Below are 225,510 nucleotides of genomic sequence, written 5' to 3'. Positions count from 1 at the left end.
GGCGAGCCGTCCTTGCGGAGCGTCGCGAGGACATGGTGCGTGAAGGCCGCGAAGCGTTCCTCGGCGACCTTCGCCAGCTCCGGTTCGGCCGCGGCGAAGGCCGCCCAGTTCGCCGTCTTGGGGATCTCGGTCATACGGCGAGTGTGACCCCGATACCCGACATCCTGTGTCGGTGTTTCGCGCGGTTCCGGGTGCCGGTCGGAGATGCTCAAGACGTGCACCGAAGGTGACGGAAATCGTCATCTTTGTATAACGGCTCTGCCCTTTTGCGCTGACCGACGGTAACTTCCGCGTCGTAAAGCAACCCAGTGCTGGAGGACCGATGCACGGGCCCACGCCGCCTGCCCCCCTGCCCACCGACCGGCTGCGGTTCGCGATGCCGCCCATGCACGACTCGGTGGAGGACGAGCGCCTGCACCGCAAGGAACGGCTGGCGGGCGCGGTGCGCCTCTTCGGACGGCTCGGCTTCGAGGACGGCGTCTCCGGGCACATCACCGCCCGCGACCCCGAGTTCGACGACTGCTTCTGGGTCAACCCCTTCGGGATGCCCTTCCAGCACGTCACGGTCAGTGATCTGGTGCTGACCAACCAGGACGGGCAGGTCGTCGAGGGCGGCTACCACGTCAACCAGGCCGCCTTCACCGTGCACGCCCAGGTGCACGCGGCCCGGCCCGACGTCGTGGCCGTCGCGCACTGTCACTCCGTGCACGGCCGCGCCCTCGCGGCCCTCGGTGAACTGCTCGACCCCATCACCCAGGAGAGCTGCGCGTTCTACGAGGACCACGCCCTCTACGACGCCTACTCCGGGGTCGCCGTCGACGCGGAGGAGGGCCGGCGCATCGCGGCCGCGCTCGGCTCCCGCAAGGCGCTGGTGCTGCGCAACCACGGACTGCTGACGGTCGGCGACTCCGTCGACGCCGCCGCCTGGTGGTTCCTGTCGATGGAACGCTCCAGCCAGGTCCAGTTGACCGCGAAGGCGGCCGGCCGGCCCGTCCTGATCGACCACCGGGCGGCGGTGGCGACCCGGGAACAGCTCGGCGGCGACCTGGTGGCGTGGATCAACTACCAGCCGCTGTGGCAGGAGATCAGCCGCAGCCAGCCCGACCTGCTGAGCTGACCCGGAGCCCGCCCGGTGCTCAGAAGCCCTGCAGCACCACGGCCTTCGTCCGCGCGAACTCCTCGTCGGTCAGCACACCGTCCCGGTGCAGCGCGCCCAACTCGCGCAGCCGGCGCAGCAGTACGTCGTGATGGTCGGCCGGCGCCGGGACAGACGCGGTGGGCCGCCTTCCGCGGTCCGTGCCCCCCGGCCCGTGCGCGCGTCCGGGCCCGGCCCCGTCGTGGTCGTCGGGCTCCGGGTGCGCGCGTGCGGAGGGGTGCGGCAGCCGCGCGGTGACCGCCGTCGCGACCAGCGCCGTCAGCAGGTCGCGGCTCACGTTGCCCCACAGGGCGAGGGCGTACGGGTCCTTCTCGGCCGGCAGCTTCGCGTGCACCGTCTCGCGGGTCACGAAGCGCAGGAAACCGTCCTCGAAACCGGAGTTGGGCAGCCACTCGACCCGCACCACGTCTACGACGTCGAGCACCCGGGGCCCGGTCGCCCGTTTCACCCGGTCCGAGGTCTCCGCCCAGTCGACGCGCACCTGGACGCCGTCGAAGGACACGACGCCGTCGGAGGACCGCACGGAGACCGGGACCGGCGGGCCCGGCAGGAGGTAGGCCGCGGTCGGCTCGCCCGGCACCTGGTCCAGCAGCAGCGCGTGCCGGATCTCCTCGGCGAGGTACTCGGCGACCCCGCAACGGTCCACGTCCACGGTGAGCCGGTAGGGGTCGGCCGCGTCGGGCAGCCGTCCGCCGGTCGCCTGCAGCAGCGGATCCGCTCCCTCGCGCAGCCGCATCCGCAGCCGCCCGCGTCTGCGTTCGGGCTCGTAGACGATCCCGGCGACCGCCTCCAGAGGCACGGCGATCTCCCCGTACGTCTGCCGGAACAGCGGCACGGAGCGGTGCAGCCCCGGCGTGATCCGGACCGTCGCGCCGTCGAAGGCCCAGGTCCCGTCACGCTGGATGATCTCGGCCATACGGAAATTCTCGCAGCCGGGTCAACACTGCCCTTCGCGCTTCACCCCCGCTGACCAGACCTGGCGGACACAGAGGGTGTGCCGTAGGGCACAATTCGACGGCATCACAGGGGAGTTGTTCACAGGGTGGCGGCCCGGCCCGCTGAGGGTCCCTCGGGGACCGCCATCCGATCGGGTCGCGGAGAAGGCGGGCGTCGGACGTGGCGGTGCAGGAGGCGAGACAGGGCGCGAGCCCCGGAGCGGGAGCGGGCGCGCACGACGGCGGCTGCACCTGCGGGGACTGCCCGCACGGGGCGCGCGAGGGACACCGGCGCGCGGTCGCCGCGTTCCTGCTGAAACGCGACGGGTTCGCGGCAGGACAGGGCCTGCCGGCCGCCGTCGCCCACTCCGTCTCCGCCTCCCGCCAGTGGGTCTCCGAGGAGCTGACGCAGTCCGCGGAGTTCGTCGCCGAACGCGGGCGCGCCGAGGGCGAGGCCTGGCTGGGCCGTCTGTGGCTGCGCACCACGGTCACCGTGTGGACGGCGGTCGTCGCGCTGCTGCTGATCCAGGCCCTGACCGCCGTCGGTACGGGCTGGACCGCCGCCCGCACCGCCGGACTCCTCGCAGCGATCGCCGCCGCCTGCGCGCTCACCGCGGCCTCCTGGTTCCACCGGGCGCGCGGCGGTGCGCTCGCCCCGGTGATCGGCGAGGACAACCGCCTCTCCACTTCCCGCGCGGTCGCCGCCGCCTGGGTGCTGCTCGTGACCTACGCCGTGCTGGTGCTGGCCGGCCGGCTCGCCGCCGCCTCCAGCCCCGACGAACGCGACGCGCTGATCGCCGGACTCGACCTCGCCCACGGCGCCGGCACGGCGACCGTCCTCGCCGTGGTCTGCGGGATCGCCGTGCTGGTGCGCCGCGTGGTCGGCCTGCGCGTCCTCGGCCAGCGGCTGCAGAAGGTCCGGGCCCACCGCCCGCGCGCCGCCGACCTGCTCACCGACGACTTCGGTCGCGGCGCCTTCGCCGACATCCAGTACGCGCTCATCGGCGGCGTCGCCCTCGTCTTCGCCGGCGTACGCCTGGCCCGGCGCCCCGACCAGTTGCCGGACCTGCCCTGGGGACTCGCGGTCGTGGTGTTGATCTCGGCGGCGACGTACCTCGCCGGCAAGTACGCAGAGGGCGGCCGCCCCGTCATCCTCTCCGTCGTCCGCTCCCGCGAGGCCGGCGACCTCGACGCGCCGATCCGCACCGGCGACGACATCGAGATCCGCGGCGCAGGCTTCGTGCCGCCCGGGGCCCAGACCGCCGACCGGCTCGCCCGCATGGTCGTCCGCATCGGACCCGTCCACGTCCACGTCCCGCTCGTGCCGGTCACGGGCGGGTTCAGCAACCCGACCGACGCCGTCCTCACCGTCCCCGTCCCGGCGGACGTCGAACCGGGGCGGGCCGAGGTCCAGGTCGTCACGGCGGCGGGGGTGGAGACGAACCGGTACACGATCGACGTCACCGAGTGAACGTCCCCGCCGAAGTGAACCGCCGGACCCTCCTACCCGTGTACGCGGTTGAGCGCACCCCCCCAGCTCGTACGTATGGTCTGTCGAGGGGTCCACCACTGCGGGCGAGAGGCGGCTACGGGCGATGACTCACAGCATGCGGACGGACGCTTACCCTCCTCACCCCGACAGCGGAGGCCGTGGCCTGCGGGACACCGCCAGCCGGTACGCCCTCCTTCCCCTGCGCGTCTTCCTCGGTGTCACCTTCATCTACGCCGGTCTCGACAAGCTGACCGACAGCGCCTTCTTGAAGGACAGCGGCGCCGGCTCGATCGGCGAGACCATGCGCGCCGTCCGTGACTCCTCCGCCATCCCGGCTCTGGTCGACATGGCCCTGAAGAGCCCGGTGGGCTTCGGCTACGCGATGGCCTTCGGTGAACTCGCCGTCGGCATCGGCGCCCTGCTGGGCGTCCTCACCCGGCTCGCCGCGCTGGGCGGCGCCCTGATCTCGCTCAGCCTGTGGCTGACGGTGAGCTGGGCGGCGGAGCCCTACTACTACGGCAACGACCTCCCGTACCTCATGGCCTGGCTTCCCCTGGTCCTGGCAGGCGCACCCGTCCTGTCCCTCGACGCCGCCTGGCGTTCCAGGCGGCGTCGGCGGACGGGCGGCCTGGGCTAGGCCGCCTCGCCCGACCGGTCCGGTCCGCCGTGCCGTGTGTCACCGCGCCGCCGACCTGGTCCGGGTCCGTGTCCGGTCCGGGGAGGCCGGGGTGCGGACGGAGTCGCGTGCACGGGGGCCGGACGTCCGGCCAGGGGCCGGCGGTCAGAGCGTCGTGGTGTTCGGGCCGGACGAGGCAGGTCCGGGGGCGGTCGGGTCGGTCCGGCGCGACGAGCCGCGTCGTCTGCGGATGCTCCCGGCCGCCGCGCCCGTCGCGCCCGCCAGGCAGAGGCCACCCGTGACGAGCGGGATCAGCACGAACCACGGGGTCTGCCACAGGCCGCCCGCGTCTCCCGCGAAGAGCACGCCCGCGAGGACGAAGGCGGCGCCCGCCACCAGCCTGCCGGGCCTGAAGTCATGACGCAGCACGGGCCACCTCCGCCTGTCCCACTCCGACCCTGAGGTCGAGATCCATGGTCCCCTTCGCCGCGGTGCCCGCGACCGGCGGCAGGGTGATCTCCTGGTGCTTGCCCGGCTCCACGTCCACGTCCTTCTCGTCGTCGCCGGGCAGCTGGATGTCTCCCAGCCCCACGTCGATCCGCACCTTCACCGTCACGTCCGGTGGGACGATCACCCGCAGCCGGCCCGCGCCCACGTCGGCCTCGGTGCTCACCGTCTCCCCCTTGGCCGGCGTCAGCCCGGAAAGGTCGAGAGTGCCCTCTCCGGTGCCCAGGTCGTAGGCCGCCCGTACGTCCGCCGCCGTCAAGGGGTGCCATGTGGTGTCCGTCCAGTGCGTGCCGATGTCCTTCGGCAGGGCGGCCGCGCCGGCCAGGAGCCCCGCCGTGACGATGGCGAGGAAGACCGACCCGGCCCCCGTCCGTCCCAGGAACGAGCTGACCGTGATCCCGCAGCCGAGCACGATCAGCGCTGCCGCGAGACCTGCCTGCAGGCTGGTGCCGAGCGGGTGGTGGTCCCAGGTGAGCCGGGTGGCGAGGCCGCCCGCGAGCAGGGCGAGCAGGAAGAGCCAGCCGCCGATCCAACGCGGCCCACGCGGTTCGGCGTGGGGTGCGCGTGGGGTGCGTACGGCCTTTGGGCCGGGTCCGTGTCCGACGAGGTCGACGCCGATCGCCGACGTGATGTCCCGGCCGCGGGCGTCCCAGGGGCCCCACAGATACCCCGTGCCGCCGTCGTGCGTGCCGTCCTTGACGATGGGGTCACGCCACCACGAGGGGTAGGCGGTGGGCGCCGGCGGCGCCTTGGCCTCCGGCGGGGCGTCGGCCACGGCCTGGGCGGCCAGCGGGTCGGGGTCGAAGGAGTCCCGGTGCCGCGACCAGTACCCGGCGCCCGCGAGCAGCACGGAGACGACGACGGCGAAGGCCAGCACGCTGCCGTTCTTCAGCATCGACAGCAGCACTCCGCAGCCGACGAGCGCGAACAGCACGGCCGCGAGGGCCTGACCGTCCACCCGGCCGGTCAGGAGCTTGCGCACCTCGTTCTGCTCGTCGTCGGAGTAGGGGACGAAGAGCCAGGCGAACCCGTAGAAGATGAGACCGACGCCGCCGGTCGCGGAGAGCACGGCGAGTGTGATGCGGAAGATCACCGGGTCCATGTCGCACTGACGCCCGAGGCCCGCGCACACACCCGCGAGGACCTTGTGCTCACGGTCCCGCCGGAACCGGGGAGGAAGGGCACCGACACCCATACCCCCGCCGGCTCCCCCCGCCCGCCCGCCGCCCGCTTCGGCCCGGGACTCCGCCGCGGCCGCGGTCGCGGCCTCGACGGCCGCCTCCGCCGCCGTCATCGCGTCCGCCTCGGCGGCCGGGCCCGGTGAGCTACGGGTGTCTCCCGCCGTGTCCTGCTGTGCCTGGTCCGTCGGCTGCTCGCGAGGGTTCTCCCGCTCTCCGTGCGCGCGAGGGCTCTCACCGGCGGCGCCGGGGGCGCCGGGGGACGAGGCGGCCGCGTCGGACGCGGCGCCCCCGTCGGGCACGGCGTCCGCGGCGTGCTGGTGATCTGTCATGACTCCATGGTGGCGGTCGGGCGGCCCCCGCGGCAGTCGGAACGACCCTGGTCGGACCCTGATATCGGCCCCGACCCGGGGCGAGGGAGGTGTTCGACACACGGCGTCGTCGAAGATCAGGGGCCTCTCGGGGGCGAACCCTGATGCTCTGCCACGCGGCCCGTGTGACCATCGTTGGCATGCCGGAAGCCGCAGCAGCGCCACTCGTCGAACCGCGGCCGCCGCGCAAGCTCTACCGCAGCAGCGACGGACGCTGGCTCGGTGGCGTGGCGCGGGGGCTCGCCGGGCATCTCGGGCTGCCCGTCGTGTGGGTGCGACTGGTCTTCGCCGGGCTGTTCATGGCCGACGGCCTCGGCGCCCTGCTCTACGCCGCCTTCTGGTTCTTCGTCCCGCTCGGGATCGGCGGCGTCGGCGACCAGAAGCCGCCGTCCCTCGTCACCACCGAGACCGCGCCCGACGGCCGCCGCAGACTCGTCGCCCGCAAGCCGGACAGGGGGCAGATCGTCGCCCTGCTCCTCATGGTCGTCGTCGCCACGGTCTTCGTGGGCAACGTGAACCTGGGCAGCGGCGCCAAGGCGTATCTGCTGCCCGCCGTCCTCGTCGGCGCCGGCGTCGCCCTCGTCTGGCGCCAGGCGGACAACGCACGCCGGGCCCGCTGGGTCGAGGTCGGCCGAAGACGCCGCACGCTCACGCTGCTGCGCACCGGCGCCGGCGTCCTGCTGGTCACCGCCGGAGTCTCCGGCACGTTCGTGTTGCAGGGCTCCACGGCCCACCTCGGCTCCGTCCTGCAGGCGGCGCTCGCCGTCATCGTCGGCATCACCCTGCTCGCCGGCCCCTACCTGGTCCGCATGACCCAGGACCTGTCCGAGGAGCGGCTCATGCGCATCCGCGCCCAGGAGCGTGCGGAGGTCGCCGCCCACGTCCACGACTCGGTGCTGCACACCCTGACGTTGATCCAGCGCAACGCGGAGAACGCCGGTGAGGTGCGCCGCCTCGCCCGTGCGCAGGAGCGCGACCTGCGCACCTGGCTCTACAGACCCGAGGGCACCGGCAAGGAGGAGGCCGACGAGCCCACCACCGTCGCCGACGCGGTCCGGCGCAACGCGGCCGAGGTCGAGGACAAGCACGGCGTCCCCATCGAGGTCGTGGTCGTCGGCGACTGCCCGCTGGACGACGGCGTCGGCGCACAGATGCAGGCCGCGCGTGAGGCGATGGTGAACGCGGCCAAGTACGGTGGCGAGGGCGGCGCCGTGCAGGTCTACGCCGAAGTCGAGGGCAGGACGGTCTTCGTGTCCGTCCGCGACCGCGGGCCCGGCTTCGACCTCGACTCGATACCCGCCGACCGCATGGGCGTCAGAGAATCGATCATCGGCCGCATGGAGCGCCACGGGGGCACGGCGCGGCTGCGGGCCGTCCCCGACGGCGGCACGGAGGTCGAACTGGAGATGGAGAGGGCGGAGAAGACGTCATGAGCGACCCGACCGAGACGAACGGCACGACGGGAGCGGGGGCGGCCGAGCCGGCCCGTGCCCCCGGCGACAGCACGGGCGGGCGCCATGTGCGCGTGGTCCTCGTCGACGACCACCGCATGTTCCGTACGGGCGTGCAGGCCGAGATCGGCCAGACCGAGCAGACCGGCGTCGAGGTCGTCGGCGAGGCGGCGGACGTCGACCAGGCGGTCACCGTCATCACGGCGACCCGGCCCGAGGTGGTCCTTCTCGACGTGCACCTGCCGGGTGGCGGTGGCGTCGAAGTGCTGCGCCGCTGCGCCCCCTTGATGAGCGACGCCGAGCGGCCCGTGCGGTTCCTCGCCCTGTCCGTGTCGGACGCGGCGGAGGATGTGATCGGGGTGATCCGCGGGGGCGCCCGCGGCTATGTCACCAAGACGATCACCGGGACCGACCTGGTGAACTCGATCTTCCGGGTGCAGGAGGGCGACGCCGTCTTCTCGCCGCGTCTCGCCGGGTTCGTCCTCGACGCCTTCGCCTCGACCGACGCGCCGCCGGTCGACGAGGACCTGGACCGGCTCACCCAGCGCGAGCGCGAGGTACTGCGGCTCATCGCCCGCGGCTACGCCTACAAGGAGATCGCCAAGCAGCTCTTCATCTCCGTCAAGACGGTCGAGTCGCATGTCTCGGCGGTGCTGCGCAAACTCCAGCTGTCCAACCGGCACGAGCTGACCCGTTGGGCCACGGCGCGGCGACTGGTCTGACGGGCCAGGCGCCCGCGCACGGCCCTCGGACGTGTCCTGCCCGGTGCCGTGGCGGCCACGCCGGTGGACCGCGGTGACGCGCCGTGCCGGGCGTCGCGAGCCGGTGAATCCGTTGCCGGTCACGGCACTAGACCACTCGTGCGGCGCCCGCGAACGGCATCTCGTCGATCGGGGCCACACGCACCGGGGCCGACGGGTTCGGGGCGTGGATCATCTGGCCGTCGCCGATGTAGAGGCCGACGTGGGAGATGCCGGAGTAGAAGAACACCAGGTCGCCCGGGAGGAGTTCGGAGCGCGACACGCGCTGCCCGGCGCCGATCTGGGCGTAGGTGGTGCGGGGGAGGGAGACTCCCGCGGAGCGGTAGGCGGCCAGCACGAGCCCCGAGCAGTCGAAGGCGTTCGGCCCGGTGGCCCCCCACACATAGGGGCTGCCGAGCTTGGAGTAGGCGTAGGAGACGGCCGCCGCGGCACGGGAGTTGGGGGCGTCGGCGCTGCCTGAACCGGGCTTTGCGAGGTCCGTGCGCGCACCGGACGCACCGCGTGAGGCGCGGGTGCCCGTGCCGTCGCCCGCACTCTCGCCGATCCGCGCCCGCTCCGCCGCCGTCAGCCTCGACAGCAGGCCGCGTGCCGCGTCCAGCTTGCCGGTGATCGTCTCCTTCTGCTTCTGCAGCTCGGCCCGACGAGTCCGGAGCGCGGTCAGTTCGACACGCGCCGCGCCGCGCAGTTGCTCGATCTCGCGCAGCTGTCCGTGCACCCGGGCGACGGCGGCGGACTGGCGGGCGCCGGCCCGTTCGGCGAAGGCGGCGCCGTCGAGATAGCGGTCGGGGTCGTCGGAGAGCGCCAACTTCACGGCAGGGTCGAGGCCGCCGTCGCGGTACTGCGCCGCGGCCATCGATCCCAGCGCGTCCCGCGTGGAGTTGAGCTTCTCCTCCTTGCGCGCGGCCTCGTCGCGCAGGTTCTTCAGCCGCTGCTCGGCGGCCGTCGCCCTCTCCTTCACACCGTTGTACTTCTCGGTGGCTTCCTCAGCCTCCTGGTACAGCTTGGCCACCTTCGCCTTGACCTCGGCCGGCGTCAGCTCCGGTTCGGCCTGCCCGGTCCCGTCGAAGGCGGTCGCCGTCGCCACGCCCGCGAGGGCGAGCGTGAAGGCCGTACGGGCCGTCCTGCCGCCGAGCGAGCGTTGCCGGGGCTTGCGATGCGCTGCCACGTGGGACTGCACGTCCTTTCGTCGACCGCCCGGCCCGACCGGCCGCCGCCGGGAGTGACCCGAGGCTGCCGGCCGACCCGTGTCAGGCGGTTCCCGGGCCGTCGGGGGAGCGGACGGACGGCCCGGGCCGCGGCTGACGCGTCCGGCGACGTTCCGCACGGGGAGCGGGCACGCCGCCGGACTTCCTCGGCGGTGGTGGCCGACTGCCGCCCCTGGCCGGGCGGCGGTGGGGAGCCGGTCACCTGGGAAAGGACGGTAGGCCGGTGATGACGTTTGGGTAACGCGATGTGCGGAAGTGACACGAGCGGACTGCCCGGTGACCGTATGTGTCCCACTGCCCCGGCCGGATACGGCTGGTTCGCGCGGCGCGCTGACCGAAGGCGCGATTCCGGGATCGACGGGGGCGGCAGGGTGCTATGGCGCATATATGCACGCTCGAGCGGCCGTGCGGGGGAGACCTGTGGGTGAGCGGCGAGGGCACAGGCGAGGGCCGAGCGGCGAGGGTCCGGGGGAGGGGCGGCGGCGAGGGTCTGGGGGAGGGGCGAGGGCCGTGGTCGAGGGGCGGGAGGGGTGAGCGGGAAGCGCCGGGGGCGGTGTCGGGCGGTGTGTGCCGGGCTCACTAGCATCCGGCTTCATGGACGTACTCATCCACTTCTTCGTCGGTCTGCACATCATCGGCATCGCCGCGCTGCTCGGCGGCTTCCTCACGCAGATGAAGGCGATGGGCCGGGGCACGGCCCGCTTCGTCCCCGCCATGCTCCACGGGGCGGCGACGATGCTGGTCACGGGCGTGATCCTGGTCGGCCTCAACCAGGCGGACGACCAGAGTGTCAACAACGTCAAGATCGGTGTGAAGCTGGCCCTGCTGATGGTGATTCTCGGCCTCGTCTATGTGAAGCGTGACGACGAGAAGGTGGAGAAGCCCCTGTTCGCCCTGGTGGGCCTGCTCACCGTGGCGAACGTCTTCATCGCGGTGCTCTGGACCTGACGCCGGCCCGGACCGAGCCCACCGCTGCCGCGGCGACGACCAGCCAGGCCGCCACGGCGACCCACAGCAGCACCTCGCCCGGCCCGTGCAGCGCCGGGAGGTCGACGGCGGCGGCGACGGACAGGGTCGCCGCCGCCGTCATGCCCATGGGGAACACGGTCGACCACCGGCGTTCGTCGTAGCGCGGTCGCGGCCACCGCACCTCGGCGACCAGCAGGACCGCGTACCAGACGTAGTCGAGCACCAGCAGCGCGACGGTCAGCCCGCGCAGCACGCCGGTGTCGTCGGCGTTCCACAGATACAGGGCGCCGTCGTCGGCCATGAGGAGTTTCGCGCCCGCGAGCGCGCAGACGGCGAGCGCGCCGCCCGCCACCCACTGGTCGCCCGCGCCCTCGGCCGGCTGCCGGAAGTCGAAGAGGCCCAGGGCGACGGCGTACAGCACCAGACCGAGCCAGAACAGCACGAGCGCGGTGTGCGCGAGCCAGGCCGCGGCCTCCGCCTTCGCCAGCACCGCGCCGAGCACGGCCAGGCTCTGGGTCGCGACGCAGCACAGGAACACCGCACCGGGCATGCGCCGCTTCCACCGCCGCACGACCGTCACGAACAGCACCGGCCACAGCGCCGCGGCCAGTGCCAGCAGTGCCTCGGCCAGGGGCTGCCGGCCCCGCGCGGAGATCTGCGTGCCGAGCACGGCCGTCGCCGCGACGGCGGTCAGCGCCCCCGGCGTACCCGCCTCGGCCCGCCACCGTTCGGGCTCCCGCACCAGCCGGACGACGAAGTCCGCGGCGAGCGCGACCCAGGCGATGCCCGCCATCGCCAGCCAGACCCGGGACAGCGCCTCGTGCCCGGCCAGATGCAGCCCGACCGACACGATGCCGGTCGCCATGACGGCGGTCCCGGACGCCGGCCGGCGGCGCGCCCACCAGTGGCGGAGCCGGGAGCGGGGGGAGGGCGACGAGGCGGGCGAGGGCGAGGCGGGCGGGGGGAAGCCGGGCATGCGGCCGATGCTAGAGAGCGCGGCGGGGCGGCACCGGGCGGCGCGCCCCACACGACAGCTCCCGGACCACACACGGTGTCCGCCGCAAGGTGTGCGCCACGCGCGCGTGCCTCGGCCGGCCACCGCCGTCGAGGACGGCCGGGACCCGCCCTCGACGACGGCACACTGGCCGACCGCCGACCGTCGACCTACCTGCTGCCGCCGACCGCCTGCCTACCGAGCGCGGCCCGCCGGACGGCCCGGCGTCACTTCAGGTGCCGGTCCAGGAACCGGCATCCGTCCTCCAGCTCGAACGACGGGGTGCCGGTGTGCCCGCCCAGATTGGCGTGCAGCGTCTTCTCCTTGCTACCGAAGGCGTCGAACAGGTCCAGAGCCCGTTGCCGGGGGTTCCCCTCGTCGTCCCACTGCAGCAGGAACAGCAGCGGAACGGTGACCTGCCGGGCCTCCTCGCGCTGGGCGCGGGGCACATACCCCCCGGCGAAGAAGCCGGCCGCCGCGATGCGCGGCTCGACCACCGCCAGCCGGATGCCGAGGGCGGTCCACCCTCCCGAATACCCGACCGGGCCGCCGATCCCGGGCAGTTCGAGAAGGGCGTCCAACGTGGTCCGCCATTCCGGGACGGCCCTTTCGACCAGCGGGCCGATGAGGGACTCGAAGATCTCGTCCACCGGCTCACCCGCCTGCATCGCCCGCCGGAGGTCGGCGCGGGCCTGCTCGTCGGCGGCGGAACGGGGCCGGTCACCGCACCCGGCGGCGTCGATGGTGGCCACCGCGTAGCCGCGCATCGCGGTGTACCGGGCCCGGGCCACCAGCCGGGGATCCGCCTTGGGCAGGCCGTTGTTGTGGGCCATCAGAATCAGCGGGGCCGGTACGGCGGACTCGGGCGTCCACAGGGTGCCGGGGATCTCGCCGAGAGTGAACTCGCGCTCGAGGACGCCGTCGTCGAGGCGCTGCTCGGAAGTGAATCGCATGGTCGTGCCTTTCGGGAATGCGCTGGAACGGCGCTCCCGGACGACCTATCGCCCGACCGTGACCCCGGAGGGGAGCACCCATGTCGATACAGCGTTCACGGGTACCACCTCCTCGTTCTCTCGCACGGCCTCCGGGAAGGTAGCAGCGATGGCCGTCGTCCGCCAACGCGATTTTTCGCGTTGGTTCCCCGGCCGGTGCCGGGTGCAGCCGCACCTCCTCGTCCGGCCGGTGCCCTCAGGCCGGGCGCACCACGCGGTGGACGCCGGACTCGCCGTCGTAGGGGATCGACTCCTCGCGCACGTAGGCGCCGGGCTTGGGTGAGTGGATCATCATGCCGTTGCCGATACAGACGCCGACGTGGCTGAGGTCTCCGTAGAAGAAGAGCAGGTCGCCGGGCCGGGCGTCGGCGAGGGGGACCGTGACGCCGGCGTTCGCCTGGCCGTGGGTGCTGCGGGGCAGGGTGACCGCGGCGGCCTTCCAGGCGGCCTGGGTGAGACCGGAGGAGTCGTAGGACCCGGGTCCGGTCGCGCCCCACACGTACGGCTTCCCGATCTGCGCGCGGGCGAAGGCGAGGGCCTTCTCGGCCTTGACGGCGTACGACGCGTCCGCGGCGGAGCCGGAGGAGGACACCATGCCGGTCGACGACGCCGTGGCCGGAACCGACGTGGCCGGGGCTACCGGGCCCGTCGACGCCACGGAAGGGGGCATCGTGCCCGAAGCCGAAGCCGAAGCCGAAGCCGAAGCCGAAGCCGAAGCCTGAGCCGCCGAGTCCGGAGAGTCCATGGCCTCCCACGACGCGGCCGGGGACGGCGGGCCCGAAGATTCCGTGTCAGGCAACCCGCCACCGCTCTCCTGCCGGGCGGCCTGCTGCGCGGTTTGCTGCGCGGCCTGCCAGGCCGCCGCCTGCTGACGGGCGAAATCCGCCGCCGCGCGCGCGGCCTCCTCCTGTTTCTGCTTCTCGATCGCCGCGTGGCGCGCCTGCTCCTGGGCCGTCAGCCGGGACAACAGCTCGCGCGAGTCGCCGAGCTTCTTCTGGACGGCGGCCTTGGCGATCCGCAGGCCGTGCTGCGGATCGGTGAGCGACGCATGGCTCCCCGTGGTCTCCCGGTGGTTCCTCGTCGTGGCCGGCCGCTCGGCGGCGTAGTCGTCGACGGCGCCTTGGCGGCGGTCGGCCGCCACGTCCGCCGGCCGGTTCCGGCCGATGTGGTCCTGCGCGGTGTCCGCGAGGGGGACGGCCGCGGTGTCGGGCGCGAAGGCACCGGTGCGGTACCGGGCCGCGGCCCGTGAACCCGGTTCCTCACGCGCCTCGTCGGGCTTCCGGGTGCGCTGGGGGGCGACGCCGTCGAGGAGGCCGTCCGCCCGGGTGCGCTGCTTGGTCGTCTTCTCCTTGGCGGAGGTGTTCTTCTCGGTCGCCGACTCCGCCTGGCGGTAGAGGTCGTCGACCTTCTTCTCCACCTCCTCCAGGCTCGGCCTGCCGTCGGCCGCCTCAGCGGCGTTCGCCGACTGGGAGAGCAGGGCCACGGACGTGAGGGCCGCGGTGGCGAGGGCAGGGGGACGTATGCCCGCCACACGCGAACCCGCGGAGCGTGCCCTGCGGTGCTGCGACGCCAAGGGAGGCGACTCCTTCCAAAAGCTGCGCCTGCCGGTCGGCGGTCGGGTCCCGAAGGCCGGCCCGGGCACCGGGGGAGAGCTCGGGCGGGCGAGCGGGGGTCGTCGCCCCACGGCCTTCTCCCTGACGGTGTCGGGCCGGTTCACCCAGGTCTCGGGGGTCCCCGGATCCACACGGCGCGAGCGGGCGCCCCGGGACTCGGCGGAGGGCCGCTCGGTCCGGCGGGGTCACCGGTGAGGTCGTACGGCCTGTCCGCACGGTAGCCAACGCGTGTGGCCCCTGTGAAGGTTGATGGGCGATATGCCCGATACATTTTCGTGACCTGAGGGCGTGGTCCGGTGTTACCGACGGATCGGTCGCCGTTCGTGATCGTGGATGGCCGGAGGGTGAGTGCGGGGCGAGTTTCCGGGACGGCGGCCGGTTGTCGGTGGCGCCCCCTAAACTCGGAGAGCGATGAGCAGCCTCTTTGACGACAGCTTCCTGGCGGACCTCAAGGGCCCCCGTGCCCACGAGGAGGAGCCCCCGCCGCCCGAGGACGACCACGGACCGGAGCCGGTCCCGGACGATCTGTTCGGCGGGAAGTTCGACGCGCCCCCGGACCGGGACGCCTACTACCGCGACGGCGCACCGCGCCCGGCTCTCGACGCGGCGGCGCTCCTGGAAGGGCTGAACGACAACCAGCGTGCGGCCGTCGTGCACGCAGGCGCCCCGCTGCTCATCGTGGCGGGCGCCGGCTCGGGCAAGACGCGCGTGCTCACCCACCGCATCGCCCACCTCCTCGCCGAGCGCGACGTGCACCCGGGGCAGATCCTCGCGATCACCTTCACCAACAAGGCCGCGGGCGAGATGAAGGAGCGCGTCGAGCAGCTCGTCGGCCCGCGCGCGAACGCGATGTGGGTCATGACGTTCCACAGCGCGTGCGTGCGCATCCTGCGCCGGGAGAGCAAGAAGCTCGGCTTCACGTCGTCGTTCTCGATCTACGACGCCGCCGACTCCAAGCGCCTCATGGCCCTGGTCTGCCGCGACCTGGACCTCGATCCCAAGCGCTACCCGCCCAAGTCCTTCAGCGCCAAGATCAGCAACCTGAAGAACGAGCTGATCGACGAGGAGGACTTCGCCGCGCAGGCCGCTGGGGGCGCCTCCCGGACGGAGTCTGGGGGAGGGTTCGAGAAGACGCTCGCCCAGGCCTACGCCATGTACCAGTCGCGGCTGCGCGAGGCGAACGCCCTCGACTTCGACGACCTGATCATGACGACGGTCAACCTGCTGCGCGCCTTCCCCGACGTCGCCGAGCACTACCGCCGCCGGTTCCGGCACGTCCTGGTCGACGAGTACCAGGACACCAACCACGCCCAGTACGCCCTCGTGCGCGAGCTGGTCGGCACCTCCGAGCACCCCGTCGACGTACCGCCGGGCGAGTACGACGTACCGCCGGCCGAGCTCTGCGTCGTCGGTGACGCCGACCAGTCCATCTACGCCTTCCGCGGCGCCACCATCCGCAACATCCTCCAGTTCGAGGAGGACTACCCGCGCGCGACGACGATCCTGCTCGAGCAGAACTACCGCTCGACGCAGACGATCCTGTCCGCCGCCAACGCGGTCATCGAGCGCAACGAGTCACGGCGCCCCAAGAACCTGTGGACCAACGCGGGCGCGGGCGCGCGCATCACCGGCTACGTCGCCGACACCGAGCACGACGAGGCGCAGTTCGTCGCCGACGAGATAGACCGCCTGACGGACGCGGGCGACGCGAAGGCGGGCGATGTGGCGGTCTTCTACCGCACCAACGCCCAGTCCCGTGTCTTCGAGGAGATCTTCATTCGGGTCGGCCTTCCCTACAAGGTCGTCGGCGGGGTCCGCTTCTACGAGCGCAAGGAGGTCAGGGACGTCCTGGCCTATCTGCGCGTGCTGGCCAACCCGGAGGACTCGGTGCCGCTGCGCCGGATCCTCAACGTGCCCAAGCGTGGCATCGGCGACCGTGCCGAGGCGATGATCGACGCCCTCTCCCAGCGGGAGAAGATCAGCTTCTCGCAGGCCCTGAAGCGGGTCGACGAGGCTTACGGCATGGCGTCGCGGTCGACGAACGCCGTGAAGCGGTTCAACGCGCTCATGGAGGAGCTGCGCACGATCGTCGAGTCGGGCGCCGGTCCGGCGACCGTCCTGGAGGCGGTGCTCGAACGCACCGGCTACCTCGCCGAGTTGCAGGCCTCCACCGACCCGCAGGACGAGACCCGGATCGAGAACCTCCAGGAACTCGCCGCCGTGGCCATGGAGTTCGAGCAGGAGACCGGTGAGGGAGAGGGCGCCGCACCGGCCGGGCTCTCCGACTTCCTGGAGCGGGTCGCGCTGGTCGCCGACTCCGACCAGATCCCCGACGAGGAGGCGGACGGCTCGGGCGTCATCACCCTGATGACCCTGCACACCGCCAAGGGCCTCGAGTTCCCGGTCGTCTTCCTGACGGGCATGGAGGACGGCGTCTTCCCGCACATGCGCGCCCTCGGCCAGACCAAGGAACTGGAGGAGGAGCGTCGGCTCGCGTACGTGGGCATCACACGCGCCCGTGAGCGGCTGTACCTCACCCGCTCGTCGCTGCGCAGCGCCTGGGGGCAGCCGTCGTACAACCCGCCCTCCCGGTTCCTGGAGGAGATCCCGCCGACGCATGTGGACTGGAAGCGGACGGGGGCGACCTCGCCCGTGTCGTCCGGCCCGCTGTCGGGGGCGGCGTCGTCAACCTCGATGTCCTCGTCCCGATCGCGTTCCTCGGCGGCGGGCGCGTCCGGATTCGCGACGCGCCGCACGGCCGGGGAGAAGCCCGTGGTCGCGCTGGCCGTCGGCGACCGGGTCACGCACGACCAGTTCGGGCTCGGCACGGTCGTCGGAGTGAAGGGCACCGGCGCCAACGCGGAGGCCACCGTCGACTTCGGCGACACCAAGCCGAAGCGGCTGCTGCTGCGGTACGCACCGGTGGAGAAGCTGTAGGTCCCCTTCCGGGCGGCAACGGCCCGGCGCGCCGGGGTGAGCCCCCGCTTCGGCGGCGGGGGCTCAGGCGGTCGACGACGGGGACGCGGTCTCCCGCGGACGGGTCTTCGCCCTGCGGGCGAGCCGGGCGCGAAGAGGGCTTACGTCGGAGAGCGCTAACGTCGGAGAGCGCTTACGTCGGGTTGAGTCCGTGGCTGCGCAGCCAGGGCAGCGGGTCGATCGCCGAACCGCCGGCCGGCCGGACCTCGAAGTGCAGGTGCGGGCCGGTCGAGTTGCCGGAGTTGCCCGAGTAGGCGATCGGGTCGCCGGCCTTCACCGTCGTGCCGGAGGGGACGCGGTAGGTGGAGAGATGGCAGTACCAGGTCTCCGTGCCGTCCTTCGCCGTCAGGATCAGCATGTTGCCGTAGGCGCTGTTCCACTGGGTGCGTACGGTGCCGTCGGTCGCGGCCATCACCGTCGTGCCGTACGAGACCGGGAAGTCGATGCCCGTGTGCTGTGACATCCAGTTGATGCCGGCCTGGCCGAAGTAGGCGCTGAGGCCGTGCTGTGCGACCGGGAGGGCGTACTTGGGGCGCAGCCGCTCCTTGCGGGCGGCCTCCGCCGCCGCCTTCTTCTTCTCGGCCTCCTGCTGCGCCTTGAGGTCGATGCGCTCCTGCGTGCGGCTGACCCGGTCGCCGAAGTCGTCGGCCCCGGCGCTGAGCGTTGCGAGCTGGCTGTCCAGCTTGGTGTTGGCGGCGGACGGCTTCACCGGCTGAGCGTCCGCCGCGGAGGCCGAGGTCTCCTTGCCGTCGCCGCCGGTCAGCGTGCCGACCGAGGCGGCGGCGATCCCGGCGACCCCCATCACACAGGCCGAGGGCACGGCCACCGTCAGCAGCGCGGAGCGCTTGGCGGGCATCCGGCGCCGGGAACGGTTCGCGTTACGGGTGGCCGCCCGGCCCAGCGGCGCGGGGACGGGCTCTTCCCGGTCGTCGAGGAGCGCGAGCGGGTCGCCGTCCGTCGACTCGCCTTCGGGGCCGCCCGCTTCGGGGACGCTCGCTTCGGGACCGCTCCCGTCGTACGCGACCTGCTCGAAAGTGGCGGTGGCCTGCTGGTCGAACGGGACCTCGGGTGACTGCTCGAACCCTCCCCCAGACTCCGTCTGGGAGGTGCCCCCAGCGGCCGGCGCGGAGCCGTCGGAGGCGTCGCCGTCGGAATTCCACTGCGTGGCGTCGTACGCGCCGGTGTCGAAGGTCTGCGTGCCCCATTCCCAGTGCTGGGTAGCGTCGGCGGGGCAGCCGGGCTGGTCGGGCTGGAGCCAGGCGCTCGCGTCCCAGTGGCCGGTGGTGTCGTGCGCCGTCGCCTGCTGCGGGACCGCGGACAGGTGCTGGTGCTGTCCCGTCTGCCAGGCGGTCGCGTCGTACGCGCCGGAGTCGTGGACGGCGTGGTGCTGGGCCGCGTACGCGTCGTAGTTCAGGGTCTGGTGGCTGCCCGTGTCCGCGGAACCGTGGACGCCGGTGTGCCACCGGGTGCTGCCGTACGTGCCGGTGGTGGGGCCGGAGCCGTCGCCCGGAAACGCGCCGAACAGGGGGTCGGCGGTTGTGAAGTGCCCGGTGTCGTGCGCGCCGGTGTCGTGACCGCCGGCCTCGTGGCCGTCGTAGGTCGTGAAGCCGTCGTACGAAGCCTCCTGGGTGCCGTACGACGCGTAGTGCGCCGAAGCGGCGTCGGAAGCCGGGGCCGGGGAGGTCATGATTCCCGACGGGTGACGGTCATTCACCAACTTCTCTTTCGCCGACGACAGGGGCTGCCAGAGCAGTGCGGCGACTGTACCCGGCAGTACGCGGGCACGACAATGTTCTGCAGGTTTCGTGCCCGAAGGAAAGGGGCAATCGGCTCTGTTTCGGGGGACGACGGACGAGGGCTTGGCCCTACGTTCGAATAGTGTTCGATGGTGAGGGAGTGGCAGAGGGGTGTGACGGGTCTGCCGGGCGGTGAGGGGCACGGCTCCGGGACGGCGTTGCGATCGTCGTCGTACTGCCCTCGGGCTTCGTCAGTCGCGCAGTCGCGCAGTCGCGCAGTCGCGCAGTCGCGCAGTCGCGGTGTCTCGGGGCGTCGTCAGGCAACCGTGAGGCCGGTACGGCGGGCGCCGGAACGAGAGGCGGCCGGCTCTTCCTGGGAGGGCGCGGTGTCGAGGGCCTGCCGTATGCCGGTCGCGACGGCGGGATGCACGGGCAGGGCGAGATGGCCGATCCCGGTCACCCGGACGTTCTGCACCGCCAGGTCGGGATGGTCCACGCAGGCGGACTCCAGCGGGTCCATGAGGTGGTCCAGGTCGCTCCAGAAGCTGACGAACCGGGTGCGGCAGCCCGGCGCGGGGCGGGAGAGCTCCTCGATCACCGCTGAGCCCGGACGCATCTGGCGCACGATCGGGTGCGCGTTCGCCAGCGGCGCCACCCGGGTGCCGGAGTGCGGGGTGCCCAGCGTGACCAGCGTGCGGACGCGGACGTCGCCGCCCAGTCGTTGCACGTAGTAGCGCGCGATCAGGCCGCCCAGGCTGTGTCCGACGACGTCGACCTGCACGCTGCCCGTGCGCTCGCAGATCTCCTCTATGTGCCGGCCGAGCAGTTCGGCGGCGGTGCGTATGTCACACGTGAGCGGCGAGTAGTTGAGCGACTCCACGCGATGCCTGCCGTGCTGTGCGAGGCTGCGGCGCAGCAGGACGAACACGGAGCGGTTGTCGATGAACCCGTGCAGCAGCACCACCGGCGGCGGCGCCTGGGTGGGCAGCCGGGCCGGGTCCTCGGCGCCGGATTCCGCGGACAGCGCGGGGCGGACCGGTCCGCGGCGCTCCTGCGCGATGCCCGAGGGGTACAGGAGCAGATGCCCCGCGAGGATCGCGAGGTCCAGGGCGGTCGCCTTCAGAAGGGTCAGGGACAGCCCGGCGAGTCGGCCCGGCAGGCTCGGGAGGTCCGGCATCCCCGGGAAGCCGGGCAGGCTCGGAAGATCCGGGAGCAGACGCTGGCACAACGGTAGAAAGGGCTGCAGTGCCCGGGTGACCTTCATGGCCGACCTCCTGTCGGCACGCTGAGGACTTCTCTGGCCCCCGTGTGCCCTCGTGGAAGTCGCTGTCGAGGGGCTCGATCGGGCACGGCGGGGCGTGGAGCGGATGCGGCCCGTGGCTCGGGGTGCGTACGCCTGGTGCGACGTCGCGCCGTCGACGGACGGGAATCCCTGCCGGTGTGGCGACAGGCTCCCCGCTGTCGTGCCTTACCTGCTCTACCTGACCATCGTGCCTGTCGATGCGCCGTACCGCCACGCAGCGCGGGCTGCGGCGCGACGAACGGCGACCTCGTTGCGGCTCCCTCTGCGCCTCGAACCCCCCTGGGACGGGGTGCGAACGATGCGCGGTGAACGTGTCCCTCCGTGTGATTTCCCCCTCGGTCAGCACCGCGAAACTGCCGGTTGCGGGATGCGGGCGATAACGTTCGTTCACTTCCCCCGGGCGGTGTGGCGCGGGGTGTCCGTGGCCTCGAGGATGGACGCAGTCCCTCGAGGACGGACGGAGTCGCTTGAGGACGGACGGAGTCGCTTCATGGAGGCAGTGATGGGTGTGGCAGCCGGTCCGATCCGCGTGGTGGTCGCCAAGCCGGGGCTCGACGGCCACGATCGCGGGGCCAAGGTGATCGCGCGGGCGCTGCGCGACGCCGGCATGGAGGTCATCTACACGGGACTCCACCAGACGCCCGAGCAGATCGTCGACATCGCGATCCAGGAGGACGCCGACGCGATCGGTCTGTCCATCCTCTCCGGGGCGCACAACACGCTCTTCGCCGCGGTGATCGAGCTGCTGAAGGAGCGGGACGCGGCGGACATCCTGGTCTTCGGCGGCGGGATCATCCCCGAGGCGGACATCGCTCTGCTGAAGGAGAAGGGCGTCGCGGGGATCTTCACGCCCGGCGCGACCACCGCGTCCATCGTGGAGTGGGTCCGGGCCAACGTCCGGCAGTCAGCACAGGCGTGAGCCCCTCGGAGGCGCCCCGAGCGGGATGCGCCCGCTCGGCACGGACCCGCACAGACACGGGCCCCGCGTAGGAAAAGCGTGCGTGGGCACGAGCCCCGTACGGCCACGAGCCGTGCGTGGGCACGAATTCCGGACGGGCACGAACTCCGCACGGGCACGCGCCGTGCAGGTGGGAGCCCCCGCGGTGTTCGGGCCGGGGTGGGTTCAGGAACCGGTCAGGCATCCTGTCCCCGCGGCGCAGGGGGGCCGAGCTCCTCCGCCATCAGCGCCCGCAGCCGCAGTGTCCTGCCCAGCCGCTGGAACGCCTCGGCCCAGTAGCCGCCCGCGCCCGGCGACGCGTCCTCCGGTTCGTCCGGCACCGCGAGGAGGGCGTCGAGCCGGGACGCCTCCGCGGGGTCGAGACAGCGCTCGGCGAGACCCATCACGCCGCTGAAGCTCCACGGGTAACTGCCAGCGTCCCGCGCGATGTTGAGCGCGTCGACCACGGCGCGGCCGAGCGGCGCGGCCCACGGCACGGAGCAGACGCCGAGCAGCTGGAACGCCTCCGACAGACCGTGCGCCGCGATGAACCCGGCCACCCAGGCGGCCCGCTCGGACGGCGACAGCGTGCCCAGCAGCTTCGCCCGCTCGGCGAGGGACACCGCGCCGGGCCCGCCCGCGCCGGGCGAGGACGGCGCGCCGAGCAGCGCCCGTGACCAGTCGGCGTCCCGCTGGCGGACGGCGGCCCGGCACCATGCCGCGTGGAGTTCGCTCAGCCAGTCGTCGGCCACCGGAAGCGCCACGATCTGCTGCGGTGTGCGGCCGCCCAGCCGGGCCGGCCAGGTGGCGAGCGGTGCCGCCTCCAGCAACTGGCCGAACCACCAAGACCGTTCACCCCGGCCGGGCGGGGCGTGCGGTGACACGCCGTCGCGTTCCATGGCCGCGTCGCACTCGTGCGGCGCCTCCACCAGGAGGGTCGGTGTGTCCCGGGTGTGGTCGACGGCCACGCACGCGCCGGCCCGGACCGCCATCCGCGCGGCGAGCGCCGAGCCCGGCAGCGCCGACAGCAGCTCCGCGGCCGTGGCCCGCACGTTGCGGCTGCGGTCCGCCAGCGCCTGTTCCAGGAACGGCTCGTCGCGCGGGGCGAGGCCGGTGCGCAGCGAGTCGAGGAACATCAGCCGGTCCTCGGCGCGCTCCGTCGACCAGGTGGCCGCGAGCAGTTCCCGTGCCGCGTCGGGGTCACGGGAGCGGATGGACGCGAGCACGGCCACCCGCTCGGCGAACAGGCCCTCCTGCCAGAGGCGCTCGGCGCGTTCGGCCTCCGCCGGGCCCGGCAGGGCGGTGCCGCCGCCCGGCGTGGCACGCAGGGCGAACCGCCAGTCCGGGTTGAGCCGGGCCAGCCACAGGGCGCGCGGGCCCGCGAACTCCAGCGCCGCGGGTCGCAGGTCGGTACGCGCGCGTGCCGCGTCGAGCAGTGCGGGGAGGGAATCGGCGGGTGCGGCGAAGCCGCGCGCGTTCACCGCCGTCAGCCACTGGGGCAGCAGTTCCATGAGGTCCGGCGCGGCCCCTCTGCGGCCGCCCGCGCCGACGCCGGGTCGGTCGGCCAGGAGCAGGGCGAGTCTGCGGGCCGCCGCGGTGGGCAGCGGCGGGCGGGGGTCCTCGGCGGCCGGTTCCGGTCGGGGCGCCGCGCGACCGGGGCGCAGGCCGGCGCGCCGGCGTACGGTCTCGGCGGCCGCCGCGTCCAGCAGGGCCGTCGGCGCGTCCCGGCCAGGAGCCGCTGCCGGGGGTGTGCGGCGGTCCGTGCCGAGGAGGGCCGCGGTGATCAGCTCGTCCCAGGCGGAGGCCGAGGGCAGGGGCGAGGAGGCGTTCATGAGACTCCCTTCTGTCGACTCTTCCGACGAGACCCGGTCAGCACAGGCGCACCGCCTCTCCCGGGCCCGTCGGCCAGGCTGTCAGTGGGGTGAAACCACGGTGGCCGCACTCGCCGAAGACCCGGACGGGGGCGCCGCCGGAGAGGGCCGCCAGACGCCACAGGCCGGGTCGGGCGAGCGCGGTGGAGGTGAGCGGCAGAGCCGTGTCGCCCCGCGCGTCCGCGAGCTGCCAGGAAGTGCCGTCCGGCGTCGGGACGACGTCGGCCAGGGTCACCGGGACCGACTCCTGCCAGGGGTCGCGGCGCAGCGCCTCGCCGTACCGGGCGGCCGCCTCGCGGGTCGACACGCCCGGCGGTCTGGCGGCGGTCGGGGCCGGTGGCGTGAACTGCTCGCCGAGAGACGCCCGTTGCTGCCCCGCGCCGGGATACCCGGACAGTTCGGCGTCCAGCGCCAGGCCCACGGGCAGGGTGAGGTCGGGGGCCCGGCCGGCGGCGCCGTAGGAGAGCAGGAGCGCCGTGCGGCCCGTGGTGGCCCCGTACAGCCAGATGCGGCGGGTCGTCAGTCTCGGGTCGGGCGTGTCGTACTGGGCGAGGACCAGCCAGTGGTCGCGAATCGGCGGGCCGTCCGCGGACGAGGGCAGACCCACGCGGGTGCGGACCGTCGTGGCCAGGTCCGCAGGCAGCCGCTCGCGGTGCAACCAGCCCCGGTCGAGGAGGTGCAGCAGCGCGCACTCCTCCAGCAGTCGCACCGGCCAGCCCGGGCCGGACGCGGCAATGGCACCCAACTCGCGCACCCGCGCGGCGAGTCCGGGCGCCTGCGCGTCGACCATGCGGGCCGCCGTCTCCTCCCACAGCCCGTAGCCGGCCTGCTCGGCGCCGGCCAGGCCGGAGCGCAGGAGATCGGCGAGCCGCTCCTCCAACTCCGTCACCCCGCCGGTGATCCGTTCGGCACGGCGCTCCGCCCGCCGCCGCGCCCCCTCCGCGTCGAGAGGGCCTGAAGCGGAACCTTCCGTCTCCGCCCCCCGTTTCTCCTGCGTGCGCCGACGCCCCGCGGCCCACTGCTCGGCCCACTCCGGCGCATGGCCCGCCGGCACCGCTTCCTCTCCGCCAGACCAGAGCAGCAGCAGCCCCAGCGCGTGCTTGCACGGGAACTTACGGCTCGGACAACTGCAGGTGTAGGCCGGACCGGAGCCGCCGACCGCGTGCGCGACATCGACGGCCGTCCGGTACGGCGTGCCGTCGCCGCCTCGGCACAGGCCCCACACCATCCCCTCCCGCGAGCTGCCCGTCCCCGACCACGGGCCGGGCGCGGCGAGTTTGCTTCCCGCTTTGCGCGACGCGGAGTCAGGCGCCAGTGCCAGCACCCGGTCCGCGGTCCAGCGCACCCCCTGCTCAGTCATGTCACCGACGGTAGTTCCCCCCACTGACAATCGGTCCGACCGGTCCGGCACGAACTCGGCCGGTACGACGTTCTTGCAGGTCGGAACGCATTGTCAGTGGCGTGGTGCACGGTGGACACCAGATCCGAACCGGCCGAGATGGAGGGGGCCTCAGCCATGTCTGTGTCCGTAGATCCGACGTCCGTCGACCCGAGTGCGAACAGGCCGGCCGACGCATTGCGTCCGCATGCCGAGGAGGCCTTCGCGGGCGAGCTCGCCGCGCTGGCCGCGCAGGACGACCGGCCGCGTCCGGCCCGCTGGAAGCTGTCGCCGTGGGCCGTGGCCACCTATCTCCTCGGCGGCGTCCTGCCCGACGGCACGGTGATCTCGCCCAAGTACGTGGGACCGCGCCGCCTCGTAGAGGTCGCCGTCACCACCCTCGCCACCGACCGCGCCCTGTTGCTGCTCGGCGTCCCGGGAACCGCGAAGACCTGGGTCTCCGAGCACCTCGCCGCCGCGGTCAGCGGCGACTCGACGCTGCTGGTGCAGGGCACCGCGGGCACCCCGGAGGAGGCGATGCGCTACGGCTGGAACTACGCGCAGCTGCTCGCGCACGGGCCGAGCCGTGACGCGCTGGTGCCCAGCCCCGTCATGCGGGCCATGGCGGAGGGGGCGACGGTACGGGTGGAGGAGCTGACGCGCATCCCGGCCGACGTGCAGGACACGCTGATCACCGTCCTCTCCGAGAAGACGCTGCCGATACCGGAGTTGGGACAGGAGGTGCAGGCCGTCCGGGGCTTCAACCTCATCGCCACGGCCAACGACCGCGACCGCGGCGTCAACGAACTGTCCAGCGCGCTGCGTCGGCGCTTCAACACGGTGGTGCTGCCGCTGCCGGAGAGCGTCGAGGCCGAGGTGGACATCGTCGCGCGGCGCGTCGACCAGATCGGCCGGTCCCTGGACCTGCCGGCCGCACCGGAGGGCATCGACGAGATCCGCCGGGTGGTGACGGTCTTCCGTGAACTGCGCGACGGCATCACCGCCGACGGCCGGACGAAGGTGAAGTCGCCGAGCGGCACGCTGTCCACCGCGGAGGCCATCTCCGTCGTCACGAGCGGTCTGGCGCTGGCCGCGCACTTCGGCGACGGCGTGCTGCGGCCGGGAGACGTGGCCGCGGGCATCCTCGGCGCCGTCGTCCGCGATCCGGCCGCCGACCGGGTCGTCTGGCAGGAGTACCTGGAGGCGGTCGTGCGCGAGCGGACCGGCTGGACCGACTTCTACCGCGCCTGCCGGGAGGTGAGCGCGTGAACGGGAACCGCGTGAACGGGGACACGGGGAGCGGGAGGAACGACGGGAGCGAGCGGGGCAACCGGAGCGACCGGAACCACGTCAACGAGATGACCTGGTCGTTCGTGCACACAACGGGGAGGGTGACAGTGAACGACGACACGAAGTGGCCCCGCGGGTGAAGGGTGACCACGGCACGGCCGACGCCGACGCGAGTGGCGGCCGGGACACGGGACGTCCGTTGCTGCTTGGGGTGCGTCACCACGGGCCCGGGTCGGCGCGGGCGGTACGGGCGGCTCTGGAGGCCGCCCGGCCCCTGACCGTCCTGATCGAGGGGCCGTCCGAGGCCGACGCGCTGATCCCGCTCGCCGCCGACGACGGCATGCGGCCACCGGTCGCCCTGCTCGCGCACGCGGTCGACGAACCCGGCCGGTCGTCGTTCTGGCCGATGGCCGAGTTCTCGCCGGAGTGGGTCGCGCTCCGCTGGGCGCTGGACCACGGGGTTCCCGCCCGCTTCATCGACCTCCCGGCCGCCCACTCGCTGGCCTGGGAGAACACGGCGGGGACGAAGGAAGGGGAAAGGGGAGAGGCGAGGGAAGGGGACGAGGAGGAACGGGCCGGGGGAACGGGGGGCGAGCGGGGAGAGGGCGGAGAGGGGAGACAGGGGAGCGGGGCGCAACTGCGGGGTGATCCTCTCGCCGTGCTGGCCGAGGTCGCGGGGTACGACGACGCGGAGCGCTGGTGGGAGGACGTCGTCGAGCACCGGACCGCGGGGACGCGGGACCCGTTCGCGCCTTTCGCGGCGATCGAGGAGGCCATGGGGGCGCTGCGGGAGGCCGACGACACCGCACCGGGCGGGAGCGGAACCGACCGGGACCTCGTGCGCGAGGCCTGCATGCGCGGCCACATACGAGCGGCGCAGCGGGAGTTCGGGCCGGAGAGGGTGGCCGTGGTGTGCGGGGCGTGGCATGTGCCGGCGCTGCGCCGCAAGGCCGCCGTCGCCGCCGACCGGGCGCTGCTCAGGGGACTGCCCAGGGTCAGGGCCGACCTGACCTGGGTGCCGTGGACGCACCGCAGACTGGCGCGGGCCGGCGGGTACGGCGCGGGGATCGACGCGCCGGGCTGGTACGCCCATCTCTTCTGCGCGCCGGACCGGCCCGTCGAACGCTGGCTGACGAAGGCGGCGGTCCTGCTGCGCGAGGAGGACCACGTCGTGTCCCCGGCGCATGTCATCGAGGCGGTGCGGCTGGCCGAGGCGCTCGCCGCGTTGCGCGGCAGGCCGCTGCCGGGCCTGGGCGAGACCACCGACGCCGTGCGGGCCGTGCTGTGCGAGGGCTCGGACGTCCCGCTGGCGCTGGTGCGCGACCGGCTGGTGATCGGGGACGTGCTCGGCGAGGTGCCGCCGGATGCGCCCGCGGTGCCGCTGCAGCGCGACCTCGACCGGATCCAGCGTCGACTGCGGCTGAGACCGGAGGCGGCCGAGCGGGAGCTGGCGCTCGACCTGCGCAAGGAGAACGACGCCGAGCGCAGCAGACTGCTGCACCGGCTGCGTCTGCTGCACGTCGAGTGGGGTGAGCCGGCCGCCTCACGCGGCAGCACGGGGACGTTCCGGGAGACCTGGCGGCTGCGGTGGGAGCCGGAGCTGTCGGTGCGGGTCGCCGAGGCCGGTGTGTGGGGGACGACCGTGACGGCCGCCGCCACCGCGAAGGCGTCGGCGGACGCCGTCGCCGCGGGCGGCCTCGCCGAGGTGACGGCGCTCGCCGAGCGCTGCCTCCTGGCCGGTCTGTCGGACGCGTTGCCGACCGTCATGCGGGTTCTCGCCGACCGGGCGGCCCTCGACACGGACGTCGGGCATCTCGCGGAGGCACTGCCCGCCCTGGTCCGCGCCCTGCGCTACGGGGATGTGCGCGGCACCGACACCGGCGCGCTCACGGAGGTCGCCGCGGGCCTCGCCGAGCGGATCTTCGTGGGCCTGCCGCCCGCCTGTGTCTCGCTGGACGCGGACGCGGCGGACGCGATGCGACGTCATGTCGACGCGGTCCACGGCGCGGTGGCGATGCTCGACGACGTCCGCGCGGACGACGAGGACGAGGACGCCGTCGGCCGCGACACCCCCGCCCCAGCTCCCGACGCCGGAACCGACGCCGGTCGGCGCGTCCGCTGGCGTGCCGTGCTGCGGGCGCTGTCCGGGCGGGACAGTGTGCCCGGCGTCATCCGCGGGCGTGCCGCACGACTGCTGCTGGACGAGGGGGAGCTGGACCCGGAGGCGGCGGCGCGGCTCATGGGGCTCGCCCTGTCGCCGGGGACGCCGCCGGGTGACGCGGCCGCCTGGATCGAGGGCTTCGTCGGCGGTGGCTCCGGGGGCGGGCTGCTCCTCGTGCACGACGAGCGGCTGCTCGCCCTGGTCGACGGGTGGCTGACGACGGTGCCGGCGGAGGCGTTCACGGACGTACTGCCGCTGCTGCGGCGGACGTTCTCGGCGTACGAGCCGGGGGTGCGCAGAACCCTCGGCGAGCTGGTGCGGCGCGGTCCCGGGGAGCGGGCGGGCGGGCCGGGCGCCGAGGCGGCGAGGCCCGGGTTCGCGGCCGCCCTCGACGCCGGGCGTGCGGACGCCGTCCTGCCGGTGGTGCGTCTGCTGCTCGGGCAGGACCCGGGCGGGACGGAGAGGACGAGTGGGACGGAGGAGACGAGCGGGGAGACGGACGCGACAGACGCGACAGACGTGACAGACGAGGCGGAGGAGGCGGGCGGAGCCGGTGGGGGCGCCGCGGCACGGAGGCCAGGGGACGCCGAGTACTCGGGGGTGGGCGCATGACGACGAATGGTCCGAGGACGGGTGAGACGGTGGTGAGTGCCACTGCGGTGAGTGCCACAGCGGCGAGGGGCACGGAGTCGGATGCCCCGGAGGCGAGGGGCACGGCGACGGCCGCGGACGCCGGGCAGGAGCGGCTGAGGCGCTGGCGGCTGGTGCTCGGGGGCGACCCGGCCGACGGCACCGGCCACGGCCTGTCCGACCGGGACGCCGCGATGGACGGGGCGCTCGCCGCGCTCTACGGGGCACCGGAGCGACCGCGCCCGGGGCGGGAGCGTTCGGGAGGACTGGGAGCCTCGGCGCCGTCCGTCGCGCGCTGGCTCGGGGACATCAGGACGTACTTCCCCTCCTCCGTGGTGCAGGTCATGCAACGCGACGCCATCGACCGGCTCGGCCTGTCCACGCTCCTTCTGGAGCCGGAGATGCTGGAGGCGGCCGAGGCCGACGTGCATCTCGTCGGCACCCTGCTCTCCCTCCACCGGGCCATGCCGGAGACGACGAAGGAGACGGCGCGGGCCGTCGTCCGCAAGGTCGTCGAGGACCTCGAGAGGCGGTTCGCGGGTCACACCCGGTCCGCCCTCACCGGCGCTCTCGACCGGGGCGCGCGGCTCAACCGCCCGCGCCACCGCGACATCGACTGGAACCGCACGATCGCCGTCAACCTCAAGCACTACCAGCCCCAGTACGGGACGGTCGTGCCGGAACGCCTCGTCGGGTACGGGCGGTCCTCGCGGTCGCTGCGCAAGGAGGTGATCCTCTGCATCGACCAGTCGGGTTCGATGGCGTCGTCGGTGGTGTACGCATCGGTGTTCGGGGCGGTGCTGGCGTCGATGCGGTCGATCGACACCCGGCTCGTCGTCTTCGACACGGCGGTCGCCGACCTCACCGACCGGCTGGACGACCCCGTGGACGTCCTGTTCGGCACCCGGCTCGGCGGCGGCACCGACATCAACCGGGCGCTGGCCTACTGCCAGTCGCAGATCACCCGGCCCACCGAGACGGTGGTGGTGCTCGTCAGCGACCTGTACGAGGGAGGCATACGCCACGAGATGCTCAAACGGGTCGCGGCGATGAAGGCGTCGGGCGTGCGGTTCGTCGCGCTGCTCGCCCTGTCCGACGAGGGGACGCCGGCCTACGACAGGGAACACGCCGCCGCGCTCGCGGCACTGGGGACGCCGGCGTTCGCCTGCACGCCCGACCGGTTCCCGGAGGTCATGGCGGCAGCCCTGGAGAAACGGGCGCTGCCGACACCCGACCCGGGGTGAGCGGAGGGACTTCACCGACACGATTACCCATCGGTAACAGGGGTTGCGCGACGGCGGGACCCGCGTGCAAGGATCGGGACACGTTGCCGCCGCACACGGGAGGAACGTCCCCCCTTGGCCAGCTTCACCGCCTCGCCCGCCGCCGCTCCGCGCGTCTCGCACACGGGGCCGGGGCGGCGCGGGCTGCACCTCGCGCTGCTGCTGGGCGGGCTGGTCGCGCTCGGGTTCCTCGGCGGGGAGCAGGCACAGGCGGCGGACGACGCGGCGGCGCCGACACGGACCACCGCGGCCGCTCGGCTCATCAGCCCGCGCGCGTCGGCCGCGACCGTGCGGTCCGTCCTCGACGGGGTCGGAGGGGTCGGCGTGGCCCGCGAGGCCTTCGGGGTGGAGAGCGCGAGGTCGGGCAGGCCCCGGGCGCAGGCGTCGGGGGTCCTCGTTCCGCCGCCCGGTTCACCCGTCGCACCGGATCCCGCCCGCCCCCGCACCCACGGCCTCTCCGCACATCCCGACGTCCGCGACCTCCCCGCGTTCCGCACCCTCCGGGCCGTGTCGGCCTTTCCCGCGCCTCCGCTCCTCGCCGCGCCTCCGCGCCTCCGGTCGCCCCGGGTCCACTCCAGCCCCCACCCGCATGTCGCGCGTGCCGCGCATGCCGTGCTCCCGGTCCTCGAGAACCTGCCGGTACTCGGTGACCTTCCGGGTCTTGCCGGCCCCGGGGCGGCCCTTCCGTCGGACGGGCCGGGCCGCCCCGGGGAGCGGATGCCCGCCCACGGCCCGGTGGTGCCGGGGACGATGACGGCGGGGGCGGTGCTGACGGCGACGACGACCGCGAAGGCGGGAGCCGGGGCGGCGTCAGCGGAGGCACACCGGCGTGGTTCCGACGCCGGCGGCGGGCACGCCCTGGTTCCCCGCTCTCCTGCCGCCTCCGGCCTCGCTGCCGCCTCCGGCCCGGCTGCCGAACCCGGCTCCGTCGCCTCCGGCCCGGCTGCCGAACCCGGCTCCGTCGCCTCCGGCCCGGCTGCCGAACCCGGCCCCGCCGCCGCGCCGGCACGGTACGGCCCTACCGTCGGAGCCCCGGGTGCTCCCCGTGGCGTGCTCGGCGGCACGACGGTGTTCGACGGCGGTGCGCCGCGGGACGCCGACGTGCAGGCCGTTCTGCCGCCGCAGCACCGGATGCCGCTGTGGCAGGCCTGCGGCCCCGCCCCGCGATGCGACGCCCCCGGGACGCGGGACAGTCGCCCGGACGTGCCGGTCTTCCCCGGCTGAGCGGCGGCGGCGCACCAGTGCACCGGTGGCATCTCACGGTCGTGCGTCGCCCCGACCCCGCCGCACGGCCCCGCGCGGGTGGCGGACGTCGGCGCGTCGGGCGGACTGCCTCCCGTGGCTCCGCCCCCGGGACTCGTCCGCTGCCGGGGGCCGTCCCCCCGAGCTCTCCGCAGCTCGCCACCCATGACTTCGTGAGGCGACGGATCACGGACGGCCGAAAGCCATCGGTCGGTTCGTCCGGGACCTCACGGATGGGGGCGGGCGGTTCCCATTGGGGTGGGGACCGCCCGCCCCGAGCCCCTGAGGGGCTGTTCAGGAGGCCTCACCGGGTCGACCCCAATCCGGTGAGGCCTCTCCCCCCGGACCTCACATCCGGCACGGGGTGCCAGTGATCCCGGCATCATGTGACAGGTATCACCGCTTGGGTGTGACCCTCGATTTAGGGGCCTCCTGCAAGCAGCGATAACCTGCGAGACGGACATGCCGCGCGCTCGGACACCGTGTGCGCCTCCCTTGTGACAGACACCGGTCGGACGTCACGTTGCCCTCGCGGCACGCCCACGCAGACAACGAACCGCGAGATCACTGATAGGGACGGAAGCGCGTGGACCTGTTCGAGTACCAGGCGAGGGACCTCTTCGCCAAGCACGATGTACCGGTGCTGGCCGGTGAAGTCATCGACACGCCTGAGGCGGCCCGCGCAGCCACCGAGCGTCTCGGTGGCAAGTCCGTCGTCAAGGCCCAGGTGAAGGTCGGCGGCCGCGGCAAGGCCGGCGGCGTCAAGCTCGCCGCCTCCGCCGACGAGGCCGTGGAGCACGCGACCAACATCCTCGGCATGGACATCAAGGGCCACACGGTCCACAAGGTGATGATCGCCGAGACGGCCCCGGAGATCCTGGAGGAGTACTACGTCTCCTTCCTCCTGGACCGTGCGAACCGCACCTTCCTCTCCATCGCGTCCGTCGAGGGCGGCATGGAGATCGAGGAGGTGGCGGAGACCCGCCCCGAGGCCGTCGCCAAGACGCCGATCGACGCCAACGAGGGTGTGACCCCCGAGAAGGCCCGCGAGATCGTCGAGGCCGCGAACTTCCCGGCCGAGGTCGCCGACAAGGTCGCGAACGTCCTCGTCACCCTGTGGAAGACGTTCGTCGAGGAGGACGCCCTTCTCGTCGAGGTCAACCCGCTGGCCAAGGTCGCCTCGGGTGACGTCATCGCCCTCGACGGCAAGGTCTCGCTGGACGAGAACGCCGAGTTCCGCCAGCCGGGGCACGAGGCCCTCCAGGACAAGGACTCGGCGAACCCGCTCGAGGCCGCGGCCAAGGAGAAGAACCTCAACTACGTCAAGCTCGACGGCGAGGTCGGCATCATCGGCAACGGCGCGGGTCTCGTCATGAGCACCCTGGACGTCGTCGCGTACGCCGGTGAGGCGCACGGCGGCGTCAAGCCCGCCAACTTCCTCGACATCGGCGGCGGCGCCTCCGCGGCCGTCATGGCGAACGGCCTGGAGATCATCCTGGGCGACCCGGACGTCAAGTCCGTGTTCGTCAACGTCTTCGGCGGCATCACCGCCTGCGACGAGGTCGCCAACGGCATCGTCCAGGCGCTGAAGCTCCTCGAGGACCGCGGCGAGGAAGTCACCAAGCCGCTCGTCGTCCGTCTGGACGGCAACAACGCCGAGCTGGGTCGTCAGATCCTCTCCGACGCCAACCACCCGCTGGTCCAGCGCGTGGACACCATGGACGGCGCGGCCGACAAGGCCGCCGAGCTCGCGGCTGCGAAGTAAGGGAAGAGGGACAGAACAGCCATGGCTATCTTCCTGAACAAGGACAGCAAGGTCATCGTCCAGGGCATGACCGGTGCCACGGGCATGAAGCACACCAAGCTCATGCTGGCGGACGGCACCAACATCGTCGGTGGCGTGAACCCCCGCAAGGCGGGCACCTCCGTCGACTTCGACGGCACCGAGATCCCGGTCTTCGGCACGGTCGCCGAGGCGATGGAGAAGACGGGCGCGAACGTGTCCGTCCTCTTCGTGCCGCCGGCCTTCGCGAAGGCCGCCGTGGTCGAGGCGATCGACGCCGAGATCCCGCTCGCGGTCGTCATCACCGAGGGCATCGCCGTCCACGACTCGGCCGCGTTCTACGCGTACGCCGTGTCCCAGGGCAACAAGACCCGGATCATCGGCCCGAACTGCCCCGGTCTCATCACCCCGGGCCAGTCGAACGCCGGCATCATCCCGGGCGACATCACGAAGCCGGGCCGCATCGGCCTGGTCTCGAAGTCCGGCACGCTGACGTACCAGATGATGTACGAGCTGCGCGACATCGGCTTCTCGTCGGCCGTCGGCATCGGTGGCGACCCGATCATCGGCACCACGCACATCGACGCGCTCGCCGCGTTCGAGGCCGACCCCGACACCGACCTGATCGTCATGATCGGTGAGATCGGCGGCGACGCCGAGGAGCGGGCCGCGGCCTTCATCAAGGACAACGTGAAGAAGCCGGTCGTCGGCTACGTCGCGGGCTTCACCGCGCCCGAGGGCAAGACCATGGGCCACGCCGGCGCCATCGTCTCCGGCTCCTCCGGCACGGCCGCCGCGAAGCAGGAGGCCCTCGAGGCGGCCGGCGTCAAGGTCGGCAAGACGCCGACCGAGACGGCGAAGCTCGCGCGAGAGATCCTCTCGGCCGGCTGAGCCGTCCGACCGCGTCACCCGGCTGACGCGCCCGGCTGAACCTTCGGCCGGGACGCTGCGGCTGTACGCCGGCGGGCCCGTTCCCCCAGGGGAGCGGGCCCGCCGGCTTTCTGCCGTCCTGCCGCTCGGCGGAGTCTCCGACGTCCTGTCGCTGTGCTGCTCCACCGTCCTGCCGTCCTGCCGCCCTGCCGTCCTGCCGTCCTGCCGCCTTCGCGTCCCGCGGCTCTGTCGGTCCCGGCTCCGCTCCCGCTTCCACCCCCGTGGGTCACTCGGCGCGGGGGAGCAGTCTGTCGGGGCCGTTCTGCGTCTCGGATCTCAGCTTCGCGCGCAGCTTGAGCTGTACGTCCGACAACGCGCCCGGGGCGGCCCGCGGCGGGACGCCCCGCACGGTCTCACCGGGGGGCACCGGGGGCTCGTAGCGGGTGGGCGCGGTGCGCGCGGTCAGTGCCGTCGCGCCGATGATCGCGACGGTGAACGCGATCGCCGCCCTGGTCCAGAAGCGGGCACGCCGCTCACCGCCCAGCCGCACGGTGGGCGGTTTGGGCGCGCGCAGCCGGGCGGTGGACGCGACCTCCGCCAGCCGCCGGTGCAGTGCGCCGGGGCTCGCCAGTTCCGGCAGCCGCGCGGTGACCGCCTCGCGCGCGTGCAGCAGCCGGTGCGCCGCAGCCGGGGTGCTCGCCTCGGTCTCGGCGGCCGTCTCCGGCAGATCGAGTCCGACGCCGTCGTAGAGCAGGAGCGTGCGGCGGTACGGCGCCGGGAGCGTCAGCAGGACGTCCAGCAGCGCGCGGTCGGGCGCCTCGGCCGGGGGCGGCTCCGGGTGCCGGTAACGCGGGCGGAACCGGTGCCACGGGGAGAGCGCGTACTCGTACGCCGCCGCGCGCACCCAGCCTGCCGGGTCGGGGTCCACGGCCACTTCGGGCCAGCGCTGCCACGCCAGCTGAAACGCCTGTTCGACCGACTCGCGGGCGAGCTCGCGACGCCCGGACAGCAGATAGGTCTGCCGGACGAGGGCGGGGGCGCAGAACGCGTACAGCGCGTCGAAGGCCTGAGCGGGCGTCAGGGGGGTGGTCGACGGGTCCGGTTCGGAAGCGGATTCCGCGCCGGCGGGTTCCGGGCTGTTCGCCGGGCATGCCGCCGTCGGGAGTGCCTTCGTGGGGCGTGCCTTCGTCGGGCGCACCGTCACCTGCCGTCGAGGCGTCGTCTCCTGGGTGTTCGTCACCTTTTCCGCACCTTTTCCGCCTTGGCCGGCGATGCCGGCATCTCGCGTACGCCTCCCGTGTGCGGCCGCGGGGCGCCGTGTCACGGGGTACCCCTTCGCCCGGAAAAGTACATAAACGTATATTGAGCGACACATCCGAAGTTCGCCCGTTACAACGGAAAAGTGCGTGTCGTTGGGAGCATGGCCGTCGTGATCCCGATGACCGCTCGCCGGCTTACGTTGTCGTCCCTGCTGCCCCGGATGCGCGACCGATCGCCCGGACTGGCCGCCGGCCTCGTGGGAGGTGCGCTCGCGGCCGGGCTGGGGCTCGGGTCCTTCGCCGCACTCGTGATGATGCTGTGGATCAGCTCCCCGTACCCCGACAGCGGGCCCAGCGGCGCGATGCACGTCGCCGCCTCGCTGTGGCTGCTGGCCCACGGCGCTGAAGTGGTGCGCGTCGACACGCTGTCCGGAGTGCCGGCGCCGGTCGGCGTCACTCCGCTGCTGCTCCTCGCGCTTCCGGTGTGGCTGGTGCGGCGGGCCGCCCGGGACGCGGTGGACGCGGGCTGCGCCGACGCCGGCGCGGAGGGCTGGGAGCCGGTGAGCGTCCGCATCGCGTGGGCGGGCGTCGTGGTCGGGTATCTCGCCGTCGGCTCGGGCGCCGCCCTCTACGCCGCCGCGGGCGGAGCGCTGCGGACCTCGTGGGCGTCGACGGCGATGTGCGTCCCGGCGGTCACCGTGCTGGCTGCCGGGGCAGGGGTGTGGTCGGCCTGCAGCCGCCCGCGCGGACCCGTGGACGGCGTGCTGCTCATGCTGCCGCGCGGGCTGCGGCGGCCGCTCCTCGGGGCGGCGGAGCGCGCACGTCTGGCGGCGGCGGCGCGGGCGGCGGCCGCGGGTGCGGTGGTGCTCGTCGGAGGCGGGGCCCTGCTGGTCGCGTCGTCGTCGGTGTGGCACGCAGGGGCGGCCCGAGAGGCGTTTCTGCAACTGACGGAGGGCTGGTCGGGCCGGTTCGCGGTGCTGCTGCTGTGTGTGGCGCTGGTGCCGAACGCGGCGGTGTGGGGGGCCGCGTACGCCCTCGGGCCGGGGTACCTCCTCGGTGCGGGGCACTTGGTGGCGCCGCTGTCCTCCGACCCGGCGCCGCTGCTGCCGCCGTTTCCGCTGCTGGCGGCGGTGCCCGACGCCGGAGCCGGGACGCCGTGGAACTGGGCGGCGAGCGTGGTGCCGCTGGTGGCGGGCGTCACCGTGGGCGTGTTCGCGGCCCGTGCGGCGACGGGGCGTGCGGCGTCCTCCCGGACCGCCGGGACCCCCGGGATCTCCGGCCCTGGTGGATCAGGTGGGCCCGGAAGGACTCATGGGCCGGGTCGGGCCCGCGGGAAAGCCGCGCCGGCCTGGGAGGCCGGGGATGCCGGGGGGGCCGACGAAGGCTGGTCGTGGGGGAGGGCCGTCGGAGTCGTCGTGCTGGCGGGCGTGGGGTGCGGGGTGCTGATGGGAGCGCTGGCGGGGTTGGCGGGCGGGCCGCTGGGGGCCTCCATGCTGGCTCGGTTCGGGCCGGTGTGGTGGCAGGTCGGGGGTGCGGTGCTGCTGTGGATGGTGGGGGTGGGGACGCCGGTGTGCGTGGTGATGCGGGGGTGGCGCTGCCGGAAGCGAGGCGTGGCCGGATGGGCCCGCGGGCTCTGGAAGGAGAAGGCCGGGAAGGCCGCGAAGGCCGGGACGCGGAGCGGCGTGGCGGCGTCGGCGAGAGCCGCGGAGGAGGAGCTGTACGACTTCCTCGTCCCCCGAGGGGACGCGCCCGGCGTGCCGTCGCACGTGTTCGACGAGGCCGCCGACCCCTTCGCGCCGATCGAGCCGGGGTCCTACGTCGGGCCCCCGGACCCCTTCGCGCCGATCGAGCCGGCGTCGTACCTCGCGCCCCCGGATCCGTTCGCCCCCGTCGAGCCCGTGTCGTTCCCCGAGCCGGGCGGAGCCTCCACGCCACCCCGGCCTCTCACGCCTCCCCAGCCCGCCTCGCCACCCCGACCCCCCGCGCCTCCCCAGCCCGCCATGCCGTCCGGGCCCCTCGCGCCGCGCGAGCCCCGCACGCCCCGTGAGCCGCTCGCCGACGTCGGGCGGGCGGAGGCCGTCGGTCCGGCGTGGCACGGCGACTCGGCGGGGGAGGCCCGGCGGGCGGCGTGGCACGAGGCGGGCGAGGAGGGGGACGAAGGGGCGGGTCCGCCCCGGTGACCGTGCTGCGGACGCCCCCGCGGTCCCCACGAGCGTGTTGCCCTCACGAGCGCGTCCTCAGGAGCGTGTTGCCCCACGAGTGCGTCCGCAGGAGTGAAGTCCCAGGAGTGCGTCCTCAGGGCTTCTGCCTCAGGAGCCCCGCCTCAGGAGCCCCGCCTCAGGAGTCGGTCCCCAGGATCTTCCGCAGTTCCTTCGGCAGAAGGTCGTTGCAGGACTGCTTCGCCTCGTTGGTGAGGGCGTCGTTGGTGCAGGTGTAGTAGTCCTGGTAGACGAGTTGCGCGGTGAAGCTCGCGGCGACCAGGGCCAGCGCCAGGGAGGCGGTGACCACGCCGCTCACCGCGGCGGTCTTCTGCGGGCGGGGGCCGCTCTCCGGGCTGTCGGGGGACGGGCTGCGGGGCTTGGCGCGCAGGGCGCTGATGCCCCAGTTCAGGGCGAGCGCGCCCAGCAGCAGGGCCACGTACGGCCAGCCGAAGAGGACGAAGAAGAAGGCCCACATGCCGCTGAGCAGGGCGTACCGAGCGCGGCGCTGGGCTGGATCGGTGGGGTCCCAGCGCTTGCCGCCGTTCTCGGGTTTCGGCCCGCCGTTCCCGTTCCCGTTGTCGGGACCGTGGCCCGGGCGTTCGCCGAAGCCGCCGGGCGAGCGGCCCGGCTGCTGGTCGCTCCACTGACTGCCCCACGGGGACCGGCCGCCCTCGGGGGCGCCGCCCGCCGGACGCCGGGGCTGCCACGGGCGGTCGGGGGCGTTCTCCGGCGGTGGCGCGAACGGGTTGTCGTCCTCGGGAGGCGTGCCGTCGCCCGAGGGGGCGTCCGGAGGGGAGGCTGGGCGCTCCCGCAGCAGCACGGCGCCGCGCTCCCCTCCCTGCGGTGACTGCGGGGGGAGCGTGAGGAGTCGCAGACTGCGGTCCGGCATCAAATGAGCGTCTTCCCCTAGGAGATACGGCTGACTGGTGTGAGCTGTCGTAAGGGGAACGCACCGCACGACGACCGCGTTCCCGCTCCCCGCTCCCCGCAGACGCTACCTTCCGGCCACGCCCCCGTCCCTCGGGGGCCGCCCGGTGTGCCGGTATCGTTGCTGACGGTCGGCTCCTTCGTAGGCTTCCCCGTATCCGGGGGCGCGATGCATTCGTACGAAAGCACAAGCCCGCGCAGGTCGCCACCCCCGTTTACGTGCTTCCCCGAGAAAGGGCCCCGCCGTGGCCGCCAAGCCCGTGGCCAAGCGCCTCGTCGTGCTGGTCTCCGGATCCGGTACGAATCTGCAGGCTCTCCTCGACGCCATCGCCGCCGCCGGCGTCGACGCGTACGGCGCCGAGGTGGTGGCCGTCGGGGCGGACCGGGGGGCCGTCGAGGGCCTCGCCCGTGCCGAGCGGGCCGGTATCCCCACCTTCGTCTGCCGCGTCAAGGACTTCGCGGACCGGGCGGAGTGGGACGCCGCGCTCGCCGAGGCGGTGGCCGCCCACGAGCCCGACCTCGTGGTCTCCGCCGGGTTCATGAAGATCGTGGGCAAGGAGTTCCTGGCGCGGTTCGGGGGGCGGTTCGTCAACACCCATCCCGCCCTGCTGCCCAGTTTCCCCGGGGCCCACGGAGTGCGGGACGCGCTCGCGTACGGCGCCCGGGTCACCGGCTGCACCGTCCACTTCGTCGACGACGGCGTCGACACCGGCCCGATCATCGCCCAGGGCGTGGTCGAGGTCCGGGACGAGGACGACGAGAGCGCTCTGCACGAGCGCATCAAGGAAGTCGAGCGAAGGCTGCTCGTCGAGGTCGTGGGGCGGCTCGCCCGCAACGGCTATCGCATTGAGGGACGAAAGGTAGTTATCCAGTGACCGCCGACAGCACTGTCACGGCAGAGAGCAGCAAGCGGGGCATCCGTCGCGCGCTCGTCAGCGTCTACGACAAGACCGGTCTCGAAGAGCTCGCGCGCGGGCTGCACGAAAGCGGTGTCGAGCTCGTCTCCACCGGTTCCACCGCCTCCCGTATCGCCGCCGCCGGCGTCCCCGTCACCAAGGTCGAGGAACTGACCGGCTTCCCCGAGTGCCTGGACGGCCGGGTGAAGACCCTGCATCCCAAGGTGCACGCCGGCATCCTCGCCGACCTGCGTCTCGAGGACCACCGGCGGCAGCTGGACGAGCTGGGCGTCGCACCGTTCGACCTGGTCGTCGTCAACCTCTACCCGTTCCGCGAGACCGTCGCCTCGGGCGCCTCCGAGGACGAGTGCGTCGAGCAGATCGACATCGGCGGGCCGTCCATGGTGCGCGCCGCCGCCAAGAACCATCCGTCGGTTGCCGTCGTCACCAGCCCCGACCGGTACGCCGACGTCCTCGCGGCCGTGCGGGGCGGTGGCTTCGACCTCGTCGCCCGCAAGCGGCTCGCCGCGGAGGCCTTCCAGCACACCGCCGCCTACGACGTGGCGGTCGCGAGCTGGTTCGCGTCCTCCTACGCGCCGGTCGACGAGTCCCGGTTCCCCGACTTCCTCGGCGCGACCTGGGAGCGCAGGAGCACCCTGCGCTACGGCGAGAACCCGCACCAGCCGGCCGCCCTGTACGTGGACGGCAGCGGCGCCGGTCTCGCCGAGGCCGAGCAGCTGCACGGCAAGGAGATGTCGTACAACAACTACACGGACACGGACGCCGCGCACCGGGCCGCGTACGACCACGCCGAGCCGGCCGTCGCGATCATCAAGCACGCCAACCCGTGCGGGATCGCCGTCGGCGCGGACGTCGCCGAGGCGCACCGCAGGGCGCACGCCTGCGACCCGCTGTCGGCGTTCGGCGGTGTCATCGCCGTGAACCGGCCGGTGAGCCGGGAGATGGCGGAGCAGGTCGCGGAGATCTTCACCGAGGTCATCGTGGCGCCGGACTACGAGGAGGGGGCGCTCGAGGCCCTCACCAAGAAGAAGAACATCCGGGTGCTGAGGGCGCCGCAGGGCCCCGTGGCTCCCGTCGAGCTCAAGCCCGTGGGCGGCGGCGCGCTGCTCCAGGTCACCGACCGGCTCCAGGCCGAGGGCGACGACCCGGAGAACTGGACGCTCGCGACCGGCGAGGCGCTGTCCGGGCCGGAGCTCGCCGAGCTCGCGTTCGCCTGGCGGGCGTGCCGGGCGGTGAAGTCCAACGCGATCCTGCTCGCCAAGGACGGCGCGTCGGTCGGTGTCGGCATGGGGCAGGTCAACCGGGTCGACTCGGCGAAGCTGGCCGTGGAGCGGGCCGGGGAGGAGCGGGCACGCGGCTCCTACGCCGCCTCCGACGCGTTCTTCCCCTTCCCCGACGGGCTCGAGGTCCTGGTCGAGGCGGGCGTGAAGGCCGTGGTGCAGCCCGGCGGTTCGGTCCGTGACGAGCTGGTCGTCGAGGCCGCGAAGAAGGCGGGCGTGACGATGTACTTCACCGGGACGCGGCACTTCTTCCACTGAGCCGCACACGGCGCCGGGGCCCGCCGTCACGGCGGGCCCCGGCGCCGGTCAGTGGGCGAACCTGCCCCTGAAACCCGCGGTACGTACGGCGAGTTGCCGGGCGGGACCCGTTCAGGCGGCCCGGTACGCCTGCACCCAGGAGAGGGTCTCGAACTTGAGCCGGTACCGGGTGCCGTCCCGCACGTCGGAGGCGACAACCGTCCAATCGCTGTCCACCGTCGTGTAGTTGCTCTGGCAGTACGACGGCGCCGAGCTCGGGTAGAAGCACACCTTGACCTTGCGGTACGGAGTGATGAGCAGGTTGGTGATCTTGACGTTGATGTCGTTGCAGCGGGAGGTCGTGGTGTAGGTGCCGGAGCTGGGGTGGTAGTAGCTCTCGCCGGAGAAGTAGGTCGCGCCGTCGTAGCAGGTCGCGGCGCTCGCGGGGGTGCCGCCGGCCAACACCCCCACGCTCGCGAGTGTGAACGCCGCCGTGAGAGTGGCGGCCGCCTTGCGCATGGTGTGTCCGGACATCGCGTTTCCCCCTGCTTGTCGGAAGTCTCGTGCTCTGTGCGTTGGTCGCGCTCAGAGTAGGCGGCCCGGGGTCGCACGGGTCCCTGTAACTATCCAGGGCACTCGGCCCGTTCACCGCCCCGCCGCGGACCCCGGGCGGGATTCGTCAACGGCCTGGAGGCGTGGCGCTGCGTCCGCCGTCCCTGTCCCCGCAGTGCGGGACGAGCTGGTGGGACAGGGGGGCGTACGTGCCGGCCAGGTTGCCCTGGGCGTGCTGGGACGTGCAGCCGGTGCGCAAGTGGCTGTTGGGGCGGGTGATGTCCGTGCCGACGGGGGTGTAGTCGCGCCCCCGGTAGTAGGCGACGCCGCTCAGGGCGGTGGACTCGTCGGCGTTGTAGTAGACCGACCTGACCGGGTGGTCGGCGGTCCACATGCAGGTTTCCCGGCCGGACAGCCAGTCGGGGTCGCTGCCCTCCCACGCGCACATCTCGCCGTTGCCGTTCTGCTCGCTGAAGAAGCAGACGGACGGGTACGGGCAGCGGTGATAGCCGTACGACGGTCCGTCGTCCCGCAGGGTCGCGTAGGTGAGACTCCCGGCAGCGGCCAGAAGCGCCGCGGCGACCGCGGTGACTGCGGCGACCAGGACGGGCCGGCGCCGTCTGCGCGGGCGCAGCCGGGGCAGGCGGCCGGAGCGGGTGACGCCCGCCGCCGCCTCCACGCGGCGCAGGAGGGTGGCGGTGTCATGGGCGACCCGGTCCCGGTGCGTACGGGAGAGACAGTCGGTGACGATCTGCCGCCAGTCGGCCGGGAGCCGGGGCGAGAGGCGCAGTTCCTCCGCGCCCCGGGCATAGCGCACGCCCGCGTCGCTGCGGGCCTCCGCCGACGCACCCGGCAGCGGGTACGCACCGGTGAGGACCACGTGCGCGAGGACCCCGTAGGCCCAGACGTCGGCGGTAGGACGGATGCACGTGCCGCGTTCGCCGACCTCGGACCACAGAAGTTCGGGCGGGGTGTAGTCCTGGGTGGCGAAGGCGAGCGAGTGAGCGTGGGTGCCTTCGAGTTCGGCGGACGTGTTGAAGTCGGCCAGGCGTACCGAACCGTCCTTCATCAGCAGGACGTTGCCCGGTTTGAGGTCGCCGTGGACCCATCCGGCGTGGTGCAGCTGAACCAGGCCCGCGCATACCTGGGCGAGAAGCGCGGGTCCGGACACCGGGACCGGATCCTGGTCGAGCAAGGAGTCCAACGAGCCCTCGGCGCGCTCCAGGACGAGCACGGTGGCGCCGTCGAGTTCGGGGTGGTCCGGGTCCTCGACGGTGAGCGTCTCATGCATGCCGATGAGCCGGGGTGCGCGGAGCCGTCGAAGCAACTCGACCTCGCGTGCGGCCAGTTCCCGCAGGTGGTGCAGTTGGCGTGGGGTGCTCGTGCCGGTCGGCAGGAACTTCAGCGCCGCGTGTGGCGGCATTGCGGCATCGCCGGCACCGGGCCGCGTGTTCCTTGCCGCGTACACGGTCGCGAAGGCACCGGACGCGAGGGGTTCGCACACCTCCCAGCGGCCGACCCGGTAGCCCTTGGGGACGGGCACGGTGTGCGGTCCGGGCGACCTGTTCGTTCGGCCGGTCACCGGACGACACCGCTCAGGGCCGGGCTGAGCACGCAGAGGTCGTCCTCGCGGACGAGGTCGAACCGGAGCGCCAGGGAGACCAGCGACTCCTTCTTGCCGTTGAGGCGCCGGCCCGGCTCCGTCACGTCCGGGTCGGACCGCAGTCGCAGTTTGACCGCGAGGTAGTCGACGTTCCAGTACACGGCAGAGCGGCTGACCGCGGGCCAGACGGGCCGTAACCGGTCCACCAGCTGCTCCACGGCGGGCAGCGGGGCGTGCGGCTCGCCACGCAGGCGCGGTTCGCACAGGGCGGCCAGGACCGCGAAGTACCGTTTGGTGCGGTCGAGGCAGAACGCCGGAGCGGTGCGGTCCCCGGCCAGTCCGTGGCGGGCGACGCTGCGGAAGACGTGGCGTGGCGCCCATACCTCGAAGGCGAGCAGGTCGCCCGCGGCGGGCAGGACGACGCGCGAGAACTCGAAGGGCACGGGCGCCTCCTGCCGGCCCGGCGCCACCTTCACGTGCTCTCCCGCGCCCTCCGGGTTCTCGACCACGTAGGTCTGGTCCTCGCTGTGGTTGCTGAGCAGCCAGAACGTGCGGTGCGCCGTGATCTCCCCGGCGGCCCGGGGTACTCCTTCATGTGCGATGAGGAGGCCCCCGCCCGCGGCCCTGCCGAACGTCAGCCGTTCCCCCGTGGCGACTCTGATCTGGCCGTCGGTGCCCTCACACGGCGGTGGCACGACGATGAGGCTGTACATGAAGTCGTCCCCTCCTCAGACGCCCGGCGGGCGGGCCCCCGGCCCGAGGGGGGCAGAGTAACGGAGGCTCCGCACGGACCACGAGGCCTCGACCCTGCGCGGACGGTTCACGACGTGCGCGACAGGGCCGTGCCACGTCGTGGCACGGCCCTGTCGGGGTAAGGCGGGAAGACGCTGTTGCGGCGCTCACCGACCGGTTCATCGAGCTCCGGTCACCGGGCGGCCGGCAGCGTGTCGCGGTCAGTACCGGGGACGGTTGAACCAGGCCGAACCGGTAGGGGCGATCATGGCCGCAGCCATGATGCCGCCGAAGCCGATCCACAGGAGTGCCCACACCAGTGCGGCGGAGGACCCCGCGTCGGCGGATCCGATCAGGATGAGCACGCCGAAGAGCGCGCCGAGAATGCCGTAGACCATCGTGGTGATGCGGATGCCCTGACCGCCCCGGGTGAACTTGACGCCCAGTGTGATGGACAGGCCGGCGAGGCCGAGGAACACCACCGCCATGACGAAGATGATGCCGGCCGAGGCGTGGCCGAGGTCGGAGAGCCCGTTGCTGCCGAAGGTGTCCTCGCCGGAGTTGGACGCGTCGTTGATGGTGGCGGCGCCGAAGACGGCGAAGACGCCGATGAGGATCTGCACGGCCGCCACGATGTACAGCAGAACCCGCGCGGTGACCATGAGACCGGGCATCGACTGGGGCATGGCGTTGACCCCCGGGTAACCGGGGTACCCCGGTTGCTGCGGGTAGCCGTAGCCCGGCGGCGGGCCGGTCGGCGCCGGGGGCTGCTGGGGGTACCCGTAGACGGGAGAAGTCGGCGGCTGCTGGGGCGGCGGGCCGTAGGGGTTGTTCGGGTCGCCGAAACTCATGGCGGTCCTTCCTCCGTTGCACTCGAGTGCGGGGACGCGCGGCCTGGCTCGGAGGAAGGTTCTACAGATGCGGTTCGTCCCCCCGGTACTGCCCGCGGCACTGTGCCGTCAATCGTTCTGCAATGGCCGGTTTGTTGTCCAGCCGCATTCCGCGGCAAAGAGGATGTGTTGTGCAAGTGCAACATCAACGATCACGTCCGCACACGTGACAAGCCCCACCCGTCGCCCCGTACGGGTTCCCCCGGATTGGAACCGGGAGGCCGTCATCCGCGAGGATGGAACCATGACCGCCCAGATTCTCGATGGCAAGGCCACCGCAGCCGAGATCAAGTCCGATCTGACCGCCCGCGTGGCGGCGCTGAAGGAGAAGGGCGTGACGCCCGGACTCGGCACGATCCTCGTCGGCGCCGACCCCGGCAGCCAGAAGTACGTGGCCGGCAAACACCGTGACTGCGCCGAGGTCGGCATCGCCTCCATCCAGCGCGAACTGCCGGACACGGCCACCCAGGAGGAGATCGAGGCGGTCGTCCGCGAACTGAACGACGACCCCACCTGCACCGGTTACATCGTGCAGCTGCCGCTGCCCAGGGGCATCGACGAGAACCGGATCCTGGAGCTGATGGACCCGGCGAAGGACGCCGACGGCCTGCACCCGACGAACCTCGGCCGGCTGGTCCTGAACGAGCCCGCCCCGCTGCCCTGCACCCCCAACGGCGTGCTCACGCTGCTGCGCCGGTACGGCGTCGAGATCAAGGGCGCGGAGGTCGTGGTCGTCGGCCGCGGCGTCACCATCGGCCGTCCGATGCCGCTGCTGCTGACCCGGCGCAGCGAGAACGCGACGGTGACCCAGTGCCACACCGGCACCCGCGACCTCTCGGCGCACCTGAGGCGGGCCGACGTCATCGTCGCCGCCGCCGGTTCCGCCCACCTGGTGCGGGCCGAGGACGTCAAGCCGGGCGCGGCCGTGCTCGACGTCGGCGTCTCCCGCAACGCGGAGGGGAAGATCGTCGGCGACGTCCACCCCGATGTCCGTGAGGTGGCCGGCTGGATCTCCCCGAACCCCGGCGGGGTGGGCCCGATGACCCGCGCCCAGCTGCTCGTCAACGTGGTCGAGGCGGCGGAGCGCAGTGTCGGCTGACGGCGTCTTCGGGAAGGCCGACGACATGGACGGGTCGGACGGCCGTATCGCCGGCGGGGGCGGCCACGGGGTCGAGGGCGGCGACGACATCGAGGTGCGGGATCCGATCAGCGCGCCCGACGCCGACGGCGTACCGCGCCGCACCACCCGCCGCTTCCCCAAGTTCACCCGGGACACCGCGCGTCCCGAGGGTGCCGGGAGGGCGGCGCCGGGCGACGCGCTGGCCGCCCGGCAGTGGCCGATCATCGCCGTGCTGGGCATCGTCGCACTCGGTCTGCTGGTGACGGCGCTCGACGTGTTCCGGATCGGCACCATCCTGATCGGCGTCGGACTGCTGACCGGCGCGGTCCTGCGCTGGCTGCTGCCCGGCGTCGGCATGCTCGCGGTGCGCTCCCGCTTCACCGACATCGTGACCTACGGGGTGCTCGGCACGGTCATCGTCCTGCTGGCGCTGATGGCGCAGCCGGAACCGTTGCTGCAGATCCCGTTCCTCAAGGACACCCTGCACTTCACGGTCAGCAGCAACTGACCGCACGCGACCGGCGGCCCGTCCTCATCCCCCGAGAAGGACGGGCCGCCGACGTGTGCCACGCTCTCGCATCGCGAACGGCCTGTTCAACAGCTGTCCGGACGCTGTGGCACGGAAGTGACCGTTCCGCTACCCTGCGCGCGCCCGGGCACGGTCGCCGCCGTCAGCGGAACCGACCTGCCGTCCCGCGTCGTCCCCTCAACGAACCGAAGGGAAGGTGGGCGGGATGGGCGCCTGGCAGCCGCTGCCGGACGGGCTGCCGTCGGAGGTGCGGCACTTCGTGGAGCAGTTGCGGCAGCTCAAGGACGGTACGGGCCTCAGTCTTGCCGCACTCGGCGCGCGCACCGCGTACAGCAAGTCCTCCTGGCAGCGTTACCTCAACGCCGTCCAGCCGCCGCCCCGGCAGGCCGTCGCCGCGCTGTGCCGGGTCGCGGGACTGGCCGGTGCGGAGGCCGAACGGCACGTCGTCCGCTGGGAGCTGGCGGTCGAGGCCTGGCCGCGCCCGGCACCGGCCGACCCGACCGAGGCATACCAGGAGGATCCGACGGTTCCCTGGTGGGACCGTCCGGAGGAGCCCGCACCCGGATCGGCCGGACGCCTCCTGCTCTACGCGGCCCTGCTCCTGCTGGCGCTGCTGCTCGCCGTTGTCGGCGGCGCGCTCGTCCTCGGCTGAGCCGGATCCCCCGACGGAGGCGGGCCTACGGGCCGACAGCGGGCCGGGCCGGGCGGGGGAGCGACGCCGGGCCGGACGGGCTGCACGCCCTGGGACGGACGCGCGGAACCGGCGGAGAAAAAAGCCGCCCGCACAGGAATAGCCGCCTCCACTCCGGGAAGGCGAACCGGTACCCCCACGGGAGTCCGGCGCGACCCGGCACCCCCACACGGCGGCCGCCGATCCCCCTCTCCCGGACCGGCGGCCGCCGCTTCGTGCGGGTCTCCCGTACGCCGAGAGGCACTCTGTGAAGCGGGCCACACAGCCCCGGACGTCCGGCATCCCGGATGCGCGATAGCCTGACCGCTGATCGGATCTCTTGATGCCAAGAGATCGATCATTTGTACGTCCCACCCGGGGCAGGGACGCCCCACCGACAGCTGTCATACGGAGAACGCCATGACCCGCACTCCCGTGAACGTCACCGTGACCGGCGCGGCCGGCCAGATCGGTTACGCCCTGCTCTTCCGCATCGCCTCCGGCCAGCTGCTCGGCGCGGACGTGCCGGTCAGGCTGCGCCTGCTGGAGATCACCCCGGCGCTCAAGGCCGCCGAGGGCACCGCCATGGAGCTGGACGACTGCGCGTTCCCGCTGCTCCAGGGCATCGACATCACCGACGATGCCAACGTCGCCTTCGACGGCGCCAACGTGGCCCTCCTCGTCGGCGCCCGCCCGCGTACCAAGGGCATGGAGCGCGGCGACCTCCTCGAGGCCAACGGCGGCATCTTCAAGCCGCAGGGCAAGGCCATCAACGACCACGCCGCGGACGACATCAAGGTCCTCGTCGTCGGCAACCCGGCCAACACCAACGCCCTGATCGCCCAGGCCGCCGCGCCGGACGTACCGGCCGAGCGCTTCACCGCGATGACCCGCCTCGACCACAACCGCGCGCTGACCCAGCTCGCGAAGAAGACGGGCTCGACGGTCGCCGACATCAAGCGTCTGACCATCTGGGGCAACCACTCGGCCACCCAGTACCCGGACATCTTCCACGCCACGATCGCCGGCAAGAACGCCGCCGAGGTCGTGGGCGACGAGAAGTGGCTGGCGGAGGACTTCATCCCGACCGTCGCCAAGCGCGGCGCGGCCATCATCGAGGCGCGTGGCGCGTCCTCCGCGGCGTCGGCCGCCAACGCCGCCATCGACCACGTCCACACGTGGGTCAACGGCACCGCCGAGGGCGACTGGGCCTCCATGGGCATCCCGTCGGACGGCTCCTACGGCGTCCCGGAGGGCCTGATCTCCTCCTTCCCGGTCACCGTGAAGGACGGCGTCTACGAGATCGTCCAGGGCCTGGACGTCAACGAGTTCTCCCGCACCCGCATCGACGCGTCGGTGCAGGAGCTGGCGGAGGAGCGCGAGGCGGTTCGCGCACTCGGCCTGATCTGAGCCTGAACACCAGCGATCCCCGGACGGTCCGACCGTCCGGGGATCGCTTGCGTCCGGCTTGCGTTCAGCTCTGCTTGAGGGCGCTGACGAAGCTCGCCCAGGCATCGGCGCCGAAGAGGACCGCTCCGCGCTCGGGGGTCTTGCTGTCCCGGACGGGGACGACGGCCGGCACGTGGTCGGCGACTTCGAGGCACTGGCCGCCGTCGGGATTGCTGTAGCTGGACTTGCGCCAGGTGACGTGGCTCAGGTCGATGGCTCGCACGGCACTTCCTCCAACATTCGCATGATGAACTTTCGTGACTCGACCAGAGAAAACGCCAGGTCGCGCATCGCATCGTAACGCCGCTGAAGCCGCTCAACTGCCTGGGTTTCAGCGATGAGTTCGCCCCGGTGAGCGTTTTCGGCGTACGCCACGGTGGTCCCGTCCGGCAGACGCAGGAACATCATGTCCGTGCTGACGAGTCCATACAGACCGGCCCTCATCGGCAGTACCTGCAGCGCGATGCCCGGACGCTCCGACGCCTCCAACAGGGACTCCAACTGGCCCCGCCAGGCCTTGGCGTCCTTCAAGGGCGTTCGCAGCACCGCCTCGGAGAGAAGGGCGCGAAACGGTGGTGCGTCGTCGCCTTCCAGCAACTTCCTTCGGCCCGTGCGGGCTTCGACCTGTTGCTCCAGTTCCGGCCCCTTGAGGCCGCCCAGCGTGAGCACTTCGCGCGCGTACTCCGCCGTCTGAAGCACGCCCGGCAGGATGCTTACGCCGTAGTGCCACAGGCTCAGTGCCTCGGCCTCCAGGTCCATGTATCTCCGGTACTGCTCCTTGAACTGGCTGTTGTCGCCCATCGCGACTTCCCACAGGGCCAGCAGCAGTCCCGGTGTTCCGTAGTGGGTGTCCAGCGCTTCGACGACCTCCGGGCTGCCCAGGTTCGTGCCGCTCTCCATCTTGCCCAGCGTCGACGCGTCCCAGCCCAGGTGCTCGGCCAGCTCCCGCAGGCTCTCCCCGCGGCCGTTGCGCAACAGCCGCAGTTCCTCCGCGAAACGTTTGCGGGGCTGCTGGCTGCGGCCGGTGACCACTCGTCTCGCAGGCATGGGGCGACTCCTTCGCGGCTCTGCGTGTCAGCAGGGACACGAAGAGTAGTTCAACTCTCTGTTGACTTCCGTCCAGTCGACCATCCCGGTACTATTTGTCCATTTATGCGCCCAAGTTCCGTGGCGCGGGGCACTTTCGGCCGCGAATTGCGCATGCAATCCGAGGTCGGGGGCAGGTGGACGCGGTCCCCCGTGTGACCCGGGGTGACACAGGGGGACGAAACAGGAACGGAAGGCAACGCCGATCATGGCCGACAGGACCGAACCGCTGCACACGCCGGAGCTGCGGGAGCACCGGACGATTCACTCGGGCGGAGAATGGCGGGAAGCCGTCTCCGGCGCCACCCGCGAGATCATCGACCCCGCGGACGGCCGTCCCTTCGCCGTGGTCGCCGAAGGCGACGAGAAGGACACCGACCTGGCGGTCGCGGCCGCCCGTGCCGCCTTCGACGAGGGCGCGTGGCCGCGCACCCCCGCCGCCGAGCGCGCGGCCCTGCTGTACCGGGTCGCCGACCTCCTCGTCCGCGACCGCGAACGGCTCGGCCTGCTGGAGAGCCGGGACGCGGGCAAGACGCTCGAAGAGGGCCGTGTCGACATCGACTGCGTCGCCGACGCCTTCCGTTACTTCGCCGGTCTGGTGGCCGCCGAGTCGTCGGGCCGGGTGGTGGACGCGGGATCGGCCGACGTCCACAGCGTCGTCGTCCATGAGCCGGTCGGCGTGTGCGCGCTGATCACGCCCTGGAACTATCCGCTGCTGCAGGCGAGTTGGAAGATCGCTCCGGCGCTGGCCGCCGGCAACTCCTTCGTCGTCAAGCCGAGCGAGATCACGCCGCTGACCACCGTGGCGCTGATCGACCTGCTCGCCGAGGCGGGGCTGCCCGCCGGCGTCGCGAACCTCGTCACCGGTCCCGGGCACACGGTCGGCTCCCGGCTCGCCGAACACCCCGACGTCGACCTGGTGTCGTTCACCGGCGGCCTGGTCAGCGGCACGAAGGTCGCGCAGGCGGCCGCCCCGACCGTCAAGAAGGTCGCCCTCGAACTCGGCGGCAAGAACCCCAACGTGGTCTTCGCCGACGCCTGTGCCACCGCCGAGGGCTTCGACACCGCCGTCGACCAGGCCCTCAACGCGGCCTTCATCCACAGCGGCCAGGTCTGCTCGGCGGGCTCGCGGCTCATCGTCGAGGAGTCCGTCCGGGATCGTTTCGTCGCCGAACTCGCCCGCCGCGCCGGGAAGATCCGGCTCGGACGCGGCACCGAGGACGGAGTCGAGTGCGGCCCGCTCGTCTCCGAGCAGCAGCGCGCCAAGACCGAGGAGTACGTGGCCTCCGCCCTCGCCGAGGGCGCCGTGCTGCGTTCCGGCGGCCGCCGGCCCGAACCCTCCCCGCAGCGGCCCGAGTCGGGCTACTTCTACGAGCCCACCGTCCTCGACCGCTGCCACCGCGAGATGCGCGTCGTGCGGGAGGAGGTCTTCGGACCGGTCCTCACCGTCGAGACCTTCCGCACCGAGGACGAGGCCGTCGCTCTCGCCAACGACACCGAGTACGGCCTCGCCGGCGGCGTCTGGACCGCCGACGCGGGCCGTGCGCGGCGGGTCGCCGGCCGACTGCGCCACGGCACCGTCTGGATCAACGACTTCCACCCCTATCTGCCGCAGGCGGAGTGGGGCGGCTTCGGCAAGAGCGGCGTGGGACGCGAACTCGGCCCGGCCGGACTCGCCGAGTACCGCGAGGCCAAGCACGTGTACCAGAACCTCGCGCCCAAGCCCGTCCGCTGGTTCGCGGGCTGACCCGCCCGCAGGCCCCGCCTCCCGCCCCGAACGCGCTTCGCACAGACTTCGCACGCCCCTGGAGTACCCCTCATGCCACAGACCTCACCCGTCTATGACTACGTGATAGTCGGAGGCGGAACCGCCGGTTCCGTCATCGCCTCACGGCTCACCGAGAACCCCGACACCACCGTCGCCGTCATCGAGGGCGGCCCCAGCGACGTCGGCCGCGACGACGTCCTCACCCTGCGCCGCTGGACGGGCCTGCTCGGCGGCGAGCTCGACTACGACTACCCCACCACCGAGCAGCCGCGCGGCAACTCCCACATCCGGCACAGCCGGGCGCGCGTCCTCGGCGGCTGCTCCTCCCACAACACCCTCATCGCGTTCAAGCCGCTGCCGTCCGACTTCGACGAGTGGGAGGCGGCCGGCGCCGAGGGCTGGGGAGCGGTCCCGATGGAGGCGTACTACGCGCGCCTGCTGAACAACATCGTCCCGGTCGACGAGAAGGACCGCAACGCCGTCGCCCGCGACTTCGTCGACGCCGCGCAGCAGGCGACCGGAGTCCCGCGCGTCGAGGGATTCAACAGCAAGCCCTTCGACGACGGCGTCGGCTTCTTCGACCTCGCCTACCACCCCGAGACCAACAAGCGGTCGTCCGCCTCCGTCGCCTACCTCCACCCGGTGATGGACGAACGTCCCAACCTCACGATCCTCCTGGAGACCTGGGCGTACCGGCTCGAGCTGGACGGCACCCACGCGCGGGGCGTGCACGTACGCACCCAGGACGGCGAGGAGATCCTCGTCCGCGCGCGGCGCGAGGTCGTGCTCTGCGCCGGCGCGATCGACTCGCCCCGGCTGCTGCTGCACTCCGGCATCGGTCCCAAGGCCGACCTGGACGCGCTCGGCATACCCGTCGTCCACAACCTGCCGGGCGTCGGCGAGAACCTGCTCGACCACCCCGAGTCGGTCATCGTCTGGGAGACCCACGGGCCGCTCCCGGAGAACTCCGCGATGGACTCCGACGCGGGTCTGTTCGTGCGCCGCGACCCCGAGCACGCGGGCCCGGACCTGATGTTCCACTTCTACCAGGTCCCCTTCACCGACAACCCGGAGCGGCTCGGCTACGAACGCCCGGCGCACGGCGTGTCGATGACCCCCAACATCCCCAAGCCGAAGTCCCGCGGACGGCTCTCCCTGCAGAGCGCCGACCCGGCGGTCAAGCCCGCCCTGGACTTCCGCTACTTCACCGACGAGGACGACCACGACGGCCGCACCCTCGTCGACGGCATCCGCATCGCCCGCGAGATCGCGAAGACCGAGCCGCTGGCCCGCTGGCTCAAGCGCGAGGTCGCCCCCGGCCCGCACATCACGGGCGACGAGGAGCTGAGCGAGTACGCGCGCAAGGTCGCGCACACCGTCTACCACCCTGCCGGCACCTGCAAGATGGGCGCCGCCCACGACGAACTCGCCGTCGTGGACCCCCAGTTGCGTATCCGTGGACTGGACGGCATCCGCATCGCGGACGCCTCCGTGTTCCCGACCATGACAGCCGTGAACCCGATGATCGGCGTGCTGATGGTCGGCGAACGGGCCGTGGACCTGATCGGAGGCGATGCCCGATGAGCACCGACACCAACACCGGCACCGACACCAGTACCAGTACCGACACGACCGCCCGCACGAGCATCGAGGAGCGTCCGCCGGTCTTCTCGGTGGACGGCCTGTGGAAGGTGTTCGGCCCCAAGGCCGACACCGTCCCCGCCGACCCCGAGCTGGCCTCCCTGCCCCCCGCCGAGCTCCGCTCCCGCACCGGCTGCACCGCCGCCGTCCGGGACGTCTCCTTCGACGTGCGCAAGGGCGAGGTCTTCGTCGTCATGGGCCTGTCCGGCTCCGGCAAGTCCACCCTCGTGCGCTGCCTGACCCGGCTGATCGAGCCGACCGCCGGCAGCATCGCCATCGAGGGCGAGGACGTGCGCGCCATGGACAGGAACCGGCTGCGCGAACTGCGCCGGCACCGGGCCGCGATGGTCTTCCAGCACTTCGGCCTGCTCCCGCACCGCACCGTCGTCGACAACGTGGCCTACGGCCTGGAGATCCAGGGCGTCGGCAGGTCCGAGCGCCGCGCCCGGGCCCGGCAGGTCGTCGAGAAGGTCGGCCTGGAAGGCATGGAGCACCGCAGGCCCAGCGAGCTGTCCGGCGGGCAGCGCCAGCGCGTCGGACTGGCCCGCGCGCTCGCCGTGGACCCCGAGGTCCTGCTCTTCGACGAGCCGTTCAGCGCCCTCGACCCGCTGATCCGGCGCGACATGCAGGAGGAGGTCGTCCGGCTGCACCGGGAGGAGGGCCGCACGATGGTCTTCATCACCCACGACCTCAGCGAGGCACTCAAGCTCGGCGACCGCATCGCCCTCATGCGCGACGGCCGGGTGGTGCAGCTCGGCACCCCGGAGGAGATCGTCGGCTCGCCCGCCGACGACTACGTCCGCGAGTTCGTCCGCGACGTCCCGCGCGAGCAGGTCATGACGGTCCGCAGGGCCATGCGGGCCGGCGAGTGCGGCGGCCCCGGCCACCCGGGCGCGATCGCCGCCGACGCGGTCGTGGCCGAGGCGATCCAGGTCGTGTCGCGCAGCCACAAGCCCGCGTGCGTCGTGGAGGACGGCCGGTGTCTGGGGGTCGTCGATCACGAACGGCTCCTGGACGTCGTGGCCGGAACGGAGCTCCGCAAGGAGGCGGTCTGACATGGCTACGGTCACCGCACCCGCCCCCCGTGTCTCCCTGCCGGGGGTCCTCAAACACCGCTCGGTCGCCAAGCTCGCGCTGCTCGCGCTCGCCGCGGCGGTCCTCGTGCCGCTCGCCAACGCCCAGTGGGCCAGCGGCAGCTGGCCCGCCGCCCTCACCGTCGACCTCACCGAGCCGCTCGGCAGGGCCAGCGACTGGATCATCGACAACCGTGACAGCCACCCGCTGTTCCTCTACGGCTTCGGCTACGTCAGCAACGCGGTCGTGCTCTGCGTGCGGGCCGTCTACCTGGTGCTGCTCGCGGCCGGCTGGGCGGGCGTCACCACGGCCGCCGCGCTGATCGCCTGGCGGGTCGCCGGACTGCGGCTGGCCGTCGGCACCGGCGTCGCGTTCCTGGCCTGCGGACTGCTCGGCATGTGGATCCCGACCATGCAGACGCTCGCGCTGATGGTCGTCGCGGTCCTCGTGTCGGTCGCCGTCGGCGCCGTGCTCGGCCTCGCCGCCGGGCTCTCGGACCGGATGGACCGCGTCCTGCGCCCCGTCCTGGACACGATGCAGGTGCTGCCCGCGTTCGCGTACCTGCTCCCGGTCGTCCTGATCTTCGGCATCGGCGTCCCCGCGGCCGTCCTCGCCACCGTGGTCTACGCCGCGCCGCCGATGGCCCGGCTCACCTCGCTCGGTCTGCGCGGCGCCGACAAGGAGGTGCTGGAGGCCGTCGAGTCCTTGGGCGCCACCGCCCGCCAGCGCCTGCTCACCGCGCGCATCCCGCTGGCCCGCAAGGAGCTCCTGCTCGGCCTCAACCAGACGATCATGATGGCGCTGTCCATGGCGGTCATCGCCTCGGTGATCGGCGCGGGCGGCCTCGGCGACCGCGTCTACCAGGCGCTCGCCTCGGTCGACGTCGGCGCGGCCCTCGCCGCCGGCATCCCGATCGTCCTCCTCGCCGTCGTCCTGGACCGGGTCACCGGCGCGGCCGGCGACGGCGACGGCGAGCCCGGCGCCGGAACCCGGCGCGGCGGCCTCTCGCGCCGCGCGGGCTGGGCGGCCGCGCTCGCCGCGACCGTCGTGGTCGCGGTCGCCGTTCGGCTCGCGGGCCGCCTCGACTGGCCCGACGCCTGGACGCTGAACATCGCCGAGCCGGTCAACCGGGCCGTCGACTGGATGACCGCCCACCTCTACTCCGGGGTGCCCGTGGTCGGCGGCACCGCCGACTGGGCCGGCCACTTCACCACCTGGGTCCTCGACCCGCTGCGTGACGGCCTCCAGGGCCTGCCCTGGTGGTCGGTGCTGCTGATCGTCGCCGCGCTCGCCTGGGTGATCGGCACCTGGCGCACCGCGCTCACCGCCGTCCTCGCGATGGCCGCGATCGGTGTCCTCGGCGTGTGGAAGCCGTCGCTCGACACGCTGTCGCAGGTCCTCGCCGCGGTCGCCGTCACCCTCGTGCTGGGCTTCGCGACCGGTATCGCGGCCGCCCGCAGCGACCGCTTCGAACGGCTCCTGCGGCCCGTCCTCGACGTCTTCCAGACGATGCCGCAGTTCGTGTACCTGATCCCGGTCGTCGCGCTGTTCGGCGTCGGCCGCGCGCCCGCAGTGGCCGCCGCGGTCGTGTACGCGCTGCCCGCCGTCGTCCGCATCACCGCCCAGGGCCTGCGCCAGGTCGACCCGGCCGCCCTGGAGTCGGCCCGCTCGCTCGGCGCGAGCAGCGGCCAGCAGATCCGCCAGGTGCAACTCCCGCTGGCCCGCCCGGCCCTGCTGCTCGCCCTCAACCAGGGCGTGGTGCTGGTCCTCGCCGTCGTCATCATCGGCGGTCTGGTCGGCGGCGGCGCACTCGGCTACGACGTCGTCTTCGGCCTCGCCCAGGGCGACCTCGCCACCGGTCTCGTGGCCGGCGCGGCCATCGTCTGCCTCGGCCTGATGCTCGACCGGGTGACCCAGCCGACCGAACGCCGTACGAAGAAGGGGGCGTGACATGCGCATCCGTACCACCGCGACCGTGGCCGGCGCGTCCGCGCTGCTCCTGCTGACCGGCTGCGGCGCCGCCGACATGACCAAGCAGGCCTCGCCGTTCGCGAACGCGCAGGGCGCCAAGAGCCTCACCCTGTCCGTCCAGTCCTGGGTGGGCGCCCAGGCCAACGTGGCCGTCGCCCAGTACCTCCTCGAGCACGAGCTCGGCTACCGCGTCGACACCGTGCAGGTCGACGAGGTGCCCGCCTGGGACGCGCTCAGCCAGGGCCGGGTCGACGCGATCCTGGAGGACTGGGGCCACCCCGAGCAGGAACAGCGCTACGTCGAGGACAAGAAGACGATCACACCGGGCGGCGACCTCGGCGTGACCGGGCACATCGGCTGGTTCGTGCCGACGTACTTCGCGAAGCAGCACCCGGACGTCACGAACTGGAAGAACCTGAACAGGTACGCGGCGCAGTTCGCCACGCCGGAGAGCGGCGGCAAGGGCCAGCTCATGGACGGCTCGCCCTCCTACGTCACCAACGACAAGGCGCTGGTGAACAACCTGGACCTGGACTTCCAGGTCGTGTTCGCCGGCTCGGAGGCCGCCCAGATCACCCAGATGCGGCAGTTCGCCAAGCAGAAGAAGCCCTTCCTCACCTACTGGTACGCGCCGCAGTGGCTCTTCAAGAAGGTCCCGATGACCGAGGTGAAGCTGCCCGCCTACAAGGAGGGCTGCGACGCCGACCCGGAGAAGGTCGCCTGCGGCTACCCGCACACACCGCTGCAGAAGTACCTCAACGCCGGCTTCGCGAAGGACGGCGGGAAGGCGGCCGCCTTCCTCAAGAAGTTCAAGTGGACGACCGAGGACCAGAACGAGGTGTCCCTGGCCATCGCCGACCAGAAGATGACGCCGGAGGAGGCGGCGAAGCAGTGGGTGGACGGCCACGCCTCGAAGTGGAAGGCGTGGCTGTCCTGAGCGCCGTAAGGGCCGTGAGCGTCCGTGAGCGCGTAAGCGTCGTCAGGCCCTGAGGGCCTGGGCGCCGCTACGCCAGTGCGGCGCTGATCTCCCGCAGGGCGGCCGCCGCCCGCCGCTGGAGACCCGGCCCGAACGTGACGCGCGTGGCCCCGAGTTTCGGGCGTGCCGCTGCACCACGACCGCCGGGCGGCCGTCGTGGACTGGGCGCGGCGCACCGGCGGTCCGGTCCTGGAGGACGACTACGACGGCGAGTTCCGCTACGACCGCCAGTCCGTCGGCGCCCTCCAGGGCCTCGACCCCGAGCACGTGGTGTATCCGGGCACGGCGAGCAAGTCGCTGGCCCCCGGCCTGCGGCTGGGCTGGATGGTGCTGCCGCCGGGAGTGGCCGAGGAGGTGACGGAGGCCAAGGGCGGGGTGGACACCTGCGGGGTCCTCGACCAGCTGACACTCGCGGAGTTCATCGTCTCGGGCGCGTACGACCGTCATGTGCGGGCCATGCGCACGCGCTACCGCCGGCGCCGCGACGCGCTGGTCGGCGCCCTCGCCGAGAGCGGGCCCCGGCGATCCGGGTCACCGGCATCGCGGCGGGCCCGCACGCCGTCCTGCGCCTGCCGCCGGGTACGGAGGCGGCCGCGGTGCGGGCGGCGGCCCGGCAGGGTCTGGCGGTCGACGGTCTCGTCCCGCGTCATCGGCACGCCGGCGCGGTCGCCGCCCCGCTCGACGCCCCGGTCGTGGGGCACGCCACCCCGCCGGACCACGCGTGGTCCGGCGCGCTGGCCACCCTGTGTGCCGCTCTCCCTCTCGGTGACAACGGCTCCGGAATTCTTTTTCCCGGATAGATTTCCTGGAATTTCCCGGATACAGTCCCATCATGACGAACAGTAATTCCGTGTCCCGTGTGGCGCTCAAGAAGACAACCCCCGACGTCTCCGCGGCGATGGGTTCCCTGCACGGCGCCGCGGTTTCCGCCGCCCGGGACGCCAAGGTCGAACCCGAGATCCTGGAACTGGTCCGGATCCGTGCCTCGCAGCTCAACGGCTGCGCGTTCTGCCTCGACATGCACACCAAGGACGCCCGTGCCGAGGGCGAGACCGAGCAGCGCATCTACGCGCTGAGCGCCTGGCGGGAGACCCCGTTCTTCTCCGCGCGCGAGCGCGCCGCACTGGCGTTGACCGAGGCCGTGACCCTCGTGCACGACGGCCATGTGCCGGACGCGGTGTACGCCGAGGCGGCGGAGGTCTTCGACGAGGCGCAGCTCGCCGCGCTGATCTGGGCGGCCACCGTCATCAACGCCTACAACCGCATCGCCGTCGCGACGCGCATGGTGCCGGGCGCCTACCAGCCGGCGAAGAAATAACGAGAGAACCGCCAGAACCCGGAATGTCAGGGAAATAGCGGGGGAATTCGCGGAAACGCGGAATGCGGGCGCCGGTCATATCGTCCGGCGCCCGTATCCATGTTCCGTCGGCGGCCCTTCCCCGCTTTCCTCCGGGCTCTGCCCGTTCCCCTTTTCCTACATCCGTGGCAGCGGCTCGCTCTGCGATTCCAGCCACCGTCGCCACTCCACCGCCCGCACCGCCGGGCCGGGGGCGAGCGGACCTCCTACCCAGGCCGTGACCGGGCGGATGCCGTGCAGCGCGTTCACCAGCCACACCTCCCGGCCGTCCAGCTCGGCGGGCGTCCGCTCGCGGTGCACGACCCGGACGCCGAGCCGGTGGGCCCGTTCCAGGATCAGCTGCCCGGTCACCCCGGCCAGGACCGGCAGCCTGGGCGGCGGCAGACACAGCGTGTCGTCCTCCCACCACAGGACACTCGCGGTGGCCGCCTCCAGGACCGCGCCGGAGGACGCGACCAGCACCGCCTCCGTCGCGCCCGCGCCGGACGCCCGGCGGCGCACCCGGGCCAGCGCGTCGAGGTCGGGCCCCTTGCGGCGCGGCACGGTCCGCGGATCGGGCTGGCCCGCGGCCCAGACCCGGACGTCCGGCTCGAGCTGCGGGGCGTGCCGCAGCAGCAGCCGCAACTCCAGCGAACCGGCGGCGAGTTCCACCCGGGGGAACCACTCGCCGGACCGCGGCAGGGCGGCCGTCACGTCCCGCCAGAACTCCACCAGCCGGCGCAACGGCGGACCGCTGCACTCGCCGCAGGCTCGCAGGAACCGCTCCCGGTGCCGTTCCAGGCCGCGCACCCGGCCGTCGCGCACCAGCCACGAGTCCGCGACGAGCAGCCGCCCCCCGGCCTCGGCGGCGGGAGCCAGCCCCCCGGCCGACGTCCACCCCGACAGCCCCTCCACCGTCATCGCCCGCGTCATCGCCTGGGTCATCGCCTGTTCCTCTCCGGACCTTCCGCACGTTCCGCTCAGTACTTGCCGGCCGCCGCCGGTGCCCCGCCCCGGGGCCCGTACGGCGCGTGCTCCAGCCATGACCCGCACGAGGGCAGCACCGGCGCGAGGGCCGCCGCCGCCCGCTGCCGCAGCCGTACGGTCCGGCGCCGGGGGCGCAGATGCTCCAGCGCGAGCCCCGCGGCGGCGCTGTTGAACAGCCCCGCCGCCCGACGCGCCCCGGCGAACTCCTCGACGGCCCGGTCCGTGCCCGCGGCGACGGCGTCGGCCGCCGCCACCGCGTCGGCGATCCCGCTGTTCATGCCGCGCGCCCCGAACGGCGGGAACAGGTGCGCCGCCTCGCCGACCAGCAGCACCCGCCGGTGCGGATCGGTGAACGACGCGGCGACCTTGCGCAGGAAGCGGTACGTCGACACCCACAGGATCCGGCCGTCGTACCCGTCGCCGACCACCGCAGGCAGCCACCGCCGTACGGCCGCCTCGGTGCCGAAGGCCTCCTCCGGGTCGTCGTCGCGGCACTGCAGGTCGACCTGGAAGCCCCCGGTGAACGGCACCCGCATCACACTGCGGCCGCCCACCCCCGGATGCTCGTAGTGGAAGACCCGCTCCAGCGGCAGTTCGGCGCCGGGCACGTCGGCCACGTCCACCACGACGTGGAAGCCCTCGCCGCGCACGCCCTCCATGGCGATGCCCAGCCCGCGCCGGACCGCCGAGCGCGCCCCGTCGGCGGCGACGACGTGCCCGGCGTGCCACTCCCGCCCGTCCTCGCCGCTCAGCACCGCCCCGTCCGGCGTGGTGCGCACCTCCGTGACGCGTGCACCCCACGCGAACTCCACCCCCGCGCGGGCGCAGGCGGCGCGCAGGAACCGCTCGGTGTCCACCTGGCGCAGGCTGGTGAAGGGCGGCAGGGCCGTCGATGGGCCGGACCGGGGCGGGAACGTGCGGGCGTACACCTCACGGCCCCGGTACAGGGTCCGCCGGGTGTGCCAGGTGCTCCCGTAGGCGGTGATCTCGGCGGCCAGCCCCGGAGCCACCCCGTCGAGCAGCGCGAGGGTCTCGCGGTGCACGAACAGGGCGCGGCTGCCCGGCCGTTCGCGGTCCTCGGGGTCCGCCTCCAGCACCAGCGCCGGCAGCCCGTGCGCGCGCAGCGCGAGCGCCGCCGACAGACCGACGGGGCCCGCGCCCACGACGACGGCCGGGTTCACGCGTGCACGCTCCGCGGCGTCCCGGCCAGCAGGCGGGTGATCTCCACCCGCTTCACCTTCCAGGTCGCGGTCATCGGCAGTTCCTCGAACCGCCACTGCCGCGGCTCGGCCATCGCGGGCAGATCGGCCGTGGCCGCCCGCCAGCGCTCCGGATCGAGCGGCCGCTCGCCCCGCACGCACACCACCGGCACCGGCTCCCGGTCCGCGCCGGGCACGATGACCACCTCGCGCAGCTCCTCCAGACGCTCCATCAGCGCGTCCTCCACCTCCAGGCTGCTGTGCACGGCGTCGATCCGGTCGATCTCACGGTCGATCAGACGCAGCGCGCCCAGCCGGTTCAGGACGCCCATGTCGCCCATCTGCCACCACCCGTCGTCGAGCTGGCGCTCGTACTGCGCCCGCGCGCCGAGGTAGGTGAGGATGCGTCCCCGGGTGCGCGCCTCGATACGGCCGGGAGTGCCGGGCGCGACCGGCCGGCCGTCGGGGCCGGTGATCCGCAGCCGGGTGAAGCCGGGGATGCCCGTTCCGACCCGGCGGCCGTCCGCCCGCTGGGCGCTGCGCCGGGTGAACCACTGGACCGCGACCGGCCCCGTCTCGCTCTGCCCGTACAGCTGGACCAGCCAGGGCACACGGCGTGTCGACGCGCCCAGCAGCCGGCGCACGGTGCGCGGGTGGATCGCGTCGAACGTGGAGCCGTACGACTTCACCCGGGACAGCGGGGCGCCGGGCGCGTCGGCCAGCTCCTCCCACAGCACGAACGTGTTGGGGTGGGTCTCGACGATGCCGGGCCGGTGGCGGACCAGCAGCGGCCGTACGGCGGCCGGGTCCGGGTCGGTGATCAGCACCAGCGGGCTGCCGAAGCGCAGCAGGACGCCGAGCAGGTGGTAGAAGCGCGAGTGCACGAACGACATGTGCAGCGCGGCCGTCTCGCCGCGGGTGGGCCAGCCCATCGCCTGCTGCGGGACCAGCCGGTTCCACATGGTGTTCGGGCAGTGCACGGCCAGCTTGGGGACACCGGTGGTGCCGGAGCTGTGGGTGATCAGCGCGGGCTCTCGGGGGTGCAGTCGCACGGGCGCGGGAGGCCCGTCGGCGGTGAACCCGCCCAGCGGCTCGGCGCCGGGCGCGTCGTCGACGGACAGGGTCCTGCGCACGCGCACCCCGACGCCCTTGAGCGGGCCCTCCAGTTTGGCTCTGTCGGTGATCAGCCAGGGCTCCCGCAGCCGTTCCAGCAGCTGTCCGACGACCGGGCCCGCGAGTCCGGGGGAGAGCAGTACGGGCACCGCGCCGATGCGGGAGATCGCGCAGGTCAGCAGCACGATGTCGACGTTGTCCGTCTTGTGCAGGGCCACCTGCTCGGAGGGCCGCACACCGGCCGCCCACAGCCGGCCCGACAGCTCCTCGACCACGTCGGCGAGGACCGTGTAGTCGAGGTCGACGCCGAGGCCGGGGTGGGTGTCCAGCGGCCGGTCCAGGGTGACGAACACGGCGCCGTGCCGGTCGGCCGCCCGCCGGAACAGGGGGCCCAGATAGAACCCGCGGTCGGCGAGCAGGCGTTGCTGCGACATGTGACTGTTCCTTTCGGCCGTGCGGCGGGGACCCGTGGGGGTCACCACGCCCCCTGGCGGACCAGGTGGCGGCGGAGCTTTCCGGTGGCGGTGCGCGGCAGGGACGTCACGAAGCTGACGCTCCTGGGCACCTTGAAGGCGGCGAGGTGCTCGCGGGCCAGGGCGAGGAGGTCGTCCTCGAGGCCGGCGGCGACCGGGCCGGCGGGGACCACGAAGGCGCGCAGCCGGCTGGAGCCGAGCCCGTCCGTGACGGCGGCGACCGCGACCTCGCGCACCGCCGGACGGGTGCGCAGCACGGCCTCCACCTCCAGCGGGGAGACGGTGATCCCGCCGACCATCTCCATGTCGTCGGTGCGGCCCAGATGCCGGTAGGAGCCGTCCGGTTCGCGGCGGGCCCGGTCGTGGGTGGCCAGCCAGCCGCCGACCAGGGTGCGCGCGGTCTCCTCCGGCCGGTTCAGGTAGCCGGACGTCAGCGTCGGCCCGCGCACCCACATCTCCCCTTCCGCGCCGTCCGGCACCGGCCGCCCGGCCCGGTCGCGCAGCTCCACCTCGAACCCCGGCACGGGACGCCCGACGGTGCCGGGACGGTCGTGGCCGAGGCTGTTGGCGCAGAAGGCGTGACCGGCCTCGGTGGAGCCGATCTGCTCCAGCACGGGCGCGCCGAGCAGTTCGCCGACCCGGACGCCGAGCCCGTCCGGCAGGCCCTCGCCGGCCGACACCGCGGCGCGCACCGAGGCGAAGCAGTCCCCGTGCCCGCTGCCCCGGTCGGCGACCAGCGCCGCGTAGGCCGAGGGCACCGAGTAGAGGAGGGTGACCCGGTGCCGGGCGACGAGCTCGTCGACGGCGGCGGGCGTCGGACGGCGGTCCACCAGGACGGCTGACGACCCGGAGAACAGCGGGAAGACGAAGGCGTTGCCGAAGCCGTACGCGAAGTACAGCTTCGACACCGACAGGGTGACGTCCTCCTCGGTGATCCCGAGCAGCCGCCGGCCGATCAGGTCGTGGTACGCCTTCGGGTCGCCGTGCGCGTGCACGACGCCCTTCGGGCGGCCCGTGGTGCCGGAGGTGTACTGCACGTACAGCGGCGCGTGCGCGTCGACCGGGTGGACGGCGGCCGGCTCGGCGGCGGGGGCCAGTGCGAGGAGTTCGTCGGCGCCGAGCCGTGCCCGGCCGGCGAAGCGGTCCTCCAGGCCGGGCCCCGTCAGACAGAGCACGGCTTCGGTGTCCTCGGCCATGAACGCGTGCTCGGCGGCGGGCAGTTCGGGGTTGACCAGGACGGCGACGGCCCCGAGCCGGGCGACGCCGAGGAAGGCCGCCACCCACGCCACGCCGTCGGGCAGCGCGAGCAGCACCCGGTCGCCGGCCCGCACCCCGTGGTGCGCGAGCACCCCGGCCGCCCGGGCTCCGAGATCGTGCACCTCGCCGTGGGTCCAGTGCCGGTGTCCCTGGTGGAACGCGGCCCGCCCGGCCCAGCCCCGCCGCTCGGCGAGGTCGGCCAACTGCGCGGCCAGGTTGCCGGGCGTGTCGCCGTTGCGCCTCGGCCGGGGCACGGCCGGGGCGTGCGCGGCCGCCTCGGCGGGGGACACCGTCGTGACCCGGGGAGCTGTCGTGACCCGGAGAGCCGGAGTGGCCCGGGGAGCCGTGGTGGGGCGTCGCGTCGTCATCGGGCGGCCTCCTCGGCGGTGGCGGGGCCCGGCTGCGAGGCCGCGGCCCCGCCACCGGCGTCCTCCCGCAGGGCCCGCATCTGCGCGGCCGTCTTCAGCAGCATCTCGTCGTACTCGGCGACCGGATCGGAGCCGAGGACGATCGCTCCCCCGGCCCCCAGCTGCATCGAGCCGTCGGCGAGGACCGCGGTGCGGATGACGATGTTCAGGTCCGCGCCGCCGCTGCAGCCCAGATAGCCGAGCGCGCCCGCGTACACGCCGCGAGCCTGGGTCTCCAGTTCGTCGATGATCTCCATCGTGCGCAGCTTCGGCGCGCCGGTCATCGAGCCGCCGGGGAAGCAGGCGCGCACGCAGTCCACCGCGTCGGTGCCTTCGCGCAGCCGTCCCTCCACGGTGGAGACGAGCTGGTGCACGGTCGCGTACGTCTCGGCGGCCATGAGCCGGGAGACCCGCACGGTGCCGGTCCGGCAGACCCGTCCCAGGTCGTTGCGGAGCAGGTCGACGATCATCAGGTTCTCGGCGCGCGTCTTGGCGTCGGCCGCCAGCGCGTCCCGCAGCCGGGCGTCCTCCAGCGGATCGGCGCCGCGCGGCGCGGTGCCCTTGATGGGCTTGGCCTCGGCGACCCCGTCCCGGGTGATCCGCAGGAACCGCTCCGGTGAGGAGCCGGCCACGTCGAGGTCGCCGAATCGCAGGAAGGCCGCGTACGGGGCGGGGTTGACGCGGCGCAGCGTCCGGTAGAAGGCGAGGGCGTCGGCCGGTGCGGGCAGACGGGCGGCGTCGGTCAGGCAGATCTCGTAGCTGACGCCCGCCGCGAGCTCCCGCCGGCAGGCCGCGATGTCCGCGAGGTAGGTCTCCCGGTCCCGCACCAGCCACGGTTCGACGGCCCCGAGGTCCGCCTGCGTCGACGGCCCCGCAGCCGCGGGCCGCGCCCGGTCGGACTCCGCGGGCAGCGAGGTGAGCCGGGCCAGCGTGCCCTCGAGCCAGTCGGCGGCCTCCAGGGCGGCCTGCGGGGTGTCCTCGGCCAGGCAGACGGCGTAGGTGAAGCCCTCCTGGTGGTCCACCGCGACCAGCCGGTCGGCGAACAGCCAGCAGGCGTCCGGGACGGTGGAACGGTGCCGGTTCGGGGAGCCGCAGTCGGCCTTCGTCTCGTAGCCGAAGTAGCCGACGTAACCGCCGGTGAAGTCGAAGGGCAGGCCGGTGGCGTCGACCCGGCGGTTGGCGAGCTGCCGCTTGAGATAGTCGAAGACGCTCGCCCGGACCTTGCGCGTCGGCCGTCCGGCCCGCTCGATCTCGCAGCGCCCGGCCTCGACGTCGTACCGTACGAACTCGGCGAGCGGACCGCTGTCGTCGCCGAAGAACGAGAAGCGGGACAGACCGCGCTCGACCCGGGAGCTGTCCAGCCAGAACGCCCGGGGCGCGTCCGCGTGCAGCCGGGTGAAGGCGGCCTCCGCGTCGATCGCCACGGCGATGCGGCGGGTGTGCAGCCGGTAGGAGGGCCCGCTCGCCCGGCGCGGGCCGGGGACGGTCACCCGCTGCTGCGGCATCGCGGCTGCCGCGGGCGTGACCGCGGTGTTCTTCGTCCGCGTCTTGCGGGCCCGCTCGGCCGTGAGGTTGCGGAAGTTCACCAGCATCCGGTGGCCGTACTCGGTGAGCACCGACTCCGGGTGGAACTGCACGCCCCACAGCGGCCGTTCGCGGTGGCGCAGACCCATCAGGACGCCGTCCTCCGCCCAGGCCGTGGCCTCCAGGGAGTCGGGCAGCGGCTCGCGCACGGCCAGCGAGTGGTAGCGGACGGCGGTGAAGTTCTGGGGCAGCCCCTGGAACAGGTCCCGCTCGTCGTGCCGGACGGCCGACAGATGACCGTGCCGGGGCTGCGGTGCGGCCGACACCTGGCCGCCCTCCCCGAGCGCGATGCCCTGGTGGCCGAGGCAGACGCCGAGCACCGGCAGCGGGGACTCGGCCAGCACGCGGGCGCTGATGCCGAAGTCACGGGCCTTCGCCGGATGCCCGGGGCCCGGCGACACCACCACGTTGTCGAACGCCGTGAGGTCGGGGACGGCGTCCACCGGGGCGTCGTTGAGGATCACCACCGGCTCCTCGCCGTTGACCTCGGCGATCAGCTGGAACAGGTTGTACGTGTACGAGTCGTAATTGTCGATGAGCAGGGTTTTCACCCGCCCACCTCCCTAGGGTCGTTCTCTGGACTACGCGGTGCGTTTGTGCCGACCGCGGAGTGCCTGGAGCGGTGGATACAGCCATTTCTTGAAGAAACGCTGGAGGCGGGGCATGAGAATCCAGGTGACGAGGGCCGTCACGCACAGACACAGCAGCAGCGTGCGCACGAAAGGATTGAGTCCGCCGAGATAAGGAAGCACGATGAGATTGAAGAGGAGCACCGGCGGGAAAACGGCGCTCATATTCACGAACCACAACTTCCATTTCGACGGCGGGCCCGGCGGGGCGGGCGGCTTCGGCGCGGGAGCCTGGGCGTCGAACCACGCCTTCGAACCCCGCACGCTGCGGCGGTCCGTCTGCCGGGCGATGCCCTGCGTCCGGGCGTCCCACCGCAACCGGGCGGCCGAGTCCTCCCAGGCGCGCGCCGCGCCTTCGCTGACGAAGCGATAGACCACATGCCATTCCGCCCCTTCGTCGACGAGTACACCACCTCCCAGGAATCCGGGCTGCTGTGCGCTCGCGCCCAACATGCCCCATCCCCAGGAATGAAAGTCGGCCTCTCGGCCCGGCACCACGTGATAAGCGGCGGTGACGGTGACGGGATTACTGGTCACGCCGTCGAGTACGCGTCAGAGAGCGCTTGCGTTCACAGGTCCTCCAAACTTTTGCCGCCGTCGCCCCGCTGTCCGAAAAGAGGCTTTCGGCGGGTCTCGTCACCTCTGCGGACGGAATCGAAAAGAAAAGAACCGGCTGCGCGTCCGGTTGATCACCGGACGGTCGGCCGAGGTCGCCGGACGACCTTCATTCCGAAGGCGGCGCCGTTTCCGGCGCCTCCCCGAACCGGGCGAGCGCCAACGCGCCCGCGACGGCGACCGCGAAGCCCAGCACCGCCAGCCACGCCAGCCCCTCCCGGGTGCGGTCGCCCAGCCACACCACACCCACCAGCGCCGGCCCGATCGTCTCCCCGATCACCATTCCCGCCGTGGCCGTCGTCACCGACCCCCGCTGCAGGGCCGTGGTCAGCAGCAGGAACGCGGCCCCGCCGCCCAGCAGCAGCGCGTAGAGGGCCGGGTCCGTCAGCAGTTCCACCGGGGACACCGAGTCGATCAACCGCACCGCCACCTCCACCACCCCGAACCCGCACCCCGCGCCCAGGCCCAGCACCAGCGCCCGCCCCCGTTCCGGCAGCCGCCCGCCGACCAGTCCCAGCCCCAGCATCGCCACCGCCGCGCCGAGCATCGCCCACGGCAGGGCGGCCGGCCCGCTCTCCTCGCCCTCCGCTCCGGAGGCCAGCCCCAGCATCGCCAGCCCCGCGCACACCACCGCCACGGCCGCCCACTCGATCCGGCTCAGCCGCACGTGCAGCAGCCGCGCGGCGACCACCGCCGTCACCGCGAGGCTCGACGCGAGGGCCGCCCCCACGGCGTAGATCGGCACCGACCGCAGCGCGACGATCTGGAACACGAACCCCAGCCCGTCCAGCCCCAGCCCCGCCAGGTACCGCCACTGCCGCACGGCCCGCAACAGCAGCGCCGCGTCCCCGCCGCGACCGCCCCCCGCGCCCGACTCGGCGGCAGCCGCCCGCGCCGCCATCGCCTGCAACACCGTCGCCGCGCCGAAGCAGACCGCCGCACCGAGCGCACACACCATTCCCAAGAGCACGAAACGGACTGTAGGCGAGCGGGCCGCCGCCGGGCCGCCTTCGATCGCCCTCACCCCGATGTCTAGGCTGTCGACCGGAAATCGCCGTACGGGCGACGCGACCAGGGGGAGACACGGACATGGCGGAAACGCGTCGACGACTTCGTTCGGGCACGGTCGTGCTGGGGGGAGTGGGGCTGCTCGCCACCGCCCTCACCGCCTGCTCCTCCGACCCGGACAAGCGCTGCGTCGACCGTGACAGCTACACCCTCGCCAAGGGGTACGAGGTCGTCGCCGACAAGAACTGCAAGTCCTCCAAGAGCACGTCGCACGGCGTCTGGTACTACGGCGGCAACAAGAAGGGCTCCTGGGTCGACGGCGGCTCCCTCGGCAAGCCGGGCAAGGGGTCCGGCGGTTCCAGCGGGTCGAGCAGCGGCGGCGGCAGCGGCGTGGACCGCGGCGGTTTCGGCGGCGACGGCGGCGGCAGCCACAAGGGCAGCTCCGGCGGCTGAGCGACCGGACGACCCGACGACCCGACGACCGAGCGGCTGAACAGGACACCGTCACCCATGCGACGTCACACCGTCGAACCCCGCCCCGGCTGGCAGCGGACCGTCGAGGAACAGGGCCTCGTCTACCCCCTCACCCGTCACCCCGACGGCAGCCTGCGCCCCTACTGGGACGAGAGCGCGTACTACGCCTTCACCCTCGACGAGGTCGAGGCGCTGGAGGAGACCGTCGAGGAACTGCACGCCCTGTGCCTGGCCGCGGCCGAGCACCTGGTGGACGCCGGCCGCCTCGCCGACCTCGGCATCACCGACCCGCCCGTCGCCGCGGCGGTCGCCGAGGCCTGGCAGCGGCGCGCCGAACTCCCCTCCGTCTACGGCCGGTTCGACCTCCGCTACGACGGGACGGGCCCGGCGAAGCTCCTGGAGTACAACGCCGACACCCCCACCTCCCTGGTCGAGGCCGCCTCCCCCCAGTGGTTCTGGATGGAGGAGCGCTTCCCCGGCGCCGACCAGTGGAACTCCCTGCACGAACGCCTGGTCGCCGCCTGGAAGAAGCAGGCCGCGCTGCTCCCGCCCGGTAACCCCCTGTACTTCGCGCACTCCTCGGCCGACGAGCTCGGCGAGGACCTGATGACGGTCGCCTACCTCAAGGAGACCGCCGAGCAGGCCGGCCTGGACACCGACTGGATCTCCATGGAGGAGATCGGCTTCGACCCGCTGTCCGGCCGTTTCGTCGACGGACAACTCCGCTTCATCCGCAGCTGCTTCAAGCTCTACCCCTGGGAATGGCTCACCACCGACCGCTTCGCCGGCCACGTCCTCGACACCCTCGACAACGGCGGCGGCACCGGCAGCACCCTGTGGATCGAGCCCGCCTGGAAGATGCTCCTCAGCAACAAGGCGCTGCTGGCCGTCCTGTGGGAACTGAACCCCGGCCACCCCCACCTGCTGCCCGCGTACCTCGACGGCCCGCGCGACCTCGCGGCGACCGCCGGCTACGTCGCCAAGCCGCTGCTGGGCCGTGAGGGGGCCGGCGTCACGATCCACGAGAAGGGCGCCGATCCCGTCGTCCGGGACGACGAGCCCTGCTGCTACCAGCAGCTCGCCCCGCTCCCCGCCTTCGACGGCAACCACGTCGTCCTCGGCGCGTGGGTCGTGGACGGGGAGCCGGCCGGCCTCGGCATCCGCGAGTCGGCAGGCCTGATCACGGACGAATACGCCCGCTTCGTCCCGCACGTGATCCTCTGACCCGTACCCGGTAGGCTGGCGAGCGGGCCGTGACTGGCGCGCTGGGATGGGACGGACCATCGGGGAGCGGCCCGTGAGCAGTGACAGTGCCGTGCGCCTGGGCCGAACCGAACTCGCCGTACGCCACGTCCGGAGGTCCCGATGCCCGAGAATTCCGCACCCCTGTCCACCGAGTCGGCCGCGTTCCGCGCCGCCCTCGACGTCGTCCGCGCGGTCGAGCCGCGCGTCGCCGACGCCATCGGCCAGGAGCTCGCCGACCAGCGCGAGATGCTCAAACTGATCGCCTCGGAGAACTACGCCTCCCCGGCCACCCTCCTCGCGATGGGCAACTGGTTCAGCGACAAGTACGCCGAGGGCACCGTCGGCCGCCGCTTCTACGCCGGCTGCCGCAACGTGGACACCGTCGAGTCGCTCGCCGCCGAGCACGCCCGCGAGCTCTTCGGGGCCCGCCACGCATACGTCCAGCCGCACTCCGGCATCGACGCCAACCTCGTCGCCTTCTGGGCCGTCCTCGCCGACCGCGTCGAGGCGCCCTTCCTGGAGAGGACCGGCGTCCGCCAGGTCAACGACCTCTCCGAGGCCGACTGGGCCGAGCTGCGCCAGGCCTTCGGCAACCAGCGCATGCTCGGCATGTCCCTGGACGCCGGCGGCCACCTCACCCACGGCTTCCGCCCTAACATCTCCGGCAAGATGTTCGACCAGCGCTCCTACGGCACGGACCCCGCGACCGGCCTCATCGACTACGACGCGCTGCGCACGACGGCCCGTGAGTTCAAGCCGATGATCATCGTCGCCGGCTACTCGGCGTACCCCCGGCTGGTGAACTTCCGGATCATGCGGGAGATCGCCGACGAGGTCGGCGCGACCCTCATGGTCGACATGGCGCACTTCGCGGGCCTGGTCGCCGGCAAGGTCCTGACCGGCGACTTCGACCCGGTCCCGCACGCCCAGATCGTCACCACGACCACCCACAAGTCGCTGCGCGGCCCGCGCGGCGGCATGGTCCTGTGCGACGACTCCCTCAAGGACCAGGTCGACCGCGGCTGCCCGATGGTCCTCGGCGGACCGCTCCCGCACGTCATGGCCGCCAAGGCCGTCGCCCTCGCCGAGGCCCGGCAGCCGTCCTTCCAGGACTACGCGCGGCGCATCGTGGACAACTCCCGCGCGCTGGCCGAGGGCCTGACGCGGCGCGGCGCGACCCTGGTCACCGGCGGCACGGACAACCACCTGAACCTGATCGACGTCGCCTCCTCCTACGGCCTCACCGGCCGGCAGGCCGAGGCCGCGCTGCTCGACTCGGGCATCGTCACCAACCGCAACGCCATCCCCGCCGACCCGAACGGCGCCTGGTACACGTCCGGCATCCGCATCGGCACCCCCGCGCTGACCACCCGCGGCCTCGGCACGGCGGAGATGGACGAGGTGGCGGCCCTGATCGACCGCGTCCTCACCGCCGCCGAGCCCGGCACCACGAAGTCGGGCGCGCCGTCGAAGGCCTCCCACGTCCTGGACGGGAAGATCGCGGACGAGATCTCCCGCCGGGCGACGGACCTGGTGGCGGGCTTCCCGCTGTACCCGGAGATCGACCTCGGCTGACCGGCGGCGTCCCGGGCGGCCCGCGCGGCCGCCCGGGACCCGTTCGGGCTCCGCCAGGGTCCGCCCGGGACCCGTTCCGGGTGGTCCCCGCGCTCTGAGACAATAGGAGGCATGGCCTCAGACCGACCCCGCGTGCTCTCCGGAATCCAGCCCACCGCAGGCTCGTTCCACCTCGGCAACTACCTCGGCGCCGTCCGCCAGTGGGTGGCCCTGCAGGAGTCCCACGACGCCTTCTACATGGTCGTCGACCTGCACGCGATCACGGTCCCGCAGGACCCGAAGGAGCTCGGCGCGAACACGCGGCTGGCCGCCGCCCAGCTCCTCGCGGCCGGCCTCGACCCCGAGCGCTGCACCCTGTTCGTCCAGAGCCACGTCCCCGAGCACGCGCAGCTCGCCTGGGTCATGAACTGCCTCACCGGCTTCGGCGAGGCCAGCCGGATGACGCAGTTCAAGGACAAGTCCGCCCGGCAGGGCGCCGACCGCGCGAGCGTCGGCCTCTTCACGTACCCGATCCTCCAGGTCGCCGACATCCTGCTCTACCAGGCCCACGAGGTCCCGGTGGGCGAGGACCAGCGCCAGCACATCGAGCTCACCCGCGACCTCGCCGAGCGCTTCAACGGCCGCTACGGCGAGACGTTCACGATCCCGAAGCCGTACATCCTGCGCGAGACCGCGAAGATCTACGACCTCCAGGACCCGTCGATCAAGATGAGCAAGTCGGCGTCCACGCCGAAGGGCCTCATCAACCTGCTCGACGAGCCGAAGGCCACCGCGAAGAAGGTGCGCAGCGCGGTCACCGACACCGACACGGTCATCCGCTACGACACCGAGAACAAGCCGGGCGTCAGCAACCTGCTCACGATCCTCTCGACGCTGACCGGCCGCAGCGTCCCCGAGCTGGAGCACAGCTACGAGGGCAAGCTCTACGGCGCGCTCAAGACGGACCTCGCCGACGTCGTCGTCGACTTCGTCACGCCCTTCCGGGACCGCACCCAGCAGTACCTGGACGACCCCGAGACGCTCGACTCGATCCTCGCCAAGGGCGCCGAGAAGGCGCGCGCCGTCGCCGCCGAGACGCTGTCCCGGACGTACGAGCGGATGGGCTTCCTGCCCGCGAAGCACTGAAGGCGCTCCGAAGCACTCGGGGCGCGCCGCACACATGTTCCTCGCGGCAGAGCGCTGCACATCACTCCGTCTGCGCCTGCCCAGAGCACAGCCGTGGCCGTACAGTCGATAGCCGTACGACTGAGTACGAACCCGGCACCACACCCCGCCATCACGACATGACGACAGGAGAAGACGTGGGGACCGTAACGATCGGCGTGTCGATCGCGGTCCCGGAGCCTCACGGCAGCCTGCTCCAGGAGCGGCGCGCAGGCTTCGGCGACGCCGCGGCTCACGGCATCCCCACCCACGTCACGCTCCTGCCGCCGACCGAGATCGAGGCCGGCGCGCTGCCGGCCGTCGAGGCGCACCTCACCGAGGTCGCGGCGGCCGGCCGGCCCTTCCCCATGCGGCTGTCCGGCACCGGGACGTTCCGGCCGCTGTCACCGGTGGTCTATTTGAGGGTCGTCCAGGGCGCGGAGACCTGCGCCCGGCTCCAGCAGCGCATCCGGGAGGCCTCCGGGCCCCTCGTGCGCGAGCTGCAGTTCCCCTACCACCCGCATGTCACCGTCGCGCACGGCATCGACGAGGCGGCGATGGACCGGGCCTTCGAGGAACTCGCCGGCTACGAGGCCGAGTGGCCCTGCACCGGCTTCGCCCTCGCCGAACAGGGCGCCGACGGCGTGTGGCGCAAGCTCCGCGAGTTCCCCTTCGGCGGCACGGTGGTGCCCCCGCAGGCCGCCCACGTCGACCGGGGCTCCCTGCCGGCGCGCTGAACCCCCGGCTGGTTCAGAGCGGCAGGCGTCGGAACAGCCCCCGCGGCAGGTGGCGCAGGGCGGACGTGACCGCGCGCAGCGACGCTGGCGCCCAGACCGTCTCCGATCGGCGCCGCAGTCCCAGTTCGACGGCCACGGCGACCGCCTCCGGCGTGGTCGACAGCGGCGCTCCCGCCCGCCCGGCCGTCCCCTTCGTCCGCACGAACCCGGGACGCACGACCATGACGTGGACGCCGGTGCCGTGCAGGGCGTCGCCGAGGCCCTGGGCGAAGACGTCGAGGCCGGCCTTGCTGGAGCCGTAGATGAAGTCCGAGCGGCGGGCCCGCTCGGCGGCGACCGAGGAGAACACGACCAGCGACCCGTGTCCCTGTTCCTGCAGGGCCAGCGCGCAGATCAGGCCGGCCGACACCGCCCCCGTGTAGTTGGTCTGCGCGACCCGCACCGCGGCCGCCGGCTCGCGCTCGTCGTTCGCCTGGTCGCCGAGGACGCCGAAGGCGAGGAGTACCAGATCCACGTCGCCCTCGGCGAAGACCTTCCCGAGGGCGCTCTCGTGGGACTCCGGGTCCAGCGCGTCGAAGGGCACGGTGCGGACGTCCGCCCCCAGCAGCCGCAGCTTCGCGGCGGCCGACTCCAGGGCCGGCGACGGCCGCCCCGCCAGCCACACCGTGCGGGTGCGGCGCGCGATCAGCCGGCGCACGGTGGCCAGGGCGGTCTCGGACGTGCCGCCGAGGACGAGCAGGGACTGGGGGAGGCCGAAGGCGTCCTTCATACGGGCTCCTGAGGAACGGTGTCGGCGACGGTCTCGGCGGACATGTCGGCGACGGTATCGCCCCTGCTGGGGCGGTTAGTTCTGAAACATGACGATCATCCCCGAAACGGGTGATTAGTGGGATGTCGCTCGATAGCGCCGGAGTTCCCGTGCCGTCGGCGTGAACAGCGGCCCGGTGCGTGCGCCGGTGACTTCCGCGCCCCGCCGGGGCACTCGGGTCCCGCTCCTCGGCGTCATCCGCCGGGAGCAGGGCAGAGTGGGCTCATGGACTGGCTCAGAAAGCTGCCCGGCATCGGGCCGGCGGTAGCGCGCCTCATGGCCACGCACGCGTGGCGGTCGTACGAGCGCCTGGACCGCGTGAAGTGGACGCGGCTCGCCGCCGCGATGACGTTCGTGAGCTTCGTGGCGCTCTTCCCGCTGCTCACCGTGGCCGCGGCCGTCGCCGCCGCCACTCTGGGCGAGTCCCGCCAGCAGGAGCTCCAGGACAAGATCGTCGACCAGGTCCCCGGCATCTCCGACCAGATCGACGTCAACGGCCTGGTCGAGAACGCCGGCACGGTCGGATCCATCGCCGCCGCCGTCCTGCTGCTCACCGGCATCGGCTGGGTCGGGCAGATGCGGGACTGCCTGCGCGCGGTGTGGGAGCTGCCCGACAAGGACGAGAACCCGGTCCTCGCCAAGGTGAAGGACGCGGGAGTCCTCCTCGGCCTCGGCGGAGCGCTCCTGCTCACCCTCGCCATCTCCACCGTCGCCTCGGCGCTGGTCGGCTGGGTCACGGACGAACTCGGCATCGACCAGGCCGGCTGGGGCAGTGTCCTGCTGAGGTCCGCCGCGTTCGCCGTCGCCGTCCTCGCCGACTTCCTGCTGCTGCTCTACGTCCTCACCCTGCTGCCGGGCGTCGAACCGGGCCGCCGCCGGCTCGTCGTCGCCGCGTTCATCGGCGCCGTCGGCTTCGAGCTGTTGAAGCTGCTGCTGAGCGGTTACATGCAGGGCGTGGCCGCGAAGAGCATGTACGGCGCGTTCGGCGTGCCCATCGCCCTGCTGCTGTGGATCAACTTCACCGCCAAGCTGGTCCTGTTCTGCGCGGCCTGGACGGCGACCGGCGGCACACCCGACGACCCCCGGGACATCGACGTCAGCGACGACGTCGTACCAGGTCCGGCAGCGGCCAGCGGCGGTTGACCAGCCACGCGCCGCCCGCGAGCAGCACCAGCAGACCGCCGGTGACCGCCAGCGCGATCCACATGCCGCCGGAGCCGTCGTCGGCCACCGCGCCCGCCACCGGCTTCGCCGACGCGTTCCCCGCGCCGCCCGCCTGCCCGGCCCCCTCGGACGAGGACGGGTTCGCGCCCGGCTGGGCGCTCGGCTGCGCTGCGTTCTTCGGCGCGACCAGCTCGCCCACCGGCGTCACCTTGCCGGCCGCCTGGAAGCCCCAGTCGAACAGGGCGGCGGTCTCCTTGTAGACCTCGTTGTGGTCGGCCTTCTCCGGGTTCATGACCGTGACGAGCAGCACCTTGCCGTTCCGCTCGGCGACGCCGGTGAAGGTGGCGCCCGCGTTGGTGGTGTTGCCGTTCTTGACGCCCGCGATACCGGGGTACTGCGAGATGTCGTAGTCGCCGCTGAGCAGCCGGTTGGTGTTCTGGATCTCGAAGGTCCCGCGGCTGGTCCTGCCCTTCTTGTTCTTCGTCGTGGCGCCGGGGAACTTGGCCGAGACGGTGGAGCAGTACTCCCGGAAGTCCTTCTTCTGCAGGCCCGAACGGGCGAACAGCGTCAGGTCGTACGCCGAGGACACCTGGCCGGGCGCGTCGTAGCCGTCGGGGGAGACCACGTCGGTGTCGAGGGCCTGGAGTGCGTCGGCGTGCTCGTTCATCTGGGCGACCGTGGCGGCGACACCGCCGTTCATCGCGGACAGGACGTGCACGGCGTCGTTGCCCGACCGCAGGAAGACGCCGAGCCACAGGTCGTGGACCGTGTACGTCTCGCCCTCCTTTATCCCGACGAGGCTGGAGCCGGAGCCGATGCCGGCCAGGTCCTTCGGGTCCACCTTGTGCACGGTCGCCGGGGGGAAGCGCGGCAGTACGGTGTCGGCGAACAGCATCTTCATCGTGCTCGCCGGGGGCAGCCGCCAGTGCGCGTTGTGCGCGGCCAGCACGTCGCCCGACTCGGCGTCCGCGACGATCCACGACCGCGCCGTGAGGTCCTTCGGCAGCACCGGCGCGCCGCCCGCGATCGTCACCTGTGTGCCGGCCTGCCCGAGCCGGGCCCCGCCCACGGTCGACATCTTCGCCGGGGGAGTGACCGAGGGACCGGCGGACGGCGAGGCCCCCTTCGAGGCCCCGGCGGACGCCGACGCCGACGCCGACGCGGACGGCGAACGGGGCGCCGACGGGGGCGGGATCGGCGCGGCGAACGAGACGGGCGCGGTCAGCGCGAGGGCCGCGAGGGTCGCGGAGGTGACCAGCAGGGAGCGCCTGACGGTCTGCTTCATGGGTGCGGGCACGACGCAGAACGTACCCGGCCCGCGACGCGAAGTCCCGCTCCCCTCCCCACCCCGGTCACGGAACAGGACACCGGGCGGCGATACTGAACGTATGACGCTCAGCCGCCGCCTCTCCTGGTTCCTGCTCGCCTTCGGGGTGTGGAGCTGGATCATCTGGGTCACTTTCGTCAAGAACCTGGTCAAGGACAGCAGTGGGCTGGCGTTCGAGGACGGCGACCCCACCGCGTACTTCTGGGTGCATCTCACGCTGGCCGTCGTGTCCTTCGTATTGGGGACGGTCGTCGGGGCCATCGGGTTGCGTGGTCTGCGCGCACTCGGCCGGACGTCATAGCCGTGGTGCTCGTCTTCGCGCTCGTCGCACTGACCGTGCTGGTCACGGGCAACTGGTACCTGTGGCGCCGGCTGTTCCGCGACACCACCCGCGGTCCCGGGTGGGCCCGCCGCGGCGGCGCCGCGCTCATCGCCGGCGGCTGGCTGCTGGCCGTCGGCGCCCTGGTCGCCGAGCGGGCGGGCGCCCCCTTCTGGCTCCAGCGGGTCCTCGCCTGGCCCGGCTTCCTGTGGCTGGCCCTGTCGGTCTACCTGTTGCTGGGCGTCGTCGCGGGCGAGGCGGTACGGCCGCTGCTGCGCCGCTTCCTGGAGAGGCGGGCGCGCGCCGGAGCCCCGGCCGGGCCGTCCGCCGCCCAGCGGCCGGACCCGGTCCCGGTGGGCGCGCCCACCCCCGGACGGTCCGGCTCGGGGAAGGCGCCGGGTCCGGGCCTGTCGGGTCCGCCCACATCGGGTACGGGCGAGCCGGGTACGGGGAAGCCGGGTACGGGAGAGTCCGGGTCGGCGAAGTCCGAGCCGGGACAGGCGGAGCCGGAGCCGGAGCCTTTTGGTCCCCGGCAGTCGGCGTCCGGGCGGTCGGCGTCCGCGGAGCCGGCGGCGGACGGGCCGGGCTCAGGGACGCCCGCGCCGTCCCGTCGGCTGTTCGTCTCCCGGGTGGTGGCCGGAGCGGCGGCCGCGGCCGCCGCGGGGACCGTCGGCTACGGCACCTACGGCGTGCTGCGAGGACCCCGGGTCAAGCGGGTGACCGTTCCCCTCGCCAAGCTTCCGCGGGCCGCCCACGGTTACCGGATCGCGGTGGTCAGCGACATCCACCTGGGCCCGGTGCTGGGCCGCGGCTTCGCCCAGAAGGTCGTGGACACGATCAACGCGACGCAGCCCGACCTGATCGCGGTCGTCGGCGACCTCGTCGACGGCAGCGTCAAGGACCTAGGGCCGGCGGCCGCCCCGCTCTCGCAGCTGAGGGCCCGTCACGGCAGCTACTTCGTCACCGGCAACCACGAGTACTTCTCCGGTGCCGAGAGCTGGGTCGAGGAGGTGCGCCGACTCGGCCTCACCCCGTTGGAGAACGCGCGCACCGAGCTCGCCTGGTTCGACCTCGCCGGCGTCAACGACATCGCCGGCGAGAGCGAGGGGCAGGGCCCCGACTTCACCCGGGCGCTCGGCGGCCGCGACACCGCGCGCGCCTGCGTGCTCCTCGCCCACCAGCCGGTCCAGATCCACGACGCCATGAGCCACGGCGTCGACCTCCAGCTCTCCGGACACACCCACGGCGGTCAGCTGTGGCCCGGCAACTTCGTCGCCGCCGCCGCGAACCCCACCGTGGCGGGACTGGAACGCCACGGCGACACCCAGCTGTACGTGTCCCGTGGCGCCGGCGCCTGGGGCCCGCCCGCCCGCGTCGGCGCACCGTCCGACATCACCGTCGTCGAACTGGCCTCCCGGCACGCCTGACGGGGGCTCGACGGGGCCCGGGTCGCCGTACGCCCCGGCGCGCGCGGTTGATCCCACACGCCCGCCATACGCCCGGCGTGACACCGGGCACTCACCCGGCACGGCGGCTGCGACGGAGTCGTGCGCGGGGGAGGAGCGGACGTGCCGAGACGCAACTCCTTCCGGCTGCCCCGGCATCCGGCATCCGGCGTCCGTCGGCCCCGGTCACCGCCCCCCTCCGGCCCCGCCCACGGGCGTCCGCGGGCAGGCACCCGACCGGGCGGGCGGCGACGTGCTCATCCGCAGGTCTTCGGGCGGCTCGGCAAGGTCACCGTCACTCCCAACCCCTCACCCGGCGCCGTCCGCACGCTCACCTCGCCCCCGTGGGCCCCGACGACCCCCTGCACGATCGCCAGGCCCAGCCCGCTGCCCGCGCCGCCGCCGGCCCGGAAGAAGCGGTCGAAGACCCGCGCCGCGTCCTCGGCGGCCAGCCCCGGTCCCTCGTCCTCCACCCACAGCCGTACGACGCCGTCCACCCGCCCCACGCCGAGCCGCACCGGCACCCCGGCAGAGGTGTGCGTGCGGACGTTGCCGACCAGGTTGCCCAGCACCTGACGCAGCCCCGACTCGTCCGCCCGCAGCAGCACGGCCCCGTCGGCCTCGACGGTCACCGGCCGGCCGGGCTGCTGCGCCCGCAGGTCCTGCGCCGACTCCCGCACCAGACGGCTCACGTCCACCGTGCGCAGCCGCAGTTCGGGCCGCTGGTCGAGACGGGCCAGCATGAGCAGCTCGTCGACCAGCCGGCCCATCCGGTCCACCTCGCCGTTCATCCGGTCCCAGGCCCGTCGGCGCTCCTCCGGCTCGACGAGCATCCCCTGGTCGTACAGCTGGAGATAGCCGCGGATCGCGGAGAGCGGGGTGCGCAGTTCGTGCGAGGCGTCGGCGACGAAACGGCGCAGCTGGGCGGCGCTGCGCTCGCGCGTGCGGTACGCCGTCTCCACCTGGTGGAGCATCGAGTTCAGGGCCAGCCGCAGCTGTTCGACCTCGTGGGTGGGGTGCTGGCTGGAGGGCACCCGCCGGGTCAGGTCCCCCTCGGCGATCGCCGACGAGGTCTCCACCATGTCCTCCAGTGGCCGCATCCGCCGCCGCACGCTGAACAGGGTCAGACAGGCGAGCAGCGCCAGCAGCAGCGTGCCGACGGCGAGATCCAGCCGGAGGGCCTTCGCTATGCCGTTGTGGAGCGCCTCGGTGGAGGTGGCGAGCAGGATGTACGTGCCGTCGGAGAGCCGGGTCGCGGTCGCCCGGTAGGGGGCGCCGTTCACGGTGACGTCACTCGGTCTGTCGGCGGCGGCCAGCGCACCCGGGTCCCGTACGGCGTCGGCGAGACCGCGCTGGGCGTCGGTGGGCTCGACGCCGAACAGGGTGAGGGCGGTGCCCCGGCCGTCGACGGCGGTGAACACCGAGTCCGGCGCGGGAGGCGCGTCGCCGTCCCGGGGTGCGAGGCGGTCCCGGACGACGCTCAGCGCGCTCAGCGAGTCGATCTGGCTCAGCGTGAGCCGCGAACCGCCCAGCGAGTCGCGCAGATGCGTCAGTTCGGTGTCCACCTGGTCGAGCAGGTAGTGCCGCATCCCCATCAGGCTGACGGCGGTCGCCACGACGATGCCGAGCGCGAGCAGCCCGACGCTCGCCGCCGTCAGCTTGGCGCGCAGGGAGTGGACGCCGTGCCGGTGGATCCGCCTCACGCCAGCCCGTATCCCACGCCCCGCCGGGTGGTGATCACCGGCGGCCCCAGCGGGTCCAGCTTGCGCCGCAGATAGCTGATGTACGTCTCGACGACGGTCGACTCCGGCGGGGTGTGCTCGTACTGCCAGACGTGGCGCAGGAGTTGCTCCTTGGGCACGACCCGGCCGCCGTTGCGCACCAGGAAGCGCAGCAGCGCGTACTCGGTCGGGGTGAGCTCGACCGAGCGGCCGTCCCGGCGCACGCTGTACGTCGTCTCGTCCAGCTCCAGGTCGCCGTAGCGCAGCGGCGGCCGCTGCGGCAGGACGTCGGTCGGCCGGGTGCGCCGCAGGACCGCCGTGATCCGGGCGACCACCACGTCGATGTCGAACGGCTTGGTGATGTAGTCGTCGCCGAAGCCGAGGGCGCCGACGATCTCGGCCGGCGCGTCCCGCGCGGTGAGGAACACCAGCGCCAGGTCGGGCCTGCGGGCCCGCAGTTCGCGCCCCAGCGCCCGTCCGTCGCCGTCCGGCAGCATCACGTCGAGGAGGGCGGCGTCGGGCCGGGTGCGGTCGGCGAGGGCGAGGGCCTCACGGACCGTGCCCGCGGTCATGACCTCGAAGCGGTGATAGCGCAGGGCGATGGCGAGGACGTCCGCGATGCTCGGTTCGTCCTCCACGACCAGCACGGTTCCACAAGCCGTCGTCATGCCCCCAGTATCGGCGGCCCCCCGCGCCGCCGGGGCCGGTTCGTGCTTTGGAGTTCCTTGAGAGTCGGCCGGTCCGCATGTCCGCGCGGGCGCGCCGCCGCCGATCCTGTAGCCCAGGACCTGGGGGACCGACCGACGATCTTTTGAAGGAGATGGAGCGTGGCGGCATTGGCGCGCTGGTGCTATCGGCATCGGCTGGTGGTCCTGTTGCTCTGGGTGGGGGCGCTGTTCGGGCTGGGATTCTCGGCCTCGGCGGCGGGCACGGACTACGCGAACGTCTTCTCCCTCCCCGACACGGACTCCAAGAAGGCGTACGACCTGATGGAGAAGGCGTTCCCCGCGCGCGCGGGCGACACCGACACGGTCGTCTGGAAGGTCGACGAGGGCTCGGTACGGGACCAGGACGTACGGTCCCGGATACAGCCCGTCCTCGACGACATCGCGAAGATGAAGGGCGTCGGCGGGGTCACCGGCCCCTACACCGGGGGAGCGGGGCAGATCAGCGGCGACGGGCGGATCGCCTACGCCCAGATCACCTTCACCGAGCAGGCGAACGCGGTACCCAAGGAACTCGTCCAGGACGTCGTCGACACCGCGCGCGGCGCCGGACGGGACGGCCTGGACGTCGAGGTGGGCGGCCAGGCCGTCAAGCGGGTGCAGGAGCCGCCCACCGGCCTCGCCGAGATGGTCGGTCTCGCGGCGGCGGCGGTCGTCCTGTTCCTGGCCTTCGGCTCGCTGTACGCGATGCTGCTGCCGCTCGCCGTGGCGGTCTTCGGCGTCGGCATGGGACTGTTCTCGACCCAGCTGCTCAGCCATGTCACCGACATCCCGGACCTGGCCCCGCTGCTGTCCTCGCTGATCGGGCTCGGCGTCGGCATCGACTACGCCCTGTTCATCGTCACCCGGCACCGCAAGGGCGTGCTGCGCGGTGTCGACCCGGAGGAGTCGGCGGTCACCGCCCTCAACACCTCGGGCCGGGCCGTGCTGTTCGCGGGCGGCACGGTGTGCATAGCCCTCGCCGGGATGCTGGTGACGAACCTGCGCTTCCTGGACGGCGTCGTCATCGGCACCTCCCTCACGGTGGTGCTGAGCGTCCTCGCCGCGACGACGCTGCTGCCCGCGCTGCTCGGCTTCCTCGGCGTGCGGGTGCTGAGCCGCAGGCAGCGGCGCCTGCTGACGGATGGGGGAGGCCCGGAGCCGGAGAACACGAGCAGCCCGTCGGCCCGCTGGTCGACGAGTGTGCAGCGCCGCCCCCGGACGATCGCCGCGCTCGCCCTCGTCGTCATGGCCGTCCTGGCGCTGCCCGTGCTGTCGCTGCGTCTCGGCGCCACCGACCAGGGCAACGACGACGCCTCGACGACCACTCGCCAGGCCTACGACCTGCTCGCCGAGGGCTTCGGACCGGGCTTCAACGGCCCCCTCCAGGTGGTCGTGGACGGCGGCGACGCCAACGCGTTGACCCGGGGCATCGCGAAGACGCCCGGCGTCGCGCAGTCGGTCGCGCTGCCGCCCGCCGGCGGGATCACCGTCATCCAGGTGGTGCCCACGACCTCGCCGCAGTCCGAGCAGACGGACGCGCTGATCGACCGGCTGCGCGACGAGGTGATCCCCACCTCCGGGACGCAGGCGCACGTGGGCGGTGTCACGGCGGTCTCCAAGGACTTCGCGACGGTCACCGGCGACCGGCTGCCCCTCTTCATCGCCACCATCATCGGCCTCGGCTTCCTGCTGCTGCTGGTCGCCTTCCGCTCGCTGGTCGTGCCGCTGACGGCCGCCGTGATGAACCTGGTGGCGGCCGCCGCCTCGTTCGGTGTGCTCGTGGCGGTCTTCCAGTGGGGCTGGGGCCTGGATCTGCTCGGCCTCGGCAAGGAGGGGCCGATCAACGCCTTCCTGCCGATCATCATGCTGTCCCTGCTTTTCGGCCTTTCGATGGACTACCAGGTCTTCCTGGTCAGCCGGATGCACGAGGAGTGGGTGCACACCAGGGACAACGCGCGGGCGGTCCGGGTGGGCCTCGCGGAGACCAGCCGGGTCATCAACTCCGCCGCCCTGATCATGGTGTGCGTCTTCCTCGCCTTCGTGCTCAGCGGCGACTCCGGCGCGGCGATGGCGGGCGTCGGCCTCGCGGCGGCGGTCGCGCTGGACGCGTTCATCCTGCGCACGGCTCTCGTGCCGGCGGCGATGCACCTGCTGGGCGACTCCAACTGGTGGCTGCCCGGGTGGCTGGAGAAGCGGCTGCCGCATCTCGCGGTCGAGCCGAAGGAGGAGGCCGTGGAGCAGGCCGCGGCGGGCGGCGGGCCGGCCACGGTCGTCCACGGCTTCGTCCGCGACACGGCGGGCGACCCGGTCGAGGGCGCGACGGTCACCCTGCTGACCGAGGACGGGGCGGAACGCGACCGGGTGACCTCGCTCGCCGACGGCTCGTACATCCTCTCCGTCCCCGTCCCCGGGACCTATCTGCTGGTGATCACGGCCGAGCCGCCGCTGCTGAAACGCACCAGGCAGCTGACGGTCGCCGGGGAGCCCCTGGTGTACGACGTGGAGCTGGAGGAGGGGGCGGAGGTCGGCTGACTCACGCCTCGGCCGGGCCCGGCGGGTTCTTCTTCGCCTGGTCCGGCAGCGCGTTGGACATCCCGGGCAGGAAGTCCGTGAACAGGTCGTGCACCTCGAGGACGAGCGGTCGCAGCACCCGGAACCGGGCCAGCGCCACCCCCCGCGCGGTGAGGCGCGCGCCCCGTCCGGCCAGCCGGTAACTGCGCTCGCGGCCCTCTGTGCGGTCGTAGATCCAGTACATGACGAGGCCCATCTGCGAGAGCCACATCAACTCGGGCAGCACCTCCCGCAGTTCCTCCGGCACCTTCGCCCTCGACCCCGCGAGCACCTCCTGGTGGACGGCTATGGCCTGCACGCGCGCGGGTTCCGACTCGGCGGAGAACGGGCTGAGCGGGCTGTCCGGGTCGGCGGCGTTCTTGAAGAACTGGACGGCGAACTCGTGGTAGGGCTCGGCCACCTCCAGCCACACCCGCAGCACTCCCGCCAGCCGGGCCTCCAGGCTCGTCTCCCGCGCCAGCACGTCCCGGACGGCCTCCCGGTGCTCGGCGGCGAGCCGGTCGTAGAAGCCCTGGATCAGATGCTCCTTGCCGGCGAAGTAGTAGTACGCGTTGCCGACCGAGACCCCGGCCTCCTTGGCGATGGCCCGCATCGTCGTCTTGTCGTAGCCGCGTTCCTGGAACAGCCGCATCGCCGTCTCGAGGATCAGGGCACGGGTCTGTTCGGACTTGGACGCGGGAGTCCCGGGGGACCCGGTCGGGGAAGCGGCCTCTTCGGGACCGTCGTTGTTCGCGGGCACGGAAGGAGAGCCTAGTCAGTGGCGCAGGCGCCGCCCGCACAGGCAGGCGGGTCGTAGAGCCAGCCCAGCCGCGGGTCGTACGACCAGCCGTCGCCACGCCGGTACACGCCCCCGCCCCAACCGGCGGCCGGCTCCTGCCCCTGGCGCCACCTGGCGGCGGCGAGCACCGCGGCCCGCGCGACCTTCGCCCCGGCCGGAGTGCTCAGCCGGTGCGACAGCGGGCGGTGCTCGCGCAACGCCCAGAGGACGACGATCCAGGCGGCGGCGCCCCGGTAGACCTGGCCCGCGTCGCCGACGACGGTGATCTCGTCGAGCGTGGCGCGGTGGTCGAGGCCGGGATAGCGGGCGCACGCCTGCGCCGACCCCGCCGGGACGAACTCCAGCGGCACCAGCTGCGGCTGCCGGCGCAGCCAGTCGCACAGGAAGCGGCACAGCGAGCACTCGGCGTCGTGCAGGACGGTGAGCCGGCGGACCGGGACGCGGCGGGCGTCCCGGTCGGCGGCGGCCTGCGCGGGCGGCGCACCCTGCGCGCCCCGGTCGGCCGTCATGGTGCTCACGCCCCGGTCGCGGGCGCCGACGGGGCGGTCCAGCCCTGCGGGGCGACGGGCGGCAGCTGCTCCCGCTCCATGATCCCGCGGCGCCGGATCCGGTTGAGCACGTACACGTTGCCCAGGTGCATCGCGCCGAGCACCAGCAGCACCACGCCCAGCTTGGTCGACAGGGCCTCGAAGACGCCCCGGGTGTCCTCGATGGTGTCGTCACCGCTCAGGTACAGGGCGACGAACCCGAGGTTGACCAGGTAGAACCCGACCACCAGGAGGTGGTTGACGGCGTCGGCGAGTTTCTCGTCGCCCTGGAGCACGTCGGCGAGGAAGACCCGCCCGTTGCGACTGAGGGTCCTGGCCACCCAGACGGTCAGCCCGATGCTGACGATCAGGTAGACGACGTAGGCGATGACCGTGCGGTCCATGTTCCCCACCTCTTCTTGAACGCGTTCAAAACGCTGTCGGGGATGACTGTAGCCCTGCTTTTGAACATGTTCAACTCGATGGGGCGACGAGTGAAAGGGCTTGTGCGCCAGGGGGATCCGTGAAAGATGGCCGCATGTGGATCGATCTCATCTCCTCGCTCAGCGCCGACGTGAAGCTCGGCGGTCCCGGCTGCGAGGAGGAAATGCGCGCGACCGAGGCCGTGCTCGGGCATCCTCTTCCGGCCGCCCTCAAGGACTTCTGGCGGCTCGCCGACGGCGCGCACGACGAGAACGGGTTCGCTGTCGTCTGCTCGGTCGGCGAAGTGATGGGCCGCAACCTGGAGTTCCGGAGCTCGGCCGACTTCCGCGACCTCTACATGCCCTTCGATCCGCTGCTGCTCTTCGGCGAGAGCGCCGGCGGCGACCTGTTCGCCTGTGTCGTCAGGCCGCAGCGGCCGGACGTCTTCGTCTGGGACCACGAGAACGACAGCCGCCGCTGGGCGGCGAACAGCCTGGAGGACTATCTGCGCCGGCGCCTCGGCGACGACCCGGAGTGGTACGCGTCCTGGTGACGGGGGTCAGTCCTCTGTCTCCGGGCGTCCGGCCTCCAGCAGCCGGCTCACGTCCAGGACGACCTTGCCGCCGATCGATTCGGGCAAGGTGACCGACTCGCCGGCGGTGTGGATGTGGTGGGTCGTGTAGCTGTCCCGGACCGGCTCGGTGAGGACATGGAGGCGCTGATGCCGACGGTCGATGATGACGTAGACGGGAATCCCGGCCCTCGCGTAGGACGTGACCTTCGCCCGGAGGTCGGTTTTCCAGTTGCTGGACGTCACCTCCATGACGAGCCGGAAGCAGGCCGGGTCGTAACAACTGTTCTCGACCCGGTGGTCGCGGTAGTCGTCGTCGACCACCGACAGGTCGGGGATCACATAGTCCTCCGGGCCTGTCGGAAGCCAGAGGCCGATACCCGGAAGCGCACGCACCAGACCGAGTTGCAGGAAAGGAACGGCGAACAGCATCAGGGCTTCGGAGCGCGGGCCGTCCGGTGCTGGGCTCACGAGGATCTGGCCTCCGATGATCTCGACGCGGCGGCCAGGGAGACTCTCCATGATGAGGTTCGCCTCGGCGATCAGCGGCTGGTTCTCTCGGGGCCGCTCGACAGCTGCTGAGGACATCTGGCGCCTCCTGTGGGCTGGTGTCGAGAGCATCATCGTAGGCCGGACGCTCCCTGGATGTCCCCCTTGATCACGTTCACCCGATCGTGGTGTGTGAACGCCCAAGGGCCCCGCCCCCGGTGCTGGAACCGGGAGACGGGGCCCTCGTGGACGTACGGGACCGCGGGTCAGAAGCGACGGGTGATCAGGGCCTTCTTGACCTCGGCGATCGCCTTCGTGATCTCGATGCCGCGCGGGCAGGCGTCCGTGCAGTTGAACGTGGTGCGGCAGCGCCACACGCCGTCCTTGTCGTTCAGGATCTCCAGCCGCTGCTCGCCCGCCTCGTCACGCGAGTCGAAGATGAAGCGGTGGGCGTTGACGATCGCCGCCGGGCCGAAGTACTGGCCGTCGTTCCAGAACACCGGGCAGGACGAGGTGCAGGCCGCGCACAGGATGCACTTCGTCGTGTCGTCGAACCGCTCGCGGTCCTCCGCCGTCTGCAGACGCTCGCGCGTCGGCTCGTTGGTGTCCTTCGTGATCAGGAAGGGCATCACGTCCCGGTACGCCTGGAAGAACGGCTCCATGTCGACGACCAGGTCCTTCAGGACCGTCAGGCCCTTGATGGGCTCGACCGTGATCGGCTTCTCGGGGTTGATGTCCTTGATCAGCGTCTTGCACGCCAGGCGGTTCTTGCCGTTGATCCGCATCGCGTCCGAGCCGCAGATGCCGTGGGCGCAGGAACGGCGGAAGGTGAGCGTGCCGTCGAGCTCCCACTTGATCTTGTGCAGACCGTCGAGGACGCGCTCCTTGGGGTCGATCTCCAGCTGGAAGTCGTCCCAGACCGCGTCCGCCGAGACCTCCGGGTTGAACCGGCGGATGCGGAAGGTGACGGTGATGTACGGGGAGTCGGCGAAGCCGGGCTCGGGGGCGCCGGCCGCGTCCGCCTTGTCGAGGGTCGGGGTAGCCATCAGTACTTACGCTCCATCGGCTGGTAGCGGGTCTGGACGACCGGCTTGTAGTCGAGACGGACGGTCTCGGTGCCGTCGTCGCCCACCTCGCGGTACGCCATGGTGTGGCGCATGAAGTTGACGTCGTCGCGGTTCGGGTAGTCCTCGCGGTAGTGGCCGCCGCGGGACTCCTTGCGGGCCAGCGCCGACACCGCCATGACCTCGGCCAGGTCGAGCAGGTTGCCCAGCTCGACGGCCTCCAGCAGGTCCGTGTTGAACCGCTTGCCCTTGTCCTGGATCGAGACGTTCTTGTACCGCTCGCGCAGCTCGGCGATCTTCTCGACCGCCGTCTTGATCGTCTGCTCGGTGCGGAACACCATGACGTTCGCGTCCATGGTCTCCTGCAGCTCGCGGCGCAGGACCGCCACGCGCTCGGTGCCCGTGGAGGCCCGCAGCCGCTCCACCTGGTCGACGACCAGCTGCGCGGGGTTCTCCGGCAGCTCGACGAAGTCCGCCTTCTGGGAGTACTCGGCGGCGGCGATGCCGGCCCGCTTGCCGAACACGTTGATGTCCAGCAGCGAGTTGGTGCCCAGACGGTTGGCGCCGTGCACCGACACGCAGGCGACCTCGCCGGCCGCGTACAGGCCCGGGACGACCGTCGTGTTGTCGCGCAGGACCTCGCCCTCGACGTTCGTCGGGATGCCGCCCATGGCGTAGTGCGCGGTCGGCTGGATCGGGATCGGGTCCGTGTAGGGCTCGATGCCCAGGTAGGTGCGCGCGAACTCCGTGATGTCGGGCAGCTTGGCGTCCAGCTGCTCCGGCGGGAGGTGGGTGAGGTCCAGGTAGACGTGGTCGCCCTCGGGACCGCAGCCGCGGCCCTCGCGGATCTCGGTGTAGATCGAGCGGGAGACGACGTCACGGGAGGCGAGGTCCTTCATGACCGGCGCGTACTTCTCCATGAAGCGCTCGCCGTCCTTGTTGCGCAGGATGCCGCCCTCACCGCGGGCGCCCTCCGTCAGCAGGATGCCCATGCGCCAGATGCCGGTCGGGTGGAACTGGAAGAACTCCATGTCCTCCAGCGGCAGCCCGCGCCGGTACACGGCCGCCTGGCCGTCACCGGTCAGCGTGTGCGCGTTCGACGTCACCTTGAAGAACTTGCCGCAGCCGCCGGAGGCGTAGATCACGGCCTTCGCCTGGAAGACGTGGATCTCCCCGGTGGCCAGCTCGTACGCCACGACGCCGGCGGACTTCATGACGCCGTCGACCTCGGTGACCAGCTGGTCGAGGACGTAGAACTCGTTGTAGAACTCCACGCCCTCCTTCACGCAGTTCTGGTACAGCGTCTGGAGGATCATGTGGCCGGTGCGGTCGGCCGCGTAGCAGGACCGGCGGACCGGGGCCTCGCCGTGGTTGCGGCTGTGACCGCCGAAGCGGCGCTGGTCGATCGTGCCGTTCGGGGTGCGGTTGAACGGCAGGCCCATCTTCTCCAGGTCGAGGACGGAGTCGATGGCCTCCTTCGCCAGGATCTCGGCGGCGTCCTGGTCGACCAGGTAGTCACCGCCCTTGACCGTGTCGAAGGTGTGCCACTCCCAGTTGTCCTCCTCCACGTTGGCCAGCGCTGCGGCCATGCCGCCCTGTGCGGCGCCCGTGTGGGAGCGGGTGGGGTAGAGCTTGGTCAGCACGGCGGTGCGGCTGCGCTTGGTCGACTCGATGGCGGCGCGCATACCGGCGCCGCCGGCGCCGACGATGACGGTGTCGTACTTGTGGATCTTCATGATTCTCGCAACCCCGTGCCTAGCGGATGTTCGGGTCGAAGGTGAAGATCACCAGCGTGCCCAGCAGGATGGTGAACACCGTGGCGGTGTAGAGCAGGCCCTTCAGCCACAGCCGGGTGTTCGCGCGCTCCGCGTAGTCGTTGATGACCGTGCGCAGGCCGTTCGCCCCGTGCAGCATCGCGAGCCACAGCATCAGCAGGTCCCAGACCTGCCAGAAGGGGGACGCCCAGCGGCCCGCCACGAACGCGAAGCCGATCTTCGACACGCCGCCGTCCAGCACCAGCTGGATCAGCAGGTGGCCGAGGACCAGCACGACCAGCACGACGCCCGACAGGCGCATGAACAGCCAGGCGGCCATCTCGAAGTTGCCCCGGGTGGACTTCGGGGTCTTCTTGGTGCGCTTGCGCGGGGCCTCGATGAAGGGCGCCGGGTTGTCGACGCCGTAGCCGGAGCCGCCCTCGACGGGGCCGATGCCGGCTGCGGTGGATTCAGTGGTCGCCATGGGTGTCAGCTCCCGAACAGTTCACGAGCGGCGTGTCCGAGGACGGGGTAGACCGCCCCGAGCATCAGCACGAGCCACAGGCCCACGACGGTCCAGAGCATCTGCTTCTGGTAGCGCGTGCCCTTCGACCAGAAGTCGACGGCGATGACGCGCAGGCCGTTGAGCGCGTGGAAGAGGATGGCGGCGACGAGGCCGTACTCCAGCAGCGCGACGATGGGGGTCTTGTAGGTGGCTACGACCTTGTCGTAGTCCTCGGGGGAGACACGCACGAGGGCGGTGTCCAGCACGTGGACGAACAGGAAGAAGAAGATGAGGACGCCGGTGACTCGATGAGCCACCCAGGACCACATTCCTTCCCGGCCGCGGTACAGCGTTCCAGCCGGCACGGAAGAACCCTCCGGGAGCGGGGATTGGGGCCTGCCGGCTTGGGTGTCGGACGGGCCCGGCCGGGTACGGTCCACCGGCCCCCAGCATCGTAGCGAGACGTCGGCGCAGGGCTTACGCCGGGCCTACCGGTGTGATCAAAGTGGCACGCGTATGGGTGAGCGCCTGCGGCATCCGGGAGGTTATCGGCCGGAATGCGCCGAGTGCGGCCGCGTGGTGGTCCATCGCGCCCGTGCGGCGGCCGCCACGGCACATCGACTACGGTCCCGCGCCCCTGACGGCGCCGGCCAGCCGTCCCCTGGCCAGACGGCGCAGTTCGTCCGCCGCCACCACCCGTTCGTCCTCCGGATCGTTCGCCAAACGTGACCGGATGCCCTCCAGCACGTGGTCCAGGGCCTCCGACGGCGGCAGCCCGTCCAGGCAGATGACGAACGCGTGCCCGAACCTGGCCTCGTAGGCGGAGTGGGCCGCGCCCAGCGCCATGTGGGCCGCTCCGTACGCGTCGTCCGGCAGCGCGGGAAGGGTCTCCGCAGCCAGGGCCTCCGCCAGGTCGCCCGGCGTCAGGTCGTACGCCGCCTCGTCCGACGCCGCCAGCAGGGACTCCACCGTCGGATAGGGGCGGTGGTCGGCGAGGCGGCGGGCCCAGCGGGGACTGTGCAGGCAGGTCAGGAGCACACGGCGGGCCTCGTCGGCGGACGCGGTGTTGAAGCCGTGCAGCACGGGCACCGGCGACGTCCGGGTCTGCGCCGGTATGGCGAGGCGGCCGGAGAGGTGGGGAAGACGGTGCGCAGGCAGCGTGGATCCTCGCGTCACGTGTGTGGTGGCAGGGGATGCGGTGAAGGATGTGTCGTCAACGTTATCGAGAGCGGTCGAAGTGTGTCCGACCGATGCCTGAATTTCACTCGAACGAGAGAGTTTCAGAATGTGTCGTGGACCCCTTCGCGGGGACTTCGGCGCGCCCAGGCCGCGGGCGGGCCGTACGGTTGGCGGAGTGAGCAGGCACAGGCACCGGCGCCGGGCGCCGCAGACGCAACCGCACCACAGGGTCGTGACACGGGCACTGATGGCGGGCGGGCTGGTCGCCGCGCTCGGTGTCGGAGCGGGGCTGTGGGCCTCCTCGGGCGATGCCGGGACGCCGACCGGGTCGTCCTCCCAGCAGGTCGCCGAGGGCGCCTCCGCCGACGGCCGCGGCGCGGCCCGCGCCCCGGCCCCGAGCCCCACGCCCAGCCGTTCCTACGCCCTGTCCACCGCCCCCCGCACCATCCCCGCCGTCCGCTCCCACACCCCGGCCCGCGGTCCGGGCTGGCGGCCCGCGGCCGGCCGCCGGGTCGTGGTCGGCGACGCCCAGCTCGCCGACGAGGGGCGTCTGGTCGCCGGCGAGCTGGGACTCGCCTACGCCGGCGTGCGCAACGACGCGCGCGCCGGTGACCTGCGCCTCGCCCGCAACGCCGACCGGGGCGCGAGCCCGGAGTCGTACACCATGACCGTGCGCGGCGGGCGGGTCACCGTCAGCGCGCCCTCGGACGCCGGGGTCTTCTACGGCACCCGCACCCTGAAGCAGGAGGTGCGCGGTGGCGGGACGGCACCCGAGGGCGTCGTGCGCGACCAGCCGGCGAAGCCGCAGCGCGGGTTCACGCTGGACATCGCGCGCAAGAACTTCAGCGCCGGCTGGATCGAGGACCGGGTGCGCGAGCTCGGCGACCTCAAGTACAACCAGCTCGGCCTGCACTTCTCCGACGACCAGGCGTTCCGGATCCAGTCCGACACGCATCCGGAGATCGTCGCCCGGGAGCACCTGACCAAGGCCCAGGTGAGGAAGATCGTCGCCCTGGCGGCCCAGCGGCACATCACCGTGGTGCCCGAGATCGACTCGCCCGGACACCTGGGCGCCGTCCTCGCCGCCCACCCCGAGCTGCAGCTGCGCAACGCGCAGGGCGTCGCCACCCGCGGGGCGATCGACATCTCCAAGAAGGCGTCCGCGAACCTCCTCGACGACCTGCTGAACGAGTACGCCGGCCTCTTCCCCGGCGGCTACTGGCATCTCGGCGGCGACGAGTACCAGGCGCTCACGGTGCGCAACCCGGCCGCCTCCTACCCTCAGCTCGCCGCGGCCGCGACGGCCCGGTACGGCCCCGGCGCGGGCGTCTCCGACCTCGCCACCGGCTGGCTCAACGACCGCGCCGACACCGTCCGCGCCCACGGCCGGACGATGCGGGCGTGGAACGACGGGTTCTTCCGCGGCACGTCGGTGAAGCCGGCCTCCGATCTGGTGGTCGCCTACTGGACGGGCAAGGAGTTCGGCGCCCGGACGCCGACGGAGTACCTGAGCGCGGGGCGCAAGATGCTCAACTACAACGACAAGTACCTCTACTACGTCCTCGGCGAGCCCAACGACTTCGTGTACCCGACCGGAAGGCGCATCTACGAGGAGTGGACCCCGCGCGTGCTGCGCGGCACCACCCCGGTCGCCGCGCGGTACGACGCCCAGATCCTCGGCGGCTCCTTCTCGGTCTGGTGCGACCTCGCGAACTCCCAGACGCAGGCGCAGGTCGCGGCGGGCGTGCGGATGCCGCTGCGGGCCACCGCGCAGAAACTGTGGGACGCGCGGACACCGACGCTGACCTGGACGCAGTTCACGTCCCTTGCGAACAGGCTGGGCTGATTCCGGCTCGTCTGTCATGCTCGGCCGACTGCGCACCGGTCCCGGGGTTGGCTGAAAAGATCTCCTGTGACACTCCCGGGCCGTCGCACGCAGTAAGGGGAAGTGCGGGCTCCGTCAGGTCGGGCCCTGGCGAGGGAGGCGTGAATGAGCCTGGTGGAACTGATCGCTCAGGCCGACGAACGCGGACTGGCCGCCAGCGGGTTGGCTTGTTTGGACCGGTGTGTGCCCCTGCTCGGCGGCGATGACGAGACCCTGCGCCCGCTGTGGGGAAACCTCGCGGACGCCTCCGACGCGGCCGACTGGGGCGAGTTGCTGGAGCAGACGCGCGCCAAGCTGGACTCCGCGGACGACGTGGGCGACGAGGCCGTGCTGCTGGTCCGCCGGATGCTGGCCGCCGCCCCGGCCGACCGACGCGCCGCCGAGGTGCGGACCTGGGCCGACGCCTGCTCCGTCGCCTCGCTCCAGATCCACCGCCTGCTCGACCCGGCGGCGGACTCCGGCCCGGTCGACTCCGGCCGCGAGGGCCGCACGGCGGGCATGTCGCCCCTCGTCGCCGCCGAACTGCGCCGCCAGGTCATCGTCCTGGAGGTGCTCGCCGGTCACGGCGCGGGCGGACTGCGGCGGGCGCTGGAGGTGTCCACGGAAGGACGCCGGGTGCTGCGGGCCGTGGTGTCGCGGCGGGCTCGTGGACGATCGTGAGCGTTTCGCGGCGGAGCTGGGGCGGTCCTGCACCGGTCTCGCGTCCGCCGCGCAATCGCGTGACGGAACACCCGCCGGCCTCGCTCAATGGAGTGTGACCCGCAGGACGACAGAGCAGAACGAACAGACCGGGCAGCCCCGTCCCCCCGCCCGGCCCTCCGCCGCGGCCCGGCCCGTGCGATGGGCGGCGGAGGCGGTGGCCGCCGCGCCCGACACCGTGCGGCCGTACCTCGACCACTCGCCGCAGAGCCTGTGGCGCGTCGACCGGTGGATCGCGGAACTGCGGCGCGCCGGCGCCGCGCCCGCGGCCGTCGAGGACCTGCTGCGCGGACTCGGCGCCTACGCCGGTGAGGTGATCGTCCGTCGGTCCGGCGCCCAGTGGTGGGCGTCCGGCGGCGACCACTGGGTCCGCACCCCCGACGGCCGTCTGTGGGAGCCCCTCGACGAGGCCCGCCGCTGTTTCGCCGGCCACGGCTCGCTGCGCCTGCTGTGCCGGGACGCGGTCCCCGGGAGCCGGTGACCGCGGGACGACCGCGGGACGACCCGGCGAGGTGTGACCGTGGGCGCAGCCGTGGAGCGCCGTCACCGGGGCGACGGCCGGGGCCGCCACCCCCAGCCGGCAAAGGCCTGAAAAGGTCTCTGCCCAGGCGCTTTACGGAAGGTGAGGTCCCCGCTCCAGCTGAACCGGTGCGCGGACGACATGGAACGCTCGGGCGAGGGGCCCGGGGTGCCTCGGATGATGCCTGGTCACCTGGGGTTGAACGCGAGACGGCCAGAGCCGCCACCCCCCACAGGAGAGGCCCCGGCCGTCGCGCGGTACGGGCCGCGCGGCGACCCGTACTTCCTACAGCGCCAGGAGTGCGGTTTCCGTCACACCTTGCGCGCGTCACGAACCCGTTGCATGTTCTATGAACATGGACGGGCGGTGGTTTCAGGTCGTAACGTGCCTTTCGCGCCGGACGGCCAAGCGGAAGACCACCGCTACGACCTGCGGTCCCGAGACCGCGAAGCATCGACCGAGGAACCACGACGTGGGGGACGACGCGGAGCTGACAGCCGCGGTGCTCGCGGCACAGCACGGGGACGAGACCGCGTTTCGGACCGTGTACCGCACGGTGCACCCGCGGCTGCTGGGATACGTGCGCACACTGGTCGGTGACACCGACGCCGAGGACGTGACGTCCGAGGCCTGGCTGCAGATCGCCCGGGACCTCGAGCGGTTCGCCGGCGACGCGGACCGCTTCCGCGGCTGGGCCGCCCGGATCGCCCGCAACCGCGCCCTGGACCACATACGGATGCGCGGAAGACGCCCGGCGACGGTCGGCGACGAGACCGAGCTGGCCGGCCGGGCCGCCGAGTCCGACACCGCGGGCGAGGCCATCGAGGCGCTGGCCACCGGCCGCACCCTCGGCCTCATAGCCAGGTTGCCGCAGGACCAGGCCGAGGCCGTCGTCCTGCGGGTGGTCATGGGACTGGACGCCAAGACGGCCGCCGACACCCTCGGCAAGCGGCCCGGCGCGGTGCGCACCGCCGCCCATCGGGGCCTGAAGAAACTCGCCGAGCTGCTCGGCGACGACCCGGAGACGGCCGGTGTGCTGGACGCGCTGCCGCCCCAGCGACGGCCGCGCTCGCGCACGGTGACGTCCGCCGGTGTGACGCATGCGCGCACCCGGACGCAGAGGGACATGTGATGGCCGACAAGCACGACAGGTGGCTCGACCGCGAGACGTCCGAGCGTCTGCTGCGCGGTGAGTCACCCGACGACGCTGTCGCGGGCGCCGCCCGGGAAGAGGCCGAACGCCTCGCCAGAACGCTCCGCGCGCTCGCGGCGTCGGCCGCCGCTGTGTCGCCCGCCGACGAGGAGCTGCCCGGCGAGGCCGCGGCCCTCGCCGCGTTCCGCAAGGTGCAGGCCGACCGCCATGACCTCGCGGCCCGCTCCGGTCCCGCGGGTCTCCCGGGTCTCCAGGGTGTCGCGGGTCGCGCGGCTCAGGCCGCCCGGGCCGGACGCTCGGCCCGGGCCGTGGCCGTAGGCGCGCCCGCGCCGGAAGGCGGCGGCGACGCGGATCTGGTCCGCATCGGCGGGCCGGTCGAGGAGAGTGGGCGCCGTCCGCGCCGGGGCCGTCCCGTGCGGCTGGGGCTGGCCGCCGCGCTGGCCGTCGGGATGGTCGGCGGGGTGTCGGTCGCGGCGGCGGCCGGATATCTGCCGACGCCGTTCGACGACCAGGGGCCCGGGCGGCCCGTGGCGTCCGTCTCCGCCTCCGCGCCCTCCGGCGGCCGTCCGCTCGGCTCGTCCTCCCCGACCGCTTCGGCCGGCGACGGCGCGGCGTCCGCGCCGAAGCCCGGCGCGAGCCCCACCGACGGGGGTCCGGACGGAAAGGGCCCCGCGGGCGCCCCGCAGGGCCATGGCGACCGACCGTCCGCGGTGACCTCCTCCTGCCGTGAACTCGGCGCCGGCAAGGCCCTGGACCTCGAGCGCCGCCGACGACTGGAGAAGCTGGCCGGCGGCGCACAGCGGGTCCAGGCGTACTGCGCGGTCCTGCTCGACGGCGCCCGCGCCGGGAGCGGCTCGGCGGGCCGGGACACCGGAAAGGGTCAGTCGGGCCGCGGCAGCGGTGGCGGCGGCGCGGCCGGGCAGCAGGGTGCCGACGACACGGGCGGCCGCGGCGGCTCCGACGACGACGATGACGCGGGCAGAGAGGGCCACGGGCCCGGCCGCGGACACGGCCGGGGGCAGGGGCACGGGCGCGAGCACGGCCAGGGGCAGGGACAGGGACAGGGACACGGGCAGGGACAGGGGCACGGGCAGGGACACGGCCGTGGTGCCGACGGAGGTCCTGGAAACCGCGGTTGACCTGCGATTTTCGCGTCACCGAAAAATTCTTCCGCGGCGGGTGTGACATTTTCCGCGGTCGGTACGCAGTACCGAGTGAGCCGACTGGTCATCGGCCCCAGCACAGAGCCGGGGGTTCCCCCCGTACCTTCGGCTCGTGCGCTCGGCGCGGGCGGGACACGTTCCCCCGGTCCCGCTCGCGCCCCATACACCCCTCCCTCGCGTCACACCTCTCCCTCCCGCCCGGATGACGAGTCGCGAACCGCCCGGCACACTGACGAGTACTCAGTCGGAGACCAGAGGCGGCCGCCGCGACCGCCCGGCGGGAGGCCTGCACCCATGGCGCGTGAGTCGGAGTCCGGACTGCCCATCGAGCCGGTGTACGGCCCGCGGGACCTGGCCGGCTGGAACCCTTCCGAGCGGCTGGGCGAGCCGGGCGCGTACCCCTTCACCCGGGGCGTCTACCCGTCGATGTACACGGGCCGCCCCTGGACGATGCGCCAGTACGCGGGGTTCGGCACGGCGGTCGAGTCGAACGCCCGCTACCGGCAGCTGATCGCCCACGGCACCACCGGCCTGTCGGTAGCCTTCGACCTGCCCACCCAGATGGGCCACGACTCCGACGCCCCGATCGCGCACGGCGAGGTCGGCAAGGTCGGCGTGGCGGTCGACTCGGTCGAGGACATGCGGGTGCTGTTCGACGGGATCCCGCTGGACCGGGTGTCGACGTCCATGACGATCAACGCCCCCGCCGCGCTGCTGCTGCTGATGTACCAGCTGGTCGGCGAGGAGCAGGGCGTCCCGGCCGACCGGCTCACCGGCACGGTCCAGAACGACGTGCTGAAGGAGTACATCGCGCGCGGGACGTACATCTTCCCGCCGAAGCCCTCACTCCGCCTGATCGCCGACGTCTTCAGGTACTGCCGGGCCGAGATGCCGCGCTGGAACACCATCTCGATCTCCGGCTACCACATGGCGGAGGCGGGCGCGTCACCCGCGCAGGAGATCGCCTTCACGCTGGCCGACGGCATCGAGTACGTCCGTACGGCGGTCGCCGCCGGCATGGACGTGGACGACTTCGCACCGCGGCTGTCCTTCTTCTTCGTGGCCCGCACGACGCTCCTCGAGGAGGTCGCGAAGTTCCGCGCCGCCCGCCGGATCTGGGCGCGGGTGATGAGGAAGGAGTTCGGTGCGAAGAACCCCAAGTCGCTGATGCTGCGCTTCCACACGCAGACCGCCGGCGTCCAGCTGACGGCCCAGCAGCCCGAGGTGAACCTGGTCCGGGTCGCCGTCCAGGGCCTGGCGGCGGTGCTCGGCGGCACCCAGTCGCTGCACACCAACTCCTTCGACGAGGCCATCGCGCTGCCGACCGACAAGAGCGCGCGGCTGGCCCTGCGCACCCAGCAGGTCCTGGCCCACGAGACGGACGTGACGGCCACCGTCGACCCCTTCGCGGGCTCGTACGTCGTGGAGCGGATGACCGACGACCTGGAAGCGGCGATCGTCGGTCTCATGCGCCGGGTCGAGGACCTCGGCGGCGCGGTGTCGGCCATCGAGCAGGGCTATCAGAAGAACGAGATCGAGAGGTCCGCCTACCGCATCGCGCAGCAGACCGACTCCGGCGAGCGGGTCGTGGTCGGCGTCAACCGCTTCCGGCTGGACGCGGAGGAACCGTACGAGCCCCTGCGCGTCGACCCGGCCATCGAGGAGCAGCAGGCGCGGCGCCTGGCCCGGCTTCGCGCGGAGCGTGACCCGGCGGCCGTGGACGCCGCCCTCGACGCCCTGAGGAAGGCGGCGCGGGGCGAGGACAACGTCCTGTACCCGATGAAGGACGCGCTGCGGGCCCGGGCGACGGTGGGCGAGGTGTGCAACGCCCTCCGGGAGGTCTGGGGGACGTATGTGCCGTCGGACGCCTTCTGAGCGGGGCGACCACTTCACCTGCGGCCAGGGCGTGTTTCGAAAGTCCCGTCCGCCCTTCGGGCAGACGACGCTACTTTCGAAACACGCCCCAGGACCTGTCCGGCCGGTCATGCCGCGGACCCGGGGCGAACGGGCACCGCCGCAGCGCTGCGGCTCAGTGCGCCCGGAGGCCGTGGCGGCCGAGGCCGACCCGCGCCCGGTAGGCCTCGAGTCCGTCCGGAGTGTCGCCCGCCCAGCCCACGTGGCCGTCCGGGCGGACCAGGTACACGCCGGTCTCCAGGGTCAGCAGGGTCCAGTCCGGTCCCCTGAGCCGGTCGAAGAGACGGACGCCGTCGGCGGTCAGGTCCGGGACGCGGTCGCCGGCCCGCAGCGGACCGGGAGCCGGCCTCGTCTCCTCGCTCAGTGACGACCGCCGGTAGTGCAGGCCCAGCTGCCGTGTGCCCGCGCCCCGGCGTGCCTCGTCCCGGTGGATCGCCGTGGACAGGCCGAGTATGTGCGCGGCGACCGGGCGGCGCTCCTCCTCGTAGGTGTCCAGCAGGTCTTCCGGCGCCCCTTGGGTCAGTACCGCGCCCAGTTTCCAGCCCAGGTTGTACGCGTCCTGGACGCTGGTGTTGAGGCCCTGGCCGCCGGCGGGGGAGTGCACGTGCGCCGCGTCGCCGGCCAGGAAGACCCGGCCCTGGCGGAAGCGGTCCGCCAGTGCGGCGCGCGGGCGGAAGTCGGACGCCCAGCCGATCCCCGTGACGTCCTCGGCGGCGAGGTGGGTGCGCTCGGCGACGACCGCGCGGACGCCCTCCGGCGACAGGTCGGGCCGCGTCCCCTCCGGGAACCGCGCGGCCAGCTGGAAGTCGTCCGTCCCCGCCAGCGGGCACAGGGCCAGGAAGTCCGAGCCGCCGGCCGGCGGGAACACGTGCCAGTGGTCCCGGCCCAGACCCGCGATCCGCACGTCCGCGACGAGCGTCGGCCGAGGGTCCACGGTCTCGCCCGTCATCCCGATGCCCAGCGCCCGCCGCAGCGCGGACCGTCCGCCGTCGGCGGCGACGGCGTACCGGGCGCGGACCGTCGCGCCGGAGGCGAAACGGGCCGTCACCCCCGCCGCGTCCTGCTCCACGCCCACGACCTCGCGGCCGAAGGCCACCGACCCGCCCAGCTCCGCCAGCCGGGCCAGCAGGATCTCCTGGTTCCGCCACTGCGGGACCATCCAGGGGGCGGTGAAGCGGGAGCCCTCCTCGCCGTCCTCGGCCGGGTCGAACATGATGTGCTCGCCGGCCTGAACGCCGTCCGCCCAGATCATGCCGACCGGGTACGGACCGCCGGCGGCGAGGATCTCGTCGAGGACGCCGAGGTCCTCGTAGACCTCCAGGGTGCGCGGCTGCAGGCCCTTGCCGCGCGAGCCGGGAGCCAGGGTCGCGCCCCGTTCCACCACCAGCGCGTCCACCCCGCGGCGGGCGAGGTCGATGCCGAGGACGAGGCCGGCCGGACCCGCGCCGACGATCAGGACGTCCACGTCCACGTCCACATCCCCGTCCACATCACCGTTCACGTTCGTATGCGGGTCCACTTCCACGTCCGGGTCCAGGCCGGCGTGCGCGCCCGCATCCCTGTTCGTGCCTTTGGTCCCATACGTGCCGGTACCCATGAAACTCTCCTTAACGTTGTTAAGTCCCTTCGTTCACGAGAGTGGCCTTAACGGCGTTAAACTGTCAAGTGTGAGCACCGGACGACGAGCCCCCCTCGACCGCCAGCGGGTCGCGGACACCGCACTCGGGCTGCTGAACGACGTCGGCCTCGACGGGCTGACCCTGCGCGCCATCGCCAGGGAACTGGACGTCAAGGCGCCCGCGCTGTACTGGCATTTCAAGGACAAGCAGGCGCTGCTGGACGAGATGGCGACCGAGATGTACCGGCGGATGGTCGCCGGTGCCGAACTCGACCCCGCCGACACCTGGCGGCAGCGGCTGAGCAAGTCCAACCACGGTCTGCGCCGAGCCCTGCGCGGCTACCGCGACGGCGCGAAGGTCTTCAGCGGCTCCCGCTTCACCGGCGTCGAGCACGCCGAGCAGATGGAGGACGGCCTGCGGCTGTTCACGGCCGCCGGCTTCACCCTCGCCCAGGCGGTCCGCGCGACCTCGACGACGTACCTCTACACGATCGGCTTCGTCACCGAGGAGCAGGGCGTCGAGCCGCTGCCCGACGAGCGGCGCGAGGGGTTCGACGTCGAGGAGCGGGCCCGGCGGCTGGCCGCGTTCCCGCTGTCGGCGCAGGCGGGCGCGGAGATCTTCGCCGACTACGACCGGCACTTCGCGGAAGGCCTCGACCTGATCGTCGACGGGATCGCGGCGCGCTACGGAGTCGGCTGAGGCGGCGCGCCGGGGCGGTCGGCGGCTCCTCGTCCGGGCGGCCGGGCCGCCACGTCTTTCGCCGCACCCCTCCGCCGGGGCTCCGCCCGTTCTCCGTGCGGCGCCGCCACGCTCACCTCGCGCCCGCCCTCCCCGGCCGTGCCGGCCGGGTCGCCCTGTGTGGCGGGACCGCTGCGCGGAGGTGATGATTCCAGGATCGGTCCCGGTACGTGGACCGGCACGGCGTGCCATCGGCGGTCCGTGGTATCCGTGAGAGAAAGGAAGAAGTGTGGGCAGCCGACCTCGAAAGTCGGCGAGTGTACCCATCCCGCACAGCAGCCATGCGCCGCGCGGCCGACTTTTCTTCGCCTGACGGGTTGAAGTTTTGTTGATCGTAGGTCGGTCGACCGCCCAGGCGTCCTACCCTTCAGAGGGTGAAGCAACTGATGTCCCGAGAGTCCGAGGCCGATCCCTCAGGGGAAGCCGTGCTCCCCGACGCCCTTCCCGGCGTCCTGCCGGAGGCGCTGCGCGCCGAGCTCGTGGCCTTCCGCCGCGACCTGCACATGCACCCTGAGCTGGGCAACCAGGAGTTCCGCACGACGGCCGCGATCAAGGCCCGCCTCGAGAAGGCGGGACTCAAGCCCCGCGTGCTCGCCGTCGGCACCGGCCTCATCTGCGACATCGGAACCGTGGGGGCGGAGGGTGCGGCGGTCGACGGCGTGCCCGTTCTCGCGATGCGCGCCGACATCGACGCGCTGCCCATCCCGGACACGAAGACCGAGTGCGCCTACCGGTCCACCGTCCCCGACCGCGCGCACGCCTGCGGCCACGACGTGCACACCACCGTCGTCCTCGGCGCCGGTCTCGTCCTGGCGGAGCTGCATCGGCAGGGCCGGCTGCCGCGACCGGTGCGGCTGATCTTCCAGCCCGCCGAGGAGGTGCTGCCCGGCGGCGCCGCCGACGCCATCGCCGACGGCGCACTGGACGGTGTGGGCCGGATCATCGCCGTGCACTGCGACCCCCGGGTCGACGCGGGCAAGGTCGGTCTGCGCGAGGGGGCCATCACCTCCGCCTGCGACCGGCTGGAGATCTCCCTGGACGGGCCCGGCGGCCACACCGCACGCCCGCACCTGACCACCGACCTCGTCACGGCGGCCGCCCGGGTCGTCACCGACGTGCCCGCGCTGGTCGGCCGCCGGGTCGACACCCGCGCCGGGCTGGCCGTCACCTGGGGCCGCATCGAGAGCGGGCACGCCCCGAACGTGATCCCGCAGCACGCCGAGCTCTCCGGCACCGTCCGCTGCCTGGACCTCGAGGCGTGGCGGCAGGCTCCGGACATCGTGGTCGCGGCGATCGACGAGGTGGCCAACCTGCACCGGGCCAAGTCGGAGATCAACTACGTGCGAGGCGTCCCGCCGGTCGTCAACGACACGGACGTCACCGCCCTGCTGCGGGACGCCATGGTGGCCCGGCGCGGCGAGTCGGCCGTGGAGGGCACCGAGCAGAGCCTCGGCGGCGAGGACTTCTCCTGGTACCTGGAGCGGGTCCCCGGCTCGATGGCCAGGCTCGGTGTGCGCCCGCCCGGCGAGCGCACCGTGCGCGACCTGCACCAGGGCGACTTCGACGCCGACGAGTCGGCGATCACCGTCGGTGTCGAGCTCTTCACGGCGGCGGCGCTGCTGGACGCGGCCGGCAGGTGAGCCGACGGCGGCGGAACGGCTCTCACGTGGCCGTTCCGCCGTTCGGCGCAACCGTGTTGTAAGCCATTCGTCCCCGGTTCGAAATCATCGGCGCGAAGCCGCAAGTCACCGAGTTCAGACGGCGTTCGCCTCGAATCGATAACGGCGTCGCGAGGGGTGTTTTTCTGACATCTACGCGCGTTACGATGCCGCGAAGCCAACGCCGATCGGGGCGTCCAGGCCCGAGCACTGGCATGGTGCTCACATCAAGCGCCGACAAGGCGCTCAGGTCAGGTGAAGGAGCCTTCCCGTGCGCCGGGTAGCCAAGCTTTCCGCTGCGTGTATCGCCACCGCAGCTCTCGCACTGACTGCCACTGCATGTGGCAGCACCTCCTCCGAGAACGACGCCAGCAGCTCGTCCTCCGCCTCCACCGGCGGCGGTTCGGGCGTCAAGATCGGTCTCGCCTTCGACGTCGGCGGCCGTGGTGACCGTTCCTTCAACGACTCCGCCGCGCGCGGCGCCGACAAGGCCAAGGCCGAGTTCGGCGGCTCGATCAAGGAGCTGACCGCCAAGACCACCGACACCGAGGCCGACCGCGAGCAGCGTCTGACCGACCTGGCGAACGCCGGCTACAACCCCATCGTCGGCGTCGGCTTCTCCTACGCCACCTCGATGACCAAGGTCGCCGCGAAGTACCCGAAGGTCAGCTTCGGCATCGTCGACTCGGTGGTGGACGCCAAGAACGTCGACAGCATCACCTTCACCGAGGAGCAGGGCTCGTACCTGGCCGGTGTCGCCGCGGCGCTGAAGACCAAGAAGAACCACGTCGGCTTCATCGGCGGCGTCGACGTCCCGCTGATCAAGAAGTTCGAGGCGGGCTTCACCCAGGGCGTCCACGACACGAAGCCGGCCGTCAAGGTCGACTCCCAGTACCTGAGCCACGGCTCGGACTTCTCCGGCTTCGCCAGCCCCGACAAGGGCAAGGCCGCCGCGTCGGGCATGCTCGACAACGGCGCCGACGTCATCTACTCGGCGGCCGGCTCCTCCGGCAACGGCGCGATCGAGGCCGTCAACGGCGTCAAGGGCGCCTGGGCCATCGGCGTGGACTCCGACCAGTACAACATCCCGGGTCTGGCCAAGTACAAGGCCTCGATCCTGACCTCGATGGTGAAGAACGTCGACGTCGGCGTCTACGACTTCGTCAAGTCCGTCCACGACGGCAAGCCGCTGACGGGCGTCAACAACTACTCGCTCGCCAAGAACGGTGTCTCGCTCGCCACCAGCGGTGGCTTCATCGACGACATCAAGACCCAGCTGGACGCGGCGAAGAAGAAGATCGTCGACGGCTCCATCACGGTCAAGACCACCCCGTGACCTGATGGTCGCCGCCTGACCCCGGGCTCGACGAGGGGGGTGCACGACAACCCCCTCGTCGAGCCATAACAATGTGTCAACTCTACGCGTGTAGCGCGGAGTTGCCGCGCTAGCGTCGCCGACGCCTGCCCTCCCCTACGCAGCCCCTTTTCCCCGAGGAGAGTGCGCCATCAACGCGTCCAGCCCTCCCGCTGCCGTCGAACTGCGCGGCATCACCAAGCGATTCCCCGGCGTCGTCGCCAACCGCGACATCGACATCACGGTTCGCACCGGCACCGTCCACGCCCTGTGCGGTGAGAACGGCGCCGGCAAGTCCACCCTGATGAAGATCCTCTACGGCATGCAGCAGCCGGACGAGGGCACCATCACCGTGAACGGCGACCAGGTCACGTTCGGCAACCCCGCCGACGCCATCGCGCGCGGCATCGGCATGGTGCACCAGCACTTCATGCTCGCCGACAACCTCACCGTCCTGGAGAACGTCGTCCTCGGAGCGGAGAAGCTCCACGGCATCGGCGGCAAGGCCCGCACGAAGATCAAGGAGATCTCCGACGCGTACGGGCTGAACGTCCGGCCCGACGTCCTCCTGGAGGAGCTCGGCGTCGCCGACCGCCAGCGCGTGGAGATCCTCAAGGTCCTCTACCGCGGCGCCAAGACGCTCATCCTCGACGAGCCCACGGCCGTCCTGGTGCCGCAGGAGGTCGACGCCCTCTTCCACAACCTGCGCGAGCTGAAGGCCGAGGGCCTCACCGTCATCTTCATCTCGCACAAGCTGGGGGAGGTGCTGTCCGTCGCCGACGAGATCACCGTCATCCGGCGCGGCACCACGGTGGGCACGGTCGAGCCTTCGAACACCACGACCAAGCAGCTCGCCGAGCTGATGGTGGGCAGCGAACTGCCCACTCCGGAGACCGAGGAGTCCACGGTCACGGACGTCCCGCTGCTGAAGCTGGACGGGCTGCACCTGACGCAGACGGACCTCGACGGCGTCGAGCGGATCATCCTCGACGACATCTCCTTCACCATCCACAAGGGCGAGGTCCTCGGCATCGCCGGCGTGGAGGGCAACGGCCAGTCCGAGCTGGTCGAGGCGATCATGGGCATCCGCGCTCCGGACGCCGGCGTCGTCACCCTCGACGGCACCGACATCTCCCACGCCCCCACCCGCAACCGCCGCGAGGCCGGCGTCGGCTACATCCCCGAGGACCGCCACCGCCACGGCCTGCTCCTCGAGGCGCCGCTGTGGGAGAACCGCATCCTCGGCCACGTCACCGAGCGGCCCAACTCGCGTGGCCAGTTGCTCGACATCAAGGCCGCCCGCACCGACACCGAGCGGATCGTCGAGGCGTACGACGTCCGCACGCCCGGCGTCGACGTGACCGCCGCCTCGCTGTCCGGCGGCAACCAGCAGAAGCTGATCGTCGGCCGCGAGATGAGCCACGCCCCCAAGCTCCTCATCGCCGCCCACCCCACCCGCGGCGTGGACGTCGGCGCGCAGGCGGCGATCTGGGACCACATCCGCGAGGCGCGCCGCGAGGGCCTGGCCGTGCTGCTGATCTCCGCCGACCTGGACGAGCTCATCGGGCTCTCCGACACCCTGCGGGTCATGTACCGCGGCCGGCTGGTCGCCGACGCCGACCCCGCCACGATCACCCCCGAGGAGCTGGGCTCCGCCATGACGGGTGCGGCCACCGGCCACCTGGAGCACGCAGAGGACGACGCCCGATGAAAAAGCTGACCGCACGGATCGACAAGGAGCGGCTGCTCCTCGGGGTCGCGGCCCCGCTGCTGGCGATCGTCACCGCGCTCGTCGTCACCGCCCTGGTCATCCTCGCCACCGGCAAGAACCCGGGCGCGGCCTTCAGCGACATGCTGACCTACGGCTCCGCCAGCGACAGCCAGGTCTACATCCTGAACAAGGCGACGACGTACTACCTGGCGGGTGTCGCGGTGGCCATCGGCTTCCGCATGAACCTGTTCAACATCGGCGTCGACGGCCAGTACCGGCTCGCCGCCTTCGTCGCCGCCGTCCTCGGCGGCGCGCTGACCGTGCCCGGCTGGATCGCGATCCCGCTGATCATCCTGTGCGCCATGGCGACCGGCGCCCTGTGGGCGGCCATCGCGGGCATCCTCAAGGTGACCCGCGGCGTCAGCGAGGTCATCTCGACGATCATGCTGAACTCGATCGCCACCGCGATCATCGCCTACCTGCTGCAGCCGGGGAAGCTCGCCGAACTGCAGAGCGGCGGCACGGTCGTCTCGACCGACCCGCTGCCGAAGTCCTCGTACTTCTTCACCATCGACACCGGCGCGGCCGGTGTGCTGTGGGGCTTCATCGTCGTCGCCGTCCTCGTCGGCGTCGCCTACTGGTTCGTACTCGGCCGCACGCGGTTCGGCTTCGACCTGCGCACCGTCGGCCAGTCCGAGAGCGCGGCCACCGCGAGCGGTGTCTCCGTCAAGAAGATGGTCGCCACCAGCATGGTCATCTCCGGCGCCGTGGCCGGTCTGATCGGCATGCCGACCCTGCTCAACGACAGCCACCAGTTCAGCAACGACTTCCCGTCGGGCATCGGCTTCACCGGTATCGCCATCGCCCTGCTCGGCCGCAACAACCCGGTCGGGATCGCGCTCGGCGCGCTGCTCTGGGGCTTCCTGGAGCGCACGACCAACCACCTCGAGTTCGAGGGGTACGACAAGGAAATCCTCGGCGTCATCCAGGGCGTCATCGTGCTGTGCGTCGTCATCGCCTACGAGCTCGTCCGGCGCTACGGCCTCAAGCGCCAGCAGCAGCGGGTCGGCGCCGAGCTCGCCGCCCAGGCCGCCGCCCCGACCAAGAAGCAGGAGGTGGCGTGATGACTGCCACGATGACCGACACGCCGCCCCCGGCGGCGCCCAAGGCGGACACCGGCGGCCGGTCGGGCCGCTCGGTCGGCCGGATCCTCACGATCATCGCCGGCGCGCTGGTGCTCGTCGCCGTGGTCCGCATCATCACCGGCGCCAACCAGCTCACCTCCGAGGGCCAGGTCTCGGCCGCACTCGGCCTCGCCGTGCCCATCGGCCTCGCCGGTCTGGCCGGCCTGTGGTCCGAGCGGTCCGGTGTGGTCAACATCGGCCTCGAGGGCATGATGATCCTCGGCACCTTCGGCGCCGGCTGGATCGGCTGGCAGTCCAACCCCTGGCTCGGTCTGCTGTGCGGTGTCGGCTTCGGCGTCCTCGGCGGTCTGGTGCACGCCGTCGCGACCGTCACCTTCGGCGTCGACCACATCGTCTCCGGCGTCGCGGTCAACCTGCTGGCGCTCGGCATCACCCAGTACCTCGCCAAGCTGTTCTTCTCGGAGGGCAAGCCGGCCGAGGCGGGCGGCAACCCCAAGCAGTCCCCGCCCGTGGAGTCCCTGCCCCACATCGACGTGCCCGGCCTCTCGGACGCCCTGCAGTCCGTCGAGAAGCACCACTGGTTCCTGCTCTCCGACATCGCCGGCGTCCTCGGCGGTCTGGTCACCGACCTGTCCGTGGTGACGCTCCTCGCCTTCCTGCTGTTCGTCGGCAGCTGGTGGCTGCTGTGGCGCACCCCGTTCGGCCTCCGGCTGCGCTCCTGCGGTGAGAACCCGATCGCCGCGGAGTCCCTCGGCGTCAACGTCTACAAGTACAAGTACGCGGCCGTGGCCGTCTCCGGCGGCCTCGCCGGCCTCGGCGGCGCCTTCCTCGCCCTGGTCACCTCGCACACCTACCTCGAGGGCCAGACAGGCGGCCGAGGCTACATCGGCCTCGCGGCGATGATCTTCGGTAACTGGCGTCCCGGCGGTCTGGCCATGGGCGCGGGCCTGTTCGGCTACTCCGACGCGCTGCAGCTGCGCAACGGCGGCGAGACCGTCCACGCGCTGCTGCTCCTGCTGGTCGTGCTTCTCGCGGGCCTGGCCGGCTGGAAGCTGTACCGCAAGGCGCACTGGCAGGCCGGGATCAGCCTCATGGTGGCCGCGCTCGTCCTGGTCTGGTACCTGTTCACCGACGAGGTCCCGAGCGACTTCGTGGGCGCCACCCCGTACGTCGTCACGCTGCTGGTGCTGTCGCTGTCCGCGCAGCGACTGCGCATGCCCAGGGCTGACGGCATGCGCTACCGGAAGGGCCAGGGCAAGTGACCCCGGCGGCCGCAGTCGACTGGGAGGCGTTGCGCGAGGTGGCCCGCGAGGCCATGTCCCACGCGTACGCCCCCTACTCCGGCTACCCGGTCGGTGTGGCGGCGCTCGTCGACGACGGCCGGATCGTGTCCGGCTGCAACGTCGAGAACGCCTCCTACGGGCTCGGCCTGTGCGCCGAGTGCGGGCTGGTCTCGCAGTTGCAGAACACCGGCGGCGGCCGGCTCACGCACTTCACCTGCGTGGACGGCCGCGGCGAGGTCCTCGTCCCGTGCGGCCGCTGCCGTCAGCTGCTGTACGAGTTCGGCGGCCCCGGCCTGCTGCTGGAGACGCCGGCGGGAATCCTGACGCTCGCCGAGATGCTCCCGCAGGCCTTCGGCCCGGACCACCTCACGAAGTGACTTCCGCACGGCCCCTCTGACGTGCTCAGAGGGGCCGCGCACTTTCCCCCCTCGTTTCTCCCCGCATTTCTCCCCACGTCTTGCCGCACCACCGTGCACCACCGTTGCACCACCGGAAGGAAAGCCATGACGCACATGTCGATGGACGCCGTCTCCGTCATCCGCGCCAAGCGGGACCGCGGTGAACTCAGCGACGAGCAGATCGACTGGGTCATCGCCGCGTACACCGGCGGCGAGGTCGCCGACTACCAGATGGCCGCCCTCAACATGGCCATCCTGCTCAACGGCATGAACCGGCGGGAGATCGCCCGCTGGACGGCCGCGATGATCGCCTCCGGCGAGCGCATGGACTTCTCCGCCCTGTCCCGCCCGACCGCCGACAAGCACTCCACGGGCGGCGTCGGCGACAAGATCACGCTGCCCCTGGCCCCCCTCGTGGCGGCCTGCGGCGCGGCGGTCCCGCAGCTCTCCGGCCGCGGCCTCGGCCACACCGGCGGCACCCTGGACAAGCTGGAGTCGATCCCGGGCTGGCGCGCGCTGCTCTCCAACGAGGAGATGCTGGCCGTGCTGGACGGCACCGGCGCGGTGATCTGCGCCGCGGGCGACGGTCTCGCCCCGGCCGACAAGAAGCTGTACGCGCTGCGGGACGTGACCGGCACCGTCGAGGCCATCCCGCTGATCGCCTCGTCCATCATGTCGAAGAAGATCGCGGAGGGCACCGGCTCCCTGGTCCTCGACGTGAAGGTCGGCACCGGCGCCTTCATGAAGACCGTCGAGGACGCCCGGGAGCTCGCCTCCACGATGGTGGGCCTCGGCACCGATCACGGAGTGAAGACCGTCGCGCTGCTGACGGACATGTCCACGCCCCTCGGCCTGACCGCGGGCAACGCCCTGGAGGTCCGCGAGTCGGTGGAGGTGCTGGCCGGCGGCGGCCCGGCGGACGTCGTGGAGCTGACGATCGCCCTGGCCCGCGAGATGCTCGACGCGGCCGGGATCAAGGACGCCGACCCGGCGAAGGCGCTCGCCGACGGCTCGGCCATGGACGTCTGGCGGCGCATGATCGCCGCCCAGGGCGGCGACCCGGACGCCGCGCTGCCCGTCGCGAAGGAACAGCACGTGGTGAAGGCGGCAGCCTCGGGCGTCCTGACCCGTCTCGACGCGTACGACATCGGCATCGCCGCCTGGCGCCTGGGCGCCGGCCGGGCCCGCAAGGAGGACCCGGTGCAGGCGGGCGCCGGCGTCGAGCTGCACGCCAAGCCCGGCGACACCGTGCGCGAGGGCCAGCCCCTCCTCACCCTCCACACGGACACCCCGGAGCGCTTCGAGTACGCGCTCCAGGCGGTCGAGGGCTCGTACGACGTCAGCGCCCCCGGTACGGCGTTCACGGCCTCCCCGGTCGTGCTGGAGCGCATCGCCTGACCTGGCCCGCGGCCGCAGGCCGCCGCTGTCACAGCCCTCATTCGGGTGAACGGGATCGGTGGACCTCCGCCGGTCCCGTTCGGCATGCTGGACTCGGTGACGCACCGACAAGGAGACCGCCATGAGCGCACTCACCGTGGGCCACGACCCCGAGCAGAGCTGGGACGACCTCGTCCGGTTCTGGGAGGAGATGGAATGGCCCGAGGGCAGCAAGGTGGAGATCATCGAGGGGATCGTCACCGTGTCACCTGCTCCCGCATACCGTCACAACGTCATCGCGGCACGCATCCAGCGTCGCCTCTACTCGGTGATCCCCGAGGACTGGGAAATCTTCCAGACCCTGGCCATCGCCGTGCCGTCGCGGCTGGGCATGCTCATCCCCGACCTCGTGGTGGCTCCCGTGCGGGAGCACACGGAGGCGGACACCCACATCCCGGCCGCGCTCGCCGAGCTCGTCGTGGAGGTCACCTCGAAGTCGAACGCCCGGCACGACCGCATCAGCAAGCCCGCCGCCTACGCCTGCGCGGGCATCCCCTTCTACCTCCTCGTCGACCGCTGGGCCCCCGAAGGCCCCGCCGCGTCGCTCTACGGGGAGCCGAAGGGCGACGTCTACCAACTGCTGACCTCAGCGAAGTTCGGCGAGGCCCTCAAGCTTCCCGCGCCCTTCGACGTCGTCATCGACACCGGCGAGTTCCCCGTCGCGTAGGCGCCCGCCGTGGCGGGCGATGAGTTGGGGGCTTCCGCCCGGTCTACCGATCGTGGAAGCGACGACACCCCCCGTGCTCACCCTGACCGGCCCTGTCACCCGTGGGCAGGCGGCAGGGCTGGGTGACGCCGTGCGCACGCTGCTGGCCTGTACCGAGACCGGGGTCGTGGTCTGCGACGTGGCCGGGATCGGGCCGCCCGGTCTCCTCACCGTCGACCTGCTGGCGCGGCTCCAGCTGGCCGCGCGGCAGTCCGGGGGCCGGATACGCCTGCGTGGCCCCGACCCCGCGCTACGCGCCCTGCTCGACCTCGTCGGCGTCCCCGTCCAGGTGGAGGGGGAGGTCGAAGAGGGGGAACCAGCGCTGGGTGTCGAGGTAGAAGTGGAACCCGGTGAGGCGGCCGTCTGAGATCTCCAGGACCTGGACGGCCCACGGCGTGAACCCGCCCTTCTCCGGGTCCGGCTTGTACTGGGCGAACCCCGGCAGACCGTTGACCTCGACCGGCAGCAGGCGCGAGCCCTCGCAGGCGGAGCCGAGCGTGGTCATGAAACCGGTGATGTCGTCGTGCCCGGTCAGCCACAGGTCGAACGGCGGCATCGTCATGACGGCGTCCTCGTGGAGCAGGGCCGTCAGCGCCGTCATGTCATAGCCCTCGAAGGCCGCCACATAGCGGTCCAGGAGCTTTCGCTGCTCCTCGTCGAGCGGGTCCGACACCGACGCGTCCGCGCCGGACTCCTTCCGCTCGGACAGCGTGGCCCGCGCCCGCTGCAGCGCGCTGTTGACCGAGGCGACGGAGGTGTCCAGCAGCTCGGCCACCTCGCTCGCCCGCCACGCCAGCACCTCCCGCAGGATCAGCACCGCCCGCTGCTTCGGCGGCAGCTGCTGCAGCGCGGCCATGAACGCCAGGCGCACCGACTCCTTCGCGACCGCCGCCTCGGCCGGGTCCTCCACCGTCGGCAGCACACGGGCGTCGGGCATCGGCTCCAGCCAGGTGTTGTCGGGGCGCGGCGAGAGCGCGGCCCGGGCGAGGGGGGTGGGCCCGGAGAGGTCCATCGGCCGGGCCCGCTTGTTGCCGGCCGTCAGCATGTCCAGACAGACGTTGGTGGCGATCCGGTAGAGCCAGGAACGCAGGCTGGAGCGGCCTTCGAACCGGTCATAGCTGCGCCAGGCGCGCACCATGGTGTCCTGTACCGCGTCCTCCGCCTCGAAGGACGAGCCGAGCATGCGGTAGCAGTAACCGGTCAGTTCCGTCCGGTGCTTCTCCAGTGCGACGTCGAGGTCCGTCGTCGTCGCCGTGCTGTCGCTCATCGTCCAACCCACCCCTGCGGCCGTCCTGTCACGCGTCGTCGCGCCCAGCACTTCGGAAGCTACCGCAGCCCACTGACAACGGCCTGTCGAGTCGACGAACGCGCAGGTGGAAGGCCCTGCACGGGCCCTTGCCGCCGCTGCTCGCAGCCGCGGTCGCGGTCGCCGCCCAGACCAGCTGCCTGACCGACGTCAGCAGGTGCCGGTGGCTCTGTGGCGCGTCCGCCGAGCTCAGCAGCGTCCGCTGGCCGGTCCCCAGCAGCTGCACCCGCAGCCGCGTCGCCCCGAACGACGACAGCGCGTCCGGCAGATACGCCGGGTTGAAGGCCACGCTGACCTCCTCGGCGCCGGTCAGCGCGGCCGGCAGCCGCTGCGCCGCCACGTCGTCGCCGTATCCGGCGCGCAGCAGCGAGGGCGGTCAGGCGGCGGCCGGAGCCGCCCGGCGCGCCGCGCGCGTGCCGGCCACCGTGATCGCGACGACGCCGAGCACCGCGAGGAGGCCGACGCCGACCGTGCCGGCCCAGCCGCCCGAGTGGAAGGCGATCGCACCGACCGTGGAGCCGGCGCTGGAGCCGACGTAGTACGCGGACTGGTAGAGCGCGGAGGCCTGGGCGCGGCCGGTGGTCGCCGTCCTGCTGACCGCCGACGACGCCACCGCGTGCCCCGCGAAGAAGCCCGCCGTGATCAGGACCAGGCCCAGCAGCACCGACGCCAGCGAGTCCGCCAGCGACAGCAGCAGGCCCGCGGCGGTCGTGCCGCCCGCCAGGTACAGCGCGCCACGCCGCCCCAGCCGGCCGACCAGCCGGCCCGCCGTCGACGCCGACACAGTGCCCACCAGGTACACCAGGAAGATCGAGCCGACGACGCCCTGGGGGAGTGCGAACGGCTCCTCCGTCAGCCGGTAGCCGATCACCGTGTACACGCCGCCGAAGACGGTCATGAACAGCGCGCCGATCGCGTACAGCCGGCGCAGCAGAGGGTCGGCGAGGTGGCCGCGGACGGTGCGGGCCAGGACGCGGGGCGCCAGGGAGCCCGGCGTGAAGTGGCGAGGTGTCGGCAGCAGCAGGCGGAAGGCGACCGCGCAGGCCACCGCCAGCGCGCCGATCACGCCCACGGCGATCCGCCAGCCCCACTCCTGCGCGACCCAGCCGGTGATGACCCGGCCGCTCATCCCGCCGACGCTGTTGCCGGCCACGAACAGGCCGATCGCCGTGACCAGCGCCTTGGGCCGGACCTCCTCCGCGAGGTAGGCCGTGGCCGAGGCGGGCAGCCCGGCCAGCGCCGCGCCCTGCACCGCCCGCAGCACGACCAGCCAGCCCAGGGAGGGCGCGAACGGGACCAGCAGGCCGACGCCGACCGCGACCCCCAGCGAGCCCGTCATCACCGTACGGCGGCCGTAGCGCTCCGACAGGGCGCTCATCGGCAGGACGAACAGGGCCAGCCCGCCGGTCGCCGCCGCCACGGTCCAACTCGCCTGACTCGCCGCCACCCCGAAGTCGCCGGAGATCAGCGGCAGCAGCGCCTGCGTGGAGTACAGCAGGGCGAAGGTGGCCACACCGGCGAGGAAGAGCGCGAAGCTCATCCGGCGGTAGCCGGGGCCGCCGGGGGCCAGCCGTGAGTCGGAAGGGGCGGTGGTGACGGCGGCGGGGGCGGTTGCGGCTGAGCGGGCGGGCGAAGCGGCGACCACGATCGTGGACGCCCCGGTACTGGCGGGAGACATGCCTCGAACCTACGGAGGGACTCGCTGATCCGTCCAATGCACGGACTTGTCATAATCGTTCCCATGGTGCATCAGCAGAGGTCACGGACTCGCCTGTCACCGTCCGGTGACACAGAAGACACCGCCGACATGGCGAGGCTGCTGGCCCCCCGGCTCGCCTACTTCGCCGGGGTCGCCCGCACCGAGCACGTCACGCGCGCTGCCCAGGAGATGGACGTCCCGCAGTCGACGCTGTCGCGGGCGATGGTCCGGCTGGAGCAGGACCTCGGCGTCGACCTGTTCGCCCGCCGCGGCCGCACGGTCTCCCTCACCCCGGCCGGCCGCGCTTTCCTCACCTCGGTGGAGCGCGCCCTCGCGGAGATCGAGCGGGCCGCCGAGGAGGTCCGCGCCGACGCCGATCCGACGGCCGGCAAGGTCGCGTTCGGCTTCCTGCACACCATGGGTGCCGAGACCGTTCCCGGCCTTCTGCAGGCGTTCCGCGCCGACCACCCGCGGGTGCGCTTCAGCCTCGTGCAGAACTACGGCGAGGCGATGCTCGAAGGGCTCCGGGCCGGCGAGCTGGACCTCTGTCTGACCTCCCCGGTCCCCGACGCCCCGGACCTGGTCGCCCGCAGGCTCGACGAGCAGAAACTGCGTCTGGTCGTCCCGGCCGACCACCGTCTCGCCGCCCGCAGAAGGGTCCGCCTCGCCGAGGCCGCCGACGAGACCTTCGTGACCCTGGAACCCGGCTACGGCATGCGCCGCATCACCGACGACCTGTGCAAGGAGGCGGGCTTCCGGCCCCGGGTCGCCTTCGAGGGGGAGGAGGCGGAGACGCTGCGCGGGCTGGTGGCGGCGGGTCTGGGAGTAGCCCTGCTGCCACCGCCTGCCGTGGCCCGTCCCGGCGTGGTGGAACTGACGGTCACGGCCCCGCGGGCGGCCCGTGAGATCGGCGTGGCCTGGCTCGACGGCCATCCGGACACCCCGCCGGTGGCCGCCTTCAAGAAGTTCCTGCTCTCGAGACGGGGCAACCTGCTCCCGTCCTAGAACCCGTCCGGGCCGTGCTTGGGCCGGCGTGGTTTCCGCGGCGGGGCGCACGGCCGTGCCGCAGGCGCCGCGTTCCTACCGTCGCCGTAACGACTTCCCGAACCCGGCTGCCAGCGGCATGCGCAGGCCCAGCGGGGGCGGCGCCGCGAGCGCGTCCTCGACCGGGCGGGAAAAGGCCCTGCCGAACAGCGTGCCCATGACGAAGTCCTCGGCGAGGGCGAGGACCTCGGCGCGGTACTGGTGCAACCCGTGGCCGTCGGAGTGCACTTCGAACCGGCACACGTCCCGGTTCGCCTTCTTGGCGCGCGCCGCGAGCCGGAACGACAGCTCGGGGTCGCAGCGCTCGTCCTTGGTGCCGTGCACGAGGAGCACCCGTCGTCCCACGAGCTGCCTGACCGGCTCGGGCGGCGCCGCCATGTCCTCCTCCGGCAGCCACGGAGCCATCGCCAGAACGGAGTTGACGGCTTCGTGGCCGCCCGCGTGCAGCGCCGCCCGCGCGCCCATGTCGACGCCGGCCAGACATACCGGGACGTCCCCGTACCGCCGCACGATCTCGTCGGCGGCCCAGGACGCGTCGGCCGCGAGATGCGCCTCGCCGCCGTTCCAGCCGCGGTAGCGGTAGTGCACGGTGTGCACGGCCAGGCCCTCCCCGGCTCCCGCGCGGGCGAGTCTGCGCCCGAGGCCACGGACGGAGGCGGCCGCCCACAGTGCGGACGGTCGGCGGCCGGAGACCTCCTCGCCGCCCGGGAGCAGCAGCACCGCTCCGCTCACCGCCGTCTGCTCCGGGCCGAGCGCCCTCCCCAGCCGGGCCGTCCGAACCGGCGTCAGTTCCTGTGCCATGACAGAACAGTGTCAGAATCAGTGGTGTACTCCACCTGTCCGTGCGGTCACCGTTACATATCGGCGGAGTTGTACAACGCGCGATCTACGCGCGTAGGAGTTAGAGTGCGGTAATGACGAGCCAGAGCATCCAGACGGGCATCACCCCGAGCCCGGACCAGATCCGGCGGGCGCCCAAGGTTCTGCTGCACGACCACCTCGACGGCGGGCTGCGCCCCGGCACGATCGTCGACCTCGCCCGGGAGACCGGGTACTCCCGCCTCCCCGAGACGGACCCCGACAAGCTCGGCCTGTGGTTCCGGGAGGCCGCCGACTCCGGTTCCCTGGAGCGGTACCTGGAGACCTTCTCGCACACCGTCGGTGTGCTGCAGACCCGCGAGGCCCTGGTGCGGGTCGCCCGCGAGTGCGCCGAGGACCTCGCCGAGGACGGCGTCGTCTACGCCGAGGTGCGGTACGCGCCCGAGCAGCACCTCGACGCGGGGCTGACCCTCGAGCAGGTCGTCGAGGCCGTCAACGAGGGCTTCCGGGAAGGGGAGCGGGCGGCCCGCGGCAACGGCCACCGCATCCGCGTCGGCGCCCTGCTGACCGCCATGCGGCACGCGGCCCGCGCCCTGGAGATCGCCGAACTCGCCAACCGCTACCGGGATCTGGGCGTCGTCGGCTTCGACATCGCGGGCGCCGAGGCCGGTTACCCGCCGACCCGGCACCTCGACGCCTTCGAGTACCTCAAGCGCGAGAACAACCACTTCACCATCCACGCCGGCGAGGCCTTCGGGCTGCCGTCCATCTGGCAGGCGCTGCAGTGGTGCGGCGCCGACCGGCTCGGACACGGCGTGCGGATCATCGACGACATCGAGGTCGCGGACGACGGTTCGGTGAAGCTCGGGCGGCTCGCCTCCTACGTCCGCGACAAGCGCATCCCGTTGGAGATGTGCCCCAGCTCCAACCTGCAGACCGGCGCGGCCGCCTCCTATGCCGAACACCCCATCGGGCTGCTGCGACGGCTCCACTTCCGGGCCACCGTCAACACGGACAACCGTCTGATGTCCGGCACCAGCATGAGTCGGGAATTCGAGCACCTGGTCGACGCATTCGGTTACACGCTCGACGATCTGCAGTGGTTCTCGGTCAATGCTATGAAGTCAGCATTCATTCCTTTCGATGAACGACTTGCCATGATCAGTGACGTGATCAAGCCCGGTTATGCCGAGCTCAAATCCGAATGGCTGTTCCAGCAAACCGTCTCCACCAGTGGTTCCGTGGCAGCGGAAAACTGAGTGGGAAATCCTGGGCGTACGAAATGCGGGCGGGTGTTCACCAACCGTCCGCATTTCGGTGTTTGCTGTCGGCCCCGTCCCGTGTTTACGGTCGAGAACCGCTCGGTTCCCGTATCCCATTCGAGGACGCATTCATCATGAAGCAGTCTGCTGCCAAGACCCTCGGTGTCGCCGCTCTCGGCGCCGCCTTCGCCGCCGTCGGTGCGGGCGCCGCGAACGCCGCCCCCGCCGCACCGGACGCCACGCAGGCCCTGGACGGCATCACCCGCACGCTGCCGGCGGAGAACGCGACCCAGGCGCTGCCCGCCGCCGGACAGGTGCTGGCGCAGGCCCAGCCGACGGTCGGCGCCGGTCTGACCGCCGCCCGGCCGGTCGCCGGGAAGCTGCTCGCCGAGGGCCCCACCGCGCCCGTCTCCGGGCTGCTCGGCGGTCTGCCGCTGCAGGGCCTGCCCACCCACGGCCTGCCGGTCAACGGGATCCCGCTGGGCTGATCGGCGCCGCCTGCCGCGCCTGCCCCGTCACGCCGACGGGGCGTGCCCGTACGAACCGGGCACGCCCCGACGGTGCTCTCCGGTGCCCTGCGGCGTTCCGCGGCGCGCTGTGCGATGGCGGGTCACCAGGCGGTGCGCGCCGCCTTGCCCTCCGACGGCAGGAGCACCCAGAGGGCTATGTAGAGCAGGAACTGCGGCCCGGGCAACAGGCAGGAGAGCACGAAGATCACACGCATCGTGGTCGCGGAGGTGCCGAAGCGGCGGGCCAGCGCGGCGCACACTCCGCCGATCATGCGGCCGTGGGTGGGGCGGGCGAGGCTGGACATCTGCGGCTCCTTCGTGAGCGTCCGTCGGAGGCGGCCCTTGCGGCTGCTCTCTCTGACGACAACGCTACGGTGACGAAGGGGACGAAGCGTCGCTCTACGGGGCGATACCGACCCTGGGAATCCTCGGGGTGCGACCCTGAGCCGGCTCCCCCTGCCGGACCCCGGCACGCTCCCCGGGCTCCTCCCGGCCACGCAGCCACCCACGGACCGCCGGCACCACCGCGAGGTGCGCCAGGGCCACGCCCGCCGTGTTCAGCAGCAGCGAGTCGATGTCCGCGACCTGACCGGGCACCCCCGTCTGCAGCAGCTCGACGGCGAGGGACAGCAGTGCTCCCGCCGTCACCGTACGGACCAGGGAGGCGAGCGGCGACACCCACAGCCTGCCGTGCACCAGCGGGAGCAGGACGCCCAGCGGGGCGAACAGCCCGAGTCCGGCACCGATCCGCGACGCCGCCTCGGGCCAGCCGAGCCTCAGATCGGCGCGGATCCCGTCGAACGGATGCAGGTTGGCCGGCATCACCCAGGGAACGTCCAGCGGGCGCAGCGAGACCCAGGCGACGAACACGAGGTGGGCGGCCAGGAAGAGAATCCCGGTCGCGCGGATGCGGTACGCGGCGCTGCCGCCGATGGAGCCTTGACGCTGCACGCCCCCCAAGACGCGCCCCCCGGCACGATCGGTTCCGGCCCACCGGCGCGGCGCGCGGCCCGGCCCCGGCCGCGCCGCGCCCCGACAGACGATGACCTGCGACGACGTCGACGCCCCGCCCCGCATGAGGCGTCCGACACACCCGGCCGCCGCTCCAGCGGGTGGCGGGTGTGGCAGGCCGGCGCGGGGCCGCACGAGGCCGGCAGGGCGGCACAGGGCCCGGGGCGGGCCGCACGAGGCCGGCAGGGCGGCACAGGGCCTGCGGGGCCGGGAGGGGGCGGGCCCTCAGCCGCCGCTCGTGACGGCCGAGGACGGGGGTTCCGTGCTGCCGGGCCGCGAGCGGACCTCGTCGGTGCACTCGTAGCGGCGCACCGGCTCGGAGCCGGGACCGCCGAGGATCACCGACCCGTCGTCCTCGGCCGCCGCCGAGTCGGAGAAGGTGCACACGACCTGCGCGAGCGCGTACGAGGTGAGGTTCCCGGGCGGCACGCTCAGCCGCAGCGCGTCGTCCGGGTCCTTGCCGGCCGGACCGCTCACGGTCATGGCACCGCGCACGTCCGTCGTGTACCCGGCCTCCTTCTCGGCGGCGGACGGCGACTCGGCGAGCTGGTCCAGCAGGCCCTGCGCGACCAGCGCGCGCCGCGCGGGGCCGGCCGCGCCGTCCGGCACCCGCACACTGCGGTCCACCGCGACCAGCGCCGAACCGCACAGCAGGAACACCTGCACCGGCACCCCCGCGCGCGCGGCCTGCGGCGACGCGGCGGGGTCGGTGAGCGAGCAGCGCACCCGGGAGGGCGCGGGACCGAAGTCGGTCGGCACCTCGGTCGCCCGGATGCCGCAGCCCGCGAGCGGGCCGGCCAGGCCGGCCAGCACCGCGGCGGCGCACAGCCGTCGGACGGTCGCACGGCCCATGGTCACGATGCGTTCCCCTCGTCCAGCACGGTCGTCGCGCCCTGCTCGCCGTCGTCCGCGCCGTCCCGGTCCGCCGGCTCTGAGACGCCCCGCGGCAGTCGCAGCGTGAACACCGCGCCGCCCTCCGGGGAGTTGGCGGCGGTGATCTCACCACCGTGGATGTGGGCGTTCTCCAGCGCGATGGACAGGCCCAGCCCGCTGCCCTCGGAACGCGGCCGGGAGGCGCTCGCCTTGTAGAACCGGTCGAAGACGTGCGGCAGCACGTCCTCCGGGATGCCCGGCCCGTGGTCGCGCACGGCGATGACCACCGAGTCGTCCTGCGCCGACACCGACACCCGCACCGGCGAACCGCCGTGCTTGAGCGCGTTGCCGATGAGGTTGGCGAGGATGACGTCAAGCCGCCGCGGGTCGAGCCGGGCGTGGATGCCGCGCTCCGCGGCCAGGTCGACGGCGTCCAGCCAGGCCCGCGCGTCGATGCACGCGGTGATCTGGTCGGCGACGTCGACGTCGTCCAGGACCAGCCGCGCGGTCCCCGCGTCGAAGCGGGTGACCTCCATCAGGTTCTCCACCAGGTTGTTCAGCCGTCGTGTCTCGCTGACCACCAGCCGCACCGCGGGCTCGATCATCGGGTCGATGCTGCCCGACTCGGCGTCCAGCTCCTCCTCCAGCACCTCCGCGACGGTGGTGATGGCGGTCAGCGGGGTCCGCAGTTCGTGCGACATGTCGGCGACGAACCGGCGCGACGCCTCGTCACGGGCGGCCATGTCGTCGACCCGCTTCTCCAGCGCCTCGGCGGTCCGGTTGAACGTCCGCGACAGATCGGCGAGTTCGTCCGTCCCGGAGACCCGCAGCCGGGTGTCGAGCCGTCCCTCGCCGAGCCGGCGCGCCGCGACGCCCAGCCGGTGCACCGGCTTCAGGACGGTCGTGGCGGCGGCCTGCGCGAGCAGCGCGGCCCCGACCAGCGCGAGGGCGGTGGCGATCCCCAGCGACCAGGCCAGCGAGTTGAGGTCCTTGGCCTCCGGCGCCAGCGACTTGCGCATGTAGCCGGTCGGCCCGCCCCCGTTCACCCGGGTCCCGGCCACCAGGTACGGCGTCCCGTGGTCCACGACCCGCTGCCAGTACAGGTGGTACGGCGACTTGTTGCCGCCGATGACGTCCTGCTGCTTGTTCACCGCCGTGCGCAGTGACTCGGGGACGTCCTCCAGCGAGAACCCGTTGAGCCCGTTGGAGTTGCCGTACACGGTCTTGCCGCTGTCGTCCGCGCCCACCAGCAGCACGTTGAACCGCTGGCTGCTGTTGGCCATCTGCCCCGCGGTGTGCTGGAGCTCGTCCTGCGAGGGATGCTCCGGCAGCGAACCCGCCCGGTTCTGCATCTCCTGCTCGAAGTCCCGCAGCACCGAACCCTGGGTGCGGGTCAGCACGGCCTCGCGGTTCAGCCAGTACGCGATGCCGGACGCGGACACGGCGGCCGTCAGCGCCACCGCGCCGAAGACCACCACCAGCCGCAGGCGCAGGCTGGTGAGACGCAGCCGTGACACTTTTCCCCTGCGCGCCGCGGACCAGCCGCGGAGCCCCCCCTGCGGCTGTGTCACTGAGGCGCGTCCAGGCGGTAGCCGACGCCGCGCACGGTGCGGATCAGGACCGGGGAGGACGGCACGTCCTCCACCTTGGCCCGCAGCCGCTGGACGCAGGCGTCCACCAGCCGCGAGTCGCCCAGGTAGTCGTGCTCCCACACGAGCCGCAGCAACTGCTGCCGGGACAGCGCCTGGCCGGGCCGGCGGCTCAGTTCGAGCAGCAGCCGCAGCTCGGTCGGGGTGAGCTGGAGGTCCTCGCCGTTCTTCGTGACCGTCATCGCCGCGCGGTCGATGACGAGGCTGCCGAAGGTCGCCGAGTCGTTCGACTCGCGCTCCCCGCGCCGCAGCACCGCCCGGATCCGGGCGTCCAGCACCCGGCCCTGCACGGGTTTGACGACGTAGTCGTCGGCACCGGACTCCAGCCCGACCACCACGTCGATGTCGTCGCTGCGGGCGGTGAGCAGGATGATCGGCAGCTGGTCGGTGCGCCGGATGCGACGGCAGACCTCGAAACCGTCGATGCCGGGCAGCATCACGTCCAGCACGATCAGATCCGGCCGCTGCTCGCGCAGGAGCTTCAGACCGTCCTCACCGCTCGCAGCGGTCGCCACACGGTGCCCCTGGCGCGTCAGTGAGAGCTCCAGGGCCGTGCGGATGGCGTCGTCGTCCTCGATCAGCAACAGGGAAGGCACGGGCTCATTCTGGCCCATGAGGGGGCTGTCGTTCGACCCGTGGGTAGGTGCCGGTCCGGGCGCGGGCGCCGCGCGGTGGAGGCTCGGGCGGCGCGGGCGGGGCGCGCGGGGCCGGGAAAAGGCTGCGAACGCCTGTGCCCAAGCCGTATGAATGTCCGGTTCGCAGGCCCTCGGACCTGCGGTTTCGACGAACCCGGGCGGTCTTTCGCGGATGCGCGCACCCAGTCGTCGGGCCGCCGCGGTACCGGCGCGGGAAAACGGAATCCGCCGCTCATCGCCGCCGCCCGAGGCCCTGAGGTGAGCCCGGTCGGTGACCCGCGCGGCTCCCTGCGGCCCCCGGCGTGGCCGACGCCCTCGGGTCCCTGCTGCCGCGCCGAGGGCCGATGCCCCCGGGTCCCTGCGGCCCTCGGCGCGGCCGATGCCCCGGTGCCCCGGTGTGGCCGGCTCCCTGCCGCTTTCGGCACGGTCGGTCGGGTGGCCCTGCCGTGCGGAGCTTCCGCGGAGAGCCCTCGCTGACCGCTCCTGCCGGCCGCTCCCGTCGGCCGCCCCTCTGACCACCCGCTCCGACCGAATCCGCGGACCGCCCCGTGTGCCCGGAGTACCCCGGAGCACCCCTGTGTCCCCCGGAGCACCCCTGTGTCCCCCGGCGGTGACCTGCGGCGACCTGGTCGACTGCGGTACCGCGCAGTGCTGTGAAGTGTCTGTGCTGTTCCCGTGACAGGCCCCTGTGACAGGTCTGTGACAGACGGCGGACACGGCGATGAAGTGGTCCGGGCAGTCTTTTGGTCACGAGGCGGGGCGACGCGGAAAACGAACACCGCGGAACCCGGCCGAGGCACCAGACCGAACACCGTAAGTCCACGACGGGGGGCGCGAGATGAACACGCTGCACGGTATGAGCACCAACGCAGTCGCGGTCGTCACGCGTCTGCACGACGTGAACCGGGGTTCCGAGAAGTCCGGTGCTGTGACCGGGCGGGGGTGCGGTCGCGGCATCGGGCGTCAGAACGCCCCCTTCATGGCGGTCGTCGACACGGGGGAGCAGGCGGCTCACGGGGGAGCCGCGTACGGGGAGGACTCGGGGGAGCGTCGCTCCCTGACGGAGGCGGAGTTCACCGCCTACGTCCAGGAGCGCCGCGCCTCCCTGTACGCCACCGCCTACCACCTCACCGGCGACCGCTTCGAGGCCGAGGACCTGCTGCAGAGCGCGCTGTTCTCGACGTACCGGGCGTGGGAGCGGATCAGCGACAAGGCCGCGGTCGGCGGATACCTCCGCCGGACGATGACCAACCTGCACATCAGCGCGTGGCGCCGCCGCAAGCTGAACGAGTACCCGACCGAGGAACTGCCGGAGACGCCCGGCGACACGGACGCGATGCGCGGCACCGAACTGCGCGCCGTCCTGTGGCAGGCGCTGGCCCGGCTGCCCGAACTCCAGCGGACGATGCTGGTCCTGCGCTACTACGAGGGCCGCACCGACCCGGAGATCGCGGAGATCCTCGACATCAGTGTCGGCACGGTGAAGTCGAGCATCTGGCGGTCGCTCCGCCGGCTGCGCGAGGACGAGGTCCTCAGCTTCGGCCGTGACGAGGAGGACGCCTTCGGGGAGCTGGTCGCCTGAGGGTGAACGGGGGAGGGCCCGGCTCCGCTCAGGGGAGCCGGTGAACGGGGGAGCGGTGCCGGGGGGACCCGACGGGGGACGTACGGGGGAGCGGCACCGCACAAGCACGGGGGAAGCACCACACGGGGGGAAGCACGGGGGAAGCACGGGGGAGCGGGGCTGGAGGGCCGGGGGGTCCGTCCAGTCCCGCTTTTTCCGCGTCTCGTCGCGGTCACCCGCGCTGAGTGCCGGTCCGGTTCGGTCCGGTCACCGTGGCGGTCCCGTTCGGCCGGGCCGTCCGAACGAACGCACGTCCTAGACGGCGGTCTGCGTGGTGGTGGCGCGGTGGCCCGCGGCGGCGGCCAGGCGGCCCAGTGCCTCGTCGCGGTCGCAGGCGTACGCGCCGAGCCCGGTCTGCCGGGCCACGATGGAGCGTTCGGCGCGCATCAGACGCCAGCCGCGCCGCAGGAGGAAGGGCACCGACTTGCGGCCCTCCTTCAGATCGCGCAGGAAGCGGCGGCGGAAGGTCTTCACCGGACCGCGGCTCAGGCACAGCGCGTCGGCCAGGACGCCCAGCTCCCGGCAGCGGACGACGATCTCGGCGGCGAAGATGCCTTCCGCGATGAACAGCGGGGTCCGCCCGATCTCGACCGCCTCCTCGCCGGTGCGCGCGCTGAGCGAGAGGTCGTAGACGGGAACATGAGTGCGCCCGGTGCCGCACAGGTCCACGATCGCGGCGACGGCCGCGTCCGCGTCCCACGAGTCGGGGTGGTCCCAGTCGATGTCGGAGCTGCCGGCGACCGACGGCAGCGTCGGGTCGTCGCCCTCCTTGTAGAAGTCGTCGAGCCGCAGCACGGGAAGGCCGGAGCGGGCCGCGAGCAGGGACTTGCCGGAGCCGGAAGGGCCGCAGAGCAGCACGACTCGGGTCGGTATGGGCGGAGGGGGCGTCACGGGAAACCAGTGTGAGGCATCCACCGGTCCGTCAACGACCCCGCGGGTCGGCTTTGATGCGCGCGTCACATCTCAACTACCCTTCGTGGCGACCTGATCACCTTGCGCATCAGAAGGCGGCATCGACGATGGCCCGACACGACTTCTCCCGCAGCTCCACCGGCCGGCGCGCACTCGCCGCCCTCGCGACCGCCGGAGTGGCGCTGGGCGCGGGCGCCTCGGCCGCCTCGGCGGCGACCGGCGAACCGGTCCCCGACGTGGCGCACAGCCGGCCCACCTCGGTCGGTTCCATCGACGAGCAGGTGGGCGTGCAGGGGGCGCTGGGCGCTCTGCCGTACGTCACCGGCGCCGTCTCCGGCCTCAAGCCCAACCCCCTCGCGGGCACCGGCGTCGACCCCCTGGACAACGGCGTGGGGACCCAGCTCGCCGACTTCCAGCCCCTGACGTCCCGGATGGTGACCGCCCCGGTCGCCCAGGCGCAGTCGGTCGGGTCGGTCCCCGTGCTGGGCGAGGCGACGAAGGTGCTGGGCGGCTGAGCACCCCCGGCGGCAACAGAAGGGGCCGCGTCTCCTGTGGACGGAGAGGAGGCGCGGCCCCGCTCGTGGGGGCGTCGGCGCGACGCCCCCGGGCCGTCAGTACGACGAGCCGGACGCGCCCAGCGAACCCGTCGGGTGCCAGACGGTCTTGGTCTCCAGGAAGGCCGTCATGCGGTCGATGCCGGGAGTCGCCGCCCAGTCGTCCACAGGCTGTGGACGAAGAACGCGCTTGAGGTTGTCGGCCGCGGCGATCTCCAGCTCCTTCGCCAGCGCCTCGTCGGCACCCGCCAGGTCGATCGCGTTGACGTCCTGGTGGGACGCCAGGGGCGCCGCGATCTCCGCCGTGCGGCCGGAGAGGACGTTGACGACGCCGCCGGGCAGGTCGGAGGTGGCGAGCACCTCGCCGAGCGACAGCGCCGGCAGCGGCGACCGCTCGCTCGCGATCACCACGGCCGTGTTGCCGGTGGCGATCACCGGGGCGACGACCGAGACCAGGCCCAGGAAGGACGAGTCCTGCGGTGCCAGGACGGTCACGACGCCCGTCGGTTCCGGCGAGGAGAGGTTGAAGTACGGACCCGCGACCGGGTTCCCGCCGCCCACCACCTGGGCGATCTTGTCGGTCCAGCCCGCGTACCAGACCCAGCGGTCGATCGTCGCGTCCACCGCCGCGGCCGCCCGGGACTTCGACAGGCCCTCGGCGTCGGCGACCTCGCGGGCGAACTGCCCCCGGCGCCCCTCCAGCATCTCCGCGACGCGGTAGAGGATCTGGCCGCGGTTGTACGCCGTGGCCCCGGCCCAGCCGCCGAACGCCTTGCGCGCGGCGACCACCGCGTCACGCGCGTCCTTGCGGGACGACTGCGGCGCGTTGGCCAGCCACCTGCCCTGTGCGTCGGTCACCTCGTACACCCGGCCGCTCTCCGAACGCGGGAACTTCCCGCCGACGTACAGCTTGTAGGTCTTGAAGACGCTCAGACGCGGCTGCTCGGTCTTCTCGGACTTGTCAGACATCGAGGTACGCCTCCAGGCCGTGGCGGCCGCCCTCGCGGCCGAAGCCCGACTCCTTGTACCCGCCGAACGGCGAGGTCGGGTCGAACTTGTTGAACGTGTTGGACCAGACGACGCCGGCCCGGAGCTTGTTCGCCACCGCGAGGATGCGGGAGCCCTTCTCCGTCCAGACGCCCGCCGACAGGCCGTACGGCGTGTTGTTGGCCTTGGCGACGGCCTCGTCCGGAGTGCGGAAGGTGAGGACCGACAGGACCGGGCCGAAGATCTCGTCCCGGGCCACGGTGTGGGCCTGGGTGACGTTCGTGAAGAGCGTCGGAGCGAACCAGTAACCCGCGTCCGGCAGCTCACAGGCCGGGGACCAGCGCTCCGCGCCCTCCGCCTCGCCCTGCTCGACGAGCGAGGTGATGCGGGTCAGCTGCTCCTCGGAGTTGATCGCGCCGATGTCCGTGTTCTTGTCCAGCGGATCGCCGAGGCGCAGCGTCGACAGCCGGCGCTTGAGGGAATCGAGCAGCTCCTCCTGGATCGACTCCTGGACGAGGAGACGGGAGCCCGCGCAGCAGACCTGGCCCTGGTTGAAGAAGATGCCGTTGACGATGCCCTCGACGGCCTGGTCGATCGGCGCGTCGTCGAAGACGATGTTGGCGCCCTTGCCGCCCAGCTCCAGCGTGAGCTTCTTACGGGTGCCCGCGACGGTCTTCGCGATCGCCTTGCCGACGGCCGTGGAACCGGTGAAGGCCACTTTGTTCACGTCGGGGTGGGCGACGAGCGCCGCCCCCGTGTCGCCGTACCCGGGCAGGATGTTGACGACGCCCCTGGGCAGACCGGCCTGACGGCAGACGTCCGCGAAGAACAGGGCGGACAGCGGTGTGGTCTCGGCCGGCTTCAGGACGACCGTGTTGCCGGTGGCGAGCGCCGGGGCGATCTTCCATGCCAGCATCAGCAGGGGGAAGTTCCAGGGGATGACCTGTCCGGCCACGCCCAGCGGCTTCGGCGCGGACCCGAACCCGGCGTGGTCGAGCTTGTCCGCCCAGCCCGCGTAGTAGAAGAAGTGCGCGGCGACCAGCGGCAGGTCGGCGTCGCGCGTCTCCCGGATCGGCTTGCCGTTGTCCAGCGTCTCCAGGACGGCCAACTCGCGGCTGCGCTCCTGGATGATCCGGGCGATGCGGAACAGGTACTTCGCCCGCTCGGCGCCGGGGAGCGCGGACCAGGTGCCGAAGGCCCTGCGGGCGGCCTTCACGGCACGGTCCACGTCCGCCTCGCCTGCCTGGGCGATCTCGGAGAGGACCTCCTCGGTGGACGGCGAAACGGTCTTGAAGACCCTGCCGTCGGCGGCCTCGGTGAACTCGCCGTCGATGAACAGGCCGTAGGAGGGGGCGATGTCGACGACCGAGCGGGACTCGGGCGCCGGTGCGTACTCGAATGCGGAAGCCATGGTGATCAGTCCACCGTCACGTAGTCGGGGCCGGAGTAGCGGCCGGTGGCCAGCTTCTGACGCTGCATCAGCAGATCGTTCAGGAGCGAGGAGGCGCCGAAGCGGAACCAGTGGTTGTCCAGCCAGTCCTCGCCCGCGGTCTCGTTGACCAGGACCAGGAACTTGATCGCGTCCTTGCTGGTGCGGATGCCGCCGGCGGGCTTCACACCGACCTGGACGCCGGTCTGGGCGCGGAAGTCGCGGACGGCTTCCAGCATGAGCAGGGTGTTGGCGGGGGTGGCGTTGACGGCGACCTTGCCGGTGGACGTCTTGATGAAGTCCGCCCCGGCCAGCATGCCGAGCCAGCTAGCCCGCCGGATGTTGTCGTACGTCGACAGCTCGCCGGTCTCGAAGATGACCTTGAGACGGGCGGCCGTGCCGCAGGTCTCGCGGACGGCGACGATCTCGTCGTACACCTTCATGTACCGGCCGGCCAGGAACGCCCCGCGGTCGATGACCATGTCGACCTCGTCGGCGCCGGCGGCGACCGCGTCACGGACGTCGGCCAGCTTCACGTCCAGGGCGGCGCGGCCGGCCGGGAAGGCGGTGGCGACCGAGGCGACCTTCACGTCGGAGCCCGCGACGGCCTCCTTGGCGACGGCCACCATGTCGGGATAGACGCAGACCGCGGCCGTGGCGGGGGCCGTCCGGTCGGTCGGGTCGGGACGGACCGCCTTCGCGCCGAGCGCCCGGACCTTGCCCGGGGTGTCCGCGCCTTCCAGCGTCGTCAGGTCGACCATCGAGATGGCGAGGTCGATGGCGTACGCCTTGGCGGTCGTCTTGATGGAACGGGTGCCGAGCGTGGCGGCGCGCGCCTCCAGGCCGACCGCGTCGACGCCGGGCAGCCCGTGGAGGAAGCGGCGCAACGCGGCGTCGGACGCGGTCACGTCGGTGAGCGCCGGGGCTGCGGTGGGTGCATTGGTGGGCATGGTCACCAGACGAGCATATCTACGCGCGTAGCGGGTGTACACCCCCGGAAGTCGTTCGGGCGCTCGTCGCACGCCGGGGCACCGCGTATGAGCGGATCGCGGGCTTCGGGCACAATCGGGGCCATGACGAGCCCGGAAGACCAGTCACCAGAGCCACGGCCCGCGAAACCCGCGGGCGCCCCGGAGCCCGAACGGCCCGCGGGCACCACGGGGCCCGCGGGGACTCCCGGGCTCTCCGGATCCCCGGGCTCCCCGGCGGACCCTGGTTCTCGGGCCGACCCGGGTTCCCTGTCCGCTTCGGGTTCCCAGGCCGGCGCGGACTCCCCGGCGGACCCGGGTTCTCCGGCGGCTCCGGGGTACCAGGAGCCACCGGAACCCGTGACGAAGGACCGGGTCTACCGGTCGTCCGCGGGCGTCGCCAGTGGTGCGGCGCTGCTCGGGCTGGCCGCCTGGCTCGGCGTCGACGCGATCGTCTCGGGTGAGGGGCGCACGCCCTGGCTGGCGCTCGCGACGCTGATCCTCGTCGTGCCGCTGATCATCGCCTTCACGCTGCGGCCCGCCGTGTACGCGGGCCCGGACCGGCTGCGGGTGCGCAACCCGTTCCGGTTGATCGTGCTGCCCTGGGGCCAGGTCGCCACACTGCGGTCCGGCTACTCCAACGAGGCGATCGCCGTGTCGGGGAAGAAGTTCCAGCTGTGGTCCATTCCCGTCTCGCTGCGGGCGCGCAAGCGGGCCGCCCGGGGGAAGAGCAGCCGCCTCGGCGGGGCCGGCGCGACGGCCGCGGACGGTCCTCAGCGGGCCCGCGGCGACCGGGACGTGGACGAGCTGCGCGAGGTGTGGGAGGCGCGGCAGCAGGAGGAGAGCGCGCAGGGCGAGGTGTCCGTGCGGTGGGCCTGGGAGATCCTGGGCCCGGCCGCGGCGGGGGCCGTGGTGCTGGGGATCCTGCTGGCCGTGGGCTGAGGTCCGGCCGGCGGCCCGCGAACGCGACGTGCGGCAGGTCGGGCGGTGGCCACGACCGAGGGCCGCGTCTGCGCCCGGGTCCGAACAGCGCCGGAAGGCCGAGGCCGGGGCCGGGGCCGGTGTGGGTGCCGGGCCTCCGGGCCGCTGCGGTGAGGCCTGCCGGGCGGGCGTCGGCGGTGCCTCCCCAAGGGGACGTCGGCGGTGCGCCGCCCGCCGTCCGGTCCGCGCCGCCCGCCGCCCGCCGCTCTCCGTCGTCCGCCCGCCGCGCCCGGGCGGTCAGATGCCCGCTGCCGCCGACAGGTCCCGCTTGAGGTCCGTCAGGAGTGCGGTCGCCCTGGTGCGGGCGGCCGGCAGGTCGGCGTGGGCGGCGACCGGGACGACGACTTCCAGATAGCACTTCAGCTTCGGCTCGGTGCCGCTGGGCCGGACGACGATCCTGGCGCCGTCGAGCGTGTAGCGCAGGCCGTCGGTGGGGGGCAGCCGGTCCGTGCCCCGGGTGAGGTCCTCGGCCGCGGTCACGGCCAGGCCCGCGAGGGAGGCCGGGGGCTGCGCGCGCAGCCGGTCCATCGCGCGGGCGATGACGGCGAGGTCCTGCACCCGGACCGAGAGCTGGTCGGTGGCGTGCAGACCGTGCTCCACGGCGAGGTCGTCCAGCAGGTCCAGGAGGCTGCGGCCCTGCTCCTTGAGCTCCGAGGCCAGTTCCGTGACGAGCAGGGCGGCGGTGATGCCGTCCTTGTCCCGGACGCCCTCAGGGTCGACGCAGTAGCCGAGGGCCTCCTCGTAGCCGTAGCGCAGGCCGTCCACGCGGGCGATCCACTTGAAGCCGGTGAGGGTCTCCTCGTAGGGCAGGCCCGCCTTCTCGGCGATGCGGCCGAGGAGGGAGGAGGAGACGATCGACTCGGCGAACGTGCCCCGCGCGCCGCGCCGGACGAGATGCGCGCCGAGCAGTGAGCCGACCTCGTCGCCGCGCAGCATGCGCCAGTCGCCGTCGTGCGGGACGGCCACCGCGCAGCGGTCGGCGTCCGGGTCGTTGGCGATGATCAGGTCCGGGGCCGTCGCGCGGGCGGCGGCGAAGGCGAGGTCCATCGCGCCGGGCTCTTCCGGGTTGGGGAAGGCGACGGTCGGGAAGTCCGGGTCGGGCTCGGCCTGCTCGGCGACGAGGACCGGCTCCGGGAAGCCCGCGCGGGCGAAGGCGGCGAGCAGGACGTCCTTGCCCACGCCGTGCATCGCCGTGTAGACGGTGCGGGCCGTGCGCGGGGAGCCCTGGGCGAGGACGGCGTCCGTGCGGGCCAGATAGGCGTCGAGGACGGCGTCGTCGAGCGTCTGCCAGCCGTCCTCCGGACGGGGGACGTCGTCCAGCGAGACGATCGCGTCGATCTCCGCCGCGATCCCCGCGTCGGCGGGCGGCACGATCTGCGAGCCGTCGCCCAGGTACACCTTGTAGCCGTTGTCGCGGGGCGGGTTGTGGCTGGCGGTGACCTCGACCCCGGCGACCGCGCCCAGGCGCCTTATGGCGAAGGCGAGGACGGGTGTGGGCAGGGGACGGGGGAGCACGGCCGCCCGGAATCCCGCGCCGGTCATCACGGCCGCGGTGTCGCGGGCGAAGTCGGCGGACTTGTGGCGGGCGTCGTAGCCGATGACGACGGTGCCGCCGGCCTGGCCGTTCTTCGTGAGGTAGGCGGCGAGACCGGCCGCTGCGCGGATCACCAGGGACCGGTTCATCCGCATGGGCCCGGCGCCCAGCTCGCCGCGCAGGCCGGCGGTCCCGAACCGGAGGGTGCCGGCGAAGCGGTCGGCGAGCTCGGTGACGTCCCCGGCCTCGATGAGCTTGGCCAGCTCGGCGCGGGTCTCGGGGTCGGGATCCTCCGCGAGCCAGGCCTGGGCGCGGGCGAGGAGATCGTCGTGCACGGGGGTCACCCTCCGGTTGTGTGTGGACGCGGCTTGTCTACCAGCGCGGGCCGGATCCGGCCGGCCCGACTGGGGTTCCCCTCCGGGGAAGTGCGAGAACGAGGCCCGTCCTGAGCCTTGGGGACCGGGGACGGCCGCCCCCGGCGGAGCGCTCAGAGCCGGCCGAGCACCCGGGCCAGCAACGACCCCATGCGCGTCGCGCTGTCCCGGCCGGCCTGGAGGACCTCCTCGTGGTTCAACGGCTCGCCCGTCATGCCTGCGGCGAGGTTGGTCACCAGGGAGATGCCGAGCACCTCGGCGCCCGCCTCGCGCGCCGCGATGGCCTCCAGCACGGTGGACATGCCCACCAGGTCCGCACCGATGGTCCGCGCCATGCGGATCTCGGCCGGCGTCTCGTAGTGCGGACCCGGGAACTGCGCGTAGACGCCCTCCTCGAGGGTGGGGTCGATCTCCTTGCACAGGGCGCGCAGCCGCGGCGAGTAGAGGTCCGTCAGGTCGACGAAGTTCGCGCCGATGATCGGCGAGGTCGCCGTCAGGTTGAGGTGGTCGCTGATCAGCACCGGCTGACCGGGACGCATGCCCTCGCGCAGACCGCCGCAGCCGTTGGTCAGCACGATCGTCTTGCAGCCGGACGCCACCGCGGTGCGCACGCCGTGGGCGACGGCGGCGACGCCACGGCCCTCGTAGTAGTGGGTGCGGCCGAGGAACACCAGCGCCCGCTTCTCGCCGATCCGGTACGAGCGGACCTTGCCGCCGTGCCCCTCCACCGCGGGCGGCGGGAACCCGGGAAGGTCGGTGACCTGGAACTCGGCGTCGGCGGCGCCCAGGGCGTCCACGGCGGGCGCCCAGCCGGAGCCCATCACGAGGGCGACGTCGTGGGTCTCGGCGCCGGTCAGTTCGCGCAGGCGCGCGGCGGCGGCGTCGGCGGCGGCGTGCGGGTCGCCCTGGATGTCGTCCGGGAGAAGAGATGCGTTCACGCGGGAGAGCGTAGCCGGTTTGTTCCTACGCGCGTAGATGACAGAGCCCACGGGAATGCGATCGTTGTCTTGTCGTTTCCGACGAGGGGCGGCCGCGGCGCCCTCAGGCGTCCGTGATCAGGATGTCCTTGTCGTTGAAGACCTCGACGATGAAGATCAGTAGGCGTCCACGGCTGACCGTGTACTCGACCAGGATGTTCTGGGTCAGGCGGATCGTGCGGTCGTCTCCGGTGGACCCCAGGGGCCTCGACACCGAGAGGAACGGATCGCGCGCCAGCAGGGCGATGCCCTTGTCGAACGCGGCGCGCTGCTGATCGTCGAGCCGGTCGCGGGCCTCGGCGGCCTGCACCGTGTAGTAGACGTCGTACGTGCTGGGGCCCATGCCGATCTCCCGTTGCCGCGCAGATGCTCCGAGTGTAGAAGGCGGCCGCGCTCAGCAGGGCCTCTTGCGGAGCTCCATCACGTAGTCGTGGGGCGCACCTGCCGATTCCGCCGCGTCCGCGACCTCGCCCAGGTACCGTGCCGACGGCAGACCGCCCTCGTAGCCGTTCAGTACGTACATCCAGGCGGACTCCTCGCCCTGGAGCGTCTGCACCCGTACCCGGGCTCGCCGGTAGATGCCGAGGCCCACGCCCTCCCAGCGGTCCAGCGACTCCTCGTCCATGGGGGCGACGTCGTACAGCGCGACGAACACCTGCGCGCCGGGCTCCTCCACGACCGTCGCCAGCGCGCCCTCCCAGCCGAGCTGCTCGCCGCCGAACGTCAGCCGCCAGCCGTTCAGCCAGCCGGTGGCGCGCAGCGGTGAGTGCGGGGTGCGGCGGGACATCAGCCGCGCGTCGAGGTTGCCGGCGTACGCGGCGTAGAGCGACATGCAAGGAGAGTACGGCAGTGCGCGCAGGCGTCACTCTGGTCACAGTCCCGGCTCCCGCGGCCCCCGGGGCGGTGCCGGCGCGTCCCGTACGGGAGAATGGAGTATGTGACTCGGATCGTGATCATCGGTGGCGGACCCGGCGGCTATGAGGCGGCCCTGGTGGCCGCGCAGCTCGGCGCGGAGGTGACCGTCGTCGACTGCGACGGTCTGGGCGGAGCGTCGGTGCTGACCGACTGCGTGCCGTCGAAGACCCTTATCGCTACGGCCGAGGTCATGACGACCTTCGACTCGTCGTACGAGGAACTCGGCATCATCGTCGCCGACGACACCCCGCCGCTGGAGCAGGCGGCCCGGGTGGTCGGGGTCGACCTCGGCAAGGTGAACCGGCGGGTGAAGCGCCTCGCGCTCGCCCAGTCGCACGACATCACCGCCTCCGTCACCCGGGCCGGCGCGCGGGTGCTGCGCGGCCGCGGCCGGCTGGAGGGCATGCAGGCCCTGGACGGCTCGCGCAAGGTAGTGGTCAGCGCCGCCGACGGGACGGAGGAGACCCTCACCGCCGACGCCGTGCTGCTCGCCACCGGCGCCCACCCGCGCGAGCTGCCGGACGCGCAGCCCGACGGCGAGCGCATCCTGAACTGGACCCAGGTCTACGACCTCGCCGAGCTGCCCGAGGAGCTGATCGTGGTCGGCTCGGGCGTCACCGGCGCGGAGTTCGCCGGCGCCTACCAGGCCCTCGGCTCCAAGGTCACCCTGGTCTCCTCCCGTGACCGCGTGCTGCCCGGCGAGGACCCGGACGCGGCCGCCGTCCTCGAGGACGTCTTCCGCCGTCGCGGCATGAACGTCATGGCCCGCTCGCGCGCCGAGTCCGCCAAGCGGGTCGGCGACCGGGTCGAGGTCACCCTGTCCGACGGCCGGGTGATCACCGGCTCGCACTGCCTCATGGCGGTCGGCGCCATCCCCAACAGCGAGGGGATGGGGCTCGAGGAGGCGGGCGTCAGGGTCCGCGAGTCCGGGCACATCTGGACCGACAAGGTCAGCCGCACCACCGCCCCGGGCGTCTACGCGGCCGGCGACGTGACGGGGATCTTCGCCCTCGCCTCCGTCGCCGCCATGCAGGGCCGGATCGCCATGTACCACTTCCTGGGCGACGCGGTGGCCCCGCTCAACCTCAAGACGGTCTCCTCGAACGTCTTCACCGACCCCGAGATCGCCACCGTCGGGTACAGCCAGGCCGACGTGGACGGCGGGAAGATCGACGCCCGGGTCGTCAAGCTGCCGCTGCTGCGCAACCCGCGCGCCAAGATGCAGGGCATCCGGGACGGCTTCGTCAAGATCTTCTGCCGGCCCGGCACGGGCATCGTCGTCGGCGGTGTGGTCGTCGCCCCACGCGCCTCGGAACTGATCCACCCCATCTCGATCGCCGTCGACAACAACCTGACGGTCGAACAGATCGCGAACGCGTTCACCGTGTACCCGTCCCTTTCGGGGTCGATCGCGGAGGTGGCGCGACAGCTGCACACCCGGAAGGCGTCGGGCGAGGGCTGACCGGCCGTTCCGACCGCCCCGGCCGTCCGCCGGACTCCCCGCCGGTCAGGGGAAGTTGACCGGCGGGCCGGTGCGGCACCGGCGGAGGCACGGAAGGCATGGGTGACGAAAGGGAGCCCTATACCACCCGCAGTGCCGCTGCGCGAACAACTTCTACTATTCGGCGCAAAGAGCTGAAAGCAGACGGTCGTCCGCGTTACTGTCAGTTTCGTGTTCGCTGCAGAACGTCGTCAATTGATCCTCGAAATGGTGCGAGCGAACGGGGCCGTGTCGCTCCGTGAACTCGCCCGCGTCGTCCAGACCTCCGAAGTGACCGTGCGGCGGGACGTGCGCGCACTGGAGGCAGAAGGACTCCTCGACCGCCGGCACGGCGGTGCGGTATTGCCGGGCGGTTTCACGCGGGAGTCCGGCTTTCCGCAGAAATCCCATCTCGCGACCGCCGAAAAGACCGCCATCGCGGACCTCGCCGCCAACTTCGTCGAAGAGGGCGAGGCCATCGTGGTCGGGGCGGGCACCACGACACAGGAGCTGGCCCGCCGGCTCGCCCGGGTGCCCGGACTGACCGTGGTCACCAACTCCCTTCTGGTGGCACAGGCCCTGGCCCACGCCAACCGGGTCGAGGTGGTGATGACGGGTGGCACCCTGCGCGGCTCCAACTACGCCCTGGTGGGCAGCGGCGCCGAACAGTCCCTCCAGGGGCTCAGGGTCTCCCGCGCCTTCCTCTCCGGGAGCGGGCTGACCGCCGAGCGCGGGCTGTCCACGTCCAACATGCTGTCGGCGTCGGTCGACCGGGCGCTCGTCCAGGCGGCCGCCGAGGTCGTCGTCCTCGCCGACCACACCAAGCTCGGCACCGACACCATGTTCCAGACCGTGCCCACGGACCTCGTCACGCGGCTGGTGACGGACGAGCCGCCCGCGCACGACGACCGCGCCGCCACCGAACTGCAGGCCCTGGCGGACCAGGGGGTGCAGATCGCCGTGGCCGGGGCGTCGGGAAGCCCGGGGGGTGATGCGGTCCCGGCGCGCCACCAGCAACAGCGCCGGGACGTACCGCTGCCGGCGCCGCGGCGGGGCCAGGTCCCCGGCGCCGCGCCGGGTCTGCGCGCCGGATCCGTTCTGGGCGAGCAGGTTCCGGGCGCGGAGCGGGGCAGGGTTGCGGATCTGCGTCGTCGGTGACGTCGCGGGTCCGCTGCTGGGGGCTCCGCCCCCAGGCCCCCGTTCGGCCCTGAACGGGCCTCGTCCTCAAACGCCGGACGGGCTGATGGTGTGGGCCGCGTGTTCCAGTGCGCCGGACGGGCCGATGGTGTGGGCCGCGTGTTTCAGTGCGCCGGACGGGCTGATGGTGTGGGCCGCGTGTTCCAGTGCGCCGGACGGGCTGATGGTGTGGGCCGCGTCTTCCAGCGTGCGTGGGGTTGCGACTGGAGTGGGGGCTTGACGTGGTGAGGCGCCCGGGGTGGCGGGCGCCTCACCACGGTGAACGGTGGGGTCAGTCCTTGATCTCGCAGATCGCCGCGCCCGACGTGATGGACGCGCCGACCTCCGCGCTGAGGCCCTTGACGGTGCCGGAGCGGTGGGCGTTCAGGGGCTGCTCCATCTTCATGGCCTCCAGGACGACGACCAGGTCGCCCTCCTTGACCTCCTGGCCCTCCTCGACCGCGACCTTGACGATCGTGCCCTGCATCGGAGAGGCGAGGGTGTCGCCGGAGGCCACGGGGCCGGACTTCTTGGCCGCGCGGCGCTTCGGCTTGGCGCCCGCCGCGAGGCCCGTGCGGGCCAGCGACATGCCGAGCGAGGACGGGAGGGAGACCTCCAGGCGCTTGCCGCCGACCTCGACGACGATCGTCTCGCGGTCCGTCTCGTCCTCGGCGTCGGTGTCAGCCGAGGCGGAGAAGGCCGGGATCTCGTTGACGAACTCGGTCTCGATCCAGCGGGTGTGGACCGTGAAGGGGGCGTCGGAGCCGGTGAGTTCGGGGGCGAACGCCGGGTCCGCGACCACCGCGCGATGGAACGGGATCGCCGTGGCCATGCCCTCGACCTGGAACTCGGCCAGGGCGCGGGCCGCCCGCTGCAGCGCCTGCTCGCGGGTCGCGCCGGTGACGATCAACTTGGCGAGGAGGGAGTCCCAGGCCGGGCCGATCACGGAGCCGGACTCGACGCCGGCGTCCAGGCGGACGCCCGGGCCCGACGGCGGGGCGAAGAGGGTGACCGTGCCGGGGGCCGGCAGGAAGTTGCGCCCCGGGTCCTCGCCGTTGATGCGGAACTCGAAGGAGTGGCCGCGCAGTTCCGGGTCACCGTAGCCGAGCTCCTCACCGTCGGCGATGCGGAACATCTCGCGGACGAGGTCGATGCCGGCGACCTCCTCGGTCACCGGGTGCTCGACCTGGAGTCGCGTGTTGACCTCCAGGAACGAGATCGTGCCGTCGACGCCGACGAGGAACTCCACGGTGCCGGCGCCGACGTAGCCGGCCTCCTTCAGGATGGCCTTGGAGGAGGCGTACAACTCGGCCGTCTGCGCCTCGGAGAGGAACGGCGCCGGGGCCTCCTCGACCAGCTTCTGGTGGCGGCGCTGCAGGGAGCAGTCACGGGTGGAGACGACCACCACGTTGCCGTGGCTGTCGGCGAGACACTGCGTCTCCACGTGCCGCGGCTTGTCCAGGTAGCGCTCGACGAAGCACTCGCCCCGGCCGAAGGCGGCGACCGCCTCGCGGACCGCCGACTCGTACAGTTCGGGGACCTCTTCGAGGGTGCGGGCGACCTTGAGACCCCGGCCGCCACCGCCGAACGCGGCCTTGATCGCGATAGGCAGGCCGTGCTCCTCGGCGAAGGCCACGACCTCGTCGGCGCCGGAGACCGGGTCGGGCGTGCCGGCCACGAGAGGCGCGCCGGCGCGCTGGGCGATGTGCCGGGCGGCGACCTTGTCACCGAGGTCGCGGATGGCCTGCGGCGGCGGGCCGATCCAGATGAGGCCCGCGTCCAGGACCGCCTGGGCGAACTCGGCGTTCTCCGAGAGGAACCCGTAACCCGGATGGACGGCGTCCGCGCCCGACTCCCGGGCCGCGTTCAGCACCTTCTCGATGTCGAGATAGCTGGTCCCGGGAGTGTCACCGCCCAGGGCGAACGCCTCATCCGCGGCGCGGACATGCAGAGCGTCCCGGTCCGGGTCGGCGTATACGGCCACGCTCGCGATACCGGCATCCCGGCATGCCCGGGCCACGCGGACAGCGATTTCGCCACGGTTGGCGATGAGCACCTTGCGCACGATTGAGGCTCCCTCCTTGAAACAAGCCGAGTTTAGGGACTGCCGACACGACTCATCGACCCGTGCCCACAGGTGAGCTTGCCCACACGGAGCGTGATGCGAGGCTCACTCGACACCGAAATCCCTTGCAGTACCGCCGTACGCAGCACTCCTCCCGGAAACCCTAGCCCTCTGATGTGGTCAAGGTCTCTGTGAGAGCGTGCTGCGGCCCACTCCGTTTCTTTGTCGAGTCCCTACGAATGGCCCAATGATTCTTTGCCCCTGGCAGAACCCTTGTCCCAGGGTTTACCCGTTAGTAGCGTTCAGGATGTCTCGAACGTACTTGAGGTAACAGCACCCTTGCTCGGGTCGGGGTCGAAAGTGGGTGGGGACCGGTGGTTCGCAGACCGGTGGCGTGGATCGTGGCGGTCGTGCTCTTCGCGGAAGGGCTCGGCGTCGCCGCGCTGAACTGGTTCATGGGCGTCGTGGTGGACCGGCAGGACATGTCCCTGGCCGGCCTGGACCCGGACGTCATGTCGACGTCCTCCAAGGTGGGCGGGATCGTCTTCGGCCTCTACTTCGTCCTGTGCGGCGTGGTGGCCCTGCTGGTGGCGCTGCGCGACCGCGCCCCCGCCGGGTTCGGGCGGGTGCTGTTGATCAGCGCCGCCGTCGTGCACGGGCTGCTGGGCGCGTTCGCCTGGGGACTGCTGGGCGTGCCGCAGTTCGTGTTCATGGTGGTCGTGCTCGCGCTGATCGTGCTGCTGCTGATGACCTACGACGCCCGGCCGCGGCCCGCCGCCCCGGCGCCCGAGGACGCCAAGGGCGGCGACGGCGGCTCCCCGGCCCCGCCGGTCACGCCGCCGCCCGTCACGCCTCCGGCGGCGCCCACAACTCCGTGATGCCGACGCCCAGCTGCGCCAGCAGCCGGCGCAGCAGGGGCAGGCTGAGCCCGATCACGTTGCCGTGGTCGCCGTCGATGCCCTCGATGAACGGTGCCGAGCGGCCGTCGAGGGTGAACGCCCCGGCCACGTAGAGGGGTTCGCCCGAGGCGACGTACGCCGCGATCTCCGCGTCCGTCGGGTCGCCGAAGCGGACCACGGTGGACGCGGTCGCGGAGGTGTAGCGCCCGCTGACGGTGTCGTAGACGCAGTGGCCGGTCTGCAACGTGCCGGCCCGGCCGCGCATCGCCTTCCAGCGCGCGGTGGCCTCCTCGGCGTCCGCAGGCTTGCCCAGCGCCTCGCCGTCCAGGTCGAGCACCGAGTCGCAGCCGATCACCAGGGCGCCCTTGACGTCGGGCTTCGCGGCGACGACGGAGGCCTTCGCCTCCGCCAGGGCGAGCGCCAGTTCTGCGGGGGTGGGGGCGGTGACGGCGTCCTCGTCCACCCCGCTCACGATCACCTCGGGGGTGAGACCGGCCTGCCGCAGCAGGTTCAGCCGGGCGGGGGACTGGGAGGCGAGGACGAGGCGGCGCGCAGCGGTCATGCGGTCAGCGTATCGCCGGTGCTCTCATCGGACGCCGAGCACGATCATCGCCAGCACCATGGCCAGCGCGAGGAAGAGGCCGAGTCTGCGCAGGGTCTCCTGCATGTCGCGGAGTTCCTCGGGGGGCTCGTTCTCGGGGTCGGACCACAGCATGCCACCAGCGTGCGGCCCGGCGGCTTGACGGCGCCTGAGTACCCGTACTCAAGTCGTGGGCCCGCAGTCGTCCACCGCATGTTCGGCCGCGGGCCGGCGGGGGCCGGCCGCGCACGTGCGGCGGAGCCGCACGGCGAAACGGCCCCCGCCCGGAGAGCAGGAGGCAGGCGGGCCGTGCTCAGCTCGGCCAGTAGGTGCGGGTCCAGGACGCCCGGCCGGGCGGGGGTACGCGCCGGCCCGCGATGCGGGCGGGGTCGGACCACGCGTCCCTCGGGGGCTCCGCGCCGGACGGCGGCGCCGCCGCCACCGCCGCGGCGCGGGCCCTGACCACCGCCAGAGCGGCGGCGAGCTCCTCCGGGGTCGGGTTGCCCCGTACGACCTTGATCGTCACAGCGGCTCCTTAGAGGGGGATGTTGCCGTGCTTCTTCGGGGGCAGGGATTCCCGCTTGGTGCGCAGCTGACGCAGTCCGCGCACGATGTGCCGACGGGTGTCGGACGGCATGACCACCGCGTCGACGTAGCCGCGCTCGGCCGCGATGTACGGGTTGAGGAGGGTGTCCTCGTACTCCCGGATCAGCCGGGCGCGCACCGCCTCGAGGTCCTCGCCGCCCGCCTGCGCCTCCGCGATCGTGCGGCGGTGCAGGATGTTGACCGCGCCCTGGGCGCCCATGACGGCGATCTGGGCGGTCGGCCAGGCCAGGTTGAGGTCGGCGCCCAGGTGCTTGGAGCCCATCACGTCGTACGCGCCGCCGAAGGCCTTGCGGGTGATGACGGTGATCAGCGGGACGGTTGCCTCCGCGTACGCGTAGATCAGCTTCGCGCCTCGGCGGATGATGCCGTCGTGCTCCTGGCCGACGCCGGGCAGGAAGCCGGGCACGTCCACGAACGTGATGACCGGGACGTTGAAGGCGTCGCACGTGCGCACGAAGCGGGCCGCCTTCTCGGAGGCCGTGATGTCCAGACAGCCCGCGAACTGCATGGGCTGGTTGGCGACGATGCCCACCGGGTGGCCCTCGACGCGGCCGAACCCGGTGAGGATGTTCGGCGCGAACAGCGCCTGCGTCTCGAAGAACTCGGCGTCGTCCAGCACGTGCTCGATCACCGTGTGCATGTCGTACGGCTGGTTCGCGCTGTCCGGCACGATCGTGTCCAGCTCGAGGTCCTCGTCGGTGACGGACAGGTCCGCCTCCTCCGCGAACACCGGCGCCTCGGACAGGTTGTTGGACGGCAGGTACGACAGCAGCTGCTTGACGTACTCGATGGCGTCCTTCTCGTCGCCGGCCATGTGGTGCGCCACGCCCGAGACGGAGTTGTGGGTGCGCGCGCCGCCCAGCTCCTCGAAGCCGACGTCCTCGCCGGTGACCGTCTTGATGACGTCCGGGCCGGTGATGAACATGTGCGACGTCTGGTCGACCATCACCGTGAAGTCGGTGATCGCGGGGGAGTAGACGGCCCCGCCCGCGCACGGGCCGACGACCAGGGAGATCTGCGGGATCACCCCGGACGCGTGCGTGTTGCGGCGGAAGATCTCGCCGTACGCGCCCAGCGAGGCCACGCCCTCCTGGATACGGGCGCCGCCGGAGTCGTTGATGCCGATGACCGGGCAGCCGGTCTTCAGCGCGAAGTCCATGACCTTGACGATCTTCTGGCCGTAGACCTCGCCCAGCGCCCCGCCGAAGACGGTGAAGTCCTGCGAGAACACGGCGACCGGGCGGCCGTCCACCGTGCCGTACCCGGTGACGACGCCGTCTCCGTACGGGCGGTTGTTCTCCAGACCGAAGTTGGTGGAACGGTGCCGGGCGAACTCGTCCAACTCGACGAAGGAACCCTCGTCGAGCAGCAGCTCGATCCGCTCACGGGCCGTCAACTTGCCCTTGGCGTGCTGCTTCTCGACGGCGCGCTCCGAACCGGCGTGCGTCGCTTCCTCGATGCGCCGCTGGAGATCCGCGAGCTTGCCCGCGGTGGTGTGGATGTCGATCCCTGGGATCTCGTGGCGCTCTTCCGGCTCGGACATCGGGATGCGGCTCCCTGCCTGCTCAAAAGGGGGGACGGTTACTCATCCGTAGCGTAGTGCTGCCCCTACGGATCGGCAGTGCGGTGTTCAACACACCTAGGGTGGCTTGCATGACACCGCGAGATGCATCAGAGGCGGGCGGCGGCGGCCGGTGGTCCGACCTCGACCGCCCGCCCCTCAACGCCGCGGCCCTGCGCCGGGCGCTGGTACGGGAGGGCGGCCTGTGGTCCGGGGTGGACGTGGTGCAGCGCACCGGCTCCACCAACTCCGACCTGGTGACCGCCGCGGGCGAGGGCAGGGCGCACGAGGGCGCGATCCTGGTGGCCGAGGAGCAGACCTCGGGCCGGGGCCGCCTGGACCGCCGGTGGACGGCGCCCCCGCGCTCCGGACTGTTCTTCTCCGTGCTCCTCACGCCGGGCGAGGTGCCGGTGGCCCGCTGGGGCTGGCTGCCCCTGCTCACCGGCGTCGCGGTCGCGACGGGGCTGTCCCGGGCGGCGGGCGTCGACACGGCACTCAAATGGCCCAACGACCTGCTGGTGACCGTCGGCGGGGAGGAACGCAAGGCCGGCGGCATCCTCGCGGAACGGGCCGGCACGGACGCGGTGGTCGTCGGCGTCGGTCTCAACGTCACCCTGCGCGCGGAGGAGCTGCCGGTGCCGCAGGCGGGTTCCCTGGCGCTGGCCGGGGCGGTCACCACGGACCGGGACCCGCTGCTGCGGGCCGTCCTGCGGTCGCTGGAGGAGTGGTACGGACGCTGGCGTGCCGCCGGCGGCGACCCGGCGTCGAGCGGCCTGCAGGAGACGTACGCGGCCGGATGCGCGACCCTGGGACGGACGGTGCGGGCCGAGCTGCCCGGCGACCGGTCGCTGGTCGGCGAGGCGGTCGCGGTCGACGGCGACGGCCGCCTCGTCATCGCCACCGAGAAAGGGGTGCAGGAACCGGTGGGGGCGGGCGACATCGTCCACCTGAGACCGGCGTGACGCACGACGAAGCGTGGGCCGGGCAGGGTGTCCGAGCCCGTCCGGCGGCCTGCCTTGGGGGAGTTCGGGGCGACCGGACCCGAACGGGGCCTCGGCCCCTGCCGAACCGAACGGAGTGAGCTGGCGCACACCTGCCGTAGAGTTGAGGCCGGTCGAAACCTGACCGCGGAAGATCGGAAGGGCAGCAGGCGTGACCGTCGACGACACGGGCTCCGGCGCGGGCGAGGACGGCCGGGGCAACCTGCCGGCCGCCGACCCCGGCGAGCCGGGCGACCCCGGTGAGGACCCGCACCCTCTCGCGCTGCGCCTCGAACAGCTCATCCTCGGCGCCGAGCGCCGATACACCCCCTTCCAGGCCGCCCGCAGCGCGGGCGTCTCCATGGAGCTGGCGTCGCGCTTCTGGCGGGCGATGGGCTTCGCCGACATCGGGCAGGCCAAGGCGCTCACCGAGGCCGACGTCCTGGCCCTGCGGCGGCTGGCGGGTCTCGTCGAGGCCGGGCTGCTGAGCGAGGCGATGGCCGTACAGGTGGCGCGGTCCACCGGGCAGACCACCGCCCGTCTGGCGGAGTGGCAGATCGACTCGTTCCTGGAGGGCCTGACCGAGCCGCCCGAGCCGGGCATGACCCGCACCGAGGTCACCTACCCGATCGTCGAGCTGCTGCTGCCCGAGCTGGAGGAGTTCCTCGTCTACGTCTGGCGCCGCCAGCTCGCCGCCTCGGCCGGCCGGGTCGTGCAGGCCGCCGACGACGAGGAGATGGTGGACCGGCGGCTCGCCGTCTGCTTCGCCGACCTCGTGGGCTTCACCCGGCTGACCCGCCGGATGGAGGAGGAGGAACTCGGCGAGCTCGTCGAGGCCTTCGAGACCACCTCCGCCGACCTGGTGGCCGCCCGGGGCGGGCGCCTGATCAAGACCCTCGGCGACGAGGTGCTCTACGCGGCCGACGACGCGGGCACCGCCGCCGACATCGCGCTGCTGCTGGTCGAGACGATGAGCAACGACGAGACGATGCCGGAACTGCGCGTAGGGATGGCGTTCGGCACGGTCACCACCCGGATGGGCGATGTCTTCGGCACGACGGTCAACCTGGCCTCCCGGCTGACGTCGATAGCTCCCCGCGACGCCGTCCTGGTGGACAGCGCCTTCGCCGAGGAGCTGATCCGCACCGGTGACGCCCCCTCCTCCGAGGCCGAGGCCGCGGAGGAGGCGGCCGCCGCGGAGAAGGAGGGCGAGGAGCCACCGAAGTACCGCTTCGCCCTGCAGCCGATGTGGCAGCGCCCGGTACGCGGCCTGGGTGTGGTCGAACCCTGGCTCCTCACCCGCCGCAACGACACCGACATCTGACCCGCACCGCTGACGGACGTGTTCCGTACATCGCTGACGTACGCCCGCGCCGGGACGCGGCTGACGGCTGACGGCTGGCGCTGATGGCCGGCCGATGGCGCCTGCCTGCGGCGGGCGGGTGCGTCGCCGTCCCGGCCCGCGGCGGGCCCGCGGCCGGTGCCGCGGCCGGAAAGGCCGGAGAGCCGGTGAACCCTTCCGGCCCTGCCCCTACCGCTGCGACGCCGGGGCGCTCAGGGGGTCCACGCAGAGGCCGATGATCGGGACGCAGAGCTCCGGCCGGCGGGGCTCTGCGGCCTGCGGCGGGTTCGGCGGCCGGGGCGCCGGGGCGGCGGTGGCCGGCCGGGGCGCCGACGGGGGTTCGGGTGCGGGGGTCGCGGTGGGCGCGGGGGGCGCCGCGCGGGGAGTCGGATCGTAGGTGGCGTCGGGGGGCAGGACGACGGACGTCGGAGCCCCGGGCGCGCCCGGCAGGAGGCCCGCCGCCTCGCGCGCCGGGCCGGGGCTCGCGCCGCCCATGGCGGTGGGCGCGGTGGGGGCGGGCGGGGCGACGGCCGGTCCGGTGGCGGGGTCCCGGCCGCCGTCACGGTCGCCCCCGCTGTCGTCGGCCGCCTTCTCGGCGCCTTTCCCGGTCGTGTCACCGGCGTCGTCGTCCGCGCTCGTGACGAGGTCGGGCCGGGGCTCCGCCTCCGCGGTGCCGAGGGCGCCGGCGCCGCCCGTGTCGGGGGTCGGCCGCAGAAGACTCAGCACGCCCGCGGCCAGCGCGAGGCCGCCCACGGCGAACAGCACCTTGCGGGGGCGTGGCCGGCGGTGCCGGCCCCGGGCGCGCGGCACCCAGGCCGGATGGGCCTCCGCCGCCACGCCCTGCCGTGTCGTCTGGTCCAGCCCGGTCAGCGTGCCGGCCATCATGTTCCTCCCCGATGCGGTGGCGCCCTCGATGCGCCGGGGCGGAGGCACGGTATGCGCGGGCAAGCGCGGTGTGCGCCGAGTTGGGCAGGATGTCACCCGTACGGGTGGCCGGGGTACCGGTACGGAGGAGGCCGGTCTTTCCCTCGCGGCCCGTGACTGGGATGATCGGATCCTGGTAGTTAACCATCGTTAACCGGAGGGCTGTCGTGAGCGGTGTCGTGGGCGGGGAGCGCGTGGGTGAGACGCGTTTCGGGGAGTTCGTGCTGGTGCGGCGGCACGGGGACGGCGGTCATGTCGCGGAGCTGGTCCTCGACCGGCCGAAGGCCATGAACGCGGTCTCCACCGAGATGGCCCGGTCGATCGCGGCGGCGTGCGCGGCACTGGGTGAGGACCGCGGGGTGAGGGTGGTCGTGGTGACGTCCACGCACGAGCGGGCGTTCTGCGTCGGCGCCGACCTCAAGGAGCGCAACTCCTTCAGCGACGCCGAACTGGTGCGGCAGCGGCCCCTCGCCCGCGGCGCGTACACCGGCGTGCTGGAACTGCCGGCGCCCACGATCGCGGCCGTCCACGGCTTCGCCCTGGGGGGCGGGTTCGAGCTGGCCCTGGCGTGCGACGTGATCGTGGCCGACCGTACGGCGGTGGTGGGCCTGCCCGAGGTGTCGGTGGGCGTGATCCCCGGCGGCGGCGGCACGCAGCTGCTGCCCCGCCGGGTCGGCGCGGCCCGGGCGGCCGAGCTGATCTTCACCGCGCGGCGCGTGGAGGCGGCCGAGGCGCGGGAGCTGGGTCTGGTGGACGTGCTGGCGGAGGAGGGGCGGGACCGGGAGGAGGCGCTGGCGATGGCCGCGCGGATCGCCGGCAACTCGCCGGTGGGGCTGCGGGCGGCGAAGCGGGCGCTGCGGCTCGGGCAGGGGCTGGACCTGCGGGCCGGGCTCGAGGTCGAGGACGCGGCATGGCGGTCGGTGGCCTTCTCCGGGGACCGGGCGGAGGGGGTCGCCGCGTTCAACGAGAAGCGGAAGCCGCAGTGGCCCGGCGAGTGAGATTCCGGGGGAGGCCCGCGCCGCTCCCGGCGCCGTCACTCCAAGTGACGCTTCGTGTCTCTTTTTCACCCAAATATCCCTAGCCTGATGTCATGGGCGAGGGCAGTGGGGGTGAGGGCGATGAGTGAGGACGACACGCGCCTGGCGGCCGTGGTGGCGCTCGCGCAGGGCATGGCGGCCGCGCGCACCCCCCGCGAGTCCTGGCGTGCGGCCGCGCTGGGAGCCGGCCGGGCGCTGACGGGAAGCTTCGCCGCGCTCTCGGTGTGGGAACGCGACCTCGGGCAGCTGAGGGTCCTGGTGAACGTGGGGGACCGGGCCGCGGACGAGGCCGAGTTCCCGGAGGCGGAGGCCTACCCGGTGCACCGGTTCCCCGAGATCACCGAGTTCCTGCACGAGCGCTGGGCGGCGGGCGGTGAGCCCAACGCCTGGGTGGAGACCGCCCAGGGCCTCGCCGCCGGCCGTCCCGGCTACTGCCATCAGCGCGTCGCGGCCCTGCGCCGCCGGGGCCGGGGTTCCTGCGTGGTCGCGCCGATCGTGCTGCACGGCCGGGCCTGGGGCGAGCTGTACGTCGCCCGCTCCACCGGGACCCGGGTCTTCGACCGCGACGACGCCGATTTCGCCACCGTCCTCGCCGCCGTCGTCTCCGCCGGGCTCGCCCAGACCGAGCGGCTGGAGGAGGCCCGGCGTCTTGCCTTCACCGACTCGCTCACCGGCCTGGCCAACCGTCGCGCGGTCGACGTGCGGCTGGAGGAGGCGGTGGAGCGGCATCGCGTACAGGGGGTGGTGGTCTCTCTCGTGGTGTGCGACCTCAACGGACTGAAGCGGGTCAACGACACCCGCGGGCACGCCGTCGGCGACCGGCTGCTGGAGCGGTTCGGTTCGGTGCTGTCGCTGTGCGGGGCGATGCTGCCGGGCGCGCTGGCCGCCCGGCTCGGCGGGGACGAGTTCTGCCTGCTGGTCGTCGGATCGCCCGCCGACGCCGTCGTCAAGGTCGCCGACGACCTCTGCCGACGGGCCGGAGAGCTGGAGTTCGGTGACGGCGTGGCCTGCGGGGTCGCCTCGACCGCGGACCCGATCGGACCGGTGTGCTCGGCCCGTCGGCTGTTCCGGCTGGCGGACGCCGCCCAGTACCGTGCCAAGGCCGTGCGGGCCGCCCGGCCGGTGGTCGCCGGACGGCAGGGACCCGACGACCCCGTGGTGCGGCTGGCCGACGAGCCGGAGCCGCATGAGCGGACCTCCGCCGAGCGGCGGCGGTTCCGCGGGCGGCCCTGAGGCGCGGGCGGCGACGGAGCGCCGCGCCGGAACGCGGTGGCGGCTGCGCCGGGACGGGTGGCCGCGCCGGGACGCGGAGACGTTGACACGGCGGCGACGTGACGCATCGGTAAGGGGCGAACCCCGCCCCCACTGGTGACATCTTCGTCTTCACTGCGTACGCTCCTGAATATGGATATGCACACTGTGGTGGTGAGGACGTCCGGCGTGACCGCGTCCGACGTGGTCGCCGTGGCGCGCGACGGCGCCAGGATCGAGCTCTCCGCGGAGGCGGTGGCGGCCCTCGCCGCGGCCCGCGGCATCGTGGACGCGCTGGCGGCCAAGCCCGAGCCCGTCTACGGCGTCTCCACCGGTTTCGGCGCCCTCGCCACCCGGCACATCAGTCCGGAGCTGCGCGCTCAGCTGCAGCGCAACATCGTCCGTTCGCACGCCGCCGGCATGGGCCCGCGGGTGGAGCGCGAGGTCGTCCGGGCGCTGATGTTCCTGCGGCTGAAGACGGTCTGCTCCGGGCACACCGGCGTCCGCCCCGAGGTCGCGCAGACCATGGCCGACATCCTCAACGCCGGCATCACGCCGGTCGTGCACGAGTACGGCTCCCTCGGCTGCTCCGGCGACCTGGCCCCGCTCTCGCACTGCGCCCTCACCCTCATGGGCGAGGGCGACGCGGAAGGCCCGGACGGCGTCGTACGCCCCGCCGGCGAACTGCTCGCCGAGCACGGCATCGCCCCGGTCGAGCTGCGCGAGAAGGAGGGCCTGGCGCTCCTCAACGGCACCGACGGCATGCTCGGCATGCTGGTGATGGCCCTCGCCGACCTCGACATGCTCTACAAGTCGGCCGACGTCACGGCCGCGTTGTCGCTGGAGGCCCTGCTGGGCACCGACAAGGTGCTCGCCCCCGAGCTGCACGCCATCCGCCCGCACCCGGGGCAGGGAGCCTCGGCCGCCAACATGCTGGCCGTGCTTGCCGGTTCGGAGCTCACCGGCCACCACCAGGACGACGCCCCGCGCGTCCAGGACGCCTACTCGGTGCGCTGCGCCCCGCAGGTCGCCGGCGCCGGCCGGGACACGATGGCGCACGCCCGGCTCGTCGCCGAGCGCGAGCTGGCCTCGGCCGTCGACAACCCGGTGGTGCTCCCTGGGGGCACCTCCCAGGCTTTCGGCACTGGGGGAGGGCGGGTGGAGTCCAACGGCAACTTCCACGGGGCGCCGGTCGCCTACGTGCTGGACTTCCTCGCCATCGCGGTCGCCGACCTCGCCTCCATCGCCGAGCGGCGCACCGACCGGCTGCTCGACAAGAACCGCAGTCACGGTCTGCCGCCGTTCCTCGCGGACGACGCCGGCGTCGACTCCGGGCTGATGATCGCCCAGTACACGCAGGCCGCGCTGGTCAGCGAGTTGAAGCGGCTGGCCGTACCGGCGTCCGCCGACTCGATCCCGTCCTCGGCGATGCAGGAGGACCATGTGTCGATGGGCTGGTCCGCGGCCCGCAAGCTGCGCACCGCCGTCGACAACCTCACCCGTGTGATCGCCGTCGAGCTGTACGCCGCCACGCGCGGTGTGGAGCTGCGCGAGGGGCTGACCCCGGCGCCGGCGACGCGCGCGGTCATCGAGGCGGTACGCGGGGCCGGCGTGCAGGGGCCCGGCCCGGACCGGTTCCTCGCCCCCGACCTCGCGGCGGCGGACGCCTTCGTGCGTGCCGGGGGGCTCGTCGCGGCGGTGGAGACGGTCACCGGACCGCTCAGGTAGCACGAGCGGGGCCCCGCCGCACGGAGATGCGGCGGGGCCCCGAAGTTCCCTCAGGCGGAGCGGTGTTACTTGAGCTTCGCGACCTGCGCGTCGATCACGGCCGCCGGCACGGCGCCCATGTCGCCGCCCTTCTCGAACCCGGCGAAGTTCACGGTGTAGAAGGTGGCGACGGTGTTGCCCTTGCGCACCACCTCGGCGTGGAAGGTGGCCTTGCCCTGACCGTCCATGTCGACGTCCTCGACGAACGCCACCGTTTCGTCGCCCTTGCCGGCGCCCTTGTCCGCGGCGACCCTGGTGACCTTGGTGTTCTCGCCGTCGGCCTTCAGGCCGTACCCGCCGGCACAGGCCGTCACACCGTCGGAGACGGCCTTCATCGCCTTCTGCGCGCCGTCGCCCGCGTACGAGGAGAGACCGACGAACGTCATGTCGATGTCGAACGCGTCCGCGAGGTTCGTCGGCTTGGCGGTGGCGGCCGACGTCTTGTCCTCGGCGACCGTGTTGCCGACGCTCGCGTCCGTGTCGCCCGGGGCGAGCGCGGCCGTGGCCCAGGCGAGCGGGTCGCAGGCCGGCTTGTCGGTCTTCACCACGCTCTTGGAGGCCGGCAGGGTGTCGTCGCCCGAGTCGACCTTGTAGCCCTTGAGTTCGCCCTGCGCGAGCAGCAGCTTCTCGAGCTCGGCCTTGGTGAGCGCCTTCGCGGCCGGAGCCGAGGAGGCGGCGGCGGACGAGGAGGCGGATGTCTTGGAGTCCGCGGTGTCCTTCGACCCCTCGTCCGAACAGGCGGTGAGGAGGGAGAGCGACAGCGCGCCGATTGCGGCCGTGGCGCGCAGCCGGGCCCCCGATGATCTCTTCATGTGCGAACTATGAAGAAGTCGTCAACGGAGAGTCAAGTAAATTCAAAAACCCAGACGTTCCCGGCGAATGGAATAAACCACGAATCCCGCACCCAGGGCGAGCAGGGTCGTCCCGCCGACCACGTAGGGGGTGGTGTCGAAGCTTCCGGTGTCGGCGAGCCGGACGCCGTCGTCGGCCCCGGCTCCGGCCTCGGCCCCGGTTTCGGCCGTGGCGTCGGAGAGGGTCCGCGTGGCGCTGCGGTCCGTGCTCCGGTCGGCGGTCCGCGTCACCGTCCCGGTCGTGGTCGTCGACGCGGCCCGCGCCTGGGTCGTGACCTGTGTCGTCGTGACCGTTCTGACCGGGGCGTCCTGGGACGCGTTGGCGGACGGGACGAACCACAGGGCGCCCAGCAGGGTCCCCGCGGCGGTGGCGGTCAGCAACGGACGTCGAGCGGATGACACGGAATATCGATCCCCTTGTGGTGCTGGCGAATTGGCCGTGTGCCCCGATGCTAATGAAAGTCGCGGGTCGCGGGAAAGTTGCGGGAGCCAAGAGCCGTACGCTCCGGCCATGAGCGATGAAAAGACATCACGTTTTGTGCGGGTTCGGGTGGAGATTCTCCTCGAGGTGCACGACGAGGACGCCGTGGCGACGGCGGCGCTGCGGCGGCTCGCCGACGACCCGGAGGTCCCGGACGACGAACGCGTGCATGCCGAGGCGGCTGTGACGGAAGACACCGCGGAGGCCCTCGCCTACCTCGTCGACCCCTTCGACCTGCTCGGAGAGGTTCCCGGGGTGGAGCTCCAGCAGGCCTCCTGGTCCAGTGAACGGGTCGACCACGACCCGGATTCGCCGGAGTGGGACCTCGACGAGGACGATCTCGAGGAGGATGACCGGGCGGACGGCGAAGAAGGCCGCATCGGTTGAGCGTTCCGGGAAACTCGTGACCCCGGACGGCAACCGCCGGCCGGGGTTTCGTCGTCTCAGCAGGCGCACGAACCGACACCCGCACCTTCCGCGCCGCGAACGTGGCGTGCCCCACACCTGGTGCACAGGGGGAACGGGACGAACCGGTCGTAGCGTTGATGGTCTTGACGGGGACTCTCTGGGTTCAGGCAATCGGCAACGATGGAGAAGCGTGTGATGACGGACAGTAGGCGGCGCCGAGGTCTGATGACGGCGTCCGCACTGCTCGGCGGTGTTCTGGTGCTTTCCGCGTGTTCCGGCGGCGGCGACGGCGCCTCGGACGGCGGAGGCAGCTCCTCGCAGGCCAAGGCCGACGAGGCGGCCGCGAAGAAGTCCTCCGAGGCCCAGATCAAGATCACGCCGGCGGACGGTTCGGACAACGCCTCCATCAACAACTCCGCGGCCGTCACGGTGAGCAAGGGCACCCTCACCGCCGTGACGATGACCACCGCCGAGGGCGCGGCCGTCAAGGGCGCGCTCTCCGCGGACAGGACCAGTTGGAAGCCGGACGCGCAGCTCGAGCGCTCCACCACCTACAAGGTGGCGGCCGAGGCCAAGGACTCGAGCGGCCTCGTGGCCCACGAGAACGCCTCCTTCACCACGGTCTCCCCGGCCAACAGCTTCATAGGCAACTTCACGCCCGAGGACGGCTCGACCGTCGGCGTGGGCATGCCCGTGTCGATCACCTTCAACAAGCAGATCACCGACAAGGCGGCCGTCCAGAAGGGCGTCACGGTCACCTCCACCAGCGGTCAGGAGGTCGCCTGTCACTGGTTCTCCAGCCAGCGGATGGACTGCCGTCCCAAGGACTACTGGAAGGAGAACTCCACCGTCACGCTGAAGCTCGCGCTCGACGGTGTGGAGGGCGCCAAGGGCGTCATCGGCGTCCAGCAGAAGACGATCACCTTCAAGGTCGGCCGCAACCAGGTCTCCTACGTCGACGCCAAGACCAAGCAGATGAAGATCACGCACAACGGCACGGTCATCAAGACCATCCCGATCTCGGCCGGCTCGCCCGACAACAAGACGTACGAGGGCCAGATGGTGATGTCGGAGAAGTTCAAGGAGACGCGCATGAACGGCGCGACCGTGGGCTTCACCGACGACGACGGCAAGGGCGAGTACGACATCAAGGACGTGCCGCACGCCATCCGCCTCACCAACTCCGGCACCTTCGTGCACGGCAACTACTGGGGCGCGAAGTCCATCTTCGGCTCGGTGAACACCAGCCACGGCTGTGTGGGCCTGTCCGACACCAAGGGCGCCAACGACACCGGCACGGCCGGCTACTGGTTCTTCACCAACTCGATCGTCGGCGACGTCGTGGTGGTCAAGAACACCGGCGACAAGACCGTGGCCCCGGACAACGGCCTCAACGGCTGGAACATGGACTGGGAGCAGTGGAAGGCCGGTTCGGCCGCCTGAGCCGTCCGCCCCGCCCCCTGCTCTTCGCCGATCCACAGGCTCCCGATGCCGCCCCGAGGGGCGGCATCGGTGTTTCCGGGGTCCGGCACAGCGGCCGGAGCGGCCCCGGCTGTGGCTTCGGTCGCCGGGCGGCCGCCAGGACCCGCGCACTGGTCGAGCGGCCCAAGGTGCTCCTCGCCGACGAGCCGACCGGCAACCTCGACGAGGGCACGCGGGACGAGAGCATGGGCGCCCCGCACACCCTGTGAGCGAACGCCCGCCGGAAGAGCAGCCTCCGGTGGGTGGTTCGTGCTTGCGTGTCCCCATGACCGCAGCCGAGACAGCCACCACACCCACCGGCCCCACCACGGTCGAGTACATCCGCTACCGCATCCCGCAGGAGCGGTCGGCGGAGTTCCTCGCCGCCTACACCCGGGGCGCGCGTCAGCTCGCGGCCTCCCCGCACTGCGTCGACTACGAACTCGCCCGCTGCGAGGAGGACTTCGAGCACTTCGTCCTGCGCATCACCTGGACGTCCACCGAGGACCACCTGGAGGGCTTCAGGACCTCCGACCTGTTCCCCGCCTTCCTCGCCGAGATCCGCCCCTATGTCGGGCACATCGACGAGATGCGCCACTACAAGGCCACCTCGGTGCACGGCTCCGGCGCCGCCGTGCCCACGCTGTACGAGTGGGCCGGGGGCGCGGAAGCCTTCACCCGGCTCACCGAGGTGTTCTACGCCAAGGTGCTCCAGGACGACCTCCTCGCCCCCGTCTTCGCCGGCCTCGCCCCCGAGCACGCCGAACACGTCGCGCTCTGGCTCGCGGAGGTCTTCGGCGGGCCCGAGACCTACTCGGCGACCCAGGGCGGCCACGGCCACATGGTCGCCAAGCACTTCGGCCGCGACATCAGCGAGCCCCAGCGCCGACGCTGGGTCAACCTGATCCAGGACGCCGCGGACGAGGCCGGTCTGCCGACCGACGCCGAGTTCCGGTCCGCTTTCCTCGCCTACGTGGAGTGGGGCACGCGGCTCGCCGTCCACTTCTCCGGTCCGGACGCCAAGCCGCCGGCCGAGCAGCCGGCGCCGAAGTGGGGATGGGGGGCGGCCCCGCCGTACCGGGGCTGAGCACGGCCGACGGGCGCCCGGGGCTCGGCGTCGGCGGCGGCGGACGAACGCGGGCTCGGCGTCCGGGTGAGCGGCCGGGGGCGGGCGTCCGGGGCGCAGGCGTCAGGCGGACGGCGACTGCGACCCGGCCCCCGCCTTCCGCGCGTCGGCGCCCCAGCTCGCCAGCAGTCGCAGCGCCTCCGCCGACGCCGACCCGGGCTCCGCGTGGTACGTCACCATCGTCTGCTCGCCGTCACCGGCCAGCCTGAACCCCTCGTAGTTCAGGGAGAGCTCGCCGACCAGCGGATGCCGCAGCCGCTTCACGCCGTGGCTCTTCTCCTTGACGTCGTGGGTCGCCCACAACCGCCGGAAGTCCTCGCTCTTCACCGACAGTTCGCCCACCAGCGCGGAGAGCCGCGGGTCGTCCGGACAGCAGCCCGCGTCCATCCGCAGCGCACAGACGATGTCGATCGCCTTCTGCTCCCAGTCCACGAACAGGTCCCGGTAGTCGGGGCGCAGGAAGACGAGCCGCGCCCAGTTGCGCTCCGCCACCGGCAGCTCCGCCCAGTCGCCGAAGACCGCCGCGGCCATCCGGTTCCAGCACAGGATCTCCGCGCGCTGCCCGACCAGGTACGCCGGCACCGAGTCCATCGCGTCCAGCAGCTGGCGCAGCGCGGACCGGACCTGCTGGGGCGGCCCGCTCTGCTTCTTCTTGTGCTTCGGTTTCGCGAGGTGGGTGAGGTGCGCGTGCTCGGCGTCCGTCAGCCGCAGGGCGCGGGCGATCGCGTCCAGCACCTCCGCCGACACGTTGCGCCCGTTGCCCTGCTCCAGCCGTGTGTAGTACGCCACCGAGACCCCGGCCAGCTGCGCCAGCTCCTCGCGCCGCAGCCCGGGCACCCTGCGATGCCGTCCGAAGTCCGGCAGCCCCACGTCCTCCGGCTTCAGCCGGGCGCGCCGGGTGCGCAGGAACTCACTGAGCTCGGCACGCCGGTCCAGTGGGGCGCCGGGGGCTTCGGGGCGATCGTCCATGCCGTCCAGTATTCCCGGTCGTACGCCCACCAGCCTGACCCCGCCAGTGGTAGGCACGCCAGTCGTACGCAGAAGCGTGACCTGGGTGAGCACGACGGAATGGGGGAACCTGGACGGCACGCCCGGTCCGAAGGCAGGCCGGGACGAACCCCCTCGCTAGGAGAACCCCCGGCATGACCACCGTTGCCGCGTACGCCGCATCCGCCGCCAAGGCTCCGCTGGAGCGCACGACGATCGAACGCCGCCCGGTGCGCGAGTTCGACGTCCTGATCGACATCGAGTTCGCCGGCATCTGCCACTCCGACATCCACCAGGTCAGGGAGGGCTGGGGCGAGGCCATATTCCCGATGGTGCCCGGTCACGAGATCGCGGGCGTCGTCTCCGAGGTGGGTCGCGGCGTCACGAAGTTCGCCGTCGGCGACCGCGTGGGCGTCGGCTGCCTCGTCGACTCGTGCCGGGAGTGCGACAACTGCCAGGCCGGCCTCGAGCAGTACTGCACCGGCGGTGGCGTCGGCACGTACAACGCCGTCGGCAAGGACGGCGAGCCCACCTACGGCGGCTACTCGAAGAAGATCGTCGTCGACGAGAACTACGTCCTGCGCATCCCCGACGGACTGGGGCTCGACGAGGCCGCACCCCTGCTCTGCGCGGGCATCACCACGTACTCCCCGCTCAGGCACTGGAACGCCGGTCCGGGCAAGAAGGTCGCGATCGTCGGCATGGGCGGCCTCGGCCACATGGGTGTCAAGATCGCGCACGCCCTCGGCGCCGAGGTGACCGTCCTGTCGCAGTCGCTGCGCAAGAAGGACGACGGCCTGAAGCTGGGCGCCGACCACTACTACGCCACCAGCGACGAGAAGACCTTCAAGGACCTGCGCGGCACCTTCGACCTCATCCTCTCCACGGTCTCGGCCCCGCTGAAGCTGGACGCCTACCTGTCCCTGCTGCGGACGGACGGCGCCTTCGTGAACGTCGGCGCGCCCGAGGAGCCGGTCGCACTCAACCTGTTCTCGTTGATCGGCGGCCGCAAGACCCTCGCCGGCTCCGGCATCGGCGGCATCCGGGAGACCCAGGAGATGCTGGACTTCTGCGCCGAGCACGGTTTCGGCGCCGAGATCGAGCTGATCAGCGCCGCCGAGATCAACGAGGCGTACGAGCGGGTGCTCGCCAGCGACGTCCGCTACCGCTTCGTCATCGACGCCTCGACGATCTGACGGTCCGCCGGACGGTCCTCGCGACTCCCACAGATCGCGGTTGTTGCGAGGACCGTTGCAACCCGAGGTCCGCCGGGGCCCTTCCCACCTCGGGGCCGCCGGTCCGGTCGGGGGTCGTGGCGGCCGGGGTGCGGTCCCTCAGCCGCCGGTCCGGAGTCCCTGGAGACCGTCGTAGGCGGCCATCAGGAGGTCGAGTCCCCGGGTGTCCTGCGCGGGTTCGCGCATCTGCTGCGTCACGTAGGCGACCACCATGCGGGCCTCGGGTTCGATCATGACGGTCGATCCGCCCCAGCCGCCCCACCCGTACGTGCCGCCGAACCGCCCGTACCCCAGGCCCCAGCTGATCGGCATGCCGAGCCTGCGGTCCACGCCGCTGAACTGCTCCTCCCACGCACGGTCACGGCCCGCCCGCGACAACAGGCGCACCCCACGGACCGAACCCCCGCACGCCATCGCCGACTGGACGAGGGCGACCGAACGGGCGTTGCCGAAACCGCCGGCCGCCGGGATCTGCGCCCGGCGCCAGGCCACGCTGTTGCCGTCGCGCACCCGGAACGCGGTCGGAGCGGGCGTCGGCGCCGCGTCCGGGCCGGCGGCCGGCCCCGGGGCATCCGTCGCCGCGTCGCCGGCGGCCGCGCCCGCCGTGTAGTCCTCGTCCCGGGACGGCGGCGGCACCGTCAGCGCCACCCGGTGGTCGTGTTCGGCCGACAGCCCGATGCGGAAGTCCGCACCCAGCGGACCCGCGATCTCGTCGGCGAAGAACTCGCCCGGCATCCGGCCGGTGATCCGGCGTACGACCTCGCCCACCAGGAACCCCTGGGTGAGCGAGTGGTATCCGGCCGCGCTGCCCGGCTCCCACAGCGGAGCCTGCGCGGCCAGTCGGGCCGTGGCGGCCGGCCAGTCGTAGACCTCGGCGACCGGACCGAACCAGTCGGGCAGCCCCGCCGTGTGCGCGAGCGTGTGCCGTACGAGCACCGCCTCCTTGCCCGCCGCGGCGAACTCCGGCCAGTAGCGGGCGACCGGCGCGTCCAGGTCGAGCTCGCCGCGGTCGGCCAGCACCAGCGCGCACAACGCCGTCATGGTCTTCGTGACGGAGTAGACGTTGACGAGGGTGTCCCGCTGCCACGGCACCTCGCGAGCCGCGTCGGCGTACCCGCCCCAGACGTCAACCACCGGTTCACCGTCCACGAAGACGGCCACCGATCCGCCCACGTCACCCTCGTCCAGGAGCGCGGCGAAAGCGCTGGGCACCGCGGTGAACAGATCGTCGTACGAGCCCTGAAGGTCGGTCATGCCTGCCATTGAGCCCGCACCGCACCGCCATGGGCAACCGAAATACCGCGCGTCCGAGCCGTCTGCGCCGTCCGCGTCGTCCGAGCCGTCTGCGCCGGCCGGCTGGTCACGATCCGGGGCTGCCCGTGCCGCCGGTGCCGCCCGCCGAGGACTTCGTCAGCGGGGGCGGGAAGTCCTGGGGGCCCATGTCGAGGCGGAACGGCGGATACACGTCGGTCATCAGCGCCGCGTAGGCGGCCACCCGCGCGACCCAGCGGGCCAGCCCGATCAGGAGGTCGAAGAGCTGGACCGGGTAACGGCCGGTGAACGCCAGGACGATCACGGCGACCAGCGACAGGAAGTAGACCAGGCCGCCGCCGTGCCAGCGGTCCGATTCGCCCCAGCCCCACCCCCAGTCGCCGACGAACATCCCCACCACGATGTACTGCGGGATCACCAGCAGCCACCACTTCACCAGGACCAGGCCCCGGGACAGTCGCTCCGGGTAGGCCACGTCGAGGTGCGCCGGGTAGTCGGCCACGTCGGCCAGGGTGAACGGCGGATACCGGTCGGTGCCGAGCGCGGTGTGTGCGTAGTAACCGACACGCCAGTTCCAGCGCAGCACGCCGACGTTGAAGTCGAAGAGCGAGCGGGGGTACTGGCCGGTGAAGAGGATGGCGAAGAACGCCACGACGGTCACGAAGAAGAACGCGATCCACAGGAAGAACAGCACGATGTAGTGCGGGACGGCGAGGAGCCACTTCACCAGCCACAGCCATCTGGACAGCCGGGGGTCGAGGAACGCCTCGATCCGCACGGGTGATCCGGCGACCGGATTCATGTCGATCAGCTCCTCTCGAGCGCCCCCGTCGCGGGGGCCACCGTCCTCGCCCCCGCCCGGACGGGCCGGTGGACGGACGGTTTCCTGATCATGAATTCAGGCTCGCACAGGAACACCCGGGCTGCGACCGGGCCGATCCGACGACCGCCCCCTGCCCGGGCCGATCCGACGACCGCCCCCTGCCCGGGCCGATCCGACGACCGCCCCCTGCCGTCAGGCGCCGGGCGGGCGCCTGATCCGGGCAGGGGGCGGTCGGGTGTCGGGTGTCGGGCAGGTGTGCGGGGGGCGGGAAAATCCGGGGCGGGCCACCGCCCTCCGGGGCGTCCGGGCGGCGGTCAGTGGGGCATGGTCGCCGGGCTGCCGCCGTTCGCCTCGTAGCCCGCGACCGCCAGCGCTCGGTAGACCGCGAACTCCGCCGCCGGGTCCGGGGAGAGCGTCCACGGGAGGGCGCCGACGTGGCCGTCGACGTGGACCAGCTGGCTCATCGCCTCCGACCAGCGCTCGGAGCGGACCAGGAAGAAGACCAGCAGATGGCGGACATGCGCCAGCATCGGGTCGTCGGGCCGGGCCGCGTGCACCGCGAACAGCGCGCCGTGCACCGCCTTCGTCACGACCTCGCTCTGGTAGAAGCTCCTGACCAGGTTGACCTCGGGAAGGTGCTCGAAGACTGCGAAGAGGGGCATCGCCGCGAGCAGGGAACCCCGCGGGGCTCTCGCCGCGGCGGCCTCCGCGAAGTCGTACGCCAGCTCGCGCGAACCGTGCCACTTCTCGCACCAGTAGTGCAGGGCCGCGAGATGCGCCCCCATGTGCGCCGGGTCGCGGTCCAGGATCTTCAGCCAGAGCTGCTCGAACTCGGCCTGCGAGTACTTCATGCCGCGGGCCACCGACAGCTCGACGATGTACGGGACCGGGTCACCGGGTGCCAGCAGCGCCGCCTGCCCGCAGGTGTCCTTCGCCTCCTCCATGATGATCCGGAAGTCGTCCGTGCCCGGCGTCGAGGTGCGCCACGCCTGCTGGACCAGGAACTCGGCGTGCACCGCCGCCCCGCCCGGGTCCTTCGGCGCCTCCGTGCGCCACACCCGCAGCCACTGCCCGCCCGGCGCCTCGGCGACCCCGCCCGGCCGCTGCTGCAGCTCCAGCGCCGCCGCGCCCGCGAAGGCCTGGACGCGCTGCCAGCGCAGCTCGCCCTCCGTCTCGGTGCCGGCCAGCAGCTGCTGCGCGGCCCGGTAGTCCTGCGTGCGCTGCACCACGTCCAGCACGTTGAGCAGGTCCTGGTCGGGGCCGGGCATACGGATGTCCAGCTCCTCCGTGGTCAGGAAGCCGTAGGTCGCCGGGTCCGCGGCGTCCGGATGATCTGCCGGGACCAGCCCGACCAGGCCGCGCCTGCGCCGCAGCAGTGCCAGCAGCACGAAGCCGATCATGATGACGGCCGTCAGGACCCAGAGAATCTCCATGCCACAAGCGAACCAGACCGCGCCGACAATTGGCCAACCCGCTCCCATGCCTGTGGAGAAACGTCCCTGCCGTCCGGTGCCCAGCCGGTGTCCCGCCCGTGCCCCGGACCCGGGCAGGGGGCGGCCGCCGTGGCCCGGACCGGTGGCCCGCTGTGCCCCCCGCCGGGCGGACGGGGCGGTGACGGTGGCTCGGCGGGCGGGCGGCCCGGGGGGTCCGGCGGGCGGGCCGGTGACGGCGGAGCGGGACCGCCGTTGCGGCCGCCGTACCGCACCGGGCCCGCGAGCGGACTACGCTCGGGGCCCATGAGCGACAGGCACATCAGTCAGCACTTCGAGACCCTCGCGATCCACGCGGGCAACACCGCCGATCCCCTCACCGGCGCGGTCGTCCCGCCGATCTACCAGGTCTCGACCTACAAGCAGGACGGCGTCGGCGGTCTGCGCGGCGGCTACGAGTACAGCCGCAGCGCCAACCCGACCAGGACCGCCCTGGAGGAGAACCTCGCCGCCCTCGAGGGCGGTCGCCGAGGTCTCGCGTTCGCTTCCGGACTGGCGGCCGAGGACTGCCTGTTGCGTACGCTGCTCAGCCCCGGCGACCACGTGGTCATCCCGAACGACGCCTACGGCGGCACGTTCCGCCTGTTCGCCAAGGTCGTCGCCCGCTGGGGGGTGGAGTGGTCGGTCGCCGACACCAGCGATCCCGCCGCCGTGCGGGCCGCGATCACCCCGAAGACCAAGGCCGTGTGGGTGGAGACCCCGTCCAACCCGCTGCTCGGCATCACCGACATCGCCGCCGTGGCCCAGGTCGCCCGTGAGGCCGGCGCCCGGCTCGTCGTCGACAACACCTTCGCCACGCCGTACCTGCAGCAGCCGCTGTCGCTCGGCGCGGACGTCGTCGTGCACTCCCTGACCAAGTACATGGGCGGCCACTCGGACGTCGTCGGCGGCGCGCTGATCACCGGCGACGCGGAGCTCGGCGAGGAACTGGCGTACCACCAGAACGCGATGGGCGCGGTGGCCGGACCCTTCGACTCGTGGCTGGTGCTGCGCGGCACGAAGACGCTGTCGGTGCGCATGGACCGGCACAGCGAGAACGCCACCCGGATCGCCGACATGCTGACCCGCCACGCGCGCGTGACGAGCGTGCTGTACCCGGGCCTGCCGGAGCACCCCGGTCACGAGGTCGCGGCCAAGCAGATGCGGGCCTTCGGCGGCATGGTCTCCTTCCGGGTCACCGGCGGCGAGGAGGCGGCGGTCGAGGTCTGCAACCGCGCCGAGGTGTTCACCCTCGGCGAGTCGCTGGGCGGCGTCGAGTCCCTCATCGAGCACCCGGGCCGTATGACGCACGCGTCCGTGGTCGGCTCCGCCCTCGAGGTGCCCGGCGACCTCGTCCGGCTCTCCGTCGGCATCGAGAACGTCGACGACCTCCTCGAGGACCTGCAGCAGGCCCTCGGATAGCAGCCCCGGGCGGTTCCTCACCAGTCGGTGAGCGGTGGAGTCGTCTGCGACGGCGGCTCCACCCACGGCTCGACGACCGCCGCCCAGACGACGAACGCCACGGTCGCGGCGAACAGCAGCAGCCACAGCAGCCGCAGGGCCAGCGTCCGCCGGCGCAGCAGCCGGCTCCCCCGGCGTACGACGTCCGGGTAGAGCTCCGCCGGCAGGGGCGGGGCCGTCCGCTCCATCATCTGCCGGACGGCGGCCTCCCGGGCGGCCCGGTTCACGACGCCGCCGCCTTCGCCCGGCGCACCGCGGGGGCGGGTTCGCGCGGCGGGTGCAGCAGCGTCGCCGTCGCCCGTTCACAGACCGCGTGGACCCGCTCCTCGGGCAACCCCAGCAGCGCCCCCACCTGTTCCTCGGCGACGCCCTCGTACAGCCTCAGGACGAGGACGAGGCGCTGGCGCGGGGTGAGGCGGGCCAGCGCGCCGACGGCCGAACGCGGGCGGGCACGGCCGAAGGGCAGCGTGCCGTACCGGTGCCAGGCGCCGCGTGCGAAGCGGGCCGCGAGGTGCTCACGGGCGTGGTCGTAGGGGTCCTCGCCGCGCAGTCGGTCCCAGGACGCGTATGTGTGCGCGAGAGCCAGGGTCAGCAGACGTCGCGCGCGCGGGTTGTCGTCCGGGGCCTCCGCGGTGAGCAGCGTGGCGGTGTGCAGCAGCCGCCCGCCCGCTCCGGCGACGAACGCCTCGAAGTCCCGGTTCCTGCGGTGTTCCTGGGTCGTACGCCTCTCTCGCACACCGAGCCTCCCGCCTGACGGCGTCCCCTGGACGGCCATCTGCCCCGGTCTCATCTGAGGCCAGGGGCAGGGCGCCGGTCAAGAGCCGCGCACGCTCGCCGGAAAGTCGTCCGCGGGTGTGTGCCCGGGGGTCAGGAGGCGGCCGGTGACTGCTCCGCGCCGGGGACGCCCGCGGAGGCCATCCGGGAGGACAGCGCGGTGTTGAAGCGTGTGAGGAGCGCGCAGAACGCCTCGCGCTCCTCCGGTGCCCAGTCGTCTGTCAGTTCGGCCATCAACTGCCGTCGGGAGGAGCGCACTTCCTCGAGACGCGATGCCCCGCGCGGCGACAGCTGGAGCACCACGGCGCGTCCGTCCTCCGGGTGCGAGGTCCGCTTGACCAGGCCGGTGTCGACGAGCGGCGCCACCTGCCGGGTGACCGTCGAGGAGTCGATCCCCATGCTCGCGGCGAGCGCCTTGACGCCCATCGGACCTTCGTTGTCGAGACGGTTGAGCAGCAGGTACGCGGCGCGGTCCATGGAGTTGCGCACCTGTCCGACGCCGCCGAGCCGGGTCTGTTCGGCCCGGCGCGCGAACACCGCGACCTCGTGCTGCAGCATGTCGAGAAGACCGGTGTCACCGACGGTCGTCATGTCCATCGACATTTCAGGTGTTGTGGGCATGGCCGGGGGCTCACTTCATGAAGAGGCTGCTGGAATGGGGGACAGAGTACGCGGCTGGAAGGCGGGTCGTACCGGCGCTGCGGAAACCGGTCTCGGAGGTTGGTCACAGCGGTCGTTCCCGCCTGTGAACTGCGATGCTGGTGTCATGAGCTACAGCCCGGCTGACTCCTTGCGTGCGGTCACCCTCGACGACGTGCGCGGCGCCCGGAAGATGCTGTCGGGCGTGGCCCGGACCACCGCGATGGAGGGCAGCAGGCACCTGTCCCAGCTCGTCGGGGCGCCGGTGCACCTCAAGTGCGAGAACCTCCAGCGGACGGGCTCGTTCAAGCTGCGCGGCGCCTATGTGCGGATCGCCGGGCTGCTGCCGGAGGAGCGGGCCGCCGGGGTCGTCGCGGCGAGCGCGGGCAACCACGCGCAGGGCGTGGCGCTGGCGTCGACGCTGCTGGGCGTGCGTTCCACGGTGTTCATGCCCCGGGGCGCGCCGCTGCCGAAGATCAGCGCGACCCGGGAGTACGGCGCGGAGGTGCGGCTGCACGGGCAGGTGGTCGACGAGACGCTGGCGGCGGCGCAGGAGTACGCGGTCGCGACGGGCGCGGTGTTCATCCACCCCTTCGACCACCCCGACGTCATCGCCGGGCAGGGCACGGTCGGGCTGGAGATCCTGGAACAGTGCCCCGAGGTGCGCACGATCGTCGTCGGGATCGGCGGCGGGGGACTGGCGGCGGGCATCGCGGTCGCGGTGAAGGCGCTGCGGCCGGACGTGCGGATCGTCGGCGTGCAGGCGGCGGGCGCGGCGGCGTATCCGCCCTCACTGGCGGCCGGGCGGCCGGTGTCGATCGGCAACCCCACGACGATGGCCGACGGCATCAAGGTCGGCCGGCCGGGCGACGTGCCGTTCGGCATCATCGGCGACCTGGTGGACGAGGTGCGCACGGTGTCGGAGGGTGAGCTGTCCACCGCGTTGCTGCTGTGCCTGGAGCGGGCCAAGCTGGTGGTCGAGCCGGCCGGGGCGAGTCCGGTGGCCGCGTTGCTGAGCGAGCCGGGCGCCTTCGAGGGGCCGGTCGTCGCGGTGCTGTCCGGCGGCAACGTCGACCCCGTGCTGATGGAGCGGGTGCTGCGGCACGGCATGGCGGCGCAGGGCCGCTACCTGGCCGTTCGGCTGCGGCTGACGGACCGGCCGGGCGCGCTCGCCACCATGCTCGGGGTGTTGTCGGCGGTCGACGCCAATGTGCTCGACGTGGGCCATGTGCGGACCGATCCGCGGCTCGGGCTGACCGAGGCGGAGGTCGAGCTGCACCTGGAGACGAAGGGGCCGGCGCACTGCGCCGAGGTCGGCCGAGCACTGGGCGAGGCCGGTTACACCGTCATCGGCTGAGGCCGCCGGAAAGGATCACTTCCGGCGGGGCAGGAGCCGGCGGCGGTCGCCTTTCCGGGCCCCCCGGACCCCTCGACGGTCGTCCGAGGGCGGTCGCGGCGGGTGTCGGCGCAGGTCGGGCCGGTCTGCGTCACCCGTACGGGAAAGTCCGTTGTGAGACGCGATACATCGCGTTATGGTCGGTGTCACGCCACCTGTCCGTGTTCCCGACGGCAGGACGAAAGGTGTGATCCCGGGTTTCCCGAAGGATTCCCTCCCGAAGTATCCCCAACGACGTGGAGACTCATATGCCAGGCGCCATCTACGCCGAAGGCCTGGTGAAGACCTTCGGCGACGTAAAGGCTCTGGACGGCGTCGACCTCGACGTCCCGGAAGGCACGGTCCTCGGCCTGCTCGGGCCGAACGGCGCGGGCAAGACCACCACGGTCCGCTGTCTGACCACCCTGCTGCGCCCCGACAGCGGCCGCGCGGTGGTCGCCGGCCTCGACGTGCTCAGGCATCCCACCGAGGTGCGCCGCTCGATCGGCCTGTCCGGCCAGTTCGCCGCGGTCGACGAGTACCTCACCGGCCGCGAGAACCTGCAGATGGTCGGGCAGCTGTACCAGATGAGGGCCGGTGCGGCGAAGGCCCGGGCCGCCGAGCTCCTCGAGGAGTTCGACCTCGCGGATGCCGCCGACCGCACGGCGAAGACCTACTCCGGCGGCATGCGCCGCCGCCTCGACCTGGCCGCGGCACTGGTGGTCTCCCCGCCCGTGATGTTCATGGACGAGCCGACGACCGGCCTCGACCCCCGCAACCGGCAGCTGCTGTGGGAGGTCATCAAGCGCCTGGTGTCCGGCGGCACCACGCTGCTGCTGACCACCCAGTACCTCGAAGAGGCCGACCACCTCGCGCACGACATCGCGGTCGTCGACCACGGCCGTGTCATCGCCCGCGGCACCTCCGACGAGCTCAAGGCCCGCACCGGCGGGGAGCGCAGGAGGTGCTGGCCGGCTTCGGCAAGGGCGACACCACCGTCGAACAGCACACCCGCAAACTCACCGTGCCCGTGGCCGGCGGCGCGAAGCTTCTCGCCGAGGTCATCCGCGAGCTCGACGCCCGCGGTATCGAGATCGACGACATCGGCCTGCGCCGCCCCACCCTCGACGACGTCTTCCTGTCCCTGACCGGGCACGTGGCCGAGGAGAAGGCGGAAGTCGACGACGCGACCGGACAGGACAAGGAGCCGCTGAAGTGAGTGCCCTGAACGACTCCCTGGTCATCGCCCGCAGGAACCTGATTCGGATGAGCCGGATTCCCGAGATGATCATTTTCGGACTGGTCCAGCCGATCATGTTCGTGGTCCTGTTCACGTACGTCTTCGGCGGCTCCATGAACATCGGCGGCTCCACCGACGCGGACGTCTACAAGAACTTCCTGATGGCCGGCATCTTCGCGCAGACCGTCACCTTCGCGACCGCCGGAGCCGGCGCGGGCATCGCCGACGACATGCACAAGGGCTTGATCGACCGCTTCCGCTCCCTGCCCATGGCGCGCGGCGCGGTGCTCACCGGCCGGACCATGGCCGACCTCGTCCAGACCGCGCTGACCCTTCTCGTCCTGGCCGTCGTCGCGCTCCTGGTGGGCTGGCGTCCCGGCTTCGCGGAGCCCACCAACTTCGCCAAGGTCATGGCCGGTTTCGGCCTGCTGCTGCTCCTCGGTTACGCCTTCACCTGGATCGGCGCCCTGATCGGCCTGTCGGTCCGCACTCCCGAGGCGGCCACCTCCGGCGGCCTGATCTGGCTCTTCCCGGTGACCTTCATCTCCAACGCGTTCGTGGACTCCTCGCAGATGGCGTCCTGGCTGCAGCCGATCGCCGAGTGGAACCCGTTCAGCGCGACCGTCCAGGCGTGCCGCACGCTCTTCGGCGACCCGGGCGTCTCGACGTCGGACGCGTGGCCGATGGCCCATCCCGTGTGGGCCTCGATCATCTACTCGGTCCTGATCATCGCGCTGTTCAGAACACTGGCCGTCCGCAAGTACCGTTCGGCCACCGCGTGACGGCCGTCCGCGGCGGCCGACGGCAGTGAGGGCCGGCCGCGGCGGACGGACGGCGGGGATGACGAAGCCCCCGGCGGCACGGGGCGCCGGGGGCTCGTCCGGAAGATCCGGGACGGATGGTCCAGGACGGACAGTCCGGGGCGGAGGATCCAGGACCAAGGGTCCGGGACGGGAAGATCCGCGACGGGTCCGGGACGCAAGGTCCGCGAAAGGGCTCAGCCGCTGTAGGGCTCGGCCTTGAGGATGCGCACGGAGGCCTTCTTGCCGTTGGGCAGCTCGTACTGCGCTTCCTCGCCGACCTTGTGACCGATCACGCCGGTGCCCAGCGGGGACTGCGGCGAGTAGGTCTCGATGTCGGAGCTCGCGTACTCGCGCGAGGCGAGCAGGAAGGTCATGGTGTCGTCCTCGTCGCCGTCGAAGGCGATGGTCACGACCATGCCGGGCGCCACCGCGCCGTCGGTGGAGGCGGGTGCCTCGCCCACCTTGGCGTTCTCCAGGAGCTGGGTCAGCTGGCGCACACGGAGCTCCTGCTTGCCCTGCTCCTCCTTGGCCGCGTGGTACCCACCGTTCTCACGCAGGTCCCCCTCCTCGCGTGCGGCGGCGATCTTGGCGGCGATCTCCGTGCGCGCAGGACCAGTAAGGTACTCAAGCTCGACCTTGAGCTTGTTGTACGCCTCCTGGGTCAGCCAGGTGACGGACTCGCTGGTCTGGGTCACAGGTGCTCCTCGTCGGTACTGGGAATACAAAGCATCGCCCACCCAGAAGCATGTTCCTCAGGTGATGGGCGAAACCACGAGCCTAACAATTCAGTGGCCGAAGGGGGAGGACATAAGCCACCAGAATTGCGTCGGGCCAGGTCACCGGATGTGTATTGCCGTCGGCGCCACCCGCCTGAGGGCTCCCGCGTCAGTCGGCGTGACAGCCGAGCAGTTCCGCCGTGGTGCCCGTCGCCGTCGTGCGCAGGGTGACCACCTTGTCGATGCGGGTGTCCGAACCGGAGAACCGGAAGTCCGCCCGGCCCACCTCGGCGCCGTCGGCGGCCTGCGAGCGCACCGTACAGTAGCCGCTCGTACCCGAGTCCTTGCGGACCTCCAGGTGCACCCGCACCGCCGCGTCCGAGGTCGCCTCGAAGGCGATCACCTCGGCGCTGATCTTGTTCTGGCCGACGTAGTGATAGGCGAAGTAGCCCATCAGCGCCAGCAGCAGGGCGCCCAGCACCACACCGGCGATCTTGAGCTTGTGGTCGGCGCGCTCGTCCGAGGAACGGCCGTACCGCCCCTCCGGAAGTCGCGTGCTGGCCGTGCTCATGATCGTCCTCTCGGCGCGGAATTAATCGCCCCCCGATTCGGTCACTATAGAAGCCTGCGATCGCGCCGGTGCACACCGGGCGCCGACTTACCGAGGATTGAGTCTTGACTGACCAGCTGCGACTGATGGCCGTGCACGCCCACCCCGACGACGAGTCGAGCAAGGGCGCGGCCACCATGGCGAAGTACGTGTCCGAGGGGGTGGACGTGCTGGTCGTGACCTGCACGGGCGGGGAGCGCGGCTCCATCCTCAACCCCAAGCTGCAGGGCGACACGTACATCGAGGAGCACATCCACGAGGTGCGCAAGAAGGAGATGGACGAGGCCCGCGAGATCCTCGGCGTCCGACAGGAGTGGCTCGGCTTCGTCGACTCCGGCCTGCCCGAGGGCGACCCGCTGCCGCCCCTCCCCGAGGGCTGCTTCGCGCTGGAGGACGTCGACAAGGCGGCGGGCGAGCTGGTGAGGCAGATCCGCACCTTCCGTCCCCAGGTGATCACCACCTATGACGAGAACGGCGGCTACCCGCACCCCGACCACATCATGACCCACAAGATCTCCATGGTGGCGTTCGAGGGCGCGGACGACACCGAGAAGTACCCCGAGGGCGAGTTCGGCACCGCCTACCGGCCGCTGAAGCTCTACTACAACCAGGGCTTCAACCGCCCGCGCACCATGGCGCTGCACCAGGCGATGCTCGACAACGGCCTGGAGTCCCCCTACGGGGAGTGGCTCAAGCGCTGGGACGAGTTCGGACAGCGGGAGCGCACGCTCACCACGCACATCCCGTGCGCCGACTTCTACGAGATCCGCGACAAGGCGCTGATCGCCCACGCCACCCAGATCGACCCCGACGGCGGCTGGTTCCGCGTCCCGATGGAGATTCAGCGCGAGGTGTGGCCCACGGAGGAGTACGAGCTCGCGAAGTCGCGCGTCGACACCGCCATCCCCGAGGACGACCTCTTCGCGGGCATCCGCGACAATGCCTGATATGAGCGCAAGCGTGAGCCTGGCAATGACGCATCTCGTCCCCCTCGCCAAGGAGGTCGACGAGAACAAGGTCACCCCCGGCGTCCTCGGCTTCATCGTCTTCGCGGCGATGGCGGTGGCGGTGTGGGGCCTGATGAGGTCCATGAGCAAGCACATGGGCAAGGTCGACTTCAAGGAGAGCGCGGGCGGCGCGGACCGGACCTCCGGCGGCGAGCCGGCGGACGCCCCGCGTGACACGGCGGCGCAGACGACGACGGGGAAGCCCTCCTCGGCGACGTGAGGCCGCGACCGGGCCGGGGCGGGCGGTGGCGCCGGGCCTGAGGGTCCGGCTTCAGGCCGAGGCCGGGCGAGCCCCGAGCCGACGGCGAGGGGCAGGACCGCTCCCGGGGCAGGACCGCTCCCGGGGCAGGACCGCTCCCGGGGCAGGTTCGCTTCCGGGGCCGGGAGCCCGGGCTTCGGTCTGCTCCATCAGGGTCATGCCGTCGCGGCGTCCGCCGACTCGGCCGACGCGGCAGCGCCCGGTCGGGAGAGCGGGGCGGGTGCACGACGACGCACGACAGGTGTGCCGCGAGCGGGGCCCGGCGGACGAACCGCCCGGCCCACGCTCGCGCCGCACCGAACTCCTCAGCCCGCGCCGACGTCCACCCCCATGACCTCCCGGCCGTGCCTGCCCGGTACCAGCCCCAGGCGCCAGGCCTGCCAGCCCGACTCCAGGCGCACGCCGCGTTCCAGCAGCAGGCCGTAGGCCTCCAGGCACTCGGTCAGCCGGTCGTCGCGCAGCGGATGGTGCGCCCGCCGCAGCTCCGCCAGGTCCTCCTGGGCCACCGCGGTGCCCACCTCCACGCCGCCCGGTGCCGCGTACGGCAGGAGCGTGCAGCGCAGGAAGCGGGCCCAGTCCTCGCCGCGCCGGTCGCCGTACGACGTGAACAGGGCCGCCGCCTCCTCGCACAGCGCGAGGGCCGCCTGGGTACGGGCGTTGCCCGCGTCCACGATCGCCAGCTCGACGCATGTCCAGGCCTCGCCATGGGCGACGCCGATGCGCTGGAAGTCGGCGCGGGCGTCGACGAGGAGCTGCCGGGCGAAGCCCGAGTTGCGCAGCGAACCGGTCTGGGCGGCGCGCTGGTCCCGGGTCACCCGCGCCGAGTGGTGCCGGGCGCAGGCCAGCCCGTAGACGTCCCGCATGCGGGAGAAGAGGGTGCGGGAGCGTTCCAGCTCGCGGACCGCGTGGTTCAGGTCACCCGTCTCCTCCAGCGCGAGGCCCAGGTAGTACACCGTCCAGGCCTCGCCGCGCGCGTCCTCGTTGTCCCGGTGCCGGGCCGACGCCCGGCGCAGGTCCTCCGCGGCCGGCCCCGGATCGCCGTCGATCAGACGGGCCCGCGCCAGCTGGGTCATCGCCCACGCCTCACCCCGTGCGTCGCGGGTGCGGCCGTACAGGTCGAGAGCCTGCCGCAGCTCGGACTCGGCCTGCGGCACGTCCCCCCGCCGCAGATGCAGCTGCCCCAGCTGGAAGTGCGCCCACGCCTCACCGTGCACGGAGCCGCCCTCGCGGTGCAGCAGCAGCGAACGGGTCAGCAGGTCCAGCGCCTCGGCGAGATGGGCCCGGTCCCGTTCCACCGCCGCCAGCGCGTGCATCGTCCAGGCGCGGTCGGTGGCCAGCTCGGGCGCGGCCTGCAGGGCCATCGCCTCCCGCAGTTTCGCCGACGCCTCCGTGAGCTGGCCCTGGTGGTGCAGGGTGATGCCCAGCGAGCACAGCGCCCGTGCGGCTCCCGCGTCGTGATGGGCCTGCAGATACAGGTCGACGACCGAACTGAGCGTGGTGCGCGCCTTGTCGAGCTCGCCCAACTGACGGGCCGCGATGCCGGTGCGCCACTGCACGGACCGCACCAGCAGGTCCTGCCCGACCGACTGCGCCAGCTCGCTGATCTCGCCGAGCCGGTACAGGTCGCCGCGCAGCAGGCAGTAGTCGCACAGCGCGCCCAGCAGACTCATCACCGCGTTGTGGTCCACGCCCTCCGCGTGCCGCAGCGTCGCCGTGATGAAGCTCGACTCGTCGTCCAGCCAGCGCAGCGCCTCGTCGAGCGAGGTGAAGCCGTGCGGGGTGAACCGGTCGGAGCGGGTCGACATGTTGCCGTCCACCAGCCGCAGCACGGAGTCGGCGAGTTCCGCGTAGCTGACCAGCAGCCGCTCCTGCGCCGCCGAACGCTCGGCGGGGTCCTCCTCGTCCAGCAGGCGGGCCTGCGCGAAACCGCGGACCAGGTCGTGCAGACGGTAGCGGTCGCCCCGGACCCGGTCGACGAGACCCGCGTCGGCGAGGGCCGCGAGGAGACGGGCCGCCTCCGGACGGTCCGTCGCGAGCAGCGCGGCCGCCGCGGCCGTACCCAGCGAGGCCCGTCCGGCCAGCGCCAGCCGGCGCAGCAGCCGGCGGGTCGTCTCCGGCTGGTCGGTGTAGCGCAGCCACAGCGCGCGCTCCACCGGCTCCACCGGACCGTACGCCGCGAGGTCCGCGGCGAGGGCACGCGGCGAGCGCGGGCCCAGCGAGGAGCCCACGACCCGCAGCGCGAGCGGCAGCCCGCCGCACAGCTCGATGATCCGGTCCGCGGCCTCGGCGTCGTAGGGACCCGAGGCGTCCTGCGCCGCCGCGCCCAGCAGTTCCTCCGCGCCCGCCGCCTCCAGTGGACGGACCGCCAGTTCGTGCACCCACGCGGACAGTCCGGCCGGCAGGGCGAGCGCCGTCCGGGCGGTCACGAGGACCAGACTGTCGGAGCGTTCCGGGACGAGCGCGCGGACCTGCTCGACATCCGAGGCGTCGTCCAGGACCACCGTCACCGGAAGGCCCGTCAGGTGCTGGTGGTAGAGCTCGCCCAGCCGCTTGAGCTGCTGCTCCGCCGAGGAACGCTCACGGAAGAGGAGCTGCTCACGGGGCGCGCCCAGCCGGTTCAGCAGATGCAGCAGGGCGTCCCGGGTGGGCAGCGGGGCCTCGCCGCCGCTGTCGCCGCGCAGATCCACCACGCAGGCGCCGCGGAACTGGTCGCGCAGATCGTGCGCGGCCCGCACCGCCAGCGCGGTACGGCCGCTGCCGGGGTCGCCGTGCAGCACGACCACGGTGGGCCGGGTCTGCGTGCTGGCCCGTGCCGCCTGCACCCACTGCCGGATCCGGGCGAGTTCCGTCCTGCGCCCGGCGAACGGACCGACGGGTTCGGGTAGTTGTGCGAAGGACTGCTGCAGCACCGTCCGCCCGCGTGCCGCCGCGCTCTTGTCGGCGCCGCGCAGTTGCGGCCCCGCCGCCTTCTTCGGACCGGTCGTCGCGCTCAACACCCGCTGCTGGTCCAGGAACGGCCGGATGCCGCGCACCTCCAGCGCCGTGAGCCACTGCAACCGCAACTGCTCGGCGCCGCCGGGCTGCCCGGCGGCGCCGGCCCGGTGGTGCGCGGCGGGCAGGTGCGACCCCGCCACCTTCACCACGGTCGCCGCCGCCCCGACGACCCCGACGGCGACCCCGGCGCCGAGCGCCGTGCCCGGGCCCGTGCCGAGCGCGAGGTCGGCGACCGCCGTCGTCAGGGCGGCGACGCCCGCCACCAGCAGCGGAGTCCGGCCGCCCTCGCGTGCGTAGCGCTGTCCGAAGGTGATCCGGGCGGCCTCCGACTCCTCCAGGGCGCGGGCGTACGCCTCGTACTCCTCGGCGGCGGTCTGCGCCATCGCGTCGAGCGCGCCGCGTGCCCGCGTCAGCAGCGCCTGGCGGTCGGCACGGCCGCCGGACCGCCGCACCTCCTCCTCCACGGCCCGCGCCAACAACCGCTCGGCTTCCGCCCTATGGCCGTCCCGCATGTCCCGTCCCCCTCCGGCGGCACCAGTTGTGCTCGGTCAAGTGTGCGGCGGGCGGCTCCGCGGCGCGAGGGGGCAGGAGGCGTTGCGGCACGGGGCGTCGCCGTCACTCTCGTGATCACGGAACCGACGAGGACGGCGGGGGAAGTTGCGTGAGCGCGTGCAACGGGGGCCGGCGGGTCCGCCGCAGGGCCCCCACCAGCCCTGACCGCCCCGGCCGCCGCACCGCCAGCCGCCTCCGACGCCCCGACAGCCGCGGTGGGCCTGTCGGGTTGTCGGGATCCTCGTTCCCGTGAGGGCGTTCTCCGCGACCGCTTCTGCCTGCTGACCGGCCGGGGGCACGTCGCCTGCCTGCGTGCCGTCACCGCGCCGAGCACGGGCCAGGGCAGGCTCGACGTCACCGTCCGGGACCTGCCTGCCGCCTGACCGGCCGGGACCTGCGGCAGGATGGAGTTCATGGCGAACCGACTGGCCCATGAGACGTCTCCGTACCTGCTCCAGCATGCCGACAACCCCGTCGACTGGTGGCCCTGGTCGGCGGAGGCCTTCGAGGAGGCGCGACGGCGAGGTGTCCCCGTACATCTGAGCGTCGGCTATTCCAGCTGCCACTGGTGTCATGTCCTCGCGCGGGAGAGTTTCCAGGACGAAGCCGTGGCCGCCTACATGAACGACCACTTCGTCAACATCAAGGTCGACCGGGAGGAGCGTCCCGACGTCGACGCCGTCTACATGGAAGCCGTGCAGGCGGCCACCGGGCAGGGCGGGTGGCCGATGACCGTGTTCCTGACGCCCGAGGCCGAGCCGTTCTACTTCGGGACGTACTTCCCGCCCGCCCCACGGAACGGCATGCCCTCCTTCCGGCAGGTGCTGGAGGGGGTGCACCAGGCGTGGACGGAGCGCCGGGACGAGGTGGCCGAGGTCGCCGGGAAGATCGTGCGGGACCTCGCCGGACGGGAGATCTCCTACGGGGACAGCCGGGCCCCCGGCGAACAGGAACTGTCCCAGGCGCTCCTCGGGCTGACCCGGGAGTACGACGCGCAGCGCGGCGGCTTCGGCGGCGCGCCGAAGTTCCCGCCGTCGATGGTGCTGGAGTTCCTGCTGCGGCACGCCGCGCGGACCGGCGCCGAGGGCGCGTTGCAGATGGCGCGGGACACCTGCGAGCGGATGGCGCGCGGCGGGATCTACGACCAGCTCGGCGGGGGGTTCGCCCGGTACTCCGTCGACCGTGACTGGGTGGTGCCCCACTTCGAGAAGATGCTCTACGACAACGCCCTGCTGTGCCGTGTCTACGCCCACCTCTGGCGGGCCACCGGGAGCGAACAGGCCCGTCGGGTCGCGCTGGAGACCGCCGACTTCATGGTGCGCGAACTGCGCACCGCCGAGGGCGGGTTCGCCTCCGCGCTCGACGCCGACAGTGATGACGGCGAGGGCAACCACGTCGAGGGCGCGTACTACGTGTGGACGCCCGCGCAGCTCGCGGCGGCGCTCGGCCCGAAGGACGCCGAACTCGCAGCCCGCTGTTTCGGCGTGACCGAGGACGGCACCTTCGAGCACGGTGCCTCCGTCCTTCAACTCCCGCAGCAGGAAGGCGTGTTCGACGCCGAGCGGGTCGCCGGCATCAAGGAGCGGCTGCTGCGTGAGCGCGCGCTGCGCCCGGCGCCCGGCCGGGACGACAAGGTCGTCGCCGCGTGGAACGGGCTCGCGATCGCCGCGCTCGCCGAGACCGGCGCCTACTTCGACCGTCCCGACCTGGTGGACGCGGCCGTCGCCGCCGCCGACCTCCTGGTCCGGCTGCACCTGGACGACCAGGCACGTCTGGCGCGGACCAGCAAGGACGGTCAGGCCGGCGCCAACGCGGGCGTCCTGGAGGACTACGCCGATGTCGCCGAGGGATTCCTCGCACTGGCCTCGGTCACCGGGGAGGGCGTCTGGCTGGAGTTCGCCGGGTTCCTGCTCGACCACGTCCTCGCCCGCTTCGCCGACCCGGAGTCCGGCACGCTGTTCGACACCGCCGCGGACGCCGAGCGGCTCATCCGGCGTCCGCAGGACCCGACCGACAACGCCGTGCCGTCCGGCTGGACCGCCGCGGCGGGCGCGCTGCTGAGCTACGCGGCCCACACCGGCTCCGAGCCGCACCGTACCGCCGCGCAGCGGGCGTTGGGCGTGGTGAAGGCGCTCGGGCCACGGGTGCCGCGGTTCATCGGGTGGGGGCTGGCCGTGGCCGAGGCGCTGCTCGACGGCCCGCGCGAGGTCGCCGTCGTCGGCCCCGGCACGGACGACCCGGCGTCGAAGGCCCTGCACCGCACGGCGCTGCTGGGCAGCGCCCCGGGCGCGGTGGTCGCCTTCGGCGTCCCCGGCGGCGACGAGTTCCCGCTGCTGGCCGACCGCCCGCTGCGGGACGGCGCACCGACCGCGTACGTCTGCCGCGACTTCACCTGCGACGCCCCCACCACCGACCCGGAGCGCCTGCGCACCGCGCTGGGCGGCCGGGAACAGCCGGCGGGGTAGGGGACCCGCAGGCCGACGGGCCGGGTAGGCCGACGGGCCGGCCGGAAGCCCGGCGGGTCAGCCCGGGAACTCGGCGAGGGCGCGTTCCACGATGGCCTCCAGCTGGTCGTGGTGCGCGCCCTTCCAGTACGCGCGTCCGCAGGAGCGGCACTGGGCGAAGACGTCGTAGTTCTGCTGGGTGCCGTGTTCCAGCTGGTCGGCGACCTCGTCCTTGGTGGCCTGGCGCAGCTCGCCGTTGCAGGCGGTGCACCTGGTCCAGGGACGCAGTGCGGGCGCGAACCGGTCGAGGACGTCGCGCAGTTGCTCGGCGGGGTCGGTGCTGTACACGTAGCCGCCCGCCCACAGTTCGCGCCGGCGCAGCAGGCCCCGGTCGCGGCTGAGCATGACGCGCCGCTCGGCGGCCGAGCGGGCGGCGAGCGCCGGGTCGCCGATGTCGGTCGACTCGTACGCCGTGTCCACGCCGAGCAGGCGCATCCGGCGGGCGAGGGTGCCGAGGTGGACGTCCAGGAGGAAGCGCAGCGGGGCGCCGGGGACGCGCTGGGGGCGGCTGACCGGGCGGACCTCGACGGACTCGCCGTCGGCGGGGATGTGCGAGACCGGTGCCTCGCGGCCGTCGACGACGAGGGCGCCGACCTCGGTGAGGGGCACCCCGAGGGACTCGACGACGTGACCGAGCGTCGACACACCGTCGACGGCGAGTGCGGTGGCGCCGGCGCGCCGGGCGTGCGGGACGAACAGGGCCAGCTCGGGGGCGACTTCGACGCGGATCTCGGGTGCGTTCACCCGGTCAGGATGGCATGGGGGAGCGGTGGTGGTTCAGGGGTTTTCCCTGCCCGGAGCCTGCTCCCCGCCGGGCTTGCCGCGGTACTCGCCGCCGTCCGCCGACCGGCGCTCCCCGCCGTCCGCCGACCCGCCCGCGCGGCCGTGTTCAGGTCCGTGTTCCAGGCCGTGTTCGAGGACTTCCAGAGCACGGCCGAGGAGGGCGGGGAAGTCGCCCTGGTGGCCGTTCTCCGCCCAGTACATGGACGTCTCCATCAGGCCCCCGATGAGCGACATCGCGTGGACGCGGACCTCCAGACTGCCGGGGTCGCGGCCGGTGCGCTCGGCGATCGCGACGCAGAGCATCCGGCCGGTGACCGACATGCTCTCCATCATCCGCGAGCGCACCGCCGGGACCTGGACCAGCAGGCGGGTGCGCAGTCTTGCCACCTCGATGTCGTCCTCGATGCCCGTGCGGGCGGCCGACAGCATCACCTGGCGGATGGACTCCGGCCACGGCTCGTCCGCCGGACGGGCGCGCAGCTCCTCCAGGAGGACCGGGTCGTACTCGTCGGTGAGGACGATGTCCTCCTTGGTCGGGAAGTAGCGGAAGACCGTCGACGGCGACACCTCGGCGCGCTCGGCGATCTGGTCGACCGTCGTGGCGTCGTACCCCTGCTCCCTGACGAGCGCGTAGGTCGCGGTGCGGATGGCCTCGCGGGTCTTGATCTTCTTGCGCTCACGCAGACCGAGTCGCGGGCGGTCGGCGGGGGAGCTGATGCGTGCGGCCGTCATGGGGCTCATTGTCGGGCATCGCTCCGCGGCGCGACCACGTCGGGACCGGCGTCCCGGGGGCCGGCGTCCTCGACGCGCGGACTCCCCGGCAGGAACGCCGCCGTCGGCAGCGCCGAGGCCAGTGCGGCCGCCGCGCAGACCAGCAGGACCAGTCCCATGCCGTGGACGTAGGCGTCGTCGGCGGATCCGGCGAGAGTGGTCAGCTGCGTCCGCTCGGCGATCAGGCGGGTGGCGACCACCGAGTCCCCGGCGGTGTCGGCGGCCCCGGCGGGCAGCCCGGTGACGTCGAGGCGGTCTCGGAAGGTCCCGGCGAGCAGGCTGCCGAGCAGGGCGATACCGACCGAGGCGACGTCCCCGGCGAGGGCGCCGAGGAGTGAGCCGGCGAAGAAGATCCCGAGGCCGGCGACGAGCATCCGGCGGCGGCCGAAGCGGTCGCCGAGGAGCCCGGCCGGGAGCATCAGCGCCGCGAACACGACGACGTAGGAGTCGGCCATCCACTGCTGTTCCCCGGTGGTGGCACCGAGCCGCTCCGCCATGGTCGGGAGCGCCACGTTGAGGATCGTCGTGTCGAAGCCGAGCGTGAGCATGCTCGTGACCAGGGCGGCGAGGGCCCACCAGCGGCGGGGGTCGGGCCCCGCGCCGGATGCGTTCATGGAAGTAACAATGAAATGAGAGTAGCTGTCAAAAAGTAGTTCATGTCAATATCTGGTTCTCCCGGGGGCATGAAAAACGGCCATGGCGGGGACGCCATGGCCGACGAAGGGGGCAGGGGGTCAGCCGTGCTGGTACGCCACCAGGGAGATGCCGACGTAGTGCACGACGAACGCGGCGAGCGTGAGGGAGTGGAACACCTCGTGGAAGCCGAACCAGCGCGGTGACGGGTTGGGTCGCTTGATGCCGTAGATCACGCCGCCCGCGCTGTAGAGGAGTCCGCCGACGACGACCAGGACCAGGACGGCGATGCCGCCGGTGCGCATGAAGTCGGGCAGGAAGAAGACGGCCGCCCAGCCCATCGCGATGTAGCAGGGGGTGTAGAGCCAGCGCGGAGCGCCGACCCAGAAGACCCGGAAGGCGATCCCGGCGAGGGCCGCCGCCCAGATGCTCCACAGCAGCCACCGCCCCTTGCTGCCGGGCAGGAGCAGCAGGGTCAGCGGCGTGTAGGTGCCCGCGATGATCAGGAAGATGTTCGCGTGGTCGAGTCTGCGCAGGACGCCGTCCATCCGCGGGCTCCAGTCGCCCCGGTGGTAGAGGGCGCTGACGCCGAACAGCAGGCAGGCCGTCAGCGCGAAGATGCCGCAGGCGACGCGGCCGCGGGTGGAGTCCGCCAGGGCGGTGAGGACCAGTCCGGAGACGAGGGCTGCCGGGAACATGCCGAGGTGCAGCCAACCGCGGAGCTTGGGCTTGATCTCTTCCGACAAGGAGTGCGCGAGGGACGTGGGGCCGGCGGCCGGCGAGTCCGTGGGCGCGTCGGGGGCGGACGCAGTCATGGGGTGAAGCGTACCTACGCAACCGTAAGTTACGTGTCAGTACGACGTGGCCGCGAGTGAAGAGTGGCCATCGTCTCACGGGGTTCGGGTCAACGGTCGGCCGCGTGAACGTCACGGGAACGCAAAGTGGCGTCCGTACACGTGGCCATCCTCACTCCGCTCACTTGTGAGGCCCTCTGGACATATGGGCACGACAGTCGGATGATCAAATGAGTGCGGTCGACACCGGATGAGCGCCAGGGTCCACCACCGTGAAGCATCCGGGTCGCAGCCCCCACGGGGCCTCCAACAAAAAATCCCTCTTTTAGGAGCAATCGTGGCGCGCGACATCGCGGCTCCCCCCGTCATTCCCACCCAGCACCAGGAACTCGTCTCCTGGGTGAACGAGATCGCCGAACTGACGCAGCCGGACAGCGTGGTCTGGTGTGACGGATCCGAGGCCGAGTACGAGCGACTGTGCGAGGAGCTCGTCGAGCAGGGCACGTTCCGCAAACTCGACCCGATCAAGCGCCCCAACTCCTACTACGCGGCCTCCGACCCGACCGACGTCGCCCGGGTCGAGGACCGCACCTTCATCTGCTCGGAGAAGGAGGAGGACGCCGGCCCCACGAACCACTGGAAGGCCCCCGCCGAGATGCGGGAGATCTTCTCCGGTGAGAAGGGCCTGTTCCGCGGCTCGATGCGCGGTCGCACGATGTACGTCGTCCCCTTCTGCATGGGCCCGCTCGGTTCGCCGTTGTCCGCGATCGGCGTCGAGATCACCGACTCCGCCTACGTCGCCGTGTCCATGCGCACCATGACCCGCATGGGGCAGCCGGTCCTGGACGAGCTCGGCTCCGACGGCTTCTTCGTGCGTGCCGTGCACACGCTCGGAGCGCCGCTGGCCGAGGGCGAGACCGACGTGCCGTGGCCCTGCAACGCGACCAAGTACATCTCACACTTCCCCGAGAGCCGCGAGATCTGGTCCTACGGCTCCGGCTACGGCGGCAACGCGCTGCTCGGCAAGAAGTGCTACGCGCTGCGCATCGCCTCCGTCATGGCCCGCGACGAGGGCTGGCTGGCGGAGCACATGCTGATCCTCAAACTCACCCCGCCGCAGGGCGAGTCGAAGTACGTCGCCGCCGCCTTCCCGAGCGCCTGCGGCAAGACCAACCTCGCCATGCTGGAGCCCACCGTCTCCGGCTGGACGGTCGAGACGATCGGCGACGACATCGCCTGGATGCGCTTCGGTGAGGACGGCCGGCTGTACGCCATCAACCCCGAGGCCGGCTTCTTCGGCGTCGCGCCCGGCACCGGTGAGCACACCAACGCCAACGCGATGAAGACGCTGTGGGGCAACTCGGTCTTCACCAACGTCGCCCTCACCGACGACGGCGACGTCTGGTGGGAGGGCATGACGGAGGAGACCCCGGCGCACCTCACCGACTGGAAGGGCAACGACTGGACCTCGGAGTCCGGTGTCCCGGCCGCCCACCCCAACGCCCGTTTCACCACGCCCGCAGCGCAGTGCCCGATCATCGCGCCCGAGTGGGAGGACCCGAGGGGCGTGCCGATCTCGGCGATCCTCTTCGGCGGCCGCCGTGCGAGCGCGGTCCCGCTGGTGACCGAGTCCTTCGACTGGAACCACGGCGTCTTCCTCGGCGCGAACGTGGCGAGCGAGAAGACGGCCGCCGCCGAGGGCAAGGTCGGTGAGCTGCGCCGGGACCCGTTCGCCATGCTGCCGTTCTGCGGCTACAACATGGGCGACTACATGGGCCACTGGGTCGATGTCGCCAAGGGCAAGGACCCGGCGAAACTCCCGAAGATCTACTACGTCAACTGGTTCCGCAAGAACGACGAGGGGCAGTTCGTCTGGCCCGGCTTCGGTGAGAACAGCCGCGTCCTGAAGTGGATCGTGGAGCGCCTGGACGGCCACGCCGAGGGCGTCGAGACCCCGATCGGCATCCTGCCGACGAAGGAGGCCCTCGACACCAAGGGCCTCGAACTCGACGACGAGGACCTCGACTTCCTCCTCAGCGTCGACAAGGAGATCTGGCGCGAGGAGGCCGCCCTGGTCCCCGAGCACCTCAACACCTTCGGCGACCACACCCCGAAGGAACTGTGGGACGAGTACCGCGCGCTGGTGAAGCGCCTGGGCTGACTCCCGTCCGTGGACTCCGCGGCCGGTATGGGGATGCCCTGACCAGCGATCGTCACGACCGGCCGCGGTGCAGTACCGGCACCCCCACGAGAGGCTTTCGCCTGTCGTGGGGGTGCCGTGTCGCGGGGTGTTTCCCGAGGAACCCCCGACGAATCCCCGGGGGAAGCCCGGAAAAGGCCCGGGGAATCGCCGGACGAGCCCCGGAGGAGCCCCGGAGAATCCGACGTCCTACACGCCAGGAGCGGTGAAGAACCGGGTTTCCCGTCCGGTCGGCCTATGGTGATGCCGTGCGCGGAATCCTGTTGGCCGGAGGCACCGGCTCGCGACTTTGGCCGTTGACCCGCTCGGTGTCCAAGCAACTGCTGCCGGTCTTCGACAAACCCATGATTTACTATCCGCTTTCCACCCTCGTCATGGCCGGCGTCCGGGACATTCTGATCATCACCACTCCCGAAGACCAGGGCCAGTTCAGCCGGTTGCTCGGCGACGGCGGTGAACTGGGGCTACGGCTGCATTACACGGCCCAGAAACGCCCGGAGGGCATCGCCCAGGCTTTCCTGCTGGGGGCCGATTTCCTCGGCGACGAATCCGTCGCCCTCATTCTGGGCGACAACATCTTCCATGGGAGCGGCCTCGGCACCCGGCTGGCTCTGCACGGCGACCCTCAGGGCGGCCGGGTGTTCGCCTATCAGGTCGCCAATCCGTCGGCCTACGGCGTCGTGGAGTTCGACGACATGGGCAGGGCGGTCTCCATCGAGGAGAAACCCGCCCGGCCGAGGTCCCGGTACGCCGTGCCCGGACTGTACTTCTACGACAACCGCGCCGTGGACATCGCCCGGGGCCTGCGGCCCAGCGCCCGGGGCGAGTTGGAGATCACCGACCTCAACCGCGTCTATCTGGAGGCCGGGGCGCTGCAGGTCACCCGGCTCGACCGGGGCACCGCGTGGCTCGACACCGGCACCTTCGGCTCCATGGTGCAGGCCTCGGAGTTCGTCCGGGTGATCGAGGAGCGTCAGGGATTCAAGATCGGCTGCCTCGAGGAAGCGGTCTGGCGGGCCGGCCTGGTCGACGACGACCGGCTCCGCGAACTGGCCCGGCCGCTCCTCAAGAGCGGATACGGCCGGTACCTGCTGGAACTGCTGGAGGACTCCCGGCAGGTCGTCGCGTCCCCGCCGGGCGGACACCCCCCGCGTGACGCGAGCGCGCTGAGCGGGCGGAAGGAGGCGGTCGTATGAGACCGCTCGGCATCGAAGGGGCCTGGGTGGACACGCCGGCGGTGTTCACGGACGACCGGGGCCGCTTCCACGAGTGGTTCCGGTCCGACGTGTTCCGGGACGTCGTCGGCCAGGGACTCCGGCTCGAGCAGGCCAACTGCTCACGCTCCGTTCGCGGGACGCTCCGTGGCGTCCACGCGGCGGCGGTCCCGCCGGGACAGGCGAAGTACGTCACCTGTGTCAGCGGCGCCGTCCTCGACGTGGTGGTCGACATCCGCGTCGGCTCCCCGGGCTTCGGGACGTGGGAGGCGGTCCGGCTCGACGACACGACGCACCGCTGCGTCTATCTCTCGGAAGGGCTCGGGCACGCCTTCATGGCGTTGGAGGACGACTCCACCGTCGTCTATCTGTGTTCGCGGGGATACGCGCCGCAACGCGAGTTCGGGATCCATCCGCTCGACCCGGCACTGGGCATCGCCTGGCCCGACGGCCTCGTGCCGCTCCTTTCCGCAAAGGACGCGGCGGCGCCCACGCTGGAACAGGCGGAGCGGCAGGGGCTGCTGCCGTCGTTCGAGGACTGCGTCGCGTATCGCGGAATTCTCGGCAGCGGCGCTTAGCGCGGCTGCCGCCCGGCAAGTTCCACTCTTTCGGCGGAATGGTGCGGGGACGGCAAAGGTATGGACGCCGCCCGGGTGATCCGAGGCCACTATATCGGACGATCATTCATAGTCCTTGCACAAAAGGTAAAGAATATCGTCGTTGTTCGTGACCGTAGGTGAAGTGGCATGCGAGCGCCTTGAAACTCACTCAGTGCGCGCTTGCTGTCTGATCCCCTCCCCATTGTGAGGAAGGTTCACTTGAACCGTAGAACGATCCGAATCTCGCGCCTGAAATCCGCCACGCTGGTCTCGGCCGGCGCGGTCGCCGTGGCGCTCAGTGTCGTCCCCAGCGCCGTGGCCGTCGCCGACGTGGCGGGCCGACCCGGCGTCGACAGCGCCGTGAACCGACTGCGCCCGATCGAGAAGCCCTCCGCGGCCATCGCCGACGCGATCCGCAGGGCCGGCGCCGAGGGTCAGGCGGTGGTGCAGCCCGACCGCACCACGATGACTCCCGCGGACAGGCACGGCGACGGCCGTGATCACGTCGGCCCAAGAGGGCCGCGTGGCCCTCAGGGGCACGAGGGCAAGCCCGGGAAGCCGGGCCCGCAGGGGCCGCGAGGACCCCAGGGCCCGCAGGGGCCGCGAGGACCGCAGGGATTCCAGGGAGCCCAGGGGTTCCAGGGAGCCCAGGGGTTCCAGGGTGCCGACGGCGCGCAGGGAACCCAGGGAACCCAGGGGTTCCAAGGTGCCGACGGTGCGCAGGGGACTCAAGGGTTCCAGGGAACTCAGGGGTTCCAGGGTGCTGACGGCGCGCAGGGGACTCAGGGGACTCAGGGGTTCCAGGGTGCCGACGGCGCGCAGGGAACCCAGGGAACCCAGGGCATTCAGGGCGTCCAGGGCAACCAAGGATCCCAGGGCAACCAGGGTGCACAAGGCTCTCAGGGCGCCACGGGCGGAGTCGGCAGCAACCTGTACGTCAAGACCGTGACGGGGACGGGATCCGCCATTGTCACCTGTGATCTCGGAGACGTCTCCACCGGCGGCGGGGCCACGATCAGCGACGGCAATCTCGTGGACAACTCCCCGGTCGGCGGCACGCCCACGTCGCCGCCCACGGGATGGAAGGCCGGCGTCACCGCCAACAACTCCATCCAGGTCTTCGTGGTCTGCGCCGACGTAACGCCGTAGTCCTTCGTGAGCGGCGGTGCGGTACCGGCCGCCGGTCTCACCGGACCTGTACGGCGCGCGCCCTTCGAGGCTTCGGCTTCGGGGGGCGCCGCCGCACGAGGACCCGTCCGTCCGACCGACCCGGTGCCGAGCGCCGGGCAGTGAGAGAACTCGGAGAGCCATGCGCGTCCTGGTGACCGGCGGTGCCGGATTCATCGGTTCCGAATACGTCCGGCGGCAGTTCGACGCGGATCCCGCAGCACGGGTCACCGTCCTCGACAAGCTCACCTACTCAGGGGTCGAGGCCAACCTGGCATCGGTGGCCGGGGCCCCCGGCTACACCTTCGTGCGGGGCGACATCTGCGACCCGGACGTCGTCGACCAGGTGATGGCGGGCCAGGACGCGGTGGTGCACTTCGCCGCCGAGTCGCACGTCGACCGGTCGATCGAGGGCGCCGGCCCGTTCGTCCGCACCAACGTGCTGGGTACGCAGGTGCTGCTCGACGCGGCCCTCCGGCACGGTGTCGGCCGCTTCGTCCAGGTGTCCACGGACGAGGTGTACGGCTCGATCGGCGAGGGGTCGTGGACCGAGGGCCGTCCGCTGGCCCCGAACTCCCCGTACTCCGCGTCGAAGGCCGGGGCGGACCTGCTGGCGCTCGCCCACCACCGAACCCACGGCCTGGACGTGGTGGTCACCCGCTGCACCAACAACTACGGGCCGTACCAGTTCCCCGAGAAGGTCGTCCCGCTCTTCGTCACCCACCTGCTCGACGGGAAGCCGGTCCCCCTGTACGGGGACGGCCGCAACGTCCGCGACTGGCTGCACGTCTCCGACCACTGCCGGGGCATCGACCTCGTCCTGCGCGGCGGCCGGGCCGGGGAGGTCTACCACATCGGCGGAGGCGCCGAGCTGAGCAACCACAAGCTCACGGGTCTGCTGCTGGACGCCCTCGGGGCGGACTGGGACCGGGTCGAGCACGTACCCGACCGCAAGGGGCACGACCTGCGCTACTCGCTGGACGACAGCAAGCTCCGCGAAGAACTCGGCTACGTCCCGCGGACGGACTTCACCCAGGGGCTGGCGGACACGGTCGCCTGGTACCGCGCCCACCGCTCCTGGTGGGAGCCGCTGAAGGAGAGGGCCGGGTCGCGATGACCACGAGGTGGCTGGTCACCGGCGCCCACGGGCTCCTCGGCCGGGACGTGCTGGCCGAGCTCACCGCCGATCCGGACGCCGTGGTGACGGGCCTCGGCCGCGACCGGCTCGACATCACCGACCCGGCCGCGGTGCGGGCGGCCGTCCCCGGCCACTCCGTGGTCGTCAACTGCGCCGCCTGGACGGACGTCGACGGCGCCGAGCGGTCCGAAGCGGCGGCCACGGCCGTGAACGGCACCGGCGTCCGGCACCTCGCCGCCGCCTGCGCGGACGGCGGCGCGATCCTGCTGCACCTGTCGACCGACTACGTGTTCCCGGGCGACGCCCGCGGGCCGTACCCCGAGGACGCGCCGACCGGCCCCGTCAACGCGTACGGCCGGAGCAAACTGGCGGGCGAGCGGGCGGTCGTCGAACTGCTGCCGGACACCGGCTACGTCGTGCGCACCGCCTGGCTCTACGGCGAGCACGGTCCCAACTTCGTGGCCACCGTGCTCGAACTCGCCGCCCGCCGCGAGTCCCTGGACGTGGTGGCCGACCAGCACGGTCAGCCGACCTGGACCCGGGCGCTCGCCCGGCAGCTGGCCGCCCTCGGCCGCGCCGCGCTCACGGGCCGGGCCCCGGCCGGCATCTACCACGGCACGTCGGCGGGCCGCACCACCTGGTGCGGCCTGGCGCGCGACACCTTCCGGCTCAGCGGTCTCGATCCCGAGCGGATCCGGCCCGTCGGCTCGGACAAGTTCCCCCGGCCGGCCGCGCGCCCGGTGTTCGGCGTGCTGGGCCACGGCAGCTGGCTACGGGCCGGCCTTGCGCCCCTTCCCCCGTGGGACGACCAGTTGGCCACGGCCGTGAGGCGGCCCGTCTTCGCCGCACTGGCCGCCCGGGCCCGCACCACGCGACGGCCCTGAACCGACCAGGCGCCCCGCGGGACCCGGGAGTCCCGCGGGGCGCCTCACGCGCACCGGCCCGAGTCCGCGCGGGACCTACACCAGCAGCGGGCCGCCGCAGCGATCGGCGCCGTCCTTCATCGCGATGAGGTTGGCGATCACATAGGAGATGTTCTTCTCGGAGTGCCACGCGGACGGGAAGCACGTGGTGAGCCGCGAGCTCTGGAACCTGGCCTCGATCTCGGGCACGAAGGCGCGGTACTGGTCGTCCGTGTAGTACCAGAAGGAGTTCTCGTTGTAGTAGGCGACGTGGGTCGGGTCCTGGTACGCGCCACGGCCGTCGGAGCTGGGGGTCGTGCTGAGGAGCATCCCGCCGGGCGCCAGCAGCCGGTACAGCTCGTTGATCAGGGGAATCTTGGCGGGCACGTGCTCCAGGAAGTCCACGGCCCGCATCAGACCGACGGAGTCGTCGGGCAGGTCCAGCCTGCCGGGCAGGGTCGCGACGATGTCGACGCCCTCGCCCGGGTACTGGTCCACGCCCAGGTAGCCGGGCGGCTTGCGGTGCGCCGCTCCGAGGTCCAGCGCGAGCAGTCCCCTTCGGTAGGTCCAGGCGAGGGCGTTGGCCTCGATGTACTTGTCGTACAGGGCGATCGTCTCGCTCTGGATGTGCGCGTTGGTCTCCGGGTCGCGCTGGGTGTTCGCCGGGTGCATCCGCTGCAGGTACAGGCAGCGGGGGATGTGGTGGAAGTCGCCGACGTGGAACAGACGGCACATCAGGTCCTGGTCGTCCAGGACCGAGCGGGCGGCGTCGTACCCGCCGGCCCTCTCGTAGGCGTCCCGGCGGAACGCCCGTACGTGGTTGGGCGCGTACCAGATGTACGCGATGTTGTGCGGCGTCGGCGCCATCGCCCTGACCTGCAGCAGAGTCTGGCCGTCGACGCGTACGTCCTCGTAGTGCCAGCCGTGCGACTCGTTGAAACGGCTGTCGTCCCGTTTCCCGTCCTCGGTGATCTGCGCGGTGTTGCTGTAGACGAAGACCGCGTCGGGATTCTCGTCGAACGCCTTGCCGAGCTCCGCCAGGCACGCCTTCGCCAGCAGGTCGTCGTGGTCGAGTTCGACGAGGATCTCGCCGCGGGCCAGTTCACAGGCCCTGCGCTTCGCCGCTCCGACGCCGGTGACGTCGTCCGCGATCTCGATCCGGACCCGGTCGTCGGGGTGCTCCGGCCGCCAGCGGGCGCCGTTGTTGAGCAGGACGATCCACTCCCAGTCCGGACAGGTCTGCGCCCGCAGGGTCGCCAGGCACTCGTCGAGGAAGCGGGTTCGGTGGCTGGGGGTGAAGACGGAGAACCTCGGGGTGGCCGTCGACGTCATCTGGTGCTCCCTGCTCGGCTCGATGGTCGTCGGGAGGCCGACTTCGAGCGGATCGCGGGCGTGCCGACGTGCCGGAGTCGACCACCGTCATGTGCGCCGACGTTACGAGCCGGTCGGGAGAACGCCACCGTCCGGCAGGCACTTGTGGTGTACAGATCACCCGAATGGGCGGACCGCGGGCGGACGTCGTGAGAGGCGGCGCCGGCGCCGCCGGCCGCGTGGACGTGACGCGGTGATGGCGCCCGGTCCGCGCGTCGCTGCGGGTGCACGCGGACCGGGGCCGTTCGAGGTCCCCGCCGGGGGAGTCCCCCGGGGAGGGGGTCAGCCGGCGGCGCTCAGTTCCTGCTGCTCGGCCTGGCCGGCGGCGTGCGCGTCCATGCGCTGGGCCGCCAGGATCGCCACGGCGGTGTCCGCCCGGGACGCGGCGACGAGGAGGGCCCGGCCCGCCAGGGCGTGGGCCCGGTCGTGCAGTGCCGCGAGGTGCGGCGCGGCCGGCGCGTGGGCGGCGAGGTCGGAGCGGACCTGCGCCCGCGCGCCGCGCAGCCGGGTCACCTGCTGTGCGAGCCGGGTGGCCGCGGCGTCCAGCTCCGCGGACGGCGCGGTGGCGCGCAGCTCGTCGGTGACGGCGAGCAGCGCCGCGAGGTGACCTGCGAGCTGGATGTCCAGCTCCTCCTCGCGGGAACGGTGGGGGAAGTCCGAGGGCGTGCCGGCCATCGCGGTGTGGACGGACCTACGGGAAGAAGCTGTGTGGATCGGCTCGTACATGAGGATGGCCTCCCGTGCTGTCAGGAAACCATCCTAGCTTGGATTTCGTCTAAAGTTGAGGGGTTGGGGAAGTCGTTGCCCGGATGATGTTTAAGTCTGGCTGTAGCCGTCCAGGAAGCGGGCGATCCGGCCCATGGCGTCCCGTAGATCCGTCGCCGTCGGCAGGGTGACGACCCGGAAGTGGTCCGGCTCCGGCCAGTTGAAGCCGGTCCCCTGGACCACCATGATCTTCTCCCGGCGCAGCAGGTCGAGGACCATCTGCCGGTCGTCCCTGATCTTGAAGACCGCGGGGTCGAGGCGCGGGAAGAGATACAGCGCCCCCTTCGGCCGTACGCAGGTGACGCCCGGGATCTGCGTCAGCAGCTCGTACGCCGTGTCCACCTGCTCCTTGAGCCGTCCGCCCGGCAGCACCAGGTCGTCGATCGTCTGGCGTCCGCTCAGGGCGGCCACCACCCCGTGCTGTCCCGGCATGTTCGCGCACAGGCGCATGTTCGCCAGGATCGTCAGGCCCTCGATGTAGGAGTCGGCGTGCGCGCGCGGGCCGGAGATCGACATCCAGCCGACCCGGTAGCCGGCCACCCGGTACGCCTTCGACATTCCGTTGAAGGTGAGGGTGAGCAGGTCGGGGGCGATCTTGGCGGTCGGGGTGTGCGTGGCGCCGTCGTAGAGGATCTTGTCGTAGATCTCGTCCGAGCAGATCAGCAGGTTGTGGCGGCGCGCGATGTCCGTGAGCCCCCGGATCATCGCCTCCTCGTAGACGGCCCCGGTCGGGTTGTTCGGGTTGATGATGACGAGTGCCTTGGTGCGGTCGGTCACCTTGCGCTCGATGTCGGCGAGGTCCGGCATCCAGTCCGCCTGCTCGTCGCAGCGGTAGTGCACGGCGGTGCCGCCGGAGAGCGAGACGGCGGCGGTCCACAGCGGGTAGTCCGGGGCCGGGACCAGTACCTCGTCGCCGTCGTCCAGCAGGCCCTGCATCGCCATGACGATCAGCTCGGAGACGCCGTTGCCGATGAAGACGTGCTCGACGTCCGTCTCGATGCCGAGCGTCTGGTTGTGCATCACGACGGCCCGGCGCGCCGCCAGCAGTCCCTTGGCGTCGCCGTAACCGTGCGCCGTGGAGACGTTGCGGAGGATGTCCTCCAGGATCTCCGGCGGGGCCTCGAAGCCGAAGGCGGCCGGGTTGCCGGTGTTCAGCTTGAGGATGCGGTGACCGGCCGCTTCCAGCCGCATCGCCTCCTCGAGAACCGGGCCCCGGATCTCGTAACAGACGTTGGCGAGCTTGGTCGACTGGATCACCTGCATGTCTGGGAGCTTACGGCCCGGTAACGCTCCGTGGGGCGTGTTTTCCGCCACGCGAGAAGGGTGGTTTGGACGGTTATCGACGGTAGCTGTCCCGTCGGGCGCACAGGTCCCTAGAATGCACGGCCATGTCCAGGCCAGGTGAGAATGGCGTGCCCCCGGTGCGGCCGATCGTGTACCACCCGTACGCCGAGATCGATCAGCCCTCGTACGAGCGGTACGCCGATCCGGCGGCCGCGCACGGGTGGGAGAACGCCTACGACGAGACGACCGAGCTGCCTCGGGTCCCCCTTGCCGGGTCCCCGGCCGAGGGCCCGGAGGGCGGCCGGGCGGACCGCCGGCGTGCCGCCCGCCGGGCGGGCGGGTGGCGCGAGCGGCGGGTGCTGACCGCCGCCGGGGCGGTCGGCACGGTGGCGCTGGCCGCGGTGGTCGCGGGGCTGTCCTTCGCCGGGGATCCGGGCGGTGACCAGCAGCGCAGGCAGGGGGGCACACGCTCGGCGTCGGACGGCGCGGTGAGCTCCCCGGCCGGGCCGGCCGACTCGGCGAGCGGCCCGGCCGAGCCCGCGCGGCCGACTCCGTCCGCCTCGGCCGGTGCGACGCCGTCCCCGGGCGTCACGCCGTCGAGGACGCCGTCGGCCGGGTCGTCTGCCGGTGCGGGAACCGGTGCCGGAACCGGCGTCGGCCAGGTGGTGGGTGACGAGCCCTCCGCCGCGACGTCCGAGCCCGGGAGGAGCAACGCCGGGAAGGGGCGCGGGCTGCGAAAAGGCGGAAGGTAGGCGAGAGCGTGGGCGAGGACGCTTCCTGAGCCCCTCGCCGCCGTCCGACGAGGCCCCGCGGCCGAAAAGCGCCCCTTGTCCTCCGCCCCCTCGGCACCAACAATGCGCATGACAAATCAGTGGCGGCCGGAAGATCTCCGGTCGCCTTGTCATGAGAGGGGACCCCCCACATGAGAAAGCCTCTCGTCGCCGCCGTCTTCGCCCTGGCCATCGCCGGGGCGGGCGCGGCGCCCGCGGTCGCCGCGCCGGTGAGCGCGAAGCCGGCCGCCGCCGCCGTGAGCGCGACGCCCGTGGCCAAGGCGGAGACCAGGGCCGCCGCGCCGACGCTGCGGGCCGTCAACCTCGCCGGGACCGTCGCGCTCAGCAACTGCTCCGGCTCGGTCGTCCGCTTCCCCGGCTCCCTGGACACCGACCCGGCGCTGGTGCTCTCCAACGGCCACTGCCTGTCGACCGGGTTCCCGGAGCCCGGCGAGGTGCTCGTCAACCAGGCCTCCAGCCGCACCTTCGGCCTGCTCAACTCCGCCGGCACCCGGGTCGCGACCCTGCGCGCCAGCAAGCTCGCCTACGGGACGATGACCGACACCGACGTCTCGATCTACCAGCTCACCAGCACCTACGCGTCGATCAAGAACTCGTACGGGATCTCGGCGCTGACCGTGCAGGACACGCACCCGGTCGCCGGCACCGCCATCACCGTGGCGTCCGGCTACTGGAAGCGGCTCTACAGCTGCAACATCGACGGGTTCGTCTACCGGATGAAGGAGGGCGACTGGACCTGGAAGGACTCGGTCCGTTACACCTCCGCCTGCCAGACCATCGGCGGCACCTCCGGCTCGCCGGTGATCGACCAGGCCACCGGCAAGGTCGTCGCCGTCAACAACACCGGCAACGAGGACGGCCAGCGCTGCACCGAGAACAACCCCTGTGAGGTCGACGCCAACGGCAACGTCACCGTCCGCAAGGGCATCAACTACGCCCAGGAGATCTACCAGATCCCGGCCTGCTTCACGACCGGCAACCAGATCAACCTGAACAAGAGCGGGTGCACCCTGCCCAAGCCGTAGGGGCTGTCCGCCGACAGCCCCTCGAGCAGGGCGGCGGGGCGTTCCGTCACGTGGGACCGCGACGGACCGCCCGCCCCGCCAGCACGTCCGTGCGCCGGCCGTCCTCGATGACGAACCGGCCGTCGACCAGGACGTGCGGGATGCCCGTGGGCAGGGTGCGCGGGGACTCGTACGTCGAGCCCGCCGCCACCGTCGCCGGGTCGAAGAGCACCAGGTCGGCGCGGTGGCCCTCACGGATCACGCCCCGGTCCGGCAGGCGCAGCCGGGCCGCCGGACGGCCGGTCAGGTGGGCGACGCACTCCTCCAGGGTGAGGAGCCCCGACTCGCGCACGTAGTGGCCGAGATAGCGCGGGAACGTGCCGTAGGCGCGCGGGTGCGGCCGGGCGCCGGTCAGGACGCCGTCCGAGCCGCCCGTGTGGACACGATGGCGCATGATCGCGCGGACGTTCTCCTCGTGGCCCACGTGCTGCAGGATCGTCGGGCCGAGTCCGTCCTCGACCAGCAGCCGGCGCGCCGTCGCCCACGGAGCCTCGCCCAGACGCGCGGCCGACGCGCCGATCGTGCGGCCCACGAAGTCGCCCAGCGCCGGGTCGGTCACGCCGGAGATCTCGATCGTCTCCCAGTCCACCGGCACCCCGTGGCAGCCGTCCGCGCCCCTCACCTCGAGATCGTGGCGGATGCGTTCGGCGCTCTCGTCGTCCGCGAGCCGGCGCAGGACCTCCGAAGGGCCGCCCTCACTCGCCCAACTGGGCAGCAGGGCCGCGAGCGTGGTGCAGCCGGGGGTGTAGGGATAGGTGTCGAGGGTGATGTCGGCGCCCGCGTCGAGCGCCTCGTCCAGCAGGGCCAGCAGCTCGGGCGCGCGCCCCTCGTTCACGCCGAAGTTCATGGTGGCGTGCGCCAGATGCAGGCCGCAGCCGGCCTTCCCGGCCAGCTCCACCATCTCCGCGTACGCCTCCAGCGCACCGGCGCCGTAACTGCGGTGGTGGGGGCAGTAGTAGCCGCCGTACCGCGCCACCACCCGGCACAGCTCCTCCAGTTCGGCGTTCCCGGCGTACATCCCGGGCGTGTACGTCAGCCCGGACGACAGGCCGACGGCACCCTGCTCCAGGCCCTCCGCCACCAGCCGCCGCATCCGGTCCAGCTCCCGCGGCGTGGCGGGGCGGTCCTCCCAGCCGACGACGAGGGCCCGGACCGTGCCCTGCGGGACGAGGTACGCCGCGTTCACGGCGATGCCCCGTCCGTCGACACCGCGGTCCAGCCGGTCCAGGTACTCGCCCACCGAGCGCCAGTCGAAGTCGACGTCGTCGCCGGGACCGTTCCAGCCGGTGATGGCGCGGCGCACCTCTTCGAGGGTGCGGTCGTCGACCGGGGCGTACGACAGACCGTCCTGGCCCAGGACCTCGAGCGTCACGCCCTGCGCCGCCTTCGCGCTGTGGTCCGGGTCGCGCAGCAGCGCCAGGTCGCTGTGGGCGTGCATGTCGATGAAACCGGGGGAGAGGACCAGCCCCTCCGCGTCCAGCTTCCGCACGGCTCTCGGACGCTGACAGCCCGCGGCCGCCGCCTCCTTGACGATTCGGACGATCCTGCCGGCGTCGATCACCACGTCCGCGCGGTAGGAGTCCGCGCCCGTGCCGTCGACGACGTCGGCGTCCCGGATGACGAGTTCTTCCATGGTCGGCCTCCGCTCGGACGGGTCAGAAGTACGTGCGGATGTAGTCGATCACCGTGCCGTCCGCCTCGGCCAGCGGGATCAGCGGCCACTTGTCGAAGGACGTGCACGGGTGGGACAGGCCGAGGCCCACCCAGTCGCCGACCTCGAGGTCCGCCTCGTCCGTCGTGCGCAGCCAGGCGTGCTGGTCGGACAGGGCGGTCAGCGACACGCCGGTCGCGGGGCGTTCACGGCCGTCACGGCGGATCACCTGGGCGAAGGGCAGGTCGAGGTCGTAGGCGGCGTCGCGCTTGCCCGCGTTGACGAACGCCTGGTCGGGGGAGGGGCGGGAGACGACCTGGGTCCACAGCCGGAACGCGGGCCGCAGCGCGCCCTCCCCGGGGACCCGGTTGAACGGCGTGAGCTTGCGGTAGTGCCCGTCGTCGTGCGAGACGTACGCCCCCGAGCGCAGCAACTTCAGCACGGGGAGGGAGAGTTCGGGGACCGCGGCGAAGACGTCGGCGACCGTGTCGAACCAGGCGCTGCCGCCGGCGCTGACGACGATCTCCTCGACGCCCGCGAACCGCCCCGCCCCGTCGAAGCCGGCGGCCAGGGCGACCAGCCGGCGCAGCCAGGCGTGCACCCGCTCCGGGTCGGCCCCCGGCACCTCGCCCTCGTAGCCCGCGACCCCGACCAGCCGCAGCGTCGGGACGGCCGCCACCGCGTCCGCGACCGCCGCGCCCTCCTCCCGCGTGCGCACGCCGGTGCGCGCGCCGTCACCGGCGGACAGCTCGACCACGACGTCGAGGGGACGGGCGGCGCCGCGCAGGGCCGCGTCCATCAGTTGGACACCGCGCACGGAGTCGACGTAACAGACCAGGCGGAACCCGGGGTCGGCGTCGAGTTCGGCGGACATCCAGCGCAGGGCCGCCGGGTCCACCACTTCGTTGGCGAGGAAGATCCGCCGGACGCCGTACGCCCGCGCCACCCGCACCTGGTGCGGGACCGCGAGGGTGATGCCCCAGGCGCCGCGGTCGAGCTGGCGCCTGAAGAGCTGCGGGGCCATGGAGGTCTTGCCGTGCGGCGCGAAGGCGAGACCGTGCCGGGTCGCGTACGTCTCCATGAGCGCGAGGTTGTGCTCGAGGCGTTCGGCGGAGAGCGCCAGCACGGGGGTGGAGAAGCCGCCGGTGAAGAGGTTGCGGCGCTGGGCGGCCAGCTCGCCGACGGTGAGGCCGTCGGCGTCCGGCGGGAGGCCCTTGAAGCGGTGGTCGACACGCTCCTCGGCCAGTCGGGCGAGTGCCGCGAACTCCTCGGTACTCATGGAACCTCCCTGATCAGGAGCGTTGCGTAAGCTGCAACGTCCATTGCGTATGTCGCCGACCGCTGTCTAACATCGCCGCCGACGCGGGGTCAACGGATCCGCCGCCTCTCACCAGCACGGGAGCCACGACGATCGTGACCGCCACCGGACCCCGCAACGCCCCCGACGCCCCCGGCGCGTCCGACGCCTGCGAGGCCTCGCGGGCCGTGGACATCGTGGACGTCGTCGCGCTCGGCGAGTCCATGATCGCCCTCCGGCCCTCCCGCCCCGGTCGCCTCGCCGACGTGCCCTCCTTCGACCGGGGCGTCGGAGGCGCGGAGTCCAACGTGGTCTGCGCACTGGCGGCGGCCGGCCACACGGCCCGCTGGGTCGGCCGGGTCGGGGCGGACGGCTTCGGCGACCACCTCGTCGGGACCATCGGCTCCTACGGCGTCGACGTCAGCCGCGTGCGACGCGACCCGCACCGTCCGACCGGCGTCTACTTCCGCACCGCCGGAGACCGGTCAGGCGACGCCCACGAGGTCGCCTACTACCGGGCCGGGTCCGCCGCCTGCGCGATGTCCGTCGACACCGTGGGCCTCGACGCCGTACGGGCCGGCCGGGTCCTGCACCTCACCGGGATCACCGCGGCCCTCTCCGCGGACTGCCTCCACCTGCTGCGCGAACTGACCGCCCCCCGGCCCGGCCGGCCGCTCGTCTCCTTCGACGTCAACCACCGGCCCCGGCTGTGGACGGACGGCGACGGCCCCCGGATCCTGCGGGAACTGGCCCGCGGCGCCGACCTGGTGTTCGTCGGCGAGGACGAGGCCGCCGAGGTGTGGGGCCTGGACGGCGTCCACGCCGTACGGGCCGCGATCCCCGAACCCGAGGTGCTCGTCGTCAAACAGGGCGCGCACGGGGCGACCCTCTTCGACGGGGAACGCGTCCTGCACGTCCCGGCCCCGCGGGTCGACGTCGTCGCCGCCGTCGGCGCCGGTGACGCCTTCGCCGCCGGTTTCCTCTCCGCCACCCTGCGCGGGCTGCCCGCCCGCGACCGGCTGCGGCACGGGCATCTGACGGCCGCCGCCGCCCTCACCGTCCCCGGCGACCTCGCCGTCCCCCCGGCCCGCGACCACGCCGACCGGCTCGCCGCCCTCGACGACACCGCGTGGGGGAGACTTCGACTCGGCCCGGGCTGGACGCAGTCCCCGGCCGCCCCCGAGGAGGTACGCACCCCATGAGCCAGACCGTCGACCGCGCCCTGAGCATCCTGCCGCTGCTCGCCGAGGGCCCCGCCGGCCTCGGGCAGGTCGCCGACCGCCTCGACGTGCACAAGTCGACCGCCCTGCGGCTGCTGCGCACCCTGCACGAGCACGGCCTCGTCTACCGCCAGTCCGACCAGCGCTACCGCCTGGGCGCCCGCCTGTTCGCCCTCGCCCAGGAGGCGATGGAGAACCTCGACGTCCGCGAGATCGCCCACCCCCACCTGGTCCGGCTGGGCGAGGCCTGCGGCCACACCGTCCACCTCGCCGTGTACGAGGACGGCGAGGTCCTCTACATCGACAAGGTGGAGAGCCGCTACCCGGTGCGCATGTACTCGCGCATCGGCAGGCCGGTCGCCGTCACGGTCGCCGCCGTCGCCAAGCTGCTCCTCGCCGACCTGCCCGAACCCGAGCGGCGGGCCGTCGCCGAGAGCCTCGACTACCCCCTCTACACGGCTCGTTCGACGCCCGACGCCCCCGCCTTCCTGCGGGAGCTGCGGAAGGTGCGGGAGCAGGGCTGGGCCACCGACCTCGGCGGGCACGAGGAGTCCATCAACTGCGTCGCCGCGCCCGTCCGGGGCGCCGACGGCCGGGTGGTCGCCGCGCTGTCGATCTCCGCGCCGAACGTCGTCGTCACCGCCGACGAACTCCTCGCCCTGCTCCCGCTGGTGCGCCGCGCGGCGGACGCCGTCAGCGGCGAGTACTCCGGCAGGAGCCCCGTATCAGCTCCGGACAAGGACACCGTATGACCGAGAAGACCGCACTCACCCCCGGCACCCACACCACCCCGCCCGCGAGGTTCTCGCACGGCGTGCGGAAGGGGAACATCCTCCAGGTGGCGGGCCAGGTCGGCTTCCTGCCCGCCGAGCCGGGCAAGCCCCCGACCCCGGCCGGTCCCGGTCTGCGCGAGCAGACCCTGCAGACCCTCGCCAACGTCAGGTCGATCCTGAACGAGGGCGGCGCGGGCTGGGACGACGTCATGATGATCCGCGTCCACCTGACCGACACCGGCCACTTCGCCGAGTTCAACGAGGTGTACGACGCGTACTTCGAGGAGCAGGCCCTCACCGCCCCGCCGGCCGCCCGCACCACCGTCTACGTCGGTCTGCCGGCGGGCCTGCTCGTCGAGATCGACGCGCTGGCCGTCCTCGGCTGACACCAGCCGCGGCCGCGCGAGGGCGGCCGTATTGAGCGCCTTCGTCTGGGTCTCTGACGGAACGCCGTGCGGAACTCCCGTAACGAAGTAGGGGCTGGCTGTGTCCGGCACAGGATCTTCGACCATACTGCCCGCTGTGGAGCAGCGCATAGGTTCGAGCAGCCAGCCCCTGGAGGGCGCCGGATTCGACCCGGCATTCGTCCCCGGGCTCACGTCGCCCGTGACCGCGGAGCCGTCCGACGCGAAGCCGGCCGAGGCCGACGACGCCGAGACGGTCGTCGACTCCGAGGAGGTGGAGAAGACCGGGCGCGGCGCGGAGACCGACGCCGGGGCGGAGGCCGGGACCGACGCCGAGGACGGGGGAGAGGAGGAGCCGGACGTGCCCGCCGAGGGCCCCGTCTTCGAGGCCTCGGACCGCCGTGCGCGGATCGCCGCCGACGCCAGGGGCGTCCGGCTCCGCCTCGACGAGGAGGAGTGCGAGTTCCGCTGGGACGAGATCGGCGCCGTCGAGACCGAGACGCCGCGCTTCGGCAAGCGGTACACCGTCACCGTGCACACCCCCGACCGCCGCTGGTACCCGATCGAGATCGAGGCGACGGCCAGGGCGCGCTTCCAGGAGTGGGACGACCAGTTGGACGCGGTCCTCGACGCCTACTTCGAAGACGGCGAGGCCGAGCCCGCGGACCCCGACGACGCCGAGGCGGCCGAGCCGGCCAAGGCCAAGGACGAAGCCAAGGACGCCGACTAGCCGGTTCCGGTCACGGCGCTAGCTGCAGTACTGCGCCTGCTTGCCGATCGAGCGGTACATACAGTCCGCGTTCTCCAGCAGTTGCAGGACCGCGTCCCGGTTACGGGAGGTCTCCCGCTCGATGACCTCGTCGGGCGGGTAGAAACCGCCTCCCGAACCGGACGACGGGTACATCTCGAAGGTGTACGAGAAGATCTTCTGCGTTCCCCAGAGGTAGTCGTCGATCGAGCCGTCGGTGATGTACAGGTCGCTGGACTGCTCGGCGGTGTACCCGTTGCTCGCGGCCATCTTCCGGCCGACGGCCTTGAACGCGGCGTTGTCGTCCGCGGTCATCCCGGTCGCCGTGTCGGAGTACGTGTAGCCGAACGGCCACAGCACCAGCTCGCTGTAGGTGTGGAAGTCGATCCCGGCGGTGATCTGCTGTCTGCCGCCCACGACCCGGCCGCGCACGAAGTCGGCGACGACCTTCACCTCGGGCGCGGACTCGGCTGACGCGCCCCGGTAGGTCTCCGACGACTTGGTGCCCGAAGAGCCGCCGCAGCAGCCCCACTTGAAGTCCCAGTTCCGGTTGAGGTCCGTCCCGACGTACGAGGAGGCGGAGTTGGGCTGCCGGTTCTTGCGCCACGACCGGTAGGAGCCGGTGGCGATGTCGTACTCTCCGCCGTCCGGGTTCAGGTCGGGGACGATCCAGATCTCGCGTTTGTCGACCATGTCGGTGATCCGGGAGTCGGTGCCGTACCCGGCGCTCAGCTCGCGCATCAGGTAGAGGGCCATCTCGACGGTGAGGTGCTCGCGGGCGTGCTGGTGGTGGGTGAACAGCACCTCCGGCTCGGCCTCGTCGACGGCCACGTTGTCGCTGATCTTGACGGCCACGATGTCCCGGCCCTGGTACGACCTGCCGATGACCCGTTTGCTCATGATGTCCGGGCGGGCGGCGACGCGCTGGTCGATCTCCGCCGTCATCTCGGCGTAGTTGTGGTACTTCGCGTCGGCGGACGGGAAGTCGAAGAGCCGTACCTCGTCCTCGGCGACCCGGTCCGGCGCCGCGCCCAGGGGCGAGACCGCGTACCCCTGCGCGCGCAGCTTCCCGATCTGCTCGGCCCGGCCGGAGACCACGACGGTCTCCTCGTCGGCCTCGTCCACGCTCACCCCGGAGGCGGCGATCGCGGTGCGCAGCTGCGGGGTGCTGTGGTGGACGTGGATCTCGTACTGGCGGATGTCGTCGGCGGACGGCGCCGGCTTCCGGGCGCCGCCCGCCGACGCGTCGGTGACGGCCGAGAACGGCGCGGCCAGGGCGAGGGCCAGCAGTGCGGCGAGGACGGTGCTTCTCGCACCGCTCCTGCGGATGCGCAGTCGCATGAACGCTCCTAGTGGGGAGTCGGAGTGTGTGGGGGTGCGGTGGTGCCGTGGTGCGACTGCCGCACATCGTCGATGCATGGCATGAACAGGTCAATAGGGCATGGAGTGACAAAGGGGTGATGGCCGGAACCATGCGAAAAACGGCGCATGACCGGCCGCGAAGTGTAATTGCGCACGCACCGACCGATAGTGATCACACGCGCGGGCGGGCTGGGCACATCGGGTGGAGATCGGTCAGGCCCTCTTGCCGGACCGGCCGCTTTGGGATTTCTTGACCTTCATGGCGGACACCACGGAACCCCCCACGGGACACACCAAGGACACCGAGGCTCCCTCCGGCACCGACCAGACCCCCGGAAAGTCCAGCTGGAAGTACATCGGACCCGGCATCGTGGTCGCGGCGACCGGCGTCGGCGCCGGCGACCTCGTGGCCACCCTCATCGCGGGCAGCAACTTCGGTTACACCCTGCTCTGGGCGGCGGTCGTCGGCTGCCTGGTCAAGATCTCCCTCGCCGAGGCGGCCGGCCGCTGGCACCTGTCCACCGGCCGCACGCTCTTCGACGGCTGGGCGGGGCTCGGCCGTTGGACGACCTGGTTCTTCGGCTTCTACCTCGTCGTCTGGGGCTTCGTCTACGGCGCGGCGGCGATGTCGTCGAGCGCGCTGCCCCTGCAGGCGCTGTTCCCGGACGTGATGGGCCTCAAGTCGTGGGCCGTCGCCTGCGGTCTGGTCGGCCTGGTGTTCGTCTGGTTCAACAAGTACGCCGTCTTCGAGAAGGTCATGACGGTCCTGGTGGGCGTCATGTTCGTGGTCACGGTGTACCTGGCGGTCCGCGTCACCCCGAACCTCGGCGACGCCTTCGCCGGCCTGCTGCCGGTCCTGCCGGACGAGAAGGACTCCGTCCTCAACACCCTCGGCCTGATCGGCGGCGTGGGCGGCACCATCACGCTGGCCGCGTACGGCTACTGGGTCAATGCCAAGGGCTGGACGAACACGGGCTGGATGAAGGTCATGCGGCTGGACAACCGCGTCGCGTACCTCACGACCGGTGTCTTCGTCGTCGCCATGCTCTTCGTCGGCGCGGAGCTGCTGCACTCGGCGAACGTGTCGATCGCGAGCGGCGACAAGGGGCTCGTCCAGCTCAGCGACATCCTGGCGGCGAAGTACGGCGCGGCGACGGCCAAGTTCTTCCTCATCGGCTTCTTCGCGACGTCCTTCACCTCCCTGATCGGCGTCTGGCACGGCGTGAGCCTGATGTTCGCCGACTTCTACGCCCGCCTGCGCGGCGGCAGCGACACGACCGGCACGGAGGTCGCCTCCGGCGAGCGGGAACGCTCCTGGCCCTTCCGGGCGTACCTGCTCTGGCTGACCTTCCCGCCGATCGTGCTGCTCTTCCAGGGCCAGCCGTTCCGCCTGGTCATCCTCTACGGCGTGCTGGGCGCGGCCTTCCTGCCGTTCCTCGCGGGAACACTGCTGTGGCTGCTCAACTCCTCCCGCACGCCCCGCGAATGGCGCAACGGGCCGCTGAGCAACGCGATGCTGGTGCTGGCGGGGCTGCTGTTCCTCGTGCTGTGCGTCAAGCAGATCTGGGACCAGCCCTGGTCGGAGTTCTTCTGACCCCGACCGGGCCCCGCGGAGCCCCCGTTGAACCCCGCGGAGCCACGACCGGGCCCCCGGGCCCCACCACGCCCCTGCCGGGACGTTCCCGGCCGGGGCACGTGGCGGTCTGTGGCGGACCGGGGCGCCCGTCAGTCCACGGCGCTGCGCCAGCGTGGGCTGAGTGCGATCGTCCGCAGCTGCTTGATGGTGAGAGCCGGCTCGGCGCGGGTGGCGGCCTTGTTCTGGTCGGCGGTGTTGAAGGCGCTGACCACCACCCGCAGGCCGTCCTTGCGCATGGTGTCGACGGTCCACATCACGACCCCGGCCCCGCCCTTCTCACCCGGCCCCTGGTGGACGGCGACCCGGGTGCCGTCCTTCAGGGTCTCGGAGCCCTCGCCGTACAGCTCGTCGGCGACGTCGGACATGCCCGGCTGCACGTTGACCTGGACCAGGCTCCTGCCCTTGCCGTCGTCGACGACCATGTAGCCGAACCCGGTCTCCTGGCTGCCGTACGAGACGCGCTTCAGGCTGTCCGGCAGCAGGAGGCTGAGCTTGCGCAGGATGACCCAGCCGGCCATCTCCGCGGGCCGCGTGGACGCGCTCGCGGCGGCGGACGGCTTCTGCCGCTCCCGGGGGATCGCGTCCACGATCCGGCGCCACTCCGGGGCCGCGGCGAGCGTCCTCAACTGCGCCGTCGACAGCGGGGGTTCGGGACGGGTGACCGGCTTGCCCTTCTCCGCCGCGGCGTTCCACTCGATGACGCTCACATGGTGCCCGGCGGGAGTGACCAGGTCGGCCCCCCACGCCTTGGTGTCCTCACGACGGTCGGGGTACTCGTAGCCCTGGTAGACGGTGACCGCCGACCCGTCGGGCAGCACGTCGGTCCGGCAGCTGTCGAATCCCGTCTGCCCGCCGTCCGAGCAGGGCATCACGGCCGTGACGGGATCGAACTTCCCCGGGGCGTCGGTCCGGACGCGGTCCAGGCCGACGGAGACGGCCCCCTCGCCCTTGCCGTCGTCGAACACCCCGAGGGCGAGCGGCGGCAGATCCTCGTTCGTGCCGCGCGCCTCCGTCTTCGTCAACCGGCCTTTCGGCAGCAGCTTCCTGAGGGTGCGGAACACGTCGTCGGCGGACGCCGGCTTGGCGCTGGCGCTGGCCCTGCCGCTCGCGGCGAGGGAGGAGGGGTTCGGAGCGGGCGAGCCGTCCCACGGCGCCAGCAGCGTCCCGCCGACCCCCACGAGGGCCAGACCGGCGACGCCGCCCGCGACGGCGGCCCTGCGCCGGAGCCGCAGCCGGTGCCCACGGGCCTGACCGGCGGCGGCGAGTGCGCTGCCCGGATGGTCGAAGGCGCCGCCGGCCTCGTGCAGGGCGGCGGAGAGCTGCTCCTCGAAGGGATCGCTGTGCTGGTCTACGGGCATGGTGAACACCGTCTTCCGCGTGGGATGGAGTGAAGTACCGAGTGAGGGGTGGAGCGGGCGAGGCGACCCGCCCCGGCGGGCCGGGCGGTTCAGGGCGGGCGGTTCAGGGCCGGGCGTACTCGCTCATGTCCTCGCCGAGCAGCTGCCGCAGCCGTCCGAGGGCACGGGAGCAGCGGGTCCGCACGGCGGCGGAGCTGGCGTTCATCGCGTCGGCGGTCTCCTCGATCGAGCGGTCCTCCCAGTACCGCAGCACCACGACGGCCCGGTCCTTGGCGGGCAGCCGCCCCAGGGCCTGCACCAGCGTCAGCCGCAGCGAGGCGTCGGTGCCCCTGCGGTCGGGCAGGTCGGGGAACACGTCCACGGCCTGCTCCCGACTGCTTCGCTTGCGCTGGTGAGCGAGGAAGGTGCGGGTGAGGACGGTCTGCGCGTACCCGGCCGGGTTGTCGACCCGCGACACCCGCCCCCAGCGGACGTACAGCCTGCCGAGGGTCTCCTGAACCAGATCCTCGGCGAGGTGCGTGTCCCCGGCGGTGAGCAGACACGCGGACCGGTACAGATGCCGGGCGCGCGCCGCCGCGAACTCTGCGTACTCGTCCGCGCGGACCTGCCCCATGTGTGTGCCCCCGTGTCGCTTGCCGTACCGCCCTCACTTCACTGATGCGGTGGGGCACGCCAAATGTTTCAGGGGGGACCGAAAGTGGGGTGCTCGGCCCCGCCGGGTAGGTTTTCCGCTGTGACAGAGCAGCCGCCGCCCCCGCCGCCGTCCACCCCGCCGGGGTTCGGCCCGCCTCCGCCGCAGTACGCCCCGCAGCAGCCGGCCGGCCCGGACTTCACCGCTGTCGACAAGCACAACGCGATCGTCGTGGACGCGGCCGGCGTCGCCTTCGAGATGTACGACATCACCGTCGACTTCCCCTGGCCGGAGATCCGCAGCGTCCACTACAAGCCGAGCCCCAACGGCAAGGCGCTCATGGTCGCCGTGGTCCACGTCGACGGCCAGGTCTACGAGTGCGTCGTCACGGCCAGGCCGAAGGACCGCCTCCAGTCCTGGTTCCCCCAACTGGCCTGGGTCCTCGGCCACTACCGCCCGACGGGATGACCGACCGCGGCCGGAACAGACCTCGGCGTAGGCGTTTCCCGACGCCGAGACGTCCTCTCCGCCAAACGTCTTCCCAACAGCCGCAACCCAGCTCGGCTTGCATCTTCTGCAGCTTCGGGAAGAGGGGGGTTCCTCTGGAATGTCGGGCACTTTCGAACTATGTCGTCGATGAGATTCCCGCAGAACTCACGCGAAGCGGCTACGAGGTCACCGGAAATATCCTATAGATATCGCCCTCGTTGCTGTCCGGAACGCGTGTCGCCGGTAGGGGTTCACACCGGGTTCGGGGGGTCCATCAGCGCGAGTTTGGCCGGGTCGATCACGGCGGTGATCTGCGTGATGTGGCCGGCAGTGACGGTGAAGGCGAGGACGGAGAGCGGGGTGGCGTCTTCGCTCCAGGAGATGACGCCGGGGCGGCCGTTGACGGTCGCCGCCTGTTCTCGAGCCGCACCACCGCCCACTGCGCGTCCGTCATGTCCGAGCCGACCGGGACCCGGTCCGGGCGGTCGGCTGCGTTCCCGAACCGGTGAGCGAGGCAATCGCACGAAGAACGCGCCGAGTTGAAGACAACCGGCGGTGCGGTACGGCGTAGAACTGCGACACAACAGGACCTCCGGGGCAGACGGGTTGGCTTCGCAACCCTCGTGCTGCACCGGAGGTCCTGCCTTCATGCGCCCACCTGGCCGGAATCACCTGACCAGGCAACCTGTTCGACCAGAACCACCCTCACGGTCGATAGGACCAGGGCTGCCGTGCAGGTTCGCCATCGCCCACGACCGCCGGGTTTTGGTGTCAGCCGGTGGTGTCAGCGGGCACTGGAGGCGGTCCGGGCGAGGGGGTGGAAGTTGATGCGTTCGCGCTCCACGGGGAAACCGGCCTTGGTGAAGTTCGCGGCCATGGGGAAGTTGCCCCGGTCCGTGGCTCCGGTGACGACCTCCGCGCCCTGTTCCACCAGGAAGTGGGTGCATTCGGCGAGGAGGTCGTAGGCGTAACCGTGGCCGCGGTGTTCCGGCAGGACGCCGATGAATCCGATGGTCGGTCCGGAGGGGTTGTGTGCCGGGATGTGGATGCCGGCCAGTTCGCCTTCCGGGGTGCGGGCGAGCTGCCACCATTCCCGCGGGGACGGGCACCAGTGGAAGAATTCCAGTTCTTCCCGCGCGGCCTGGTCGAGGCCGCCCTCCTCGATGGCCTTCAGCGTGTGGGCATCCAGCGTGGCCGCGTGGATGCGGCGCAGCGCGTCGAAGAAGACCGCGTCGTCGGGCTCGGGGCCGAAGACGAGACGTCCGGGCCGCTCGGGCAGCCCGCGTTCCGGGGTCCAGCGGTACAGGAAGCGTTCCACCAGGAACTCGTAGTCGGCGGCCCGGGCGGCGGCGAAGCGCGTCTCGGCGGCCGCGGCCAGGGCGGGGTGCTCGCGCCAGTCACCGGGCAGGTTGAGCTCGAGTTCGACCTGCCAGGGGGCGGAGCGCAGGAGTTCGGCCCCCGCCTCGACCTCCCCCTCGGCGACGTCGAACCAGTTGAGGTTGACGGGTTCCTCGTCATCGGAACCGCCCCACCAGGCGCCGCGGGCGACGACGACGCCATCGCGCAGGGCCACCCGCTTCCAGTGGGGTCGGTGCGTGGTCCGCTGGTGCGCGGCACGGGCGTTCAGTGGGTCGGGGTGTGCGTCGAACAGATGGGCGTCGCTCTCGTCGAGCGCGCGGATGACCGTATCGGTCATGGGTTCCTCCGGGATGCGTACGGCAGGAGCGCTCCCGGTCGGATCAGAGGTGCCACACCGGGGTAGCGGGGAGGGAGCGCTGGATGGTTGAGAACTGCACGGCACTCGCCTCCTTCCGTTCGTCTCACGCGGCGTGGTCCGGGGCCAGACGCTACTTGGTCACCGACGGGTCCGTCCACGGAAATTGCGAATCATGGTGACGAAGCCCCTGGCCTCGCCGTTTCACTTGGTTGCGGCTGGTGGGGAAGAAACGCGAAATTGCCTTCCAGACCTGGGACGATGAACCTTGCTGTAGAAGATTCGCTTCACCCCCGGCTTGACGGCCGGAGTACTGCGAATGCATCCCGGTAGCCGGTCACGGCGTGCCGGGGCAGCGTGCCGCGGTCCGGGGCGGTCGTGCCGGTCACCGCGGCCACCTGCGTGCCCGCGCGGTAGACGCGGTATCCGCTCGCGCCGGAGACGGCGTTCCGGGCCGGGGAGACCGGCAACGTCGTCCCCGAGACGGTCAGGCCCGTCGATGCGGACGGGAACGTGGGAGCGGGGTCGCCGCCCCCGCAGTCGTCCGGGCCGTGGACGAGGCGTTGCCAAGAGATCGTCACCAGGTCCGCTTGCGCAGGGCCGGTGTGCGCAACCTGCCCCGTTTTGGCGTGACTTGCGCGACGAAGAGTTGCCCGGCAGCTACGGAAAGCTGTTCTCCGGCCACAGGGGCGTGGATACAGTGCTGAGGTAGTCACGCAATGAAGTCACCCCGGTGCACCGGAGTAACGCCGGTGGGCCGGACCGCGGGAATCGGGGAGCTGCGCGTGCCAACAGCCATTGCCGTGACCGGAGCCGACCTGGCGCTGTCGCCGCAGGACGAACGCACCCTGCCCGCCGCCGTGCTGGCCGGCCTCGACCAGCAGCCGCTGGAGGACGCCCTCGCCGCCGTCCAGTCGCTCGTCGACCAGCACGGGCATCTGATCGTCGTGTACTCGCGGGCCGTGCCCACCGTCGTGGAGCAGCGGCTGCACACCATCCGCTCCCTCCTCGAGAGCGACCGCATCGCCCTCTTCCGCCCCGACCTCCCGCCGCTCGCCGTCGCCGTCCTGGTCCGCCAGTTGCGTCAGCTCGCCTCCTGCGATCTCGGCCCCGGCGTGCTCGCCTCCGCGGGCCGGCTGCTCACCCACTACCTCCACGCGGGCGCCCTCCTCGGCTCGGTCGCCCGGCTCGACCGGGTGCCCGGCGTCGGCCTGAAGTCGCACGCCCGGTCATGGGTGCCCGGCAGCCAGTTCGGCGTGCTGGCCCACCCCAAGCCGGAAGTCGTGAAGGCCACCCCCGAAACCGTCCTGCCGGGGCCCGAGTTCGGCACCTGGCTGCTCGTCGCCCGTGGACACCTGCAGTCCGACTGGGTCACGGACGTGCTGGCCCCCGCCTGGCGGGTGCAGGGGCTGCGGGAGACGGAGCTGCCCGCCGAGTCCGCCGACTGGTGGGGCACCGGCAAGGCGATCGAGTTCTGCGCCTACCTCCCCGACCTGTCCGTCCTCTACCAACTGGTCGCCTCGGTCCGGCAGTGCGTGTGCCACTGGTGCGGCATCGACGTCATCGGCGACCGCTGCGTCTTCTGCTCCGCCACCCCGCCGTCCGCCTCCGAACTCGCCGTCCGTCCCGCCCGCGAGCTCACCGCGGGCGGCTGAGACGGCACCGCCCGACCGCCCCGCCCGCACGGCCCGCTCAGCTCGGCCTGCTCCGCCCGTTCGTTCCCTTCATTCCGTCCGTCCGTCCGTCCGCCCGACCCGACTCCCGACGAGGTTGTACGGCTCATGAACTCCCGTCAGCGCCGCGGCGTGATTCTGCTCATCCTGTCGATCGTGTGCGCCCTCGGCGCCTTCGCCGGCGTCCTCTCCGTGATGGACGACGTGAAGTCCAAGGTCGGACCGGAGGTCACCGCGTACGAGCTGCGTGCCGACGTCGCGCCCTACACCGCCCTGAGCGCCGGCCAGTTCAAGAAGATAGAGATGCCGGAGCGCTGGCTGTCCGCGAACGCCGTCACCGACCTCGCCGGCATCCGCGGCAAGATCGCCGTGACGACGCTGCGGAAGGGCTCCCTGCTGCAGAGCGACATGATCGTCGACCAGCCCGCGCTCCAGCCCGGTCAGCAGGAGGTCGCCATCATGATCGACGCGGCGACCGGGGTGGCCGGCAAGATCACCCCGGGTTCGTCCGTCAACGTCTACGCCACCTTCGAGGGCGCCCGCGACAGCGATCCCGACCAGTCGAAGATCATCGTCACCAACGCCCGGGTCCTCGACGTCGGCGAGCTGACCGCCCTCGAGCCGGACGAGAAGAACCGCAGCCAGTCGCCCAGGGACGCGGTGCCCATCACCTTCGCGCTGTCGACCCTCGACGCCCAGCGCATCACGTACGCCGAGTCGTTCGCCAAGCGCGTCCGCCTCGCTCTTGTCGCGCCCGGCGGCAGCGCCACGGTCCCCGACAAGGACCGTACGTACGAACTCGCCACGGACAAGTGAGAGGCCGCCGCCCATGCCCACGAGGATCCTCCCGGCCGTCGGCGACGCGGACGCGGTCCGTTCCCTCACCACCCTGCTCAGCCAGCTCCCCGACGCCGAGCCGGTCGCTCCGGTCGCCGACTCCACCCAGCTGGTGGACACCCTCGCCCGGCTCGCGGCCGAGTCGGTCGACGAGCTCCCCGAGGTCGTCGTCGTCCACGAGCGCATCGGCCCGGTGCCGGCGCTGGAACTCGTCCGCGAGGTCGCCCTGCGCTTTCCGGCGGTCGGCGTCGTCCTCGTCACCACCGACGCGGGGCCCGGCCTCTTCGCCGCCGCCATGGACGCCGGCGCGCGCGGCCTGGTCACCCTGCCGCTGAGTTACGAGGACCTCGCGAACCGCGTGCAGGCCGTCGCCACGTGGTCGGTCGGCGTACGGCGTCATCTCGGCCACGGCGGCGACGTGTTCACCGGCGTGGGCGGCACCGTCGTCACCGTCAGCGGCGCGAAGGGAGGCGTCGGCGCGACCCTCACCGCCGTCCAGCTCGCCCTCGCCGCCCAGGCGTCCGGCCGTCCCACCGCCCTCGTCGACCTCGACCTCCAGGCCGGCGACGTCGCCTCCTACCTGGACGTCCAGTTCCGCCGTTCGGTCGTCGACCTCGCCGCCATCGCCGACATCTCGCCCCGCATCCTCGCCGAAGCGGTCTTCCGCCACGACAGCGGCGTGGCGCTCCTGCTCGCCCCCGGCGAGGGCGAACGCGGCGAGGAGGTCACCGACCGGGCCGCCCGCCAGATCCTCGGCGCGCTGCGCTCCCGCTACGAGGTCGTCGTCGTCGACTGCGGCGCCCAGCTGGCCGGCGCCGGCGCCGCCGCCGTCGAACTCGCCGACCGCGCCCTGCTCGTCACCACCCCCGACGTGGTCGCCGTGCGCGGCGCCAAACGCACCGTGCGCATGTGGGACCGGCTGCAGATCCGCAAGGCCGAGGAGACGACCGTGGTCGTCAACCGCAACAGCCGCAACACGGAGATCCAGCCCCCGCTCATCCAGAAGATCACCGGCACGGCCGTCGCCGCGACCACGGTGCCCGCCAACTTCCGCGAACTCCAGGCCGCGGTCGACGCCGGCCGGGTGGACGCTCTCGACGCCAAGGGCGCCGTCCGGCAGGCCCTTTGGGCGCTCGCGGGGGAACTCGGGCTGGTCAAGGCGACGGAGACGGCCCTGGTGCGCCGTGGCGGCGGACGCGCGCGCGGCGCGGACCGGGGGCCGGCCGGGTTCCGGCGGCGGAAGGAGTGAGATGACCGCACGGCGGACGAGGGCGTTCCTCGCGGGCGACCGGGGCCAGGTCACCGTCGAGTTCCTCGGCATGCTCCCGACGATCATCGTGACCCTGGTGGTGGTGTGGCAGTTCGTCCTCCTGGGATACACGTACACGCTCGCGGGGAATGCTGCCGACGAGGCGGTGCGGGCGGGCACGGCGGCGCATCCGGGGGCGCGGTCGGCGGCCTGCGCGCAGGCGGGCAAGGACAAGCTGGGGGACGCGTGGGAGGGCGGCGCCGAGGTGAGCTGCGGCGGCAGCGGCTTCGTGACGGCCGAGGTCACGCTGCACGTCCCCGTCCTGGTCCCGGGCCTGATCGACTTCCCGTTCCCGGTGCACGCCCACGCCGGCGCGGTCGAGGAAGAGGACGGCGACTGAGATGGCGTACCGACGGCGCGGACGCGAGCGGGACCCCTCACGGGAGGGACGGCCGGAGCGGGAACCCTCACGGGAGCGAGGGCCGGCGCGGGACTTCTCACCGCACCGGTGGGGAGCGGGGGAGCGGGGTCGGGACCGAGTGCGCGGGTGCGGGCGCGGGCGGGACGGCGGGCGGGACCGGGGCCAGGCGGCCATCGAGTACCTGGGCTTCCTGCCCGTCCTCCTCGCCGTCGCCCTGGCCGCCGTCCAGCTCGGGCTGGTCGCGTACGCCGCGCAGCAGGCCGGGACCGCGGCGCGCACGGGGGCGCGCAGCGCGTCCCTGCGTGAGGACTACGCCGGGGACTGCGCGCGGGCGGTCAGCGACTGGCTCGACGCCAGTTGCGACGCGCCCGCGTACTCCGACAAGGAGGTCCGGGTCACCTCCACCGTCGTCATCCCGTCCGTCATCCCCGGCATCGGGGACTTCGGCGAGGCCCACAGGACAGCCACCATGCCACTCGACCACTGAGGCCGACGCGGACCCCGCCATCCATGCGGACCCCGCCATCGACGCCGTCCACGAGCCCCACGCAGTCCACGAGATCGACGAACACCACGAGATCGACGAAGTCCACGAGGAGGAACCGGAGATGAGCCTGCGGGCGCGCATCACCTCCCCCGACGAGCACGGCGGGCGCGGCGAGGACGGCCACCTGGTCACGTCCTACCGGGCCAAACTCCTGGAGGAGATCGACCTCGCCGAGATGAGCGCGCTGGCGGCGGCCGAACGCCGGGCGCGGCTGGAGCGGGTCCTCGGGCACATCATCAGCCGCGAGGGCCCGGTGCTGTCCACGGGGGAACGCGCGCAGCTGATCCGCCGGGTCGTCGACGAGGCGCTCGGCCTCGGCATCCTGGAGCCGTTGCTCGAGGACGCGTCGATCACCGAGATCATGGTCAACGGACCGGACGCGATCTTCGTCGAACGCGGCGGCCGGGTGGAGCAGCTTCCCCTCCGCTTCGCGTCGAACGACCAACTGATGCAGACGATCGAACGCATCGTCTCGACGGTCAACCGACGGGTGGACGAGACGAACCCGATGGTCGACGCCCGCCTCCCGTCCGGCGAACGCGTCAACGTGATCATCCCCCCGCTGTCGCTCACCGGCCCCATCCTCACCATCCGCCGCTTCCCGCGCTCCTTCACCCTGCACGAACTGGTCGGCTTCGGTTCGCTGGACGAACAGATGCTGTACCTGCTCGCCGGACTGGTGCAGGCGAAGTTCAACGTGATCGTCTCGGGCGCGACCGGCACCGGCAAGACGACGCTGCTGAACGCGCTCTCCGGCCTGATCCCGGACGGCGAACGCATCATCACCATCGAGGACTCCGCGGAACTCCAGCTCCAGCAGTCCCATGTGATCCGCCTGGAGTCCCGCCCGCCGAACGTGGAGGGCAACGGCCGCATCACCATCCGCGACCTGGTCCGCAACTCCCTGCGGATGCGCCCCGACCGGATCGTCGTCGGCGAGGTCCGCGGCGGCGAGTCCCTCGACATGCTCCAGGCGATGTCGACGGGCCACGACGGCTCCCTCGCCACCGTCCACGCCAACAGCGCCGAGGACGCGCTGATGCGGCTGCAGACCCTCGCCTCGATGTCGGACGTCGAGATCCCCTTCGTCGCGCTGCACGACCAGATCAACAGCGCGGTGGACGTCGTCGTCCAGCTCACCCGCTTCGCCGACGGCGCCCGCCGCGTCACCGAGATCGCCCTGCTGGACAGCCACGGCGGAGAGCCGTACCGGCTGGCGACGATCGCCCGCTTCAACGCCCGGCCGATGAGCGCCGACGGCCGTATCGACGGCGCCTTCGAGTACTTCCCCCTCCCGCGCCGCACCGCGGACCGGCTCTACATGGCGAGCCAGCCGATCCCGCAGGCGTTCGGGGTCGCGCGTGACGCACTCGAACTGACCACAAGGGAAGCCCGGTAACGCTGATGGACCTCGACACCCTCACCGCCCTCACCACCGGTGTGGCCCTGCTGACCTGCGCCCTGGCCGTCGCCGGCCTGCACGCCTACACCCGGGGCCGGGCCCAGCGCGCCGAACTGGTGGAACGCCTGACCTCCGCGGGCCAGGTGTCCGGCAGCGCCCGCCGACGGCGCTTCCACACCCTGGACCGGCGGCTGCGCCGCACCGGCACCGGCCGCAGGCTGGAACTGAAGCTCGCGGCGACGGGTCTGGACATGACACCGGGCGAGTTCGCCGTCTACCTGCTGGCCGCGGTGGCCGGCCTGTGGCTCGTCGGCCAGGCCACCCTCGCCCCCTTCTTCGGGCCGATCGCCGGCCTGCTCGGAGTCTGGGCGGCCTGGCAGTTCCTGACCTGGCAGCGTCAGAAACGCATCGAGAAGTTCATCAGCCAACTCCCCGAGCTGGCCCGCATCCTGGCCAACGCGACCCATGCCGGACTGGCGCTGCGCACCGCGATCGGCATGGCGGCGGAGGAGCTGGAAGCACCGGCCGGTGAAGAACTGGCCAAGGTCGCCAACCAGTTGGCCGTCGGCCACTCCATGGACGACGCCCTCGGTGAACTCGCCGAGCGGCTGCCCTCCCGCGAGCTGGTCGTCCTCGTCACCACCCTGGTCCTCTCCAACCGGGCCGGCGGCCAGGTCGTCGGGGCGCTGCGCAACCTGACGGAGACACTGGAGGAACGCAAGGAGACCCGACGCGAGGTGCGCACCCAACTGTCCCAGGTGAACATGACGTCGTACGCGGTGCCGGTGCTGGGGGTCGGCTCCCTCTTCCTCATGAACGGCGTCAAGGACGGCGCCCTGGAGCGCATGACCGGCTCCCCGGTCGGCCAGGGCGCCGTGATCATCGCGTTCGCCCTGTACGCGGTCGGCTTCGTCCTCATCCGCCGCATGTCCCGCATCGACGTCTGAGCGGCCGGGAAGGAGCGCGCGACATGGAACTGCTGCTCGCACTCGTCATGGGCCTCGCCGTCTGGGGAGCCTTCGCCGGCATCCGCATGTACCGGGCGGATGCCAAGCTTCCGCCGGACCTGGCCCTGGCCCTGGAGGTCGGCGCGACCCGCACCGGCGCGGTCGACTCCGTCGTGGACCGGCTCGGCATGCGGTACGCGCCCGCCGTACTGCGCCTGATGGGCCCCAAGCAGGTCGCCAGGTACCGCCGCAAGATCGACCTGGCGGGCAACCCGGGCGGTCTGACCATCGACCGCTACGCGGCGCGCCGCGCGGTGTACGGCGCTCTCGGCGGCTTCGGCGGGCTCATCTTCCTGCTGCAGGGCAGGATCGTCGTGGCCCTGCTGCTCTTCGCGTTCGCCGCGTTCTGGACCGAGGTCGGCATCTGGGCGGCGATCCGTATCCGCAAGGACGTGATCGAACGGACGCTGCCCGACTTCCTGGACGTCCTCGCCGTCGTGGTGAGCGCCGGGCTGGGCTTCCGGCAGGCCCTCGACCGCGTCGCGTCGAAGTACGAAGGGCCCTGGGCGGACGAGATCCGCATCACCCTGCGGCAGATGGACCTCGGGGTGAGCCGGCGGCAGGCCTTCGCCGAACTGCGCCGACGCAACGACTCCGAGCAGGTGGCCATGTTCGTCACCGCGCTCCAGCAGGGCGAGGAGCTCGGAGCGCCGATCGTGGACACGCTCGTGTCGATCGCCAAGGACATGCGCCGCACCGACGCCCAGAACGCCCGTCGCAAGGCCGCCCGGGCGGTCCCGAGGGCCACATTGATGATCACCACGTTCATGGTCCCGGCGACGATGCTTCTGCTCGGCGCGGGCCTGCTCCTCGGCTCCGGCACGGACTTCAGCCCCCTCACGGGCGACTAGCGGGTGGGTGACGGCGATGACGGCGATGACGGCGATGACGGCGACGACGGAAGCGACCACCGTGACGGCCGCGACGGCCACGGCAGCCACGGCGACGACCGCGACAGCGACGACCGCGATGACGACGGCGGCGGGGAAAGCGGTGCCGACGGCGGGGAAGGCGGTGGCGGCGGCAGCGTTCACCAAGATGCGTGGCCGGCTGGCGAGGAGGCGGGTGCATGAGCCGCCGACGGATCCGCCCACTCCCATCCCGATCCAGGTCAACGCGTTGCAGGCGATGTCCCGGCAGGTCTTCGGCTTCCGGCTGGCCATGATCGCCGTCGCGGCCCCGGCAGCCCTTCTCAACGCGGCCCCGGGAATGGGCGTCCGACTGGTGGGGGCGGCGGTCGTCGTCACCTTCATGGGCTCGTACGTCCTCTTCCGCGACTGGGAACGCTTCGGCCCCCTCCTGCTGAAGCACCCCTCACTGCTCGTCGCGGACACCCTCCTCGGGGCTCTGTTGCTGGTCTCCGCGGGCCCCGGCACGACGCTCGCCTACGTCAGCGTCTGCACCCCCCTGCTGGCAGGCATCGTCTACGGCTGGCGGGGCGCCGCCTGCTTCGCCTCTCTCCAGTCGCTGATCCTGCTGATCGTCCACGCGGCGCTGCGGCACGGGCCGGACGTGAGCGTGGCGGAACGGCTGCTGCTGCCCGGCCTCTGCGTCATCACGGGGGCGATGGGCTCCACCCTGCGCGGGCTGATGCTCCGCTTCGGCGCGGCGACGCTCGCCCTGACCGAGGTCAAGGCACGCCTCGCCGTCACCGAGGCGGTCGCCGAGGAACGTGCGCGGCTGGCCCGGGAGATGCACGACTCGGTGGCCAAGACGCTGCACGGCGTGGCGCTCGCCGCGGATGCCCTGGCCCGCTCCGCGGGCTCGCCCGACACGGACCCCGCCCAGGTGCGCCGGCACGCCGAACTGATCGCGCGCGCCTCACGTCAGGCCGCCGCGGAGTCCCGCGAACTCCTCACCGACCTGCGCCGCGAGGAACCGGAGGGCTCCGCTCGGGGAATTGACGTCCTGCCCGAACTGGCCGCCCGCACCCGGGACTTCGCCGCCCGTACGGGCCTGGCGGCCAGCTACCACGCCACCGGTGACCGGACGACGCTTCCCGTGCCGCCCGCCGTGGCCCGTCACCTCCTCACGATCACCTCGGAGGCCATGGACAACGTGCGCCGCCATGCCGACCCGACCCGCGTCGCCGTCCACGCGGGCGTCCACGGCGACCGCCTGCGCATCAGCGTCTACGACGACGGCCGCGGTCTGCCCGACGGCACCACACTCGAAGAACTGCGCCGGTCCGGTCACTTCGGTCTGGTCGGCATGGTGGAGCGGGCCGCCGTCATCGGCGCCCGCATCCAGATCGGCCGCGGCGCCCACCCCGAGGGCACCGAAGTCCGCCTGGAACTCCCCCTGACGGCGTCCCGCCCGTGAACGACCTCCCGCATCCGAAGGAAAGCCACGCCATGCCGGACCCACCCGCACCCCCCGCCCGGGTGCAGCCGCTCTTCCCGCCTGCTTCCCGTCCCGCCCCCGTGCGCGTCGTCGTGGCCGATGACAACCCCGTGGTCCGCGCGGGCCTGACCGCTCTCCTCTCCGGCCGGGAGGGCATCACGGTCGTCGCGGAGGCGGCGGACGGCCGTGATGCCTACGAGGCCGCGGTGCGGCACCGCCCCGACGTCGTCCTCCTGGACGTCCGTATGCCCGGCGTCGACGGCCTCACGGCCCTTCCGTACCTGGCGCGGATCACGCGGGTCGTGATGCTGACGTACAGCCACGAGGCCGAGGTCGTCCAGGCGGCCCTGCGGGGTGGAGCCGGCGGATACCTGGTCCACGGCGAGTTCACCGCGGAGGAACTGGCGTCGGCGGTACGGGACATCACCCGGGGCCGCGCCCACCTCACTCCGACGGCGGCGACGGTGGTGATGGCACACCTCTACCCCGATGCGACTGCACACGGTGAAACGGACTCACCACCCCCATTTTCTGACACTTCAACGAATCCGCTTTCGCAGATGCAACCACTTGTGGGACAGTCGATCCGGGAGCGGGAGCGGGAACAGCAACCCGGCACGAGAAGCCGGCTCAGCGCGAGGGAGGCGGAGATCATGGACCTCATCGCATCGGGCATGAACAACCAGCAGATCGCCGCCACTTGTTTCATCAGCGAGAAGACGGTCAAGAACCACATCAACCGCATCTTCGCGAAGCTCCACAGCGCCAGCCGCTCCGAAGCCACCGCCACGTGGCTGGGCACGGCCCCCGGCGCCGCACACCGAGGGGTGGGGTGACGTGTGACGAGGGCGCGACAAAACGGCCGTGCGGTCCGGAATTGGGCCCGGGATTGGGCCCGCAGGCCCTCTACCGGAACGGGCGTCGAGGCCTACGCTCAGGGTGCCGACAGCGGCACCGGCACCCAGCGAGCCGGTCACGCGACACCCGGAGGGGAACAGCATGACCCAGTGGATCAACACGGTCGTCGCCCGTGTCCAGTCCCGAGCGCGCCGCAACGACAGCGGCCAGACCGCGGTGGAGTACCTGGGCATCATCGCCGTGGTCGTGGCGATCGTCCTGGCGATCACGGGCACGGACATCGGCCAGTCCATTTACGACGCGATCACCGCGAAGATCGCCGAGGTCACCGGCGGTTGAGGCCGCCGCGCAGGCGCGGTGACGCAGGGCAGGCTTTCCCCATCTACATCACGGTGGTGGCGGGCCTGCTCTTTCTCGCGTTCGCCTACCTCGCGGTCGGCCAGGCCGCGGCGAACCGCAACGGTGCGCAGACGGCGGCCGACGCGGCGGCGCTCGCGGCTGCCCAGGACACCAGGGACCAACTTGCCGAACTGTGGCTCCTGAACCTCAAGGATCCGACGAAGTGGTCGGACATCTTCCACGGCATCGCCGCAGGGCTCACCCCTTCGTGCTGGCGGGCCTACGACCTGGCGGCCCAGAACGATGCCGGCGTGAGCAGCTGTCAGCAGGACGGACTGAGGTTCACCGTCGGCGTGCGGACCGACAAGACCGTCGGAGACTCCATCGTGCCCGGTACGGAGAACGTGCGGTCCAAGGCCACCGCGTCCGCCGAGATCGATCCCCTCTGCACCTTCGAACTGCCCGGCGAGGACGCGGAGGACGACGTGCTGCCACCACTCAGCTGCGACGACGGGAACTGGACGCCGGATCCGGATCACCCCGCGGACCTGCCGAAAGCTCAGGACCTCTTCCGTGTCCATCTGGTCGACTGACAAGCGAACGCCGAGCGACGAAGGAAGCACAGACATGGGCATGCGGTTCACGACGAAGGCCGGCAAGGGGATGGTCGCGGTGACCGTGGCGGCCGGTCTCGCACTCGGAGCCGCTGGTTGCGGCGGTGGCGGCGACGACAAGCGGCCCGAGAGTTCCTCGTCGCCCTCCCGCGCGGGTGACTCCAAGCCGAGTGCCCAGGAAGGGAAGGCGGAGACGCCTCTGGCGGAGATGAAGGGATCGAACGGACTGCTCCTCGACATCACTTCCGCCGAGCGGGATTCCGGCGGATTCGTCACTCTGAACGGCTCGTTGAAGAACGACGGCGCGAAGAGCGTCGTGATCCCGTCCGCGCTGAGCGGCAACGAAACCGAGATCATCCGCAACGGCCGGTCGCTCGGCGGAGCCACTCTCGTCGACCCCAAGGGCAAGAAACGGTATTACGTCCTTCGTGACACGGACGGGCGGCCCTTGACGACCTCCGGATTCTCGACGATCAGGGCCGGGGACAGCCTCTCCGTCTTCATGCAGTTCCCCGCGCCCCCCGAGGGAACCGCCGACGTCATGTTCCAGCTGCCGACGTTCGCCTCGGCCTCCATCACCATCTCCGGGTGAGGCCCCCCATGCCCCGCACCGGCACCCGCCCCCTCCCGTCCCGTCTCACCCTCGCCGTCCTCGCTGTCGCCGCCGTGCTCGTCGCCCCCGCTCCCGCACAGGCCGACACCCCCAGCGTCCCCCCGGGCACCGAACCCACCGCGTCCGCCCCCGTGGAGGTCGACCGCAACGACCCCGATCTCAAACTCCCCGAGGGCGGCACGCTCGCCGAGCCCAAGGTGCTCGACATCAAGCAGGTCGTCGAGGACGAGACGGGTGACGAACGCCGGGAGGACACCAACGCCGACGTGACGTTCGCGCTCCAGGCGGAAGTCCTCTTCGGCAAGGACAGCGCGAAGCTCGGTGCGGAGGCGAAGGCACGCATCACCACGATCGCCGCCGAGATCAAGAAGCAGAACACCACTCTGGTGCGCGTCTTCGGGTTCACCGACAACCTGGGTTCCTCCGCACACGGCGACGTCCTGTCGAAGCAGCGGGCGGACGCCGTCCAGGCGGAACTCGCAGGCGAGTTGAACGACCCGAAGATCACCTTCGAAGTGCGCGGCTACGGCGAGCAGTACCCGATCTCCGACAACTCGACCGAGGCCGGCCGCAAGAAGAACCGCCGAGTGGAGGTCACGTTCCCCCGCACGGCGAACTGACCGGCAGAAGCCCTTGCTCGGTGCAGGGTGGCGTCACTCTTGCGGCGACGTACGGTCCTCGGCCGTCAGTCGTCAGGCTGGTCCTTCTCCTGCGTGCGAGGGGCGGGCGGTTCCCCGGGTTCGCGTTCGATGACGAACGACCCCTTGCCGACAACCGTTCGCACGTACCGCAGTTCGGCCAGCAGGACCAGCGTCTTGCGCGCTGTGCCCCTGGCGATGCCGAACTCCTGCATCAGCCGGTCGACGCCGGGCACGGCGCGGCCCAGCGGATATGTGCCGCTCTCGATCCGGGAGATCAGCACGGCAGCGAGTTGCAGATACAGCGGGTCCGCCGCTTCCGAATCCAGTTCGTCGTCCGGGCCGTAGCCCTCCGGGATGTCCACCATGGATTGACCGTAAATGGCCACGGAAGGCGAAGCTCTTTCGTGTCATGCCATGGCAGGGCATGACCAGGTTGCGCTAGCCTGGCGATACACGAAGACCCCCGCGACCGTGCGACCGGTCCGGGGGCATGGCCACCAGCCTCTGAGGAGCTGATGACAGTGAGCATTATCCACGCGCTGTTGCGCTGGATCCTGGGCGTGTGCGCGCCCGGTACCGGCCGGCGTCGAGCAGGCGCGCGCCCGCCCGTTGCCGACCCCGCCCGCATCGCGGCGCGGCCCTGCTGCCCGGCAGCCGCTCGGCTTCCGGTGCCCAGGTCGCCGTACGGGCTGGCCGAGCCCCTTGACGGCGCCGCCACCGTTCCCGTCCGCCCGTACCTGCTTGCGGCGCAGCGGGCTCGTGCGGGCCTGGAGCGCGAGCAGGCGCGCCAGTCGCGGCGTCGTGCCGCGCTGGTCCTGGCGGCGGACTTCGGAATCGACCTCGACCAGCACGTCATCGGCACCGAGCGGGCCGCGTGATCGGGGCGGGGGACTGGACTCCCCGCCCGCCGGTGCGGATGTGCGTGCGCTGCGAGGTGACCACCGATACGCCGGTCGTGGTCGGAATCGTCCACCAGAACTCGGGGCCCGGTTTCGTGGTCTACGCGTGCCGGACGTGCGCCGCGCACTACCCGCCGGAGCCCGACGTCCTTTCCGTCCCTCTTGCGTACACCCACCCGCCGAGCGGCAAAGCCTGAGTGAGCGCGGCGGCCCGTCGGAGCGCGCCGACGGGCCGTCACGGCCGGGAGTGGAAAGCAGCGTTCGGCGTCATGCGGGCGGTGTTTCCCCGTCCGTCTGCTCGCCCTCTTCACTTGCCCGCTGGTAGTGCAGCAGGACGACTCCGTTGCCGAACGTGTGGGACTCGACCAGGGTGAGGGGCGTCAGGGCGTCGCGGTGGGGGAACAGGGGTTTGCCGCGTCCGATGAGCACGGGGTGCACATACAGGCGGATCTCGTCGACGAGGTCGTGGTCCAGGAAGGCCGCGGCGAGGTCGGCCCCGCCGAGCCCCAGGTCCCCGCCCGGCTGCCGGGAGAGGGCGCGGACCTCGTCGGGCACGACCTCCCGCACGATCACCGTGTTCCAGTCGGCGTGCTGCAGGGTCCGGGAGTACACGTACTTCGGGATCTCCCGCCAGATGCCGGCGAACTCGGCCATGGCCCCGTCGGGATCGACGTCGGGGCCGGAGTCGAAGGTGGGCCAGAAGCCGGCCATGAGCTCGTGGGTGATCCGCCCGGAGAGCAGGCCGCCCAGCCCGCGGACGACGTCGTTCATGTGCCGGTGGAGTTCCTCGTCGACGCGATGCCAGGAGATGTCGTGGCCGGGGCCTTCGATGTACCCGTCGAGGGACACCGACATCATCAGGACGATCTTGCGCATCACGCACCTCGCTGGACCACGGACGGACTCGGCGGACGGTCGGAAGGGTAGGCCCTGGGGGACGCGAAAGGTGGGACATGAGGCGCTGGCACGACGGGCGGGGCCGGTTGACGGTGCACGGGGGCGGCGGGGCCGCCGCGGTCGTCCCGCTGGAGGTCGCCGCCTCCTACCGGGCGCGCACCAGGGGCCTGCTGGGGCGGGACGCCGTCGACGGCGCGCTGCTGCTCTCCCCGGCCTCCGGCATCCACACGTTCCGCATGCGCATCCCCATCGACGTGGCCTACCTGACCGGCGACCTCACCGTCCTCGCCGTCCGCACCATGCGCCCCGGCCGCCTGGGCCTGCCGCGGCTGCGCGCCCGGCACGTGCTGGAGGCGGCGGCCGGGGCCATGGCGGGGTGGGGCGTCCAGGCGGGCGCGCGGGTCACGGTCGAGGTGGACGAAACCAGGCGGGCCGCCGACGGATGAGGCAGATATGGGAAAGGAAGGAGAAGGGGGAGACGAAGGAGAAGGGGGAGACGAAGGAGAAGGGGGAGACGAAGGCGAAGGGGGAGACGAGGGAGATGAGTGGCCGGGTGGGCGTCCGGGCCGCGCGGGAAACTCACCGGCGCTCGACCCGGCTCTCTGCGACGATCCCTTCATGAAGGACGACAAGCGCGACGGCCCGGACGGCGATACCGCCTTCGAGGATTTGGTGGCCGAGGGGGCCGCCGTCCCCACCGAGGGCTGGGACTTCTCCTGGTTCGAGGGGCGGGCGACCGAGGCGCGGCCCTCCTGGGGGTACGCGCTGTCGCTGGCCGGGCGGCTGGCGGGCGCGCACGCCGCGCTCGACGTGCAGACGGGGGGCGGGGAGGTGCTGGACTTCGCTCTGGAGCGGGCCGCGCCCGACGCCCCCGTCCTCACCGTCGCGACCGAGGGGTGGCCGGCGAACGCCGCCAAGGCCACAGCGCTGCTGAGGCCGCGCGGTATCGCGGTCGTCGCGTGCCCGGAGGACGCCCCGCTGCCCTTCGCGGACGCCGCCTTCGACCTCGTCAGCAGCAGGCACCCGGTGCGGCCCGCCTGGCACGAGATCGTCCGCGTGCTGCGGCCCGGCGGGACCTACTTCGCCCAACACGTGGGCCCCCGCAGCGTCTTCGAGCTCGTCGAGTACTTCCTCGGGCCGCAGCCGGAGGCCGTGAGCAGCAACCGCCACCCCGACCGTGAGCGTGCCGACGCGGAGGCGGCGGGCCTGGAGATCGTCGACGTGCGGGCGGAACGGCTGCGCGTCGAGTTCCACGACATCGCGGCCGTCGTGCACTTCCTGCGCAAGGTCGTGTGGATGGTCCCGGGCTTCACGGTGGCGGCCTACCGGCCCCGGCTCCGCGAACTGCACGAGCAGATCGTGGCCGACGGCTCCTTCGTGGCGCACAGCACCCGCCACCTCGTCGAGGCCCGCCGACCGTAGGCCCGTCATCCGGGCGCAGGCCCACGACTCGGGTGCGGGCTCGCTGCTGCCACTCGCCCGTGGCCCCGCCGTCGTCGCCCTCGCCCATGGCCCCGCCGCCGTCACCCGCTCGTGGGCCCGCCGCCGGGCCCGCAGACCCGCGGGCCCGCAGGCCCGCCACCCGGCCGTCGGCACGCGCGTGGTCGCGTCGGCCGGGAATCGTCGTTGCGGGGCGTTCGGGCCCGGCCATGGCCTTCACGGAGTTTCCACATCGTTATCGCGATCGGTTCCGGTCCGTCGTCGCCCTCGCGTAAGTTCTAGCGGAGGCAATTCGCGTGAGCAAAGCTGCGTGGACGTCACCGCGCAGCGGAGGGGGCTGCGCGGTGACGCCCGCGTCAAGATGGGGTTCGCCTCGGGGTTAACCCGTCGGGGGGATGTGTGGGCGGATGTCCGGACGTGTTGAATCCGCCCCGGAACCCCGACTTCCATCGGTGAACGGCCGAATTTCCCTGGGAATCCGCTCCATTCCGGCCATGAGTCGCCCATGATCGACGGCGGAAACGGTCACCACCGCGTCGCCGCACGACTGCGGAGAGTAGTTGTGGTGCGCCGATGCGCGCAGCAGCACTCACGAAGGGTTATGGTGGAAACCCCCCCTCGGGCCGGTCCGTCTCCCCCCCCACGGACCGGCCCGTTTTTTTGCCCAAGTCCGCACAGGGGTAGGCTGCGCCCCGCGGGGACCGCACCGTTCGGAGGGGCTGACAATCACGTGAACCTGCGCGACAAGCTGCGCGGCCTTCTGGTCAGGCTGTACGCACGCCGGGTGGAAGGCCACCTGGACCACGCTCAGGTGCCCAAGCACATCGGCGTCATCATGGACGGCAACCGACGCTGGGCGAAGGCCTCCGGTTCCACGACCGAGCACGGCCACCGGGCCGGTGCGGACAAGATCGAGGAGTTCCTCGGCTGGTGCACCGAGACGGACGTCGAAGTCGTCACCCTCTGGCTGCTGTCGACGGACAACCTCGACCGCCCCCAGGAAGAACTCGTCCCGCTCCTCGGCATCATCGAGGACGTCGTGCGCACACTCGCCGCCGACGGCCGCTGGCGTGTCCACCACGTCGGCACACCCGACATCCTCCCCTCCCATGTGCAGACCGCACTGAAGGAGGCCGAGGACTCCACCGCCCACGTCGACGGGATACTGGTCAACGTCGCCATCGGCTACGGCGGCCGCCAGGAGATCGCCGACGCCGTGCGCTCGATGATCGTGGACGCGGCGGACCGGGGCACCTCGATGGAGGAACTCGCCGACTCCGTCAGCGTGGACCTGATCAGCCGCCACCTCTACACCGGCGCCCAGCCCGACCCCGACCTCGTGATCCGCACCAGCGGCGAGCAGCGGCTGTCCGGATTCATGCTGTGGCAGACGGCCCATGCGGAGTACTACTTCTGCGAGGTCTTCTGGCCGGCCTTCCGCAAGGTGGACTTCCTGCGCGCCCTGCGCGACTACGCGGCCCGCCACCGTCGCTACGGCGGCTGAACCGCAGGACGCGTGCGCCCCTCAGGGGCCGCTCATCTACCCCTTTCCGGGGCGGAAGTAACGAGGAGTTCACCGGCGCGCCGTCATATGCCGTGGCATGACGGCGCGTTTTCGAGGGCATAAGCCAAGCAGGTCGACACCCGAACCACGGGTGTCGGATCTCAGCGGACGGCACGGGGCCGTCCGCCCGGGAGGCCCTTTGCACCAGCCCGACCGTGCGGTCACGGCACGGAAGAAGCAGCGGGGGGCCGGTTCTCGGCCCGTGCACAGCGGCCGACGACCGGTCCAGCTCCGCTCCGTCGCTCCCCGACCTCATCCGAGGGGGTACGTCCTTCCGTGGTGACCAGCACAAAGCGCCGTATGCCAGACCGGCGCACCTATGTTCTCGACACCAGCGTCCTGCTGGCCGACCCGAACGCCCTGACCCGTTTCGACGAGCACGAAGTCGTGCTCCCCATCGTCGTGGTCACGGAGCTGGAGGCCAAGCGGCACCATCCGGAACTCGGCTACTTCGCCCGGCAGGCGCTGCGCCTGCTGGACGACTACCGGGTGAAGTTCGGTCGCCTCGACGCCCCCATCCCGATCGGGGAACTCGGCGGCACCGTCCGTGTCGAGCTCAACCACTCGGACCCCAGTGTGCTGCCGACCGGCTACCGCCTGGGGGACAACGACTCCCGCATCCTCGCGGTCGCCCGCAACCTGCAGGCCGAGGGATTCGACGTCACCGTCGTGTCGAAGGACCTGCCGCTCAGGATCAAGGCGTCCTCGGTCGGTCTCCTCGCCGAGGAGTACCGCGCCGAACTCGCCATCACGGGGTCCTCCGGTTGGACCGGAATGTCCGAACTGACCCTGTCCGGGGAGCAGGTGGACATCCTCTTCGAGGTGGGGCACATCCACGTGCCCGAGGTCGCGGGTCTGCCCGTGCACACCGGTCTGACCATCCAGTCGGAGCGGGGCAAGGCGCTGGGCCGGGTCACCGCCGACGGCGACGTCCGCCTCGTGCGCGGCGACCGCGAGGCCTTCGGCATCAAGGGCCGCAGCGCCGAACAGCGCATCGCGCTCGATCTGCTGCTCGACCCGGACGTCGGGATCCTGTCCATGGGCGGCCGGGCCGGCACCGGCAAGTCCGCGCTCGCGCTCTGCGCGGGCCTCGAGGCGGTCCTGGAGCGCCGTCAGCACCAGAAGGTGATGGTCTTCCGGCCGCTGTACGCGGTGGGCGGACAGGAGCTGGGCTATCTGCCCGGGTCCGAGGCCGACAAGATGGGCCCCTGGGCGCAGGCGGTCTTCGACACGCTGTCCGCGGTCACCAGCCGCGACGTCATCGAGGAGGTCACCGCACGCGGGATGCTGGAGGTCCTGCCCCTGACCCACATCCGGGGACGTTCCCTCCACGACGCCTTCGTGATCGTCGACGAGGCGCAGTCGCTCGAACGGAACGTACTGCTCACGGTTCTGTCCCGGATCGGCGCGAATTCCCGGGTCGTTCTGACCCACGATGTGGCGCAAAGGGACAATCTGCGAGTCGGCCGTTACGACGGTGTGGTCGCCGTCGTCGAGAAACTGAAGGGGCACCCGCTCTTCGCCCACGTCACGCTGAACCGGTCCGAAAGGTCCCAGATCGCTGCGCTGGTGACCGAAATGCTGGAGGACGGCCAGATCTGAAAGAGCTGCCCCGGGATATCGGGGTGAGAGGGTGGTCGGCGCCGTCCGGCAAAGGCAGTGAGCCTAGCCGGGCGGCGCCGGCGTATGTGGGGGTTTCGAGAAATCCCCTGGGTCCCGAAGGGTGTGAGCTTTCACACGTAACCCGGAATTGCCTCACGCGGTCTGGTTACGGCAAAGTCTCAGTCCTGTCAGGCCCCGCATGCGACACACCTGTGCCCCCAGCAGTACGGCACCGCTTGAGCATCACCGTCAACTCCATACCGACCGTCGTATGCCGCCCGTGCACCACGCGGCGCTCCCGCACCGGGAGTTGCCCACCGGGCCCGTGTCTCCTGTGACCCCGCAGTTCGGAGACCAGCGACAAGGGCACGATTGCGTCCGCCAGGGTCACCGAAGCGGGCGACGCTGGAAGGAAAACCGTGTGAGCCGGATCTCGGTCCGGGGACTCGCAGTGGCCTCGGCCACGGCGGTCACCGCTGTCGGAAGCGTCGTCGGCGTTGCCTCGGGCAGCGTCGCGCAGGCCAACGACGCAGATGCGACGGCAAGCGACGCGACGCTCCTCGCCGACATTCCCGTGGGCCAGCAGGCCCAGGTGCAGACGGCGTCCCTCACGCAGCAGGCCAGTTACCAGGCCATCGCCGCTGACGAGGGCGCGAAGAAGGATGCCGAGGAAGCTGCTCGCAAGGCCGCGGCCGAGACGGCTGTCGCGAAGAAGAAGGCCGCCGAGAAGGCCGCCAAGGACCGCGCGGAGGCCAAGGCCAAGGCCAGCCGCAGCGCGGGCGACTTCCCGATCCAGGGCTCGTACAGCATCGCGCAGATCCAGGCCATGGCGGCGCAGATGGTGCCGAGCGGCCAGTTCCAGTGCTTCAGCAACATCGTGGACCACGAGTCCAGCTGGAACTACCACGCGGTCAACGCCTCCTCCGGCGCCTACGGCCTCTTCCAGGCGCTGCCCGCCGGCAAGTACGCGTCCGCCGGCTCCGACTGGCAGAGCAACCCGGCCACCCAGATCAAGTGGGGCCTCAACTACATGGACAGCCGGTACGGCAGTCCCTGTGAGGCGTGGTCGTTCTGGCAGGCCAACCACTGGTACTAGGCAGCCCTGTGGGCAGCCGACGCCGCTTCGCGGACACGACCTGGGCCGGCGACCGGTACCGAACGACTCAGCCGAGGGCCCGCGCGGCCCTCGGCCGTTCGTCGTCCCTTCACCCGATGACACTGCAGAAGGAATTCGTGTGAGCCGGATATCGGTCAGGGGTTTCGCCGTGGCGTCGGCGACCGCAGTCACCACCGTCGGAGCCGTCGTAGGGGTCGCCCAGGGCAGCGTCGCGCAGCCCGCCGACGACGCCCAGGCGGTGGGCGACTCCACGCTGCTCGCCGATTTACCGGCCGGACAGCTCGCCCAGGTGCAGACCGACTCGATGACGCACCAGGCGAGTGTCCAGGCCATCGCGGCGGACACCACCGCGCGCAAGGCGGCGGAGGAGACGGCCCGCAAGCAGGCCGCCAAGGACGCGGTGGCCAAGCAGAAGGCCGCCGAGGAAGCCGCCGAGAAGGCCGAGAACCGGGCGAAGGCCGCACAGGAGGCCAAGGACCGCGCGGCCGCACGGACCCAGAGCGCGTCGGCCGGTGCCACCGGTAGCGCCGACGACTTTCCGCAGCAGGCCTCGTACACCGTCGCCGAGGTCAAGGCCATCGCCCAGCAGATGGTGCCCGGCGGACAGTTCCAGTGCTTCAGCAACATCGTGAACCACGAGTCCACGTGGAACTACCGGGCAACCAACCCCTCTTCGGGCGCGTACGGCCTCGTCCAGGCCTATCCCGGGTCGAAGATGTCGTCCGCGGGCGCCGACTGGCGGACCAACCCGGCCACCCAGATCAAGTGGGGCCTGAACTACATGAACGAGCGCTACGGCAGCCCCTGCGACGCCTGGGCCTTCTGGCAGGCCAACGGTTCGTACTGACCGCCTGCTCCGCCCGTGCCGAGGGCCGCTCCCTCCGGCGGCGGGGGCAGGTCCCTCCCGTACCGACGGCCGGTCCCGGACGTACTGACGGCCCGTTCGGTCCGGTGTGACGATCCGGCCGAGCCCGGTCCCGCACAGCCCCTCCCCGTGCACCGGGGGAGGGGCTGTCGCCCTGTACGGTCGTACAACGGGACCGACGACTCCAGGGGGAGTGGTGGGGAGAGACGGGGGAAGAGGACGGATCATGTCGAGAGTGCCACGGTGGCTCGGCCGGCTCGGCGCCGGCCTCAGCGAGATGAGCGAGCGGCTCGACGAACGACGCGCCGAGGTCGAACGGGAGGGCGCGGCCGAGCGGGAGGTGACGTCGCCCGACCTGGCGCCGTCCCCCGAGGAGTACCCGGAGCCGCTCGAGCCCGCCCCGCGCCCCGATCCCGCACAGGCCGTGCCGTGGGGGGTCCGGGTGGCCGCCGAGGCCGGCTGGCGCCTGCTGGTGCTCGCGGGGACCGTCTGGGTGCTGATGAAGGTCATCACCGCGATCCAGCTGGTCGTGATGGCCTTCGTGGTCTCGCTGCTCCTCACGGCGCTGCTGCAGCCCACCGTGGCCCGGCTGAAGCGGGCAGGGGTGCCTCAGGGCGCGGCCACCGCGCTGACGGCGATCCTCGGGTTCGTCGTCATCGGCCTGATGGGCTGGTTCGTGACCTGGCAGGTCATGGCGAACATCGACAACCTCTCCGACCAGGTCCAGGACGGCATCGACGATCTGCGCCGCTGGCTGCTCAACAGCCCCTTCCACGTCACCGACAAGCAGATCAACGGCATCGCGAAGAACCTGCGGGACGCGATCGGCGACAACACGGACTCGATCACCTCGGCGGGCCTGGAGGGTGTGACCGTCGTGGTGGAGGCGCTGACCGGCATCCTGCTGGCGTTCTTCTCGACGCTCTTCCTGCTCTACGACGGCAAGCGCATCTGGGAGTGGACCCTCAAGCTGGTCCCGGCGGCGGCCCGGCCGGGCGTGGCGGGCGCCGGTCCGCGGGCCTGGGCGACGCTCACGGCGTATGTGCGCGGCACGGTGATCGTCGCGTTGATCGACGCCATCTTCATCGGCCTGGGCATCTACTTCCTCAACGTGCCGATGGCCGTCCCGCTCGCCGTCTTCATCTTCCTGTTCTCGTTCATCCCGCTCGTCGGCGCGGTCGCGTCCGGCGCGCTGGCGGTCGTGGTCGCGCTGGTCACCCAGGGCGTGTTCACGGCGGTGATGACCCTGGCCGTGGTGCTGGCGGTCCAGCAGATCGAGGGGCACATCCTCCAGCCGTTCATCCTCGGCCGCGCGGTGCGCGTCCACCCGCTGGCGGTGGTCCTGTCCGTCGCGGCGGGCGGCATGATCGCGGGAATCGGCGGCGCGATCGTGGCCGTGCCCCTGGTGGCCGTCACGAACACGGTGGTGGGCTATCTGCACGCCTACTCCAGGGAACCGGCTCTGCGGCACGCTCCCCGGCCGAGAGGAGCGACGGCCTCGGGCGTGGCTCCCGTCTCGGCCGCGCGGCCGACACGGGAGCCGGAACCGGGGACCGACGAGGGCCGGGTCACCCCGCCAGGACAGTCGTCGCCCTAGGTGGGGCGGTCAACGGGGCAGGGCCCGTCGGTGACCGACGGGCCCTGCCCCGTTGCGATGCGGCCGGGGGTACGGCCGGCCGCGCGGCTCAGACGTCCGCGAGGACCGCTTCCGCGTCCAGCGTCACGCCGACCGCCTGGATCACCGAGGCGATCTTGAAGGCCTCCTGGACGACCTCCCGCTCGACGCCCGCCTTGCGCAGCACCTGCTCGTGGGAGTCGAGGCACATCCCGCAGCCGTTGATCGCGGAGACGGCGAACGACCACAGTTCGAAGTCGACCTTGTCGACGCCGGGGTTGCCGATGACGTTCATCCGCAGGCCGGCCCGCAGGTTGCCGTACTCGTGGTCCGACAGCAGGTGGCGGGTGCGGTAGAACACGTTGTTCATCGCCATGACGGCCGCGGCCGACCGGGCCGCGGTGTAGGCCTGCGGCGACAGGTTCGCCTTCGACTCCGGCGCGAGCTCGCGCAGCACGATCGGGGAGCGGGAGGCGATCGCGGTCGCCAGGACCGTGCCCCACAACTGCTGTGCGGGGAGGCCGGAGTTGCCGATGACCGAGCCCAGGTTGAGCTTCAGGTCCTTGGCGTAGTCCGGTATCGCGGACTTCAGGGCGTCGAGGGACATCTCAGCTCACTTCCCGGCCAGCAACTCGACCGGGTCGAGGGTGCTCTCGCCCCTGGTCCAGTTGCAGGGGCACAGCTCGTCGGTCTGCAGGGCGTCCAGGACCCGCAGGACCTCCTTGGGGTTACGGCCCACGGAGCCCGCGGTGACCATCGTGAACTGGATCTCCCGGTTCGGGTCCACGACGAACACGGCGCGCTGGGCGAAGCCGTCCTCGCCCTCGATGCCGAGGTCGCGCATCAGCTCGTGCCGCGAGTCGGCCATCATCGGGAACGGCAGGTCGGTCAGGTCCGGGTGGTCCTTGCGCCAGGCGTGGTGGACGAACTCGGAGTCGCCGGAGAAGCCGAGGATCTGCGCGTCACGGTCGGCGAAGTCGTCGTTCAGCTTGCCGAACGCGGCGATCTCGGTCGGGCAGACGAAGGTGAAGTCCTTGGGCCACGCGAAGACCACGAGCCACTTGCCCTCGTAGGTCTTGTGGTGGATCTGCTCGAACTCCGAACCCTTCTCCAGTGAGACGCAGGCGGTCAGTTCGAACTCGGGGAACTTGTCACCGACAGTGAGCACGCGCTCTCCTTGCAGCGAAGGGGTGTCCGGATTGCGGACACTCCCCGTGGGTTGGACGGCCTCGATCGTGGCACAGGGTGCATTGATTCAGGAAATGGCTACACTCGATAGGGTTGATCGGATATGGCTATCAGTGACCGAGGGTGATGTGGGAGCCAAGGGAGTGAGCGGCGGAATCCGGGGCGGCGCAGCGCCGGTCGGAGCGGCGGCGACAGGTCGATCGGCAGCCGGCCGGGCGGGGGCCGGCCGGGGCGTGCACGCCGTGCGGAGGCCGCCCAGCCCGGCCCAGCTGCGGGCCTTCGTGGCCGTCGCGGAGCACCTGCACTTCCGGGACGCGGCCGCCGCTATCGGCATGAGCCAGCCCGCGCTGTCCGGCGCCGTCTCGGCCCTGGAGACGTCCCTCGGGGTGACCCTCCTGGAGCGTACGACGCGCAAGGTCCTGCTCTCGCCGGCCGGCGAGCGGCTGGTCGTCCGGGCCAGGGCGGTGCTGGAAGAGATGGAGGCGCTGATGGAGGAGGCCGAGGCGGTACGGGCCCCCTTCACCGGGACGCTGCGCCTCGGAGTCATCCCGACCGTCGCGCCCTACCTGCTGCCGACCGTCCTGCACCTGGTCCACGAGCGCTATCCGCACCTCGACCTCCAGGTCCACGAGGAGCAGACCGCCGGCCTCCTGGACGGCCTGCGCACCGGCCGTCTGGAACTCCTGCTGCTGGCCGTCCCCCTCGGCGTCCCCGGGGTGCGCGAACTGCCCCTGTTCGACGAGGACTTCGTGCTCGTCACGCCGCTCGGCCATGAGCTCGGCGGACGACAGGGCATCGCGCGCGAGGCGCTCAGGGAGCTCAACCTGCTGCTCCTGGACGAGGGCCACTGCCTGCGCGACCAGGCCCTCGACATCTGCCGGGAGGCGGGCCGCGGCGACGCACCGGTGACCACCACGGCCGCCGGCCTGTCCACCCTCGTTCAGCTGGTCGCCGGCGGCCTGGGCTGCACGCTGCTGCCGCGCACCGCCGTCACCGTCGAGACCAGCCGCAGCCCCCGGCTGCTCACCGGCTCCTTCGCCGCCCCCGCGCCCGCCCGCCGGATCGCCCTCGCGATGCGCACCGGCGCGGCGCGCGGGGCGGAGTACGAGGAGCTGGCGGGCGCGCTGCGCAGGGCGCTGCGACCGCT

At 72.2% G+C, this 225,510-nt stretch carries 207 protein-coding genes, 5 pseudogenes and 1 riboswitch (2 of these 213 only partly in view); of the genes and pseudogenes, 116 read left to right on the top strand and 96 right to left on the bottom strand.

Annotated features, from left to right (window positions below):
- Positions 1-134 carry the 5' portion of a pyridoxamine 5'-phosphate oxidase family protein gene (locus tag C6376_RS05255; RefSeq protein ID WP_107442332.1) on the bottom strand. The gene continues 355 nt to the left of window position 1, outside the view, so only the first 134 of its 489 coding nucleotides appear in the window; its start codon is at positions 132-134; the stop codon falls past the left edge of the window.
- A 188-nt stretch (positions 135-322) separates the two neighbouring features.
- Here C6376_RS05255 and C6376_RS05250 point away from each other — a divergent pair, with 188 nt between their 5' ends.
- A complete protein-coding gene (locus C6376_RS05250; protein WP_107442331.1) occupies positions 323-1,117 on the top strand; it encodes a class II aldolase/adducin family protein in 795 nt (264 codons plus the stop codon).
- A gap of 19 nt (positions 1,118-1,136) precedes the next feature.
- Here C6376_RS05250 and C6376_RS05245 read toward each other — a convergent pair whose 3' ends face one another.
- Positions 1,137-2,072: a DUF4429 domain-containing protein gene (locus tag C6376_RS05245; protein ID WP_107442330.1), complete on the bottom strand. Its 936-nt coding sequence runs from the start codon at positions 2,070-2,072 to the stop codon at positions 1,137-1,139.
- Between the two features lie 200 nt (positions 2,073-2,272).
- Here C6376_RS05245 and C6376_RS05240 point away from each other — a divergent pair, with 200 nt between their 5' ends.
- Positions 2,273-3,562 (top strand): hypothetical protein, encoded by a 1,290-nt coding sequence (locus tag C6376_RS05240; protein WP_107442329.1) that lies wholly within the window; start codon positions 2,273-2,275, stop codon positions 3,560-3,562.
- A 124-nt stretch (positions 3,563-3,686) separates the two neighbouring features.
- Positions 3,687-4,220, top strand: a complete 534-nt coding sequence (locus tag C6376_RS05235; RefSeq protein WP_107442328.1) for a DoxX family protein — start codon at positions 3,687-3,689, stop codon at positions 4,218-4,220.
- A gap of 144 nt (positions 4,221-4,364) precedes the next feature.
- Here the strand turns inward: C6376_RS05235 and C6376_RS05230 are convergent, their stop codons facing one another.
- Both C6376_RS05230 and C6376_RS05225 read right to left on the bottom strand, forming a co-directional pair.
- Positions 4,365-4,628: a hypothetical protein gene (locus C6376_RS05230; protein WP_107442327.1), complete on the bottom strand. Its 264-nt coding sequence runs from the start codon at positions 4,626-4,628 to the stop codon at positions 4,365-4,367.
- The gene (locus tag C6376_RS05225) at positions 4,615-5,901 is read right to left on the bottom strand and encodes a PspC domain-containing protein (RefSeq protein WP_254076338.1); all 1,287 of its coding nucleotides are present in this window, start codon (positions 5,899-5,901) and stop codon (positions 4,615-4,617) included. The genes C6376_RS05230 and C6376_RS05225 overlap by 14 nt, the downstream gene beginning before the upstream one ends.
- Before the next feature lie 494 nt (positions 5,902-6,395).
- Between C6376_RS05225 and C6376_RS05215 the strand changes: the two genes are divergently transcribed.
- Together C6376_RS05215 and C6376_RS05210 are read left to right on the top strand one after the other, a co-directional pair.
- Positions 6,396-7,688: an ATP-binding protein gene (locus C6376_RS05215; protein ID WP_107448785.1), complete on the top strand. Its 1,293-nt coding sequence runs from the start codon at positions 6,396-6,398 to the stop codon at positions 7,686-7,688.
- On the top strand, positions 7,685-8,428 hold the full coding sequence (locus tag C6376_RS05210; RefSeq protein ID WP_107442325.1) for a response regulator transcription factor: 744 nt from the start codon (positions 7,685-7,687) through the stop codon (positions 8,426-8,428). The genes C6376_RS05215 and C6376_RS05210 overlap by 4 nt, the downstream gene beginning before the upstream one ends.
- Positions 8,429-8,555: 127 nt before the next feature.
- Here the strand turns inward: C6376_RS05210 and C6376_RS05205 are convergent, their stop codons facing one another.
- Positions 8,556-9,632: a C40 family peptidase gene (locus C6376_RS05205; RefSeq protein WP_107442324.1), complete on the bottom strand. Its 1,077-nt coding sequence runs from the start codon at positions 9,630-9,632 to the stop codon at positions 8,556-8,558.
- 634 nt (positions 9,633-10,266) lie between these two features.
- Here C6376_RS05205 and C6376_RS05200 point away from each other — a divergent pair.
- Positions 10,267-10,620: a hypothetical protein gene (locus C6376_RS05200; RefSeq protein ID WP_107442323.1), complete on the top strand. Its 354-nt coding sequence runs from the start codon at positions 10,267-10,269 to the stop codon at positions 10,618-10,620.
- On the opposite strand, the gene C6376_RS05195 is transcribed toward C6376_RS05200, so the two are convergent.
- The 3 genes from C6376_RS05195 to C6376_RS05185 form a co-directional block, all read right to left on the bottom strand.
- A complete protein-coding gene (locus tag C6376_RS05195) occupies positions 10,598-11,617 on the bottom strand; it encodes a tellurite resistance/C4-dicarboxylate transporter family protein (protein ID WP_107442322.1) in 1,020 nt (339 codons plus the stop codon). The two genes, C6376_RS05200 and C6376_RS05195, sit on opposite strands and share 23 nt — an antisense overlap.
- Before the next feature lie 245 nt (positions 11,618-11,862).
- Positions 11,863-12,588 carry a dienelactone hydrolase family protein gene (locus C6376_RS05190; protein ID WP_107442321.1) on the bottom strand — a complete coding sequence of 242 codons (726 nt, stop codon included), beginning with the start codon at positions 12,586-12,588 and terminating at the stop codon, positions 11,863-11,865.
- A 235-nt stretch (positions 12,589-12,823) separates the two neighbouring features.
- Positions 12,824-14,200, bottom strand: a complete 1,377-nt coding sequence (locus C6376_RS05185) for a C40 family peptidase (RefSeq protein WP_254075842.1) — start codon at positions 14,198-14,200, stop codon at positions 12,824-12,826.
- Positions 14,201-14,651: 451 nt separating this feature from the next.
- On the opposite strand from C6376_RS05185, the gene pcrA reads away from it, so the two are divergent.
- On the top strand, positions 14,652-17,177 hold the full coding sequence (gene pcrA, locus C6376_RS05180) for a DNA helicase PcrA (protein ID WP_107442320.1): 2,526 nt from the start codon (positions 14,652-14,654) through the stop codon (positions 17,175-17,177).
- 172 nt (positions 17,178-17,349) lie between these two features.
- Here pcrA and C6376_RS05175 read toward each other — a convergent pair whose 3' ends face one another.
- Both C6376_RS05175 and C6376_RS05170 read right to left on the bottom strand, forming a co-directional pair.
- On the bottom strand, positions 17,350-18,903 hold the full coding sequence (locus C6376_RS05175; protein WP_254075841.1) for a M23 family metallopeptidase: 1,554 nt from the start codon (positions 18,901-18,903) through the stop codon (positions 17,350-17,352).
- A gap of 365 nt (positions 18,904-19,268) precedes the next feature.
- Entirely contained in the window at positions 19,269-20,216 is a 948-nt protein-coding gene (locus C6376_RS05170) for a triacylglycerol lipase (protein ID WP_107442318.1), read from the bottom strand.
- A 541-nt stretch (positions 20,217-20,757) separates the two neighbouring features.
- On the opposite strand from C6376_RS05170, the gene C6376_RS05165 reads away from it, so the two are divergent.
- Positions 20,758-21,174, top strand: coding sequence for a cobalamin B12-binding domain-containing protein (locus tag C6376_RS05165; protein WP_107448783.1), 417 nt, complete (start codon positions 20,758-20,760; stop codon positions 21,172-21,174).
- Between the two features lie 215 nt (positions 21,175-21,389).
- On the opposite strand, the gene C6376_RS05160 is transcribed toward C6376_RS05165, so the two are convergent.
- Together C6376_RS05160 and C6376_RS05155 are read right to left on the bottom strand one after the other, a co-directional pair.
- Entirely contained in the window at positions 21,390-23,024 is a 1,635-nt protein-coding gene (locus C6376_RS05160) for a DUF5691 domain-containing protein (RefSeq protein WP_107442317.1), read from the bottom strand.
- Positions 23,025-23,061: 37 nt separating this feature from the next.
- Complete coding sequence (locus C6376_RS05155) at positions 23,062-24,423, bottom strand: SWIM zinc finger family protein (RefSeq protein WP_107442316.1); 1,362 nt, start codon at positions 24,421-24,423, stop codon at positions 23,062-23,064.
- A gap of 156 nt (positions 24,424-24,579) precedes the next feature.
- Between C6376_RS05155 and C6376_RS05150 the strand changes: the two genes are divergently transcribed.
- The 6 genes from C6376_RS05150 (at position 24,580) to sucD (ending at position 33,721) form a co-directional block, all read left to right on the top strand.
- The gene (locus C6376_RS05150; RefSeq protein WP_107442315.1) at positions 24,580-25,710 is read left to right on the top strand and encodes an AAA family ATPase; all 1,131 of its coding nucleotides are present in this window, start codon (positions 24,580-24,582) and stop codon (positions 25,708-25,710) included.
- A 220-nt stretch (positions 25,711-25,930) separates the two neighbouring features.
- Entirely contained in the window at positions 25,931-28,504 is a 2,574-nt protein-coding gene (locus C6376_RS05145; RefSeq protein WP_254076337.1) for a DUF5682 family protein, read from the top strand.
- On the top strand, positions 28,501-29,766 hold the full coding sequence (locus tag C6376_RS05140) for a VWA domain-containing protein (RefSeq protein ID WP_107442314.1): 1,266 nt from the start codon (positions 28,501-28,503) through the stop codon (positions 29,764-29,766). The genes C6376_RS05145 and C6376_RS05140 overlap by 4 nt, the downstream gene beginning before the upstream one ends.
- Before the next feature lie 114 nt (positions 29,767-29,880).
- Complete coding sequence (locus C6376_RS05135; protein ID WP_107442313.1) at positions 29,881-31,029, top strand: hypothetical protein; 1,149 nt, start codon at positions 29,881-29,883, stop codon at positions 31,027-31,029.
- 604 nt (positions 31,030-31,633) lie between these two features.
- The gene (gene sucC / locus C6376_RS05130) at positions 31,634-32,812 is read left to right on the top strand and encodes an ADP-forming succinate--CoA ligase subunit beta (RefSeq protein WP_107442312.1); all 1,179 of its coding nucleotides are present in this window, start codon (positions 31,634-31,636) and stop codon (positions 32,810-32,812) included.
- A 21-nt stretch (positions 32,813-32,833) separates the two neighbouring features.
- Complete coding sequence (sucD, locus tag C6376_RS05125; RefSeq protein WP_107442311.1) at positions 32,834-33,721, top strand: succinate--CoA ligase subunit alpha; 888 nt, start codon at positions 32,834-32,836, stop codon at positions 33,719-33,721.
- Positions 33,722-33,986: 265 nt separating this feature from the next.
- Here the strand turns inward: sucD and C6376_RS05120 are convergent, their stop codons facing one another.
- Positions 33,987-34,940 carry an RNA polymerase sigma factor gene (locus C6376_RS05120; protein WP_367881034.1) on the bottom strand — a complete coding sequence of 318 codons (954 nt, stop codon included), beginning with the start codon at positions 34,938-34,940 and terminating at the stop codon, positions 33,987-33,989.
- A gap of 180 nt (positions 34,941-35,120) precedes the next feature.
- Between C6376_RS05120 and C6376_RS05115 the strand changes: the two genes are divergently transcribed.
- Entirely contained in the window at positions 35,121-37,139 is a 2,019-nt protein-coding gene (locus C6376_RS05115; RefSeq protein ID WP_107442309.1) for a DUF6350 family protein, read from the top strand.
- Between the two features lie 157 nt (positions 37,140-37,296).
- Here C6376_RS05115 and C6376_RS05110 read toward each other — a convergent pair whose 3' ends face one another.
- Positions 37,297-38,049 (bottom strand): hypothetical protein, encoded by a 753-nt coding sequence (locus C6376_RS05110; RefSeq protein WP_107442308.1) that lies wholly within the window; start codon positions 38,047-38,049, stop codon positions 37,297-37,299.
- Positions 38,050-38,332: 283 nt separating this feature from the next.
- Between C6376_RS05110 and purN the strand changes: the two genes are divergently transcribed.
- Together purN and purH are read left to right on the top strand one after the other, a co-directional pair.
- Positions 38,333-38,962, top strand: a complete 630-nt coding sequence (gene purN, locus C6376_RS05105; RefSeq protein WP_107442307.1) for a phosphoribosylglycinamide formyltransferase — start codon at positions 38,333-38,335, stop codon at positions 38,960-38,962.
- Positions 38,959-40,542: a bifunctional phosphoribosylaminoimidazolecarboxamide formyltransferase/IMP cyclohydrolase gene (purH, locus tag C6376_RS05100; RefSeq protein ID WP_107442306.1), complete on the top strand. Its 1,584-nt coding sequence runs from the start codon at positions 38,959-38,961 to the stop codon at positions 40,540-40,542. Before purN ends, purH begins: the two co-directional genes overlap by 4 nt.
- Positions 40,543-40,653: 111 nt before the next feature.
- On the opposite strand, the gene C6376_RS05095 is transcribed toward purH, so the two are convergent.
- From C6376_RS05095 to C6376_RS05085, 4 genes are all read right to left on the bottom strand, one after another.
- Positions 40,654-41,055 carry a hypothetical protein gene (locus tag C6376_RS05095; protein ID WP_107442305.1) on the bottom strand — a complete coding sequence of 134 codons (402 nt, stop codon included), beginning with the start codon at positions 41,053-41,055 and terminating at the stop codon, positions 40,654-40,656.
- A 145-nt stretch (positions 41,056-41,200) separates the two neighbouring features.
- Entirely contained in the window at positions 41,201-42,655 is a 1,455-nt protein-coding gene (locus C6376_RS05090; RefSeq protein WP_254075840.1) for a protein kinase, read from the bottom strand.
- Positions 42,652-43,389, bottom strand: coding sequence for an FHA domain-containing protein (locus C6376_RS45025; protein WP_254075839.1), 738 nt, complete (start codon positions 43,387-43,389; stop codon positions 42,652-42,654). The genes C6376_RS05090 and C6376_RS45025 overlap by 4 nt, the downstream gene beginning before the upstream one ends.
- Positions 43,390-43,629: 240 nt before the next feature.
- Complete coding sequence (locus C6376_RS05085; protein ID WP_107442303.1) at positions 43,630-44,259, bottom strand: hypothetical protein; 630 nt, start codon at positions 44,257-44,259, stop codon at positions 43,630-43,632.
- A gap of 283 nt (positions 44,260-44,542) precedes the next feature.
- Between C6376_RS05085 and C6376_RS05080 the strand changes: the two genes are divergently transcribed.
- The 4 genes from C6376_RS05080 (at position 44,543) to C6376_RS05065 (ending at position 48,027) form a co-directional block, all read left to right on the top strand.
- Positions 44,543-45,397: a bifunctional methylenetetrahydrofolate dehydrogenase/methenyltetrahydrofolate cyclohydrolase gene (locus C6376_RS05080; protein ID WP_107442302.1), complete on the top strand. Its 855-nt coding sequence runs from the start codon at positions 44,543-44,545 to the stop codon at positions 45,395-45,397.
- Between the two features lie 25 nt (positions 45,398-45,422).
- On the top strand, positions 45,423-45,926 hold the full coding sequence (locus tag C6376_RS05075; RefSeq protein ID WP_107448782.1) for a DUF3017 domain-containing protein: 504 nt from the start codon (positions 45,423-45,425) through the stop codon (positions 45,924-45,926).
- Positions 45,927-46,152: 226 nt separating this feature from the next.
- A complete protein-coding gene (locus tag C6376_RS05070; protein ID WP_107442301.1) occupies positions 46,153-46,599 on the top strand; it encodes a helix-turn-helix transcriptional regulator in 447 nt (148 codons plus the stop codon).
- Between the two features lie 438 nt (positions 46,600-47,037).
- Entirely contained in the window at positions 47,038-48,027 is a 990-nt protein-coding gene (locus C6376_RS05065) for a malate dehydrogenase (RefSeq protein WP_107442300.1), read from the top strand.
- Between the two features lie 64 nt (positions 48,028-48,091).
- Here the strand turns inward: C6376_RS05065 and C6376_RS05060 are convergent, their stop codons facing one another.
- Complete coding sequence (locus C6376_RS05060; RefSeq protein WP_107442299.1) at positions 48,092-48,289, bottom strand: DUF397 domain-containing protein; 198 nt, start codon at positions 48,287-48,289, stop codon at positions 48,092-48,094.
- Positions 48,271-49,113: a helix-turn-helix transcriptional regulator gene (locus C6376_RS05055; RefSeq protein ID WP_107442298.1), complete on the bottom strand. Its 843-nt coding sequence runs from the start codon at positions 49,111-49,113 to the stop codon at positions 48,271-48,273. Before C6376_RS05055 ends, C6376_RS05060 begins: the two co-directional genes overlap by 19 nt.
- A 247-nt stretch (positions 49,114-49,360) precedes the next feature.
- Here C6376_RS05055 and C6376_RS05050 point away from each other — a divergent pair, with 247 nt between their 5' ends.
- From C6376_RS05050 to C6376_RS05020, 7 genes and pseudogenes are all read left to right on the top strand, one after another.
- Positions 49,361-50,899, top strand: coding sequence for an aldehyde dehydrogenase family protein (locus tag C6376_RS05050; RefSeq protein WP_107442297.1), 1,539 nt, complete (start codon positions 49,361-49,363; stop codon positions 50,897-50,899).
- A 72-nt stretch (positions 50,900-50,971) separates the two neighbouring features.
- Positions 50,972-52,504 (top strand): GMC family oxidoreductase, encoded by a 1,533-nt coding sequence (locus C6376_RS05045; protein WP_107442296.1) that lies wholly within the window; start codon positions 50,972-50,974, stop codon positions 52,502-52,504.
- On the top strand, positions 52,501-53,616 hold the full coding sequence (locus C6376_RS05040; protein WP_107442295.1) for a glycine betaine/L-proline ABC transporter ATP-binding protein: 1,116 nt from the start codon (positions 52,501-52,503) through the stop codon (positions 53,614-53,616). Before C6376_RS05045 ends, C6376_RS05040 begins: the two co-directional genes overlap by 4 nt.
- 1 nt (position 53,617) lies before the next feature.
- Positions 53,618-55,585: a proline/glycine betaine ABC transporter permease gene (locus C6376_RS05035; protein ID WP_107442294.1), complete on the top strand. Its 1,968-nt coding sequence runs from the start codon at positions 53,618-53,620 to the stop codon at positions 55,583-55,585.
- 1 nt (position 55,586) lies between these two features.
- A complete protein-coding gene (locus C6376_RS05030; protein ID WP_107442293.1) occupies positions 55,587-56,543 on the top strand; it encodes an ABC transporter substrate-binding protein in 957 nt (318 codons plus the stop codon).
- Positions 56,544-56,702: 159 nt separating this feature from the next.
- Positions 56,703-57,382 (top strand): annotated as a pseudogene (locus tag C6376_RS05025) (aminotransferase class I/II-fold pyridoxal phosphate-dependent enzyme); the annotation flags it as partial.
- Between the two features lie 32 nt (positions 57,383-57,414).
- Complete coding sequence (locus tag C6376_RS05020; protein ID WP_107442292.1) at positions 57,415-57,900, top strand: carboxymuconolactone decarboxylase family protein; 486 nt, start codon at positions 57,415-57,417, stop codon at positions 57,898-57,900.
- Between the two features lie 156 nt (positions 57,901-58,056).
- Here C6376_RS05020 and C6376_RS05015 read toward each other — a convergent pair whose 3' ends face one another.
- The 7 genes from C6376_RS05015 to C6376_RS04985 form a co-directional block, all read right to left on the bottom strand.
- Positions 58,057-58,851 (bottom strand): aminotransferase class IV, encoded by a 795-nt coding sequence (locus C6376_RS05015; RefSeq protein WP_107448781.1) that lies wholly within the window; start codon positions 58,849-58,851, stop codon positions 58,057-58,059.
- A 47-nt stretch (positions 58,852-58,898) separates the two neighbouring features.
- Entirely contained in the window at positions 58,899-60,086 is a 1,188-nt protein-coding gene (locus tag C6376_RS05010; protein ID WP_107442291.1) for an FAD-dependent monooxygenase, read from the bottom strand.
- Positions 60,083-61,651, bottom strand: coding sequence for a class I adenylate-forming enzyme family protein (locus C6376_RS05005; RefSeq protein WP_107442290.1), 1,569 nt, complete (start codon positions 61,649-61,651; stop codon positions 60,083-60,085). The genes C6376_RS05010 and C6376_RS05005 overlap by 4 nt, the downstream gene beginning before the upstream one ends.
- A 41-nt stretch (positions 61,652-61,692) precedes the next feature.
- The gene (locus C6376_RS05000) at positions 61,693-63,315 is read right to left on the bottom strand and encodes a benzoate-CoA ligase family protein (RefSeq protein ID WP_107442289.1); all 1,623 of its coding nucleotides are present in this window, start codon (positions 63,313-63,315) and stop codon (positions 61,693-61,695) included.
- On the bottom strand, positions 63,312-65,489 hold the full coding sequence (gene pabB / locus C6376_RS04995; RefSeq protein WP_107442288.1) for an aminodeoxychorismate synthase component I: 2,178 nt from the start codon (positions 65,487-65,489) through the stop codon (positions 63,312-63,314). Before pabB ends, C6376_RS05000 begins: the two co-directional genes overlap by 4 nt.
- A 30-nt stretch (positions 65,490-65,519) precedes the next feature.
- On the bottom strand, positions 65,520-66,104 hold the full coding sequence (locus C6376_RS04990; RefSeq protein WP_107442287.1) for an antibiotic biosynthesis monooxygenase: 585 nt from the start codon (positions 66,102-66,104) through the stop codon (positions 65,520-65,522).
- 187 nt (positions 66,105-66,291) lie between these two features.
- Positions 66,292-67,140 (bottom strand): hypothetical protein, encoded by an 849-nt coding sequence (locus C6376_RS04985; RefSeq protein WP_107448780.1) that lies wholly within the window; start codon positions 67,138-67,140, stop codon positions 66,292-66,294.
- A 131-nt stretch (positions 67,141-67,271) separates the two neighbouring features.
- On the opposite strand from C6376_RS04985, the gene C6376_RS04980 reads away from it, so the two are divergent.
- From C6376_RS04980 to C6376_RS04960, 5 genes are all read left to right on the top strand, one after another.
- Positions 67,272-67,643, top strand: a complete 372-nt coding sequence (locus C6376_RS04980) for a hypothetical protein (protein WP_107442286.1) — start codon at positions 67,272-67,274, stop codon at positions 67,641-67,643.
- 57 nt (positions 67,644-67,700) lie between these two features.
- Positions 67,701-68,888 carry a glutathionylspermidine synthase family protein gene (locus tag C6376_RS04975; protein WP_107442285.1) on the top strand — a complete coding sequence of 396 codons (1,188 nt, stop codon included), beginning with the start codon at positions 67,701-67,703 and terminating at the stop codon, positions 68,886-68,888.
- A gap of 19 nt (positions 68,889-68,907) precedes the next feature.
- A riboswitch (ZMP/ZTP riboswitch) is annotated at positions 68,908-68,998 on the top strand.
- 31 nt (positions 68,999-69,029) lie between these two features.
- On the top strand, positions 69,030-70,484 hold the full coding sequence (locus tag C6376_RS04970; RefSeq protein WP_107442284.1) for a glycine hydroxymethyltransferase: 1,455 nt from the start codon (positions 69,030-69,032) through the stop codon (positions 70,482-70,484).
- A 111-nt stretch (positions 70,485-70,595) separates the two neighbouring features.
- Positions 70,596-71,609 carry a tryptophan--tRNA ligase gene (gene trpS / locus C6376_RS04965; RefSeq protein ID WP_107442283.1) on the top strand — a complete coding sequence of 338 codons (1,014 nt, stop codon included), beginning with the start codon at positions 70,596-70,598 and terminating at the stop codon, positions 71,607-71,609.
- A 176-nt stretch (positions 71,610-71,785) separates the two neighbouring features.
- Complete coding sequence (locus C6376_RS04960; RefSeq protein ID WP_107442282.1) at positions 71,786-72,364, top strand: 2'-5' RNA ligase family protein; 579 nt, start codon at positions 71,786-71,788, stop codon at positions 72,362-72,364.
- Positions 72,365-72,377: 13 nt separating this feature from the next.
- Here C6376_RS04960 and C6376_RS04955 read toward each other — a convergent pair whose 3' ends face one another.
- Positions 72,378-73,133 (bottom strand): decaprenylphospho-beta-D-erythro-pentofuranosid-2-ulose 2-reductase, encoded by a 756-nt coding sequence (locus tag C6376_RS04955; protein ID WP_107442281.1) that lies wholly within the window; start codon positions 73,131-73,133, stop codon positions 72,378-72,380.
- 264 nt (positions 73,134-73,397) lie between these two features.
- Here C6376_RS04955 and C6376_RS04950 point away from each other — a divergent pair, with 264 nt between their 5' ends.
- Entirely contained in the window at positions 73,398-74,315 is a 918-nt protein-coding gene (locus C6376_RS04950) for a YihY/virulence factor BrkB family protein (protein ID WP_107442280.1), read from the top strand.
- On the opposite strand, the gene C6376_RS04945 is transcribed toward C6376_RS04950, so the two are convergent.
- Positions 74,269-75,633 (bottom strand): D-alanyl-D-alanine carboxypeptidase family protein, encoded by a 1,365-nt coding sequence (locus tag C6376_RS04945; protein WP_367881033.1) that lies wholly within the window; start codon positions 75,631-75,633, stop codon positions 74,269-74,271. The two genes, C6376_RS04950 and C6376_RS04945, sit on opposite strands and share 47 nt — an antisense overlap.
- Positions 75,634-75,724: 91 nt before the next feature.
- Between C6376_RS04945 and C6376_RS04940 the strand changes: the two genes are divergently transcribed.
- On the top strand, positions 75,725-75,964 hold the full coding sequence (locus tag C6376_RS04940; RefSeq protein WP_057584767.1) for an SCO4848 family membrane protein: 240 nt from the start codon (positions 75,725-75,727) through the stop codon (positions 75,962-75,964).
- A 2-nt stretch (positions 75,965-75,966) separates the two neighbouring features.
- Positions 75,967-77,409, top strand: a complete 1,443-nt coding sequence (locus C6376_RS04935; protein WP_107442278.1) for a metallophosphoesterase — start codon at positions 75,967-75,969, stop codon at positions 77,407-77,409.
- A 275-nt stretch (positions 77,410-77,684) separates the two neighbouring features.
- Here C6376_RS04935 and C6376_RS04930 read toward each other — a convergent pair whose 3' ends face one another.
- Together C6376_RS04930 and C6376_RS04925 are read right to left on the bottom strand one after the other, a co-directional pair.
- The gene (locus C6376_RS04930) at positions 77,685-79,130 is read right to left on the bottom strand and encodes a HAMP domain-containing sensor histidine kinase (protein WP_107442277.1); all 1,446 of its coding nucleotides are present in this window, start codon (positions 79,128-79,130) and stop codon (positions 77,685-77,687) included.
- Positions 79,127-79,816 (bottom strand): response regulator transcription factor, encoded by a 690-nt coding sequence (locus C6376_RS04925; protein WP_107442276.1) that lies wholly within the window; start codon positions 79,814-79,816, stop codon positions 79,127-79,129. Before C6376_RS04925 ends, C6376_RS04930 begins: the two co-directional genes overlap by 4 nt.
- Positions 79,817-79,984: 168 nt before the next feature.
- On the opposite strand from C6376_RS04925, the gene C6376_RS04920 reads away from it, so the two are divergent.
- Positions 79,985-82,387, top strand: coding sequence for an MMPL family transporter (locus C6376_RS04920; protein WP_107442275.1), 2,403 nt, complete (start codon positions 79,985-79,987; stop codon positions 82,385-82,387).
- 1 nt (position 82,388) lies between these two features.
- Here C6376_RS04920 and C6376_RS04915 read toward each other — a convergent pair whose 3' ends face one another.
- From C6376_RS04915 to C6376_RS04905, 3 genes are read right to left on the bottom strand one after another with little or no spacing between them, the layout of a single operon-like run.
- Positions 82,389-83,165, bottom strand: coding sequence for a TetR/AcrR family transcriptional regulator (locus tag C6376_RS04915; RefSeq protein ID WP_107442274.1), 777 nt, complete (start codon positions 83,163-83,165; stop codon positions 82,389-82,391).
- A gap of 11 nt (positions 83,166-83,176) precedes the next feature.
- On the bottom strand, positions 83,177-83,713 hold the full coding sequence (locus C6376_RS04910) for a thiol-disulfide oxidoreductase DCC family protein (protein ID WP_107448779.1): 537 nt from the start codon (positions 83,711-83,713) through the stop codon (positions 83,177-83,179).
- Positions 83,714-83,718: 5 nt separating this feature from the next.
- Entirely contained in the window at positions 83,719-84,135 is a 417-nt protein-coding gene (locus C6376_RS04905; protein ID WP_107442273.1) for a hypothetical protein, read from the bottom strand.
- 134 nt (positions 84,136-84,269) lie between these two features.
- Here C6376_RS04905 and C6376_RS04900 point away from each other — a divergent pair, with 134 nt between their 5' ends.
- A complete protein-coding gene (locus C6376_RS04900) occupies positions 84,270-84,707 on the top strand; it encodes an SMI1/KNR4 family protein (protein WP_107442272.1) in 438 nt (145 codons plus the stop codon).
- 6 nt (positions 84,708-84,713) lie between these two features.
- On the opposite strand, the gene C6376_RS04895 is transcribed toward C6376_RS04900, so the two are convergent.
- From C6376_RS04895 to C6376_RS04870, 6 genes are all read right to left on the bottom strand, one after another.
- Positions 84,714-85,313: a Uma2 family endonuclease gene (locus tag C6376_RS04895; RefSeq protein WP_107442271.1), complete on the bottom strand. Its 600-nt coding sequence runs from the start codon at positions 85,311-85,313 to the stop codon at positions 84,714-84,716.
- A gap of 167 nt (positions 85,314-85,480) precedes the next feature.
- Positions 85,481-86,260 carry a succinate dehydrogenase iron-sulfur subunit gene (locus C6376_RS04890; protein WP_107442270.1) on the bottom strand — a complete coding sequence of 260 codons (780 nt, stop codon included), beginning with the start codon at positions 86,258-86,260 and terminating at the stop codon, positions 85,481-85,483.
- Positions 86,260-88,014 carry a succinate dehydrogenase flavoprotein subunit gene (gene sdhA, locus C6376_RS04885; RefSeq protein ID WP_107442269.1) on the bottom strand — a complete coding sequence of 585 codons (1,755 nt, stop codon included), beginning with the start codon at positions 88,012-88,014 and terminating at the stop codon, positions 86,260-86,262. The genes C6376_RS04890 and sdhA overlap by 1 nt, the downstream gene beginning before the upstream one ends.
- Positions 88,015-88,033: 19 nt before the next feature.
- The gene (locus C6376_RS04880; protein ID WP_107442268.1) at positions 88,034-88,516 is read right to left on the bottom strand and encodes a succinate dehydrogenase hydrophobic membrane anchor subunit; all 483 of its coding nucleotides are present in this window, start codon (positions 88,514-88,516) and stop codon (positions 88,034-88,036) included.
- 5 nt (positions 88,517-88,521) lie between these two features.
- Positions 88,522-88,902: a succinate dehydrogenase, cytochrome b556 subunit gene (gene sdhC, locus C6376_RS04875; protein WP_079041644.1), complete on the bottom strand. Its 381-nt coding sequence runs from the start codon at positions 88,900-88,902 to the stop codon at positions 88,522-88,524.
- A gap of 256 nt (positions 88,903-89,158) precedes the next feature.
- Positions 89,159-89,713 (bottom strand): 2-oxo-4-hydroxy-4-carboxy-5-ureidoimidazoline decarboxylase, encoded by a 555-nt coding sequence (locus C6376_RS04870; protein WP_107442267.1) that lies wholly within the window; start codon positions 89,711-89,713, stop codon positions 89,159-89,161.
- A gap of 250 nt (positions 89,714-89,963) precedes the next feature.
- On the opposite strand from C6376_RS04870, the gene C6376_RS04865 reads away from it, so the two are divergent.
- From C6376_RS04865 to C6376_RS04840, 6 genes are all read left to right on the top strand, one after another.
- Positions 89,964-91,562, top strand: coding sequence for a glycoside hydrolase family 20 protein (locus C6376_RS04865; RefSeq protein ID WP_107442266.1), 1,599 nt, complete (start codon positions 89,964-89,966; stop codon positions 91,560-91,562).
- A gap of 144 nt (positions 91,563-91,706) precedes the next feature.
- Positions 91,707-92,261 (top strand): hypothetical protein, encoded by a 555-nt coding sequence (locus tag C6376_RS04860; RefSeq protein ID WP_107442265.1) that lies wholly within the window; start codon positions 91,707-91,709, stop codon positions 92,259-92,261.
- Positions 92,262-92,355: 94 nt separating this feature from the next.
- Positions 92,356-92,781 (top strand): hypothetical protein, encoded by a 426-nt coding sequence (locus C6376_RS04855; protein WP_107442264.1) that lies wholly within the window; start codon positions 92,356-92,358, stop codon positions 92,779-92,781.
- A gap of 511 nt (positions 92,782-93,292) precedes the next feature.
- The gene (locus tag C6376_RS04850) at positions 93,293-93,952 is read left to right on the top strand and encodes an RNA polymerase sigma factor (protein ID WP_107442263.1); all 660 of its coding nucleotides are present in this window, start codon (positions 93,293-93,295) and stop codon (positions 93,950-93,952) included.
- Positions 93,952-95,112, top strand: a complete 1,161-nt coding sequence (locus C6376_RS04845) for a hypothetical protein (protein WP_107442262.1) — start codon at positions 93,952-93,954, stop codon at positions 95,110-95,112. The genes C6376_RS04850 and C6376_RS04845 overlap by 1 nt, the downstream gene beginning before the upstream one ends.
- A gap of 318 nt (positions 95,113-95,430) precedes the next feature.
- A complete protein-coding gene (locus C6376_RS04840; RefSeq protein WP_107442261.1) occupies positions 95,431-97,011 on the top strand; it encodes a methylmalonyl-CoA mutase in 1,581 nt (526 codons plus the stop codon).
- Between the two features lie 154 nt (positions 97,012-97,165).
- Here the strand turns inward: C6376_RS04840 and C6376_RS04835 are convergent, their stop codons facing one another.
- Positions 97,166-98,521, bottom strand: a complete 1,356-nt coding sequence (locus C6376_RS04835; protein WP_107448778.1) for an FAD-dependent monooxygenase — start codon at positions 98,519-98,521, stop codon at positions 97,166-97,168.
- A gap of 196 nt (positions 98,522-98,717) precedes the next feature.
- On the opposite strand from C6376_RS04835, the gene C6376_RS04830 reads away from it, so the two are divergent.
- From C6376_RS04830 to C6376_RS04785, 10 genes are all read left to right on the top strand, one after another.
- A complete protein-coding gene (locus C6376_RS04830) occupies positions 98,718-99,368 on the top strand; it encodes a TetR/AcrR family transcriptional regulator (RefSeq protein ID WP_107442260.1) in 651 nt (216 codons plus the stop codon).
- A gap of 425 nt (positions 99,369-99,793) precedes the next feature.
- The gene (locus C6376_RS04825; protein WP_107442259.1) at positions 99,794-101,047 is read left to right on the top strand and encodes an amidohydrolase; all 1,254 of its coding nucleotides are present in this window, start codon (positions 99,794-99,796) and stop codon (positions 101,045-101,047) included.
- Positions 101,048-101,336: 289 nt separating this feature from the next.
- Positions 101,337-102,401 (top strand): BMP family protein, encoded by a 1,065-nt coding sequence (locus C6376_RS04820; RefSeq protein ID WP_107442258.1) that lies wholly within the window; start codon positions 101,337-101,339, stop codon positions 102,399-102,401.
- A 202-nt stretch (positions 102,402-102,603) separates the two neighbouring features.
- On the top strand, positions 102,604-104,130 hold the full coding sequence (locus tag C6376_RS04815) for an ABC transporter ATP-binding protein (protein WP_173985859.1): 1,527 nt from the start codon (positions 102,604-102,606) through the stop codon (positions 104,128-104,130).
- Positions 104,127-105,254, top strand: coding sequence for an ABC transporter permease (locus C6376_RS04810; RefSeq protein WP_107442256.1), 1,128 nt, complete (start codon positions 104,127-104,129; stop codon positions 105,252-105,254). Before C6376_RS04815 ends, C6376_RS04810 begins: the two co-directional genes overlap by 4 nt.
- Positions 105,254-106,537 (top strand): ABC transporter permease, encoded by a 1,284-nt coding sequence (locus C6376_RS04805; RefSeq protein ID WP_107442255.1) that lies wholly within the window; start codon positions 105,254-105,256, stop codon positions 106,535-106,537. Before C6376_RS04810 ends, C6376_RS04805 begins: the two co-directional genes overlap by 1 nt.
- Complete coding sequence (locus C6376_RS04800) at positions 106,534-106,935, top strand: cytidine deaminase (protein WP_107442254.1); 402 nt, start codon at positions 106,534-106,536, stop codon at positions 106,933-106,935. Before C6376_RS04805 ends, C6376_RS04800 begins: the two co-directional genes overlap by 4 nt.
- A 141-nt stretch (positions 106,936-107,076) precedes the next feature.
- On the top strand, positions 107,077-108,354 hold the full coding sequence (locus tag C6376_RS04795) for a thymidine phosphorylase (RefSeq protein WP_173985858.1): 1,278 nt from the start codon (positions 107,077-107,079) through the stop codon (positions 108,352-108,354).
- Positions 108,355-108,475: 121 nt separating this feature from the next.
- Positions 108,476-109,060 carry a Uma2 family endonuclease gene (locus C6376_RS04790; protein ID WP_107442253.1) on the top strand — a complete coding sequence of 195 codons (585 nt, stop codon included), beginning with the start codon at positions 108,476-108,478 and terminating at the stop codon, positions 109,058-109,060.
- A gap of 19 nt (positions 109,061-109,079) precedes the next feature.
- Positions 109,080-109,466, top strand: a complete 387-nt coding sequence (locus C6376_RS04785) for an STAS domain-containing protein (RefSeq protein WP_159083156.1) — start codon at positions 109,080-109,082, stop codon at positions 109,464-109,466.
- Here C6376_RS04785 and C6376_RS04780 read toward each other — a convergent pair.
- The 3 genes and pseudogenes from C6376_RS04780 to C6376_RS04770 form a co-directional block, all read right to left on the bottom strand.
- Positions 109,350-110,366 carry a sigma-70 family RNA polymerase sigma factor gene (locus tag C6376_RS04780; protein ID WP_107442252.1) on the bottom strand — a complete coding sequence of 339 codons (1,017 nt, stop codon included), beginning with the start codon at positions 110,364-110,366 and terminating at the stop codon, positions 109,350-109,352. The two genes, C6376_RS04785 and C6376_RS04780, sit on opposite strands and share 117 nt — an antisense overlap.
- A 169-nt stretch (positions 110,367-110,535) precedes the next feature.
- Positions 110,536-110,772, bottom strand: a pseudogene (locus tag C6376_RS45020) (DNA polymerase III subunit beta); the annotation flags it as partial.
- Positions 110,773-110,781: 9 nt separating this feature from the next.
- On the bottom strand, positions 110,782-112,083 hold the full coding sequence (locus C6376_RS04770; protein ID WP_107442251.1) for an MFS transporter: 1,302 nt from the start codon (positions 112,081-112,083) through the stop codon (positions 110,782-110,784).
- Between the two features lie 63 nt (positions 112,084-112,146).
- Here C6376_RS04770 and C6376_RS04765 point away from each other — a divergent pair, with 63 nt between their 5' ends.
- Positions 112,147-113,109, top strand: a complete 963-nt coding sequence (locus C6376_RS04765) for a LysR family transcriptional regulator (protein WP_173985587.1) — start codon at positions 112,147-112,149, stop codon at positions 113,107-113,109.
- Between the two features lie 75 nt (positions 113,110-113,184).
- On the opposite strand, the gene C6376_RS04760 is transcribed toward C6376_RS04765, so the two are convergent.
- The gene (locus C6376_RS04760; protein WP_107442250.1) at positions 113,185-113,949 is read right to left on the bottom strand and encodes a prolyl oligopeptidase family serine peptidase; all 765 of its coding nucleotides are present in this window, start codon (positions 113,947-113,949) and stop codon (positions 113,185-113,187) included.
- A 113-nt stretch (positions 113,950-114,062) separates the two neighbouring features.
- On the opposite strand from C6376_RS04760, the gene C6376_RS04755 reads away from it, so the two are divergent.
- On the top strand, positions 114,063-115,226 hold the full coding sequence (locus C6376_RS04755; protein ID WP_107442249.1) for an adenosine deaminase: 1,164 nt from the start codon (positions 114,063-114,065) through the stop codon (positions 115,224-115,226).
- Between the two features lie 137 nt (positions 115,227-115,363).
- Positions 115,364-115,717, top strand: a complete 354-nt coding sequence (locus C6376_RS04750) for an ATP-binding protein (RefSeq protein ID WP_107442248.1) — start codon at positions 115,364-115,366, stop codon at positions 115,715-115,717.
- A gap of 122 nt (positions 115,718-115,839) precedes the next feature.
- Here C6376_RS04750 and C6376_RS04745 read toward each other — a convergent pair whose 3' ends face one another.
- The 5 genes from C6376_RS04745 to afsQ1 all read right to left on the bottom strand — a co-directional run bounded on the left by C6376_RS04745 (position 115,840) and on the right by afsQ1 (position 119,867).
- Positions 115,840-116,043: a PspC domain-containing protein gene (locus tag C6376_RS04745; RefSeq protein WP_107442247.1), complete on the bottom strand. Its 204-nt coding sequence runs from the start codon at positions 116,041-116,043 to the stop codon at positions 115,840-115,842.
- A 94-nt stretch (positions 116,044-116,137) separates the two neighbouring features.
- On the bottom strand, positions 116,138-116,689 hold the full coding sequence (locus C6376_RS04740) for a VanZ family protein (protein WP_107442246.1): 552 nt from the start codon (positions 116,687-116,689) through the stop codon (positions 116,138-116,140).
- Between the two features lie 285 nt (positions 116,690-116,974).
- Positions 116,975-117,601 carry a hypothetical protein gene (locus C6376_RS04735; protein WP_107442245.1) on the bottom strand — a complete coding sequence of 209 codons (627 nt, stop codon included), beginning with the start codon at positions 117,599-117,601 and terminating at the stop codon, positions 116,975-116,977.
- Positions 117,602-117,603: 2 nt separating this feature from the next.
- Positions 117,604-119,193 (bottom strand): HAMP domain-containing sensor histidine kinase, encoded by a 1,590-nt coding sequence (locus C6376_RS04730; RefSeq protein ID WP_107442244.1) that lies wholly within the window; start codon positions 119,191-119,193, stop codon positions 117,604-117,606.
- On the bottom strand, positions 119,190-119,867 hold the full coding sequence (gene afsQ1, locus C6376_RS04725) for a two-component system response regulator AfsQ1 (RefSeq protein WP_173985586.1): 678 nt from the start codon (positions 119,865-119,867) through the stop codon (positions 119,190-119,192). Before afsQ1 ends, C6376_RS04730 begins: the two co-directional genes overlap by 4 nt.
- A gap of 877 nt (positions 119,868-120,744) precedes the next feature.
- Between afsQ1 and C6376_RS04720 the strand changes: the two genes are divergently transcribed.
- Positions 120,745-121,488: a SigE family RNA polymerase sigma factor gene (locus tag C6376_RS04720; RefSeq protein ID WP_107442242.1), complete on the top strand. Its 744-nt coding sequence runs from the start codon at positions 120,745-120,747 to the stop codon at positions 121,486-121,488.
- A 294-nt stretch (positions 121,489-121,782) separates the two neighbouring features.
- Here the strand turns inward: C6376_RS04720 and C6376_RS04715 are convergent, their stop codons facing one another.
- Positions 121,783-122,487 carry a uridine kinase gene (locus tag C6376_RS04715; protein ID WP_107442241.1) on the bottom strand — a complete coding sequence of 235 codons (705 nt, stop codon included), beginning with the start codon at positions 122,485-122,487 and terminating at the stop codon, positions 121,783-121,785.
- Between the two features lie 59 nt (positions 122,488-122,546).
- On the opposite strand from C6376_RS04715, the gene C6376_RS04710 reads away from it, so the two are divergent.
- On the top strand, positions 122,547-122,954 hold the full coding sequence (locus C6376_RS04710) for a hypothetical protein (protein WP_107442240.1): 408 nt from the start codon (positions 122,547-122,549) through the stop codon (positions 122,952-122,954).
- A 96-nt stretch (positions 122,955-123,050) separates the two neighbouring features.
- On the opposite strand, the gene C6376_RS04705 is transcribed toward C6376_RS04710, so the two are convergent.
- From C6376_RS04705 to deoC, 3 genes are read right to left on the bottom strand one after another with little or no spacing between them, the layout of a single operon-like run.
- Positions 123,051-123,962: an aldehyde dehydrogenase family protein gene (locus tag C6376_RS04705; protein WP_107442239.1), complete on the bottom strand. Its 912-nt coding sequence runs from the start codon at positions 123,960-123,962 to the stop codon at positions 123,051-123,053.
- The gene (locus C6376_RS04700) at positions 123,955-125,391 is read right to left on the bottom strand and encodes an aldehyde dehydrogenase family protein (RefSeq protein WP_107442238.1); all 1,437 of its coding nucleotides are present in this window, start codon (positions 125,389-125,391) and stop codon (positions 123,955-123,957) included. The genes C6376_RS04705 and C6376_RS04700 overlap by 8 nt, the downstream gene beginning before the upstream one ends.
- Before the next feature lie 5 nt (positions 125,392-125,396).
- Positions 125,397-126,359: a deoxyribose-phosphate aldolase gene (deoC, locus tag C6376_RS04695; RefSeq protein WP_107448775.1), complete on the bottom strand. Its 963-nt coding sequence runs from the start codon at positions 126,357-126,359 to the stop codon at positions 125,397-125,399.
- A 378-nt stretch (positions 126,360-126,737) separates the two neighbouring features.
- Between deoC and C6376_RS04690 the strand changes: the two genes are divergently transcribed.
- A complete protein-coding gene (locus C6376_RS04690; RefSeq protein ID WP_254075838.1) occupies positions 126,738-127,319 on the top strand; it encodes a PH domain-containing protein in 582 nt (193 codons plus the stop codon).
- Between the two features lie 276 nt (positions 127,320-127,595).
- On the opposite strand, the gene C6376_RS04685 is transcribed toward C6376_RS04690, so the two are convergent.
- The 4 genes from C6376_RS04685 to C6376_RS04670 all read right to left on the bottom strand — a co-directional run bounded on the left by C6376_RS04685 (position 127,596) and on the right by C6376_RS04670 (position 131,075).
- Positions 127,596-129,227 carry a phospho-sugar mutase gene (locus C6376_RS04685; RefSeq protein ID WP_107442236.1) on the bottom strand — a complete coding sequence of 544 codons (1,632 nt, stop codon included), beginning with the start codon at positions 129,225-129,227 and terminating at the stop codon, positions 127,596-127,598.
- Between the two features lie 152 nt (positions 129,228-129,379).
- Positions 129,380-130,204: a purine-nucleoside phosphorylase gene (locus tag C6376_RS04680; protein WP_107442235.1), complete on the bottom strand. Its 825-nt coding sequence runs from the start codon at positions 130,202-130,204 to the stop codon at positions 129,380-129,382.
- Between the two features lie 103 nt (positions 130,205-130,307).
- Positions 130,308-130,586, bottom strand: coding sequence for a type II toxin-antitoxin system RelE/ParE family toxin (locus C6376_RS04675; protein WP_107442234.1), 279 nt, complete (start codon positions 130,584-130,586; stop codon positions 130,308-130,310).
- Between the two features lie 51 nt (positions 130,587-130,637).
- Positions 130,638-131,075, bottom strand: coding sequence for a gamma-glutamylcyclotransferase (locus tag C6376_RS04670; protein WP_107442233.1), 438 nt, complete (start codon positions 131,073-131,075; stop codon positions 130,638-130,640).
- Between the two features lie 96 nt (positions 131,076-131,171).
- Between C6376_RS04670 and C6376_RS04665 the strand changes: the two genes are divergently transcribed.
- Together C6376_RS04665 and C6376_RS04660 are read left to right on the top strand one after the other, a co-directional pair.
- Positions 131,172-132,620, top strand: a complete 1,449-nt coding sequence (locus tag C6376_RS04665; RefSeq protein ID WP_107442232.1) for an NAD(P)H-quinone dehydrogenase — start codon at positions 131,172-131,174, stop codon at positions 132,618-132,620.
- A 210-nt stretch (positions 132,621-132,830) separates the two neighbouring features.
- Complete coding sequence (locus tag C6376_RS04660; protein ID WP_107442231.1) at positions 132,831-133,796, top strand: DeoR/GlpR family DNA-binding transcription regulator; 966 nt, start codon at positions 132,831-132,833, stop codon at positions 133,794-133,796.
- A 310-nt stretch (positions 133,797-134,106) separates the two neighbouring features.
- Here C6376_RS04660 and C6376_RS04655 read toward each other — a convergent pair whose 3' ends face one another.
- Complete coding sequence (locus tag C6376_RS04655) at positions 134,107-135,879, bottom strand: biotin carboxylase N-terminal domain-containing protein (protein ID WP_107442230.1); 1,773 nt, start codon at positions 135,877-135,879, stop codon at positions 134,107-134,109.
- A gap of 374 nt (positions 135,880-136,253) precedes the next feature.
- Between C6376_RS04655 and C6376_RS04650 the strand changes: the two genes are divergently transcribed.
- Positions 136,254-136,757 (top strand): hypothetical protein, encoded by a 504-nt coding sequence (locus C6376_RS04650; RefSeq protein WP_107442229.1) that lies wholly within the window; start codon positions 136,254-136,256, stop codon positions 136,755-136,757.
- Here the strand turns inward: C6376_RS04650 and C6376_RS04645 are convergent.
- The 4 genes from C6376_RS04645 to C6376_RS04630 form a co-directional block, all read right to left on the bottom strand.
- Complete coding sequence (locus C6376_RS04645) at positions 136,726-137,340, bottom strand: nucleoside triphosphate pyrophosphatase (protein ID WP_107442228.1); 615 nt, start codon at positions 137,338-137,340, stop codon at positions 136,726-136,728. The two genes, C6376_RS04650 and C6376_RS04645, sit on opposite strands and share 32 nt — an antisense overlap.
- Before the next feature lie 24 nt (positions 137,341-137,364).
- Positions 137,365-137,493, bottom strand: a complete 129-nt coding sequence (mmpB, locus tag C6376_RS46095; RefSeq protein WP_107105390.1) for a morphogenic membrane protein MmpB — start codon at positions 137,491-137,493, stop codon at positions 137,365-137,367.
- 178 nt (positions 137,494-137,671) lie between these two features.
- Positions 137,672-137,884 (bottom strand): acyl-CoA carboxylase epsilon subunit, encoded by a 213-nt coding sequence (locus C6376_RS04635; RefSeq protein ID WP_107442227.1) that lies wholly within the window; start codon positions 137,882-137,884, stop codon positions 137,672-137,674.
- A 9-nt stretch (positions 137,885-137,893) separates the two neighbouring features.
- Positions 137,894-139,507 carry an acyl-CoA carboxylase subunit beta gene (locus tag C6376_RS04630; RefSeq protein WP_107442226.1) on the bottom strand — a complete coding sequence of 538 codons (1,614 nt, stop codon included), beginning with the start codon at positions 139,505-139,507 and terminating at the stop codon, positions 137,894-137,896.
- Between the two features lie 110 nt (positions 139,508-139,617).
- Between C6376_RS04630 and C6376_RS04625 the strand changes: the two genes are divergently transcribed.
- On the top strand, positions 139,618-140,487 hold the full coding sequence (locus tag C6376_RS04625) for a biotin--[acetyl-CoA-carboxylase] ligase (RefSeq protein WP_107442225.1): 870 nt from the start codon (positions 139,618-139,620) through the stop codon (positions 140,485-140,487).
- 190 nt (positions 140,488-140,677) lie between these two features.
- Positions 140,678-141,829 (top strand): adenylate/guanylate cyclase domain-containing protein, encoded by a 1,152-nt coding sequence (locus C6376_RS04620; protein ID WP_057584510.1) that lies wholly within the window; start codon positions 140,678-140,680, stop codon positions 141,827-141,829.
- Positions 141,830-142,036: 207 nt separating this feature from the next.
- Here the strand turns inward: C6376_RS04620 and C6376_RS04615 are convergent, their stop codons facing one another.
- Positions 142,037-142,732, bottom strand: coding sequence for a hypothetical protein (locus C6376_RS04615; RefSeq protein WP_254075837.1), 696 nt, complete (start codon positions 142,730-142,732; stop codon positions 142,037-142,039).
- A gap of 233 nt (positions 142,733-142,965) precedes the next feature.
- On the opposite strand from C6376_RS04615, the gene C6376_RS04610 reads away from it, so the two are divergent.
- From C6376_RS04610 to hutH, 3 genes are all read left to right on the top strand, one after another.
- Complete coding sequence (locus C6376_RS04610) at positions 142,966-143,769, top strand: enoyl-CoA hydratase/isomerase family protein (RefSeq protein ID WP_107448773.1); 804 nt, start codon at positions 142,966-142,968, stop codon at positions 143,767-143,769.
- Between the two features lie 120 nt (positions 143,770-143,889).
- The gene (locus C6376_RS04605; protein ID WP_107442224.1) at positions 143,890-145,041 is read left to right on the top strand and encodes a sensor domain-containing diguanylate cyclase; all 1,152 of its coding nucleotides are present in this window, start codon (positions 143,890-143,892) and stop codon (positions 145,039-145,041) included.
- A gap of 177 nt (positions 145,042-145,218) precedes the next feature.
- The gene (hutH, locus tag C6376_RS04600) at positions 145,219-146,787 is read left to right on the top strand and encodes a histidine ammonia-lyase (RefSeq protein WP_107442223.1); all 1,569 of its coding nucleotides are present in this window, start codon (positions 145,219-145,221) and stop codon (positions 146,785-146,787) included.
- 65 nt (positions 146,788-146,852) lie between these two features.
- On the opposite strand, the gene C6376_RS04595 is transcribed toward hutH, so the two are convergent.
- Together C6376_RS04595 and C6376_RS04590 are read right to left on the bottom strand one after the other, a co-directional pair.
- A complete protein-coding gene (locus C6376_RS04595) occupies positions 146,853-147,638 on the bottom strand; it encodes a hypothetical protein (RefSeq protein ID WP_107442222.1) in 786 nt (261 codons plus the stop codon).
- Positions 147,639-147,680: 42 nt separating this feature from the next.
- A complete protein-coding gene (locus C6376_RS04590) occupies positions 147,681-148,079 on the bottom strand; it encodes an LPXTG cell wall anchor domain-containing protein (protein WP_173985585.1) in 399 nt (132 codons plus the stop codon).
- A 109-nt stretch (positions 148,080-148,188) separates the two neighbouring features.
- On the opposite strand from C6376_RS04590, the gene C6376_RS04585 reads away from it, so the two are divergent.
- The 4 genes and pseudogenes from C6376_RS04585 (at position 148,189) to C6376_RS04570 (ending at position 151,114) form a co-directional block, all read left to right on the top strand.
- Positions 148,189-148,545, top strand: a complete 357-nt coding sequence (locus C6376_RS04585; protein WP_107442220.1) for a hypothetical protein — start codon at positions 148,189-148,191, stop codon at positions 148,543-148,545.
- A gap of 216 nt (positions 148,546-148,761) precedes the next feature.
- Positions 148,762-150,009 (top strand): Ig-like domain-containing protein, encoded by a 1,248-nt coding sequence (locus C6376_RS04580; protein WP_254075836.1) that lies wholly within the window; start codon positions 148,762-148,764, stop codon positions 150,007-150,009.
- Between the two features lie 143 nt (positions 150,010-150,152).
- Positions 150,153-150,236 (top strand): annotated as a pseudogene (locus C6376_RS04575) (ABC transporter ATP-binding protein); the annotation flags it as partial.
- Between the two features lie 77 nt (positions 150,237-150,313).
- A complete protein-coding gene (locus tag C6376_RS04570; RefSeq protein ID WP_107442218.1) occupies positions 150,314-151,114 on the top strand; it encodes a group II truncated hemoglobin in 801 nt (266 codons plus the stop codon).
- A 102-nt stretch (positions 151,115-151,216) separates the two neighbouring features.
- Here C6376_RS04570 and C6376_RS04565 read toward each other — a convergent pair whose 3' ends face one another.
- On the bottom strand, positions 151,217-152,122 hold the full coding sequence (locus C6376_RS04565) for a helix-turn-helix domain-containing protein (protein ID WP_107442217.1): 906 nt from the start codon (positions 152,120-152,122) through the stop codon (positions 151,217-151,219).
- A gap of 173 nt (positions 152,123-152,295) precedes the next feature.
- Between C6376_RS04565 and C6376_RS04560 the strand changes: the two genes are divergently transcribed.
- Positions 152,296-153,336, top strand: a complete 1,041-nt coding sequence (locus tag C6376_RS04560) for an NAD(P)-dependent alcohol dehydrogenase (RefSeq protein WP_107442216.1) — start codon at positions 152,296-152,298, stop codon at positions 153,334-153,336.
- 138 nt (positions 153,337-153,474) lie between these two features.
- On the opposite strand, the gene C6376_RS04555 is transcribed toward C6376_RS04560, so the two are convergent.
- The 3 genes from C6376_RS04555 to C6376_RS04545 all read right to left on the bottom strand — a co-directional run bounded on the left by C6376_RS04555 (position 153,475) and on the right by C6376_RS04545 (position 156,903).
- A complete protein-coding gene (locus C6376_RS04555; RefSeq protein WP_107442215.1) occupies positions 153,475-154,629 on the bottom strand; it encodes a serine hydrolase in 1,155 nt (384 codons plus the stop codon).
- A gap of 106 nt (positions 154,630-154,735) precedes the next feature.
- A complete protein-coding gene (locus C6376_RS04550) occupies positions 154,736-155,449 on the bottom strand; it encodes a DUF4389 domain-containing protein (protein WP_107442214.1) in 714 nt (237 codons plus the stop codon).
- 335 nt (positions 155,450-155,784) lie between these two features.
- Positions 155,785-156,903 (bottom strand): hypothetical protein, encoded by a 1,119-nt coding sequence (locus C6376_RS04545; RefSeq protein ID WP_107442213.1) that lies wholly within the window; start codon positions 156,901-156,903, stop codon positions 155,785-155,787.
- Between the two features lie 303 nt (positions 156,904-157,206).
- Here C6376_RS04545 and C6376_RS04540 point away from each other — a divergent pair, with 303 nt between their 5' ends.
- Positions 157,207-158,361, top strand: a complete 1,155-nt coding sequence (locus tag C6376_RS04540; protein WP_107442212.1) for a cystathionine gamma-synthase — start codon at positions 157,207-157,209, stop codon at positions 158,359-158,361.
- A gap of 17 nt (positions 158,362-158,378) precedes the next feature.
- Here the strand turns inward: C6376_RS04540 and C6376_RS04535 are convergent, their stop codons facing one another.
- The 3 genes from C6376_RS04535 to C6376_RS04525 form a co-directional block, all read right to left on the bottom strand.
- Entirely contained in the window at positions 158,379-158,627 is a 249-nt protein-coding gene (locus C6376_RS04535; protein WP_107442211.1) for a hypothetical protein, read from the bottom strand.
- A complete protein-coding gene (locus C6376_RS04530; protein ID WP_173985584.1) occupies positions 158,624-159,136 on the bottom strand; it encodes a sigma factor-like helix-turn-helix DNA-binding protein in 513 nt (170 codons plus the stop codon). The genes C6376_RS04535 and C6376_RS04530 overlap by 4 nt, the downstream gene beginning before the upstream one ends.
- Before the next feature lie 131 nt (positions 159,137-159,267).
- Entirely contained in the window at positions 159,268-159,777 is a 510-nt protein-coding gene (locus C6376_RS04525; protein ID WP_173985583.1) for a MarR family winged helix-turn-helix transcriptional regulator, read from the bottom strand.
- 163 nt (positions 159,778-159,940) lie between these two features.
- Here C6376_RS04525 and ilvA point away from each other — a divergent pair, with 163 nt between their 5' ends.
- The 3 genes and pseudogenes from ilvA (at position 159,941) to C6376_RS04510 (ending at position 163,210) form a co-directional block, all read left to right on the top strand.
- Entirely contained in the window at positions 159,941-161,170 is a 1,230-nt protein-coding gene (gene ilvA, locus C6376_RS04520; RefSeq protein WP_107442210.1) for a threonine ammonia-lyase, read from the top strand.
- Positions 161,171-161,457: 287 nt separating this feature from the next.
- Positions 161,458-162,407: pseudogene (locus C6376_RS04515) on the top strand (ATP-binding cassette domain-containing protein).
- Entirely contained in the window at positions 162,404-163,210 is an 807-nt protein-coding gene (locus tag C6376_RS04510) for an ABC transporter permease (protein ID WP_107442209.1), read from the top strand. The pseudogene C6376_RS04515 and the gene C6376_RS04510 overlap by 4 nt, the downstream one beginning before the upstream one ends.
- Positions 163,211-163,425: 215 nt before the next feature.
- Here C6376_RS04510 and greA read toward each other — a convergent pair whose 3' ends face one another.
- Together greA and C6376_RS04500 are read right to left on the bottom strand one after the other, a co-directional pair.
- Positions 163,426-163,926, bottom strand: coding sequence for a transcription elongation factor GreA (gene greA / locus C6376_RS04505; RefSeq protein WP_107442208.1), 501 nt, complete (start codon positions 163,924-163,926; stop codon positions 163,426-163,428).
- Between the two features lie 190 nt (positions 163,927-164,116).
- The gene (locus C6376_RS04500) at positions 164,117-164,518 is read right to left on the bottom strand and encodes a DUF4307 domain-containing protein (RefSeq protein ID WP_107442207.1); all 402 of its coding nucleotides are present in this window, start codon (positions 164,516-164,518) and stop codon (positions 164,117-164,119) included.
- A 125-nt stretch (positions 164,519-164,643) separates the two neighbouring features.
- Here C6376_RS04500 and mca point away from each other — a divergent pair, with 125 nt between their 5' ends.
- Together mca and C6376_RS04490 are read left to right on the top strand one after the other, a co-directional pair.
- A complete protein-coding gene (gene mca, locus C6376_RS04495; RefSeq protein ID WP_173985857.1) occupies positions 164,644-165,504 on the top strand; it encodes a mycothiol conjugate amidase Mca in 861 nt (286 codons plus the stop codon).
- Positions 165,497-165,784 (top strand): hypothetical protein, encoded by a 288-nt coding sequence (locus tag C6376_RS04490; protein ID WP_173985582.1) that lies wholly within the window; start codon positions 165,497-165,499, stop codon positions 165,782-165,784. Before mca ends, C6376_RS04490 begins: the two co-directional genes overlap by 8 nt.
- Before the next feature lie 344 nt (positions 165,785-166,128).
- On the opposite strand, the gene C6376_RS04485 is transcribed toward C6376_RS04490, so the two are convergent.
- Entirely contained in the window at positions 166,129-169,329 is a 3,201-nt protein-coding gene (locus C6376_RS04485; protein ID WP_107442204.1) for a tetratricopeptide repeat protein, read from the bottom strand.
- 453 nt (positions 169,330-169,782) lie between these two features.
- Between C6376_RS04485 and C6376_RS04480 the strand changes: the two genes are divergently transcribed.
- Positions 169,783-171,834: a thioredoxin domain-containing protein gene (locus C6376_RS04480; protein WP_107448771.1), complete on the top strand. Its 2,052-nt coding sequence runs from the start codon at positions 169,783-169,785 to the stop codon at positions 171,832-171,834.
- 57 nt (positions 171,835-171,891) lie between these two features.
- On the opposite strand, the gene C6376_RS04475 is transcribed toward C6376_RS04480, so the two are convergent.
- The 4 genes from C6376_RS04475 to C6376_RS04460 all read right to left on the bottom strand — a co-directional run bounded on the left by C6376_RS04475 (position 171,892) and on the right by C6376_RS04460 (position 174,875).
- Entirely contained in the window at positions 171,892-172,617 is a 726-nt protein-coding gene (locus C6376_RS04475) for a Mut7-C RNAse domain-containing protein (RefSeq protein WP_107442203.1), read from the bottom strand.
- A gap of 33 nt (positions 172,618-172,650) precedes the next feature.
- Positions 172,651-173,397 carry a TetR/AcrR family transcriptional regulator gene (locus C6376_RS04470; RefSeq protein ID WP_107442202.1) on the bottom strand — a complete coding sequence of 249 codons (747 nt, stop codon included), beginning with the start codon at positions 173,395-173,397 and terminating at the stop codon, positions 172,651-172,653.
- A complete protein-coding gene (locus tag C6376_RS04465; protein WP_107442201.1) occupies positions 173,394-174,041 on the bottom strand; it encodes an MFS transporter in 648 nt (215 codons plus the stop codon). Before C6376_RS04465 ends, C6376_RS04470 begins: the two co-directional genes overlap by 4 nt.
- 120 nt (positions 174,042-174,161) lie before the next feature.
- The gene (locus tag C6376_RS04460; protein WP_107442200.1) at positions 174,162-174,875 is read right to left on the bottom strand and encodes a hemolysin III family protein; all 714 of its coding nucleotides are present in this window, start codon (positions 174,873-174,875) and stop codon (positions 174,162-174,164) included.
- Positions 174,876-175,191: 316 nt separating this feature from the next.
- On the opposite strand from C6376_RS04460, the gene C6376_RS04455 reads away from it, so the two are divergent.
- From C6376_RS04455 to C6376_RS04445, 3 genes are all read left to right on the top strand, one after another.
- Positions 175,192-177,015 (top strand): phosphoenolpyruvate carboxykinase (GTP), encoded by a 1,824-nt coding sequence (locus tag C6376_RS04455; RefSeq protein WP_107442199.1) that lies wholly within the window; start codon positions 175,192-175,194, stop codon positions 177,013-177,015.
- Positions 177,016-177,302: 287 nt separating this feature from the next.
- Positions 177,303-178,250, top strand: coding sequence for a glucose-1-phosphate thymidylyltransferase RfbA (gene rfbA, locus C6376_RS04450; RefSeq protein ID WP_107442198.1), 948 nt, complete (start codon positions 177,303-177,305; stop codon positions 178,248-178,250).
- Positions 178,247-178,846 carry a dTDP-4-dehydrorhamnose 3,5-epimerase family protein gene (locus C6376_RS04445; protein ID WP_107442197.1) on the top strand — a complete coding sequence of 200 codons (600 nt, stop codon included), beginning with the start codon at positions 178,247-178,249 and terminating at the stop codon, positions 178,844-178,846. The genes rfbA and C6376_RS04445 overlap by 4 nt, the downstream gene beginning before the upstream one ends.
- 186 nt (positions 178,847-179,032) lie before the next feature.
- On the opposite strand, the gene C6376_RS46330 is transcribed toward C6376_RS04445, so the two are convergent.
- A complete protein-coding gene (locus C6376_RS46330; protein WP_367881032.1) occupies positions 179,033-180,178 on the bottom strand; it encodes a DUF4573 domain-containing protein in 1,146 nt (381 codons plus the stop codon).
- Between C6376_RS46330 and rfbB the strand changes: the two genes are divergently transcribed.
- Positions 180,177-181,151 carry a dTDP-glucose 4,6-dehydratase gene (gene rfbB, locus C6376_RS04435; RefSeq protein ID WP_107442196.1) on the top strand — a complete coding sequence of 325 codons (975 nt, stop codon included), beginning with the start codon at positions 180,177-180,179 and terminating at the stop codon, positions 181,149-181,151. The two genes, C6376_RS46330 and rfbB, sit on opposite strands and share 2 nt — an antisense overlap.
- Positions 181,148-182,056 (top strand): dTDP-4-dehydrorhamnose reductase, encoded by a 909-nt coding sequence (rfbD, locus tag C6376_RS04430; protein ID WP_107442195.1) that lies wholly within the window; start codon positions 181,148-181,150, stop codon positions 182,054-182,056. Before rfbB ends, rfbD begins: the two co-directional genes overlap by 4 nt.
- 75 nt (positions 182,057-182,131) lie before the next feature.
- On the opposite strand, the gene C6376_RS04425 is transcribed toward rfbD, so the two are convergent.
- The 3 genes from C6376_RS04425 to C6376_RS04415 form a co-directional block, all read right to left on the bottom strand.
- Positions 182,132-183,406 carry a glycosyltransferase gene (locus C6376_RS04425; RefSeq protein ID WP_107442194.1) on the bottom strand — a complete coding sequence of 425 codons (1,275 nt, stop codon included), beginning with the start codon at positions 183,404-183,406 and terminating at the stop codon, positions 182,132-182,134.
- Positions 183,407-183,727: 321 nt separating this feature from the next.
- On the bottom strand, positions 183,728-184,171 hold the full coding sequence (locus C6376_RS04420) for a hypothetical protein (protein ID WP_107442193.1): 444 nt from the start codon (positions 184,169-184,171) through the stop codon (positions 183,728-183,730).
- 90 nt (positions 184,172-184,261) lie between these two features.
- Positions 184,262-185,473 (bottom strand): pyridoxal phosphate-dependent aminotransferase, encoded by a 1,212-nt coding sequence (locus tag C6376_RS04415; RefSeq protein WP_107442192.1) that lies wholly within the window; start codon positions 185,471-185,473, stop codon positions 184,262-184,264.
- Positions 185,474-185,598: 125 nt separating this feature from the next.
- Between C6376_RS04415 and C6376_RS04410 the strand changes: the two genes are divergently transcribed.
- Positions 185,599-186,246 (top strand): hypothetical protein, encoded by a 648-nt coding sequence (locus C6376_RS04410; RefSeq protein ID WP_107442191.1) that lies wholly within the window; start codon positions 185,599-185,601, stop codon positions 186,244-186,246.
- Positions 186,247-186,416: 170 nt separating this feature from the next.
- Entirely contained in the window at positions 186,417-187,310 is an 894-nt protein-coding gene (locus C6376_RS04405) for a serine protease (protein ID WP_107442190.1), read from the top strand.
- Positions 187,311-187,356: 46 nt separating this feature from the next.
- Here C6376_RS04405 and C6376_RS04400 read toward each other — a convergent pair whose 3' ends face one another.
- On the bottom strand, positions 187,357-188,982 hold the full coding sequence (locus tag C6376_RS04400) for an amidohydrolase family protein (protein ID WP_107442189.1): 1,626 nt from the start codon (positions 188,980-188,982) through the stop codon (positions 187,357-187,359).
- 22 nt (positions 188,983-189,004) lie between these two features.
- Positions 189,005-190,279 carry an amino acid deaminase gene (locus C6376_RS04395; RefSeq protein WP_107442188.1) on the bottom strand — a complete coding sequence of 425 codons (1,275 nt, stop codon included), beginning with the start codon at positions 190,277-190,279 and terminating at the stop codon, positions 189,005-189,007.
- Positions 190,280-190,485: 206 nt separating this feature from the next.
- On the opposite strand from C6376_RS04395, the gene C6376_RS04390 reads away from it, so the two are divergent.
- The 4 genes from C6376_RS04390 (at position 190,486) to C6376_RS04375 (ending at position 193,424) form a co-directional block, all read left to right on the top strand.
- The gene (locus C6376_RS04390) at positions 190,486-191,499 is read left to right on the top strand and encodes a sugar kinase (protein ID WP_107448769.1); all 1,014 of its coding nucleotides are present in this window, start codon (positions 190,486-190,488) and stop codon (positions 191,497-191,499) included.
- Positions 191,496-192,269: an IclR family transcriptional regulator gene (locus C6376_RS04385; protein WP_107442187.1), complete on the top strand. Its 774-nt coding sequence runs from the start codon at positions 191,496-191,498 to the stop codon at positions 192,267-192,269. Before C6376_RS04390 ends, C6376_RS04385 begins: the two co-directional genes overlap by 4 nt.
- Positions 192,266-192,676 (top strand): RidA family protein, encoded by a 411-nt coding sequence (locus C6376_RS04380; protein WP_107442186.1) that lies wholly within the window; start codon positions 192,266-192,268, stop codon positions 192,674-192,676. Before C6376_RS04385 ends, C6376_RS04380 begins: the two co-directional genes overlap by 4 nt.
- Before the next feature lie 136 nt (positions 192,677-192,812).
- A complete protein-coding gene (locus tag C6376_RS04375; RefSeq protein WP_107442185.1) occupies positions 192,813-193,424 on the top strand; it encodes a hypothetical protein in 612 nt (203 codons plus the stop codon).
- An 18-nt stretch (positions 193,425-193,442) separates the two neighbouring features.
- Here the strand turns inward: C6376_RS04375 and C6376_RS04370 are convergent, their stop codons facing one another.
- Positions 193,443-194,783 (bottom strand): M14 family metallopeptidase, encoded by a 1,341-nt coding sequence (locus C6376_RS04370; RefSeq protein ID WP_173985581.1) that lies wholly within the window; start codon positions 194,781-194,783, stop codon positions 193,443-193,445.
- 280 nt (positions 194,784-195,063) lie between these two features.
- Here C6376_RS04370 and C6376_RS04365 point away from each other — a divergent pair, with 280 nt between their 5' ends.
- Entirely contained in the window at positions 195,064-196,398 is a 1,335-nt protein-coding gene (locus tag C6376_RS04365; RefSeq protein ID WP_107442184.1) for an Nramp family divalent metal transporter, read from the top strand.
- A gap of 131 nt (positions 196,399-196,529) precedes the next feature.
- Here the strand turns inward: C6376_RS04365 and C6376_RS04360 are convergent, their stop codons facing one another.
- Together C6376_RS04360 and C6376_RS04355 are read right to left on the bottom strand one after the other, a co-directional pair.
- Complete coding sequence (locus C6376_RS04360; RefSeq protein WP_107448767.1) at positions 196,530-197,798, bottom strand: hypothetical protein; 1,269 nt, start codon at positions 197,796-197,798, stop codon at positions 196,530-196,532.
- 103 nt (positions 197,799-197,901) lie between these two features.
- Entirely contained in the window at positions 197,902-198,411 is a 510-nt protein-coding gene (locus C6376_RS04355) for a SigE family RNA polymerase sigma factor (RefSeq protein ID WP_107442183.1), read from the bottom strand.
- Between the two features lie 120 nt (positions 198,412-198,531).
- Here C6376_RS04355 and C6376_RS04350 point away from each other — a divergent pair, with 120 nt between their 5' ends.
- Positions 198,532-198,897, top strand: coding sequence for a hypothetical protein (locus tag C6376_RS04350; RefSeq protein ID WP_107442182.1), 366 nt, complete (start codon positions 198,532-198,534; stop codon positions 198,895-198,897).
- A 272-nt stretch (positions 198,898-199,169) separates the two neighbouring features.
- On the opposite strand, the gene C6376_RS04345 is transcribed toward C6376_RS04350, so the two are convergent.
- The 3 genes and pseudogenes from C6376_RS04345 to C6376_RS45010 all read right to left on the bottom strand — a co-directional run.
- A complete protein-coding gene (locus C6376_RS04345; protein ID WP_254075834.1) occupies positions 199,170-199,358 on the bottom strand; it encodes a hypothetical protein in 189 nt (62 codons plus the stop codon).
- Positions 199,359-199,702: 344 nt separating this feature from the next.
- The gene (locus C6376_RS04335) at positions 199,703-200,614 is read right to left on the bottom strand and encodes a GNAT family N-acetyltransferase (protein WP_107442181.1); all 912 of its coding nucleotides are present in this window, start codon (positions 200,612-200,614) and stop codon (positions 199,703-199,705) included.
- A 389-nt stretch (positions 200,615-201,003) separates the two neighbouring features.
- Positions 201,004-201,189, bottom strand: a pseudogene (locus C6376_RS45010) (chitinase); the annotation flags it as partial.
- Between the two features lie 228 nt (positions 201,190-201,417).
- Here C6376_RS45010 and C6376_RS04325 point away from each other — a divergent pair.
- The 14 genes from C6376_RS04325 (at position 201,418) to C6376_RS04260 (ending at position 213,155) form a co-directional block, all read left to right on the top strand.
- Positions 201,418-202,287: a hypothetical protein gene (locus tag C6376_RS04325; RefSeq protein ID WP_173985580.1), complete on the top strand. Its 870-nt coding sequence runs from the start codon at positions 201,418-201,420 to the stop codon at positions 202,285-202,287.
- Between the two features lie 126 nt (positions 202,288-202,413).
- Positions 202,414-203,121 carry a Flp pilus assembly protein CpaB gene (cpaB, locus tag C6376_RS04320; RefSeq protein WP_107442179.1) on the top strand — a complete coding sequence of 236 codons (708 nt, stop codon included), beginning with the start codon at positions 202,414-202,416 and terminating at the stop codon, positions 203,119-203,121.
- A gap of 13 nt (positions 203,122-203,134) precedes the next feature.
- Complete coding sequence (locus tag C6376_RS04315) at positions 203,135-204,391, top strand: AAA family ATPase (RefSeq protein WP_107442178.1); 1,257 nt, start codon at positions 203,135-203,137, stop codon at positions 204,389-204,391.
- Between the two features lies 1 nt (position 204,392).
- Positions 204,393-204,791: a TadE/TadG family type IV pilus assembly protein gene (locus C6376_RS04310; RefSeq protein WP_107448766.1), complete on the top strand. Its 399-nt coding sequence runs from the start codon at positions 204,393-204,395 to the stop codon at positions 204,789-204,791.
- A 139-nt stretch (positions 204,792-204,930) separates the two neighbouring features.
- Entirely contained in the window at positions 204,931-205,299 is a 369-nt protein-coding gene (locus tag C6376_RS04305; protein ID WP_254075833.1) for a TadE/TadG family type IV pilus assembly protein, read from the top strand.
- A 121-nt stretch (positions 205,300-205,420) separates the two neighbouring features.
- Positions 205,421-206,758, top strand: coding sequence for a CpaF family protein (locus tag C6376_RS04300; RefSeq protein WP_107442176.1), 1,338 nt, complete (start codon positions 205,421-205,423; stop codon positions 206,756-206,758).
- A gap of 5 nt (positions 206,759-206,763) precedes the next feature.
- The gene (locus C6376_RS04295; RefSeq protein WP_107442175.1) at positions 206,764-207,708 is read left to right on the top strand and encodes a type II secretion system F family protein; all 945 of its coding nucleotides are present in this window, start codon (positions 206,764-206,766) and stop codon (positions 207,706-207,708) included.
- Positions 207,709-207,731: 23 nt separating this feature from the next.
- Positions 207,732-208,619, top strand: coding sequence for a DUF5936 domain-containing protein (locus C6376_RS04290; RefSeq protein ID WP_107442174.1), 888 nt, complete (start codon positions 207,732-207,734; stop codon positions 208,617-208,619).
- Between the two features lie 16 nt (positions 208,620-208,635).
- Positions 208,636-210,090, top strand: a complete 1,455-nt coding sequence (locus C6376_RS04285; RefSeq protein WP_107448765.1) for a sensor histidine kinase — start codon at positions 208,636-208,638, stop codon at positions 210,088-210,090.
- 32 nt (positions 210,091-210,122) lie between these two features.
- Complete coding sequence (locus C6376_RS04280; protein ID WP_107442173.1) at positions 210,123-210,947, top strand: response regulator transcription factor; 825 nt, start codon at positions 210,123-210,125, stop codon at positions 210,945-210,947.
- Between the two features lie 163 nt (positions 210,948-211,110).
- The gene (locus tag C6376_RS04275) at positions 211,111-211,308 is read left to right on the top strand and encodes a Flp family type IVb pilin (protein ID WP_107442172.1); all 198 of its coding nucleotides are present in this window, start codon (positions 211,111-211,113) and stop codon (positions 211,306-211,308) included.
- Positions 211,305-211,901, top strand: coding sequence for a pilus assembly protein TadG-related protein (locus C6376_RS04270; RefSeq protein ID WP_107442171.1), 597 nt, complete (start codon positions 211,305-211,307; stop codon positions 211,899-211,901). The genes C6376_RS04275 and C6376_RS04270 overlap by 4 nt, the downstream gene beginning before the upstream one ends.
- A gap of 34 nt (positions 211,902-211,935) precedes the next feature.
- Positions 211,936-212,514, top strand: a complete 579-nt coding sequence (locus C6376_RS04265) for a hypothetical protein (protein ID WP_107442170.1) — start codon at positions 211,936-211,938, stop codon at positions 212,512-212,514.
- Positions 212,515-212,522: 8 nt separating this feature from the next.
- Positions 212,523-213,155, top strand: coding sequence for an OmpA family protein (locus C6376_RS04260; RefSeq protein ID WP_107442169.1), 633 nt, complete (start codon positions 212,523-212,525; stop codon positions 213,153-213,155).
- A 65-nt stretch (positions 213,156-213,220) separates the two neighbouring features.
- Here the strand turns inward: C6376_RS04260 and C6376_RS04255 are convergent, their stop codons facing one another.
- Positions 213,221-213,541, bottom strand: a complete 321-nt coding sequence (locus C6376_RS04255) for a GntR family transcriptional regulator (protein WP_107442168.1) — start codon at positions 213,539-213,541, stop codon at positions 213,221-213,223.
- Between the two features lie 150 nt (positions 213,542-213,691).
- Between C6376_RS04255 and C6376_RS04250 the strand changes: the two genes are divergently transcribed.
- The gene (locus C6376_RS04250; protein ID WP_173985579.1) at positions 213,692-214,054 is read left to right on the top strand and encodes a hypothetical protein; all 363 of its coding nucleotides are present in this window, start codon (positions 213,692-213,694) and stop codon (positions 214,052-214,054) included.
- 288 nt (positions 214,055-214,342) lie between these two features.
- Here the strand turns inward: C6376_RS04250 and C6376_RS04240 are convergent, their stop codons facing one another.
- Positions 214,343-214,951, bottom strand: a complete 609-nt coding sequence (locus C6376_RS04240) for a dihydrofolate reductase family protein (RefSeq protein WP_107442167.1) — start codon at positions 214,949-214,951, stop codon at positions 214,343-214,345.
- A gap of 77 nt (positions 214,952-215,028) precedes the next feature.
- On the opposite strand from C6376_RS04240, the gene C6376_RS04235 reads away from it, so the two are divergent.
- From C6376_RS04235 to C6376_RS04200, 7 genes are all read left to right on the top strand, one after another.
- Complete coding sequence (locus C6376_RS04235) at positions 215,029-215,418, top strand: DUF192 domain-containing protein (RefSeq protein WP_107442166.1); 390 nt, start codon at positions 215,029-215,031, stop codon at positions 215,416-215,418.
- Between the two features lie 172 nt (positions 215,419-215,590).
- Positions 215,591-216,394: a methyltransferase domain-containing protein gene (locus C6376_RS04225; protein ID WP_107442164.1), complete on the top strand. Its 804-nt coding sequence runs from the start codon at positions 215,591-215,593 to the stop codon at positions 216,392-216,394.
- A 748-nt stretch (positions 216,395-217,142) separates the two neighbouring features.
- Positions 217,143-217,916: an isoprenyl transferase gene (locus C6376_RS04220; protein WP_107442163.1), complete on the top strand. Its 774-nt coding sequence runs from the start codon at positions 217,143-217,145 to the stop codon at positions 217,914-217,916.
- A 336-nt stretch (positions 217,917-218,252) separates the two neighbouring features.
- On the top strand, positions 218,253-219,578 hold the full coding sequence (locus C6376_RS04215; RefSeq protein WP_107442162.1) for a PhoH family protein: 1,326 nt from the start codon (positions 218,253-218,255) through the stop codon (positions 219,576-219,578).
- A 421-nt stretch (positions 219,579-219,999) separates the two neighbouring features.
- A complete protein-coding gene (locus C6376_RS04210; protein WP_107442161.1) occupies positions 220,000-220,674 on the top strand; it encodes a transglycosylase SLT domain-containing protein in 675 nt (224 codons plus the stop codon).
- Positions 220,675-220,813: 139 nt separating this feature from the next.
- On the top strand, positions 220,814-221,542 hold the full coding sequence (locus C6376_RS04205; RefSeq protein ID WP_107442160.1) for a transglycosylase SLT domain-containing protein: 729 nt from the start codon (positions 220,814-220,816) through the stop codon (positions 221,540-221,542).
- 244 nt (positions 221,543-221,786) lie between these two features.
- Entirely contained in the window at positions 221,787-223,157 is a 1,371-nt protein-coding gene (locus C6376_RS04200) for an AI-2E family transporter (protein WP_254075832.1), read from the top strand.
- Positions 223,158-223,245: 88 nt separating this feature from the next.
- Here the strand turns inward: C6376_RS04200 and C6376_RS04195 are convergent, their stop codons facing one another.
- A complete protein-coding gene (locus C6376_RS04195; protein ID WP_107442159.1) occupies positions 223,246-223,782 on the bottom strand; it encodes an alkyl hydroperoxide reductase in 537 nt (178 codons plus the stop codon).
- Positions 223,783-223,788: 6 nt separating this feature from the next.
- Entirely contained in the window at positions 223,789-224,343 is a 555-nt protein-coding gene (locus C6376_RS04190; RefSeq protein WP_107442158.1) for a peroxiredoxin, read from the bottom strand.
- Positions 224,344-224,596: 253 nt separating this feature from the next.
- Between C6376_RS04190 and C6376_RS04185 the strand changes: the two genes are divergently transcribed.
- Positions 224,597-225,510, top strand: partial view of a hydrogen peroxide-inducible genes activator gene (locus tag C6376_RS04185; RefSeq protein WP_216825570.1) — the 5' portion only. 148 nt of this gene lie beyond the right edge of the window; only the first 914 of its 1,062 coding nucleotides appear in the window; its start codon is at positions 224,597-224,599; the stop codon falls past the right edge of the window.

Origin of the sequence: Streptomyces sp. P3, from assembly GCF_003032475.1 — a bacterium.
In the GTDB taxonomy this organism is placed as follows: domain Bacteria; phylum Actinomycetota; class Actinomycetes; order Streptomycetales; family Streptomycetaceae; genus Streptomyces.
This window is presented reverse-complemented; position numbering and strand designations above follow the sequence as displayed.

Excerpts from the sequence above, each read along its gene's own strand:
- C6376_RS05250 (WP_107442331.1), top strand. The coding sequence starts at position 323 with ATGCACGGGCCCACGCCGCCTGCCCCCCTGCCCACCGACCGGCTGCGG.
- C6376_RS05245 (WP_107442330.1), bottom strand. The coding sequence starts at position 2,072 with ATGGCCGAGATCATCCAGCGTGACGGGACCTGGGCCTTCGACGGCGCG.
- C6376_RS05235 (WP_107442328.1), top strand. The coding sequence starts at position 3,687 with ATGACTCACAGCATGCGGACGGACGCTTACCCTCCTCACCCCGACAGC.
- C6376_RS05225 (WP_254076338.1), bottom strand. The coding sequence starts at position 5,901 with ATGGGTGTCGGTGCCCTTCCTCCCCGGTTCCGGCGGGACCGTGAGCAC.
- C6376_RS05215 (WP_107448785.1), top strand. The coding sequence starts at position 6,396 with ATGCCGGAAGCCGCAGCAGCGCCACTCGTCGAACCGCGGCCGCCGCGC.
- C6376_RS05210 (WP_107442325.1), top strand. The coding sequence starts at position 7,685 with ATGAGCGACCCGACCGAGACGAACGGCACGACGGGAGCGGGGGCGGCC.
- C6376_RS05200 (WP_107442323.1), top strand. The coding sequence starts at position 10,267 with ATGGACGTACTCATCCACTTCTTCGTCGGTCTGCACATCATCGGCATC.
- C6376_RS05195 (WP_107442322.1), bottom strand. The coding sequence starts at position 11,617 with ATGCCCGGCTTCCCCCCGCCCGCCTCGCCCTCGCCCGCCTCGTCGCCC.
- C6376_RS05190 (WP_107442321.1), bottom strand. The coding sequence starts at position 12,588 with ATGCGATTCACTTCCGAGCAGCGCCTCGACGACGGCGTCCTCGAGCGC.
- pcrA (WP_107442320.1), top strand. The coding sequence starts at position 14,652 with ATGAGCAGCCTCTTTGACGACAGCTTCCTGGCGGACCTCAAGGGCCCC.
- C6376_RS05175 (WP_254075841.1), bottom strand. The coding sequence starts at position 18,903 with ATGACCTCCCCGGCCCCGGCTTCCGACGCCGCTTCGGCGCACTACGCG.
- C6376_RS05170 (WP_107442318.1), bottom strand. The coding sequence starts at position 20,216 with ATGAAGGTCACCCGGGCACTGCAGCCCTTTCTACCGTTGTGCCAGCGT.
- C6376_RS05165 (WP_107448783.1), top strand. The coding sequence starts at position 20,758 with ATGGGTGTGGCAGCCGGTCCGATCCGCGTGGTGGTCGCCAAGCCGGGG.
- C6376_RS05160 (WP_107442317.1), bottom strand. The coding sequence starts at position 23,024 with ATGAACGCCTCCTCGCCCCTGCCCTCGGCCTCCGCCTGGGACGAGCTG.
- C6376_RS05155 (WP_107442316.1), bottom strand. The coding sequence starts at position 24,423 with ATGACTGAGCAGGGGGTGCGCTGGACCGCGGACCGGGTGCTGGCACTG.
- C6376_RS05150 (WP_107442315.1), top strand. The coding sequence starts at position 24,580 with ATGTCTGTGTCCGTAGATCCGACGTCCGTCGACCCGAGTGCGAACAGG.
- C6376_RS05140 (WP_107442314.1), top strand. The coding sequence starts at position 28,501 with ATGACGACGAATGGTCCGAGGACGGGTGAGACGGTGGTGAGTGCCACT.
- sucD (WP_107442311.1), top strand. The coding sequence starts at position 32,834 with ATGGCTATCTTCCTGAACAAGGACAGCAAGGTCATCGTCCAGGGCATG.
- C6376_RS05115 (WP_107442309.1), top strand. The coding sequence starts at position 35,121 with ATGGCCGTCGTGATCCCGATGACCGCTCGCCGGCTTACGTTGTCGTCC.
- C6376_RS05110 (WP_107442308.1), bottom strand. The coding sequence starts at position 38,049 with ATGCCGGACCGCAGTCTGCGACTCCTCACGCTCCCCCCGCAGTCACCG.
- C6376_RS05095 (WP_107442305.1), bottom strand. The coding sequence starts at position 41,055 with ATGTCCGGACACACCATGCGCAAGGCGGCCGCCACTCTCACGGCGGCG.
- C6376_RS45025 (WP_254075839.1), bottom strand. The coding sequence starts at position 43,389 with ATGTACAGCCTCATCGTCGTGCCACCGCCGTGTGAGGGCACCGACGGC.
- C6376_RS05085 (WP_107442303.1), bottom strand. The coding sequence starts at position 44,259 with ATGAGTTTCGGCGACCCGAACAACCCCTACGGCCCGCCGCCCCAGCAG.
- C6376_RS05080 (WP_107442302.1), top strand. The coding sequence starts at position 44,543 with ATGACCGCCCAGATTCTCGATGGCAAGGCCACCGCAGCCGAGATCAAG.
- C6376_RS05075 (WP_107448782.1), top strand. The coding sequence starts at position 45,423 with ATGGACGGGTCGGACGGCCGTATCGCCGGCGGGGGCGGCCACGGGGTC.
- C6376_RS05070 (WP_107442301.1), top strand. The coding sequence starts at position 46,153 with ATGGGCGCCTGGCAGCCGCTGCCGGACGGGCTGCCGTCGGAGGTGCGG.
- C6376_RS05065 (WP_107442300.1), top strand. The coding sequence starts at position 47,038 with ATGACCCGCACTCCCGTGAACGTCACCGTGACCGGCGCGGCCGGCCAG.
- C6376_RS05055 (WP_107442298.1), bottom strand. The coding sequence starts at position 49,113 with ATGCCTGCGAGACGAGTGGTCACCGGCCGCAGCCAGCAGCCCCGCAAA.
- C6376_RS05050 (WP_107442297.1), top strand. The coding sequence starts at position 49,361 with ATGGCCGACAGGACCGAACCGCTGCACACGCCGGAGCTGCGGGAGCAC.
- C6376_RS05045 (WP_107442296.1), top strand. The coding sequence starts at position 50,972 with ATGCCACAGACCTCACCCGTCTATGACTACGTGATAGTCGGAGGCGGA.
- C6376_RS05040 (WP_107442295.1), top strand. The coding sequence starts at position 52,501 with ATGAGCACCGACACCAACACCGGCACCGACACCAGTACCAGTACCGAC.
- C6376_RS05035 (WP_107442294.1), top strand. The coding sequence starts at position 53,618 with ATGGCTACGGTCACCGCACCCGCCCCCCGTGTCTCCCTGCCGGGGGTC.
- C6376_RS05030 (WP_107442293.1), top strand. The coding sequence starts at position 55,587 with ATGCGCATCCGTACCACCGCGACCGTGGCCGGCGCGTCCGCGCTGCTC.
- C6376_RS05020 (WP_107442292.1), top strand. The coding sequence starts at position 57,415 with ATGACGAACAGTAATTCCGTGTCCCGTGTGGCGCTCAAGAAGACAACC.
- C6376_RS05015 (WP_107448781.1), bottom strand. The coding sequence starts at position 58,851 with ATGACGCGGGCGATGACGGTGGAGGGGCTGTCGGGGTGGACGTCGGCC.
- C6376_RS05005 (WP_107442290.1), bottom strand. The coding sequence starts at position 61,651 with ATGTCGCAGCAACGCCTGCTCGCCGACCGCGGGTTCTATCTGGGCCCC.
- C6376_RS05000 (WP_107442289.1), bottom strand. The coding sequence starts at position 63,315 with ATGACGACGCGACGCCCCACCACGGCTCCCCGGGCCACTCCGGCTCTC.
- C6376_RS04985 (WP_107448780.1), bottom strand. The coding sequence starts at position 67,140 with ATGGTGTGTGCGCTCGGTGCGGCGGTCTGCTTCGGCGCGGCGACGGTG.
- C6376_RS04980 (WP_107442286.1), top strand. The coding sequence starts at position 67,272 with ATGGCGGAAACGCGTCGACGACTTCGTTCGGGCACGGTCGTGCTGGGG.
- C6376_RS04975 (WP_107442285.1), top strand. The coding sequence starts at position 67,701 with ATGCGACGTCACACCGTCGAACCCCGCCCCGGCTGGCAGCGGACCGTC.
- C6376_RS04970 (WP_107442284.1), top strand. The coding sequence starts at position 69,030 with ATGCCCGAGAATTCCGCACCCCTGTCCACCGAGTCGGCCGCGTTCCGC.
- trpS (WP_107442283.1), top strand. The coding sequence starts at position 70,596 with ATGGCCTCAGACCGACCCCGCGTGCTCTCCGGAATCCAGCCCACCGCA.
- C6376_RS04955 (WP_107442281.1), bottom strand. The coding sequence starts at position 73,133 with ATGAAGGACGCCTTCGGCCTCCCCCAGTCCCTGCTCGTCCTCGGCGGC.
- C6376_RS04950 (WP_107442280.1), top strand. The coding sequence starts at position 73,398 with ATGGACTGGCTCAGAAAGCTGCCCGGCATCGGGCCGGCGGTAGCGCGC.
- C6376_RS04940 (WP_057584767.1), top strand. The coding sequence starts at position 75,725 with ATGACGCTCAGCCGCCGCCTCTCCTGGTTCCTGCTCGCCTTCGGGGTG.
- C6376_RS04925 (WP_107442276.1), bottom strand. The coding sequence starts at position 79,816 with ATGACGACGGCTTGTGGAACCGTGCTGGTCGTGGAGGACGAACCGAGC.
- C6376_RS04910 (WP_107448779.1), bottom strand. The coding sequence starts at position 83,713 with ATGACGGCCGACCGGGGCGCGCAGGGTGCGCCGCCCGCGCAGGCCGCC.
- C6376_RS04905 (WP_107442273.1), bottom strand. The coding sequence starts at position 84,135 with ATGGACCGCACGGTCATCGCCTACGTCGTCTACCTGATCGTCAGCATC.
- C6376_RS04900 (WP_107442272.1), top strand. The coding sequence starts at position 84,270 with ATGTGGATCGATCTCATCTCCTCGCTCAGCGCCGACGTGAAGCTCGGC.
- C6376_RS04895 (WP_107442271.1), bottom strand. The coding sequence starts at position 85,313 with ATGTCCTCAGCAGCTGTCGAGCGGCCCCGAGAGAACCAGCCGCTGATC.
- C6376_RS04890 (WP_107442270.1), bottom strand. The coding sequence starts at position 86,260 with ATGGCTACCCCGACCCTCGACAAGGCGGACGCGGCCGGCGCCCCCGAG.
- sdhA (WP_107442269.1), bottom strand. The coding sequence starts at position 88,014 with ATGAAGATCCACAAGTACGACACCGTCATCGTCGGCGCCGGCGGCGCC.
- C6376_RS04880 (WP_107442268.1), bottom strand. The coding sequence starts at position 88,516 with ATGGCGACCACTGAATCCACCGCAGCCGGCATCGGCCCCGTCGAGGGC.
- C6376_RS04865 (WP_107442266.1), top strand. The coding sequence starts at position 89,964 with ATGGCGGGCGGGCTGGTCGCCGCGCTCGGTGTCGGAGCGGGGCTGTGG.
- C6376_RS04860 (WP_107442265.1), top strand. The coding sequence starts at position 91,707 with ATGAGCCTGGTGGAACTGATCGCTCAGGCCGACGAACGCGGACTGGCC.
- C6376_RS04845 (WP_107442262.1), top strand. The coding sequence starts at position 93,952 with ATGGCCGACAAGCACGACAGGTGGCTCGACCGCGAGACGTCCGAGCGT.
- C6376_RS04840 (WP_107442261.1), top strand. The coding sequence starts at position 95,431 with ATGGCGCGTGAGTCGGAGTCCGGACTGCCCATCGAGCCGGTGTACGGC.
- C6376_RS04825 (WP_107442259.1), top strand. The coding sequence starts at position 99,794 with ATGTCCCGAGAGTCCGAGGCCGATCCCTCAGGGGAAGCCGTGCTCCCC.
- C6376_RS04810 (WP_107442256.1), top strand. The coding sequence starts at position 104,127 with ATGAAAAAGCTGACCGCACGGATCGACAAGGAGCGGCTGCTCCTCGGG.
- C6376_RS04805 (WP_107442255.1), top strand. The coding sequence starts at position 105,254 with ATGACTGCCACGATGACCGACACGCCGCCCCCGGCGGCGCCCAAGGCG.
- C6376_RS04795 (WP_173985858.1), top strand. The coding sequence starts at position 107,077 with ATGGACGCCGTCTCCGTCATCCGCGCCAAGCGGGACCGCGGTGAACTC.
- C6376_RS04790 (WP_107442253.1), top strand. The coding sequence starts at position 108,476 with ATGAGCGCACTCACCGTGGGCCACGACCCCGAGCAGAGCTGGGACGAC.
- C6376_RS04785 (WP_159083156.1), top strand. The coding sequence starts at position 109,080 with ATGAGTTGGGGGCTTCCGCCCGGTCTACCGATCGTGGAAGCGACGACA.
- C6376_RS04780 (WP_107442252.1), bottom strand. The coding sequence starts at position 110,366 with ATGAGCGACAGCACGGCGACGACGACGGACCTCGACGTCGCACTGGAG.
- C6376_RS04770 (WP_107442251.1), bottom strand. The coding sequence starts at position 112,083 with ATGTCTCCCGCCAGTACCGGGGCGTCCACGATCGTGGTCGCCGCTTCG.
- C6376_RS04765 (WP_173985587.1), top strand. The coding sequence starts at position 112,147 with ATGGTGCATCAGCAGAGGTCACGGACTCGCCTGTCACCGTCCGGTGAC.
- C6376_RS04760 (WP_107442250.1), bottom strand. The coding sequence starts at position 113,949 with ATGGCACAGGAACTGACGCCGGTTCGGACGGCCCGGCTGGGGAGGGCG.
- C6376_RS04755 (WP_107442249.1), top strand. The coding sequence starts at position 114,063 with ATGACGAGCCAGAGCATCCAGACGGGCATCACCCCGAGCCCGGACCAG.
- C6376_RS04750 (WP_107442248.1), top strand. The coding sequence starts at position 115,364 with ATGAAGCAGTCTGCTGCCAAGACCCTCGGTGTCGCCGCTCTCGGCGCC.
- C6376_RS04745 (WP_107442247.1), bottom strand. The coding sequence starts at position 116,043 with ATGTCCAGCCTCGCCCGCCCCACCCACGGCCGCATGATCGGCGGAGTG.
- C6376_RS04735 (WP_107442245.1), bottom strand. The coding sequence starts at position 117,601 with ATGGGCCGTGCGACCGTCCGACGGCTGTGCGCCGCCGCGGTGCTGGCC.
- C6376_RS04720 (WP_107442242.1), top strand. The coding sequence starts at position 120,745 with ATGAACACGCTGCACGGTATGAGCACCAACGCAGTCGCGGTCGTCACG.
- C6376_RS04710 (WP_107442240.1), top strand. The coding sequence starts at position 122,547 with ATGGCCCGACACGACTTCTCCCGCAGCTCCACCGGCCGGCGCGCACTC.
- C6376_RS04705 (WP_107442239.1), bottom strand. The coding sequence starts at position 123,962 with ATGTCTGACAAGTCCGAGAAGACCGAGCAGCCGCGTCTGAGCGTCTTC.
- C6376_RS04700 (WP_107442238.1), bottom strand. The coding sequence starts at position 125,391 with ATGGCTTCCGCATTCGAGTACGCACCGGCGCCCGAGTCCCGCTCGGTC.
- deoC (WP_107448775.1), bottom strand. The coding sequence starts at position 126,359 with ATGCCCACCAATGCACCCACCGCAGCCCCGGCGCTCACCGACGTGACC.
- C6376_RS04675 (WP_107442234.1), bottom strand. The coding sequence starts at position 130,586 with ATGGGCCCCAGCACGTACGACGTCTACTACACGGTGCAGGCCGCCGAG.
- C6376_RS04670 (WP_107442233.1), bottom strand. The coding sequence starts at position 131,075 with ATGTCGCTCTACGCCGCGTACGCCGGCAACCTCGACGCGCGGCTGATG.
- C6376_RS04665 (WP_107442232.1), top strand. The coding sequence starts at position 131,172 with ATGGAGTATGTGACTCGGATCGTGATCATCGGTGGCGGACCCGGCGGC.
- C6376_RS04645 (WP_107442228.1), bottom strand. The coding sequence starts at position 137,340 with ATGACCGCTGCGCGCCGCCTCGTCCTCGCCTCCCAGTCCCCCGCCCGG.
- mmpB (WP_107105390.1), bottom strand. The coding sequence starts at position 137,493 with ATGCTGTGGTCCGACCCCGAGAACGAGCCCCCCGAGGAACTCCGCGAC.
- C6376_RS04630 (WP_107442226.1), bottom strand. The coding sequence starts at position 139,507 with ATGTCCGAGCCGGAAGAGCGCCACGAGATCCCAGGGATCGACATCCAC.
- C6376_RS04625 (WP_107442225.1), top strand. The coding sequence starts at position 139,618 with ATGACACCGCGAGATGCATCAGAGGCGGGCGGCGGCGGCCGGTGGTCC.
- C6376_RS04615 (WP_254075837.1), bottom strand. The coding sequence starts at position 142,732 with ATGATGGCCGGCACGCTGACCGGGCTGGACCAGACGACACGGCAGGGC.
- C6376_RS04605 (WP_107442224.1), top strand. The coding sequence starts at position 143,890 with ATGAGTGAGGACGACACGCGCCTGGCGGCCGTGGTGGCGCTCGCGCAG.
- hutH (WP_107442223.1), top strand. The coding sequence starts at position 145,219 with ATGCACACTGTGGTGGTGAGGACGTCCGGCGTGACCGCGTCCGACGTG.
- C6376_RS04595 (WP_107442222.1), bottom strand. The coding sequence starts at position 147,638 with ATGAAGAGATCATCGGGGGCCCGGCTGCGCGCCACGGCCGCAATCGGC.
- C6376_RS04585 (WP_107442220.1), top strand. The coding sequence starts at position 148,189 with ATGAGCGATGAAAAGACATCACGTTTTGTGCGGGTTCGGGTGGAGATT.
- C6376_RS04580 (WP_254075836.1), top strand. The coding sequence starts at position 148,762 with ATGACGGACAGTAGGCGGCGCCGAGGTCTGATGACGGCGTCCGCACTG.
- C6376_RS04570 (WP_107442218.1), top strand. The coding sequence starts at position 150,314 with ATGACCGCAGCCGAGACAGCCACCACACCCACCGGCCCCACCACGGTC.
- C6376_RS04565 (WP_107442217.1), bottom strand. The coding sequence starts at position 152,122 with ATGGACGATCGCCCCGAAGCCCCCGGCGCCCCACTGGACCGGCGTGCC.
- C6376_RS04560 (WP_107442216.1), top strand. The coding sequence starts at position 152,296 with ATGACCACCGTTGCCGCGTACGCCGCATCCGCCGCCAAGGCTCCGCTG.
- C6376_RS04555 (WP_107442215.1), bottom strand. The coding sequence starts at position 154,629 with ATGACCGACCTTCAGGGCTCGTACGACGATCTGTTCACCGCGGTGCCC.
- C6376_RS04550 (WP_107442214.1), bottom strand. The coding sequence starts at position 155,449 with ATGAATCCGGTCGCCGGATCACCCGTGCGGATCGAGGCGTTCCTCGAC.
- C6376_RS04545 (WP_107442213.1), bottom strand. The coding sequence starts at position 156,903 with ATGGAGATTCTCTGGGTCCTGACGGCCGTCATCATGATCGGCTTCGTG.
- C6376_RS04540 (WP_107442212.1), top strand. The coding sequence starts at position 157,207 with ATGAGCGACAGGCACATCAGTCAGCACTTCGAGACCCTCGCGATCCAC.
- C6376_RS04525 (WP_173985583.1), bottom strand. The coding sequence starts at position 159,777 with ATGTCGATGGACATGACGACCGTCGGTGACACCGGTCTTCTCGACATG.
- ilvA (WP_107442210.1), top strand. The coding sequence starts at position 159,941 with ATGAGCTACAGCCCGGCTGACTCCTTGCGTGCGGTCACCCTCGACGAC.
- C6376_RS04500 (WP_107442207.1), bottom strand. The coding sequence starts at position 164,518 with ATGAGCACGGCCAGCACGCGACTTCCGGAGGGGCGGTACGGCCGTTCC.
- mca (WP_173985857.1), top strand. The coding sequence starts at position 164,644 with ATGGCCGTGCACGCCCACCCCGACGACGAGTCGAGCAAGGGCGCGGCC.
- C6376_RS04490 (WP_173985582.1), top strand. The coding sequence starts at position 165,497 with ATGCCTGATATGAGCGCAAGCGTGAGCCTGGCAATGACGCATCTCGTC.
- C6376_RS04485 (WP_107442204.1), bottom strand. The coding sequence starts at position 169,329 with ATGCGGGACGGCCATAGGGCGGAAGCCGAGCGGTTGTTGGCGCGGGCC.
- C6376_RS04480 (WP_107448771.1), top strand. The coding sequence starts at position 169,783 with ATGGCGAACCGACTGGCCCATGAGACGTCTCCGTACCTGCTCCAGCAT.
- C6376_RS04470 (WP_107442202.1), bottom strand. The coding sequence starts at position 173,397 with ATGAGCCCCATGACGGCCGCACGCATCAGCTCCCCCGCCGACCGCCCG.
- C6376_RS04465 (WP_107442201.1), bottom strand. The coding sequence starts at position 174,041 with ATGAACGCATCCGGCGCGGGGCCCGACCCCCGCCGCTGGTGGGCCCTC.
- C6376_RS04460 (WP_107442200.1), bottom strand. The coding sequence starts at position 174,875 with ATGACTGCGTCCGCCCCCGACGCGCCCACGGACTCGCCGGCCGCCGGC.
- C6376_RS04445 (WP_107442197.1), top strand. The coding sequence starts at position 178,247 with ATGAGACCGCTCGGCATCGAAGGGGCCTGGGTGGACACGCCGGCGGTG.
- rfbB (WP_107442196.1), top strand. The coding sequence starts at position 180,177 with ATGCGCGTCCTGGTGACCGGCGGTGCCGGATTCATCGGTTCCGAATAC.
- C6376_RS46330 (WP_367881032.1), bottom strand. The coding sequence starts at position 180,178 with ATGGCTCTCCGAGTTCTCTCACTGCCCGGCGCTCGGCACCGGGTCGGT.
- rfbD (WP_107442195.1), top strand. The coding sequence starts at position 181,148 with ATGACCACGAGGTGGCTGGTCACCGGCGCCCACGGGCTCCTCGGCCGG.
- C6376_RS04425 (WP_107442194.1), bottom strand. The coding sequence starts at position 183,406 with ATGACGTCGACGGCCACCCCGAGGTTCTCCGTCTTCACCCCCAGCCAC.
- C6376_RS04420 (WP_107442193.1), bottom strand. The coding sequence starts at position 184,171 with ATGTACGAGCCGATCCACACAGCTTCTTCCCGTAGGTCCGTCCACACC.
- C6376_RS04415 (WP_107442192.1), bottom strand. The coding sequence starts at position 185,473 with ATGCAGGTGATCCAGTCGACCAAGCTCGCCAACGTCTGTTACGAGATC.
- C6376_RS04410 (WP_107442191.1), top strand. The coding sequence starts at position 185,599 with ATGTCCAGGCCAGGTGAGAATGGCGTGCCCCCGGTGCGGCCGATCGTG.
- C6376_RS04405 (WP_107442190.1), top strand. The coding sequence starts at position 186,417 with ATGAGAAAGCCTCTCGTCGCCGCCGTCTTCGCCCTGGCCATCGCCGGG.
- C6376_RS04400 (WP_107442189.1), bottom strand. The coding sequence starts at position 188,982 with ATGGAAGAACTCGTCATCCGGGACGCCGACGTCGTCGACGGCACGGGC.
- C6376_RS04395 (WP_107442188.1), bottom strand. The coding sequence starts at position 190,279 with ATGAGTACCGAGGAGTTCGCGGCACTCGCCCGACTGGCCGAGGAGCGT.
- C6376_RS04385 (WP_107442187.1), top strand. The coding sequence starts at position 191,496 with ATGAGCCAGACCGTCGACCGCGCCCTGAGCATCCTGCCGCTGCTCGCC.
- C6376_RS04380 (WP_107442186.1), top strand. The coding sequence starts at position 192,266 with ATGACCGAGAAGACCGCACTCACCCCCGGCACCCACACCACCCCGCCC.
- C6376_RS04370 (WP_173985581.1), bottom strand. The coding sequence starts at position 194,783 with ATGCGACTGCGCATCCGCAGGAGCGGTGCGAGAAGCACCGTCCTCGCC.
- C6376_RS04365 (WP_107442184.1), top strand. The coding sequence starts at position 195,064 with ATGGCGGACACCACGGAACCCCCCACGGGACACACCAAGGACACCGAG.
- C6376_RS04360 (WP_107448767.1), bottom strand. The coding sequence starts at position 197,798 with ATGCCCGTAGACCAGCACAGCGATCCCTTCGAGGAGCAGCTCTCCGCC.
- C6376_RS04355 (WP_107442183.1), bottom strand. The coding sequence starts at position 198,411 with ATGGGGCAGGTCCGCGCGGACGAGTACGCAGAGTTCGCGGCGGCGCGC.
- C6376_RS04335 (WP_107442181.1), bottom strand. The coding sequence starts at position 200,614 with ATGACCGATACGGTCATCCGCGCGCTCGACGAGAGCGACGCCCATCTG.
- cpaB (WP_107442179.1), top strand. The coding sequence starts at position 202,414 with ATGAACTCCCGTCAGCGCCGCGGCGTGATTCTGCTCATCCTGTCGATC.
- C6376_RS04315 (WP_107442178.1), top strand. The coding sequence starts at position 203,135 with ATGCCCACGAGGATCCTCCCGGCCGTCGGCGACGCGGACGCGGTCCGT.
- C6376_RS04310 (WP_107448766.1), top strand. The coding sequence starts at position 204,393 with ATGACCGCACGGCGGACGAGGGCGTTCCTCGCGGGCGACCGGGGCCAG.
- C6376_RS04300 (WP_107442176.1), top strand. The coding sequence starts at position 205,421 with ATGAGCCTGCGGGCGCGCATCACCTCCCCCGACGAGCACGGCGGGCGC.
- C6376_RS04295 (WP_107442175.1), top strand. The coding sequence starts at position 206,764 with ATGGACCTCGACACCCTCACCGCCCTCACCACCGGTGTGGCCCTGCTG.
- C6376_RS04290 (WP_107442174.1), top strand. The coding sequence starts at position 207,732 with ATGGAACTGCTGCTCGCACTCGTCATGGGCCTCGCCGTCTGGGGAGCC.
- C6376_RS04285 (WP_107448765.1), top strand. The coding sequence starts at position 208,636 with ATGACGGCGATGACGGCGATGACGGCGACGACGGAAGCGACCACCGTG.
- C6376_RS04280 (WP_107442173.1), top strand. The coding sequence starts at position 210,123 with ATGCCGGACCCACCCGCACCCCCCGCCCGGGTGCAGCCGCTCTTCCCG.
- C6376_RS04275 (WP_107442172.1), top strand. The coding sequence starts at position 211,111 with ATGACCCAGTGGATCAACACGGTCGTCGCCCGTGTCCAGTCCCGAGCG.
- C6376_RS04265 (WP_107442170.1), top strand. The coding sequence starts at position 211,936 with ATGGGCATGCGGTTCACGACGAAGGCCGGCAAGGGGATGGTCGCGGTG.
- C6376_RS04260 (WP_107442169.1), top strand. The coding sequence starts at position 212,523 with ATGCCCCGCACCGGCACCCGCCCCCTCCCGTCCCGTCTCACCCTCGCC.
- C6376_RS04255 (WP_107442168.1), bottom strand. The coding sequence starts at position 213,541 with ATGGTGGACATCCCGGAGGGCTACGGCCCGGACGACGAACTGGATTCG.
- C6376_RS04250 (WP_173985579.1), top strand. The coding sequence starts at position 213,692 with ATGACAGTGAGCATTATCCACGCGCTGTTGCGCTGGATCCTGGGCGTG.
- C6376_RS04240 (WP_107442167.1), bottom strand. The coding sequence starts at position 214,951 with ATGCGCAAGATCGTCCTGATGATGTCGGTGTCCCTCGACGGGTACATC.
- C6376_RS04235 (WP_107442166.1), top strand. The coding sequence starts at position 215,029 with ATGAGGCGCTGGCACGACGGGCGGGGCCGGTTGACGGTGCACGGGGGC.
- C6376_RS04225 (WP_107442164.1), top strand. The coding sequence starts at position 215,591 with ATGAAGGACGACAAGCGCGACGGCCCGGACGGCGATACCGCCTTCGAG.
- C6376_RS04200 (WP_254075832.1), top strand. The coding sequence starts at position 221,787 with ATGTCGAGAGTGCCACGGTGGCTCGGCCGGCTCGGCGCCGGCCTCAGC.
- C6376_RS04195 (WP_107442159.1), bottom strand. The coding sequence starts at position 223,782 with ATGTCCCTCGACGCCCTGAAGTCCGCGATACCGGACTACGCCAAGGAC.